The sequence below is a fragment of the Agromyces sp. CCNWLW203 genome, from assembly GCF_036576125.1.
In the GTDB taxonomy this organism is placed as follows: Bacteria; Actinomycetota; Actinomycetes; order Actinomycetales; family Microbacteriaceae; genus Agromyces.
Genome location: NZ_JAZHYX010000001.1, coordinates 1 through 225709 on the forward strand (window position 1 = coordinate 1; position 225709 = coordinate 225709).

Below are 225709 nucleotides of genomic sequence, written 5' to 3' on the forward strand. Positions count from 1 at the left end.
AGATGTGAGCTGGGGTTCAATAAAATTGGCATTGAACATAGTGCACGCTGTTGAGTTCTCAAGGAACGGACGCACCCGAGTTTCAGTCTCATGACCTGCCCTCAGGGCAACCTACCTACCGTACCACTTCTTCTGCTGGACTCGATCACTCGATGTCATTCAGCTGCTGGGATCTTTCGATCTCTCAGGCTGTTTCAGCAGTTGTTCTCACAACAAGAACACGACCCGAAGATCATGTTCGTTCTGAAGTGGGGGTTTCATCTTAGGCTTGAAATCACCGAGTCGCAATGCGACTACGAGGCTATTTGGCTAAGAATCTCGCCGACTCGGGCGGGAAGCCTGACCTCTCAGCCGCTTTCCGCACCGCCGTGGCGATGAGTAAGAATTTACGCGGCTCCCGACATCCGGGCAAATCCGACGCGTAGTCCGGGCGTGTCGCTCGGGAACACGGGGATCCGCGGCATCCGTCAGTCGACGTCGTCGGGGTGGGAACTCACGCGGCCTTCGCGCTCGAGCGCCGTGATCGCCTGAACCTCGGCGTCGCTGAGCTCGAAGCCGAAGACGTCGAAGTTCTCGGCCATGCGCTCGCGACGGTTCGACTTCGGGAAGACGATGTGGCCGCGCTGCAGGTGCCAGCGGATCACGACCTGCGCCGGGCTCTTGCCGTGGGCCGCCGCGGCATCCGCGATCTCGGGCACTTCGAAGAGCGGGTACTTGCCCTGGCCGAGCGGCCCCCATGCCTCGATCGCGATGCCGAACTCCTCAGCGAACGCGGTCGTGGCCGGCTGCTGGTGCGCGGGATGGAGCTCGATCTGGTCGACCGCCGGCACGACGTCGGTCTCGGCGAGGAGCCGTTCGAGGTGCGGCACCAGGAAGTTCGAGACGCCGATCGATCGCGCCCGCCCGCTCTCGCGGATCTGCTCGAGCGCTTTCCAGGTCTCGACGTACCGGTCGCGCTTCGGCGAGGGCCAGTGGATCAGGTAGAGGTCGACGTAGTCGAGGCCGAGCCGCTCGAGGCTCGCGTCGAACGCATCGAATGCCGACTGCGTGCCCTGATCGTCGTTCCAGAGTTTCGTCGTGATGAAGAGCTCTTCGCGCGGCACGCCGGACTCGGCGAGCGCGGTGCCGACACCCGCCTCGTTGCCGTAGATGCGCGCGGTGTCGATGTGGCGGTAGCCCACCTCGAGCGCATCGCTGACGATGCGTACCGTCTCGGTGGGGTCGACCTTGAAGACGCCGAAGCCGAGCTGCGGGATCGAGTGGCCGTCGTTGAGCTGGATGCGTGGAACGGAAGTCATGCTTCATCCCACCATGGGCCGCGGCGTGCCGACAGGGCGGTTCGCTGCCCGCGAATCAGGCGGCGTCGATCTCGGCGTCGCGGGCAGCGCCGGCCTCGGCCATCGGATGCCGCGTGGCGAGCCGCTCCCCCGCGCGCAGCGCGACCGGCCAGCGGTTGCCGAGCGGCGGCAGCGGGCAGACGTACTCGTCGGAGAACGCGCACGGCGGCAGGTAGGCGCGATTGAAGTCGACGGCGACGGTGCCGTCGACGCCGGGTTCGGGCACGCGGATGAACCGGAAGCGGTAGCTCTCGCCGCCGCTCGTCGCATCGGCGAACACGGCCGAGAGGCCGTGATCGTCGCGAGTGACGGTGAGCACGAGGGGCACTCCGTCGATCTCGAGCTCGATCGTGCCGCCGAGCCGGTCGGTCGATTCATGTCCGTCGACGGAGGTCACGTCGAGCGTCGCCCCGTCGCCTGCGGGAGCGAATCGGCCGGTCACGACACGGTCACGCGATGGCGGGTACAGCTCGATGCCGACGAGCGACGTGCGGCTCGGGGCATCCGGGTCGATGACCCGCAGCGCGAGCGCGCCGTCACGCTCGAACGCGCGCAGGCGCACACCGTCGATGTCGTGCTCCTCGCCCGGCACGAGCCTCGTCACGACGCCGATCGGCAACGCATCACCGACGATCGCGGCCGGCTCGGCATGCCACCGACCGGGTGCGCCGGCGAACTCGGCGGGCTCGGTCGTGAGCCAATGGGTGTACCGAAGGGCCGCCGTGCCGTACGGCGCCGAGACCGCCCGCCAGCGCGACTCGCGCCACTCGCGGAAGGCTTTCTCGAACTCGTGCTCATCCATGCCGACACCGTAACCGCCGAGCGGCACCGACTCGAATCGCCGGCTTCAGGAAGCGAGCGCCGAGTCGGGCAGGAACAGCAGCACGAGCGCCGGCGCACTCGTCATGAGGTTGACGAGCAGGTGGGCGATGATGATCGGCATCAGCCGCCGCTGGCGATGCACGATGATGCCGGAACCGAGCCCCCAGACGAAGAAGGCGGCGAGGTAGACGAGCACGGCATCGGCGGTCGCCGCGTAGAACACGTGCTGCAAGGCGAAGATCGCGGCAGGCACGAGGATCGCCCAGACGGCGGGCCATCGGCGTTCGAGTCCCCACTGCGAGTAGCCGCGATAGATGAGCTCTTCTGCAGGTGCGTTCAGCGGGGCGAACGTCACGACCGAGACGATCGCGAGCACCGTCAGCCAGGCGCGGTTCAGGGGCGGAGCGGCATCCGCGTCGTAGAAGACCGTCTCGAAGTGCTCGAACATGGCACCGCCGTGGAGGGCGAACATCACGCCGAAGACCGCGAGGATGAACGGGAGCCAGAGCACCGAGAGCCAGAGCAGCCCCCAGAGCACGTCTCGACCGAAACGGCGCCACGAGAAGTCGATGAGGTCGCGGGCGCGCTGCCCCGATCGGTGCAGGGCCCGGCGCACGAGCACGATCGACAGCACGTTCACCGGCAGCATCGTCGCCGCGGCGAAGAGCATGCCCGGCGGGAAGGGTCCGGGCTCGGCCGTCGACGCGAGCGCGATCCAGGTCGCAACGGCCGCGAGGCCGACGAGCGCGACCCTGAGGAGCGGCAGTCCGAGGAGTGCCGCGATAGTGGGCTCGCGCGACGCGACGGGCGTGCTCGGTGCCTCGACCTCGGTCGACATGAAGGAGTTCTACCACGAGGTCGCCGCGGCCGCATTCGGATACGGAATGGGCGTAAGAGGGAGTTCTCGCACGAGGTCGCCGCGGCCGCATACGATGGAGGGCTGTGCTTGCCGCGATCACCTACCCCGCCGAGCTGCCCGTCTCCCGGCAGCGTGAGGAGATCGCGCGCGCCATCCGCGAGAACCAGGTCGTCATCGTCGCCGGCGCGACCGGCTCGGGCAAGACCACCCAGCTGCCGAAGATCTGCCTCGAGCTCGGCCGCGAATCGATCGGCCACACCCAGCCGAGGCGGCTCGCCGCCCGCACGATCGCCGAGCGCATCGCCGACGAGCTCGGCGAGGAGGTCGGCGGGGTCGTGGGCTACCAGGTGCGGTTCACCGACAAGGCGAGCGCATCGACGCGCATCAAGCTGATGACCGACGGCATCCTGCTGAACGAGATGCACCACGACCGGATGCTGCGCCGGTACGACACGATCATCATCGACGAGGCGCACGAGCGCAGCCTCAACATCGACTTCCTGCTCGGTTACCTGAAGCAACTGCTGCCGAAGCGCCCCGACCTGAAGGTCATCGTCACGAGTGCGACGATCGACCCCGAGAGCTTCGCCCGGCATTTCGCGGATGCTTCCGGCGAGCCGGCCCCGGTCATCGAGGTGTCGGGCCGCTCCTTCCCCGTCGAGATCAGGTACCGGCCGCTCGTGGCGGAGGATGCGGCGAGCGACGACCCCGACGAGTCGCCGTCGTCGAGCGGGCGTGCCCCGGCCGACGACAAGGACTACCTGCAGGGCATCATCGAGGCGCTCGACGAACTCGATCGGGAACCCCGCGGCGACGTGCTGGTCTTCCTCTCGGGCGAGAACGAGATCCGCGACGCCGAGGAGGCCGTGCGCGGGCACTACTCGGGCCGCGGCCCTTCGACACGCTCAGGGAACGGAACGACCGAGGTGCTGCCGCTCTACGGACGCCTGTCGGCGGCCGACCAGCATCGCGTGTTCCAGCCCTCGACGGTCGCCGGCGTGCGCCGCCGGATCGTGCTGGCGACGAACGTCGCCGAGACGAGCCTCACGGTGCCGGGCATCAAGTACGTGATCGATGCCGGCACCGCACGCATCAGCCGATACTCGGTGCGCTCGAAGGTGCAGCGACTGCCGATCGAGGCGATCTCGCAAGCCTCGGCCAACCAGCGCTCCGGGCGATCGGGCAGAACGAGCGACGGCATCGCCATCCGCCTGTACTCCGAGGATGACTTCGGACGGCGTCCGGAGTTCACCGAGCCCGAGGTGCTGCGCACGAACCTCGCCGCGGTCATCCTGCAGATGATCTCGCTCGGACTCGGCGACATCGAGGCGTTCCCGTTCCTCACCCCGCCCGACGCGCGCGGCGTGAAGGACGGCGTCGACCTGTTGCGCGAGCTCGGGGCGATCGACGCGTCGACCGGGGGCGGGCCTCGACTGACGAAGGTCGGCCGCGCGCTCGCGAAGCTCCCGATCGAACCCCGTTTCGGTCGCATGGTCGTCGAGTCGAAACAGCACGGCGTGAGCCGCGAGGTGCTCGCGATCGTCGCCGGCCTCACGATCCAGGATCCGCGCGAGCGCCCGCTCGAGCGACGACAGCAGGCCGACGAGCAGCACGCCCGCTTCGCCGACCCGACGAGCGACTTCATCACCCTGCTGAACCTGTGGAACCACCTCGAGACGCAGCAGCGCGAACTCGGCTCCAGCGCGTTCCGGCGCATGTGCAAGAACGAGTTCCTGAACTACCTGCGCGTGCGCGAATGGAACGACGTCTACCGTCAGCTCCGCCAGACGGCGCGCCCGCTCGGACTCGAGATCGACGACAAGAAGGCAGGCGCCGCCCCCGACGCGGACCTCATCCACAAGTCGCTGCTCGCCGGCCTCCTCAGCCACATCGGCCTGAAGGACTCCCCTGCGAGCACGACCCAGTCGGGCACCCGCGGCGCCGCGGCATCCGGTGGGCGAAAGCCCAAGGGCGAGTACCTCGGCGCCCGGCAGTCGCGCTTCCTGATCTTCCCGGGCTCCGCGCTCGCGAAGAAGCAGCCCGACGCGATCATGAGCGCCGAACTCGTCGAGACGAGCCGGCTGTTCGCACGCATGAACGCGGCGATCGACCCGGCATGGGCCGAACCGCTCGCCGGGTCGCTCCTGAAGCGCAGCTACAGCGAGCCGCACTGGGAGAAGCGGCAGGGCGCGGCCGTCGCGTACGAGAAGGTGACCCTCTACGGGGTGCCGATCATCGCCCGTCGTCGCATCCAGCTCTCCCGCGTCGACCAGGCGTACGCGCGCGAGCTCTTCCTCCGCCACGCGCTCGTCGAGGGCGACTGGCCGAACGACATCCGCCGCGACCGGCTCTTCGACTTCGACCGGAAGAACCGCAAGCTCCGCGCCGAGCTCGAGGCCGTCGAGGAGCGCAGCCGCCGGCGCGACATCCTCTTCGACGACGAGGCCGTCTTCGAGTTCTACGACGCGCGGATCCCCGCCGACGTCACCTCGACCCGGCTCTTCGAGACCTGGTGGCGCGGCGCGAAACAGGAGTCGCCCGAGCTGCTGACGATGACGGCGGAGGCACTCGCCCCCGAAGACGCGCCCGTGATCGACGAGGGCGCGTTCCCGCCCAGCTGGCAGCAGGACGATCAGACGCTGTCGCTCCGCTATCGCTTCGAGCCCGGGGCATCCGACGACGGCGTCACCGTGCAGGTGCCGCTCGTGCTGCTCGCACGGCTCCGCCCCGAAGGATTCGACCGGCAGGTCCCCGGCCTCCGCACCGAGCTCGTCACCGCGATGATCAAGGCGCTGCCGAAGGTGATCCGGCGCAACGTCGTTCCGGCGAACGACTGGGCCGCGAAGATCGTCGCAGAGCTCGGCGAATCGGATACTCCGACGGACCTGTCGTTCGCCGACGAGGTCGCCGCCGTGATCAAGCGACTGACGCACACCCCCGTGACGGGCGCCGACTTCGCCATGGACCGGATTCCCCCGCACCTGCTGATGTCGTTCCGCGTCGTCGACGGGCGCGGCAAGCAACTCGCCGTCGGCAAGGACCTGCGGGCGCTGCAGGCGCAACTCGCCGACCGGGCCCGCGACGCCGTCGCCGACACCTTCGCGGCGCCCTCTCGCGGCGAGCGCGGGCCTCGCGGGCCTCGTCAGGTCGACGGCCCAGTCACGCCCGGCTCGATCGCCGCGGCCGCCGAACCGCCGGGCGCCGGCATCGAGCGCAGCGGCCTCACGAGCTGGGACTTCCCCGAGCTGCCGAAGTTCGTCGACACGACGGTCGGCGGCAACCGGGTGCGCGCCTACCCCGCGCTCATCGACGACGGCACCGCCGTGAACATCCGGCTGCTCGCGACGCCCGAGGAACAGGCGCGGGCCATGCCCGGCGGCATCCGTCGCCTGCTCATGCTCGCGACGCCGTCGCCGGTCAACTACGTGCAGCAGCACCTCACCGGCAACGAGAAGCTCGTGCTCGCGACGAGCCCGTACCCGAGCACGAGCGCGCTCTTCGCCGACTGCCTCGTGGCCTGCGTCAACGATGTGCTCTACCGCGTGAAGGACGACGGCATGCTCTTCACGAAGCTCGAGTTCGACACCGTGCGCGACCGCGTCTCGGGCGTCGTCATGGACACGATGTTCGAGACCGTCGGCCTCGTCGCCCGCACGCTCACCGCGCTCCGCAGCGCGGAGAAGGCCGTGAAGTCGGCGACCAGCATGGCGCTGCTGCCGGCTCTCGGCGACGCCAAGGAGCAGCTCGCCGGACTCGTGTTCCCGGGCTTCGTCTCACGGACCGGTCTCGAGCGGCTCCGCCACGTGCCCCGCTACCTCGAGGGCGTCGCGATGCGCGTCGGCAAGCTCGCCGACAACCCGGGGCGCGACCGGGTGTGGATGAACGAGGTGCAGACCGCCCTCGCCCGCTTCGCCGATGCGGGCGGCACGATCCCGCTGGCACCGGATGCCCCGGCGAACGTCGTGCGAGCCCGCTGGCTCATCGAGGAGCTGCGCATCAGCCTGTTCGCGCAAGAGCTGCGCGCGGCCGAGAGCGTCTCGCTCCAGCGCATCACGAAGCTGCTGCAGGGCTGAGCCTGGCTTCGACAGGCTCAACCCGCAGCGACTGCTAGAGCACCTTCGAGAGGAACGCCTGCGTGCGCGCGTGCTGCGGGTTCGCGAGCACCTCGCGCGGATCGCCCCTCTCAACGACGACCCCGCCGTCCATGAACACGAGCGTGTCGGCGACCTCGCGGGCGAAGCCCATCTCGTGCGTGACGACGATCATCGTCATGCCGGTCTTCGCGAGCTCCTTCATGACGTCGAGCACCTCGCCGACGAGCTCGGGGTCGAGCGCCGACGTCGGCTCGTCGAAGAGCATGAGCTTCGGATCCATCGCGAGCGCGCGTGCGATCGCCACCCGCTGCTGCTGCCCGCCCGAGAGGTGGGCGGGGTAGTAGTCGGCGCGCTCCGCAAGGCCGACGCGCGCGAGCAGCTCGTGGGCACGTGCCTTGGCCTGCGACTTCGAGACTCCCTTCACCTGCGTGGGCGCCTCCATGACGTTCTCGAGGGCCGTCATGTGCGGGAACAGGTTGAACCGCTGGAACACCATGCCGATGTCGCGGCGCTGCTTCGCGGCATCCTTCGGATGCATCTCGTACAGCTTGTCGCCGACCTCGCGGTAGCCGACGGGCGAGCCGTCGACCGAGAGGCGGCCCGACGAGACCTGCTCGAGGTGGTTGATGCAGCGGAGGAACGTCGACTTGCCGGAACCCGAGGGGCCGACGAGGCAGAGCACCTCGCCGCGCCGGACCTCGAGCGAGATGTCTTTCAGCACCTCGTTGGAGCCGAAACTCTTCGAGACGTGCTCGGCGAGCACCATCGGCGCAATGCCCTGCGCAGCCGCACCGCCCGCGCCGGCGGGGGTCGTCGTCTGTTCGCTCATCGAGCGTCTCCTCCGTGCTTGGCGGCGATCGAGGTCTCGGCGATCTCGGCGTCGACCGCACTCATCGCGCCGGTGACCGGGCCGGGGCCTGTGTCGGGCCGTACGCCGACGCCGCGGGCGAAGCGCTTCTCGAGGAAGTACTGGCCGACCATCAGCACCGAGGTGATCGCGAGGTACCAGATCGACGCGACGATCAGGAGCGGAACCGGTGCGAAGATGGCGGCCGCGATGTCGCGCTGGCGCATGTACAACTCGAGCGTGAACGGGATCGCCGAGACGAGCGAGGTCGTCTTCAGCATCGAGATGACCTCGTTGCCGGTGGGCGGGATGATCACGCGCATCGCCTGCGGCAGCACGATGCGCCGCATCGTGGTGCCCCACCCCATGCCGAGTGCTGTGGCCGCCTCGTGCTGCCCGGAGTCGACCGACAGGAGACCGGCGCGCACGATCTCGGCCATGTACGCCGATTCGTTGAGCGCGAGGCCGATGACGGCGAGCCAGAAGGCGTTGAGCAGCAGGTCTGTGGGGAAGGAGACCCACGGTTCCATGAACGGCACGCCGAGGTCGATCGAGGTGTAGATGGTCGACAGCAGCCCCCAGAAGACGAGCTGCACGTACACCGGGGTGCCGCGGAAGACCCAGAGCCAGACCCACGCGATCGACTTCAGCACGGGGTTCGGCGACTGCCGCATGACCGCGAGGAGGACGCCGAGCACGACGCCGATGATCATCGAGAGCACCGTGAGCAGCAGGGTGAATCCCGCCGCCTGCGAGATGCGCTGATCGAAGAGGTACTGGCCGACGGTCGGCCAGTCGAAGGCCTCGCGCTGTGCGGCGTCGATGACGAAGACGGCGACGACGGCGAGCAGCAGCACGGCGACGACGATGCGCCACGGATGCCGCAGCCGCACGACCTTCGTCGGAAGCGGGGCGGCCGCGGGGCCGCCCGCCGGCGCGGGCGTCGTCGCCCGGCCGGAGGACGTGTCGTTCATCAGGTGCCCGCGTTGATCTCGATCGTGTCGACGGCGCCGGACTCGACGCCCCACTCGGCGAGGATGTCGCCGTAGGTGCCGTCGTCGATGAGCGACTGCATCGCGGCCTGGACGGCCGCAGCGAGCTCGGAGCCCTTCTCCACCGGGAAGCCGTACGGTGCGGAGTCGAACACGTCGCCGGCCGCCTCGAGCTTGCCGTCGGTCTGCGCGATCGCGTAGCCGGTGACCGGGGAGTCGGCGCTCATGGCGTCGGCCTGGCCGAGCACCACGGCGTTCGCCGCGGCGTCCTGCGTGTCGAACGGCGTGATCTCGATCGCGGGCTTGCCGGCGTCGGTGCACGCCTGGCTCTTCGCGGGCAGCTCGTCGGTGTGCTCGTAGGTCGTGGCCTGCACGGCGACCTTCAGGCCGCACGCGTCGTCGGGGTCGACCGTTGCGCCGGCAGGTGCCGCCCAGAGGATGCCGGCTTCGTAGTAGTCGACGAAGTCGACCTGCTTCTGGCGCTCGGCGTTGTCGGTGAAGCTCGACATGCCCATGTCCATGGTGCCGCCGGTGATCGACGGGATGATCTTGTCGAAGCTCGCGATCTCGTACTGGATCTCGAGGCCGAGCTTCGCGCCGAGCGCGTCGACGAGCTCGACGTCCCACCCGATCGGGTTGCCGTCGGCGTCTTTGTACTCGTTGGGCGGGTAGGCGGCGTCGGTGCCGACGACGAGCGTGCCGGAGTCGGCGATCTCGGCGGGCAGCAGGGCCGCGGCGGCCTCGTCGACCGCGATCGCGGGGGCCGAGGAGTCGGTGGTCGATTCGCCGCCACCGGTCGTGTTGTCGACACAACCGGTGAGGAGGAGTGCCGCGGCCGCAGCCACGGTCGGGATGAGCAGGCGTCGGGAGTGCATGTTGGAGAACCTCTGTCGTTGCAATGGAGATCGACGACGAAGCCAATGGCTCCGTCGCCGTTACGGAATGAGCCTACGTCACGAGCGGCACGCGGGATTCGGCGCCGAGATCACGATCCGGCCGTCGATAGAGTTGGTGGCACCGTGGGAAGCTACTCCGAACTGCTCAGAACCTCGGGCGTCGCTCGCATCATCGCCGCCCAACTGACCGCGCGCTTCCCGTCGGGCATGCTCTCGCTCGCGTTCCTGCTGCACGTCGAGCAGCAGACGGGCTCCTACGGCTCCGCCGGGCTCGTGCTCGCCGCGACCTCGATCGGCCAGGCGGTCGCCGGCCCGCTCACGAGCCGCCTGATGGGCCGGCTCGGAATGCGGCCGGTGCTCATCGCCACCCTCGTGGTCTGCGTCACGGCCATCGTCGCGATCGGCGTGCTGCCACTCACAGTGCCGCTCTACATGGCGATCGGCCTCATCGCCGGTCTCGCGAACCCGCCCGTGCAGCCCGCGGTGCGCACGATCTACCCGAAGATGGTGAACTCGCGCCAGCTCACCCCGCTGTTCTCTCTCGACGCCTCGGCGCAGGAGATCATCTGGGTCGTCGGACCCGTCGTCACGACGTTCGTCGCGATCCAGGTCGGCACCGTCTGGGCGATCCTCCTCGCCGCCGTGCTCATGGTCATCGGCGGCATCTGGTTCATCTCGTCGCCCGAGCTCGGCCGTGTGCGCATCCCGCGGTCGAAGCGGCGCTTCGGCGTCGTGCTCGGGCGACCGCCCGTGCTGCTCGCGACGGTCGTCGGGTTCCTCCTCATCGGCGCCTGCGCGGCCATCGAGGCCGGCGTCGTCGCGGTGTTCGGCCACGACGGAGCCGAGGCGGGCATCGTGCTCGCGATCTTCTCGGTGGGATCCCTCGCCGGCGGCCTCTTCCTCGGGCACGTGCCGATCGGCCCGTGGTCGACGGCCCGCCGAATGTTCATCGTGTTCGCGGGCACGGCGCTCGCGGCCGGCCTCATGGACTTCTGGTGGCTCTCGATCACCCTCTTCATCGCGGGCATCGGCATCGCCCCCGCCCTTGCCGTGCTCTTCGCGATCGTCTCGGCGAGCGTGAAGTTCTCGGACACGGCGGAGGCCTACGGGTGGGTCGGCACCGGCCAGCTCATCGGCGCCGCCCTCGGCTCGGCGCTCGCGGGCTTCCTCATCGACAGCAACGGCCCGCAGGGCGCGTTCTGGGCTGCCGCGGCCCTCGCCTTCCTGGGGTTCCTCGTGCCGATGCTCGGGCGCCGCTGGCATCCCGACCTGCGCGGCCGTGACGCGAGCCCGATCCCCGACACCGAGGCGGTGCCGGTGCAGCCGAGCTGACCGGTCCGCCCCGACCACACCGCCGAAAGAGAAGCACCGGATGTCACGACCACTCGCCCCCGCACCCCGACTGCCGCTCGCTGACGGCTCGAGCATCCCGCAGCTCGGCTACGGCCTCTACAAGGTGCCCCCAGCGGATGCCGCGCGCCTCTGCCTCGACGCGATCGACGCGGGCTACCGGCACCTCGACACCGCGGCCTTCTACGGCAACGAGCGCGAGGTCGGCGAGGCGGTGCGCGCATCGGGTCTCGCGCGGGGCGAGCTGTTCGTGACGAGCAAGGTGTGGAAGGACGACAACGGCTACGACAGCGCGCTGCGCGCCTTCGACGAGTCGATGCGGCGGTTCGCGCTCGATCGGCTCGACCTCTTCCTCATCCACTGGCCCGTGCCATCGACCGATCGCTACGTCGACACGTGGCGAGCGCTCATCCGCCTTCGCGACGAGGGCCGGGTGAGTTCGATCGGGGTCTCCAACTTCCACGCGCACCACATCGAACGGCTCGTCGCCGAGACCGGCGAGTCACCCGTCGTGAACCAGGTGGAGCTGCACCCGTGGCTGCCGCAGGCCGCGCTCCGCGAATTCGGCACCGCCCGAGGCATCCGCACCGAAGCATGGTCGCCGCTCGCTCGCGGCCGCGTGCTCGGCACGCCGCTCCTCGACGAGCTGGCCGCGAAGCACCGGCGGAGTCCGGCGCAGGTCGTGCTGCGCTGGCACGTGCAGCTCGGCAACATCGTGATTCCGAAGGCAAGTCGCCCGGAACGCATCCGCGAGAACCTCGACGTCTTCGACTTCGAGCTCGACGCCGACGACCTCGCGGCGATCGCCTCGCTCGACAGCGGCGAGCGCACCGGTCGAGACCCCGACGACGACTGAGACCGGGCGGCGGAGCGACATCCGATCGTGACCCGACTCCCAGCGGAGTTCCAGACATCTGCTCCCGCACCGGGAATACGGTGAGCGCATGAGACGACGACTCGCACCGACGGCCGCCGTTGCGGCCGCGCTCACCGCGCTCCTCCTCGCCGGTTGCACGGCCGGCCAGAGCTCGTCGACGGTCGAACCCGGCGGCATGGTCGAGGAGATCACTCCCGACGCGCCGCAGTCGTTCGAGGGCAGCGGCGACGCCGGCACCGACGCCGGCACCGACGCCGACGTCGACTTCATCACCACCGGCCGCATCGCGATCACCGTCGACGACCCGATCGACGCGGCGGAGCAGGCCGCTGGGATCGCGGATGCCGCAGGCGGACACGTCGACAGCCGCAACGAGACGCCCGGCACCGACACCCAGACGCCGAGCGCCCGGCTGACGCTCCGCATTCCGGCGGGCGAGCTCGATGCCGCGGTCGCGGAGCTCCGCGAACTCGGCACCGTCACCTCGGTGTCGATGGACTCGACCAACGTCAGCGCGCAGCGCCGTGACCTCGACGCGCGCATCGCTGCGCTGTCCGCCTCGATCGAGCGCCTGCGCGAGCTGCTCGGCACCGCGACGTCGATCGCCGACCTCATCACGATCGAGTCGGAGCTCACGACCCGCCAGGCCGAGCTCGACAGCCTGACGCTGCAACGCGACTCGCTCGTCGACCAGGTCGACTACTCGACGCTCAGCGTCGAACTCGTCACCGAGGAACAGGCTCCCGCCGCCGTGCCCGGCGACTTCTGGAGCGGCCTCGCCGCCGGCTGGGGTGCGCTCCTCGTCTTCGGTGCCGGGCTCAGCGTCGTGATCGGCGTGATGCTGCCCTGGCTCCTGGCGGCCGCCCTCATCGCCGCGATCATCGTCGTCATCGTGCTGGCGTCGACACGACGGCGACGGGCACGCCGAGCGGATGCCGCGGCATCCGTCACCCCGCAGACGACGGAGCAGACATCGCCGACGACCGAGCCGGCACCGCCTGTCGCTCCCCCGCACGACCGGGCGCCCGAGGCGTAGTCTGGCGGCGTGACCACGCCCGAGACCCTGCTGCACGACGAGCTGCTCGAACGATTCCGCGAACGCGCCGCCCGATACGACCGCGACAACGTCTTCTTCGACGAAGACCTCGCCGAACTCCGCGAGAGCGGCTATCTGACGGCCCTCGTGCCCGCCGAGCTCGGCGGTCTCGGGTGGACGTTCGGCGACGCCGTGCGCGGCCAGATGCGCCTCGCCGGCGCAGCGCCGGCGACCGCGCTCGCGGTCAACATGCACCTCGTCTGGACCGGCGTCGCCAAGGTGCTGCGCGACCGCGGCGACGACTCGCTCGACTTCGTGCTGCGCGAGGCGGGGGCCGGCGAGATCTTCGGCTTCGGCATCAGCGAGGCCGGCAACGACCTCATGCTCTTCGGCTCGCGCACGGTCGCCGAGCCCCAGACCGGCGGCGGCTACCGCTACACGGGACGCAAGATCTTCACCTCGCTCTCGCCCGCGTGGACGAGGCTCGGCACGATGGGCCTCGACACGGCCTCCCCCGACGCACCGAAGCTCGTCTACGGGTTCATCGACCGCGAGGACCCCGACGTACGCATCCTCGACGACTGGGACACGATGGGCATGCGGGCGAGCCAGAGCCGCACGACCGTGCTCGACGGGGCGTTCGCGGCATCCGACCGCATCGTGCGCCGGCTCGACCCCGGGCCGAACGCCGACCCGCTCATCTTCGGCATCTTCGCGAACTTCGAACTGCTGCTCGCCTCGGTGTACGCCGGCATCGGCGATCGCGCCCTCGACCTCGCCGTCACGGCGGCGCGGCGGCGCACTTCGATGAAGAACGGCGGCGCACCGCTCTCGCAGGACCCCGACATCCGCTGGCGCATCGCCGACGCCGCACTCGCGCAGGAGGCCATCGCCCCGCAGCTCCTCGCGATCGCGCGCGACCTCGACGAGCTCGTTGACCACGGCGCGTTCTGGTTCGCGAAGCTCGTCGGCGTCAAGGTGCGGGCGACCGAGACGGCGAAGCTCGTCGTCGACCAGGCCGTGCGCGTCTCGGGCGGCTCGACCTACTTCGCCGGCTCCGAACTCGGTCGCCTCTACCGCGACGTGCTCGCCGGCATCTTCCACCCGTCCGACGACGAGTCGGCGCACTCGACGGTCGCGAACGCCTGGCTCGGCCCGATCGAGGCGTGAGCCCGCGTTCGGGTGCGCCCGACCGGTAGACTCGACCGGGCGGCGCGGACCGCCACCGCAACTCTGGAGGTCGTTGTGAACGTCGTCACTTTCCTCATCTCGCTGGGGCTCTTCGTCTTCGGCATGTGGCTCATGGGCACGGCACCCGTGATGACCGAGTTCCAGGCGCCGGTCTTCTTCGGCGGCATCATCGCCGTGGCGCTCTCGCTCGCGATCCCGTTCCACCTCCTCGGTCGCAGCGACGGCGTCTGAGCGAAGTGCTGCCCGCTCGCGACACGCTCGTCACCTACCCCGACGGCGCCCTCGAGGCCGACACGGTGGTGCTTCACGTCGCACCGACCGCTGACGGACTCATCGCCGTCGTCACCGAGGCGACGAGCTTCCACCCGGTCGACGCGGCCTGGCCCGACCAGCCGGCCGACTCCGGCTCGCTGACCGTCGGCACGGCCGAGCTGCCCATCGTCGACGCCGTCGTCGCGGCGACCGACGGCACCGGGTTCTTCCTCGGCGGCGACATCCCGGTACGCAAGGGCACCGAGGGCTGGTCGTTCCTCGTCGCACACCTCGTCGCGGGCGACGCCGAGATCGCCGAGGGCGACTCCGTGAGCGTGCGAGCGGATGCCTCGGCGCGCCGCGCCCTCTCGATCGGCCACACGGCCTGCCACGCGGCATCCCTCGCCCTGAATGCGGCGCTCGCCGGCAACTGGTCGAAGGCCGCACGCGAAGACGCGCTCGGCGCCCCCGACTTCGACGGCATCGCGATCGCGTCGAGCCGCATCGTGCCGAACGGCTCGGTCGACGTGTACCGCCTGAACAAGTCGCTGCGCCGTGCCGGGTTCGACACGGCCTCGCTCGCGGCCGACGGGCTCGGCGAGCTCGCGGCATCCGTCACCGCGACGATCGCCGAATGGGCCGCCGCAGGCGTGCCCGTGCGCATCGATCGCGACGGCAACGGCCTCACCGACCGCCGGTACTGGGTCGCCGAACTGCCCGCCGGTACCGCGAGCATCGCGTGCGGCGGAACGCACGTCGGCTCGCTCGCCGAACTCGGCGAGGTGCGGGTCGAGCTCGAGGCGGGCGACGACGCCGGCACCCCCGTGCTGACGATGCGCACGCACGCCGCACCGCCGCGCTGAGCACGAGGGCCGGCACACCCCCGCGCGGGGTTACGATGGCGGACGTGGGTATACGCATCGAGAAGGTCGACCTGCCCGGCATCGGCATTCGACACGACCTCGTCACCGAGAGCGGCCGGCGCATCAGCGTCGTCTCGCACCGTGACGGCGAACGCGACCTCGGGGTCTTCGACCAAGACGACCCCGACGCCTGCCGCGACTCCATCCCGCTGAACGACGACGAGGCCGCCGCCCTCGCCGACGTGCTCGGCGCCTCGGTCATGCTGAGCCGTCTCACGAGCCTCTCCGACGAGACGGCGGGCCTCTTCACCGAGCAGATCGCGCTGCCGACGGATTCGCCCTACCTGAACCGCACGCTCGGGGCCACGAAGGCCCGCACCCGCACGCACGCCTCGATCGTGGCCATCGTCCGCGACGGCGCGATCATCCCCTCGCCCACGCCTGCGGAGACGCTGCGCGCTGGAGACGTCATCGTCGTCGTCGGAACACGTGAAGGACTCGACGGAGTAGCCCGGCTGCTCGCCAACGGCCCCGACTGAGGCCGGGCGAATGCACGAGACCACGCTGCTCCTCATCGAAGTCGGCGCGCTGCTTCTCGGAATGAGTCTGCTCGGGCGCCTCGCGCTGGCCTTCGGCATCTCGCCGATCCCGTTCTACCTCGTGCTCGGCCTCGCCTTCGGCGAGGGCGGGCTCATCGCCCTGGACGCGAGCGAGGAGTTCTTCCAGACCGGCGCCGAGATCGGCGTGATCCTGCTGCTCGCGCTCCTCGGCCTCGAGTACACCGCGTCCGAGCTCTTCGGCAGCCTCAAATCGGCGCGCACGGCCGGGCTCGTCGACGCGGCCCTCAACGCTTTGCCGGGTGCTGCCCTGGCGCTGCTGCTCGGGTGGGGTCCTGTCGCCGCCGTCGCCATGGCGGGCGTGACCTGGGTGTCGTCGTCGGGCGTCATCGCGAAGCTCCTGCGCGACCTCGGCCGGCTCTCCAACCGCGAGACGCCGTCGATCCTCGCGCTGCTCGTCATCGAGGACCTCGCGATGGCGTTCTACCTGCCCGTGCTCTCGGCGCTCGTGGTCGGAATGAGCCTCATGCAGGGCGCCGTCTCGGTCGCGATCGCGGTGAGCGTCGTCGCGGTCATCCTCTACGTGGCCCTCCGGCACGGGCACATCGTCTCGCGCCTCTTCCCGGCCGATCACTACGAGCCGCTGCTCCTCGGCGTACTCGGTCTCACGATGCTCGTCGCGGGTCTCGCGGCCGAGGTGAGCGTGTCCGCGGCCGTCGGCGCGTTCCTCGTCGGCATCGCCCTCTCGGGACGGGTCGCCGCCAACGCGAGCCAGGTGCTCACGCCGCTCCGCGATCTCTTCGCCGCGATCTTCTTCGTCTTCTTCGGGCTCACGACCGACTCCTCGGCGCTGCTGTCGATGCTGCCCGCGGCGCTCGCCCTCGCCCTCGTGACGATCATCACGAAGCTCATCACGGGCTCCTACGCCGCGCGCCGCGCCGGGGTCGGCACGCTCGGCCAATGGCGCGCCGGACTCTCGCTCGCCCCCCGAGGCGAGTTCTCGATCGTCATCGCGGGCCTCGCGGTGGGGTCGGGCGTCGTCGCCCCCGAACTCGCACCGCTCGCAACGGCCTACGTGCTCATCACGATCGTCGCCGGCACCTTCCTCGCGCGCGTGCCCGACGCCCTCTGGTTCCGCGCGGCGGTGCGCCGGCGACGCACGGCGGCGGGGGCGAGCCCCGTGCCGCCCGCGGTCTGAGGGCCCGCCGGTTCAGTCGATCGGGTGATCTGCGGATGCCGCGGCATCCGCTCGATCGGCCGCGGCAAGGTCGGAGGCGCTGCGCTCGGAACCGCTGCGCTCGGAGTCGCCGAGGTCGGCGACGGCCGCGAGTTCGGCGTCAGCAGCGTCTGCGGCGGCGAGCAGCTGCTTGACGCGCGGCACGACCTCGGTGGCGTAGAGCTCGATGCTGCGCATCATCGCCGCGTGCGGCAGCGCCCCGTTGGAGTACTTCATGTCGAAGCGGGTGGCCCCGATCGCACGCATGGCGTCGGCGATCTTCACCGCGACCCGTTCGGGCGAGCCCGCGTAGAGGGCGCCGTTCGGCCCGGCCTCGCCCTCGAAGTGGTCGCGGTCGACCGCTCCCCAGCCGCGCTCGCGCCCGATGCGGTCGATGCTGACCTTGTAGTGCGGCCAGAGCGTGTCGAGCGCCTCGGCGTCGGTCTCGGCGATGAACCCGGGCGAATGGATCGCGATGGGCTGGAGCGGGTGGCCGAACTGGTCGAGCGCGCGCCGATAGAGGTCGGCGAGCGGGGCGAAGCGAGCGGGGCTGCCGCCGATGATCGCGAGCACGAGCGGGAGCCCGTAGTGGGCCGCGCGCACAACGGACTCGGGGCTGCCGCCGACGCCGACCCACGTCTTCAGGCGACCGTGCTCGACAGGCGGGAAGACGAGCTGGTCGGTGAGCGGCGAGCGGAGCTGACCGCTCCACGTGACGGGCTCCTGCGGCAGGAGGGCGGAGAACAGGTTGAGCTTCTCCTCGAAAAGCTCCTGGTACTGGTTCAGCTCGAAGCCGAACAGCGGGAAGGACTCGATGAAGGAGCCGCGACCGAGGATGACCTCCGCCCGGCCGTTCGAGAGCCCGTCGAGCGTCGCGAAACGCTCGAAGACGCGCACGGGGTCGTCGGAGCTCAGCACCGTGACCGCGGAGCCGAGGTGGATGCGCTCGGTGCGACCGGCGATCGCGCCGAGCACGACCTCGGGTGCGGAGACCGCGAAGTCGACGCGGTGGTGCTCGCCGAGGCCGAAGAAGTCGAGGCCGAGCCGGTCGGCGGCAACGGCCTCCTCGACGACGTCGCGCAGCACCTGGGCGTGCGGCAGCAGCCTGCCGTCGGCTCCGGCCGTCACGTCGCCGAAGGTGTCGACCCCGAATTCGTACCGCTCAGACATCCCGATCCTTTTCCGTACTTCCATGCATCTGCATGCATCACTCGGAACCACCGTCGGGACGAGACTATTCCCCGCTTGCCGACGAGCGCACGACCGGGAATGCCGACCGGAGCATCCGCGTTCATTTGCATGAGGACGCATCGATCTGATGGGTCGCAGGGATGGGAGAATCGGAACGTGACGGATCGGCCGGTCATCGGAATCTACGGCGCGGGCAAGGTGGGCACAGCCCTCGCCCGCCTCCTCGTGGCCGCCGGGCATCGCGTGCTCATCGCCGGCTCACCGCGCCAGACGAGCCTCGACCTGCTCGTCGGCGTCGTCGCGCCTGGCGCAGAGGTGACCTCCCCCGACGACCTCGCCGCCACCGCCGACGTCATCATCGTCGCCGTGCCGTTCGGCAAGGCCGGCACCGTGCCGTGGCACGCCTTCGACGACCGCATCGTCGTCGACGCGATGAACTACTGGCCGCCCGTCGACGGCAACATCGCCGAGATCGACGCCGACCCGCGCACCACGAGCGAGATCAACGCGGCACGCAACTCGCGCGCCCGCGTCGTGAAGTCGCTGAACCACCTCGGCTACCACGAGATGGAGGACGACAGCATGGCGGCCGGCTCCCCCCTGCGCCGTGCGCTCGCCGTCGTCGGCGACGATGCAGAGGCCCGCGCCGTCGTCGCCGAGATCATCGACGAACTCGGATTCGACCCTGTCGACGGCGGCGACCTCCGCCACGGCGTCGCGCTCGAACCCGGGCACCCGGCCTTCGGCCGCGAGCTCTCGGCCGCCGAGCTCGCCGCGCTGCTCACGCCCGCCGTGCACCTCGCCGCCTGAGTCGGGGCGCGAGCCGCGGCATCAGCTCGCTACCTTCAACCTGTCTGACCGGCGCGAGCCGCGGCATCCGCTCGCTACGCTGAACCCGACGGATCGGCGCGAGCCGCGAAATCCGCTCGCAATTGTGAACCCGTCGACGGGAGGCGCGATGACCAGAGCCGGAGACCTCATCGCCGCCCTCGAGGCGCTCGCGAGCGACGAGGAGCGAGAGAAGTACACCCGGTACTTCCCGCCAGACCCCGAGGCCCCGTTCATCGGGGTGCGCATGGGCGCCGTGTTCGAACTCGCGAAGACCGCACTCGAGCTGCCGGCCGACGAGCTCGAGGCGCTGCTCGAACAGCCCACGCACGAGGTGCGCGCCCTCGCGTGCAGCATCATGGGCAAGAGCGCGGCACGGCCGAAGACGAGCCCGTCACGGCGCGACGAGCTGTACGAGCTCTACCTGCGCCGCCACGACCGCATCGACCAGTGGGATCTCGTCGACCTCGCCGCGCGCGACGTCGTCGGCGGGTACCTGCTCGACCGCGACCGATCGGTGCTCGCCGGCCTCGCGGCATCCGAGTTCTGGCCCGAACGCCGCACCGCGCTGGTCGCGACCTTCGCCTTCCTCCGTCGCGGCGAACTCGACGACGCCTACGAGCTCGCCGAGACGCTCGCCGACGATCGGGAACCGCTCGTGCAGAAGGCGCTCGGCTGGGTGCTGAGAGCCGCCGGCGATCACGACCGACCCCGGCTCACCGAATTCGTCGAGCGGCACGCCGCGACGATGCCGCGGGTCGCGCTGCGCGCCGCGATCGAGCACTACGACAAGCCCGAGCGGGCGCGCATCCTCGCGATCCGCTGAGTCGCGCACCCGTAACTCAGGCCGCGCCCTCAGCCGGGGCCTCGCCGAGCGCGCTCCGCCGACGCCCGCGCGCCCCGAGGTCGAGCACGCCGATCGCGAAGGCCACGGCGATGAGCACGGCGACCGCGATCATGCCCATGGCGTAGGCGTCGCGATAGACCGACAGGTCGGGCTCACCGCTCGACTCGCGGTAGATGGTCGAATAGAACAGCGACAGGGTGATCGCCGTGCCGATCGCCGTGCCGATGCGCTGGCCGAGCTGGCCGACCGAGCCGGCGAGACCGCCCTGCTTGACCGGCACGTCGGCGAGCGCGAGCGTCTGGTTCGGCGAGATGACGAACCCGCCGCCCGCGCCGCTGAAGATCATGGCGACCGCGATCGCCCACGGCGTCAGCTCGGGCGCGGTCGCGAATACGGCGAGCACGGACAGCCCGGTGCCGACGAGCAGCAACACGAGGCCCCAGACGACGAGCGGACGACCCACCCGGTTCACGAGGTTGCCGCCGATGTACGAGGTCACCGCGCTCACGAGCGCGAACCCGATCGTCACCATGCCCGCGTAGACCGCCGCGAGGCCGAGGCCGTGCTGCAGATAGAGCGTCGTCAGCAGGAACATGGGCGGAAGCGCGGCGAAGTACACGCTCGAGAGCGCGGTGCCGTTGCGATACGAGCTGATGCCGAAGAGCGCGAGCGGCACGAGCGGATGCCTCCCGCTCGCCGCATATCGCCGCTCCCACACGAGGAACGCGGTGAACGCGAACACGAAGATCACGAGCACCCACCACCGGGCGGGGTCGTCGTCGGGCGAACCGGTCGTGAAGAGGAACGGCCACATGAGCGACACCACGCTGATGCCGAAGAGCCCGATGCCGATGGGGTCGAGCGACAGGGGCTTGCCCGACGGATGCCGCGTGAGCGGGAGCAGCCAGATCGCCAGCACGATCGCGGCGAGCGCGAGCGGCACGTTGATCCAGAAGATCCCGCGCCATCCGTCTTCTGGGCCGCCGATCGCGATCATGAGCCCTCCGAGGGTCGGACCGAACGCGGTCGCGAGGCCGATGGTCGCTCCGAAGAGGCCGAACGCCTTGCCGCGCTCCTTGCCGTGGAAGAGCTCCTGGATGAGGCCGAGCACCTGCGGCATCTGGATGCCGGCGGCGACGCCCTGCAGCAACCGCGCGATGAGCAGTACCGTCGCGTTCGGCGCGAGCGCCGCGATGCAGCTCGTAAGCGTGAACAGGCTGAGGCCGACGATGAAGAGCGTCTTGCGGGAGCGCTGGTCGCCGATGCGGCCGGCCGGCACGAGCGTCAGGCCGAAGGTGAGCACGTAGCCCGCGACGATGAGCTGGAGCTCGGTCGAGCCCGCGTCGAACGCCTCCTCGATGGCGGGCAACCCGACGTTGACCTTCGAGAGATCCATGATCGTGAGCGCCGCCACGGCCACGCACACCCAGTACGCGCGCCAACGGTGGGCTTCGGAGACGGGAATCGATCGGGTGGCCGGCGCGTCTGACATCCGTTCCACCATACGCCTCGGCGCGGCATGATAATCGCTCGCCGCTGGGAGGTGAAGCCCATGGCGGCGCCACTCGGTCGGCCGTATCCTCGGAGCCCGAGGAGGTGGTCGCATGCCGCGGGTGCTGATCTTCGCTCCGTCGCCGCTGCTGACCGTGACCGTCGAGGGCGACGCGAGCGGCACCGACCTGCACGTGCACGCCGGGGGGCAGGGCGTCTGGCAGTCGCGGATGCTGCAGACCCTCGGCGCCGAGGTGGCGATCTGCGGGGTGCTGACCGGAGAGTCCGGTCGGGTCGTGCGGCACCTGCTCGAGGACGACGACCTGACCGTGCACGCCGTGCACCGGGAGGGCCGTGGCGGCGCCTACGTGCACGACCGTCGAAGCGGCGAACGGGTCGAGATCGTCGAGATCGCGGGCGACCCGCTCTCCCGGCACGAACTCGACGAGTTGTACACGCTGACGATCCGCGAGGCGATGACCGCCGACCTTGTACTGCTCAGCGGCCCAGTCGGCGATGAGGTGCTGCCCGACGACGTCTACCGCCGCCTCGCCTCCGACCTCACTGCGGCCGGGCGAACGGTCGTGGTCGACCTGGCCGGCGGGCGACTCGCGGCGGCGCTCGATGGCGGGGTGCGGCTCGCGAAGGTCAGCGACGCCGAGCTCGAAGAGGCGGATGCCTCGGCCGGCACGTCGGTCGACGGGCTGATCGCCGCGGCGAGCCGACTGAGGGACGCCGGCGCCCGGAGCGTCGTCGTGACCCGAGCAGGCCACCCCGCGATCCTCGTCGACGGAGACGAGGTGTCCACCGTGCAGGCGCCCGTGATGGAGGCGGTCGACCCGACCGGCGCCGGCGACTCGTTCACGGCGGCACTCGCCGCCTCGCTCGCGGCCGGCGACTCGCTGCACGAGGCGGTCGCCCTGGCGGCAGCGGCGGGAGCGCTCAACGTCACAAGGCACGGTCTCGGCACGGGCGACGGCGAGGCGATCCGCCGTCTGAGCACGCAGGTCGAGATCGTCCGGGCCGGTCGCGAAGACGGCGAACAACTCTCCCCCGACGATCTCGCGGGGCGCCTCGAGGTCGACGAGCGATGACCGCCGTGCTCGTCACGAACGACGACGGCATCGACTCGCCGGGGCTGCACGTGCTCGCCGCCGCGGCGATCGAGGAGGGTCTCGACGTCGTCGTCGCGGCCCCGTGGTCGCAGTCGAGCGGCAGCAGCGCCTCGATCACGGGCGCCGAGGCGGACGGCCGAATCCACATGGAGCGTCGCACCATCGCGGGCCTCGACGTCACCTGCTTCGCCGTGCGAGCAGCGCCCGCGCTCATCGCCCTGATCGCCTCGCACGGGGCGTTCGGCCCGGCTCCCGAACTCGTGCTCTCGGGCGTGAATCGCGGCGCGAACATCGGCCGGGCGATCCTGCACTCCGGCACGGTCGGCGCCGCGCTCACCGCCGGGGCCAACGGCTCTCGCGGGCTGGCCGTCTCGCTCGACGTCGGCATCGATCCCGACGTCTGCCACTGGGCGGCGGCGGCCGACGCCGCGCGCACGCTGCTTCGGGGACTGCTCGGTGCACCGCCGGGCACGGTGCTGAACCTCAACGTGCCGAACGCCGCCGACGCCGGTGACCGGCCGCACCGAACCGCGACCCTGGCCCCCTTCGGTATCGTGCAGACCACCGCCGCCGAGCACGGGGAAGGCGAGGTGCGACTGACCGTCGCCGACCTGACCGGCGAGCAGGATCCGCAGAGCGATGCGGCGCTGCTCCTCGCAGGCCACCCGACGCTCACCTCGATCACGGGCATCGGCGAGACGGCGCCGCCCGACGGCGTTTCGAGTGCCTGAGCGTCGCTGCTTCCGAGCTGGAGACGCGGGCCCGCAACACCGCGAAACGAGAAATGCCCCGCCTGACGGCGGGGCATTCTCTGCGGTGGACCCTAGGAGATTCGAACTCCTGACCTCCTCGATGCGAACGAGGCGCGCTACCAACTGCGCCAAGGGCCCGAGCGAGAAAAAGCTTATCATCCCGGAGTCGGTGGTTCGGACCACCGGCATCACTCGGCCCGGTCAACCGGCCTGGCGTCGCCGGCGCAGGACCGCGTCGAGATCGCCGAATCCCGGCTGCGCCTCCTCGATGATGCCCATGCGCGCATACGGGCTGGCCGCGGCGTCGGCGCGCGCTTGCGTGCCGGCCCGCCCGTGAGCAGCAGCAGGCGCGGACGCTGCCGCGGGAGCGATGACGGGCAGCTCGGGCTCGAGCTCAGCCGCGCGACGGGCGATGTCGTCGCCGACCTCTGCGCGCTTCAGCTCGGCGGCCGCGTCGATGGACGCCATCGCCATCGCGGCGATCGTGCCCCGCGAGAGGTGCAGCGGCTTCGGGAGCGGCTGCGGCACCCAGCCGTCGGCCTGCGACTCGGGCTCGACGAGGTCGATGGGCTCGAACGGAGCCGCTTCGACGACGGGCACGGGCCGCGCCGCGACCGGCACCGCCGGTCGCACCCGCGCGAGCCTGACCAGGCCCGCGAACGCGAGCGCCATGCCGAGCGCACCGATCGCCGGGGCGATGAGCGACGCACCGAACGACGCAGCGACCACCCCGCCGATGACGGTCAGCAGGGAGATGAGCAGCACGAGCGAGCAGAGGGCCCGCCCGCGGCGCAGACGCTTGCGGGCGACGGCGTTCGTTGCGGTGCGAACGACCGGGATGGTCGTGGTCGACGACTCGACCGGCGGGATGATCGCGATCGGCTCGGTCGCGGCGGCGGCCGCGGCGAGCACGACGCCCACACGGAGTCGCGCGGCATCCACCGCCCCTTCGGCGGCCCAGCGCTCGGCGAGCGCCTCGCGCTCCTCCGCCTCGGCCGTGAGCCGGGCCGTCGCCTCGCGCTGCTGCAGGATGCGCTGCTGGGCGGCGACCTCGCGGGCCGTCGCCTCGACCCTCACGGCCTCGGGCGTCTCAGCCGTCTCGGCGAGGATGCGAAGGGTCTGCTGGAGCCGCACGGCGTTGCGTTCGGTGGCCAGGTACTGGCGACGACGCAGCCAGTTCGGCAGGAGGTACGCGATCCACAGCGCGGCCGCCACAGCCACGAGCAGTCCCCCACCGATCACGTCCATGGGACAACGCTAGGTCACTGCATGCCTTCGGGCGTACTCGTGGCCCGCGTGTTCACCGATCGGGCAGTCGCAGCGGGTGAGCGGATGCCTCGAGGTCGTCGTCGCTCACCCGCGCGACGCCCTCGGGCACGAGTCCGTCCCGCCATCGCCGGAGCACCCCGCGCGGCACCTCCTCCGTCACGAGCGCGAACGAGAAGTGGTCGCTCCAGACGCCGTTGATGTGGATGAAGCGCCGGCGGAGGCCCTCGTAGCGGAAGCCGAGCTTGTCGACCACCCGCAGCGACGGCGCGTTCTCGGGGCGGATGCAGATCTCCATGCGATGCAGCCGCAGCGTGCCGAAGCAGTAGTCGGTGGCGAGGGCCACGGCCGTCGGGGTGATGCCGCGCCCCGCGACATCCTGCGCGACCCAGTAGCCGATCGTCGCCGACGACAGCGAGCCGTACGCGATCGACGAGACGTTCAGCTGGCCGACCAGCCGGCCCTGGACCTCGATGACGAACGGGAGCGCGTGCCCGCTGCGCGCGTGCGCCAGCAGGTTGCGGATGCTCCCCCGCGTGTCGATGACCCCGCCGCCGCCCGGGTAGGTCGCCTCCCACTGCCGGAGCCACCCGCGGTTCTCGAGCAGCACACGCTCGAGGGGCTTCGCATCGCGGACGCGGATGGGTCGCAGCGTGACGTCACCGTCTCGCAGGGTGGGCACGGCGACTGCGGGCATTCTCAGACTGTATCGAGTCCTGCCGCGTACTCGATGAGCCACGGGCGGAGATCGGGCCCGAGGTCGTCGCGATCGGCGGCGAGCTGGATGACCGCCTTGATGTAGTCGAGCTTGTCGCCCGTGTCGTAGCGGCGCCCGCGGAACACCACACCGTACACGCCGCCGGTGCCCTCGACGTCGCCGGCCATCGTCATGAGCGCGTCGGTCAGCTGGATCTCGCCGCCCTTGCCGGGGGGCGTGTGCTCGAGGACGGCGAACACCTCGGGCTTCAGCACGTAGCGGCCGATGACCGCGTAGTTCGACGGCGCGACCTCCTTCGCGGGCTTCTCGACGAGACCCGTGATGCGCACGACGTCGGGGTCGTCGGTCGCCTCGACCGCCGCGGCGCCGTAGAGGTGGATGGAGTCGGGATCGACCTCGAGGAGCGCCACGATCGAGGCGTCTCGTGCGCCCTGCTCCTCGAGCATGCGCGTCAGCAGCGGGTCGCGGGCGTCGATGATGTCGTCGCCGAGCAGCACGGCGAACGGCTCGTTGCCGACGTGCATGCGCGCGCGCAGCACCGCGTGGCCGAGGCCGAGCGGGTCGCCCTGGCGCACGTAGTGCATGTCGGCGAGGTCGGTCGACTCGTTGACCTTCGCGAGCTTCGCGGTGTCGCCCTTCGCCTCGAGGGTGGCCTCGAGCTCGGCGACGCGGTCGAAGTGGTTCTCGAGGGCGTTCTTGTTGCGCCCCGTCACCATGAGCACGTCGGTCAGGCCGGCCTCGACCGCCTCCTCGACGACGTACTGGATGGCCGGCCGGTCGACCACCGGGAGCATCTCCTTCGGCATCGCCTTCGTCGCAGGGAGGAAGCGGGTGCCGAGCCCGGCTGCCGGGATGACGGCCTTGGTGATCCGTTGAGTCATGCGACCCAGCGTACCGGCCGCCCCTCCGAGGCGTCCCGGCCGCATCCGCCTAGGATGTGTGCCATGCCCGACGAGCCGGATGTGGACAAGCGGATCCTCCGCGCCGAACTGCGCGAGCGCCGCCGCAACATGCCGGCGCACGAACGCGAGCTCGCGACCGAGGGGTTCACGGCCCGCCTCGAGGAGCTGATCGGTTCGACCGGGGCCCAGTCGATCTCGTGCTACCTGTCGATGCCGACGGAGCCGGACACCCGCCCGTTCGTGAACTGGGCCGAGGCCCGCGGCATCCGCGTGCTGTTCCCGGTGACGCGCGAAGACGGCCTGCTCGACTGGACGGTCGGCGAGGAGGACACCGAGACGCTCGGCCTCCACGGCACGCCCGAGGCCGTCGGCGAACTGCTCGGGCCGATGGCGATCAACGACGTCGACCTCATCATCGTGCCGGCCGCCGCGATCGACGCGACGGGCATGCGCCTCGGCTGGGGCAGGGGCTATTTCGACAAGACCCTCGGATCGATGGGAAAATGTCCTCCGGTGTACGCCGTGGTCTTCGACAGTGAGTTCGTCGAGGCCGTGCCGCGCGAGGTGCACGACCAGCCCGTGAACGGCATCGTGACGCCCACGCGCATCATCGCGTTCTGACCGGCCGAACGCCGGCGCCACCCGAGATCGGAAGAAGCTCCATGCCCACGTACTCCTACCGTTGCACCGAGTGCGACAACGCCTTCGACATCCATCAGGCCTTCACCGACGACACGCTGAGCGTCTGCGAGGTCTGCGGCGGCAAGCTCCGCAAGCTCTTCAACACGATCGGCGTGACCTTCAACGGCTCGGGCTTCTACCGCACCGACTCCCGCAGCGGCGGCGGGGGCGGCTCCTCCTCGTCGGGCTCGGGTTCGTCGGGTTCCGGCTCCTCGGGTTCCGGCTCGTCGAGTTCCGGCTCGAGCGGTTCGTCGGGCTCCTCCTCCTCGTCCGGATCCGGGGGCGGAACGAGCGGCGGTTCCTCTTCGTCGAGCTGAGTGTCGGCTAGCGTGGTGCGCATGATCAAGGGATTCAAAGAGTTCATCATGCGCGGCAACGTCATCGACCTCGCGGTCGCGGTCGTCATCGGCGCTGCGTTCACCTCGGTCGTCAACGCGATCGTCGAGGGGCTCATCAATCCGCTGATCAGCCTGCTGTTCAGGGCGGAGAGCCTGAACGACCTGACCTTCCAGGTGGGCCCCGCGACGTTCGCCTACGGGTCGATCATCGGAGCGATCATCTCGTTCCTGGCCGTCGCCGCCGTCGTCTACTTCGTGTTCGTCATGCCGATGAACCACTTCAAGGAGCGGGCGGAGGCCAAGCGCAAGGCGGGTCAGCCCGACCCCGAAGAGCCCGAGACCGAGCTCACCGTGCTCGCCCAGATCCGCGACCTGCTCGCCACCGAACGCGGCGGCTCCGGCGCGCATCGCGAGTGATCAGGTCTGCTTCCAGTGCGGGGGCCGGTCACGGGTCAGGCGATCGTCGTCGGATGACCCGGGGCTGGCCTCTCCCGTTCGCGGGGTCGCCGGCTCATCGGGTCGGCCGACCGGTGCCTCGGGCGACGGATCGGAGCCCGGCGCGGGCGTGAGCCGTGCACGGCGAGCCCGTCCGGCGGCGCGTTCGACGCGCTGACGCGGTTCCTCGGTCATCGGCGTTCGGCCGCGGCATCCGCTGCTGCCTCGGCGTCGGGTCGTCCGAGGAGCGACGCGACCCGTGAGGCGACCGCCTCGGGGTTGCCGAAGAGTTCGAAGCTGTGCACCCGCAGATAATGCCAGCCGAGGCGGCGCAGCACGTCGGGGCGCAGGCGGAGCGATTCGCGGAGGCTGAGCCCCGCGAGCGCGTCGTCGGTCTCGACGACGACGGCCTTGCCGGCGTTCGCCGCAGCCAGTGCGAGCCGGCCGCGGTGGCCGACGCTGACCCGGACGCCGCGGCGTTCGAGGCGCGCGGCGAGGTCGTGCAGCATCGACGGTGCCTCCCCAGTCGCGCTCGGGCCGGCTGCGCGCTCTTCGGTCTGGGTGAGCACGTTCGCGAGGGCGAGCACGCCGTGGCTCTGGCGATCCTCATCGATGTCTTCGGGGCGGAACGCCGAGACGACGTCCATCGAGCGCCGCGCGCGGGTCATGCCGACGGCGAGCAGCCGGTCGCCGCCGGGCTCGCCGAGCGAGCCGAAGTTCGAGAGCAGTCGGCCGTGCGGGGTGCGCCCGTAGCCGACCGAGAAGATCACCCGGTCGCGGCTCTGCGCGACGGCCTGCTCGAGCGTCAGCACCGTGAACGGCTCTGCACGGTCCTTCAGGATGAAGTCGGAGAGGTCGGTGCGCTTGGCGAAGGCCGCGAGCACCGCCTGGTGTACGCGACCGGCGTGCCTCGTGCTGGCGGTGATGACCATGAGCGACTCGCGCGGGCGCTTGACCGCGTGCTCCATGACGAGCTCGACGACCTTCGCGACCTCCGAGTCGATCGACTCGACGGTGCCGGTCACGGTGTCGGGCAGCCCGTTGCCCGCGACGTAGTGCAGGCCGAGGCTGCCGTGGCCGAGGAAGCTGCCGGCCCAGGGCAGTGAGACGATGCGGCCGGCGTAGAAGCGGTTGTTCACGAGCTCGGCGAGGTCTTCGCCGCCGGCGCGGTAGCTGCGGGTGAGTGTGAGCGTCGGCAGCAGTTCGCCGAGACGCGCGAGCGCGGAATCGGCGTGCAGGGCGTCGACACCGTGCTCGGTCGACGAGGCCTGCGGCTGCTCGGCGTCGTCGAGACCGGTCTCGAAGAGCGTGGGCGTCTGGGTGACCGGGTCGCCGAAGGCGACGACCTGCTTCGCCCGGCGGATGGCGCCGAGGTTCTCGGCGATGCTCGTGGCACCGGCGTCGACGAGGATCACGGTGTCGAAGCCGATCGAGTCGTCGATCGCCGCGACGTCGTAGGGCGAGGCGAGCCAGATGGGCGCGAGGGCGCGGAAGAGGTGCGGCGTCTCCGCCTGCAGCGTCTCGGGTCGCACGCGGTCGCCCCGCAGCATCCGCTTCAGCCGGCCGGCCTCGTCGGCGTGGTCGACGAGCGCGACCTTCCAGTTCTCGGCGAGCCGCCAGGCGAGGAGTGGGCCGGCCGCCGAGGCGTGCGCCTCGTCGACGAGCCGGAAGTCGCCCTCGAGGCGGTCGAGCACCGAGGTGTTGGCGCCGAGCAGCGCCTTCTCGTTCGCGAGCACCGATTCGAGCACCGACTGCCACCAGGCGAGCTCGAGCTCGGCGGCGACCGCGCGCTCGGGCACATGGCGCTTGGCGAGGTCGAGCAGCAGCGGGTCGAGGCCGAGGTCGCGGAGGCGCGCGAGCACGGCCGTGCGCTCCTGGAGGTTCGTCAGCACCTCGGAATCGGCGGCGAGGCCCTCGAGGGCCGCCGTGAGCTCCCGAACCGGTCGTGCCGCGAGCTGGCGCTGGGTGCCGACGATGCCGAGCGGCGCGTCGAGCGCTGCGAGGTCGCCCATGACGTGCTGGTAGGCGACGTGCACGTCGTCGATGCCGACGGGCACTCCGGGGATCGCGCCGGCGTCGGAGTAGCGCTGCCAGAGGGTGCGCTGCTGCTGGATGCCACGGAGCGCCGAGTTCAGGTCGGAGACGTGCACCCCGGGGCGGACGAACTCGAGCGCGTGCCGGCGCAGGCGGCGACGGTTCGCCCCCGACATGCCGGGCGAGTCGCGACGCGACGAGGTCGCGGCGATGAGCTCGCCGAGCGGCCGGTCGAAGACCGAGGGCTGGAAGCGGTCGAGCGTCTCGCGCACGTCGAGCAGGAGTCGGAGGAACACGCCGAGCTCGGCGACCGACTCGAACTCGCGGAGCCGGGTCTGGGCGATGAGCGCACGGCCCCGGTCGAGGAGTCGCGGGAGGTCGGTGCGCGAGAGGCGCTTCGCGAGGTCGTGCGCGCCCGTCGCCTCTTCTGAAGAAGTGAAGGATGCCCCGTACCAGGGCGAGTCGCCCGGGCCGTAGCGGAACTCGCCGAGCGCTGCCGCCCGCGCGAGGTCGGCGGCGACCTCGTCGCGCCGGTCAGCGACGGCGACGAGGGCGTCATGGCCGAGGCGGGCCGTCGTCGACGGAGGGTTCGGAACGAGGGCGAGGCTCGCGAGCTCGCCGAGGGCGTCGAGCACCGAGACGTGCAGTTCGGGGTCGTGACGGGTGAGGGCGGAGCGGTAGTCGAGCAGCACCTTCCGGAGGCGCACGAGCGCGTCGTCGACGTCGGCGACCCGCGGTCGTTCGGCCTTCTCGTTGCGCGAGATCGACTGGATCAGTTCTCGGCGGAGGCCGGCGGTCGTCACGGCTGCGCCGCCGAGGCCGACCTGCCCGAGTCGGTGCGCGATGCCGTCGAGGCTCGCCCGACGGGCACCCACGACGAGCACCCGCTTGTCCTTCGCGACGAGTGCGCCGATCGCGTTCACGATCGTCTGCGTGCCACCCGTGCCGGGCAGCGTCTTCACGACGACCGAGGCGCCCGCCTCGATCTCGGCGACCGCCTGCTCCTGCTCGGGGTCGGCGTCGAGCAGCAGCGTGTCGGTCGACGGCGGCCGCGCGTCCTGCGACACCGCACGCACGCGTTCGCCGGTCGCGGCGACGACGGTCGCGCGGGCGGCGGGGTTGCCGGCGATCGCGTCGATGACGGGGTGGTCGAGCTTCGCGGCATCCGCTGCCATCTCGGGGCCGACCTCGGCGAACGAGGAGACGACGAGGCGGGGCGCCACGTGGAACCAGGGCAGGTGGCTCGTGAGGCCGCGGAGCCGGTCGATGACGGGCTGCGGCTTGAAGACGCCGTTCGTGATCGCGAGCGCGACGAACGCGTCGGCGTCGAGCGTGATCTGGAACTGCTCGCGGAGCTCGCGGGCGAGCGCCGGGTTCAGGAACGGCTGCCCCTTGAGCTTCAGCTCGAAGTCGCGCCCGTACCGGCGGATGGCGAGGGGCCGCAGCAGGACGGGGGCGAGGAACTCCTCGCCCGAGTTGCGCCAGGAGGCGAGGCCGATCGCCAGGTGCACCGACTCGATGCCGCGCACGGAGCGCAGCTCGATGCCCTTCTGGGTGATCTCGGCGGCGGCGAGCCTCGCGTTCCGGAGCGCGAGCTCGTCGCGGATGAGGCTCGAGAGCAGGGTCGACTTGCCGGTGATGAACTGGGGCAGGCCGCCGGGATGCGTCGTGGAGAGCTCGATGCGCGTGCGCGGGGTGTCGACGAAGCGGGCGAGCGGCGAGCGTCCGCCGACGGCGGCGAGCTCGGCGTTCCAGCGCCGCCAGGCGGGTTCGGCGACGTTGCCGGCGACGAGGTCTGGGTCGCCGAGGCTCAATCCGTCGGGGCTCGTGATGTCGGTGCGCATGTGTTCCGGGGTGAGGTTCTCGGCGGCAGCATCGATCTCTGGGTCGAGGATGTCCTCCTCGTCGTGATTCCGATCGAGCCGCCGCACACCGACACCCTACGTCGAATCACGCGGATTCCACGGAGCATCGCCGCGTCCCGGCCGCTTTCGATACCCCCAGGGTATTGTGCTAGCGTCGCCCGGGTGATTCCAGCACCGCCCCAGCACCCTGCCGCAGCGTCCGAGCCTCGGTCGACCGCACCGCGCACGACGGTCATCGTCGGCGGCGTCGCGGGCGGCATGTCCGCCGCGACACGCCTGCGCAGACTCGACGAGGAGCGCGAGATCATCGTGCTCGAGCGCAGCAGCGAGGTCTCGTTCGCCAACTGCGGCCTGCCGTACCACGTGTCGGGCGTGATCGCCGATCGCGAGGCGCTGTCGCTGCAGACGCCCGAACGGCTCGCGGCGCGATTCCGCATCGACGCGCGGGTGCGGCACGAGGCCGTGGCGATCGACCCGGCGGCGAAGACCGTCACGGTGCGCCGCCTCGACGACGGCGCGACCTCAGAGATCCGCTACGACGAGCTCGTGCTCTCCCCCGGCGCGGCACCGCGGCGACTCGCGAACACGGCGACGGATGCCCCGGTGCGCTCGCTCCGCACCCTCGATGACCTCGACCGCATCATGGCCGACCTCGACGCGGTGCCCGCCTCCGGCCCCGTCGTGGTCGTCGGCGGCGGGTTCATCGGCATCGAGATGGCCGACAACCTGCTGCGCCGGGGCCACGACGTCGCGCTCGTGCAGCGCGGCCCCCACCTGCTCGCCGAACTCGACGAGGAGATGGCCTCCCCCATCGCCGACCACCTCATCGGGCTCGGCATCGACGTGCGCCTGGGGCAGCCCGTCGTGGCGATCGACGTCGACCACGTGCTGCTCGCCGACGGCAGCCGGCTGCCGGCCTCGCTCGTGATCGCCGCGATCGGCGTGAGCCCCGAGGCATCCCTCGCCGCCGATGCGGGTCTCACCATCGGCGAGAGCGGAGGCATCGCCGTCGACGCCTTCCACCGCACGAGCGACCCGGCGATCTTCGCCATCGGCGACGCGGCCGAGAAGCGCGACGCGAACGACGCCAGCGCCGCCCTGACCACCCTCGCCGGCCTCGCGAACCGCCACGGGCGCGCCGTCGCCGACACGATCGCCGGTGCGGCGACGCCCTCGCGCCCCGCCCTCGGCACGGCGATCGTCGATGCGGCGGGCCTCACCGCGGCGAGCGTCGGCTGGTCGGAGCGCGTCGCCCGCGAGCGCGGCCGCGAGGTGCGCGTCGTGCACACCCATCCGTTCTCGCACGCCACCTACTACCCCGGTGCCGTACCGCTCTCCATGAAGCTCGTGATCGATGCCGACGACGACCGCATCCTCGGAGCGCAGGTGGTCGGCGTCGACGGCGTCGACAAGCGCATCGACGTCATCGCCACCGCGATGAGCGTCGGACTCGCGGCATCCGCTCTCGCCGACCTCGAACTCGCCTACGCCCCGCAGTTCGGTTCGGCGAAGGACCCGATCAACATGCTCGGCTACGTCGCGCGCAACCTCGCGAGCGGCGAGGACCGCGTCATCCAGTGGCACGAGCTCGAGCACGAGCTCGCGACCGGCGCGGTGCTGCTCGACGTGCGGGCTGAGGCGCAGCTCGCCGAGGGGCGGATCCCCGGGGCCCTCTGGATCCCCGTCGAGTCGCTCCGCGAGCGCCACGCCGAGTTCGTGGGGCGGCGCATCGTCGTGCAGTGCCGCGTCGGGCAGGGCGCGCACACCGCGGCCCGCCTGCTCGCCGAGCTCGGCCACGACGTCGTGAACCTCGACGGCGGCTACCTCACCTGGCGCGACGGCCGGCGCGCCCGAGAGCTCGCCGAGCTGCCGCTCGCGGCCTGAGCCCGGCCGGCCGGCTCGAACTGCCACCACTCACCATCCGCCACCCGCCACCCCGAAACCGAACCAGGAGCCCCGATGCGATCCACCACCCCGAACGACGTCCACGCGATCGAGGGCGCCGTCATCCTCGACGTGCGCGAGCCGGGCGAGCTCGAGCAGGCCCGCATCGAGGGCACGCTCGACATCCCGCTCGGCGAGCTCGTCGAACGGGCGGGCGAACTACCGAGCGACACGACCGTCTACGTGCTCTGCCATGTCGGCGGCCGGAGCGCTCAGGCCGTGCAGTTTCTCGAGAGCCGCGGGGTCGATGCGGTGAACATCGACGGCGGCATCGTGGCCTGGCACCGCGCAGGGCTGCCCGTCACGCTCGGCGGGGCGTCATGACGACCGCCGTCGAATCGAAGGCCGACGCGCAGCGACGCATCGCGAATCGCCTGAAGCGCGCTCGCGGTCAGCTGAACGCCGTCATCGACGCCGTCGAGTCGGGCGCCGACTGCCGCACGGTCGTCACGCAGCTCTCCGCCGTCTCGAGCGCGCTCGACAAGGCCGGCTTCGCGGTCATCTCGACCGCGATGCGCGAGTGCCTCGCCGAGTCCGACGACGAGCCGCAGGCGACGGATGCCCCGGGCCGGCTCAGCGTCGACGAACTCGAGAAGCTCTTCCTCACGCTCTCCTGAGCGGGCCGCCGACCGCGGGCGCCGATCAGATCGAGGCGAGCTCGAGGCTGTGCGCAGCCGCGACACCCTCGTTCGTGAGCTTGCCCGCGGTCGCGTTCAGGCCCTTGGCGAGCGCGGGGTCCGCGGCGAGCGCGGCCTCCCAGCCGAGGTCGGCGATCTTCAGCGTGTACGGCAGCGTCGCGTTCGTGAGCGCCGGCGTCGACGTCGCGGGCACGGCGCCCGGCATGTTGGCGACGCAGTAGTAGATCGCGTCGTGCACGCGGAAGGTCGGCTCGGCGTGCGTCGTCGGGCGCGAGCCCTCGAAGCATCCGCCCTGGTCGATCGCGATGTCGACGAGCACGGAGCCCGGCTTCATCGCCGCCACCATCGCGTCGCTGACGACCTTCGGCGCCGCGGCGCCCGGCACGAGCACGGCGCCCACGACGAGGTCGGCGTCTTTCAGCTGGCGCGCGATCTCGTACGGCGAGGAGGCGAGGGTGTGGATGCGGTGGTCGTAGCGCGCGTCGATCTCGCGGAGCTTCGGCAGCGAGATGTCGAACACCGTGACGTCGGCGCCGAGGCCCAGCGCGGTCGCCGCAGCCTGCTCGCCCGCGACGCCGCCGCCGATGACGACGACCTTGGCGGGCGAGGTGCCCGGCACGCCTGCGAGCAGCACGCCGCGGCCGCCCTTCGAGGCGAGCAGTTCGGCCGCACCGACCTGCGGGGCGAGCCGGCCGGCGACCTCGCTCATGGGGGTGAGCAGCGGCAACGAACGGTCGGCGAGCTGCACCGTCTCGTAGGCGATCGCGGTGACGCCCGAGTCGAGGATCGCCCTGGTCAGCGGCAGGTCGGCCGCGAGGTGGAGGTAGGTGAAGAGCGTGAGGTCGTCACGGAGGAATCCGTACTCGGCCGCGATCGGCTCCTTGACCTTCAGCACGAGCTCGGCCGACCATGCCTCGGCGGCGGTCGCGACGATCGTGGCACCGGCCTCGGCGTACTCGGCGTCGGTGTACCCGGCGCCCGTGCCGGCACCTGCCTGGATGGCGACCTGGTGGCCGCGGGTCGCGAGCGCGTGCACGCCCGCGGGCGTCATCGCGACGCGGAACTCGTTGTTCTTGATCTCTGCAGGCACGCCGATGCGCATGGGGTTGCTCCGTTGCTGTGGTTCGAATGTCATGGTGACAAGTGGCATTATTCTCGCCGCTTATTCGCTCTGCCGACAGGTCGACCGCACAGAATTCGATAGAATCGCGACATCCGCTGCACTCATTCGAATCAAGGATGTCTCGATGCCCGATGCACCGCAGATCAGCGCACCCGGCGCCGAACCCACGCCCGTCGTGCTCGACGCGATCGACCGCCAGATCATCGCCCGACTGCACGAGAACGCGCGCATCCCGAACGTCGACCTCGCCCGCGCCGTCGGCGTCTCCCCGTCGACCTGCCTCGCTCGGGTGCGCTCCCTCCGCGAACGCGGCGTCATCGTGCGCTACACCGCCGAGATCGACCCCGTGGCGCTCGGCTACCACCTCCAGGCGCTCGTGAGCGTGCGCATCAGGCCGGGCGCCCGCCACCTGATGGAGCAGATCTCCGACGAGCTCCGCACGCAGCCCGAGGTCTCGCAACTCTTCTTCCTCGGCGGGTCCGAGGACTTCCTCATCCACGTGCGCGTGCGCGACAGCGAGCACGTGCGCCAGTTCGTGCTGAAGAACCTCTCGGCGAACCCCGCGGTCGCCCTCACCGAGACGAACCTCGTCTTCGAGCACCACACGGCGCTGTCGGCTGGGCTCCGCGCGGTGATCTGAGGCACACGCTTCTGCGCTCTCGCGGGCGGGGCCGCCCGGTTCTAGGGTGGACGGCATGGCGCCCAATGAGATCGTCGCCCCCATGCTCGCCAAGGCCGTGCCCGGCGTGCCCGATCCCGACTCGGTCGCAGGCGGTCTCGCCTACGAGCCGAAGTGGGACGGCTTCCGCGGCATCGTGTCGTTCGACGGCGAAGACGTCGAGATCGGCAGCCGCGGTGCGAAGCCGCTGACCCGTTACTTCCCCGAACTCGTCGAGGCGTTCACCCGCCTGCTGCCCGTGCCCTGCGTGCTCGACGGCGAGATCGTCATCTCGACGGCTCGCACCGGCAAGGCCCGCCTCGACTGGGAGGCGCTCTCACAGCGCATCCACCCGGCCGCGAGCCGGGTCGAGCTGCTCGCCCGCGAGACGCCGGCCATGTTCGTGGCGTTCGACCTGATCGAGGTCGATGGCGAGTCCCTGCTCGAGCGGCCGTTCTCCGAGCGCCGGGCCGCCCTCGAGCGCCTCGTCGGCGACCTCGGCGACCCGATCCGGCTGACCCGCATCACGACGGACGTCGCGCTCGCCCGGCAATGGCTCGAGGAGTTCGAGGGCGCCGGCCTCGACGGCGTCGTCGCCAAGCCGCTCGCCGCGCCGTACTCCCCCGGCAAGCGCGTGATGCTGAAGGCGAAGCACCACCGCACCGCCGACGTGGTCGCGCTCGGCTACCGCATCCACGCCTCGGGCAACGGCGTCGGCTCGATCCTGCTCGGCCTCTACGACGACGAGGGCCGGCTCCGGAACGTCGGCGGCATGTCGGCCTTCAGCAACGCCAGGCGACTCGAGCTCCTCGACGAGCTCGAGCCCTACGTCGTGCGGGGCGACGACGGTGCCATGATCACCGGCGAGACCGACCGAAGCCGCTTCTCGTCGGGTCGCGACGTGTCATTCGTGCAGCTGCGCCCCGAACTCGTCGCCGAGGTGCGCTACGACCAGCTCGAGGGCGAGCGGTTCCGCCACACGGCGCAGTTCGAGCGGTGGCGACCCGACCGCGAGCCGCGCTCGTGCACCTTCGAGCAGATCGAGCGCCCAGTCGCCTACGACCTCGACGACGTGCTCGGCTGAGACCGGTGGCGCGAGACGTGGGCACGGGGCCCGGCACCGAAACCGGCACGGCGACCGGCGCGGCGCACCGCTACGAGCGCGAGAGCGTCGAGTTCTCGCGCACCTTCGCGTTCCTCGACGCGGTCTACGCGATCGCCCTCACCCTCCTCGTCGTGAACATCGATCCGCCCGAGGCATCCGCGTGGCAGAGCCCCTCGACGCTGCTCGCGAGCGGGCTCGGCTGGCAGCTGCTCGGGTTCGGCATCAGCTTCACCGTGATCGCCGTGTTCTGGCGCACCAACCACCGCATCGTCGCCGGCTTCAGCGCGATCACGCCGGCGGTCATCACGACGAACCTCGTGGCGATCGCCTTCGTCGTGCTCATCCCGTTCTCGACGCAGGGCGCCAGCGACGCCGAGCTGGCCGACGAGCCGCTCACCGTGGCGGTCTACGCGCTGAACATCAGCGCCGCGGTGCTCGCCCAGTCGGCGGTGTTCTTCGTCGCACGTCGAGACGGCGTGCTCCGCGATCCGCTTCCCCGGCGTGCCGACACGGTGAAGTTCATCGACACGCTCACGACACCCGTCGTCTTCCTCGCCTCGATCCCGGTCGCCTACCTCGTGGGCACCGATTGGGCGCGGTACACCTGGGCGCTCCTGATCGTGGTCGGTCCGCTCAGCGGGCGCTGGGCGGCCCGGCGCATCGCGGCGATCCGTGCATCGGCTGCCTCGCATCCGGCTGGCCGCAACGCCGACTGAGCGGTCGGATGCCGCGCGCCGGCCCCGCACGCGAGGCGCCGTGTGCATTCGCACGCCCGCGGGGTGCGACGATTGAAGGATGCCCGTCGACACGTACCCGTTCGTGGAGGAGCTCGCGATCGCGAGGTTCGTCGGTCCGCTGAACCTGAGTCGCGGCCGAACGGCCGAACGCGCCGGGGCCGTCGTCGCGCTGCAATGGGATCCCGCCCACTTCCGGCTGAGCGCCGACGTGCGCGGCACGGCACCCGAGCCGTACCGCTCGACCGTGAAGCTCGACCTCGGCATGCCGGGGCGGGCGACGATCCTCGCGGGCTCGTGCACGTGCCCGGTCGGGCGCAACTGCAAGCACGTCGCGGCAACCCTGATCGCCTCGGCCGAGCGCCACAGGCTCGAGCAGGCGGAGTCCGCCGGCGACGAGGCCCGCGATGCTGCGAGCGCGGCGGCGAGCGGATGGCGCGGCGAGCTCGCGGCGCTCGCGGGCACCGCACACGGTTCCGACGGGCCGGCGGATGACTCGGCGATCCGTCAGCCGCTGGCACTCCAGTTCGAGCTGCGCGAGCGGGTGTCGCGCAAGGCGAGCGCCCGCCAGACGGCTCGCGACGAGCCCGCGTCGTCCGCGGCATCCGTCGACCGTCTCGCCGTTCGCCCGGTGACCCGCGGCACCCGCGGCGGCTGGATCAAGGGCAGCCTCACGTGGCAGAACGTCGGATTCCAGGGCCGGGCGGGCGGGTTCGACCCCGCGCAGGCGCGATGGTTCGCCGAGTTCTCGCTCCTGAAGGGCACGCGTCACTCCGCGTTCGCTGAGTACGGCTCGGCGTGGATCTCGCTCGACGAGTACGAGAGCCGCACGCTGTGGGCGCTGCTCGAGGCGGCACCGCGACTCGGCATCGCGCTCGTCGGCGGCACGGCCCGCACGGTCGTCGACGTCGCGAAGCCCGCAGTGATCGGACTCGACGCGCGGCAGGCGACTGCATCGCCCGTCGTGGGCGCTGAGGCTGCGGCTGTCGCAGCAGCGACGGAGGTCTCATCGGACGCCTCGCCGGATGCCGAAACTGACGAGCCCGGTTCCGGCGCCGCCGGCACCGACCTCGTGCTCAGCCCGTCGGTCACCGTCGGCGGCCGCAGCTACCCGACCGAGCTCGTGCGCCTCATCGGCGATCACGGCGTCTACGCCTTCGACTTCGCCGAGGGCACGATCACCCTCGCTCCGCTCGCCGCGCCGCTCACCACGGCCGGCCGGGCCGCGGTGCGACGACGCTCGCCCGTCGTCGTGCCCGCCGCAGACGTGCCGGCCTTCATCGAGGAGCAGTATGCGCCGCTCGCGCGATCGCTGCGACTCGCGAGCGGCGACGGCAGCTTCACGCTGCCCGAGTTGCCGCCCGCGACGCTCGTGGTCACGGTGCACCACGAGCCGAACCACGTCGTGCGCCTCGAGTGGCGATGGGAGGCCGACGGCGGCCGCAGGTTCGCCCTCGACGCCCCCGACGCCGAGTTCCACGATCCCGAGCGGGAGCGGCTGGTCGCGACATCCGCTGCCCTGCTGCTCGCCGACGACCCCGCCGGGCTGCCGGCGGTCGCTCTGGGATCCGAGCCGAGGCTTCGGCCCGAGGCCGAGCTGCGCGGGCTCGCGAGCGCCGAGTTCACGGCGAGGCTGCTGCCGCGACTGCAGGAGCTCGAGCGCCTGAGGGTCGACGTCATCGGCGATCCGCCCGCGTACCGCGAGCTCGTCGAGGCTCCGACGCTCACCGTCACGACGGTCGAGAGCGATCGCACCGACTGGTTCGACCTCGGCGTGGTCGTCACGGTCGAGGGCAGGAAGGTGCCGTTCGGGCCGCTGTTCAGCGCGCTCGCGAAGGGGCGCGCGAAGCTCCTGATGGTCGACGGCAGCTACCTCTCGCTGAAGCAGCCCGTGTTCGACCCGCTGCGGGAGCTCATCGAGGAGGCCGGGTCGCTCCGAGAGTGGGAGGCCGGCCTCACGATCAGCCGCTACCAGACGAGCCTCTGGGCGGAGTTCGAGGACCTCGCCGATCAGTCGGAGACGGCCCAGGCCTGGCGCGAGACGGTCGCCGGACTGCGCGCGGCCGACGGGGTCGACGAGATCGCCCCGCCCGCCGGGCTCGCGATGGAGCTGCGGCCGTACCAGCTCGCCGGGTTCCGCTGGCTCGCGTTCCTGCACCGGCACGGGCTCGGCGGCATCCTCGCCGACGACATGGGCCTCGGCAAGACCGCGCAGACCCTCGCGCTCATCGCGCATGCCCATGAGACCACGGCCGAGGGCGAGCGGCGCCCGTTCCTCGTCGTCGCGCCGACCTCGGTCGTCTCGAACTGGGCGGCCGAGGCCGCTCGATTCGTGCCCGGCCTCCGCGTCGAGACGGTGACCGCCACGAGGGCGGCCAGCGGCACACGACTCGCGGATGTCGCGGCGCGCGCCGACATCGTCGTGACGAGCTACGCGATCCTGCGCCTCGACGCCCCCGAGTTCGCCGGCCTGGACTGGGCCGGGCTCGTGCTCGACGAGGCGCAGTTCGTGAAGAACCACTCGTCGAAGGCGAATGCGGCGGCCCGCGACATCCGTGCGCCGTTCCGCCTCGCCGTCACCGGCACGCCCGTCGAGAACAATCTGATGGAGCTGTGGGCGCTGTTGAAGGTCGTCGCGCCCGGGCTCTTCCCCTCGGCCCGCGGCTTCGCCGAGCGCTTCGCCCGGCCGATCGAGAACGACCACAACGCCGAGCGCCTCGCGACCCTGCGCCGCCGCATCCGGCCGTTCATGCTGCGCCGTACGAAGGACGTCGTCGCGCCCGAACTGCCGCCGAAGCAGGAGCAGGTGCTGACCGTGCAGCTCGACCCCGAGCACCAGCGGGTCTACGACGCGTTCCTGCAGCTCGAGCGGCAGAAGCTGCTCGGCCTCATCGACGACCTCGACCGCAACCGGTTCACGGTGTTCCGTTCGCTGACGCTCCTTCGCATGCTGAGCCTGCACGCGGCGCTCATCGACTCCGAGCAGTACGCCGAGGTGCCGTCGGCGAAGCTCGACGCCCTCTTCGACCAGCTCGACGAAGTGGTCGCCGAGGGGCACCGGGCCCTCGTGTTCAGCCAGTTCACGTCGTTCCTGCAGATCGCGGCCGCGCGACTCGAGGCCGCCGGCGTGCCGTACGCGTACCTCGACGGGTCGACCACCCGCCGCGGCGACGTCATCGCGAAGTTCCGCGAGGGCGACGCACCCGTCTTCCTGATCAGCCTGAAGGCCGGCGGCTTCGGCCTGAACCTCACCGAGGCCGACTACGTGTTCCTCCTCGACCCGTGGTGGAACCCCGCGAGCGAGGCGCAGGCCGTCGACCGCGCCCACCGCATCGGTCAGTCCAAGCCCGTGAACGTCTACCGCATGGTCGCCGAGGGCACGATCGAGGAGAAGGTCATGGCGCTGAAGGCCCGCAAGGCGAAGCTCGTCTCCTCGCTCATGGACGACGGCGAGCTCTTCAGCGAGACCCTCACCGCCGACGACATCCGGGGCCTCATCGGCGGCTGATCCCAGCCCTCGCTCAGGACGCGGCGAGCCCGCTCACCAGGGGCACGTCGAGCGCCCCGGAGGCCTTCAGGATCTCGTACTCGAGCCTGATCCGCTCGCCGGCCTCCGCCGCGTCGACGTCGGGGTTCCAGATGCGTTCGGCGACCGCCAGCAGCCGCGGCGCCAGCATCGACAGCAGGTCCGCGCCGTCGAGCACGAACTCCGACCAGACGCACGCCTGGATTCCGATGCAGCGATCGTCGCCCGTCAGCTCCCATGGGGCGGTCAGGATGTCGGCGACGGAGATGCCGGGGAGCATCCCCTTCTGGTCGTCTGCGCCGTTCGGGTCGACGCGGTTCAGGTACAGGGTGCGCGCGTCGGCGAACACGAACTGCTGCGTGGCCCGCGAGATGCGGTCCATGCCGCGCTCCTCGTCCCACGCGACGACGAGGACGTCGTCCGCATCCCAGATCTCGCACGCCTCGTCCCAGACCGCGACGGACTTGCCGCTGCCACGCAATGCGGCGGCGGCCTCATCCATGAACCAGGCCTGCAGGCCCTCGACCCGGGTCAGGCCGCGCTCCGCGAGCCGATCCCCGATGCCCGGGTCGGATGACCACTGCAGGTAGACGCACTCATCGCCGCCGATGTGCACATAGGGCCCGGGAAACAGTTGCGCGATGCGCCGCATGACCGCCGCGACGAACTCGCGGGACGCGTCGTTCGGCCAGAGCAGATCGTTGCGTGCGGGCCACCACATGTGTTCGCGCATGGACCCGGCGGGAAGCGGGAGGCCGGCGGGTCGGCCGAGTTCGGGGTAGGCCGTGATCGCGGCCATCATGTGGCCCGGCACGTCCACTTCCGGCACGATGACGATGCCGTGAGCGGCCGCGTGCGCCACGACGTCGCCGATCTCGTCGTCGGTGTAGTACCCGTTCGTCCAGTTCTCGGCGGCCTCGACGATCGCGCGTGCCCTCGTGTCGCCGAGGAGCGAGTCGTAGTCGCCGAACTCGCCGCGCGGCAGGTGGGCGCCGACCTCGGTCAGGCGCGGGTAGCCGGGAACCTCGAACCGCCAGCCCTGGTCGTCGGTCAGGTGCCAGTGCAGGCGGTTGAAGCCGTAGCGCGCCGCGAGCGCGATGACCTGCTTGATGACGGGCACCGGGAACCGGGTTCTCGCGGAGTCGATCAGCAGGCCGCGCCACGCGAACCGCGGCTCGCGTCCCTCGACGGGCCCGACGCCGACGCCGGGCAGTGCATCCGCGGTCATCCCTTCACCGCGCCCGCGGCACCCGCCAGGATGTTGCGTAGTTTCATGATCACTCCGATGGAATCGTGCCCCGTTGCGCTCACGGCCGCTGGGAGCGTGGGTATGGTCTCGGCATTGAGGGTGTGAGCTGTGCTTCAGAATGCAACGTCGATTTGATAGTGTCAAGTTACTGAACAGTTTCCATCCAAACCGTTACATGGCGCCGCCCGCTCAGCTCGGAGACGATCCCCCGGTCGGCGCGAAGGAGTGGCCCATGACGATGCTCACCCCGAACGCGCAACGACTCCTGCGTGCGTTGATGGTCGACGGGCCCGCCTACCGCGCGGACCTCGCGCGCACCCTTGACGTTTCCCGTGCCACGATCACCAACCTGACGAACCAACTGGGCGACGACGGATGGATCGAGGAGCCCGACCACGAACCGCGCGCGCTCAAGAACCTCATCGGGACGGCGCCCCGGCTGGGCGTGCTGGCCTCCGTGATGTTCCTCGTCGACGCCTGCACGGTCACGCTTGCCCGACTTGATGGCCGACTGTTAAGCAGCTTCACACTTTCCGGTGTTCCCGGAATTTCGGCGTCGGAACGGATCGCCGCCGGTGCCGACCTCGTCGATCGGCTGCTGGCCGAGAGCGACCTGCCGCGCACGGCGCTTCGCGCCCTGCATCTCGCGGTCGACACCCAGATGGATGCGAGGACCGGAGACGTGTACGCCCAGCGCGCGTCGAGCCGTTGGTACGGGGTGAACCCGAAGGAGTACTTCGAGACCCGCTTCAGCGTGCCGCTCTACCTCCAGAACACCGCACGGCTGGAAGGGCTCGCCGAGTCCCTGTGGGGCGCTGGTCGAGCGCACGCCGACATGCTGTACGCCGAGCTCAGCTACGGCGTCACCTCGGCCCACGTCACCGGCGGCGTCATCCAGTCCGGGGCGAGGGGCGGCTCGGGCGAGCTCGGTCACACCGTGTACGACTGGAACGGCCCGCTCTGCACCTGCGGCAACGCGGGCTGCCTCATGCAGTACGCCTCGATCCCCGCGATGCTCCGCGACTACGAGACCGCCACGGGACAGGCAACGGACTGGGCCGGGCTCTGCGCACTCGCCCAACAGGGCGACCCCGAGACGACGGCCATCACGACCCGCGCCGCCACGATCCTCGGCCGGGTCCTCGTCAACACCTGCCACCTCATCGACCCCGAGGTCATCGTCCTCAGCGGCGAAGTCGCCCGCTGCCTGCCGGGATTCATCGACGAGGTCGCCGCGACGATCCGTCACGCCGCATTGCCGCTCGTCGCACGCAACGTTCAGATCGTCGCCGCAGAGCTCACGAACGTTCACGCGGCGACGGCTCGCGCCGGAATCGAGTCACTGCGCCGGGAGGAAGACGTCATCGCCGCTGCGACGAACCTCCCGTAGGGAGCTTCGGTCATACGGTGCCCCCGGCAGGATTCGAACCTGCGCTTCCGACTTAGGAGGTCGGCACTCTATCCCCTGAGTTACGGGGGCGGCCGTAGAAGTCTACTTCCTGCGATTGCTGGTCTCGGTCTGCGCATGGCAGTTGGGACAGAGCAGGCGCAGGTTCGTGAGTTCGTTGTTGAGACGATCGCCGTCGACGTGGTCGAGCTCGAGCGTCAAGGGTCGCCCGTTCCACTCAGGACCGAGGGTGCAGGACGTGCAGATGTTCGCGATTCCGAGCCGAGTCGTCATCCACCGCTTCAGCAGCTTGTTGTCATGCGGTATGTCCGTGCGGCGGAAACGGGCACGCACCTGATCGTCGTCCAGTCGTGGTGCGACGACCCGCGCTCGCCAATCGCCCTTCTTCGCAACGGGGAGGACTACCCCGAGCCGTTCGGCCATGACAGCTGCCCTCCGATAGTTGCCGCTGTACTTCGAAGCGCCGATGCGGTCGAGTACCTCAGCGACCGTCGACGAAGCGCCGCACGCGATGACGAAAAGTCGCGGGTCCCACGGCTTCGCCGGTGTTCGGCCATTCGTGCGCAGTCCATGGCGGGAGAGCCAATATCTCACGGTCGCATGGGAGACCCCGAGACGTTCGGCGATCGCTCGTTGTGTGAGCCCCTCATCGCAGAGCGCCGCGAGCGAGTCATGGTCCATGCGGAGAAGCTAGCTCCCGCCACCGACAAGCCGAACACACTCCGGGCCTGCAGCTCGCACGCAGCGCGGTAGCGTGTTCTGCGGCGCGCGAGCGTCGACGAACAGCGGCAGAGCCGCAGAACGGGGCGGCATGGGCGAGGCGACGGGCACGAGGTTCTGGGTGGGCGCGTCGACGAAGGGCGTGATCGGCACGGCGGCGCGCGGCATCCGCTCGCTCGACATCTCGGCCGACGGCGGTGCGACGCTCGGCGAGCCCATCGACGTCGGCCCGAACCCCATGTTCCTCGCGGTCTCCCCCGCCACCGGCGTGCTCGGCGTCGTGCACGAGCTCACCGAGGGCGAGGTCTCGACGTGGACCGTCGAGGGCGAGACGCTCGCACCGTTCGGCCTCCGCGGTGCCACCGGGGCAGCCGACCCGTGCCACCTCGCCTTCGACGAGGCCGGCGGCCTGATCTTCACGGCGAACTACTCGGGCGCGCGGGTCTCGGTGCATCATGCGGCCCCGGACGCCCCGGCCGACGTCGCCCTCAGCGCCGACTTCACCGGCACCGGCGCGAACCCGGAGCGCCAGGAGTCGTCGCATCCGCATCAGGCCGTCGTCGACTCCGCTCGCGACCAACTGCTCGTGCCCGACCTCGGCTCCGACCGGGTGCGGGTGCTCGCGCTCGACGCGCTTCCTGCAGCGTTCGACCACGATGACCGCCGTGACATCGTGATGCATGCCGGCGCGGGCCCCCGCCACCTCGTGATCGCCGGCGACCTGGCGATCACCGCGAACGAGCTCGACCGCACGGCGAGCATCATCGACCTCGTCGAGGGGCGCGAGATCGCGTGGTTCCCGATCGGCGACGACGTCGAACCGCGCGGCGTCGGCTGCTCGGCGATCCGGCTGACGCGGGGCGGCATCGTGCTCATCGGCGATCGCGACGCTGATGCCCTGCGCGGCCTGCGCTTCGACCCGGAGGCCCGCACGCTCGAGCTCGTCGCGACGATCCCGACGGGCGGCCGTCACCCGCGCGACCTCGAGCTGACGCACGACGAGCGGTTCGCACTCGTCGCCGATCAGGGCTCCGACTCGATCGCCGTCATCGCACTCGACGCCGCCGGCATCCCGACGAACGTCGTCGGCGTCGTCGAGACGCCTGCCCCCGCCTGCCTGGCGCGGGTGTAACGGCTCAGCCCGGCGGGTAGAGGTACAGCGCCGACCCCGCCGGGATCGTGCGGCGGTGGTACGAGTGATCGGAGTTCTGGTTGTACTCCTCGATGTTCACGCTGCCGTCGGCGTTGATCGACTGCACGTAGGCGACGTGGTTGTACGGGAACCACGCGACCGCGCCGATGACCGGCTCGCTCGAGGTGGGCCATCCGTTGCTCGCCCACTCGTCGGCCCACGCGTATGCGCTGCCCGAGGCGAGGTTCGACCAGTCCCACTTCCACGGAGCGCTCGTGACGCCGGCGTCGCGGTTCATGCGCCACGCCACGAAGTCGACGCATTCGCGGTAGTAGTACCGAAGCGGCGACAGGCCTCCGCCGTAGTCGTCGGGCGTCTGGTCCCACCAGGGGTAGTCGTCGCCCTCGGCCTTGACCGTGTAGACGGCGTAGCTGCCCGAACCGCGTGAAGCGAGGTTCGCGGCCCATGCAGCCTTGTCTCTCGCCTCCTGGTCGAGGGCAGCGGCTTCGATATCGGCCTTGGTCACGACCTCGTACGCCTCGGTCGACAGCGGGGCACCGCTCACGAGCGAGGAGACATCGACGTCTTGCGCCTCGGCCTTCGAGAGGCTGAAGGCTCCGGATGCCCCGAACGTCTCGCCGCCCGGCATGAACGCGTAGGCAGGCAGCGCCACCGTGCCGACGATCGCCGGTACGACGAGCATCGTCGAGAAGACGCGGAGGGGTCCGTTGCGACGAGTCGGCGTGCGCGGCGCGCGGGGCGCGCGAGCAACGGCCGCGGCGACGTCCGCCCCGCTCGCGTCGCGTGCGGAGATAGCCGGTTCTGCGATGACGGATGCCGCGGCATCCGCTCGACCCTTCGATCGCCTGGAGCGTCGTCGCTCTGTTGGGGCGCTTCGTCGCGCTCGACCTCGGTCGGCCGATCGACGCGAGGCGCGGGGGCGCTCCGATGCGTCGTTCGTCTCGTCACCGTTCAACAGTTGGACCTCCGGGCACCGCTCAGGGGCCGCAGTGCAGCCCGGGAACGGAGTGGCTTCTCGGGTGCCGGCAACCTCGGGGTCGCCGAACTCGTTTCACCTTAGGGCACAGCCTCCGTCTTTGTCACGACCGGGCCGCCCTCGGCGGAAGGCCGCCGGTCGTCGGCACTCTGCTCGACCGCACCGGTGTTGCGCAGGAACAGGATGACCCAGCTGAACACCAGCACGGCGACGATCAGTTCGACGGCGGTGAGGTTGTAGTACCCGCTGACGAAGAAGGCGGCGAGCACCACGATGACGCCGACGTAGACGAACCCGAGCACGACGAACACCTTCGGCATCGTCGGAAGCAGTGCAGGCAGGCTCAGCACCATCGCCACGTACACGATCGCCATCCCCGTGGCCGAGAGGTTGTGGACGCCGAGGTACTCGTCGACCGGGAAGATGCCGACGCAGGCGAGCAGGATCCCGATGACGACCAGACCGAGTCGCACGAGGTTCCGGCCCCGCCGTTCAGCGGCGCTGTCGGCCGGCAGGAAGGCCGTCGCGTAGTGCGCGATGGTCGTGACCATCACGCCGGCGATGATGAGCGTGAGGTTGAACGCCAGCGCCGAGATGTCGTCGCTGATGCCCAGCGTGCTGAGGTTCTTCTGCCACCAGAGCGGGTCGGTCGCGCTCAGCATGCTTGCGAGCGCCCCGACGGCGAGGAACATGGCGAGCACGAGCGACAGCAGCATGGGCGTCAGGTTCACGGCCGACAGATACGCCATGTAGGCGGAGAGCGCCAAGGCGACGCCGCCGAGGACGGCCGCCGGGAACCCGTACACCAGGGCGCCGACGAAACTCTGGCTGAGCAGCGACGCCAGTCCGGTCCACGCGAGGAGCGCGATCACGCCGAGCGCCAGCGCCAGCGCCGCGACGTCGAACCAGTGCAGGCGCTGACGATACCCCGGCGCCGTACGTGCGCGCGATCGCCGCACCGCGCAGCCGAACACGAACGCGGCGATGGCGGCGACGGCACCGCCGACCGCGGCGAAGATGCCGATCGATCCCCGGCCCGCGATCGGCACGTCCTGATCCCAGAAGACGAACAGGCCCACGAGCGCCCCGATCACGAAGGCGGCCGCGCCCACGAGCAGAGCCGACGACTCCTTGGCCTCAGCCGAGCGTGACGGATGCCGGAACACCTCGGCGAGAGATGGCGAATCGGACATTCGGATCCTCCTGCACTTCCGCACCAGCGGAGCCGAAATGTGCTCCCGTTCGGCAGCGTAGACCCGCGGCCCCCCTGACGGAAGGATTCGCTGCCCGCGGGGCGACCCGGTCAGGCCGCCGTCACGAGGTACTCGTCCCACTGCGGCAACGGCCGCTCGAACCCGCGCGCCACCCAGTTGCGCCCATTCGGCCGCCCCGGCGTGAACCGGAGCTCCCAGCCCATCTCGGCCGGCGTGCGGTCGCTCTTGGTGTTGTTGCAGCGCAGGCAGCAGGCGACGAGGTTCTCCCACGTGTCACGACCGCCTCGCGAACGGGGCAGCACGTGATCGATCGTCGCCGCAGGGCGAGCGCAGTAGGCGCATGCGTGGTCGTCGCGTCGGAGCACCCCTCGCCGGCTCACCGGCGCCTGATTGACGCGCGGCGCGCGCACGTACCGGGTGAGCAGGATGACGCTCGGCCGCTGCCACGACCCGTTCGCGGCGCAGACGGGATTGCCCGCGTCGTGCTCGATCACGGTGGCCTTGTGGTTCATGACGAGGAGCAGCGCCCGCTTGAAGGAGACGACGGCGAGCGGTTCATAGCCCGCGTTGAGCACGAGGGTGCGCATGGAGTGCCTTTCGATCGGTGCTGGATGGCTTCCAGCCGCGTGAACGGATCGGCGGTCCGAGAGGACGTCGGGTGGTGGCGGGCAACGCCGGCGTGCCGTGGCGCGAAGACCCCTGAAAACAGAGAACGGGCACCGTCGTGATGACAGTGCCCGTCGGGGCCTCGGCCCGGTTCGTGCTCGTTCGACTGCTGCGCCGTTGGTCGAAGAGCGCGCGCGCATCCGTGGAATGGATGCTGCACGACTTCACCATCGGCTTCCCCTGCCCGGTTTCTCGGATCGTCAGGATCTCAGGTTAGAACACGAATGGCGCGCCGGGAACTTCCGGCGCGCCATTCACGCGTGCTGACACGCGTTGTTCATCGGTCAGATGCCGATGCGCACGATGTAGTAGTCGCTCGTCCAGATGGGCTGCACCCGAACGGATGCGCCTTCGTAGGGCGCGTGCAGGATCATGCCGTTGCCGGCGTAGAACCCGTCGTGGCCCGGCATGATGACGAGGTCGCCGGGCTGGGCGTCGGCTTCGGAGATGCGGGTGCCCATGGCGCCCTGACCTGCGGACGAGTGGGGCATGCCGACACCGAACTGCGCGTAGACGTACATCACGAAGCCCGAGCAGTCGAACCCGGCGGGCGTGGCGCCGCCGTAGACGTAGGGCACGCCGATGTACTGCGTGGCGACATTGTAGACGCTCGCGAGGTCGAAGTTCGGGTACGGCGGATTGGCGAGGAAGTCGCCGACCGACGGGCCCGAGTACGACGCAGCGTACGACGTCATCGCCTGCTCCGCGGCGACTCGCGCCGCTTCGGCCTGCGCGGCGGCTTCGGCGGCGGCCTGGATCTCGGCGCCCGAGACGGCGGCGTAGCCGTCGGTCGTGACCGGGGCGGCGATGACGTCGTCGGTCACCTCGACCGATTGCGCCTGCGCCTTCGTGAGCTTCGTCGCGTCGGTCTGCCCGAACTGCGGACCGGTCGAGCCCGGCGCGAACGCGTACGCGGGGATCGCGAGCGTGCCGACGATGCCGGCCGAGATCGCCATCACGACCACGTTCGCGAGCGGGCCGCGGCGGAGTCGACGCGTCGACGGCAGCGTCGACGCGACGCGGGCCGCGGCATCAGGCTGGGGGGAAGTGGGGGAAACGGGTGCTTTCGCGGCGATGATCGCCTTCGTCGCAGCTCCGCGGGCGGGGTTTCTGGTGAGACGCCGCCGTGAGAATCGAGCCAAAATGTGTACCTCCGTCGCCCCACGACATCGGATGTCACCCCACCGGATGCGCACGAGGGCGCTTACGGGTACTTGATCGAGCGGTGGGCTTGGGAGGCGTCTCGACCCTGGTCCTCCGACTGGCTTCTTGCCGGCGGACTCGAAAGAGACTACGCGAGGAGGGCCCGAATGTCACATTCTGATCACGGCGTGCCGCTGATCAGGGCTTTCGGCAATCGGATCAGCCGTCTTCACTCAGCGAGGGATGAAGCTCAGCGGGCGATGAAGAGGTGACCGGCGACCTCGGTCGGCAGTTCGAGGCCGCCCTCGGCGCCGTCGACCACGACGAGCACGTAGCCGCCTGCACGACTGAAGGTGGCCATGGCGCCGGGCATGACGCCGGCCTGCTTCATCTGGCTGAGGAGTTCGGGATCGAACTGCACGGGCTCGCCGAGCCGCCGCAGCACACCGCGAACGGGCTCGTCGCTCGCCTCGACGGCTTCGACGAGATTGACGACGCCCTCCATGAAGGCATCGGCCGGCGGGAGGCCCAGCTCTTCGAGCCCGGGGATCGGGTTGCCGTAGGGCGATTCGCGGGGGCCGCCGAGGATCTCGATGAGACGGCGCTCGACCTGCTCGCTCATCACGTGCTCCCAGCGGCATGCCTCGTCGTGCACGAACTCCCACTCGAGTCCGATGACGTCGGAGAGGAGCCGCTCGGCGAGACGGTGCTTGCGCATGACGTGCACGGCCTTGGAACGGCCGTCGGGGGTGAGCTCGAGGTGCCGATCGCCGGAGACCACGACGAGCCCGTCGCGCTCCATGCGGGCGACCGTCTGCGAGACGGTCGGCCCGGAGTGACCGAGTCGTTCGGAGATGCGTGCGCGAAGCGGCACGATGTTCTCCTCCTCGAGATCGAGGATCGTTCGGAGATACATCTCCGTGGTGTCGATCAAGTCGGTCACGCGCCATCCTCCCGTTGTCACAGCCCGTCGTCCAGCCTACCGGGCGGCACCCCGTCGCTAGACTCGACCCATGCCGAGCATCGTGATTCCCAGTGACCTGCTGCCCGCCGACGGACGCTTCGGATGCGGCCCCTCGAAGGTGCGCCCCGAGCAGCTCGCCCACCTCGCCGCGGTCGGCCCGTCGGTGCTCGGCACCTCGCACCGGCAGGCGCCGGTCAAGCAACTCGTCGGCCGCGTACGCTCCGGTCTCTCCGATCTCTTCTCCCTTCCCGACGGCTACGAGGTCGTGCTCGGCAACGGCGGTTCGACCGCGTTCTGGGATGCCGCGGCGTTCGGCCTGATCGAGCAGCGCGCGCAGCTCGCCTCGTTCGGCGAGTTCGGCGCGAAGTTCGCGGCGGCTGCGGCGGCGCCGTGGCTGCAGGCTCCCGACGTGCGGAAGGCCGAGCCCGGCTCCCGAGCCGAGCCGTCGGCGCTCGCGGGCGTCGACGTGTACGCCTGGCCGCAGAACGAGACCTCGACGGGCGTGATGGCGCCGGTGACCCGGGTCGCCGGCGACGAGGGCGCGCTGACCGTCATCGATGCCACGAGCGCTGCGGGCGGCATCCAGGTCGATGCCTCGCAGTTCGACGTCTACTACTTCGCGCCGCAGAAGAACTTCGCCTCCGACGGCGGCATCTGGTTCGCGCTCCTCTCCCCCGCGGCGATCGATCGCGTCGAGCGCGTCGCCGCGAGCGGCCGGTACATCCCCGAGTTCCTGTCGCTGAAGAACGCGGTCGACAATTCGCGACTGAACCAGACGCTGAACACCCCGGCCCTCGCGACCCTGCTGCTGCTCGAGAACCAGCTCGAGTGGATGAACGCCTCGGGCGGCCTCGCCTGGGCAGACGCCCGCACACGCGAGTCCTCGTCGGCGCTCTACGACTGGGCCGAGCGCACCTCGATCGCGACCCCGTTCGTCGCCGACCCCGCGCACCGCTCGCAGGTGGTCGTCACGATCGACTTCGACGAGTCGACGGATGCCGCGGCGCTCGCCTCGGTGCTCCGCGAGAACGGCATCGTCGACACGGAGCCCTACCGCAAGCTCGGCCGCAACCAGCTGCGCGTCGCGACCTTCACCGCGATCGAGCCCGACGACGTGCGAGCGCTCACGGCCTCGATCGACTACGTGCTCTCGCAGATCGGCTGAGCCCCGATGCGGCTCTGGCTCAGCGACGATGAACGGCGCCCCGACCCTGCACCCGCGCGGGCCGACGGCCGGAAGGCCGTGCTCGCGGGCACGGTCGGCTGGGGCATCGCCCTCGTCGCGTGCCTCGTGTTCCGGGCACCCCTCGAGTCGGCGGGGCTCGGCTGGTTCACGGGCGCCGCGATCACCGGCGTCGTGCTCGGCCTCATCGGCCTCGCCGTCGTGCAGGTGATCCGGCGGCGCGCCGATCAGTCGCCGGAGCGCTCGGCCGACTGACCGTCGGTCTCGTCGTCGTCGGACTCGTCATCTTCGTCGTCGTCGTCGTCAGACTCGTCCTCGTCTGACTCGTCCTCGTCTGACTCGTCATCGTCGCCCGAATCATCGTCGTCGTCGTCCGAATGGTCGTCGGCGTCGTGTTCCGCTCCGAGCGCGTCGATGTCGATGCCGTCGAACTCCTCGTCGACATCGTCGTCGCCGTGATCGTCGTCGTCATCATCGTCGAGTTCGTCGCCATCGAGCTCGTCGTCAAGAGTGTCGGCGTCGTCGCTCTCGTCCGTGTCGTCGTCATCGTGGCCACCGGCGGCGGCGATGGCCTCTTGCGCGGCCCGGTAGTCGGCCAGCCGCTCCGACCACGGCACCCAGTCGGGCGCGAGCAGCGCGGTCTCGCCGGGCATGAGCTCGGTCTCGAGCACCGTCGGCTCCGCGGTGTCGTCGAACCGCGACAGGGTCACGCTCCAGTGCCAGCCCGGGTACCCGCTGAGGTCGGACGCGAACAGCAGCGTCAGCACGTGCTCGCCCTCGACGAGGTGACCGACGACGGATCCGACCGTCTCGGGGGCCGTGACCTCGAGCAGCGCGCGGCGCGCGAGGTCGACCGATGCCAGGAGCACCTCGTCGGCGACGACGACGACCGGCTCGGTCTCGGCGACCTCGGGCACGGTCTCGGCGGACGCGGTCTCGGCGGGCGCGTCGGCCTCCGCGGCCTCGGGCTCGACCGACTCGGCCTCAGCCTGCTCGGCCCCAGCCTGCTCGGGTTCGATCGACTCAGGCATCGAGATCGTCTGCCACCTTGCGCAGCACCGCGGCGACCGTGCGCGCCTTGGACTTCTCGGGGTAGCGGCCCCGGCGAAGGTCGGCGCCGATGCCGTCGAGCACCTTGACGACGTCTTCGACGATGATCGCCATGTCGTCGGCGGGCTTGCGGTTGATCTTGGTGAGGCTCACCGGGGTGTCGAGCACCCGCACCGACAGCGCCTGCGCGCCGCGCTTGCCCTCGGCGACACCGAACTCGAGTCGGCTGCCCGCCTTGACGGTCGCGCCGGCGGGAAGTGCGGATGCGTGGAGGAAGACCTCCTGGCCGTCATCGGAGCTGATGAAGCCGAATCCCTTTTCCTCGTCGTAGAACTTGACCTTGCCGGTGGGCATCGTGTGAACCTCGCTCATGTCTGCAGGCGCGCTGAAACCACAGCGCCGTCCTCTGCCCAGTCTATTGCCGGGACACCCGTGAGCGGGTCGTCTGGCCTATTCTGAAGGGGTGAGCGATTCCGGCCCCATCACCGACAATCGCGCCGAACGCGTCCTCGCGTACATGTTCGCCGCCATCGTCGGTCTCTCCATCGTCTGCTTCTTCGCCGTGATGATCGGCACCATGTCGGGCGTCGCCGTCGGCGAGATGGGCTCGGGCATCTGGGCGGTCGTCACGATGCTGCCCTGGTTCGGGCTTCCGATCGCCTTCGTGCTGCTCATCGCACTCCTCATCGTCAACGGCATCCGGCGGGGCCGAGCCGCACGATCCGGATCGAGCTGAGCGGAGACGATGCTCGAGCTCGCCGCACGACTCCGCGGGCTGTCGCGAGAGGCCCTCGCCGCAGCGCTGCATTCGCGCGAGTTCGATCCGTCGGGGGTCCGTGACCTCTTCGACCTCGCCGAGGCGGTGCTCACGCCCGACTCGATCGACCACGCCGTCGGCCGGCTCGATCGGCGCCACCTCGCCGTGCTCGCCGCGGCCGTCGAACTCGTCGCCGACGGCGACACGACGGTCGACGGCGTTCGCGACGCGCTCGTGGGGTACGCGGCATCCGCTGAATTGTCGGATGCCGCGAGCTCGCTGCTCGACGAACTGAGCGGGCTCATGCTCGTGGTGCGCATCGGCGACCGTGTGCACGTGCCCGCCGCCGTCGTCTCGAGGGTCGCTCCGCGCCTCGGCGCCGAGCTGCCGCCCGCGTCCGAGCTCGCGACGCCCGCGCCGCCGGTGCTCGTGTCGGGCGACGACGTCGACCGCACGCTGATCGACCGCCGCGCCGCCGAGACCGCCTATGCCACCGTCGCCGCGACGGCCGAGGTGCTCGCAGCCCTCGGCACGCAGCCCGCCCGCGAGCTCGCGAAGGGCGGCCTCGCGCTGCCCGACTCCAAGCGACTCGCCGAGGCGAGCGGCATCGCGCTCGACGCGCTGCCCCGGCTCTTCCACCGGGCCGATGAGGCCGGGCTCGTGGTGCGCGAAGGCGCGTATTGGCTCGAATCGGAACGCGGTGCCGCGTGGTCGCTCGAGTCGACCAGCGGCCGGTGGCTGCGCCTCGCCCAGTGCTGGCGCGACCGCATCCCCGAGGCGCTGCGCGAACTCGTCGCCCGTCGCAGCGAGTCGCTCACCGCGAGCACGCTCGGCGACGACGTGCGCTGGTTCTATCCGGCCGGGGGGCGCTGGATCGACGAGGGACTCGAACGCCTCATCGGAGAGGCCGAGGCGCTCGGTCTCGCGGTGGCGGGCGAGCCCGCGCCGACCGCCCTCCTCGTGCTCGCGGGCGACCTCGACCAGGCCGCGGCGCGGCTGGCAGCGTACTTCCCGGCCCAGGTCGAACAGGTCTACCTGCAGCACGACCTCTCGATCGTCTCGCCGGGCCCGCTCGAGCCGTCGCTCGACGCGCGCCTCCGCGGATTCGCCGACGTGGAGGGCCGCGACCTCGCCTCGACCTACCGCGTCAGCGCGGCATCCGTCAATCGCGGACTCGCCGCCGGCGAGACGGCCGAGTCGATCCTCGAATTCCTCCGCGGTCTCTCGCTCACCGGCATTCCGCAGCCGCTCTCCTACCTCGTCGCCGAAGCCGCGGCGAGATTCGGCTCGCTCCGGGTCTCGCTCGCCGACCCCGCGGATGCCCCGGCGCGGGCGAGCGTGCGCTCCGACGACGAGCAGCTCGTGCGCACCCTCGCGGTCGACCAGTCGCTCGTCTCGATCGGCCTGCGGCAGGCGGGCCCCCACCGGCTGCTCTCGCGCTTCGGGCCCGAGGTCGTGTTCTGGGCGCTCTCCGACGCGCGCTACCCGGTCGCCGCCGAAGACGCCTCGGGCAACATCATCCGGCTGAGCCGGCATCACCTCGCCGCATCCCCCGAACCGGCACCGAAAGCCGACCCGATCGAGACGCTCCTCGACGTCGTGCTCGCCGAGGGCGAAGAAGGGGCGACCGAACAGGCCTGGCTCGCCAGGCAGCTCGAGGCCGCTGCGCGCTCGAAGGAGACCCTCACGGTCACGGTGCGCATGCCCGGCGGCGACACCGCCGACTACCTGCTGGCGCCCGCGAGCGTCGCCAACGGGCGTCTTCGCGCACGCGACCGCAAGGCCGACATCGAGCGCACGCTGCCGCTGTCGGCGATCGCGGCGGTCTCACCGGCTCCCGCCGGGGCCTGACTCCCGCGGGTTCCAGCCGACACGGACGACCTCTCATGAACCGGGCGTAGACTCGACCGCTATGTCAGACGGCCCACTCATCGTGCAGAGCGACCGAACCGTCCTCCTCGAGGTCGCGCACCCGCTCGCCGAAGACGCGCGCCACGACCTCGCCGTGTTCGCCGAGCTCGAGCGGGCGCCCGAGCACATGCACACGTACCGCATCACGCGGCTCGGACTCTGGAACGCGCGCGCCGCCGGCCACGACGCCGACGACATGCTCTCGACGCTCGAGCGCTACGCGAAGTTCCCGGTGCCGCAGACCGTCGCCGTCGACATGCGCGAGACCGTCGGCCGCTACGGCCGCCTCGTCGTCGACCGCACCGATGACGGGGCACTGCGCCTGCACAGCGACGACATCGCCGTGCTCACCGAGGTGGCATCGGCCAAGCGCATCGCGCCGCTGCTCACCGAGCGCCTCGACGACCGGAGCTTCCTCGTCGAGGCCTGGGCGCGGGGCGCCCTCAAGCAGGAGCTCGTCAAGCTCGGCTGGCCCGCCGAGGACCTCGCCGGGTACACGCCCGGCACGCCGCATCCGATCGATCTCGAAGAGGCGGGCTGGCACCTGCGCGGCTACCAGCAGCAGGCGATCGACAACTTCTTCGACGGCGGCTCGGGCGTCGTCGTGCTGCCCTGCGGCGCGGGCAAGACGCTCGTCGGCGCCGGCGCGATGGCGACGGCGAAGACCACGACGCTGATCCTCGTGACGAACACGGTCTCCGCACGCCAATGGCGCGACGAGCTGCTGCGCCGCACGACCCTCACCGCCGACGAGATCGGCGAGTACTCGGGGCAGGTGAAGGAGGTCAAGCCCGTCACGATCGCGACCTACCAGATCCTCACCGCGAAGCGGAAGGGCGAGTACGCCCACCTCGCGCTCCTCGACGCGCTCGACTGGGGCCTCGTGGTCTACGACGAGGTGCACCTGCTGCCGGCGCCCGTGTTCAAGCTCACCGCCGAACTGCAGGCCCGTCGCCGCCTCGGCCTCACGGCCACGCTCGTCCGGGAGGACGGCCGCGAGGGCGACGTCTTCAGCCTCATCGGGCCGAAGCGCTTCGACGCGCCGTGGAAGGAGATCGAGGCGCAGGGCTTCATCTCCCCGGCCGCGTGCTACGAGGTGCGCATCGACCTGCCGCAGTCCGAGCGACTGACGTACGCGGCATCCGCCGACGACGAACGCTACCGTCTCGCGGCGACCGCGCCGGCGAAGCTCGGCGTGGTCAAGGAGCTCGTGGCCAAGCACGCCGGCGAGCGCATCCTCGTGATCGGGCAGTACCTCGACCAGATCGACGAGCTCGCCGAGGCGCTCGGCGCCCCCCAGCTGACCGGCGCGACGCCCGTCGACGAGCGCGAACGGCTGTTCCAGGAGTTCCGCGACGGCCGCACGCCCGTGCTCGTCGTCTCGAAGGTCGCGAACTTCTCCGTCGACCTGCCCGAGGCGACGGTCGCGATCCAGGTCTCGGGTTCATTCGGCTCCCGTCAGGAGGAGGCGCAGCGACTCGGACGTCTTCTGCGGCCGAAGGAGTCGGGCCTCAGCGCGAACTTCTACACGCTCGTCTCGCGTGACACGGTCGACCAGGACTTCGCGCAGAACCGCCAGCGCTTCCTCGCCGAGCAGGGCTACAGCTACACGATCCTCGACGCCCACTCGCTCGAGGCTGCGTAGACCTCGCGTTCAGCCGCGCGCATACCGCAGCAGCACGAGATCTCCCGCAGGCATCGCATGCACGAGGTGCATGCCGCGCTCGAGCTCGGCCGCGCCGCGCACGATGCGCCCTGCGTCGCCGCCGACGAGCATGGGGCTCAGCGAGAGGCAGAGCTCGTCGACGAGGTCGGCCTCGAGCAGCGTGCCGAAGAGGTGCGGCCCGCCCTCGCAGAGCACCTGTCGGAGCCCGCGCACGGCGAGCACGTCGAGCATCGCGCGCACGTCGACCGCGTGCTCACCCACGACGATGACGTCGGCGACTGGCTCGAGCGCCTCCCGACGCGCCTCGGGCGCACCGGCGTGCGTCACGACGATCGGCCGCGTCACGGCGGCGGTGAAGAACGCCGCCGAGGGGTCGAGCGCGAGCGCCGAGGAGACCACCGCCAGCCGAGGCTGCTCGGGCAGGCCGTGGGCGACGCGCCACGCGGCATCCGCTTCACTGACTGCGACACCCCCGTAGCCCTCGACGCGCACCGTGCCCGCGCCGACGAGCACGACGTCGGCGAGCGTGCGCAGCACCTGCATGGCGAGCCGGTCGCTCGCGTCGCCGAGGCCGCCGCTACGGCCGTCGAGCGTGGCCGCGCCGTCGAGGCTCGCGACGAAGTTCATACGCACCCGGTGCGTCTCGCGGTCGGGAAGGCCATAGGCCGCCAGCAGCGCGTCGCGGTCGGGGGCGGCGATCGGAGTCGCGGCGCTCACTGGTTGTGCTCCAGGAAGACGGGCTCGCGCCATCCCTCGATCGCCTCGACCATGCGCATCGCATCGACGGTCTCGCGCACGTTGTGCACGCGCACGATGCGCGCGCCCTGCATGACGCAGTAGACGGCGGCGGCGATCGAGCCCTCGATGCGCTGCTCCCGCGGTCGGCCGAGGCTCTCGCCCACGAAGTCCTTGTTCGAGAGGGCGACCAGGGTCGGGTAGCCGAGCGCCGCGATCTCGCCGAGCCGGCGGGTCAGCTCGAGCGAGTGCAGGGTGTGCTTGTTGAGGTCGTGGCCCGGGTCGACGACGATGCGATCGGATGCCACGCCTCGCGACTCCGCAAGGGCGACGCGCTCCGCGAGGAATGCCGAGACCTCGGCGACGACGTCGCCGTAGCGCGGAGAGGGATACGGCGTACGGGGTTTCGCGAGGCTGTGCGTGACGACGATCGTCGCCCCGGTCTCTGCGACGACGTCGGCCATGCCCGGGTCGTGGATGCCGGTCGTGTCGTTGATCACGTGCGCTCCCGCGGCGATCGCCGCGCGAGCGACCTCGGGGAGGAAGGTGTCGACCGAGATGACGGCGCCCGACCCGGCGAGCGCGGTGATCACGGGCACCACGCGCTCGATCTCCTCGTCGGCGGGGATCGCGGGGCCCGGTGCGAACTTCGCACCGCCGATGTCGATCCAGTCGGCGCCCTGCTCGATCGCCGCGGTCGCGGCGGCGACCGCGGCGTCGAGCGCCTCGGTGCGGCCGCGGTCGTAGAAGGAATCGGGCGTGCGATTGACGATCGCCATCACGGCGACCTCGCGCGAGAAGTCGAACTCGCGGGGGCCGATGCGCCGGATCATCGAGGTACGAATCGCCATGCTGCGAGTCTTCCACGCCCGCTCGGGAGCGGCGGACGGCCGCGACATCCGACACACCGGATCGGCGACCCTCGAAGAATGTTCAGGAAAGTTCCAGCCGATGCGCAGAGAATCATCACATGAGCGACGGACCACGCATTCTCATCGTCGACGACGAGCCCAACATCCGTGACCTTCTCACCACGAGCCTGCGGTTCGCGGGCTTCGCGGTGCGCGCGGTCGGCAACGGCGCGCAGACCATCTCCGCGGTGCTCGAGGAGGAGCCCGACCTCATCATCCTCGACGTCATGCTGCCCGACATGAACGGGTTCGGCGTCACGAAGCGACTGCGCTCAGCCGGCTACACCGCGCCGATCCTCTTCCTCACCGCGAAGGACGACACGGAGGACAAGATCACGGGCCTCACCGTCGGCGGCGACGACTACGTCACGAAGCCGTTCAGCCTCGACGAGATCGTGGCACGCATCAAGGCGATTCTGCGCCGCACGATGCACGCCGAAGAAGACGCCGTGATCCGCACCGGCGAGCTCACGATGGACCAGGACACGCACGAGGTGCTCGTGGGCGACGTGCCCGTCGAGCTCTCCCCCACCGAGTTCAAGCTCCTGCGCTACCTCATGCTGAACCCCAACCGGGTGCTGTCGAAGGCGCAGATCCTCGACCACGTGTGGGAGTACGACTTCAACGGCGACGCCGGCATCGTGGAGAGTTACATCTCCTACCTCCGCCGCAAGCTCGACCAGCACTCCGCGGAGCCGCTGATCCAGACCAAGCGCGGATTCGGCTACATGCTGAAGTCCTCCAAGCCCTGACTCAGGAAGGCCCACCTAGACTCGGCCCGCCATGAATCAGATCTCCGAGCGGTGGAACCGCATCTCGCTGCGTACCAAGATCACGGGTGTCACCGTGCTCATGCTCACGCTCGGACTTCTGGTGTCTGGAATCGGCACGGCGGCGATGCTGCGGTCGTACGTCGAAGACCAGGTGAAGGGCAAGCTCGAGGCGATCGCGTCGGGCGACCTGCGCAAGTACTTCACCGACCAGGGCGAGGAGCCGAGCGCCAAGGCCGACCTCAACGACCTCGCATTCCGGCCCGACCTCGACGTGTTCGTCGCCGTCTACGACGGCGAGACGGGTGAGCGCGAGAAGAACAACTGGCGCGACCGCGATCCCTCGGAGTTGCCGCAGATCCCCAAGACGCTGACCACCGCCGAGGTCAACGCTACGAACCAGGGCCACTACGAGGTCTTCGCGCTCCGCGACTCCGCTGGGAATCCGACGTTCCGCGCGGTGTACGCCATCACCTGGGCCGACAACCACGGCAACTACTCGCCGATCATCCTCGCGATCTCGTCGAAGGAGACCGAGCAGCTGCTCGCGGTGTACCTCACGATCTTCTTCGGATTCGGATTCGGCGTCGTGCTCGTCGGCGCCCTCCTCACCCGCATGCTCGTGACGACGACCTTCATGCCGCTGCGCGAGGTCGAGCGCACCGCGGCAGCGATCGCCGACGGCGACTTCAGCCAGCGACTCGGTGGCGCGACGCCGAACACCGAGGTCGGGCGGCTGAACCGCTCGCTGAACACGATGCTGAACCGCATCGACCGCGCCTTCCGCGACCGCGCGCGCACGATCGACCAGATGCGCCGCTTCGTCGGCGACGCCTCGCACGAACTGCGCACCCCGCTCGTGTCGGTGCGCGGGTACGCCGAGCTCTACCGCATGGGGGCGCTGCAGTCGCCCGAAGAGGTCGGGCAGGCGATGGAGCGCATCGAGAAAGAGGCCATCCGCATGGGCCTCCTCGTCGAAGACCTGCTCGCACTCGCTCGGCTCGACGAGGCGAAGCCGCTCGACCTCGCCGAGGTCGACCTCGTGCCGCTCGCGCGAGACTCGGCCCTCGACACCATGGCCGCCCACCCGGCCCGCACGATCACGGTCATCGCCCCTGAAGACCCGAGCACCGCGGATGCCTCGGGCGAGTCCGCTCCCGAACTCGAGGTCGAGCTCGACCCCGCCGGTGATCGCAACCCGAACCTGACCGGCCCGATCTCCTTCGCCGGCGCCACCCTCGCGCGACTCCGAGGTCGTCGTCCGAAGACCGAGCCCGCGGTGACGACCGGCAGCCGCCGTGCAGCCGCGAAGGCGAGCGGATCCACGGCCGCGTCCAAGCGCGCCGCCCGTGCATCCGCTGCCGCCGCAGCAGCCGCGGCTGCGGCATCCGACGCGATCGCCGCTCCGCCGGCTGCGCGCCCGGCAGACGGCGCCGGCGCCTCCGGCCGGCCGATGCCGGTTCGCCGCACGGTGGTGCTCGCGGAGGAGAACAAGATCCGTCAGGTGATCACCAACCTCATGGGCAACGCGATCCGCTTCACCTCGCCCGAGAGTCCCATCGAGATCCGCATCTCGGTCGACGACGCGACCGAGCGGGCCATGATCGAGGTCGTCGACCACGGCGAGGGCATCCCCCCGCAGATCCGCGAGAAGATCTTCCAGCGTTTCTGGCGCGCCGACACCTCGCGCACCCGCGAGACCGGAGGATCGGGCCTCGGCCTCGCGATCGTGTCCTCGATCGTTGCCGCGCACAACGGCACGGTCGACGTCGTCGAGACGCCCGGCGGCGGCGCCACCTTCCGGGTGTCGCTGCCCCTCGCGGGCTCGGCCTCCGCGCCGCAGCGGGTCACGGCCGACTGAGCCCTCGCAGTCTCGGGTTCGGCGTCGGCTGTCCCAGCGCGCTGCCGGCACTCGGCCTCGACAGGCGACGATCAGCGGATGTCGCACACATCCGCCCGTCTCTGGCTATCCGTTCATCGGGCGCGCCGTAGCGTGGCGCGCACACCGAACGAAAGGGGCCGAGATGGCCGTCTATCAGGTCGATGCCGAACAGGTGTCCGCCGCCACCCAGACCGTGCAGGGCACCATCGGGCGCATCCAGTCCGAGGTGGCCTCGCTCCTCGGCCAGCTCACGGGGCTGCAATCGTCGTGGTCGGGTCAGGCCTCGAGCGCCTTCCAGGGTGCGGTCGCCGACTGGCGTGCCACCCAGTTGCAGGTGGAGGAGAGCCTGGCAGGCCTGAACCGCGCGCTCGGCATCGCCGCGACGCAGTACTCCGATGCCGAACAGGCGAATGCAAGGCTGTTCCTGCGCTGACGTTGCGCCGTGAGGTGCCGCAGCATCCCTTCCCTTCACGGCGTGGAGACAGAGCACTCGCGGACGATTCGTGCGAGGCGCCCCTTCCCTTCCCGGCGTGGAGACATAGCATGGGGGCGAGACGTCGCCCCGATGACGGCGCCCCGACCAACGATGAGGGAGCGATGATGTCCGAATCGAGCCGACCCGCTGATCCGCAGTCCGCCGACGAGCCGGAGACACCCGCCGGCCCGGTCGATGCCACCGACGATCTCGAGGGCAGCTACACCGAGGTCGACGGCGAGGGGCCCCACGTGCGCACGGTCGCAGGCGAGTACACCCGCAGCGACGATGAAGAGGTCGACGTCGACGACTCGATCGTCGGCGACTACACGTCGACCGAAGAGAATCCCGAAGCGCACGATGCCGCAGAACGGCACGGCAAGTTCGTCGGGTCCGAGCCACCGAAGCCGCACCCCGGCCTGCACCACACCTGACGGCCGCGGCGAGTCGTTCAGCTCCGGCCGGTGGCGTCGGCCCCGGCCGCGAGTTGAGCGCCTGCCGCCTCGAGCCAGCGCAGCGGGTCCGCCATCGCGGGTTCCGTGCCGCCGGCGAGCCCGGTCAGTGCGACGGACGCCGCGAACCCGCGGGGCTCCGCAGTGATCGCGCCGGCCACGAGCGCGACCGGCACGCCGTTGGATGCAGCGAGCCGGGCGACTTCGCTCGGCGCCTTGCCGCCCTCCGACTGGCCGTCGAATCGCCCCTCGCCGGTGATCACGAGGTCGGCGAGGGCGATGTCGCCACCCAGGCCGAGGGCCTCGGCGACGAGCACAGCGCCCCCGCCCATCACTGCACCCCAGGCCAGGAGGCCGAACCCGGCGCCGCCGGCCGCCCCCGCGCCAGGCGCCGACGGCGAGACGTCGGGCATGAGGCCCGCCAGCCGTGTCAGGCCGGCCTCGAGCACCGTGACGGTTTCGGCATCCGCGCCCTTCTGCGGGCCGAAGACGGCTGCGGCACCGTCGTCGCCGAGCAGCTGGTTCGTGACGTCGCCGAGGATCAGCGCACCGCCGGGCGGCAGCGGGCGCAGTCCGGTGAAGTCGACTCCGGCGAGCACGCCGAGCCCGCGGTTGCCGAGCGCGACCGCCTGCTCGTCGGCATCGAAGAACCGGGCGCCCAGCGCCGACAGGGCTCCAGCGCCCCCGTCGGTCGACGCGCTGCCGCCGAGCGCGAGCAGGAGCCGTTCGACCCCGGCGTCGAGCGCGTCGGCGATCGCCTCGCCGAAGCCGGCCGAATGCGCGTCGAAGGGCTCGAGCGGGTCGAGCAGGGTGATGCCCGACGTCGCGGCGAGTTCGACGACGCCGGTGCCGTCGGGCAGGAGCAGCCAGTGCGTCGCCACGGGTGACGAGACCGGCCCGCGCACCGTGACGGGCATGCGACGCGCGCCGGGCACCGCGGCCTCGAAGGCGTCGAGCGTGCCCTCGCCGCCGTCGGCCATCGGGCGGGTCACGATCTCGTCGTCTGCTCGCACCGAGCGCCATCCGCGCCCGAGGGCTGCCGCGACATCCGCTGCACTCGCCGTGCCCTTGAACGAATCCGGCGCGATGACGACCCGGCTCACCGCGCGGTCGCCGTCGGTGCCGGCACGTGCGAGAGCCACTCGAGCGCCGCGGCGAGCAGCGCGCGGTGGCCCGCGGAGTTGTAGGAGCGGACATCGTGCCCGAGCGCGTCGTAGACGAGCCGCGATCGGCCGATCTCCCGTGCCCACACGAGGGGGTGGCGGATGCCGTCGTGCTCGTGCTCCGCGATCGGCTCGATCACGTCGTCGAGCCGGAAGTCGGTGTACCGCTCATCGAACACGGTGAAGTCGTGGAGGCCCTCGGCGATCTGGTGATTGCCGACGAGGTGCACGGCGGCCTCGTCGATGGGCGGATGCCATGAGCGGTCACGGACCCAGCGCGCACCGAGCGCGCGTTCGTACGCCGGGTAGTCGCGCAGGCTCGCCGCCGCCGTGTGGAGGGCGAGGATGCCGATGCCGCGATCGATCGCCGCCTCGATGGCAGCGTTCGCCGATTCGAGCACGGATGCCTCGGGCTCGGCCGAGGGCTCACCGTCGGGGGTCGGTGCGTGCGAGTCGCCGGCATTCACGACGATGAGCGTGACATCGTCGGGCAGGGACGCGAGCGACCGATCGACGTCATCGACGATCTCCACGGTGAACCCGGCCTCTGCGACGAGTTCGGCGAGCGCCTCGCTCGTCTCGGAATGACGGTGCCACGGGTCGGCGTACCGACCGGAACTGTTCAGAATCACGGCACGCATGGCGCCTCCTCGCATCTCGGCCATGGTACCGCTCGCGCCCCGGCCGTCGCCGGGTGGACGGCCTGGGGACGGCCCTCGAGGGCGGTTCTCGCTGGGGCGGGCTCACATGGGTAAGCGCTATCCTAATATCGGACGTTCCTCTCGCACGAGCGCGGGCCTCGTCGGGTCACGTCGGGCGACCTGCGGCGACCGGGCCCCCGCAACGCGCGCGATAGGGTCGAGCCGGCAGCGCACCGATGGGAGATCCGATGGGCACGGGAGACACGAACGGCGAACGACGCACGCCGGCCACGCTCCACGACGTCGCGCGCGAAGCGGGCGTCTCCCTGGCCACCGCGTCGCGGTCGATCAACGGGAGCACCCGGAAGGTCAACGACGAGTACCGGCAGCGCGTGCTGGCCGCCGCGGCGAAACTCGACTACTCGCCGAACCTCTCGGCCCAGGCCGTCGCCCGCGGCACCTCGATGACCGTCGCCCTGCTCGTCGCCGACGTCGCCGACCCCTACTTCGCGCAGATCGCGGCCGGTGTGGTTCGCGAGGCCGACCACGAGGGCCTCATCGTCACCATGGCGGCGACCGAGCGGGACTCGGAGCGCGAGCTCGAGCTCGTGCGGAGCCTGCGCGGCCAGCGGCCGCGGGTCATGATCCTCGCCGCCTCGCGCCGCGCCGACGACCCGGCCTCGACGGCGCTCGCCGAGGAACTGCGCGCCTTCGAGGCGAGCGGCGGACGAGTCGCGTTCATCGGCACGGCCGAGGAGCCGTTCCGCAGCGTGCCGCTCGACAACGCGACCGGCGCGGAGTCGCTCGCACGAGCGCTCGTCGATGCCGGATACCGGAGCTTCGCCGCGCTCACCGGAATCGAAGGGCTGCGAACCGCCGAAGACCGCCTCAGCGGTTTCCTCGCCGGCCTCGGCGCATCCGGCATCTCCATCGCCCCCGACCGGATCGTGCGCCCGGCGTTCACTCGTGACGGCGGCTACGACGGCATGCGCACGCTCATCGAGCGGGGGGCGCGCGACATCGAGATCGTCTTCGCCGCGAACGACGTCATGGCGGTGGGCGCGATGTCCGCGATCCGCGACGCCGGGCTCGTGCCCGGGCGAGACGTCGCCGTCGCCGGGTTCGACGACATCCCGACCGCCCGAGACGTCACGCCGCCGCTCAGTACCGTGCGCCTCCCCCTCGAGGAGATCGGCCGCCGCGCACTGCGACTCGCGCTCGGCACCCTCGACGAGGTCGATGAGCTGCCCGTGCGGGCCGAGGTCGTGCTGCGGGCGTCGACGCCGGCTCGCGGCGTTTGAATCCGAGCCCCGGCGAGGCCGACTCTCGTCGCTGACGACCACGTCCAGGCGCGACGCCTGCGGTCGAGCGAGCAGCACCGTCGCCACGACGTTGCAGATCCGCGCGACCTGTTCTATTCTCGGGTAAACGCTTTCCGGCCTGCCGGGCGACCTTTCGCCCCAGCCGACGACTCGAGAAGGACGAAGCACATGGTCGATCACTCCAGCCCGCAGCCCATCGGCATCATCATGAACGGCGTCTCGGGGCGCATGGGCTACCGCCAGCACCTGGTGCGTTCGATCCTCGCGATCCGCGAGCAGGGCGGCGTGCTCCTCGCCGACGGTGAGACCCGCGTGCAGGTCGAGCCGATCCTCGTCGGCCGCAGCGAGAAGAAGCTCGCCGATCTCGCCGCCAAGCACGGCATCGAGCACTACACGACCAACCTCGACGAGGCCCTCGCCGACCCGCGCTGGCAGATCTACGCCGACTTCCTCGTGACGAAGGCCCGAGCGGTCGCGATCAAGAAGGCCATCGCGGCCGGCAAGGCGATCTACACCGAGAAGCCCACTGCCGAGAGCTTCGAAGAGGCCCTCGAGCTCGCCCGCCTGGCCGACGCGGCCGGCATCAAGAACGGCGTCGTGCACGACAAGCTCTACCTGCCCGGACTGCAGAAGCTCAAGCGCCTCATCGACTCGGGCTTCTTCGGCCGCATCCTGAGCGTGCGCGGCGAGTTCGGCTACTGGGTCTTCGAGGGCGACTGGCAGCCCGCCCAGCGCCCGAGCTGGAATTACCGCGCCCAAGACGGCGGCGGCATCATCGTCGACATGTTCCCCCACTGGAACTACGTGCTCGAGAACCTCTTCGGCCGCGTCGAGTCGGTCTACGCGAAGGCGGTGACCGAGATCCCGACCCGCGTCGACGAGCACGGCGCGCCCTACGTCGCGACCGCCGACGACGCCGCCTACGCGATCTTCGAGCTCGAGGGCGGAGTGGTCGCGCAGCTGAACTCGAGCTGGACGACCCGCGTCAACCGCGACGAGCTCGTCGAGTTCCAGGTCGACGGCACCCACGGCTCCGCGGTGGTCGGCCTCTTCGGCTGCAAGATCCAGCCCCGCAATGCGACGCCGAAGCCGGTCTGGAACCCCGACCTCGCCGACGCCCACGACTACGACGCCGACTGGATCGAGAGCCCCGGCAACCAGGAGTTCGAGAACGGCTTCAAGACGCAGTGGGAGGAATTCCTCCGTCACGTCGTCGAAGACGGCCCGAATCCCTTCGACTTCCTCGCCGGCGCCCGCGGCGTGCTGCTCGCCGAAGCGGGCCTCGAGAGCTCGCGGGCCGGCCGGCGCGTCGAGATCCCCGTCGTCGGGCTCGACGGGGCAGCGGATGCCGCGGCATCCGGTTCTGCCGTATCCGAGACGGCCGCGCCCGAACTCGCCGAGGTGCGCTGAGCATGTCGACGCTCACCCTGCTCGACGCGAACGGCGCGCTCACGGCGGCGCCGCTCACCGAGGCGCCGGAGTTCGCCAAGCCCGACGCCCCGCTGCGCTCGCGAGTCGCCTACGCCGCCGCGCACGTCGTGCCGAAGCCGTACGCCGACAACACGCCGGGCCGGCCGGCCGAGATCGACTGGGACGCGACCCTCGCCTTCCGCCACCACGTGTGGTCGTGGGGGCTCGGCGTCGCCGACGCGATGGACACCGCGCAGCGCAACATGGGCCTCGACGCCGCCGCCACACGCGAGCTCATCTCACGGAGCGCCGCGGAGGCGGCATCCGTCGGCGGCAAGCTCGTGGTGGGCGTGAACACCGATCACGTCGACGACGAGCACATCTCGCTCGACCAGGTCATCGACGCCTACAAGCAGCAACTGCACCAGACCGAGGATGCCGGCTCCGGCGCCGTGCTCATGGCGAGCCGGCACCTCGCGCGGGCGGCGCAATCGGCCGACGACTACCGCCGCGCCTACCGCGAGGTGCTCGCTGCTGCGAGTGCCCCCGTCGTGCTGCACTGGCTCGGCACCGCGTTCGACCCGCAGCTGGCGGGCTACTTCGGCTCGGCCGACACGAATGCTGCAGCCGAGGTGCTCGTCGAGCTCATCGCCGAGCACCCCGACACGGTCGCGGGCGTGAAGATGAGCATGCTCGACGCCGACGCCGAGATCGCGGTGCGCCGCCGACTGCCAGGCACCGCGCGGATGTACACGGGCGACGACTTCCACTACGTGGGACTCATCGCGGGCGATGACGCGGGACACTCCGATGCGCTGCTCGGCGCGTTCGCGGCCCTCGCGCCGAACGCATCGGCCGCCATCCAGGCGCTCGACGCCGGCGACGAGGCGGCGTACCACCGCATCCTCGGTCCGACCGAGGCGCTCTCGCGGCAGGTGTTCGCCGCCCCGACGTACTTCTACAAGACGGGCGTCGCGTTCCTGGCCTGGCTGAACGGCCACCAGCACGCGTTCCAGATGGTCGCGGGGCTGCACGCCGCGCGGAGCCTCCCGCACCTGTCGGACATCGTCGAGCTCGCGAACGCGTCAGGGTCGCTCGAGCAGCCCGAGCTCGCCGCCGAGCGGTGGCACGGGATGCTCCGCCTCAACGGGATCGACCCGAAGGCGGCGACGGCGGTCGCCGCGAGTTCCGACGCCGACGCTGCGGCGCACCCGGTGGAGGTGCTCGCGTGAGCCCGCACCCGCGCCTGTCGATGAACCAGGCGACGATCAAGCACGCACCGCTCGACGAGGCACTGCGCCTGACCCGTGCCGGCGGCTACGAGTCGATCGGGCTCTGGCGGGAGCCGGTGCAAGCGGTCGGCCTCGACGAGGCCGCACGCCGACTGGCCGACTCGGGGCTTCGCGTCTCGAGCCTCTGCCGCGGCGGCTTCTTCACAATCCCCGAGGGCGCCGAACGTCGGGCCGCGATCGACGACAACCGACGTGCGATCGACGAGACTGCCGCGCTCGCGGCCGCGGGCGCGCCCGGATCGGCGGCCGTGCTCGTGCTCGTCGCCGGCGGCATCCCTGCCGGCGGGACGGACCTGGCCGGCTCACGCGAGCGGGTCGCGGACGCCCTCGCCGAGCTGGCCCCCGACGCGGCATCCGCCGGCGTCACCCTCGCGATCGAGCCGCTGCACCCGATGTACGCGTCCGACCGCGCGGTCGTCTCGACGCTGAAGCAGGCCCTCGACCTCGCCGAGCCGTTCGACGCCCCGACGGTCGGCGTCGTCGTCGACACGTTCCACCTGTGGTGGGACCCGGAGGTGTTCGAGCAGATCGCGCGCGCCGGGGCATCCGGTCGCATCGCGAGCTACCAGGTGTGCGACTGGGCGACGCCGCTGCCGGCCGATGTGCTGCTCGCGCGGCACTACCCGGGCGACGGCGTGATCGACTTCGCGGCCTTCACCGCCGCCGTCGAGGCCGCCGGCTACACCGGCGACATCGAGGTCGAGATCTTCAACGAGGCGATCTGGGCTACCCCGTGGGCCGAGGTCGTCGAACGGACCGCGTCGGCGTTCGAGGCCGTCGTCGCACCCGCCCTGGCCGGCGCCACGGTCTGACCTCGGCCGGGGTGCAGCGAGCGGAAGGCGCGCTGCACCCCGGCCGGGCGACGGCCGCATCGACGACGGATGCCGCATCCGCCTCCGCGGCTACGATGGGACGATGTCGTTCGACCTGCAGGGAATCCCCGCCGATTCCGCGGCGCTCGCCTCGCTCGCCTCGAGGGGATTCGAGTACCGCCTCGTCGACACGCACGACACCGTGGCGGCGTCGGCATGGGTCGAGGCCGACGCCCGCGGATTCCATCACTCGCGCCCCAAGCAGGTCGAACTCGACTACGACCTCGCCGTGATCGCCGACCGGCGGGTGCACGGCGTCTACGACCCGACCATCGTCGCCCCAGAGGTTCCGGTCGCGACGGTCTCCAGTTGGCCGACCGGGCTCAGCGTGCCCGGCGGACGCAGCGTCGATGCTTGGGCGGTGAGTTCCGTCACGGTCTCGCCGACGCATCGCCGACGCGGCATCGCAAGGGCGCTCATGCTCGCCGAACTGCAGAACGCGCGCGCGGCCGGCGCGGCGCTCGCGATGCTCACCGCCACCGAGGCCACGATCTACGGCCGGTACGGGTACGCGCCGGCGGCACGCGCCGCGACCGTGACCGTCGATCGGCGACGCGTGCACTGGACCGGACCGGATGCCCCTGGCCGCGTGCAGTTCGTGGACGCCGCGGCCATCCGCGAGATCGCCCCGGCGCTCGCCCGCCGCGCCGTCGCGCGCACGCCCGGCGAGATCGACCGCTGGCCCGGCCTGCTCGACCGGGTGCTCGGTCTCCACGACCCCGACAGCGACCGGTCGCGGGCACGACGCGTCGTGCGCTACGACGACGAGCGCGGCCAGCCCCAGGGATTCGCCGTGTTCCACGTGTCGCGCCAGCCGAACGAGCCCGGCATCGCCGAGTTCGACTTCCTCGCCGCGGCGACCGACGACGCCGAGCGTGCACTCTGGCGCTTCCTCGTCGAGCAGGACTTCGTCTCGGGCACGCGCGGACTCCTCCGATCCGTCGACGAGCCGCTCCCCTGGCTCCTCGAGGACCCGCGGGCGGTCTCGTTCTCCGACGTCGTCGACCACCTGTGGCTCCGCGTGATCGACCCGGTGACCGCGCTCACGGCCCGGCGCTACAGCGCGCCCGGCCGACTCGTCATCGACGTCGACGACTCGATCGGCCTCGCGCGCGGTCGGTTCGAGCTCGTCGTCGACGAGGCCGGTCGCGCAGAGGTCGCGGCCCTCGAGCAGACGGATGCCGCGGCATCCGCGAAGGGCGTTCGCAGCATCGGGCTCGGGGTGCGCGAACTCGGCGCGATCTACCTCGGCGGGGTGCACCCCTCGGTGCTGGCACGTGCGGGGCGTATCTCCGAGCTCTCGCCCGGCTCCATCGCGACGGCCGACGCCATGTTCGCGGCGCAGCGCGCGCCGCACCTCAGCATCTGGTTCTGATCCGCTAGATCGTGTCCTGACGGGGGAAGATGACCTTCTCCACGATGATGATGAGCGATGCCGCGACCGGGATCGCGACGAGCGCGCCGAGCACGCCGCCGAGGGTGCCGCCCGCCACCGCCGCGATCACGACGAGGGCGCCCGGCACGGCGACCGCGCGGCTCATGATGCGCGGGCTCAGCACGTAGGCCTCGACCTGCATGTAGATCAGATAGTAGATCGCTGCGGCGAGCGCGGTCTCGGGCGATGCCGCGAACGAGACGAGGGTGATGATGATCGCGCCCGTCAGCGTACCGACGAGCGGCACGAGCGAGAAGAGGAAGGCGATGAACGCCAGGAGGATCGGCACCGGCGCCCCGATGATCGACAGGTAGATGAGGCTCAGCACGCCGTTGATCGCACCGAGGCCGACCTGGCCCATGACGTAGCGGCCGACGGAGCCGGTGATCTCCTCGGACACGTCGCGGTAGCCCGGGCGCGAGCTCGCGGGCACGAATCGGGCGGCGTAGCGCTTCATCGAGTCGAGCGAGGCGAGGAAGTAGAGGGTGAGGATGAGCACGATGGTCGCGCCGGTGAAGCCGCCGGCGATGCCGGCCCCCACCGCGAGGATGCCGCCGCCGAGCGAACCGAGGTTCGCCGGATCGGCGAGCCACTCGCCGGCGGACTCGATCGCGTCCTTGATCGCGTCGCCGCTGCCGGTGAGGCCGTTCACCCACGTCACGACCGGGCTGTGCTGCACGTTCGCGACGATGTCGTCCCAGTTCTCGACGATGTTCGTCGTCTGCTCGATCACGATCGGCACGATCGTGGCGATGAGGCCGACGAAGACACCGATCACGCCGGCGAAGACGATGAGGATCGCCACCCAGCGCGGCATGCCGCGACGCTGGAGCCAGCTCACGATCGGGTCGAGGCCGAGCGCGAGGAACAGGGCGAGCGCGACGTAGAGGATGACGGTGCCGAGCTCGCCGACGATGCCGCCGAGCAGCACCGCGAGCAGCACGCCGAGGGCCCCGACGAAGCCGATGCGGAACGCGTTGATCCGCACCTCGGGCGCGCGGGAGTCGCCGTCGCTCGTGATCGCCGCCGCGGGGGGAGGCGGTGCCTGCACCGGGCGCTTCGTACGGATCCTCATGAGTCCGAAGGTAGTGGGCAGTCGCCGCCGGAGCACGCGCTTGACCCGGCGAGTTCGTTCCGGTATCCGGGCTTGCCCCCGCCGATGGCCGTGAGCCGCGGCATCCGCGGAATGAATCGAGGCGATCGGCGTTGCTGTACATGGGCCGGCTTCAGCGCGCCCGCACCACCGAGGAGGAACGTGACCGAGACGACTGCTGTGGGATTCCGTTCGGCACGCGGGCCCGTGCTCATCTCGGTGATGCTCGCCACGGGCCTCATCGCGATCGACTCGACGATCCTCGCGACCGCGGTGCCGTCGATCGTCGCCGATCTCGGCGGGTTCACGCAGTTCCCGTGGCTGTTCTCCATCTACCTGCTCGCCCAGGCCGTCTCGGTGCCGATCTACTCGAAGCTCTCCGACACCGTCGGTCGGAAGCCCATCATGCTGATCGGCATCGGCATCTTCCTCGTCGGGTCGGTGCTCTGCGGCTTCGCATGGGACATGACGTCGCTCATCGTCTTCCGCGCGATCCAGGGTCTCGGCGCCGGCGCGGTGCTGCCCGTCTCGATCACGATCACCGGCGACATCTACACGGTGCGCGAGCGCGCCCGCGTGCAGGGGTACATCGCGAGCGTGTGGGCGATCTCCTCGGTCGTCGGCCCCACCCTCGGCGGGCTGTTCGCCGAGTTCGCCTCGTGGCGGTGGATCTTCTTCGTGAACATCCCGCTCTGCCTGATCGCCGGGTGGATGCTCCTCCGCTCCTACCACGAGTCCGTCACCCGTGAGAAGCACCGCATCGACTTCGCCGGGGCCAGCGTGCTGACGATCGCGTCGACCCTGCTGATCCTCGCGGTGCTCGAGGGCGGCCAGGCGTGGGAGTGGCTCTCCTGGCAGTCGATCGGCGCGTTCGCGGTCGGCGCCCTGCTGCTCGTCGCCTTCGTGTTCATCGAGCGTCGAGCGGCCGAACCCGTGCTGCCGCTCTGGGTGTTCTCCCGGCGCCTCATCGTCACGACCTCGCTCATCTCGCTTGGGGTCGGCGCCGTGCTCATCGGGCTGACCTCGTACGTACCGACGTTCCTCGAGTCGACCGCCGGGGCCACCCCGCTCGTGTCGGGGCTCGCGGTCGCCGCGCTGACGCTCGGCTGGCCGATCTCGGCGAGCCAGGCGGGGCGGCTCTTCCTCCGCATCGGATTCCGCCGGACCGCGCTCATCGGACTCGCGGTCTCCGTGCTCGGCTCGGCGGCGCTCGTCGCGGCCTCGCTCACGCCGAACGTCTGGACCACCGCCATCGCGTGCTTCATCGTGGGTCTCGGCCTCGGACTCGTGGCCTCACCGACACTCATCGCCGCACAGTCGTCGGTGCCGTGGTCGGAGCGCGGCGTCGTCACGGGCGCCAACATGTTCCTGCGCTCGATGGGCAGCGCGGTCGGCGTCGCGATCTTCGGAGCGGTCGCGAACGGCGTGATCGCCCGCTCGGGCCTCGGCGAGCACTCCCCCGTCGCGATCCACGGGGCGTCGACGGCCGTGTTCGTGGCGGTGCTCGCTGCCGCGATCCTCACGATCGCCGGCGGCATCGCGATGCCGAACGCGCACGTCGACGACGTCGAGCACCGGCCGGTCAGCGAGCCCGCGAACGCGTGAGCGGCGATGAGCGGATGCCACGGGGCATCCGCTCATCTCAGACCTCAGAACTGCGCGATGATGCGTTCGGCGAACCACAACAGGCCGACCGCCGCGACGAGCGCTCCGACGATCTTCGTCGCCGGATCGGCCGCCGCCGTGCGACGCAGCAGCACGAGGAGCGGGAAGGCGACCGCGATGATCGCCAGCTGCACCGCCTCGATGCCGACGTTGAAGGCGAGGAGCGAGCCGAGCAGCGACCACGACCACTGCTCGTCGATGCCGAGGGCGCTCGCGAATCCGAGCCCGTGCAGGAGGCCGAAGGCGAAGATCACGGGCATCCGATAGCGCGAGGGCACCTCTCGCGCGAAGAAGACGGCCACCGCCGCCGCCACGATCGAGAGCGCGATGACCGGCTCCACGATCGCGGCGGGCACGCTGACGAACCCCAGGCCCGCGATGAGGAAGGTGACGCTGTGCGCGACGGTGAACGTCGTCGCCGCCACGACGATGCCGCGAAGGCTTCGGGCTCCGAGCAGCAACGCGAGCAGGAAGAGCAGGTGGTCGAGCCCGAGGAGCAGGTGCTCGGCGCCGAGCAGGAAGTACTCGCCGAAGTGCGGCGTGGTCTCGACGAGTTCGATCGTCGGTGTCGCCGCCGTGAGGAGCCCGCTGCCTGCCGCGTCGTCGACGCTCCAGGTGATGCGAGTCTCGGTGTCGTGGACGAATCCCTCGAGGTCGGGGAAGAGCGCGCTCGAGGCGGCGAGCGTCGCCTCGTCGTCAGCGCAGCGCGCCGAATAGCGGAGCACCGCGAACGCGCGGCCCGCATCGTCACGGATGTCGCTCGCCCCGGCCCGCTCGAGCGTGCAGCGTTCGGCGCCTGCGTCGATCGCGAAGCGTTCGGTGACGTAGTCGTCGACCGCGTCGGCGTGCTCGGTGAGCTGCTCCCGCTGAACATCGGGGTCGGTGGCCTCGTAGGCCTCGGCGTAGAGCCAGGCCGACTTCATCAGCAGGTCGTACTCGAGCTCCAGCTCGACGGAGACCTCCCCGCCGGCGCGTTCGACCTCGGCGGACGCCGCGGTGGTGGCGTCGTGCGCGACCGCGGACGTCGCCGGCAGCACGACGGCGAGCACGCTCGTGGCCAGGGACACCATGATCGCCGCCGCGACCCGAGTGGACGGGCCGCGGCGGCGGGGTTGGTCGACCGTCATCCGGCAGCTGAACCGTCAGGCTGGAAGTACGGGAAGAGGGGCGAGCTCTGATCCCAGACGCCGGGCTTGCCGCTTCCGTCCTTCGTGACGAACACGGCGGGCTCGGACGTGGTCTCGCCGCCGCCTGCCGACCGAGCGGTGACGATCCAGGCATAGGGGGTGCCTGCCTTCAGCTTCGACCACTCGACGGTCGCGACCGCTCCGGAGGCGACGGTCGCCTCGCCGATCACCGCGATCGGCGAGTAGACCGCGACCGAGTCGGTGCGCAGGCTCGTCGTGCGGCTCGTGAGGTCGATCGGCAGCACCATGTCGTCTTCGGTGCCGTCGTAGCGATGCCGGTCGTCGTACTCGGTCGCGCCGAACTCGTCGAGCAGCGGCGAATAGGTGTCGACGTTCATGATGCCCCGGTCGACGTCGATCTGCAGCAGCCGGAAGAAGCTCGCCCCGAAGCGCAACTGGTCGGTCGGCTGGTACCCGCCGATCTCGGTGAGCCCGAGTCGATCGGCGGAGACCGTGTAGAACTGATAGTCCGCCAGCAGCTCGACGACGCCGTGCTCGATCTCGCCGACGTTCGGCTTGACGTTCGTGCCGACGCCGTGTTCGTGACCCGCGAGAATCAGGAACACGTTGGGGTTCTGCGCGACGACCGTGTTGTAGAGCATCGAGCCGTCGGGTGCCGAGAACGGTGCGTTGCGCCCGTCGGGCTGGGTGCTCGGCGCCAGGTAGTCGTGCGAGAGCAGTACGCCGTTGCGGCCCGGGAAGCGGGCGAACACGCTGCCAGCCCATTCCGCCTCTTCGCGCGTCACGCCGTACGAGAGCCCGACGACCACGAAGTCGAGGCCACCCGCCGAGAACAGGTCGTAGTGGTTCTGGTTGTCGCCCTCGCGCCACGGTCCGCCGTATTCGGCGTGGGCCCACCCTGCGGATGCCGCCGCATAGCGGTCGGGTCCGTAGTACCGGTTGAAGATCGCCTCGGCGCCGTTCTCGGTGCCCGACTGGTTGTCGTGGTTGCCCGCGATCACGCCGTTCGGCACGCCGGCCGCATCGAGCACCGCCTGCTGCCGCGACGAGACCTCGAACTCGCCGATCACCTGCTGCTCGAGCTCGGGCGTCGCTGGCTTGCGGATGTTGTTCTCGATCACGTCACCGGTGTGGGCGACGTACGAGATCTTGCGCGAGTCGGCGTTGTCGGCGATCCAGTCGACGATGCCCGAGTAGGCCGATTCCCAGACCGCACGTTCCTCGGGCGTCTCCTGTTCGACGGCGCCCTCCGAGATGTACTGGGTGTCGGTGAAGTGGGCGATCGAGAAGTCGTAGCTCGCCGGGTCGGCGAAGCCGTTGGGGTCTCCCGCTTCGAGGTCGTCGGCGAAGGGATCTTCACCGGTGACCATCACGTGCACCTGCTGTCCGTCGAGGTAACGGTCGTCGACGTGGGCTGCGAGCACCGTGTCGGCATCTGCTGCGCCGCGCGCACTCGCCAGCACGTCCCACGTGCCCGACTCGAGGTTCCACGCGCGGAGCGATGCGAGCCGGTCGGGGTCGATGCCGCCCGCCCAGCGCAGCACGGGCGACTGCACCTGCCCCTTCACCATCACGTCGAACCGCTGGTAGGCGACGTCGCGGGATCCGTCGGTATCGAGCGTACGGCCGTCACCGGGCGCGAGCGCCGAGGGACCGGTGACCTTCTGCTCGCCCTCGACCGAGAGTGTCGTCGGCACGCTCGGGGAGCTGCCGTGCCACACCTGGTTCGGGGTGAGGATCTCGGCCTGCGAGAAGGTCGCGGTGACGTCGCCGCCGTCGGGCTCCGCGACCCGCGCCGAGAGGCTGACGGTGCCGCCCGCGTCGATCGTGCCCGGCGCCGGGGCGAGTTCCGACGGGGCGTCGGGGATGCCGGCGGAGGTGAAGACGATCTCGTGCGACACCGCGTTGCCGAGGCCGTCGACGGCGCTGACCACGAGGGTGTGCTCGCCGGCGCCGAGGCCCGGCCCGATCGGCGACGCGAGGGCGATGGCGGTGCCGTCGAGCGTGACGTCGGGGCCCGAGAGGATGCCCGAGGGGTCGTCGAGCTGCACGTCGAGGGCGACCGCCGAGGTGATCGTCTGGCCGGCCGCGGGCAGGCTCGAAGACAGGGCCGGGCCCGAGTTGTCGGTCACGATCGATCGCGTCGCCACCTCGCCGCTCGTGGAGGCCGCCGCGATCGTGTGGGCGCCGTCGTCGAGGGTCGTGGTGTCGAGCTCGGCCCGCAGGCCCTGCGCGGCACCCTCGACGGTGAACTCGAGCGTGACCTCGCGGAGCGCGCTCGAGCTGCTGCCGCAGTTGCCGTCACCCATGCTGTAGCTCGGGCGCACTGCGACGCCGGTGGCGGTGCCGCTCGCGGAGGAGAGCGCGATGGTCGACACGGCGAAGTCGTCGCGGTTCACGCCGCAGGCCGCGTCAACGCCGCCGGTCACGAGCTGCACGGTGTTCGCGCCGGGCTTCAGCCACTCGTTCGGGAAGGCGACGTCGACCCGCCGGTTCACGTAGTCGCCGCCGAGGTCCTGCCGCATGCCGTTCACGAGCAGGTGACTGCGGTAGCGCGCCTCGATCGAGTTGGACCCCACGTTGAAGCTGAACGCGGCATCGCCGGCGCCGAGCGTGGCGAAGGCACCGACGTCGGCGCCGTCGACGGTGAGCGAGGCGACCCCGGACGCTGCGGCGACGGGCTGGGTCGCGAAGACCTGCTGCACGGCCTTGGCGATCGTGCCGTCGGCGGGGGTCACGTACGGCGCGCCGGTCGGGGCGTTGTTCACGTTGACCACGCTCGAGGTGCTGGCACCCGAGGTGGTGGTCGCGACGATCATGTGCTCGCCGTTCGCGATGGTCGTCGTGTCGAGCTCGGCCGTGAGCCCGGTGGCGCCCTGGGGGTCGCCGAGCACGAAGAACGAGAGTTCGGCGCTGAGGCGAAGCGACGTGTTCGAGCCGCAGCTGCCGTCGCCGAACGAGTAGCTGTACTCGTTCTCTTCACCGTCGGCGATCTCGCCGAGTAGCTCGAGGCCGATGTTGGAGAGCACGAAGTCGTCGTGGTTCACGCCGCACGACGAGTCGATCGTTCCGGTGACGATCTCGACCGTGTTCTCGCCCTGCACGAGGTACTCGTTCGGCACCTCGAGGTCGACCCGCTCGTTCACGGAGTCGTCGAGCTCGATGCGGTGCTCGCCGTTCACGAGCACGTGGTTGCCGTAGCGCGCCTCGATCGAGTTCGTGCCCACGTCGAAGCGCAGGTACGAGACGCCGACCGTCGCAGTGGTGTCGAGCGCGGCACCATCGAGCGTGAGGCTCGTGACGTCGTCGTCGACGGTCACCGGGGTCGACGCGATCGTCTCGAGGCCTTCGAGGAACGCCCCGGTCGCGGGCACGAGTTGCGGCGGCGCCGGCTCGGCCGGTGCCGGCTTCGGCTTCGCAGCGGTGCTCACCGTCGAGTTGGCGGCCACCGCCGTCTCATCGGTGATCGGCGCGGCGATCGCCGCCTGCGTCGGCACGAGCGTCGCGGCCCCGAGCACGGCGACGATCCCCATTGCGATGGCTGCCCCCGCCGAACCCCTGCCCCTGCCCTGCACGTTCCTCCAGCGCATTCCGCACCCTCTCCAGCGTCGCCGTCCCGGCCCCCGCGGCGAGCGCGAGGAGTTCCGGGTGACACGTTGGCGGCGCAGGGTGAACGGACGGGGTGGCGCGGTCGACGCGCCGGCGACGGAACGGGGAACGCTGCCCGCGCGGGGCACTCGCCGCCGCGGGGTACGCCATCGCTACACGGTCTCAGCCCATGGACGGCGCTCGGTCTCAGCGCAGCCCCGATGCTGGCACGACCTCGCCCTCGAGCGTGCGCACCCACCGGTCGCCGGTCGCCCGGAACTCCGCCCGCGTCGTGAACCGGTAGTGGTAGGCCCGCGCACGGATCCAGCGCGGGGCGGCGCCGTCGAACGGATCGGTGTCGAGCAGCGCGAGCGTCGCGGCATCCGCTTCGAGCAGTCGCAGCAGGAACACCTCGAACCAGGGCTCCCACAGGCGGCCGAGCGGCAGGAACCACATCAGCCAGTCGAGGCGCAGGTGGTACGGCGCCCACTGCCGCGGGATGCGGCGGAGGTCGCCCGGCTTGCCCTTGAACGCGTACTCGCGCCACTCGGTGTCGGGCGAGTCATCGGGCGCAGCGTCGGGATCCTCGGCGAGCGTGCCCTCGACGACGATCTCGATGCGCCGCTTCGTGACGGTGCCGAAGGCACCGTAGGCGTTCACGAGCATCCACCGGTTGAACGACGCGTTCATGAGCTGATGCCGGGAGAATAGGTTCCTGATCGGCTGCACGCTGAGCACGACGAGCAGAGCGGATGCCGCGAGCACCACGACCGCCCACCAGATCGGCGTCGCCGCGGCATCCGTGCCCAGATCGCTCGGAATCGCGGGGATGAGCCAGTGCCAGGCCGAGTCGGTGACGGCGGATGCCGCGAGCACGACCGTGATCCAGTTGAGCCACGCGAAGTTGCCGGTCACGATGAGCCAGAGCTGGGTGAGGATCACGATCGCCGCGGCCGACGAGCCGACGGGGCCCGGCACGAAGAGGAGGAACGGCACGACGAGCTGCGCGAAGTGGTTGCCGAGCACCTCGCCCTTGTGGAACCACTTCGGCAGCAGGTGCGCCTGCCGGCTGAGCGGGCCCGGCATCGGCTGCGTCTCGTGGTGGTAGGTGAGCGCCGTGAGGTCGCGCCACTCGCGCCCGCCGCGGATTTTGATCATGCCGGCCCCGAACTCGAGCCGGAACACGAGCCACCACACGGCGACGACGATCGTGAGTGGCGGCGGCTGATCGTTCGAGCCGAGGAACGCGACCGTGAAGAGCGCCTCGCAGAGGAGCATCTCCCAGCCGAAGCCGTAGAAGGTCTGGCCGACGTTCACGATCGAGAGGTACAGGATCCAGAGGGCGAGGAAGACGAGGAGCGCCACCCACGGCGGGCCGAGCTGCGGCAGGCCCAGAACGACGGATGCCGCGAGCACGAGCCCTGCGACGGCGACTGCGACGAGGCGCCGGTCGGTGTAGCCCCAGCGGAAGACGGTCGGGCCGCGCAGGCGCGACGCGCGCTCGAGCAGCTCGGGCACCGGCAGCAGTCCGTGCTCGCCGAGGAGCGGCCGGAACTGGTTCAGCGTCGAGAGGAAGGCGACGAAGGCGAGCACGCCGACGCCGCGCTGCAGGATCTGCCGTGCGATCTCGTAGTCGTGCGCGTCGAACCAGGCGGTCCACTCCACGCTCCCACGCTACGCCTCATCCGCGGGTTGAGGAGGCGCGCCAGCGCCGTCTCGAAACCGCGAGACGAACGTCGAGCGGGTTGAGGAGGCGCGCCAGCGCCGTCTCGAAACCCACTCCGAGCGAGCGGGTTTCGAGACGCTCGCTTCGCTCGCTCCTCAACCCACGGGTGGAGACCCGGTCAGCGCAGTCCGAAGCGCTCACGCAGGGCGAGCTTCGCCGCGAACCAGCCGTTCATGCCGTGCACCGCGGGGCCGGGCGGCGTCGCGCTCGAGCAGAGGTAGACGCCCTCGACCGGCGTGCGCCACGGTTTCGGCGACACGACCGGCCGCTTCAGCAGTTGCGCCAACGTGAGCTCCCCCGAGTAGATGTCACCGTCGACGTAGTTCGCGTTGTACCGGCCGAGCTCGGCCGCCGAGCTCGACGCCGAGGCGAGCACGACATCGCGGAAGCCCGGCGCGAAGCGCTCGACCTCGGCCGTGACGAGCTCGGTCGCGTCGAGCGTCGACCCCGCCGGCACGTGCGTGTAGGCCCAGAGCACGTGCTTTCCCTCGGGCGCGCGGCTCGGGTCGGCGACCGTCGGCTGCGTCACGAGCACGTACGGATGCTCCGCTCCCCCGCCGCCGGCGACGCCGGGCTGGTAGCCGCGGGCCACGGCGTTCTCGGCCGCCGCGATCTCGGCGCGGCTGCCGCCGAGATGCACGGTGGGCGCGAGGCCCACCTGCGCGTTGCGCCACGGCACCGGACCGCTCAGGGCGAAGTCGACCTTCGCCACGCCCGAGCCGTAGCGGTAGCGGCGGAGGGCGCGAGCGTAGCGGCCGGGAAGTTCGGCGGTGAAGAGCAGCTCGGGCGAGGTGTCGAGCAGCACCACGCGTGAACCCGTCACCTCGGCGAGCGCAGCCACCGGGGCATCCGTCACGATCTCGCCGCCGCGCGCGCGGAGCTCGTCGGCGAGCGCGTCGGCGATCGTCTGCGACCCGCCGACCGGCAGCCCCCACCCGACCCCGTGACCGTGCATCGCGAGCAGCATCCCGGCGCCCGCTCCGGAGAGCGACGGCATCGGCCCGGCCGCGTGCGCGACGACGCCTGTGAGCAGTGCAGGCGCGACGTCGCCGACGAAGCGGGCGTTCCACGCCGCGGTGCCCTGCTCGAGCGCGCGCAGGCCGAACTTCACCGCGGCGATCGGGTCGCGCGGCACGCGCAGCAGCTGAGAACCCGTGAAGTCGACGACCCCTCGGCTTCGGGCGAGGACTGGGGCGAGCAGGCTCCGCCAGGCGGCGCCGTCGGCCTCGAGGCCGTCGGCGGTGCGATCGAGGTCGCGCCAGGCGACACCGGCTCGCCCGCCGTCGAGCGGATGCGCGTAGGAGACCTCGGGCACCACCCAGTCGATGCCGTCGAGGAGCCCCAGCTTTCGAAACACGGGCGAGGCGAGACCCGCGGGATGCACCGTCGAACAGACGTCGTGCCGGAAGCCGGGCAGCGTGAGCTCGGCGGTGCGGAGGCCCCCGCCGATCGTCGGCGCCGCCTCGAGCACCCGAACCGAGAGCCCGGCACGCGCGGCGACCACCGCGGCGACGAGCCCGTTGGGCCCGCTCCCCACGACCGTGACGTCGGTCACGAGATCAGAATCCGGCGCCGAGGGTGTTGACGTAGATCCACGGCAACCGGTCCATCATCAGCCGATGGCGATTGCCGTCGGCGTCGGGCGCGTCATCGGGCACCGAGGGGTCGCGGGCCTCCCGCTCGTGCTCGGCCACGAACTCGGCGTCCTCCTGCCAGAGGATCATGCGCCCGTCGTCGACCGCCTTCGCGACGAAGGGCTGCACCGAGCCGCTCCGGAGTTCGGCGAGTGCCGCGTCGACGGATGCCGCGTGCGACAGCCCGTGCAGGGTCACCCAGGTCGGCGGCCACAGCGTCATGCCGCCGGCCGCATGCCGGTCGAGCGCGTCTTCGGGGCGGAGCCAGGCCGCTGCCTCGACCTCGTCGGGTGCGAGGCGCAGCTCGCCGTCGGGAACGCGCACGGCGAAGAACGTCGTCGTGAGCCGCTTCGGGGCGCGGGCCGGCGGCGTCCAGTGCGAGAAGGGCACGAGTTCGTCGCCGTCGAGCACGAGTCCGACCTCTTCGAACGTCTCGCGCACCGCGGCCCGGCGGGCGGCGTCGATGCCGTCAAGCGGGTCGCCCGCGGCATCCGCTTCATCGACTGCGCCGCCCGGGAAGACCCAGGCACCTGGGAACGAACCTCGATCGCGCGGTCGCTCGGCGAGTAGCACCTCGACGCCGCGTTCACCGTCGCGCAACAGCACGACGGTCGCGGCGGCGCCGGTGGCCGCCGGGTTCGTCAGTGACTCGAGCTCGCTGTTCATCACCTCAGACTATGACCCGGCACGCCGGCGCGCACGGGCGCCGATACACTTTCGGGCATGGTTCAGGCTTCCGCCGCCGGCGATCGCGTGTCGACGTTCGCCCGTCTCGTGCTGGCACCGAACGCCGGGCCGATGACGCTCGACGGCACGAACTCCTACGTGCTGCGGGCACCGGGTTCAGACGGGGTCGTCGTGGTCGACCCCGGGCCGTCCGACACCGCGCACCTCGCGGCACTGGCCGAGGCCGGCCACGTCGAGCTCGTGCTCGTGACCCACCACCATCCCGATCACACCGAGTCGCTCGCCGTCTTCCACGAGATGACGGATGCCCCGGTGCGCGCGATCGACGCGGCGTTCTGCTTGGCCGGGGCACCGCTGGCCGACGGCGAGCGCATCAGTGCGGCGGGCCTCGAGATCGACGTGGTCGCGACCCCCGGGCACACGGCGGACTCGGTGTGCTTCTCGCTGCCCGGCGACCGCCTCGTCGGCGGCGACGACACGCTCGGCACGGTGCTCACGGGCGACACGATCCTCGGGCGCGGCACGACGATCATCGCCGACCCCGACGGCGCCCTCGGCCCGTATCTCGACTCGCTCGAGGTGCTGCGCACCCTCGGCACGCCTGGCCCGGTCGGCGTGCTGCCGGGCCACGGCCCGGTGCTGCCCGACCTCGCGGCGATCTGCCGCGCCTACCTCGCGCATCGCGCCGAACGACTCGACCAGGTGCGAGCGGCGCTGCGCGAACTGGGTGCCGGCGCCGGGCCGGCTGCGGTCACCGACCTCGTCTACGCCGACACGGATGCCTCGGTGCGAAGTGCAGCCGAGGCATCCGTTCGAGCGCAATTGGCCTACCTGCGGAGCGAGGGCTGAGGCAGCGACGCGCGAGGCGTGCGGGCTACGCGACGAGCGCGATGCCGGCGTTCCAGCCGACCTTCTCCTGCACGGCGAGGGTGAGCTGCAGGAAGCCGACGGCCTCGAGCTCACGAGCCCGCGCGAGGCGGCCGGCGTCGACGGCGTTCACGCCGCCCGCGCGCACGACCTCCGCGAGGGCGAGCTTCGCGTCGTCGTCGTCACCGGCGATGAGCACGGTGGTGGGGTTCGCGCCGACGGTCTTCGCGGCGAGCGTGGCGGCGAAGTTCGTGTTGAAGGCCTTCAGCACCTTCGCGTCGGGCAGCGCCGCGGCGAGCTCGCTCGCACGCGAGCCGTCGGCCGGCACGACGAGCGAGTCGAAGGTCGAGAAGTCGAGCGGGTTCGTGATGTCGACGACGACCTTGCCGGCGAGCTCGGCACCGCGCGCGGCGACGATCTCGTCGATCGCGGTGTGCGGCACGGCGAGCACGACGATGTCGCCGGTGATCTGCTGGGAGGCGCCCCGCCCGATGAACTCGACGGTGTTGCCGCCTGCGGCGACGATGCCGCCGATGGCGGTGCCCATGTTGCCGTTTCCGATGATGCTGACGGTCGTCATGTCTTTCCTCTCCGCGCCGTTCGACGCGATTACTTGTTGCGACAACCAACACTGTACGCGCATTCAGTTGTTGCGTCAACCAATGCGGTAGACTCCCAGACATGACGGAAGAGACGAGGTGGCTGGCCCCCGAGGAGTCGGCCGCATGGGTGCGCCTCGTGGCGCTCGCCGAGCTACTGCCCGGCGCCCTCGACGCGCAGCTGCTGCGCGACGCCGGACTCACGCACTTCGAGTACGGCGCCCTCATGGCACTCGGTGCCGCGCCGTCGCGCACCATGCGCATGACCGAGCTCGCCTCACGCACGAACGCAACGCTCCCCCGCCTCTCGCACGTCGCCAAGCGCCTCGAGGAGCGCGGGCTCATCGAGCGCTTCCCGTGCCCTGAAGACCGGCGCGCCACGAACGCCACGATCACCGCGGCAGGCCTCGACCTCATCTCCGAAGCGGCCCCCGGCCACGTCGAGACCGTGCGCGCGAACGTGCTCGACGCACTCGAGCCCGAACAGCTCGAACAGCTCTACGTGATCGCCGGCGCGGTGCTCGCCCGGCTCGACCCCGAGGCGCGTCTGTCGGCGACCTCCTGCCAGTTCAGCGAAGGCCCCGTCGACCACCTCGTGGCCTGAGCCGGGCGTCGATCAGACGCCGGCAGTCCGAGCGCACGGCAGCGGAAATCGGACCTCGTCCACGCAGGGTCCGAATCCCGCCAGAACGTCGTCGCCACGGCGAGCAGGATCGGAAGCACGACTCGACCCGGCCCCTGCGCCGGACCGGAAGGACGTGCCATCCATGAGCACCATCGAATTGAGCACCATCGCCTTGATCACCGGCGCCAATCGCGGACTCGGTCTCGCGACGGCGACCGCGCTCGCCCGCACCGGCGCCACGGTCATCATCGCCGGACGCGACTTCGAGGCCGCCAGCGCCGCGGCCGAGGGACTCGTCGCGCAGGGCCTGCGCGCCGAGCCGCTCGAGCTCGACGTCGCCTCGCCGACGAGCGTCGCCGCCGGCGCCGCCGCGGTCGAGTCCCGGCACGGGCGTCTCGACATCCTGGTGAACAACGCCGGCATCCTGCCGGAGGCGACCTCGGAGACCGAGCACGAGTTCGTCGACCTCGGGGCGTTCGCGCGCACCTTCGAGACGAATGTGCTCGGCGTGGCGACGGTGACCGAGAAGTTCCTGCCGCTGCTTCGCCGCAGCGACGCCGGCCGCATCGTCAACGTCTCGTCGACCATGGGGTCGCTTCGCGATCAGACCGACGAGAATTCGCCGTACTACTCGAGCGTCGTGCCCGCCTACCAGGCGTCGAAGGCCGCCGTGAACAGCATGACGATCGGCCTCAGCAAGCAGCTCGCCGGCACTCGACTCAAGGTGACGTCGGTCTGCCCCGGTTGGGTGCAGACCGACCTCGCGCCCGGAAATCGGGAGCACGCGCCGACGACCGCCGAGGAAGCGGCTCGGGTCGTCGTGACCGCCGCGACCCTGCCCGCCCATGCCGCATCGGGCACGTTCATCGACAGCGCAGGGCCCGTCGCGTGGTGAGGGTCGGAGGCGAGGGTCAGCGCGGGTCGTAGGTGAGGCAGTCCGCGTCGACCGCGCCGGGGCCGACGCGCACCGATGGCGCGGTGCACTCGAGCGAGCTGTTGTGCACGCACTCCGCACGCTGGCAGGCGCCGACGTGCGTCACGACCTTGTCGAGACCGCCCTTGCTGCCGAGCGGGATGAAGGTCGCGCACTCCGCGTCGCCGACCGAGCCGCCGATCGTGACCGCGGCGGCATGGCAATGGGAGTGGTCGTTGTAGGAGCATCCGGCCACCGAGCATTCGGCGACGGCGGGCAGTTCGTCGAGCGTCATGCTCATGGTGGCCTCCCGGCTGGTGTGCGACTCGTTGACCGCGATCGTACGCCCGCCGGCGCGCCGCCCGCAGCATCCGAGGCCAGAAATTCCGCAGATCAAGGGGACTTTTTTCTGAGGCCAGCCTTACCTATCCGGCGCCCCGGACCGCCGGCACGGTCGCCCGACCGTTCAGCGCGAGACGGTGCCCATGCGGCTCGCGATCGGCTTCAGCACGGCGGGTCGCACGGCAAACCAGCCCCCGATCATGATCGCGAGCGACACCGCGAAGATCGCGAAGCCGAGCCACGATGCACCGTCTCGCGCGGCGAACATCGCGTCGAGGTTGCGCAGCGCACCGGTCGCGAAGACGAGGGTCACGTGCACGATGACGAAGGCGACGAAGACGAGCATCACCGGGTAGTGCACCGACTTCGCGAGCTTCGCCGGGTAGAGACGGTTGAGCCGCTCGGCACGCTGCGGCCACACCGACGAGAGCCGCAGGCCCGTGAGCACCGCGAGCGGGGCGACCACGAAGACGATCGCGAAGTAGCTGAGCACCTGCAGGCTGTTGTAGTTCACCCAGGCGTGCTCGACGGGCCAGTCGAGCGAGGCGTACTGCAGCCCGGCCGAGACGGCGTTCGGCCAGATGTCGGCACTCGTCGGCACGATCCGCATCCACTGCCCGGTGACGAAGAGCAGCACGATGAAGACGATGCCGTTCGCGACCCAGAGCGCGTCGACGGTGTAGTGCAGCCAGAGGTGGATGCTGACCTTCCACGGCGGGTTCTTCGTGCGGACGAGCCCGTCGTTGCGACGCACCCAGCGGGCCGGCGGGCGGCCGCCCTTGCGCAGCAGCAGACCCGAGCGCACGAGCAGCACGAGGAAGAACGCGTTCAGGAAGTGCTGCCAGCCGAGCCACGCCGGGAAGCCGACGGGCGCCCCCTCGGGCAGCGGCGTCGTGCCGGGGTAGCGCGTGAGGAACTCCTGCACCGCGGGCTGGGCGCGCAACCAGATCGCGGCGAGCACGACCCCGCCGAGCAGCACGACGCCGGCGAACACGGCCAGCGCGACGGGCAGCCACCTGATGCGTCGACGAGTCGCGTGATGCGCGGTCGGGTCGGTGAGGCGGGTCACCGGAGTATTTTGGCATGACCGCCCGAGCACTCGCCGAGGTCGACGACCCGGAAGGTCACGGATGCCGCGGCTCCCGCCGAACCAGGGCACAACTCGGCCGATCTGCCCACGGCAGCACTGCTCACGGCAGCACTGCTCACGGCAGCACTGCTGTCAGCGGCATCCGCCCCACGCCGCATCGGCCCGGCGCACGCTGGGGGCATGAGCGAACACGACTCCCCACCGATCCACCCCATCGACGCCGAGCTCACGAGGCGGCTCTTCCACGAGCGCATCATCGTGCTCGGCGACGAACTCGACCAGGCGGGCGGCAACCGCCTCATCGCGCAACTCGTCACGCTCGCGGCCGACGACCCGCGGCGCGACATCCGCTTCTGGATCAATTCACCCGGCGGCTCGGTGTCGGCGATGCTCGCGATCGCCGACGTCATGCGCTCGATCCCGAACGACGTCTCGACGATCGCCATGGGCATCGCGGCGAGCGCGGGGCAGTTCCTGCTCACGGCGGGCACGAGGGGCAAGCGGTTCGCGCTGCCGCACGCGCGCGTGCTCATGCACCAGGGCTCGGCCGGCATCGGCGGCACGGCGGTCGACATCGAGCTGCAGGCCGACGACCTGCGCTACACACGGGACACGGTGCTCGCCATCACGGCCGAGAACACCGGGCAGCCCATCGAGCGAATCGCAGAGGATTCGCTCCGCGACCGCTGGTACTCCGCGACCGACGCCGTCGACTACGGCTTCATCGACGCCGTCGCCGACGGCTTCGGCGAGATGTTCCCGGGCAGTGACCGGCCGCAGGTGGGGCTTTCGGCAGCCACGGGAACGGCACGAGCAACAGCAACCGGAACAGGAGCAGCGTCATGACGAGCTACACGATCCCCTACGTCGTCGAGAAGCGAGGCAACAGCGAACGCTCGCTCGACGTCTACAGCCGGTTGCTCTCGGACCGCATCGTCTACCTCGGCACCGAGATCGACGACGGCGTCGCGAACGTGCTCATCGCGCAGTTCCTCCACCTCGCCTCGGAGTCGAGCGAGACGCCGATCAGCCTCTACCTGAACTCCCCGGGCGGTTCGCCGGGCGCGGCGCTCGCGGTCTACGACACGATGCAGCACATCAGGCCGGATGTCGCGACCACGTGCGTCGGCCAGGCGGGCGGGCCCGCCGCGGTGCTGCTCGCCGGCGGCGCGAAGGGCATGCGGGCGATCCTGCCGCACGGCCGCGTCGTGCTGCACCAGCCGTCGACGCAGGGGCGCGGCACGATCCCCGACCTGATCCTGCATGCCGACGAGGTCGTGCGCGTGCGCGCCGAGCTCGAGGCGGCACTCGCGGCCGACACGGGCCGCGACGCATCCGCGCTGCGCCACGACACCGATCGCGACCTGATCCTGCCGGCCGCTGCGGCCGTCGAGTACGGACTCGCCGACCACGTGCTGACGGCGCCGGGCCAGCTGGCCGGTTCGGCCGCTCCCGCCTACGCGGCGAGCAGGTAGGCCGAGGGCCCGGCGGGCGCGTGAAGGCCGCCGGGCTCGACCGCGTCGGCGCGGAACGCGAGCGAGGTCTCGATGCGAACCACCTCACGGCGCTCGGCTTCGCGGCGCTCGGCCTCCCGCCGCTCGCCGAGCAGCAGGCCGACGCGTTCGACGACGTCGACGAGGTCGAGCCCGAGCGCCTCGGCGACCGAGCCGAGCACCTCCGACGAGGGCTCCTTGCGGCCGCGCTCGACCTCGGAAAGGTACTGCGGCGAGACGCCTGCGGTCGCCGCGACCTCGGTGAGGATCCGCTCCTGCTCGAGCCGCTCACCGCGGAGCACCTCGCCGAGCGCGTGCCGCCAGAGCGGTTTCGCGCCGGCTCGACCGGACGCACTCGACGTCGGGCCCTGCGGCCCGTTGACCCGTGTGAACTCGACGACCTTGCCCATGTCGAGAGGCTAGCCGCGGCATCCGCTCGCCGTCAGGCCGATCCGCTCAGAGCAGAACGCCGAGTGCGGTTACGCGGGAGCGTTGTCGGGGTCGAGGGTCTCGAGCGAGTCGTCCTCGACCGCGTTGTCGGCCTCGAGGTCGTTGGCGTCCTCGCCGTCGGCGCCCCGGTTCGCCGCCTCCTCGGCGGCATCGTCCTCGGCGGTCTTCAGGTCGGCGACGTCCAGGTCGGCGAGGTCCATCTCGGCGGTGTCCTGCTCGGCGATCTCCATCTCGTCGGCGGCGGTGCGCTCGGCAGAGTCACTGACGCCGGAGTCGGCGTTCCGAGGATCGTGTCGCTGCGTCGTCTCTCGTGGGTCGGTCATGATGCCTCCTCGATCGGGATGGTTCCAGCGTGGGCGGCGCACCGAGCGTCGTCAACGGGTTGACGGCGTGGTGCGCCCGGTGCTGGCGCTCGCCCGCGCACCCGTGCAGAATGAACCCACTGACGTGGAGGTGCGCGATGTCGACGGAGACCGTGATCTGGTCGATTCTCGGAGCGTTCATCGCGGTGGGGGGCCTGCTGGGCCTCGCCGCGATCTGGGCGCTGATCCGACGGCCGCGCGAGCGCTGACCGCTCAGGCCCGCATGCCAGCGCTCGAGCGCCGTCGGTCAGCCGAGCGCTTCGGCGATCGGCGTGCTTCCGGCGTTGAAGCGGATGGTTCGGCGCACCGTCGAATCCCGGTGCACCGCCTCGGCGGCGACGGCCGCGACATCCGCTCGATCGACCGTGCCGCCGCTCGACGCTTCGACGTCGATGAGCCCGGTGCCCTCGCCGTCGGTCAGGGTGCTCGGGCCGAGGATGGTCCAGTCGAGCGCCGTGCCCGCGAGATACTCGTCGGCCGCGGCCTTCGCCTCGGCGTAGGCGCGGAACGAGTTGCCCTCGGGCACCCTGTGGTCGGGCGAGCCGAAGTACGACACCATGACGTACCGAACGACGCCCGCGCTCTCGGCGGCGGCCATCGAGCGGATCGCCGCGTCGCGGTCGACGGCATACGTGCGGGCCGGGTCGCCGCCGCCGGCTCCCGCCGACCAGATCACCGCGTCGTGACCGTGCAGGATCTCGGCGAGGTCGTCGACGTCGAGCCGTTCGATGTCGGCCACGACCGGGCGCGCACCCGCGGCGGCGACGTCTTCGGCGTGGTCGGGATTGCGGATGATCGCGTCGACCTCGTCGCCCCGATCTGCGAGCAGGCGCTCGAGCTGCAGGGCGATGTTGCCGTGGCCCCCGATGATCACGATGCGTGCCATGTGCTCCTCCTCCGGCTGGTTCGATCCACGCTACTCCCGGTCGCTTCGGTCGGCCTCGGGCGAGGCGGTGCGCCGTGCCGGTGACGAGTGCAGGGCTGCTGCTCTACCGCGACCTCCGCGAGATGCGCGGGCTCGAGGTCTTCATCGGGCACATGGGCGGGCCGTTCTGGGCGCGCAAGCAGGCCGGCGCGTGGTCGATCCCGAAGGGCGAGTTCACCGCTGAGGACCCGCTTGCCGCTGCCCGTCGCGAGTTCGCCGAGGAGATCGGTGCACCGCCGCCCGAGGTCGACGCCATCGACCTCGGCGCGTTCCGGTACTCGTCGGGCAAGACCGTGCGGGTGTTCGCCTGCCGCGCACCCGACTTCGAGATCGACGAGGTGCGCTCGAACACCTTCGAGGTCGAGTGGCCGCCGCGTTCGGGGCGGCGCCAGGTGTTCCCCGAGATCGACGAGGCCAGATGGACGCCCGTCTTCGAGGCTCGCGAGCTGCTGGTCGCGGGCCAGAGGCCCGCGATCGACGCGCTGCTGGCCGCGCTCGACGGGTCGGCCGATGGATCGCCGGACGGATCGCCAGGCTCAGCGCCCGGCGGGGCGTCCGACGGATCACCCGAGTGAGTTCGAGCGAAAGGACGTGACATGCCCGGCGACGCGCTCGACGAGGCCGCGACGGAGCTCTACTCGCTGCGCCCCGACGAGTTCACCGCCGCGCGCAACGAGCGAGCGAAGGCCGTGGCCGCCGACGACCGCGAGTTCGCGGCGGGCATCCGCGAGTTCCGGCGGCCCGCTCCCGCGGCGTGGCTCGTGAACCAGCTCGTGCGGCACCGGCCCGACGAGTTGGAGGCGATCCTCGAGCTCGGCGCGGAGGCTCGGGAGGCGCAGGGCCGCTTCGACGCGGCCGAACTCGCCGAGCTCGGCCGGCAGCGCCGGCGCCTCGTCTCGGCGCTCGCCCGCGAGGCCGGCGCACTCGCCGAGGAGCTCGGCTCCCCCGTGCGCACGCCCGTGCTCGACGAGGTCGCCCAGACGCTCCAGGCGGCGATGTCGGATGCCGTTGCGGCCGACGCTGTGAGAACCGGCCGGCTCGTGCGCGCGCTCGAGGCCGTCGGCGTCGAGGTCGACCTGACCGACGCGGTCGCGGGCGGGCCGGCGCCGCGCACAGAGCCTGCCCGAGCTCGGGCCGACCGCGATGCCGGCGGCAAGCCGAGTGCCGCTGCGATGAAACGGGCCGAGGCGAACCGGCGTCGCGCCGAACACGCGGTCGCCGATGCCGAGAAGCGCGCGGCCGCGGCATCCGCTGCGCTCGAAGCGCTCGATGCCCGGCTCGACGAGGCGGGCCGGGAACACCGCGAGCTCACGACGCGCCGCGACGAACTCGAAGCGGAACTGCGCGAGGTCGAGACGGCGATCTCCGACGCCGATCGCGCGACCCGTGCGCTCACTCGCGAGCGGGATCGCGCGGCCCGCGACGCGGAGGCAGCAGAGGTCGACGCCGACGAGGCACGAGAGACGCTGGCTGGACTCGAGACCGCCGAATAGCACGGCGTCAGGTGCGCTCGAGCAGCCAGTCCATGGCGTCGGGCACGACGTCGAGCACCGAGACGTGCCCGTCGTCGAGGCGCATCCAGAGCGAGGCGCGCGGAATGTACGCGACGAGCCACGAGGCGTGCTTGGCGGGCACCACGCGATCGCCCTCGCCCTGCACGAGCAGCACCGGGGCGACGATGCCCGCAAGATCGAAGCCCCACGGGGCGGCGAAGGCGACGTCGTCGTCGACGAGGCCGTCGGGCCAGGCTTCGCCCGCGCGTCCGGCGTCGCCGCCGAGCGATCCCCAGCGCTCCTCGAGAGCCGCCCAATCGACGGGCAGGAACTGCGACGGGTCGAACTCCTGGTCGGTCTCGGCGAACGTCGCGCGAGCGGCGCGCCCATCGACGGCTGCTCGGAGCCCGCCCGGTGCGGCCATGCCCGCGAACCAGTCGTAGTCGTCGGTGCGCGGCGCGATGCCGGCGAGCGTGACCGCACCCGTGACGCGCTCGGGCAGCAGCGCCGCGCAGGCGAGCGCATGGGGGCCGCCGCCGGAGGCGCCCATGACGGCGAACCGGTCGACACCCAGCGCGTCGGCGATGACCGAGACATCCGCTGCCGCCGAGGCGACGTCGCGGCCCGGTCGCGGGGTCGACCCGCCGTACGACGGGCGCCCGTACGAGACGAGACGAATGCCGCGAGCGGATGCCGCAGCGAGCACGGGCTCGAGCGGGGCACCGGTCTGCGGGGAGCCGTGGTGCCAGACGAGCGTGAGCGGCGACGCGGCATCCGGCCCCGTGTCGTAGGCGTGCAGGCTGCCGCCGTCGCGGACGGGGATGTCGTGTTCGGTGATCAAATGACGCCCCTCAGCCTTGCACGCCGGCGGCGCGAGCCGCAGCAGCGCTGAACGCCGGTCGCACGCGCTCCCACCCATCGAGGTAGCCGCCGACCATCGCGGCATCGCGCAGCAGCACGAGCTGGCCCGCGGCGCCTGCGGCGTCGGCCACCTCGGCCGCCGTCAGCACCGACTCGAGCTCGGAGCGGAACCATGCTCGGTGCTCGGCGACGGCCGTGCGCACGCCGCTCTCGGCGTCGGGGTACTCGGCGGCGGCGTTGATGAACGGGCAGCCTCGCGTGTGGTGACGTGCGACGTCGTCGGCGAGCCCCTCGATCACGAGGCCGACGAGCTGCTTCGGCTCGGCACCGGATGCCTCGGCGGCGGCGAATGCGCCGCGGATGTTCGCGTCCTCGACGCCGAGGTAGGCCTCGACGAGGTCCTCCTTGCCCGGGAAGTGCCGGTAGAAGGTCGCCCGCGTGACGCCGGCCTCGCCGATGATGCGGTCGACGCCGACCGAGTGGATGCCCTCGCGGTAGAAGAGCTCGGAGGCTGTGCGCAGCAATCGTTCGCGCGCTTCGGAGGTGCCCGTGGAGGTGCTTCGAGTTGCCATACCCAAAATGATAGAACGATCTTTCTCTTTTTGCTTGACATGGAGTTCGACCCGGAGTAACTTCACAGACATAGACAGAACGATCGTTCTACCGAACGGTAGGACGCAGATGAAGGAGAGAGAACATGACCGCCACCAAGACCCCCATCGTCCTCATCCACGGCCTCTGGATGACCCCGAAGAGCTGGAACACCTGGGCCGAGTACTTCCGGGCCCGCGGCCACGAGGTCATCGTTCCGGGCTGGCCCGGCATCGACGACCGCGAGGTCGCCGACATCCGCTCGAACCCCGAGCCGCTCGAAGGCATCGGCCTCGCGCAGATCGCCGACCACTACGAGCGCATCATCCGCGCACTCCCCCAGAAGCCGATCATCATGGGCCACTCCTTCGGCGGCCTCCTCACCCAGATGCTCGCCGACCGCGGGCTCGGCGTCGCCTACGTCGGCGTCACGCCCGGCCAGCCCGCCGGCATCACGACCCTGCCGGCGTCGACCCTGTGGACCGGCACGCCGATCCTCTCGAACCCGTTCGCGAAGAACGGCGCCAAGCCCCTCTCGAAGGGGCACTTCCACTTCACCTTCGGCAACGACCTCGACCGCGCGGCATCCGATCGCCTCTGGGAGGAGTTCGCCGTGAACTCCTACAACCGGGTGTTCTTCGAGGGCGTCGCCGGCGCGTTCAACGAGAAGGGAGGCGTGAGCCACGTCGACTACGGCCGCACCGACCGCGCGCCGCTGCTCGTCATCACGGGCGAGATCGACCACGTCGTGCCGCCCGCCATCGGCAAGGCGATCGTGAAGAAGTACCGCGCGACGGGCAGCCCCGCCGTCGTCGAGTACCGCGAGTTCGCCGGTCGCACGCACCGCATCGTCAGCCAGGACGGCTGGGAGGAGGTCGCCGAGTACGCACTCACCTGGGCGACCGAGCACGCCGAGGCGGCAGCGGCCGCACCGGCGGCCTGAGCACGGTGGCCCCATGACGGGACCACTCGTGTCGCACCGGACCGGTGATATCCCGGGTCCGGTGCGACACGAGTGGTCCCGACTTGGTTGAGGGCGCGGGCGGGGTCAGCGCTCGATCGAGTCGGGCCCGTCGCGGCGGCCGAAGACGCCCCGCAGCACGAAGAACACGACGACCGCGACCACGGCGACGATCACGAGCTTGCCGATGAACCAGAGCAGGCTGAACAGCACGTCGACGAGGAACCAGGCGATCACGACGGCGACGATCACGCCGATGACGGTCCAGACGGTGCGGCTCATGCTTCGAGGCTAGTCGACGGGCAGCGGATGCCTCGGGCCCCGGGTGCTTCCGGCTTGGCCGAGCTCACGGCGCGTGGCCGTCGAAGAGCAGGGTGGGCACGGGGCCGAACGGCATCGACCGCACGCGGAACGGCCGTACGTCGTCGCCGACGAACCCCGCCTCCGCGAGCGCCAGGGCGGTGTCGCGGTCCCAGTGGCATCCGTGGCAGAACCGCGCCGTGAACGGCGTCGCGATGCGCTGCACGACTCGCTTCGCGGTGCGCGGCGGTGCCGCGACGTGGTCGACGAAGACGACCCGACCGCCGGGCACGAGCACTCGGCGCACCTCCGCCAGTGCGATCGACGGATCGGCCACCGAGCACAGCACGTAGGTCGCGACGACGGCGTCGACGGAATGGTCGGGCAGCGGAATCGCCTCGGCCTTCGCGTCGAGCGGCTCGGCGCGATGCCCCCACTCCCGCGCCCGCTGCGCGAGCTCCGTGCGGCGTTCGGCGTCGGGTTCGAGGCCGACCCATTCGACGTCGAGGTGCAGGGCGCCGAAGTTCTCGCCCTCGCCTGCCCCGATCTCGAGCACGCGCCCCCGTACGCGGCCGACGAACTCCCGCTCGAGGTCGTCGAGGCGGTCGTCGTCGATGAGCTCGGATGTCGCGACCTTCGCTTGCTCCATGCCGCCATGCGAGCACGTCGGCGGGCGCGCGTCAAGCGGGAGCACGTCGAGCGGGAGCCGAACCCGGCCCGCCGCTCGGCCGCGCCGTAGGCTGAGGTGATGCTCAGGCGATTCCTCTCCGGCGCCGCCCTGCTGCTGCGGGGCTTCGGGTTCTGGGGGCGCCGCCCGGGCCTCATGCTGCTCGGCCTGATTCCCGCGGCAATCGTCTTCGCGATCGTGCTCGGCGCGCTCGTGGCACTCGGCATCCAGTTGCCGACGATCGTCGAGTGGGCGACGCCCTTCGCCGAGCGGTGGGACGAGTTCTGGACCACGTCGCTGCGCATCGCCATCGCCGCGGTGACCTTCGCGGGCGCCGTGCTGCTCGCCGCCGTCACGTTCACCGCACTCACGCTCGCGGTGGGCGATCCGTTCTACGAGCGCATCTGGCGAGCGGTCGAGCTCGAGCTCGGCGGCGAGGTGCCCGATCGGGGCGCCGGCTTCTGGCGAGCCGCTGCCGATGCCGTCGCGCTCATCGCACTCGGCGTCGCCTCGGCGCTCGGTGTCGGCCTGATCGGCCTCGTGCCGGTCGTCGGGTCGATCGCCGCGCCGGTGCTGGGCGTCACGCTCTCGGGCTGGCTGCTCGCCCGTGAGCTCACCGGGCGAGCCTTCGAGGCCCGCGGCATGTCGGCGGCCGATCGCAAGGCTGCGCTCCGCGGCCACCGCGCCCGGATGCTCGGCTTCGGCGTCGCGACCCAGCTGTGCTTCATGGTGCCGCTCGGCGCGATCATCGCGATGCCGGCCGCGGTGGCCGGGTCGACGATGCTCGCGCGGGCCGCCCTCGATGACGATCGTGACGCGCGCCGATAGTGTTCGTGTAGCTGGACGGCTTGCGCTCCGAACTCCGCGCTCAGCCGGGCATTCCGCGACCCGACCAGAAGGAGCCGCCATCATGACCCAGTACCGCACCATCAAGCCCTCGCCCGCGTTCATCGGGGCGTCCTGGGCGGCGCTCGCCAGCGGCATGGGCACCTATCTCATCTCGCTCCTGAACGCCGACATGGAGCTGAACGAGAAGGGCTACTACCTCTCGCTGCTCCTGCTGGGCCTGTTCGCTGCGATCTCCGTGCAGAAGTCGGTGCGCGACCGCTCCGAGCACATCCCGGTCACGAACATCTACTACGGCATCGCCTGGCTGATGCTCGCCGCCGCGCTCACCCTCCTCATCGTCGGGCTCATCAACGCCCGCAGCATCTCCATCAGCGAGAAGCTCGTCTACGGCGTCTCCTTCGCGATGTCGCTCTACGCCGTGGTCGCGATCCAGAAGAACGTGCGCGACCTCGCGACCTCGGAGGATCCCGACGAAGCGCCGGCGTCGCCTCAGCCCTCTCTCCTGCCCGGTTCGCAGCCCAAGGCCGGCGTGCGCGACTGACGGCAGGCTCTCGAGACGGAGCAGCAGAGCGGATGCCGCGGCGCGCGCCGCGGCATCCGCTCTCTGGATTCGCTCGTCAGCGGAGCCCGGCGAAGAACGCCCGGATGTCGCCGGCGACGAGCTCGGGCACTTCGAGCGCCGCGTAGTGGCCGCCCTGCTCGAAGCGGCTCCAGTGCACGATGTTCGAGTTGTCGCGCTCGGCGAAGACCTTGATGGTCTGGAAGTCGTCCTTGAAGACGGCCACGCCGGTGGGTGCGTCGTTCACCTTCGGCGCGGCGTCCTCCGGCTCTGACGCGGCGGCGCGTGCGTTGTCGAGGTAGCTGCGGCTCATGCCGGCGGCGGCATTCGCGAACCAGTTGACGCTCACCTCGGTGATGATCTGCTCGAGGGTGACGAGCGAGGTGCCGTTGCCGAAGGAGTTGAAGAGCTCGCTGTAGGCCAGCAGCGCGATCGGCGAGTCGCTGAGCCCGACGGCCACGGTCTGGGGCCGGCTCGCGTTCATGGTGTTGTAGCCGCCGACCGACTGGAACCACTGCATGTGCTCGAGCCCTGCATAGTCCTGCGGTTCGAGCCGCTCGAACTCGGCGGGGTCGCCGCTCGGGAACGAGAAGAGCTGCAGCACGTGCAGGCCGAGGAAGCCCTCGGGCTTCGCGAGCCCGAGGTCGCGGGCGACGAGCGCGCCGTTGTCGGAGCCGTGGATGCCGTACTCGGCATATCCGAGCCGGCGCATGAGCTCGTCGTAGGCGCGGGCCACGCGGGCGGTGGTCCAGCCGGGCTCGGCGACCGGGTTCGAGAAGCCGTAGCCGGGGGCATCCGGGATCACGACGTCGAAGGCGTCTTCGGCGCGGCCGCCGTGCGCGACGGGGTCGACCAGCAGGTCGATGAGGTCGAGGTAGTCGACGGATGACCCGGGGTAGGTGTGCGCCAGGAGCAACGGCGTCGCACCGGGGTGCTCCGAACGCACGTGGATGAAGTGGATGGGCTGGCCGTCGACCTCGGTGATGAAGTGCGGCACGGCGTTGATGCGCGCCTCGGCGGCGCGCCAGTCGAACACACGCCACGCCTCGACGGCCTCACGGAGGTAGGCGTTCGGCGTTCCCATGTCCCAATCGTCGGCGGGTGCCGGCTGGGGCAGGCGAGTGCGCGCAAGTCGCTCCATGAGGTCGTCGAGGTCGGCCTGGGCGACGTCGATCGTGAACGGGCGGATGTCGGTGTGAGAGGTGGTGTTCGTCATAACTCGACGGTACGGTGCATATAGGAACATTCAGTTCCTAATGATGGATCGAGTTTTCACCCATGTCAGACACCGCCGCCCGACTGCTCTCACTGCTCGCCCTGCTGCAGACCCGGCCCGACTGGACGAGCACCGAACTCGGCGCTCGGCTCGGCGTGACGCCCCGCACCATCCGCAACGACATCGACCGCCTGCGCGAGCTCGACTACCCCGTCGACGCCACCCGCGGTGCTGCAGGCGGCTACCGCCTCGGCGCGGGCGCCAAGCTGCCGCCGCTGCTGCTCGACGACGAGGAGGCCGTCGCCGTCGCGATCGGCCTGCGGGCCGCGACAGGCATCGCCGGAGTCGAGGAGTCGAGCACGCGAGCGCTCACGAAGCTCGAGCAGGTGCTGCCGTCGCGACTGCGACCCACGGTCGAGGCGCTCGCGACCGTGATCGAGCACGCGCCCGAGAACAACGACACGGACGCCCCCGATCCCGAGGTCGACGCCGCAGTGCTCACCGCGGTGGCGAGCGCCATCCGGGGGGCCGAGTGGATGCGGTTCGACTACCAGGGCGACGCCCGCCTCGTCGAGCCGTACCGACTGCTGAGCTGGGCCCGCCGCTGGTACCTCGTGGCACGCGACCCGTCGAGCGGTGAATGGGGCACGTTCCGCGCCGACTGGATCGAGCCGCGCATGCCGACCCGGCGCCGGTTCGAACCCGTCGCGCTGCCCGGCGGCGACTACACGGCCTTCGCGATGCGCTCGATCGCCGAGAGCGGCTGGAAGGTGCACGCACGGCTGCGGATCGCGGCGCCCGCGGATGCCGTGCTCGCCCGCATCCACCATGCGGTCGGCGTGGTCGAAGCCGTCTCCGACGCCGAGTCGGTGCTCGTCACCGGCGCGGATTCCCTCGACACGATCGCCGCCTACATCGGCATGCTCGGCATGGACTTCACCGTCGAGTCCCCCGACGAGCTGCGAGCGCTCCTCCTGACGTACAGCGAGCGCTACGCGCGAGCCGCTCGCAACGCCCACTGAAAACAGGCCTATACATCTGACCTCTCCTTGGACAGAATGGGCTCTGACCGCCGCTCGTTCGAGCATGGCTCGCTTCTCTGTCCTGAAACACCTGATCAATGATGCGCAGGAGTATCGATGAACTTCACCTTCGACCCCCAACGCCGCCGTGTTCTCCAGATCGGCGGTGTCGTCGTGATGGCACCGCTCCTCGGCGACCTGGTCGGCGCGCGGCCCGCCGCAGCCGCACCGCTCACCACCGCCTTCGGCACGACGGTCGCGGCGAGACGAGCCGCGATCACCGCCCCCGAACTCTCGGCCAAGTCGCTCTGGTACGGCACGCCGGCGACGAACTGGGAGTCGCAGGCACTGCCGATCGGCAACGGCCGTCTCGGCGGCATGATCTTCGCGAATCCCGACGAAGAGGTGGTGCAGTTCAACGAGCAGAGCCTCTGGGGCGGCGTCAACAACTACGACAACGCCCTCATGGGCCAGCCCAACAGCGCGTACGACACGAGCGTGACCGGCTTCGGCTCGTACCGCGACTTCGGCACGCTGCGCTTCGCGTTCGCCGCCGGCCCGCGAGTGACCTCGCCGGGCGGCCCGTACAACGTCTCGACGGCCTCCGAAGACGTCGATCGCACGATCGATGCGAAGGCGAGCACCAAGTGGTGCATCATCTCGCCGCCCGCGCAGGTGCTCTGGCAGGCCGAGCTGCCGACGGCCGCGACCGTCTCGAGCTACAGCTTCACGAGCGCGAACGACGTTCCGCTGCGCGACCCGCAGGAGTGGACGCTGTCGGGCTCCTCCGACGGTGCGAACTGGACCGCCCTCGACGCCCGCACCGGCGCACCGTTCGAGAGCCGCGGCCAGACCAAGCAGTACACCTTCACGAACACCACGGCGTATAAGTTCTACCGGTTCACCTTCGTGCCGAAGGCCGGCGTCAGCCACTTCCAGATCGCCGAGATCTCCCTCGGCGGCGTCAGCCTCTCGGGCGGCGCACTCGCCTACGTCTCGTCGCCGAGCGGCGCAGCAGCCGGCACGGATGTCTCGACCGACCTCACCCGCAGCGTCGACGGCGACCCCACCACCGCGTGGCGCGTCGCCGAACCCGGTGACGGCGTGCAGTGGCAGCTCGACCTGCCGAACGGCGTCGCCGCGACGTCGTACGTGCTCACCGCGGCATCCGACGCACCCGAGCAGGACCCCGCCCGCTGGCAGCTCGAAGGCTCGACCGACGGCGTCGCCTGGGTCGCGCTCGACTCGCGCGAGCCCGGAGCGCCATTCGCCGCCCGAGGCGAGGCGAAGACCTACACCTTCGCGAACGGGACGGCGTATCGCTCATACCGCTTCACGTTCGCGACGGCGTCGGGCGCGACCCAGTTCGCGATCGGCGAGGTCGCCCTCGTCGGAGCGTCGTTCGACTCCCGCGCCCTGCGCACGGTCGCCGAATACCGCCGCGGACTCGACACGGCCGTCGGCATGCACGTCACCCGGTTCGACACGGTCGCCGGCCGGGTCGTCCGCGAGGCGTTCGCGAGCCGCGCGGCCGACGTCATGGTGCTGCGCTACACGACCGATGCCGAGTCGGGCATGTCGGGCATCCTGTCCCTGACCTCCGGTCAGTCCGCGCCCTCGACCGCCGCCGGCACCGGTGTCGGCGCCGCACTCTCGTTCAGCGGAGTCATGGCCAACGCGCTGAAGCACGCCTGCACGGTGCGGGTCGTGGAGGCCGACGGCACCGTGACGGTCGAGGGCAACACGCTCCGCGTCGACGGCTGCGGCACCCTGACCCTCGTGCTCGACGCCCGCACCGACTACAAGCTGAGCGCCGCTGAGGGATGGCGCGGCGCGGCGCCCGAGCCCGGCATCGTCGCCGCGATCGACGCGGCCGCGGCGCGCTCCTACGCCGACCTCCGCGCCGAGCACACCGCCCAGGTGTCGCAGCTCATGAACCGGGCGACCGTGAAGTGGGGCGAGACGGATGCCGCGGTGCTGGCGCTGCCCACGAGTGCGCGTCTCGAGCGCTACAAGAAGGGCGAGGCCGACCCCACGCTCGAGCAGGCGCTCTTCGACTACGGGCGCTACCTGCTCCTCAGCTCCTCTCGCCCGGGCGGCCTGCCCGCGAACCTGCAGGGGCTCTGGAACAACAGCAACCAGCCGCCGTGGGCCTCCGATTACCACACGAACATCAACGTGCAGATGAACTACTGGGGCGCCGAGACGACCAACCTCTCGGAGTCGCACTCGGCGCTCGTCGCCTTCATCGAGCAGGTCGCGGTGCCGAGCCGGGTCGCGACGAGGAACGCGTTCGGCCAGCACGTCAGGGGCTGGACGGCCCGCACCTCGCAGTCGATCTTCGGCGGCAACGCGTGGGAGTGGAACACCATCGCAAGCGCCTGGTACGCCCAGCACGTGTACGAGCACTGGGCCTTCACGCAGGACCGCGCCTACCTCGAAGACGTCGCCCTCCCGCTCATCACGGAGATCTGCCACTTCTGGGAGGACGAGCTGAAGGAACTGCCCGACGGCACGCTCGTGGCGCCCAACGGCTGGTCGCCCGAGCACGGGCCGCGCGAAGACGGCGTCATGCACGATCAGCAGATCATCTGGGACCTGTTCCAGAACTACCTCGACGCCACCGCGACGCTCTCCCCGCAGCCCGAGTACCGGGCGACGATCGCCGACCTGCAGTCGCGGCTCGCGCCGAACAAGATCGGCAGCTGGGGCCAGCTGCAGGAGTGGCAGACCGACCGGGACGACCCGAACGACCTGCACCGCCATACCTCGCACCTCTTCGCGGTCTACCCCGGCCGACAGATCACGAGCGAGACGCCCGAACTGGCCGCGGCCGCCCTCGTGTCGCTGAAGGCCCGCAACGGCGAGCGTGACGGCGTGCCATTCACCGAGGCAACGGTCTCGGGCGACAGCCGTCGCTCGTGGACCTGGCCGTGGCGAGCCGCGCTGTTCGCACGTCTCGGCGACGGCGAGCGCGCGCGCTTCATGTTGCGTGGCCTGCTTCGGTACAGCACGCTGACGAACCTGTTCGCGAACCACCCGCCGTTCCAGTTGGACGGCAATTTCGGCATCTCGGGGGCCCTGACCGAGATGCTGCTGCAGAGCCACGCCGGCGTCATCCACCTGCTCCCGGCCCTGCCAGAGGAGTGGAAGGCCAGCGGTTCGTTCACCGGCCTCCGTGCCCGCGGCGGCTACGAGGTGAGTGCCGAATGGCAGAACGGGCAGGTCACAGCCTTCACCGTGACGGCCGACCGGGCGCCGGATGCCCGGCCCGTCACCGTGCGGGTCAACGGTGCAGACCAGCAGGTCACGCCCATCGATCCGAACCCGGATCCGACCCTGAACGTGCCGGTGGTCGCCGGCACGCGGATCATGGGCGGCAAGGTGCTCGTGAGCGTGAAGGCGACGAACAACGAGGCCGTGCCGATCACCGTCGCGTTCGCGTCGGCCTACGGCACGAAGTCGTTCGCGTCCGTCGCGCCCGGCTCGAACGCCGTGCACGCGTTCACCACGCGGAAGACCTCGATCCCCGCCGGCGTGGTCACCGTGACCGTCTCGACGCTCAGCGGCACCCCGGTGACCGCGACGATCGAGGCGGGCTACGACGCGGCATCCCGCTGAGAGCTCGCCGGAGGGGTGTCGCGGCTCAGCGGCACCCCTTCGATCGCTCGATGAGCTCGTCGGAGGGGCGGCGCCTCAGCGGCTCAGCGGCACCCCTTCGATCGCTCGATGAGCTCGTCGGAGGGCCGGCCGTAGAGCCATTCGCCGTTGCCGTTGGGGTCGGTGTGGCCCATGCCGATCGCCCACGCGACGGCCCAGGGCTCGTTGTCGTCGGCGTACTCGCCGACGAGGTCGTAGCACTTCGAGGTGATCGCGTGGCCGACCTCGTGCGTGACGAGCGCGACCATGACCGGGTCGTTCCACTGCTCGGCGATGCTGTTCGAGAGCGTGATCGTCGACAGGCCCCCCTCCCAGGTGTCCCACGTCGCGGTGCCGCCGGCCGAGCCGTTGTCGCCGTAGCCGATGACGATCGGGGCCCAGTCGAACTCGAGCAGCACGCCGCCCGCGATCGAGCGGGCGTACGTCTCGACGGCGACGCGGCGATCGTAGAGCGGGCCCGCCTTCTCCGCCTCTTCGGCGGCGTGCGTCGACTGCAGGGCGCCGGCCGCGACGACGTACGCGTCCATGCGCGCGGCGGCGTCGTATCCCCAGGTGCTGCTCGCGAGCTGCTCGACGCTGTTGCGGTACTCGATGCGCTCGACGTTGCGCGCCGATCCGTTCGCGGCCTCGACCGCGGCGGCGACGGGGGCGATCGCCTCCATGTACGCGTCGCCTGAGACGCTGACCTCGTGGTCGGCCGTCGCGAGGTCGGCGGCGTACTGGTCGGCGTCGGCGGCCATGCCGGCGAGTCGCTCGGTCTCCCCGTTCAGCAGTTCGGAAGCCGCGTCGAGGTCGGAGAACCACACGGGGCGGGGCATCGGCCGGGCGGGTTCGGCGATCTCCGTCTCGGGCGGGGCGGCCATGAGCGCGTCGAGCTCGCCGGCCGCTGCCGACAGCGTTGCCTTCGCCGCGGTGTCGACGAGCGGGTCGGGCGCGGCGAGCACCGATGCCGCGATCTCGGCGGTCGCACCGGCATCCGCTTCGACCGCGGCCGCCGACTCACCGGCCGCCGCGGCCTCGGCGACGGCGAGGCGATGGGCCGCCACCGCCGCGTCGAACCGGAGGTTCGCGATCGCGGTCGCCGCCAGCACTGCCGCCGACAGCAGCAGGAAGAGGGCGACGCCGACCACGGTCCAGGCGACCGCGGCATGTGAACGGCGCACGGGCGGCGCAGCGGGCCCGGTCGGTGTCTGGCCGAGGGGGTCGAGCATCGCGCTCGGTGCGGATTCGAGGGTCACTCGTGAAGTATCCCCGGTCGGGCACGGCCGGGCAATCCGAGCGGATGCCGCGACGCGAGCCGCGGCATCCGCTCGTCTCAGATCGTGGCGCCGACGAGCGCCTCGCCGAGTGGGGTGCGCACGTGCAGTACGCGGGCGCCCTCGCGCCGGCTCGCGATCAGGCCGCTCTCGCGGAGCACCGTGAGGTGGTGCGACGCGGTCGAGAGGGCGAGGCCGCTGTCGGCCGCGACCTGGGTCGTGGTGCGCGGGTCGTGCGCGGCGAGCAGGATCTCGGCCCGGGCCGCGCTGATGAGCGCGCCGAGCGAGCGGGAGGCGGCCGCGGGGTCCTTCGCCCACGTCGCCGTGACTCCCTGCGCCGGGTAGAAGATCGTCGGCTGCGCGGGCGGTTCGGTGAGCACCGCGCAGCCGAGGCCGCCCATCACCGACGGCACGAGCACGAGTCCGCTCCCCCTGCAGTCCACGAGTTCCTCGTGTGCCCGCATGCGCACTCGCACGACATCGCTCTGCCAGGCGACCGACTCGTGCAGTCCGCCAGCCATCGCGGCGATGCCACCGGTCGCCATCCGGCGTGAGCGCACGGCGATGTCGGCCCGCAGCAGCCGTTCGAGCTGCGGCCAGACGGGCTCGAGCACGGCCTGCCACACCTCGTTCCACGCCTCGGCGATCATGGCTCGTGCGTGCAGCGGCCGCTCGATCATGCGGGCGATCGCGTCGTGCCGGGCGCCGGTCGATCGGGCCAGCATCTTCGTGAGGTCGGCACGCAGCAGCTCGGGGCGCACCGCGCCGAGCCGCTCGGCCTCGTCGGCCGGCGTCAGGTCCCAGGTGGGGGTCGCGGTGAGGAAGTCGGGGAAGTACCCGGCCTCGCCGATGATGACGGCCATGAGTTCGAACGCGTCTCGCGGCACGCGGTCGCGCACGCTCCGCAGCCAGCCCCACTGCAGGGGCTGCTCCTCGGGCCGCTGCAGCACCCGCATCGCATGACTCATCTCATGCCCCGGCGAGACGCCGAACCGGATCGCCGAGATGTCGTCGGGTGCCAGCTGGAAGTCCACGAACTTTCGATTCACATCGAAATGCTACCGAGGCGGATGCCGCTGGCGGAGCCTGTTCCCATCGGAACCGCCGAACGATTCCATGAAAGGACGACTCATGACCATCACGACCGCCACCGCCGCCGAGACCACGACGACGACCACCACGTCGATCCCGCCGATCGTCTCCGCCGACGCGATCCGCCTCGGCTCCGGCCGGACGCTCCGCTTCGAGGGGCGCGATCACGGCGCCGCCGTCTCGTACTTCTCCGTCGACAACGAGCCGGGGCAGGGGCCGGGCCTGCACCGCCACCCCTACCCCGAGACCTGGATCGTGCTCGAGGGCGAAGTGCGCATCACGATCGACGAGCAGGAGTTCGTCGCGACCGCGGGCGACACGGCGACCGCGCCCGCGAACACCTGGCACCGCTTCGTCGCGATCGGCACGAGCCGGCTGCGGATGGTCTGCATCCACGCATCCGACGTCATCGTGCAGGAATTCGCCGAGTAGACGCGCCCGTCAGTTCGCTCGCCAGTACCCGCAGAACGTGACGTTGGCCTTCGGCACCCCGCGTTCGCCGACGAGATGGCGGCGGGTGCCCGTCGCGAGCTTCGACTCGCCGGCCGCGAAGGCGTACACGGAGCCCGCGAACTCGGGAAGCTGCCTGAGGTGGTCGAGGCCGGCTGCGCCGGGCGCCTCGCCCGGCCGGCGCACGATCCAGTGCACGTCGACGCCGTCGGGCGCCTCGACGTGCTGCCGGTCGTCGAGGTCGGCCAACTCGATGAGCGCGTCGCCCCGCGCATCGCGCGGGAGGTCGCGCAGGATGCCGACGATCGCCGGCAGCGCGCTCTCGTCGCCGACGAGCAGCGTGCGGTCGGCGTCGACCGGGCGGTAGCCGCAGCCCTGGTCGATGAGGGCGACGGTTGCCCCGAGGGGCAGGCTGTCGGCCCAGGGTCCGGCGATGCCGGAGTCGCCGTGCACCACGAAGTCGATGTCGAGCTCGAGCTCCTCGGGGCGGAACTCGCGCACCGTGTAGTTGCGGATGACCGGCCGGGTCGATCGCGGCAGGGTGAGGTAGCGCAGGTACCCCGCCATGTCGTATGTGCCGGAGAGGTTGTCGAACCGCGTGCCATCGGCGACCGGCACCGCGAGCCGGAACCACTGGTCGAACCCGAGGTGGCGCCACCCTGCGAGGTCGTCGCCCGCCACGGTCAGCCGCACGAAGTGCGGGGAGATGCGGGCCGCACGTGTCACCTCGACCTCGACGACACCGGTCGTCGCGTGCGTGATCTCGATATTGCTGATCGCCACCGGGCCTCCAGAGTTAGGTAACCCTAACCTTAGCGGCGCACCGTCGCGCGCACCACCCGCACGGAGATCCGACCGCCGGCGCACCTGACAGAATTACGGGATGGGCATTCGCATCGCCGTCATGGGCGTCTCAGCGGCCGGAAAGTCGACCGTGGGCCGCGTGCTCGCCGAGCGGCTCGGGCTGCCGTTCCGCGACGCCGACGACCTGCACCCGGCGGCGAACGTGGCGAAGATGGCCTCCGGAGCCGCACTCGACGACGCCGACCGCGAGCCGTGGCTCGATGTCGTCGGCGCCGAGCTCGAAGCCGCGAACACGGGCCTCGTGATGGCGTGTTCGGCCCTGAAGCGCGCCTACCGCGACCGGTTGCGCGCCGCTGCGCCGTCGACCGTGTTCGTGCACCTGCACGGTTCGCACGAGCTGCTCGCGGCTCGCTCGGGCGCGCGCAGCGGGCACTTCATGCCGCCGAGCCTGCTCGACTCGCAGCTCGCGACGCTCGAACCGCTCGCGCCCGACGAGGCCGGCATCACGGTCGACGTCGCCGGTGCGCCCGCCGAGATCGTCGATCGCGCCGTCGCCGCACTCCGACCGTTCATGGAGTCGGTCGCCCCCCGCCCGTGAGCGCCGCGGTCACTCCGCGGTGCGCACGTGCACGCGCTCGCCCTGCACGCTCAGGAGGTTCAGGATCTCGGCGGGCTCGGTCGACGCACTCGCGCTGCCGTGCGGCATCCGGGTGTCGAACTCAGCTGCCTCGCCGGCTTCGAGGATGATCTCGTCGCCGCCGAGCGCGAGCCGCACCCGGCCGCTGAGCACGTAGATCCAGTCGTATCCGTCGTGCGCGCGCTGTTCGACGGGCTGGTCGGGCGGATGCCCCGGCAGCACCATCTTGAAGGCGTGCAGGTCGGGGTTCTGCCGGGTCAGCGGGATGATGGCCTTGCCGTTGCGGTAGAACGGCTTCGGATGCACCCGTGGGTCGGCGATCTGCGGCGCACCGACCAGGTCGTCGAGGTTGGCCCGGTACGCCGCCGCGATGCGGATGAGCAGTTCGAGCGTCGGTCGCCGCAGCCCCGACTCGAGCCGTGAGAGGGTGCTCGTCGAGATACCGGTCTCGGCGGCGAGGTCGGCGAGCGTGTACCCGCGGCGGAGCCGCAGTTCGCGGAGTCGCGGTGCAACGCCGCCGAGCATCGTGTCGAGGTCGTCGTTCATCGAGCCATCCTTTGCCATTTCGGCAACAGTCGTTGCGCTTCGTTCAGGCTATCGCGAGGCTGGAGTCATGCAACAGGAACCCTGGGATGTCATCATCGTCGGCGGCGGCAGCGCCGGACTCAGCGCGGCGCTCATGCTCGTGCGCGCCCGCCGTCGGGTGCTCGTGCTCGACGGCGGCGCCCCGCGCAACCGCTTCGCGGCGCACATGCACGGCGTGCTCGGCCGTGACGGCTGGTCGCCGATGGAGCTGCTCGCCACGGGCCGTGCGGAGGTCGAGCGCTACGGGGGCGTCGTGCGCAGCGACGAGGTCGCCGCGGTCGCGCCCGCCGTCGGGGCCTCCGGCGAGCGCGGCTTCGGCGTGACCCTCGGCACGGGCGAGGTGCACGTCGCGCGCCGCCTGCTCGTCGCCACCGGGCTTCGAGACGAGCTGCCCGCGATTCCCGGACTCGCCGGGCAGTGGGGCCGGGGCGCCGTGGTCTGCCCCTACTGCGACGGCTGGGAGGTGCGCGACCGTCGCATCGGCGTGCTCGCCACCGGCCCGCGCAGCGTGCACCAGGTGCAGCTGCTGCGCCAGTGGTCGCCGACGGTCACCTTCTTCCTGAACGACACGGATGTCGCGGCCGACGATCTCGCCGGCATTCTCGCCCGCGGCATCGAGGTCGAGCGACGCCCCGTCGATCGCGTGCTCTCCGATGACGACGGCACGCTGCGAGGCATCCGTCTCGTCGACGGAGCCGAGGTGGCCCTCGACTCGATCTTCCTCGGACCGACGTTCGTACCGAACGACGGACTGCTCGTCGGGCTCGGCGCCGCGACCGGCGAGGGCTTCGGGCCTGGCGGCGGCGAATGGGTGGAGGTCGACCCGATGGGTCGCACGAGCGTCGCCGGTCTCTGGGCGGCGGGCAACGTCGTGAACCCCGCAGCGTCCGTGCCGGGCGCTGCAGGGGGCGGCAACCTCGCGGGCGCGGCCATCAACGCCGATCTCATCGAGGAGGAGATCCGCACCGCGCTCGCCTCGTGACCGAGCACGGTTCCGGGCCGAAGCGCCACCCCCTCGCGGAGGCGAGCATCAGTGCGCATCATGGCCCTGATGGTCAGGTCGGAGCACGTCGCAGGCACCGACTCCGTGACGAGGAGCCGATCGACCGCCCGCTGGCCGGATGGGCGCGTGGCGGTTGTCATCGGTGCCGCGACGACCGTCGTCGTGGTCGCCGGGTCGTGGATCCCGTCGATCTGGGGCGACGAGGCCGCGAGCATCATGTCGGCGCGCCGCGACTGGGCCTCCCTCTGGGCGATGCTCGGCACGGTCGACGCCGTGCACGGGCTCTACTACGTGCTGCTGCACCTGTGGATCGACGTCGCCGGCGACTCGCCGTTCGCGATCCGCCTGCCCTCGGGCCTGGCCGTGGGCGCGGCATCCGCCGGTCTCTACCTGCTGGTCCGCCGCCGTGCACCGCGCGAGACGGCGGTGATCGCCGCGGTGATCTTCGCCGTGCTGCCGCGCGTGACGTTCCTCGCGACGGAGGCCCGCTCGCTCGCGTTCTCGACCGCGGCCGCCGTCTGGCTCACGCTGCTCGCGCTGCGGCTGCTCGACGCGCCCATGCGCCGGGCGTGGTGGTGGGTCTACGCCGTCGGGCTCGCGCTCGCGAGCTACCTCTTCCTCTACACGGCACTGCTCATTCCGGTGCACGCCGTCGTCGTGGCCCTCGAGCTGCGCCGGGCGGGGCGGGCGCGCGGCCCCCGTCTGCTGCCCTTCCTGCTCGCCTGGGCGGGCGCGGCCCTGCTCGCCGTTCCGATCGGCGTCGCGGCCGTCATGCAGCGCGACCAGATCGCGTTCTCGAGGGCGTCGCGCGAGGTGACGCCCGAGGCGGTGCTCATCCGGCAGTGGTTCATGTTCGAGCCGGTCGCACTCGTGGCGTTGGCCTGCATCACGGTGGCCGTCGCCGTCGTCATCACCCGCGCGGTACCGCAGCGCCGCGTCGCGGCATCCGCTGATCGGCAGCTGCTCGTGCTCGGCGCGGCGTGGGCGCTCGTGCCGACCGCGGCCCTGCTGCTCGTCGCGGCCGTCGCCTCGCTCGGCTACACGCCCCGCTATCTCGCGTTCTGCGCGCCCGGAGCGGCGATCCTGATCGCGATCGCCGTCGCAGCTCTCCCCCGCCGCTGGCTGCGGGTCGTCGCCATCGCCGTCATCGCGGTGCTCGCACTGCCCGCCTACCTCGATCAGCGGTCGCCGTACTGGAAGAACGGCGGCACCGACTGGCAGGCGGTCTCCGAGGTCGTCGACGAGGTCTCCGAACCCGGCGACGGCATCGTGTTCGACGAGACCGTTCGCCCATCGCGACGACCACGTCTCGCGATGCACGCCTATCCGCACGGCTTCGAGGGCCTCGTCGACCTCGCACTCGTGCGCCCGTACGACGCGACCGACCACCTGTGGGACGTCACGGCGCCGCTCGGCGAACTCGACGAACGCCTCGAGGCGGTCGACCGAGTCGTCGTGGTGTCGCGCGGGGCCGCCGGCGTCGAGGACGACGTCGCGACCCTTCGGCGCGCCGGCTTCGAGCCGAGTGAGCGCGTGGAGCTCGTGTCGACCGTGATCACGGTGCACGAGCGCAGGCCGTGATGCGCACTCCCGATCGCGACCGGATCGGGGGTTCCATCGACCCGGCCGATGCGGGAGATTAGAACCGATGCCGAAGCACGGCATCCCATTCGATGTTCGAGTACGGGGCGGCATCCGTCGCCGTTCACTGCGAAGGAGCACATCATGGGAATCATCGTCGTCGACCTCTTCATCACCCTCGACGGGGTGTACCAGGGGCCGGGAGGCGCCGAGGAGGACACCTCGGGCGGATTCGAGCTGGGCGGCTGGCAGGGCGCGTACTTCGACGACGAGACCGGCGAGTCGATCGACGCCGGCATCGACCGCCTGCAGGCGCTGCTGCTCGGGCGCACGACCTACGACATCTTCGCCGGCTACTGGCCGAACGTGAGCGACGAGGAGCCGATCGCGGCGAAGTTCAACGCCGTGCCGAAGTTCGTCGCCTCGCGCACCCTGAGCGATCCGAGCTGGGCCGGCACAACCGTGGTGCGGGATGTCGCGACCGAGGTGGCGGCGATTCGCGACCGGTTCGACGAGATCCACGTGATCGGCAGCGGCGACCTCACGCGATCCCTCATCGCCGAGGGGCTCGTCGATCGGCTCAACCTGTGGGTGTACCCGATCGTGCTAGGTTCCGGAAAACGGCTCTGGGCCGAGGGGTTCGTGCCGACGGCGTTCGCGCTCGCCGAACCGCCGAAAGCGTTCCCGAAGGGCGCCGTGCAGCTCGTCTTCGAACGAGCGGGCGACCCCGTCACGGGCTTCGACATGGCCGCCGAGGCCCCCCTCGCATGAACGACGCGCCCAAGGCCGAACGCGAGGCGGGCCGCCGGCGACTCGACGAGCTCGCACCCGAGCTGCTCGCTCGACCCGACGTCGCGATCGGCCGGATGTTCGGCTCCGACGGCGTCTCGGTGCGCGGCAAGCTCTTCGCGTTCGTGGCGAACAGCGGCAGCCTCGTGGTGAAGCTGCCCGAGGCCCGCATCGACGAGCTCGGGCTCGACAACATGGTGATGCGCGGGCGGCCGATGCGGGAGTGGGCGGTCGTGCCGTTCGGCGACGGCGTCGACCGGTGGCGCGAGATCGCGAGCGAGGCGCATGCCTTCGTCGACTCGATCACGCCGTGAATCGCCGCGGGCTCGGCCGCGTCACACGCGCAGTAGGCCCCGGAGCGTCTGGATCGTGTCGGCATCGGCCGCCGTCTTGTCGTCGCGGTAGCGCTTCACCCTCGCGAAGCGCAGCGCGATGCCGCCCGGGTAGCGGCTCGAGCGCTGCACGCCGTCGATCGCGATCTCGACGACGATGACCGGCTCGACCCACACCGTGTTGTCGGTGCGCCGGGTCTCGATCTGCGGAAAGCGCTCGGTCTGCCAACGCAGCAGCTCGTCGGTGAGCCCCTTGAAGGTCTTGCCGACCATCACGAATCCGCCGGGCTCGCCGAACTCGCCGGTCGGGTCGAGCGCGCCGAGGTGCAGGTTCGAGAGCCACCCCGTGCGCCGGCCCGAACCCCATTCGCAGGCGAGCACGACGAGGTCGTAGGTGAGCACGGGCTTGACCTTGATCCAGCTCGAGCCGCGCCGGCCCGCCGCGTAAGGCGAGCCGATGGCCTTGACGACCACGCCCTCCTGGCCGGCGGCGAGCGCGTCGCGCGAGACCCGCTCGGCGACCTCGGGGTCGGCGGTGACCTCGCCGGGGATGCGGTGCGCGGGTGCGATGCGTTCGAGCTCGGCGAGTCTCGTCGCGAGCGGTTCGTCGAGCAGGTCGCGCCCGTCGACGTGCAGCACGTCGAAGAACCACGGATGCAGCACCGTCTCGCGCGCGGACTCGGCGCCGAAGCTCGACATCGTGTCTTGGAACGGCCGAGGCGCTCCGTCTTCGTCGAGCGAGAGCGTCTCGCCGTCGAGGATCACGTCGTGCACCGGCAGTCGTCGCACGACGTCGACGACCTCGGGCAGTCGCCGGGTCACGTCGGCGAGGTTGCGGGTGAAGACCCGCACTTCGTCGCCCGCGCGGTGCACCTGGATGCGCGCGCCGTCGAGCTTGAACTCGACCGAGGCTTCGCCAGTGGTCTCGAGCGCGGCGGCCGCGCTCGACGCCGTGGCCGCGAGCATCGGCAGCACGGGCCGCCCGACGACGAGGCCGACGGCCTCGAGTTCGGCCTCGGAGCCGGTCAGCGCGAGCCGAGCGGTCTCACCGAGGTCGCCCGAGAGCATCGCCGCGCGGCGCACGACGGCGACCGGTCGTTCGGCCGCCCGGGCGATCGCGTCGGTGACGACGCCCTCGAGCGCCCCGGTGCGCACCTCGCCGAGCAGCACCCGGCCGATGAAGCCCTGCTCGCGATCGGTCGCACGACCGATCAGGTCGGCGAGCTCGCGGGCTCGCTCGCCCGACGACCCGGCACCGGATGCCGCGGCGAGCCGATCGAGCACGGCGTCGAGTTCGCCCACGGTGATCGTCGGCTGCTCGGCGGGCTGCCCGGTCGCGGCGGCGACCCCGCGCCATCCGACGCCCACGCGGCCCTGCCGCGGCTTGCCGACGAGGAACCCGATGGCCGGCGCGATCTCGTCGGGCTCGAGTCGGCGCAGCTGCTCGGCCAGCGCCTCGATCTTCGCGAGGCGCGAGCGGGTCGACGTGACGGTGTCGGCGGTCAGCACGAGTTCATCGAGCAGCACGGGCCCAGTCTGCCACCGGCGACCGACATGCGGGCCGCGGTCGCGGCGGCCGGCGGGTGCTCAGTGCCGGTCGGCGCCGTACGTCGCGACGAACACCCGCGCCGCGTGCGCGGCATGCCGCCGCAGTGCGTCGGCATCGGGGATCGCGTCGTCGCCGAGCAGCATCGCCTCGTTCATGGGGGCGCCCATGACGAGCCAGTTGAAGGTCGTCGCCGCTTCGACCGCGTCATCGACCGAGAGCAGGCCGCGCTCGGCGAGCGCGGCGATCGTGACCGCGAGCGAGCGGATGGCGCGTGCCGGCCCGTTCTCGTAGAGCGCCCTGGCGAGGTCGGGAAAGCGCTCGACCTCGCCGATGACGAGTCGGCGCAGCCGCAACAGCCTCGGGGTCATCACGACGGTGAGCTCGTCGGCGGCATAGCGCTCGAGGAACCCGGCGACGTCACCGTCGGGCGCGGGCACCTCGTCGAGGTCGTGCAGGCCGTCACCCGCCCGGGCGGTCATCGACGAGACGAGTTCGACGAAGAGCGCCTCCTTGCTGCCGAAGTGGGCGTAGACCGTCTGCTTCGACACCTGCGAGAGCTCGGCGAGCTCGTCCATGCTCGTGCCGAGGTAGCCGTGGCGCAGAAACAACTGCTCGGCCGCGGCGAGCATGGCGAGGTGCTTGCGCTCCGATTGCGTGGGTGCCTTCGCGACGGCCATGCACACTCTCCCTTGACGTTTCGTGCTAGACAGTCTAGTTTGAGAAAATCAAACTGGTCAGTCCATTTCGAGAAGGGGATCTCATGTCCGAGTTCGTGACCACCTCAGCCGGCGACCGCGTCGCCTACGACCGCCGCGGCGACGGCCCGGCGCTCATCTTCGTCGTCGGCGCCGGCCCGTGGCGCGAGGTCGACCCCGACACCACCCGCACGGCCGAGCTCCTGGCCGACCGCGGCGTCACCGCGATCGTGTACGACCGCGTCGGGCGCGGTGAGAGCGCCGTCGAGGGGGTCATCACGCTCGAACGCGAACTCGCGGCGATCGAGGCGCTCATCGACGTCGTCGGCGGTCGAGCCGCGCTCTGCGGTCACTCGTCGGGCTGCTCGATCTCGCTGCGTGCTGCGGTCGACGGGCTCCCCGTCGCCGCGCTGGCGCTCTGGGAGGCGCCGCTCGCACCGCCGAACAGCGGCGCCCGCGAGTGGGCCGACGAGGTGAACCGGCGCATCGACGCCGGCGAGAACGCCGCCGCCCTCGACGAGTACATGAAAGACATGCCGCCCGAGATCCTCGAGATCGTGCGCAGCATCCCCGCCATGATCGAGCAGGCGCCGAGCCTGCGCCCCGACGGCGAATCGCTCGCGTGGGCCGAGTCGGCACCGCACGCGCAGCTCTTCGGCGGCCTCCGCATTCCAGTGCTCGCGATGGTCGGCGAGGCGACCTACGACATCATGACGCCGGCCGCCGAATCCATCGCCGCCGCCGTCCCCGGAGCGAGCTGGAAGCCGATGCCCGGCAGCGAGCACGGCTGGGAGCCCGAAGCCATGGCCGCCGAACTCGCGGCCTTCGTGCACGCGACGCACGCCGCCGACCCTGTGGCCAGGGCGACGGCGCGCTAGGCGAACGCGAGAACGCCCGACCGGTCTCCCGGTCGGGCGTTCGCACGTGCACGAGCGGATGCCGCGAGCCGCGGCATCCGCTCGGTTGCTAACCCAGCGAGACCGGACCGCTCGACTGCTTACGACGGCGGATCGCGATCGCGGTCACGAGACCGCCGAGCGCGAGCAGCACGCCGGCCGCCCACAGCGCAGCGGATGCCTCGGCGCCCGTGCTGGCGAGGTCGCCGCTCACGCTGCCGGTGCCGGCCGAACCGGTGCCTTCCGTGCCGCCGCTGCCGCCACCGGCTGCCGCGCCGACCTGCACCGGCGCCCAGCCGATGAGCGTGCCGTCGGCCGCCTGCACCACGAGCCGGTGCTCACCGGGCGTGGTCGCGGCGGGCACGACGGTCGTGAACTCGCCGCCGGCGTCTGCCGTGGCGGCGCCGAGCAGCGTCGGCTCCGAGTACAGCCACGCCCAGACCTCGGCGCCCGCCTGCTCGTCGCCGAGGCCGACGGTGAAGGGCACGCCGACGGTCACCTTCGCCGGCACGGTGATGTCGCCGCGGGTCGCGTCGGTCAGCTCAGCGGGGTCGACGGGCTCGGGAGCGGTACCGGGCTCGGGCTCGACGGGCGGCGTGACGCCGGCCTCGGTGACCCACTTGCGTCCGTCGTCCTTCTTCGTCACCGTGAACTCGTCGTAGACGGCGCCGATCGGCAGGTCCGTCGTCGCGGCCGCGGTCTTCTCCGCGAGGTAGGAGCGGTAGACGAGGGCGTCGCCCGAGACGTCGATGACCTGGTAGGTCGTGACGCCCGCACCGCGCAGCACCTGCGTGGCGTTGTTGTTCGTCCACACGTTCTTCTCGTCGGTCTCGAGCTCGTAGTGCTTGGCACCCGAGTTCGAGACGATGTAGACCGGGCCGTCGGTGATGCCGGGGGTCTCGGTGACGTCGTCGTTGTTGTAGCCGCGGGCGTAGGTGTGGTCGTGGCCCATCATGACGAGATCGATGTCGTGCTTCTGGAAGATCGGCACCCAGAACTCGCGAAGCACGGGCTCGTTGCGTCCGGCCGAGGTCGAGTAGACGGGCTGGTGGAAGGTCACGACGTTCCATTTCGAGGGGCTCGACTCGAGCACGTAGTCGAGCCATGCCGCCTGGAACTCGGTCCAGAGCCGCGCGACCTTCGTCGACGGGCAGTCGGCCGCAGCACAGGCGGGCAGCACGTCGGGGGTGAGGAAGGTCGTGTCGCGCGTCGCGTTCAGCGTGATGAAGCGCATGTCCTGGTAGTCGGTGAAGTACACCGTCTCGGCGGCGAACTGCGTCCAGTGCTCGAAGTAGGCCGCGTACTGCTTCGCGACATCCGTGTCACCGACCGCGAGCTGGGCGAGGTCGCCCGTGGTCGCGGTGGTGGGGTTGTTGTGCGGGTACTCGAAGTTCGCCTTCCACGACTTCAGCAACTTGTCGCCCGAGTACTCGTGGTTGCCGGGAGCGGCCATGACGTTGGTCGTCGCGGCCGAGGTCTCCATGCCCTTGAACCAGTTGAGCCACTCGGTCTCGTTGCTGCCGGTGTTGATCAGGTCGCCGGCGTGCACCGAGCCGATCGAGTCGGGCGCGGTGGCCTCGGCCTGCTTCACGACCGACGGCCACGTGGTGTCGAGGCCGATCTGCGCGTCGCCGTAGTAGACGAACTGGAAGTCGCTGTCGTTCGGGTCGGCGGTCGTGAACTCGTGCCAGTCGCTCCAGGCTCCTTCGAGCCCGACGCGGTACGAGTACGCGGTCGCCGGGGCGAGCGCGTCGACCGTCGCCGAGAAGTGCTGCTTGGGGTTGCCGTTGACGGTTCCGGCCGCGTACGCATCGACCGAGCGGATGTCGCCGCCCGCCGCCGCGCGGATCTGCACCTGGCCGCTCGTGTGCGAGACGTCGCCCGCGAGCCACGAGAACGACTGCGAGGTCTCGGGCGTCTCGGTCGGCGTCATGATGACGCGCGTCGGGGGCACCGCGACGGGCACGCCGGGCTCGCCGGCCGGCAGCAGCCGGAGCGAGGTCATGTCGAGGTAGATGTCGGAGCTCGTCTCGCGGTCCTGGTAGAGCGCGATCGCGACCGTGTTCGTGCCGTCGACGAGCACGTCGCCGTCGACCTCGAAGTGGCCGGTCGCGGGGTCGGAGGAGCCGGATCCCGCGTACTGGACGTTGGTCGTCTCGGTCACGCGGTCGGCGTCGAAGCCGGCGACGCGTTCGCCGTTGATCCAGACCACTGCGCCGTCGTCGTAGACGAGGTCGCCGACGATCGAGCCGACCTCGGCGGAGACGCCCGCGGCGAGGTCGAAGGTCGTGCGGAAGAAGAAGGTCGGCACGTCGGGCGCGGACGTGCCATTGATGTACTGGTTCAGCAGCGTCTTCGGCGTGAGCGGGCCGACGGGCGCGAGCTTGCCGCCCTTGGCCCCGAAGCTGCCCTGCGCCGACTTCCAGTCGCTGTCGTTGAAACCGGTCGTCGTCCAGACGCGCAGCGGCGAGGCACCGCGCGCGGGGTCGCTGCCGTCGTCGAGGTACTTCCAGGTGGTCGCGCCGGTCGAGATCACCGGTTCGGCGGGCACATCGGCGGCGGCGAGCGCCGGGGCGGGTGCTGCGAGCACCCCGGCGAGCATGGCGAGCAGGGCGGCCGACACCGCACCCCGTCTCCCCCAGCGCGTCGCGTTCTTCGTCGTGGTCATGAGCGTCCTTCGTTGCAGGGGGCGGAGCGGCCACGCAAGCGCGCAGGCTCTCATCCGCCGGGCTGGCGGTCGGAGGTCGCGCGTCGGGGTCGCACCGTCATGCAATCGGGCGCGGATGTCTCGGAGCTGGCCTCGAGGCGACCGCGAGGTGAACCCCGCGCCCGCTGCCGGGCGTGTCGCCGACTGAATCTCAGCGCCCGGCAGCGACCTGCACTGATGAGTCGGATGCACCTTGCACTGCGGTGCTCAGGAACCGGTCGACCGTGGCGGTGAACGCCGCCGCGTCGTCGAGCCAGGGGAAGTGGGCTGCGCCGGCTTGCACCACGACGTCGGCAACAGGCAACGCCGAGGCCATCTCTTCGACCATCGCGGGCGGCGAGTTGAGGTCGACCTCTCCGGCGACGAGCAGCGCCGGGGCCCGGAGCCCGGCGAGCGCGGCACGCGTCGACTCGGGATCGAACGCGCCGTCGGCGGCGAACACGGCCGCTGCCTCGTCGTTGCGATGACGCTCGTCGGCGGCTCGATGCGCTTGCGCCGCGGCATCCCACCGCCCGTAGGCGAAGGGGGCGATCGCCTCCCAGTCGTCACCCCCGCCGGCCACGATCGCCTGCAACGCGGCGAATGCCGCGGCGAACCACGGCTCGCCCGATCGGAGCTCCGCGATCGAGAGCCGCGTCGCCGCCGTCACCATCAGGCCGAGCGCCGCAGCGCTCGGTGTGACGAGCACGAGTCGGTCGATGCGCTGCGGGTACCTGGCCGCGTACAGGAGCGCGAGGTTCGTGCCCGCCGAATGGGCCAGCAGATCGAACCGGTCGAGCCCGAGATGCTCCCGCAGCGCCTCGAGGTCGTCGACGAGTCGGTCGCATCGATACGACGAGAGGTCTGAGGGAACACCGGACGCGCCGGTGCCCCGCGGGTCGAACATGATCAGTGGGCGGAGCACCGCGAGGCCGCCGAGGTCTCCCAGATAGCGGGAGTCGTGCATCGGGCCCCCGGGAACGCAGACGAGCGGCTGCGATGCCGCTCCATCTCCGTGCTCGTGATAGGCGAGTTCGGTTCCGTCGTACGCAGCGAAGGTGGGCATCCGTTCGATGTTCGCAGCTCCCACTGACAACCGCAGGAGTTGTCCACAGGCGGCCGAGTCGCCCAGCCTGGCGCAGTGCCTACCGGGCGGCTCCGGCGTCGCCGTCGGCTTCGCGCTTGAGGCGGTCGAGCTCGGCACGGCGCTGGTAATACTCGATCTCGCGGTCGAGGTCGGCGAGTTGCTGCTCGGTCGTGCTGGGCTGCGGCGCGGGTGGCACCGGCGAGCGCGAACCCTGCGCGCTGCGCTGAGCCATGAGCGAGCCGATGCCCTCGCCGGCCGATGCGCCGCCGTACTCGCGGCCGAGCAGGAACCACAGCAGCGTGCCGACGAGCGGCAGGAGGATGACCAGGAGGATCCACCCGAACTTCGGCAGGTGCCGCACCTGCCAGTCGTCGCGCATGATGATGTCGATCAGCGCGATCACCATGGCGGCCAGCAGGATCACGGGGAAGACGGCGAGCATGGCCGACAGCCTAGAGGCGGCAGGGCCTCGAGCGCGAGACCCGCGCGCGGGTGCCGCCGCTGCGGGCTGATCGAGCCCTCCGTCGTCGAACCTGAGAGAAAGCCAAGAGTCCTTACTCTCCGCGTCACGATCGCGTCGCTCCGGCATCTCTTCAAGTGAGACGGAACCCGTCGTCTCGACCTTCGACCTCCGGAGAACCGTGAACCCCCGAACCTCCGCGCGCCAACGCGCTCGCCTGCCGCTTCGCTCGACCTTCGCCGCGCTCGCCGCGACCGGCCTCGCCGTGGCCGGCGCCGTCGCGGTCGGCGCCGCCCCGGCCGCCGCCGCCCCTGCCGCCCCTGCCGCCCCCGCGGCCGCCGCGGCTTCGCCCGTGCCGTTCTGCCCGCCGCCCGGCGAGATGCCGGGCATCGGCAACCTGCCGCCGGCCTATACCGACTCGAACGTCGCGGTCTTCGCGGGCGGCGACTACCGTGCGATCGGCAGCTCCGCCGAGTCCGAGGGCCTGCTGCTCGTGCAGGGCAACGCCGTGTTCGACAAGGTGAACGGCGGGGTGTTCAACGTCGGCACCGTCGGCGTCGGCTCGGGCATCGTGCCCCCGGGCGGTTCGACCATGCTCGCGGTCGGCGGCGACCTCACCGTTGGCTCGACCACGAGCGTGCACGTCGGAGCGAACCTCGACGGCGGCGGCGCGGTCGCCGTCGGCGGCTCGGCGACCGGCAGCGTCGACACCAACGGGGCTGCGCTCACGAGCGACCTCGGCCGGGCCGCCGCCATGGCGCCCAATGAGGACTTCCAGTCCGTCGTCGACGCCACCTCGGCCACGCTCGGTGCGAGCGCCGCCACCGGCACGACCGAGATCGCGTTCGGACGGGTGACCTTCACAGGTACCCCCGGCGACGCGATGCAGGTCTTCGAGGTCGACGGTGCGGCGCTCGCCACGACCTTCGAGGTCTTCTTCGAGGCCATCCCCGCCGACGTTCCGATCCTCATCAACGTCACGGGCGCAGACGTGTCGTTCGCGCCGAACTACTTCTCGCTGAACGGCGAGCGCGTCGACGCCTTCTCGAGCCCGAACTTCGGCAACGCGGCATCCCGCATCCTCTGGAACGTCGCCGATGCCACGTCGCTGCTGATCGGCGGCTCGAGCCAGTTCATGGGCTCGGTGCTCGCTCCCACCGCGACGACCGACGTGACGGCGAGCACGAACGGGCGCGTCCACGTCGGCGGCGACCTGAGCTACTCGGGCGCCGGCAACGAACACCACAACTACCCGTGGACGGGCGGCGGTTCGCTCGGCTGCGGCGGCGGCTTCAGTGCCGCGAAGCTCGTGACCGGCGACGGTGCGGCGCTCGTGCCGGGCGACACCATCTTCACCCTCGCCTACGACTACGCGGTCGACGGCGGGCAGGTCACCGGCACGCTGTCGCTGCGCGCCGACGGCACCATCGCCAACGGCCCCCAGGGCCTGCCCGACGGCACCGTCGTGCATCTGAGCGAGATCGACCTGCCGATGATCCCGGGCGTGCAGTGGGGGCCGGCGACGATCAGCCCCGACATCGTCACGATCGCGTCGGGCGAGGTCGTGCACGTGACGGTCACCAACACGGCGAACGTGAACACGCCGAGCGCCGTCGGCGGCTTCTCGGTCGCGAAGGCGCTCGGCGGCGAGGCGTCTGCGCTCGTGCCCACCGACTCCGAGTACACCGTGCAGTACCGGTACGAGCTCGACGAAGAGACGGTGACCGGCACCCTGGTCGTGCGCGCCGACGGCGTCGTGGTCGCCGGCCCGCAGACTCTGCCCATCGGCACGGTCGTCGAGTTCACCGAGATCGACCTGCCCGCGGTCGACGGCGTCGAGTGGGGCACGCCCGTGTTCAGCCCCGAGACGATCACGATCGCCGGCGGCGAGTCGGCCCTCGTGACAGTGACGAACACGGCGACGGATGCCCCGGTCGTGCCCACCCCGATCGACCCCGCCCCCGCGACGCCGGGCGAGGAGACGGGTCTCGCGAGCACCGGTGTGCAGGCCGTCGTGCCCGCGCTCCTCGCCGCGCTGCTCCTCGCAGCGGGCATCACGGCACTGGTCGTACGCCGCCGACGCAGCGCCTGACGCGCAGAGCCTGACAGAGAGCGGATGCCTCGAAGCCTCAGCGGCTCCGCGGCATCCGCTCTCGTCGTCGTGTCGACCGGGTGGTCTCAGTGCGCGACGATGCGGGCGACCTCGCCGACCCCGCGCATGAACCCCTCGAGGTCGGGCTCGTCGGAGGTCGGCTGCAGCACGACCACGTCGACGCCCGCCGCGAAGTAGCGCTCGGCGACCTCGGCCACGGCCGAGGCGTCGCCGACGGCGGCGGTGCGCTGGTCTTCGGGCATGTTCCACTGGGTCAGCTCACGGGCGATGCGCGCCTCGGCATCGTCGCCACCGAACGCCGCCATGAGGTAGACGACGATCTCGCTGCGCCCCTCGCGGCCCGCGGCGCTGCGGCCCGCGGCGATCGCGGCGACGGCCTCGGCGGCGCGCTCGACGCTCGTGCCGCCGGTGAGCACGGTGCCGTCGGCGACCTCACCGGTGAGGTGCAGGGTCTTCGGTCCCTCTCCGGCGGCGTGCACGAGCGGCACGACGGCGGGAGGCCAGTCGAGCTTCACCCGGTCGAGCTTCACGTAGCGGCCGTCGGCCGTGACCTCGTTGCCCGCGAGCAACTGCCGAAGCGCCGGCACGTACTCGCGCATGAGGGTGAGCGGCGACGCGACCCGGCTGCCGGTCTGCGCCATCCAGCGCTGCACGCCGTGGCCGACGCCCGGCACGACACGGCCCGGGAACATGCGGGCGATCGTCGCGATCTCCATGGCCGTGACGGCGACGTTGCGAAGCGGCATGGGTGCGACGCCGATGCCGACCCGCAGGCGTTCGGTCCACGCCAGCGCAGCGGCCGCGGTCGCGAACGCCGACTCCTGGAAGCAGTCCTCCCACAGCCAGAGCTCGGGTACGCCCGCAGCCTCGGCCGCTTCGACGGCGGGCCGCAGCCGCTCGGGCGGGAAGGCAGGCTGGAAGATCGCTCCGATTCGACGCATTCCCCCACTCTTGCACCAGCCGACGACACCCGTTGCCGCCGCCCCCCGTCGGGCATGATGGGCGCATGAGCGAATCCGCACCGTCCGCCGCCCCGAGCTCGCCGACGAACTTCCGCCTCCTCGGCGTGATCTCCTTCGCCGTCGGCGTCGCCGCCGTGCTGATGTCGCGGCTGCTCGGCCTCGTCGCCCCGCTGCTGATCAACGCCGGGCTGCCGTCGGCCTACGGGCTCATCAGCGGCATCAGCCTCATCGCCACCGCACTCTCGCTCGTGCTCGGCATCGGCGCACTCGTGCTCGGGCTCATCGTGCTCCTGCGCCGCGACGCCCCGAAGGGGTTCGCCGCCGCGGGCGCGGCGCTCGGCGGCGCCGAGGTGCTGGGCGCGTTCATCGGATTCGGCCAGTCCGCGTTCTACGCGATCCTCTGACACGCCTTCGTCGCCGGCATTTCGACCCAGCTCGAAACACTGGCGAGCGGATGCCGCTGCACACGAGCCTGTTCGAGAGGGATGCCGCCGCGGCATCCGATCCGCGAAGGGAACCGAGATGTCATTCCAGGCCTACCTCGACAACATCGAGAAGAAGACCGGCCTCACGCCGCGGCAGTTCGTCGAACTCGCGACCGAGCAGGGCTTCGGTCCGGGCACGAAGGCGACGCCGATCGTGACCTGGCTGAAGGAGGACTACGGCCTCGGCCAGGGCCACGCGATGGCGCTCGTGCACGTCATCACGAAGGGCCCGCAGATCAGCACCAAGCACGTCGGCACCGACGGCGCCCACAGCGACGCGACCGACACCCTCTGGCTCGACGGGGCCGCGACCAACCCGAACGGGTAACCGCCGCGGCCGGCACAATCGGTACGACCGGCGCGGCCGGTGCGACGGGCGCGACCGGTGCGACGGGCGCGACCGGTGCGGCCGACCGCCTACAGGTCGTCGGGCTCGACGATGCGGTCGTGGTTCCACGACTCGGCCCAGCCGAGCTCGTCGAACATGCGCGAGAGCACGAGCGCGGTGAAGCCCCACACGATGCGGCCGCCCACGGTGAAGGCGGGCGAGCGATACGCCCGACCGCCGAACACGTGCTCGGTGTTCGCCCGGTTCGCGGGGTCGAGCATCTCGCCGACCGGCACCCGGAACACGTCGACGGATTCGTCGTGATCGACCGCGGCGACCTCCGACGGCCGCGTCCACCACGCCGGCACCGGCGTGACGAGGTGGTTGCTCACGGGCACGGGCATGGGCGGCAGCGTGCCGAGCGGTTCGATGCCGTCGGGGTCGACGTCGGTCTCCTCGCGGGCCTCGCGCACCGCGGCGGCGATGGGCCCGGTGTCGGATGCCTCGAGCCGCCCACCCGGGAAGGCGATCTGCCCCGCGTGGCTGCCGAGGGTCGCTGCACGGCGCAGCAGCAGCACGTCGAGGTCGCGCGGCACAGCTCCGGCTGCTGCGCCGCTGCCGCTCGGCACCGAGTCGAGCACTCCGAAGAGCACGAGCACCGCGGCCGGGCGGAGGCCCGAGGCATCCGCTCGGTTCTTCGGCTCGTCGGGGTGCCATTCGAGGCCGCGCTCGCACAGGGCGATGAGCTCGGCTCGTGCGTCGGCGATTACGGGCATGCCCTCAGCCTCCGGGCCCTCGTCAGCGCCGCGGCTCGGCGGTCGACCAGATCGCCAACGCCACGAGCAGCGGCTGGAAGAGCAGGCGAATGCCGCGTGCGCGATCGGAATCGAGGCCGAATGCGGCTCGCTTCTCGGTGAACTGCGCGATGTTGCCCGGGAACACGGCGACGAAGAACGCCGCGACGATCCAGCCGATGCGCCGGCGCTCGCGGGGCAGCGCGACGAGTGCCGCTCCCAGCCCGATCTCGACGGCGCCCGATGCGACCACGACGCCGTCGGCATCCATCGGCACCCATGACGGCACCTGCGAGCGGAACTCCTTGCGCGCCCAGAAGAGATGACTCACCCCGGCGAAGACCAGTCCTGCAGCGAGCGCGAGTCTCGCGATCGTGCGGGGTGCGGTGCTCGTGGGAACGTCGCTGCGTGCCATGTCGACCTCCGATTCGATGGGACGGCGCGAGCCTCAGCTGCCCGCGACCGCCGCGGCCGTGAGCACCGCCGCGGTGATGAACACCCAGTCGTTGATGATGTGCGCGCCCGCCGACACCCAGAGGTTCTTCGTGCGGATGAAGGCGAGGGTGAGCGCGATGCGCGCCGAGCCGATGACGACGATGGCCTGGACCCAGTTCCAGTCGTACGTCGGCAGGTGCGCCGCGCCGAACCAGATCGCTGAGATGATCCAGGCGAGGAGGACCGCGGTCCTGCGCGAGACACCCGCCTTCGCGAACAGGAAGTACATGAGCGCGAGGAACGGCAGCACGACGAAGATCTCTTCACCGATGAGCTGGATGCCGCTGCCCACGTAGAGCGCGATCGTGTCGACGGCCCCTCCCGACCCGGCGCTCGTGATGGCCGCGTTCGGCGACACCGGGAAGATCAGCGACACGATGCCGCCGATCACGAAGGTGAGCACGATGTTGAGCGCGGCGAAGAAGAACATGTTGCCGACGTCGACGAGGCGAACCTTGCGGAAGATCGCCGTCCAGGCGCGACCGGCGACGAGGGCGAGCACCCCGAGGGGGATCGCGACGAAGAGGGTTCGCGGCAGGAGCGCCCCGAGGTTGTTCGGCGTCGGAATGAACATGAGGGCCGCCATGCCGGCGGCGACCGAGAGCCACACGATGATCCACCTGACCACCGAGAGCTCGACGGGCACTCCGTTGTAGTACGGGAAGTCCGCGCCATCGCGGCGTTCGATCAGGCGGCCGAACCGGTCGTCCTCGGACACGGGGCGGAGTCGGCCGGGGGTGGTGGCTTCGGCGGCGGTCATTCGTGCTCCTCTTGGGCGGCGTGCTCGCCCCGAACGGAGCGCCGTCTCGATTCTCTCAGTGCCGACCCGATTCGGCCCCCTCCCCGCCCGTGGACTACTCCCCCGCGCCCGCCCACTCGAACCCGTCGGGGTCGGCGAACGCGCCGGCGTCGCCGTTGATGCGGATACGGTGCGAGCCCGATCCCTCGGCGGCCACGCCGACGGTCTTGGCGAGGGCGCGCCGCTTGTAGAGGCCGAGCCCGATCGGGCTGCCCGGGGTCGCGAAGTCGACGTAGCTGCCGAAGCTCTTCGCGACCGACAGCCCGCGGTCGACGTAGAAGCGCTTGCTCGCGCCCACGTCTTCGGCGCCGATCAGCAGCACGAGGTTCTCGATCGCGCGAGTCGCGGGGCCCGTGTCCTTCTTCGACGAGGTCGCGACCTGCCAGATCGCGCCGTCGGGCGCCTGGACGACGCCGCCGAAGCCCCACAACGACTTCTCGGCGGGCTTCAGCACCGATGCCCCGGCGGCGACGGCGGAGTCGAAGAGCGAGGTCACGTCGGCCGGCTGCGCCACGATGACCGACATCGTGAATCCGCGGAACCCGGCCGACGGGGCATCCGCTGCCCTCAGTCGAACCTGCGGGCCGAGCCCGAAGGCGTCGGCGTAGAAGCGCGCGGCCGTATCGGGGTCGGCCGCGTCGAGGGTGATCGAGTCGATGGTGGTGAGTTTGGTCGTTTCCGTGTTCATACGACCGACGATATTCACGGTCCGCGGCCCGTGCTTCTCCGATTCTGCTCGCTTCGAGGCCGGGCGGCTGCGGTCAGCCGAGCGCGGCGATCGCGTCGGCGACCAGCTGCCGCTGCGAGGGCTCGCCGTCGGCGGCGGGCGTGAAGCCCATGCGCACCACGACGAGCTGCTCCGACGGCACCATGACGACCTTCTGTCCGTCGTGGCCGCTCATGTAGTAGGTGTCGGCGGGCAGCTCGGGCCAGCGCAGGCTGCCGTCGGGCAGCTCGTTCGTGCGGAATCCCATCGCGTAGCCCGGGTCGTCGGTCTCGTCGTGGTCGACGTTCGTGAGGGTCGCATCCATCCAGCCCTCCGGCAGGAGCTCCTCGCCGTTCCATCGGCCGTCCTGCAGGGCGAACTGGCCGAGCGCGGCCCAGTCGCGCGGCGTCGCCCAGAGGTACGACGAGCACACGGGCGTGCCCGCGGCATCCGGTTCGAAGACGGCCGACGACAGGCCGAGTGCGCCGAGGATCGTCTGGCGCGGCAGGTCGGCGCCGTGGCCCGTGCGCTCGGCGAGCACGGAGCAGAGCAGGGTCGTGCTGCCGCTCGAGTACTCCTGCACGGTGCCGGGCTCGTGCTCGAGGGGCAGGGTCGCGACGTAGGCGCCCATGTCGGGCTCGAGGTAGAGCATGCGGGTGATCGGCGTGCCGAGGTCGTAGGTCTCGTCCCACTCGAGGCCGCTCTGCATGCGCAGCAGGTCTTCGACGGTGATGTCGGCGCGCTCGTCGGTCCATTCGGGTCGCAGGTGATCGTCGTCGAGGCCGACGACGCCCTGCTTCACGAGCATGCCCGTCATCAGCTCGGTGACGCTCTTCGACATCGACCAGCCGAGCTGCGGCGTCTCGGCGTCGAAGCCGTCGGCGTAGCGTTCGGCGACGAGCTCGCCGTCCTTCACGATGACGACGCCGCGGGTGCCGAGCGCTTCCTGGTCGGATGCCGCGAGCTCGTCGCCGAACGCAGCGGCGAGCGCCTGCTCGAGTGCCGCATCGGCCTCGGGCGTCGCGGCGGCGGGCGCCGCGACCTCGGCGAAGGGGTTGCCCTCCGCGTCGATCGCGGTGGCCTCCTCGAGCTCGGGCCGCTGATCGGCGAGCGTGCAGCCGAAGCCGTCGGTGTACCAGGCCGTCTGGTGCGCGATCGCGCCGAGGATCGAGCCCGTGGTGCGGTCGGCATCGGCGTCGACGTCGAACTGCAGGTACGGCACGAGCGGGTTCGGCGGGAGGTCGGTGGCGGGGTCGTCGCGGCCGGCGACCTCGGTCACGGCGCACGCGTTGTGGGCGGCGTAGCCGGTGCCGGTCAGGAGGATCGGCTGCTGCCAGAGGTAGACCCCGGTGAACGCGGCGATGAGAACGAGGGCGGTGACGGCGACGATGACGATCACCCGACGGAGGATGTGCACCAGCGGATGCTAGCAAGCACGACGCGCGCAGCCGAATCCTGTTCGGTTTCCACCGTTGAACGGCCGATTCTCCCGTCGGAGGCGAGCCTTCCCCACGAATCCGCCCCGACTGGCATCATCGTCCGGGAGCATCAAGCACCACGGCGCCACAGCACCACGGCCGCGCAGCACACGACAGAGGAGCATCATGACCGATCCGAACCAGCCGCAGGACCCGAACGTTCCGACCCCGCCCACAGCCCCCGACTACGTCGGCGCGCCGCCCGCTGCTCCGGCTGAGCCGGCCGCCGCACCGGCGGCCCCCGCCGCGCCGGCCGCTCCCGCCGCCCCGGCAGCTCCGGAGGCCGCCCCGGCCCCGTCCGCTCCCGCCTACGCCGCCGCACCCGCGGCCCCGGCAGCCGCGTACGCCACCGCGCCCGACGCCCCCGTTCCCGGCAAGGGCCTCGGCATCGCCGGTCTCGTGCTCGCGATCGTGCTGCCTCTCGTCGGCCTCGTCATCAGCATCATCGCCAAGTCGCAGTCGAAGAAGGCGGGCGTCAAGAACACCCCCGCGACCGCGGGCATCATCGTCGGCGCGATCCTGACCGTGGTCGGCATCATCGTCACCATCATCGTGGTCGTGGCCAGCGCCAGCCTCGTCGGCGGCCTGGCCGACATCTGCAGCCAGGTCGGCCCGGGCGTCTGGGAAGTCGACGGCGTCACCTACACCTGCGAGTGATCTCGGCTCGCACGTCAGCATGAAGCGCCGCCGGGCTCGGCCCGGCGGCGCTTCGTCGTTCCCACGGGCGAACGAGGCTCACGAGGCGAACGAACCGTACGCGCCGCCCGAGAGGTGCGCCGGCACCTGGGGCGCCTCGGGCTTCGGCGCCGCGGCCGCCGCGGGCGGGGGCGCGGGCTGCTCGACGAAGGCGGCGACGTTCAGGTGCGTGAGGAGGCCGACCATGAAGCGGGCGATGTCCTCGAACTCCTCAGCGGTCGGCACCCAGTGCACCGCGCGCGCGACCGACCTGATCAGCTCGTCGAAGCCCTGCGAGAAGTGGCCGGCGAGCGCACGGATCGAGAAGTCCGCGCCGTCGACGAGGAAGCGCACGGCGCGCAGCCGTTCGGTGTCGGTGAGACAGCCCTCATCGGTCGCCATGCCGGTCTTGAGGATCTCGGACGCGTCGACGAGCATCGCGAAGTCCTCAGCGCCGAGGCCGAGTGCGTCGTCGAGGCCGAGCAGACCCGGTGCGTCGGCGATGCGCGCCGGGTCGAAGATGCCGCGCTGCTCCAGCCGCTCGCGCACCGCCGCGAACCGGGCGATCTGCCAGGGCGAACTGATCGGCGCGATCACGAGCTCGCGCATACGGGGCTCACCGCCGAGCAGCATGAGCTCGGGGTCGCGCGCGGCCTCGCGCTGGTAGAAGTCGACCTGCCGGGCATAGCGGATGCCGCGGATCGCCTCCGCGACGAGCGCGTCGTGCTCCTCGGGGGCGGCCGCCGCGAGGGCGCGCCTCGCGGTGAAGCACGCACAGGAGTACCGGATCTCGACCTCGAGCGACCCGTTCGCGTCCTCCATCCAGCGGCGGGCGGCTGCGGCAGCCCGCGCCTCGACCTCCTGCTTCGCCGGCAATCGTGACGAGCCGCGTGAAGCGGCGGAGCCGGCGGCATCCGCTGCGGCCCATTCGTCGGCGACACCGGGGGTGAAGATCACGTAACTGAGTGCCGCCCTGGCGCGCATGCGCGCGAGCACCCGGTTCGGATCGCGTCGCGGCCCACCGGTCTGCCGCTCGAGCAGCGCCAAGTACCGCACGACGGCATCGCGGATGCGCTCGCGTCGCTTCGCGGCATCGGCGATCTCGTCGGCGGCGGCTCCCTCGCCAGTCGTGCCCGACCCCGCTCTGCCCTCGGCGAGGTCGACGAAGGCAGACCAGTTGCGGGCCGCCGTGAGGTAGGCCATCAGGCTGCGCAGCAGCATCGCCTGCGGCTCCGGCGCGGTCGGGCGGGCACGCCGGCGGGCGTCGAGCCGGGTGCGCACCGGCCGGAATGCCCTGCGCACGTCCGAAGGGTCGAGGCGCTCACCGCCGACCTCCGCTGCCGTACGCACGTAGGCGTGCCAGACCTTCGGCGGCACGTCGTCGAACACCTGCGGCTCGCCGCAGAGCCACGCCGCCTGGTTCACGATGGGCTCGATGCGGTCGAGGAACGCCTCGTGCGCGGCACGGTCGTCGAGGCCGTCCACCCGATCGAAGACGCGGTCGTACTCGGCGAGGATGCTCGTCGGATCCTCCTCGATCGCCCGGTTGAGGTAGTGACGGTGCTCGTCGTCAGTCGTCATGCGGGCGAGGCCGAGGAAGCCCACGGACCTCCAGCCCTTCGCCCGGTAGAACCCGCGCACATCGGGGTAGCGCTCGGCCATGGTCATCGCGGTGAAGCCCGCGGCGAGCGCGAGCAGCTTGCGGTGCTGGTCGGGCTGCGCCGACTCCCACTCGAGCCCGAGTTCGACCTCGTCGACAGGGTGGCCGTTGCGTCGCAGGGTCGCGATGCCCGAGCGTTCGTCGAGCACGGTGACCTGCAGCATCCACGGCGCCGAGTTGAACAGCACCTGGAACAGCCAGGCGATCGCCGAGGCGATGCCGCTGCCGCTCCGGTCGGCGATCGCGATGAACTCGCCGAGGTCGGGGGTGCTCGGCCGCTCGACGCGCTCGGCCGGATCGTCGAGGTTCGCGTTGCGCACCTGGTTGAGCGCGTCGATCGACCACGCGGTGTTGACCGAGCCGTCGGAGTCCATCACCTTCGCGTCGAGACGCGAACGGCTCGCGAGCCCCGGCCCGAGCACCGCGACCGCGACGAGCGCGAGCGGCAGCGCGACCACGAGCCACGCGGCGAACCCGTCGCTCGCGTACGCCGTGGCGATCACGATGACGATGGGGGTGACACCCACGAGCACCCAGCCGATTCGGCGCAGCACGGCTCCCGTGCGACGCCGGATCGCGAGATTCCGCACACCAGGCAGCAGGGCCACGAGCCGCGCACCGACCGCGAGCACGAGCCACGCGACGAGCATGGCGAGCAGCGCATCGCCGACGGGCACGAGCACGACGTCGACGAACGCCTGCCACCGAGTGCTGATCGAGGCCGACCACGAACTGAGCGATGAACCGTCGCCGATGCTCGCACTGCAGCCCCCGAGCGCGATCACGGCACCGACCGCGAACACCGCACCCGGTGCCCGCCGTCGTCGCGTTCCGATCGCCTGCTCAGTCATGATCCGCAGCCTGCCTGGCGCGAGTCTAGTGACGCGGCGTCGTGCCGCGACAGGGGTGACCCTGAGGGATGCTCACCCGCTTTCGGGGGGCGAGCAGGCGGCATTCGACATGCCGGCCGCGACTCGGGCGCACCCGGCGATTGTGGATGACCGCCGACCGGAGCATCCTGAGACCATGAGCGATCGTGAGGATTTCCTGATCTGGCTCCAGAGCGAGTTCGTGCGAGCCGAGCGCGCGATGTTCGACGGCGACGACGGCCCCCGCCGCGCGATCTGGTCGGCAGACGAGCCGGTCAGCGTGCTCGGCGCCTGGCGCAACGCCTCGAATCGCGCCGAACTGATCGATGCGTTCGAGGAGCTCTCGACGAGCTTCTCGAACTGCACCGACTACGCGTTCGATCTCATCGCCTTCGACGTGCTGGGCGAGGCGGCCTACACCGTGGGCTACGAGCGGGCCTCGGCGTCGGTCGACGGCGAACCCCGCACGTTCACGCTGCGGGCCACCCAGGTGTACCGCCGCGAGCCGAGCGGATGGCGCGTGGTGCACCGCCACGCCGACAGGCTCGGGTGACCCGGGCCCGAGGCCGAACCGGCGGGCGCGGAGGACGCGCCCGCCGGTTCGCAACCGTCACTCGAAGAGCGACAGGGTGAGGGTCGACCGGTAGTTGCCGGGCGCGACGTCGCTCGAGGTGCGGAGGAACAGATCGGCGTTCGCGGTCCACGCGCCGTCGGCCGCGACATCCTCGGAGTCCCAGGCGGAGGCGAACAACTCCTGGTCGACGAGGCCGACGTTGTTGTTGCCGCCCTGCGTGGGCGCGTCGATCACGGTCACGACCTCGTCGCCCACGGCGACGAGGTCGGACTCGCCGCCGTCGATGAGGTTCGGGCGCCAGCCGAGGTGACCGGCGCCGATGGGCGCCTGGCCGGCATCGCCGACGAACTCGCTGGTCGTGCCGAGCACGTACCAGGCCGCGGCGTCGGGGATCTCCTCGGCCGTACGGGTGTCGGTGATCGTGACGGTGGGGAGCTCCCCCGTGAACTCGCGCACCGACGGCTCGCCGGAGTCGCCCTCGGTGAGGGCGACCTCGCTGGCGGCCACGGTCATCGCGAGCACACCGGGCTCCGTCAGCGGGGCCACCTCGACGGTGACGTCGACGGTGCTGTCGTCGCCGACCAGCTCGTCGGCGTGCGCCGCGGCTGCGGCCGCCGTCAGCAGCATCGCGCCCATGGTCACCGCGGTGACGCGGGCCGCGGCGGACTTCGTGATTCTCTTCATCTCGGGTTCTCTTCTCTCTCGTGCGGGTTCGGTTCGGGAGTTCGGGTGTTCGGAACTCGATTGCGCGATTGCTCAGGCGCTCTGGCGCTCGGTCAGTCGCAGGTCGCAGCGTCGTACGCCGCGGTCGTGGTCACGGTCACGGGTGCGCCGCCGATGACTCGGGTCGCCTGCACGGCGACCTCGCCGGCCGGCACGCTCGCGGCGCGCACCGAGAAGGAGTGCACCGCGTTCTTGCCGGGCACGACGTTCGTGAACGACTTCTCGCCGTAGGCGGTCTGCATCGCGAGGGCGACCGGGTCGGCCTCGTCGTTCAGGGCCTTCACCGTGACGTAGGCCTTCGACCCGAGGCAGCGCGTCTCGGCTTCGACGGGCACGCCGTCGAAGCCGGCGACGAATCCGACCGAGGTCGTCGCCGAGCGGTTGCCCCAGGTGTCGACCGCGGTCACCGTCGCGACGTACGAGCGGCCGTCGGTGAGCGAGACGATCGGCGAGGCGGGCTGCAGGCCCTGCTTGATCGTGAGCGGGATCTCGAGCACGGCCGGCATCGGCGCGAAGAAGAAGTCGCTCGACACCTTCGCCCCGGCACGGAACGGCAGGGCGACGGCGCCGGTCGCGGCATCCGTGACCTTCACCTCGTAGCCGGAGACCTGCTCGTCGTCGCTCGCCTGCGGAACGCTCAGCACCGGGCCCGTGGCGGTCGATCGAACGCTCGGCTCGGCCCCGAGCACGGGGGCCGTGCGGTCGGCGCGGGCGGCATCGGTGTAGTCGAAGTTCGCCTTCACCTCGGCGGCCGTCGAGCCGTCGAGCCGCACCGTCCAGGTGGGCCCCGCCAGCGCGCCGGCGCTCGGCGTCGGCACCGTCGGCGGGTAGGGCGACCAGGCGCCGTTCTCGTCGTAGGTGCGCCGGGGCTCGGCGCTGAACGCGATGCGGTCGATCTCGGTGCGGTCGGCGTAGACCTCGACGAAGATCGCCTGCGGAATCGGCAGGGTGAAGTTGTCGATCAGGTGCGGGCCGTAGTTCTGGTACGCGTCGCGCGGAATCTGCGAGTACGACATCGAGCCGTCGTTGACCGCGGTGAAGTCCTTCTGGTGGATCGACTTCTCGCTGTTGACGTTCAGGTGCGAGTGGCCCGAGATGAACACGGCCTGCGGGTAGGCGGCGAGGTCGGCGGCGATGGTCGGGTTCGACGCCTGGGCGCCGTCGTTGACGGTGCCGGGCAGCGGCCGGTGCGCGACGACGAAGACGGGCGTGTTCAGCGAGCCCGGCTGCGCGTTGATCTCGGCGAGCTTGCCCTGCAACCAGGCGCGCTGCGTCGCGTCGTAGGCCTCGGTGTTCAGGATCAGGAAGTGGTGGCCCTCGATGACCTGCTCGTAGTACCCGCCGCCCGCGTGCGGGAACCACTCGGTCGGGTAGTACTGCGTCATGACGTTCAGGCGGTCGTCGTGGTTGCCGAAGGTGACGAGCATCTTGGTGTCGTCGAGGCCGTGGCTCGTGAGGCCGTCGGTCAGGAGCGAACGGATGACCTCGTGGTGCGGGCCGGTGTTGTAGTTGTTGTCGGCGATCTGGTCGCCGTTCGAGAGGATCAGGTCGGGCTCCGCCTGGATCGACGTGATCGTGTCGAAGTAGTGGTTCCAGCGGGCTCGAGTGGCCTCGTCGTAACTCGTGGTCTCGATGTCGCTCATCACGACGAACGAGAGCAGCGGCTCCTCCTCGGTCTTGATGAGGTAGCCCTCGATCTCGGCGGCGGAGACCGCGTCGCCGAGCACCGACACGGCCGACAGGTTCGCGGACTCCTCGATCGTGATCGGGCCCTCGTAGCGCGGGCTCGTCAGGGTCGGCATCGAGCCGTCGAGCGTGTAGCGGATGTCGGCGCCCGCCGGTGCCGACAGCTCGACGGTCGTCGGGCCGACGTGACGGCCGCCGTCGACGCTGAAGGTCGGTGCGGCGAGGGCGTCGTCGGCGTAGGCGACCGGTGCGGCTGCACCGGCGGCGGCGATGACGGCCGCCACCACGACTGCGACCGCGCCGGGCAGGGCCGGCTTTCGCGAGATGGGCATGCGGATGAATCCTCCGGAATGTGTTGCGGACGGCGCACCGATCGGTGCGCGACGCTCGAGACGCTACGCACGGGCCGACTCGCAGCGGCGGACGGTTCGTCGCCGACCGGCGAACGTCACGTGAACTCCGGCGGGAGTCGTTCGGACAAGGGCACGTCGAACATCCGACTGCGCCCGCATCGGTCGCCGACGCGCCCATAGAATCGCAGGGTGAAGATCGGTCGCGGCGCGCAGGTGGCACGGGCGCTCGCCGTCGTCGGCACCGCGATCGTCTCCGCGTCGCTCGCGCACACGATCGGGGGCGGCGCACCTCCTGGCTTCGTGACGATCGCGCTGGCGCTCGCCCTCGCCGCGCCGTTCGCGATGCTGGTCGTCGGCGACCGGCGGAGCACACCGCGTGCGGCGTTCGCCGCAGTCGGCGCCCAGCTCGCGCTGCACGCGCTCTACTCGCTCACCCCTCAGGCCGGGTCGATCACCGTCGGTCCGGCGTCGGCACTGGGCGCCGGTCAGCCGCACCTCCACGGCGGCGACGCCGCGATGCTGTTCTCGGCGGGCACGCCCGTGCACGACGAGCATTTCGGCCCCGCGATGCTCGTGGCCCACGCGGTCGCAGCCCTGCTCACGGTCATCGCGGTGGCCCTCGCCGACCGCATGCTCGACGCCGTGCGCTTCGCGGGTCGCGGCATCCGCATCGCCCTCGTGGTGCTCACCGCGCCGCTCGTGCCGCCGCTGACCGCCCACGTCGAGCCGGCCGCCCCGCGACGGGTCGGCCCCGATGCCACCTCACTGCTCTGCACCGCCCTGCGGTATCGCGGACCACCGCGTCGGCCCCTCGCCGCCCTCGCGGCGACACGCTGACACATCCGCATTCGCGAACGCTCCGAACCACACCTCGAGGTGTCGTCCGTTCGCACACCCTGAAAGCAGAGACATGAACACCCGAATCCGCACGACCCTCGCCGCCGCCGTCGCCCTCGGCGCGGGCACCGCACTCGCGCTCGCCGCGCCCCTCGCGGCGAGCGCCCACGTCGTCGTCGAACCCAGCGCGACCGCCGCCGGCGCGTACACCGTGCTGAGCTTCGGCACCCCGCACGGATGCGGCGAGAGCCCCACGACGAAGCTCACCTTCACGATGCCCGAGGGCATCGACCGGGTCACGCCCACGGTCAACCCGGGCTGGACGATCGAGAAGGTCGTCGAGCAGCTCGACGAGCCGACCAAGGACTCGCACGGGGCCAACATCACCGAGCGGGTGAGCTCGGTCGTCTACACGGCGGTGACCCCGCTGCCGACCGACCTGCGCGATGTCATCGAGCTGTCGCTGCAGCTGCCGGCGGATGCCGCGGGCGAGACGCTGGCCTTCCCGGTGCTGCAGGAGTGCGCCGAGGGCCAGACCGACTGGAGCGCCATCGCCGAGGAGGGCGAGGAGGAGCCCGAGCACCCCGCCCCCACGGTCACGGTCACCGAGGCGAGCGCCGACGGCCACGGCCACGCGGCCGAAGCGGATGCCTCGTCGGATCACGAGTCCGAGACGGCGAGCGCCGACGCGGCCGAGACGACCGGCTCCGACGACGACGTGGTCGCCCGCGTACTCGGCATCGCCGGCCTCGTGGTCGGCGCCGTCGGCATCGTGCTCGCGATCACCGCGCGCCGGGGCCGGAAGCAGGCGTAACCCGCGGCACGCACACGCGCGAACGCCCGGTCTCCCGTCGCGGGGGCCGGGCGTTCCGCGTCGCGGCGGCCGGGTGGTTGCTGTTGAAACTGTCGGCACTTCGGCACTTCGGCACTTCGGCACTTCGGCACTTCGGCACTTCGACAGTTCACCGGAATGACAAGACGGGGGTTTTCCGGATTCCGAGCGGCATCCGCGTTTTCTAGATTCGAGACATGTCGGTCGTCACCTTTCACAGAACCTGGCTCCTCGCCATCGTCACCTGCCTTCCGCTCCTCGCGCTGCTCCTGACTCCCGAGCTCATGCGCAGCCGAGCAGGCAGCGGGCAACTGCTCATGATCGGCACGCTCGCACTGCTCGCACTGCTCGTCGCGGCCTTCATCGCCGCTCCATGGATGAGCGCCGTCGCGGCGCCGGTCGCCGAGCGTTGGACGCCTCGATCAGCGATCGGGCAGAGCCGCGCGGTGTGGCGCACGCGCAGGGGCAGCGCCTGGCTGGCACTCGGCGTCGCCGTGCTCATCTACGCGGCGGCGCAGGCCGTCGGCTACTGGGTCGGCACCGTCGTGCCATCCGTGAGCGACAACCCCGCCTACGGCACCGACGCCTCGGAGCCCCGCTGGCTCATCGACTACCCGGCCTACGTGCTGCAGGCCCTCACGATCTACGCGATCACGACCATCGCGATCGCCTGGTACGGATGGCGCATGCGCACCCTCTCGCTCGCCTCGACCGGTGCGCGCACGAGGGCTTCAGCGACACGGTCGCGCGAGACGCTCACAGGCCGCTCGTACACGAGCTGAACCCGCTCGTCGCCAACGAGAGCACGGTGCCACCGACACCGACGCTGCCGGGCGCGCTCACGTTGAGCCCGTTGATGTAGTTCTCGACGCCGGGAGAGCTTGTCTGCCCCAGCGGGAGCCCCTCGATGCCGAAGTCGTTGATCGTCGGGTCGAGCGAGAGCTTGGAGAGCTGGATGCCCGTCGCCTGGAACACACCGCTGCCGCCGGCGGTCGTGTTGCCCGTGATCGCCACGCAGACGGGGGAATCCGGCCCGGCGAGCGAGCCCGATGCGACGTAGATGCCCGCAAACGCGGCGGTCGGCGCGAGCACGTTGTTGCCCGTCACCTTCGCCGTGGCCATGCCCGCGCCCGACGCACCGACGAAGATGCCGGGGCCGCCGGTCGCGCTGACCTTGTTGTTCGTCACGCGTACCGCGACGGTCGCACCGACCGTGTTGAGCGAGGTCGCGTTCGCGGTGATTCCGGCACATCCTGGCCGGCTGCCCGCTGCGATGACGTTGGCATCGAACCTCGCCGTGACGTTCGCCGCGCCGCCCGTGAACAGCGAGATCGCCTGGCAGTCGAGGTGGCGGATCGGCTCGGCATCCGTGCCGTTCGTCGACACGTCGACGTTGGCGTCGGCAGCGCCGAGCACCTGCACGTCGACGAACGCGTCGGGCTGCTGCTCGATGCCGCCGCTGCCGCCGTCCATGCGGTTGCCGGTCACCGCGACGACGTTCGTGACGTTACCGGGAATCCCGAGCGTCGACTTCGCGGCTCCCGCCTGGTTGCCGCCGATGAGTCTGATTCCGTGCCCGGCGCGGAAGTCGGTGATCACGTTCGACGAGATCGTCGCCTTCGTGATCGTCGCGGCGCCGCCGGTGGTGCCGGTGGCCTGCAGCAGCACTGCCGATCCCGGAGTGAGCAGGTCGCCGGCATCCGAGATGCGGTTGCCGCTGATGGTCGCCGACGAGATGGTGCCGCCCGCGTTCGTGATCGAGATGCCGGATGCCTCGTTCGAGGTGAGCACGCTGTTCGAGATGTCGACCGCGCCCGAGAGGTTGGCGTTCGACCCGTCGAAGGCGATGCCGTCTTCGCCGGCGGCGTCGCCCGCCCCCGTGACCGTGCCGCTGAGGAACGAGAACCCGGAGACGCTGACGCCCCCGATGCCGTTGCCGGCGCTGTTCTCAATGCGCATGTTGCGGAACGAGACATCCGCCGTGCTCAGCAGCGAGATGCCGTCACCTGAGGTGGCGGCGATCGTGCCGCCCGAGGCATCCCCGCCCTGGATGGTGCTGCCGCCGCCCGTGACGTGCAGGCCGCCCGCGATGCCCGTGCCGAGCAGCACGATGCCCGAGGGCGCCCCGTTCGAGGAGATTCGCTGGAATGTGACGTCGTCGGCCCCGATTCCGGTCAGCACGATCGAGAGCCCGGTGCCGGTCGTGCTCGAGAGCGTGTTGCCCTCGCCGGTGACGACGATGGTGCCCGAGAGGGAGGCGGCGAGCGGCACCCCGCTCGTCGTCGTGACGTCGAGGCCGCCACCGGTGATCGAGAGGGCGTGCCCGTTGGACGACCCGAACGAGACGCCCGGACTCGCGCCCGTCTCGAGGTGCTTCGTCGCGCCCGAGATCACCGTCGACCCGCCGGTGCTGCCCGCGATGACGATGCCGCCGCCCGCATCCGGCCCGTCGGTGATGGCCCCCGAGAGTGCGATGGTGCCGCCCGTGCGACCCGAGATGTCGACGTTGGTGACGGCCGCGCCGTCGCCGATCGCTCCCCCGTACGAGACGTCGGCGTCGCCGCCGATCAGCCGCAGGGCGGAGAGCGTCGAATCCGACAGTTCTCCGGCAGCCGCAGCGAAGGTGCCGGTGCCGAACTCCTGGATGTAGACGCCGTAGGTCGGGCTGCCCGTCGAGGTGACGCTGTCGAACGAGAGCGACGAACCCGACGATCCGGCGAGGCTGACGGCGGGCCCGCCGGTGGCGTGGAGCGTCGCGGTGCCGCTCGCCGGCACGGTGACGGGTTCGGTGTTGATGAGGCGGAACGCCGGCTGAGTGCCGTCGACGAGGTTCAGGTCGAGGTCGTCAAATTCCACCGCGCCGGTCGTCTCCTGCAGGTAGACCCCGCCCTTCCCGTCGTCGACGACGACGGTGTCGAACTGGCTGCCGTCGAGGCCGCTGCGCTGCGCAAGCAGGGCCGAGGCGCCGCCCGTCGCACGGATGACCACGGTCGCCGACGGGTCGAAGACGACCGACGGGGTGTCGGCGACGAGCACGCCGGGGTTCGCACCGTCGTTCTCGACCACGAGGTCGCCAACCTCGTTCGTACCGGTCATGTGCCGCAGGGTGAGCGGCGACCCGAAGCCGTCGGAGACGGTGTCGATGAGGTGCACGTCGTCGATGCGCACGTCGCCGGCCGGGTCGTTCACGGTGTCGAACGTGCCGATGCCGCCGCCGAAGGCTCCCGGGCGGATCTCGAGCCCCGCGACCACGTTGCCGACGCCGAGGCCGACCACGAAGAGCGCGTTCGCCGTGAGCGTCGGCCGCGCCGTCGGGTCGCCGATGTGCAGAGTGCGCCCGTCGACGACCAGGTCGGATGCCTCGCCGATGAGCTGCTGGTCGTCGTCGAGCCTGACCGCGGTCGCGTGTCCGGTCGTGGTGCCGTCGCCCTCGAAGACGAAGATGTCGTCGCCCGTGTTACTCGCCTCCACGGCCTGCGCGATCGTGTCGAACGGCTTGCTCACGTTGCCGTCGTTGCCCTCGGCGGCGTTGTCGACGTACCAGACGCAGTCGCTGATGGCGATGGTCACGTGCCCGGTGTCCTTCAGCGCGTTCGCGGCGCCCTGGTCGGTGACCGTGTAGTCGAAGCCGTCGGTGGTGGCGGTGCAGTCGTTCGGTGGCAGATAGGCGAAGTCCCCGTCGGCCTCGAGGTAGACGAAGCCGCCCTGCTCGGTCAGCGTGACACCGGACTCGATCGCGAGCTCGGTGCCCGGGTCGGCGTCGGTGTCGCCGTCGAGCAGGTTGCCCGCGACGAGGAGGTGCGGGCGTAGGGGGTCGATTGCGCCGTCGGTCGGGTCGTCGATGACGAGGAACGTGTTGCCGACCGCGGCCGAGGCGCCGTCGAACGTCTCGTCGTCGGCGACCGGCGCATCGGCGATGCAGATCACCTTCACCGAGACCTGCGCGTTCGCGTCGCCGGGGGCCAGCGTGTAGCTGAACACGTCGTTCGCGCCACCGGGCGGCGCGTTGCAGTACGCGGCATCGGGTTGGTACGTGAGACCGGTGCCGCCGCCCGTGATGACGACCGTGCCGTGCTCGGGCTGCACGACGCTCGTGATGGAGCGCGGGCCGCCGTCAAGATCGGCGTCGTTCGCGAGCACGTCGATCGCTGTGGCGGCGGCATCCTCATCGACCGTGGCGGCGTCGTCGGCGGCGACCGGCAGGTCGTCGACGCACGTGACCTTCACGCCGACCGTCGTCGTCGAGCCCCCGGGCGCGAGCGTGTACGTGAATTCGTCGTCGGTCGTGCCGGGTGGGGCGTTGCAGAATCCGGCGTCGGGTTCGTAGGTGACGGATGCCGCGTCATCCGCGATCACGACCTTGCCGCTCGCGGGCTGATCGACCTGGCTGACCGAGATCGGCCCGCCGTCGGTGTCCTGGTCGTTGGCGAGCACGTCGATGGTCGTCGGCGCAGCATCCTCCTCGACGGTCGCCGTGTCGGCGACCGCGGTCGGCGACACGTCTTCGACGACGTCGAGCACCATGATCGTGAACACCTGCTCGAGGCTGCCGCCGTATCCGTCGGTGCCGCGCACGCGGATCGAATAGCTCGCTTGGGTCTCGTAGTCGAAGCTCGACGCGGTTTTCAGCGTCGATGCGGTGATCGTGAAGGCCGCGTTGTCGTCATCACCGGTGCCGCTGACGAGCGTGAAGCCAGGCGTCGCGGCGGGGTCCTCGTCGACGAGGCCGAGGGTGCCGACGACCGAGACCGCGGGTTCGTTCTCGAGCAGCGAGTCGTTCGAGAGGGTGAGCCCGCTCAGTGCATGGTTGCCGATGACGTAGCGCTGCTCGGTGGTGAGGCAGGCGGTCGCGGCGCTCACCCGGCGCAGCACGCCCGAGCTCGGAGCGCAGAAGTAGGCGGGCTGGCCGTTCGTGGTCGGTACGTCGAGGAGCGTGCCGGCAGGCTTCGCGCCCATGCACGACTTCGCCGACGCGAAGCGGCGCACCGAGCCGTCGGGCTGGATGCAGAGCGAAGTCGGGCCCGGCCAGATCGTGACGGGCGTCTCCTGCTTCGGGCGGCAGTCGCCCGCGCTCGAGGCCACTCGCAGCAACCCGTTCGACTTCTGGGCGCAGGCGTAGCGCAGCTGCGTCTCGTCGGCCGCGAATGCGACCGACGGGGTCGCGAGCACGGCGATCATCGCCACGACGGTGAACAGCACGAGCGCGAGCCGGGTCGGCCGGTGCGACTCGGGGGCGTCTGCGACATTCGGACGGAACTCGTAGGACACGGGGGCCTCCTCGAGGCGGCACCAAGCCGTCGATCCGCGTTCGTCGGGTTCGATGCGGAGCTGTCGCCAACACTCGACCCGTCTCCCCCGTTCCGCTAGACCCGAGAACGGGGGGCGCGCTTCCGTTTTGACAACATTGCTGAGTTCACTCATAATTGAGGCAACTCACGAAAAGGAGAACCCTCATGAGCACCACCCCCGACACCGCGCGCGAACCCGTCACGTCGTACGCGACGGCACCGACCCGCACGATCGCCGCCGATGGCGTCACGTACGCATATCGCGAGCTGGGACCGAAGGGCGGCGTGCCGGTCGTCTTCTTCGTGCACCTCGCCGCGACGCTCGACAACTGGGACCCGCGCGTCGTCGACGCCATCGCCAAGGAGCGCCACGTCATCACGTTCGACAACCGCGGCGTCGGCGCTTCCACCGGCGAGGTGCCCGACTCGGTCGAGGCGATGGCCGACGACGCGTACAGCTTCATCCGCGCACTCGGGCTCGACCAGATCGACGTGTTCTCGTTCTCGCTCGGCGGCATGGTCGCCCAGGCGCTCGTCGCGAAGCACCCCGAGCTCGTGCGCAAGCTCGTGCTGACCGGCACCGGCCCCGCCGGTGGCGAGGGCATCGACAAGGTCGCCGGCGTCACCTTCTTCGACATCCTGCGCGCGACCCTGACCCGGTCGGACCCGAAGGAGTTCCTGTTCTTCAACCGGAACCCGGCCGGCAAGCGCGCCGGCAAGGCGTTCGTCGCGCGGCTCGCGGAGCGAACTGTCGACCGCGACGCGCCGATCAGCGTGAAGGCGTTCCAGACGCAGCTGAAGGCGATCAAGAAGTGGGGCCGCTCAGCGCCCGCCGACCTCTCGAAGCTCACCCAGCCCACCCTGATCGCCAACGGCGACCACGACCGCATGGTGCCCTCGGTGCTCTCCGACGACCTCCACCGCCGCATCGCGGGGTCGGAGCTCATCATCTACCCCGACTCGGGTCACGGCGGCATCTTCCAGTTCCACGACCGTTTCGCGCCCGTCGCCGCCCGGTTCCTCGCGCGCTGAGCGGCATCCGAATCGACCAGGAGAACTCGCCATGACGAACACGATTCCATTCACCAGGAAGGCGTTCGCGTCCTCGATCCTGTTGTGGATGCGCACCGACCAGCCGCGCCAGCAGGGCATTGAGCACTGGAAGGGCCCGCACTCGAAGATCATCTCGGCGACGCCGGGAATGGACGAGTACCGGCAGATCCATCTCGCCGCGGAGAACCCCGGCCTGTGGCCCGCCGCTCCGGGCATCGAGACGGCGATCCCCGCCGACCGCCGGATCGACGGGGTCGCCGACGTCACGTTCCAGTCGGTCTTCTCGCCGCTGATCGGCCGCAAGCAGACCCGGCTCGCCTACGCCGACGAGATCAACGTGTTCCGGCGCACCCTGCTCTACGCCGGTCCGCCGAACTCGACCCGCTGGTACGACGTCGCCCGCGGCAATCAGACCGGGGCGCGGGCCCTCGTCTTCCTCCGGAGGCGCGAGGGCGTCGGCACCCGCCGGTTCCGCAGGTACTTCACCGACGAGTTCGTGCCCGCGCTCGCGACGGCGGCTGCCCTGACGGAGTTGCGCACCGAGGTATTCATGCCCTGGAACGAGAAGCTCTGGGACTCCCCCGACGTGGCTCACGACAACCCCGCCGACCAGCGGCTCCATGCCTCGGTGATGCTCGGGTTCGCCGATGCATCCGCTCGCTCGTCGTTCTTCGACAGTGTCGCGATCGCGAAGCTGTCCGACGAGCTGTCGGCGTTCGCGTCGGCGGCGCACGCGTACGAGGTATCCGAGGCGCTGACCTACGTCACGGATGGCGCAGTGCTGCCGCATTATGCTCGGAACTGAGCACAGTCAGATCCGATTCCTGGAGGGCGACAGCATGGCATCGGCCACGGCACCGGTCGGTCGGCGCGAGCGGAACAAGCAGGTCAAGCTCGAGCGCATCACCGCAGCCGCACGCGAACTCTTCGCCGAGCACGGCGTCGACGACGTCACGACCCAGCAGATCGCCGAGAAGGCCGACATCGGCGCGGGCACCCTGTTCCTGTACGCCAAGACCAAGGGCGAGCTGCTCCTGCTCGTGCAGAATTCCGCCTACGCCGACGCCCTCGAAGAGGGGCGCGCAGCCGCCGAGGGCCTGCCCGATGCGCTCGACGCGGTGATGGCGATCGTGCGCCCGGTCGTGCACTGCAACCGCATCCAGATCGACAACGGGCGCACGTACCTGCGCGAACTCGTCTTCGGCGACCCCGAAGAGCCGCACCACCGCGAGGCGCTCACGCTGACCCTGCAGACCGAAGCGGCCGTCGCCGCCGTGCTGCGCCGGGGCGACCGCCTCGGCGAGCGCGACGCCGCCACCCTCGCGCGCGTCGTCTCGGCGGTCATGTTCGTCACCATGGCGGCCACGGCGAACATCTCGAGCACCGTCGACGAGCTCGTGCAGGAGATCAGGGACCAGGTCGGCGTGCTGCTGCCGAGCTGATCGCACCACTCGCACCGACGCAGACCGCCCGACCCTCGTGATGAGGGCCGGGCGTTCTCTGCTCGATCGGCCGGTACTTCGGTACCGGGGTCTCGATACGCTTCGCTCCTCGACCGGCGTCAGGCGCTGCGACGTCGTCGCACGAGCAGCAGGCCCGCGCCGAGGGCGACTGCGAGCGCCGCGAACAGGCCGAGGGTCATGAGGCTCGAATCGACACCCGTTGACGCGAGTGCGCCGGCGGCTCCCGAGCCCGACCCGGACTGACCGTCGCCGGTTCCGCCACCGCCGCTGCCACCGCCGGGGGTCCCCGGCTGCTCGCCGGGCTCCTCTCCCGGCACCGCGCCGGGCACCGTGCCGGCCCGCAGCGCTGCGGGCTGCTCGCCGTCGGCGAACCACCAGGCGGGGCGCGCCGTCGCCGCGGCATCCGCGACCTCGCTCGCCTGCACGAACGGGCTCACTCGAGCGAGCGGGGCAGCATCTGCCGGGGCCGCTTCCGGCGCGGCCGTCTCCGCAGCCTCTGCCGCAGGAGCCACCGTCGACAGCGACTCGGGCGCCGTGGCGAAGCCCTCGTTGTTGAGGTTGGGCATGCCGGCGGGGCGGGCGAAGAGCTCGATCGTCGGGGCCGCGCCCGTGAAGGTGATGCCGGCGCCGCGGCCCTCGCAGCCGTTGTCGCAGAGCGCCCACAGCCGGTCGAGCACGGTGTCGTAGTCGAGCGCCATCACGCCGCCGAGACCGGGGTCGATCGCCGAGATCTGCGTGCTCGTTCCGTCGGCGTTCAGTGCGTAGGCGTAGACGACGCCGTTGTCTTCGACGGCGACGAAGAACAGGCCGTCCCCGTGACCCGGGTGGTCGGCCGCCTCGTACGGGGCGCCGGTCGTGGCGTCGACGAGCAGGCCTTCGAGCGCGGCATCCGGCACCCATTCGACCGCTTCGAGACCCGTGTTCGCCGCGACCTGCGGCAGCGAGGCCGTGAGGTCCCACTCCTGCTCGGCGACGACGTCGGGGCCGTCGGCCTCGGGGTCGACCGCGAGAATCACGTTCTGGTTGACGCCCTTGTTCGAGTTGTCGCGCTCGGAGGCGATGTAGAGCCGCCCGGCGTCGTCGACCGTGATGCCCTCGGCGTCGGGGCCTGCCGCACCCGCGTTCTCGGCGTCGCGCTGGAAGCGCACTCGCTTGCCCGCGTCCCATCCGTCGGCGAAGGCGACCTGGCCGTCGGCGCTCGCGTCGAGCTTCCAGAAGAGGCCCGTGCCGTTGTCGACCGCCCAGAGCACGACGCCGTCGGCCGTCTGCTGCGCGTCGAGACCCGAGGAGTCGCCCTCGAACATCTGGGTCTCGTCGATCACGGTGACGTCTGCGGCACCCGGCCAGACCGCGACATCCGGGTCAACGGGGTCGACCGGGCCACCGCCGCAGGCGTTCGGCTGGCCCTTGGTGGCGACGGATGCATCGCCGAAGGCACCGGTGCCGTCGGGGCAGCGCGCCCACGTCAGCGCGGCGTGGTCGGTCCACGCGTACTCGACGACCGTGAGGCCTGCGGCATTGCGGATGCTTGCGACATCCGCTCCCCCGAGCCCGAAGCCGAAGTGCGTGCCTCCGTCGAAGACGAAGAACGCGCCGGGCGCGAGGGTCGTGCCGGCCGCGACCGGTGTGACGTCGGCGGCGTGCCCGATCGGGTCGCTGTCCATGAGGGTCCAGCCCGTGAGGTCGAGGGGCTGCGAGCCGGTGTTGACGACCTCGACCCAGTCGGCGGCGTCGCCGTTGGACTCGACTTCGTTCACGGCCACCGACGGCAGCACGCAGCTGTTGGGCTCACCGGGCGTGACGTTGGCGAGCGCGAAGCCGCCGGTCGCGTCGGGGCAGCGCGCCCAGCTCGCGGCCGCTTCGTCGCCGTCGATCGCGGGGTGTCCCGCCCACGCGTAGGTGTCGAGCAGCGTTGCCGCATCGTCGTAGAGCCGGATGGAGTCCGACCCGCCGATGCCGATGGCCGCCGTGAAGGTCTGCGGGGCGCCGTTCAGATCGACTCCCGGAGTGGATGCCTCGACGACGAGCCGTGCCCCCGCTGCGATGCTCGTGCCGGCCGCGAAGAACCAGCGGTGGTCGTCGGAGTTGTCGCGGAGCTCGTAACCCGACAGGTCGAGGTCGCTCGCGCCGGGGTTGATCAGTTCGATCCAGTCGGCCGGGCCGGAGTCGATCTCGTTGAGCAGCACGCTGCCGGGCTCTGGCTCGGGCTGGGTGCAGACGTTCGCCGCCCCGAGGGTCACCTCGGTGGCGTGGGCCCACTCGCCGCCGTCGGCGCAGCGCGACCAGACGGCGAGTGGAGCCGTCGCCTCGTAGGCGTGATCGTCGACGACGGTGCCGGCGGCGTCGAACAGGGTCACCGCATCGCCCTTGCCGAGTCCGAACGGGAAGCCGAGCGGCGTCGCGTCCTTGACGAGCACGAGGTACCCGCCGGGTGCGATGGTCGTGTCGGCCGGGATCTCGCCGGTCTTCAGCGGGTCCTTGTCCTGGTCCTGCAGCTTCCAGCCCGAGACATCCACCGCCGCTGCCGACGAGTTGTACAGCTCGATGGCGTCGGCGGGCGATCCGTCGTACCAGATCTCGTTGATCACGACGCCGGGCTCAGCGCCGAGGGCGATCGACGGCGTCGCGGCGAGCGCGATTCCTGAGGCTGAGACCGCGAGCGCGGCGAGCATCGCGGCGCTTCTGCGGAGGGGACGGGGCAACGACATTCGGGCGCTCCTGTCGGGCTGAACGGGGGTCGCTCGTACTCGACCGTTCGCCGGTGACGGGAATGCGTCTGCACGGTGAACGCACGGTGTCGTTCACACGGCCGGATGCCGCATCCCTCGGCGGACGAATGCCCGTCCCTCAGGATTCGGGCCGGGCATTCTGTCTGCGATCGGCCGGTACCTCGGCACTTCGGCACCGGGTCTCGACACTCGAGCCGTTCTCCTCGCCCGCGACTCGGCGGCACGTGAGATCGTGGCCGTTCTGCTTCGCCTGCAACCCCGTTGTGGACGACCGCGGACCGGAGCATCCTGAACCCATCAGCGGCCGCGAATGGTCCCTGACCCGGCTGTCGAACGAGTTCGCGTGGGCCGAGCGCACCAGAGGAGGGAGCTGAATATGGCTGACGGAGATGTGGAGACCCGCTCGAACCGCGGGCAATGGGAGAACGCCGTCGAGGGCTCGCCCGAGTTGTCGCAGAGCTTCGCGAGTCGCGACGAGGCGATCGACGCCGGCCGGGAACTCGCCGCGACCCTCGGCTCGCACCACACGGTTCGCGAGAGGGACGCCACGGGAGTCATCACCTACGAAGACCCCGCGTCGGGCGAGGGCGGTTGAGGGGTTCAGCAGACGCCCGACCATCACGAAGGCCGGGCATCCGCGGTCGACCGCCGATGCAGTCAGTACCCGCGAACCGGGTCGACGACGCCGATCAGCGGTTCACCGAGGCGCCAGCGTTGCACGTTCTGGGCCACCCGCTCGGCGAGCATGACGCGGATCATCGTGGGAGTGTCCGCGGTGTGCGGCGTGATGAGCACGCGGTCGTCGCTCCAGAGCGGATGCCCCGTCGGCAGCGGTTCGGGATCGGTGACGTCGAGCCCGACCGCGCCGAGCAGGCCTGCATCGAGCACGGCGACGAGTGCGTCGGTGTCGATGAGCGCCCCCCGGGCGACGTTCACGAGCACGGCCGACGACTTCAGCAGCCGCAGCCGGCGCCCGTCGAACATGCCGAGGGTCTCGGGCGTCAGCGCCGCTGCGACGATGACGACGTCGGCGTCAGGCAGCACGTCGTCGAGCCTGTCGAATCCGACCACCCGGTCGGCACCCGGCACCTCGTGCACTGCGCGGCGAACGACCGTGACCCGCACGTCGAACACCGAGAGCAGCCTGACGACCTCGGCGCCGATGCCGCCGCCACCGATGACCGCGACGTGCAGGCCGTGCAACGAGCGCCCTGATTGTTCTGCCCAGGCCGTCGCCCGCGCTCGCGCCGGGAAGTGGCGAAGCGCTGAGAGGGTGAGCGCCAGCGCGTGCTCGGCGACCGGCCGGGCATAGGCGCCCTTCGCCGAGGTCCAGGTGAGGCCGGGGTCGATGACGCCCGCCGCGGTGTACCCGTCGATGCCTGCCGCGCCGAGCTGCACCCACCGGATCGATGGGGCAGCGGCGAGCGCCTCGGCGACCGCGTTCGGTGCGATCGCCGCGACCAGCGCGGTCGGTTCGGCATCGAGCAGCACGGGCAGCCCACCGCCCGACTCCACGGCGGCGGTCAGCGCGCGCTCGAGCTGCTGGTCGTCGGCAGCGATCGCGACGCGGGTCACTTCACGGCTCCCGCCGTGAGGCCGCGTTCGAAGAGCTTCTGCAGCGAGAGGTAGGCGATCGTCACCGGAAGCGAGATCAGCACGAGCGACGCGAAGATCTTCGGGGTGTCGCTGCCGTATTCGCTCGTGAAGTAGAGCGGCACCTGGGTGACGGCCTGCATGTCGCTGCTCTGCAACAGGAGGAGCGGGAGGAAGAACTCGTTCCACGACTGCAGGAACGTCCAGACGAGCACCACCGCGATGATCGGGCGAGCGAGCGGTAGCACGATCCAGAAGAGCGTGCCGAGGGTGTTCGCGCCGTCGATCTTCGCGGCTTCGAGGATCTCGTCGGGCACGCCGTCGAGGAAGTTCTTCGCGAGCAGCACGGTGAACGGGATCGTGATCGCGGCGAGCGGCAGGATCACGGCGATGTGCGTGTTCATGAGCCCGAGTCCGAGCATGATGGTGAAGATCGGCACGATGAGCGCGATGGCGGGAAGCACCAGCCCGCCGAGCACGACGACGAAGAGCATCTGCCGGCCCGGGAACCGGAGCTTGCTGAACGCGTACGCCGCGAGCATCGTGCAGACGAAGGTGATGACGATCGTGCCACCGGCGATGATCGCGCTGTTCGCCAGGAAGCGCAGGAAGGGCGTGCGAGTGAGCACGGCCGTGTAGTTCTCGATCGCCCCCTGCCCCTCGAAGCTCGTCGCGACGATCACGATGATCGGGTAGGCGAACGGGATGGCGATCAGCGTGGCGAGCACCTGGAGCACCACACGGTCGCGTGTGCGGAGTCGTCCGAACACGTCAGCTCCTTCCGAAGCGGTTCGCGCGCATCTGGATGAGGGTGAGCAGCAGCGAGAGCAGCAGGAGCACCATCGAGAGCGCTGCGGCGTAGCCGGCCTGGAATCCGTCGATCGCCGTCTTGTAGATGTAGGTCGTGAGGAACTCGGTGCTCCGGCCTGGCCCGCCGCCGGTCGTGAGATAGACGATGTCGAACGTCTTGAGTGCGCCGATCACGCCGATGAGCACGAGCGTCGCATGCGTGCCCGAGAGTTGGGGCACGACGACGCTCCACAGGGTTCGCAACTTGCCGGCGCCGTCGAGTTGGGCGGCCTCGATGAGGTCGGTGTCGACTTGAGCGAGAGCCGCCTGGTAGAGGATGAAGCTGAAGCCCGTCCACGCCCAGATGTTGATGACGGCGATCGCCATGAGCGCGGTCTCGGGCTCGGCGATCCATGCTCGGGTGAGCCCGTCGAGACCGATGGCGCGGAGCGCCTCGTTCAGCCCGCCGCCGGGGCTCAGGATGTCGCGGAACGCGACGGCGATCGCGGCCGGCGAGAGCACCACCGGCAGGAACATCACGACCTTGTACACACCGCCGAGGAAGATGCGCCCGCTGAGCAGGATCGCCATCGTCAGGCCGATCGCCATCTGCGCGGCGATCGTGACGACCGCGAAGATCGCGACGTGCGAGAGCGACGTCCAGAACACGGGGTCGGTGAAGACCCCGATGTAGTTGTCGATGCCGACGGGGCGGCGATCGTCGCCGATGCCGCTCCACTCGAGCGTGCTGACGTAGGCGTTGTAGCCGATGCCGAGGTAGACGATGCCGACCACGACGATGAGCGCGGGCAGCACGTAGAGCAGCGCACGAAGGCGCCCGCCCCTCACTGCGGGGGAATGCAGGGTTGCCATAGGTTCTTCCGACCGGGATGGAGCCCGCCGCCCCGGACGGGGCGGCGGGCTGACGGTGTCAGGAGGCGGCGTCGATCGCGGCTTGCACCTGCGCCGCGCCGTCGGCCGGAGTCGTGCTGCCGGCCGCCACCGAGGAGAGCACCTCGATGAGCGTCGACTTCACGTCGGGGTCGGCCACTTCACGCGGGCCGACGAGGTCTTCGCTTCGCTCGACGAGCGACTCGATCGCTGCGGCCTGCTCGGGCGTCTTGACGTCGCTGAGGTCGATCGTCGATCCCTTGAGTGCCGGCGGTCGCAGGGCTTCGCCGAGCAGCTCGACCGCAGTGTCGGAGGTCGTGAGCCAGGCGACGAGCCGGCCTGCGGCGTCCTTCGCGTCACTCTGCGCCGACACCGACCAACCGACATCCGGCCCGCCGAAGAGCGAGCCGACGGTCGCGTCTTCGGTGACCGCCGGGAAGTCGACGGGCATGAACACCGTGTCGGCGATCGCCGGGTCGCCGTAGGTCTCGGCGTACTCGGCGGTGCGCGTGTTGGTCGCATCGCGGAACTGCCAGCTGCCGAACGGGATCATCGCGGCCTCGCCCGTGATGCGCGCATCGTTCGCGTCGGGGTAGGCGGTGAATCCGAGCGCGCCCTCCTGCACCGCTCCGTCGGTGAAGAGCTGCTGCCAGATCTCGAGCGACGCGGTCATCGCATCGCCGTCGAACGGCTCGTCACCGTCGAGGGCGTCGTAGAACACGCCGGGCTCGACCTGGTTGGCGACGATCTGGAAGAGGTCGAGGTTCGCGAACCCGTCTTTCGCGCCCTGCACGAGTCCCTGCTTGCCTGCCGCATTCGCGGCGGCGTTGAACGCAATGAGCTCGTCGAGCGTCGTCGGCACGGCGAGCCCCAGCTCGTCGGCGACGCCCTGGTTGACCCACATGAATCCCGCGGCCGAGGTGTACCACGGGGCGGCGACCTGCTTGCCGTCGACGTCGTACTGGTCGGCGCCCGTCAGCTGCTCGTTCCACTCGGCGCCGAGGGCGTCTTCGAGGTACGGCGCGACATCCACGGTGAGCGGCGCGAACTGCTCGGGGAAGACGCCGACCTGCAGGCCGAACACGTCGGGCCCGTCCTTCGTGGTGGCGGCGAGGCGCACGGTGTTCACGAAGTCGCTCGCCTGGATGAAGCGGTAGTTGATCGTGATGTCGGGGTTCTCGGCCTCGAACGCATCGAAGTACGACGGCGCGCTCTTCTCGTCGGGATTCCACCCCCAGACGTCGAGCGTGACGGGGCCGCCGTCATCTTCGGCCGGCGCGCTGCATGCCGAGAGCATGAGGCCGGTGATGGCGAGGGCGCCGATCGAGATCGCCAGGCGACGACGTTTGCGGTCGAACTTCATTATTCGATTCTCCTTCTGCGGTGAGGGTGATGCGGTGTAGCTGGGGTTCGGCGAGACGAGGCGCGCCGGGTCAGGCCCGGCCGGGCCGGAACGCGTGCTCGATCCACATGGCGCTCGGCTGTTCGACGAGTGCGATGATCCACTCGGCGTAGTCGCGATCGGCGGGCGGTCGCTTCACGGCGACGAGCAGCTCGTGCACGCCGGGCGTCGGCGAGAGGTCGATGTACTGGCCCGCCGGCGCCTTGTCGGGTGCGGGGAACATGTACTGGCTGCCCTGCGAGCCGTGCAAGAACTCGCCGTCGAGCCAGATGCGGAAGTGCTCGCTCGAGTTGAACATGAGCCGCGCGCGGTCGCGCCCACGAGCGTCGAACCGCAAGCGCATGACGAGGATCGAGTCCTCGAACTGCTCGCGCGGGAAGTGCACCCACGTACCGGGCAGCGTGGTCTCGCGGAACTCGACGCGGTCGGCGGGCGACGCGCCGCCGAGCTGCGGCAGTTCGGTGTAGTCGCGGACCTGCCATTTGCCGTGCTCGCCGTTCGTGAAGCCGAGTTCGACCGGGATCGCATAGTCGGCTGGAGCGAAGTCGGCCTCCTGCACGTCGGGGTAGCGACCCTCGAGGCGCTCGGCGAGATCGAGCACGAGATCGGTGAAGCCGTCGATGGTCGGCGGCGGCGTGATGCCGGTGATCTCGTCGTTCAGCACGAGGTCGGTGCCGATCGGGGTCAGCCAGCGCTCGTCGATGGCAGTCGGGTCGAGAATGCCGAGCAGTGCGCCGAGCGATGCGGTCGAGCTGTCGGTGTCCTGCCCGCAGTTGTTGCAGATCGTGATGCGCTCGGAGAAGTTCGAGCCGGCGAGCCAGCCGAGCACGACGAACCCGGTGTTCGGGCGCACGTCGGTGAAGTCGGACCGCCCGTACTTCGCCATGATGCGCTCGCGCACCTCGCGCCAGTGCAGGCCCTCGGCCACCCAGCCGCGCGTGTCCTGAACGACGGCGCGGATCTCGCTGTCGGCCGAGAGGCCTGCCAGTGCGCCGTCGAGCAGCGTGTCGGTGTCGTCTTCGACGAACGCGAGCGACTGCAGTCGGGCGAGGAAGACCTCGGCGTCGATGCCGACTCCGGCGTGGTCGAAGCACGCGTCTTCGTAGGCGTAGGCGGCCGCACGATCGGGATCGCCGGGTGCCAGGCACGCCCACAGTTCACTGCGGATCGCGGCTCCCTCGCCCGCGGCGAACCAGTTGTCGAACGAACCGGTGTGCGGGGGCAGGATGCCCTCGGCGAGGTTGCGCATGCCGACGCCGTACTCGTTCCACGGGAATGCCACGTGATCGGCCCACGCCTGAGCCAGCAGGTGCCGGCTGACGGACGGCTCGACGAGTTCGGCGAGCTTGCAGGCGAACAGCACCTGCAGGTCGAGGTCGTCGTTCGGCACCATCTCGGTCGGCACCGGGAAGTAGTAGTCGACGTCGATCGGCCCCTGCAGCCCCTCGAAGGTCTGGCCGAGCGTTCCCCCGACCGCCTTGCCCATCCAGCACCCGTTCACCTGATCGCGCAGCTTCGTCGCGCGCTCGCCCTCTGACACGTTGACTCCCTCTCGTTTCCAAAAGTATTACATATACTTTTTGAACTGAGCAAATTCGAGTCGCTGGCGCCATTCATGCCCGGATTCGTGTAGAAGTAGACGTACGCAATTCACCTGATCTTTGAAGAAACCGGGGAGCATGGCACGGAATACGATCCAATCAGGCGTGCTCGACAGCATCGGCCTGAGCATCGTCGAGCAGCGCTATCCCCCGGGCCACGTCTTCCGCAGTGAAGACTGGGAGACCGAGTTCGACGTCTCTCGCACCGTGCTGCGCGAGGCCCTCAAGGTGCTCGAATCCATGCGGCTGATCAGCATGCGCCGCAAGGTCGGCATCACGGTGCTGCCCGAAACGCAGTGGAACGTGTTCGACCCGCGAGTCATCCGGTGGCGACTCCTCAGTGCTGACCGTCAACGGCAGATCCACTCATTGACCGAACTGCGACTTGCGGTTGAACCCGTGGCTGCGCGCAATGCCGCCTCGCGCGCGGCATCCGTCGATCGTGTCGCTCTGCTCTACCACGCCACCCAGCTCGAGAACGCGGGCGTGGAGGCCGATCTCGAACGCCTGCATCACAACGATGTCGCCTTCCACCGGCTGCTGCTCGCCGCGTCGGGCAACGAGCTGTTCCTCGCACTCTCGGAGCTCGTCGCCGAGGTGCTGCCCGTCACGGGGCACCTCGTGCACGACACCATTCCCGAGCAGCAGACGGCGCCGCCGCGACACTTGCACACGATCGCGGCCCAGGCGATCGTCGACGGCGATGCCACCGCAGCCGAACAGGCGATGCGGGAGCTGCTCGTCGAGGTGCAGGAACAGATGGACCTCGCCTATCAGCGCCGCTCGGACTCATGAGCTCGTCGCCCGGCCCGCGAAGGCCGGGCATTCGTGGTCATCCCCCGATGCAGTTCGGATCGCCCTCGCCCATGCAGGTCGGGCCGCGGGGCGCGTCGGCCGGGGGCGCCTGCTCGGGGAAGAACCGGTCGGCCGGAACCGGCGCCGCGACCGCGATGATCAGGCCGAGGCAGCCGACGATGCACGACGTGATGATGAGGCCGCGCCGCCGGCTGATCGCGGCGAAGACGATGGCACCCACGTAGGCGACGAGCGTGAGCGTAGCCGTGATGAGGTACCGGTCCTCTTGCGCCTGCGTCACCACCACCGGCGAACCCCACAGCGTGAAGTACGTTTCGAAGGTCTGCCAGGCGAGCACGAGGGTGAGCAGGCCGCCCAGGGCGAGCAGCCCGCCCGCGATCCTCGCGGACCATCGCCGTTCCCGACTGAGGAACGCCGCGGTGAACGCGATGCCGAGCGCGACGACGACGGTGAGGATTCCGGCGTCGATCCACGCGATGCCGTTGCCCAGTACCGCGCCGAAGCCGAAGCCCGTGAGATTGGGGATGCTCCGCACGGTGGTGGCGACCAAGATGGCGACGGGCGCGGCGAGCACGATCAGCGCCCATCGCCCGGGCCGGCGCATCGACCTCAGCCCGAACTGCACGGCCACGATGAGCCCGACCCACACCAGCAGGTTCAGGTCGAAGACCATCGCGACGAGAGGAAGAACCAGCGCGCCGGTCGCGCCCGTCCCTTCTGAGGAGACCACCAGCAGCAGCACGCCCAGTAGGCGAAGCACGATGACGGATGCCACGAGCACGACGGTCTCGATGATGCGCGCCCTCAGCTCGAACGCCGGCCGGTCGGGGGCGACCGCACCGGTGGCGCCGGTGTCGTCGTCGGCTTCGGGTAGGGCGCCGCTCATTCGTCAAGCATGCATCGGTCGGCGCGTTCCCGCATCAGGGTCGCCCCCGAATGCCGTCGCAGCAGCCGAAGACGACGACGGCCCGGTCCTCGTGATGAGGACCGGGCCATTCCAGCTCGTGGGGTTTCGAGACGGCGCTGGCGCGCCTCCTCAACCCGCTGTGTGGGTTACGCCGCTTGCGGCACCGTCACGGTCGCACGGGGCACGGATGCCACGACGAACTCGCCGCCCGAGGCATCCACCGTCACGCCCTCGCCGTCGCCGAGCGCACCGCTCACGAACAGGTCGCTGATGCGGTCGTCGATCTCGCGCTGGATGACGCGGCGCAGGGGCCGGGCACCGTACTCGGGCTCGTAGCCGCGTTCGGCCAGCAGCGACACCGCGGCATCCGTCACCTCGAAGGCGACCTCGCGCGCGGCGAGCCGCTTCTCGGTCGCGCCGAGCATGAGGCGCACGATCTGGGCGAGCTGCGGCTCGTCGAGCTTCTGGAACAGCACGATCTCGTCGATGCGGTTCAGGAACTCGGGGCGCATGGCCTCGCGCACCTTGCCCATGACGCGCTGGCGCACGTCGTCTTGCGACGCGAAACCAGAGCCATCAGCGGATGCCACGAAGCCGAGCGCACCCGAACGCGACGCGAGGAACTCCGAACCGAGGTTCGAGGTCATCACGATCACAGTGTTGCGGAAGTCGACCGTGCGCCCCTGGCCGTCGGTCAGGCGTCCGTCGTCGAGCACCTGTAGCAGCAGGTTGAACACGTCGGGGTGCGCCTTCTCGATCTCGTCGAACAGCACGATCGAGTAGGGGTTGCGCCGCACGCGCTCGGTGAGCTGCCCGGCCTCGTCGTAACCGACATAGCCGGGAGGGGCACCGACGAGTCGCGACACGGTGTGCCGCTCGCCGAACTCGCTCATGTCGAAGCGCACGATCGCCTGCTCGTCGTCGAAGAGCGACGACGCCAGCGCACGCGCCAGCTCGGTCTTGCCGACACCCGTCGGTCCGAGGAACAGGAACGACCCGACCGGGCGCTTGGCGTCGCCCATGCCGGTGCGGCTGCGGCGCACGGCCTTGGCGACGGCGGTGACCGCGTCGTCTTGACCGATGACGCGCGCGTGCAGCTCGCCCTCGAGGTCGCCGAGGCGCTCGCGCTCGCTCTCGGTGAGGCGGTTCACCGGAATGGCGGTGGCCCGCGAGATCACCGCGGCGATCTCGGCCTCGTCGATCACGGTGCTCTGCTGGTTGAGGAGGCCGTCCGCGGCCGTCTCGAAACCCCCCTGCGAACGAGCAGTCGCCTCGTCGAGCTTCGCCTGCACCTTCGAGATCTCGTCGCGGATGCGCGAGGCCTCTTCGTAGTGCTCGGCGCCCACGGCGGCGTTCTTGTCGGCCTCGAGGTCGGCGAGTCGCGCGATGAGCGCGGAGACATCCGTCTTCATACCGAGCTTCAGGCGCAGACGCGCGCCGGCCTGGTCGATGAGGTCGATGGCCTTGTCGGGCAGCACGCGGTCGGTGAGGTAGCGGGCGCTCAGCTCGACGGAGGCGCGCAGCGCGGCATCCGTGTACTGCACGCCGTGGTGCTCCTCGTAGGCGGGCTTCAGCCCGTGCAGAATCAGCACGGCGTCTTCGATGGAGGGCTCCCCCACGCGCACCGGCTGGAACCGGCGCTCGAGAGCGGGGTCCTTCTCGATCGCGCGGTATTCCTTGAGCGTGGTCGCACCCACGAGGTGCAGCTCGCCGCGCGCGAGGCGCGGCTTCAGGATGTTGCCCGCGTCGGTGCCGCCGTCGCCAGAACCGCCCGCGCCGACCACCGTGTGGATCTCATCGATGAAGATGATGAGCTCGCCCTTGTGCGCGGCGATCTCCTCCATGGTCTTGGTGAGGCGCTCCTCGAAGTCACCGCGGTAGCGGGTGCCCGCCAGCATGCCGGGCAGGTCGAGCGAGATGACGCGCTTGTCGAGCAGGGCCTCGGGCACCGACTCCTCGACGATCGCGCGGGCGAGGCCCTCGACGATCGCGGTCTTGCCGACGCCGGCCTCGCCGATCAGCACCGGGTTGTTCTTGGTGCGACGGCTGAGGATCTCGATGGTCTGCTCGATCTCGTCGGCACGGCCGATCACGGGGTCGAGCTCGCCGTTCGCGGCCAGCTCGGTGAGGTCGGTGCCGAACTTGTCGAGCATGGGGGTCTCGGAGTCCGCGGATTGAGGAGGCGCGCCAGCGCCGTCTCGAAATTCGCCCGCTTCGACCGTCTCGCGCATGCCCTGCGTGAGGGCCTCGGCGGTGACGCCGGCGCGTGCGAGCACCTGGCCGGCGGGGGCATCCTGCCCCAGCACGAGCGCGAAGAAGAGGTGCTCGGGGTCGATGTAGGTCGAGCCGGCCGAGCGCGCCACCTGGTAGCTGTGGAACAGCGCGCGGGAGGCGCTCGGCGTGATCGTGGCCGCGTTGATGTCGGCGGTGTCACCGGCAGCGGGCAGTCGCGCCTCGGTCGCGGTGATGAGCCGCTCGGGGGCGACGCCGATGCGGGCGATCGCCTGCGTGACGCTCTCGTCTTCGACGATCACGCGCAGGATGTGCAGGGCGTCGAGCTCGGTCTGGCCGCGCTCGAGCGCGAAGCGTCCTGCTTGACGCAGGATGCCTTGAGTACGGGCGGTCAGGAACCGGCTGAGGTCGATCGACCGAGCCTGACGCGCCTGCTCACCCGCGAGATAGCGGGCGAGAAACTCGTCGAACGAGCTCGCGCCGGCTTCGGGGCTGAAGTCTTCGGGCACCAATCCTCCTGGAGAGTTGAGCGGGGTACGCTCAAGTTCAACGCGGAGGGGGCGCGGGTATTCCCGAGGTCGCAAGCCTCGTCGAACAGAACCGGCCCGCCAGCTCGAAATTCCCTCGAGATCGCAGGGGAAACGGTCACAGGGGGCAAATTTCGTCGAAACAGAACGAAAATCGTTCCTTGCGTGCGGATGCAAGACTACGCTGGGCTCGTGCTAGTTCGTTTTGAGGTCAGCAACTATCGGTCGATCGCCTCACCGGTCGAATTGTCATTTGTGGCCATCGACCGCGACCGTCCCGAGGTTCACTTCCAAGAAAGTATCGGCGAAGGATTGCTCGCCGTCGCGGCCGTTTTCGGGCCCAACGCCTCGGGAAAGTCGAACGTCGTCTCTGCAATGGGCTGGCTTCGAGACGCCGTCCGGAACTCGGTTCGGTTCTGGGAAGACGACATCCCCACCGAGCCGTTCGCATTCGGGCCTGACAAGTTACAAACCAGCGAATTCGTCCTCGAGGCGATGGTTGACGGTGTGCGCTTCGAGTACAGGCTTGAACTAGACGCCGCGAAGGTCTCCTACGAAGCACTGTTCCACTACCCAGAGAAGAAACGTCGCCGAGTGTTCGAGCGTGACGACGCGGGCCTAAAACTACAGCGGGGCTTGGGTAGCCTATCCGGCACGCGCGAACTGCTGACTGATAGGACGCTGGCGCTTTCCGTTGCACGCCGTTTTGATGAACCTCTTGTGCGCAAATTTGCGCATGAGATCTTGCAGATTCAGACGCTGGGGCAGCTTCCCCGACGTCGTCGAACTGGTGGCGGCGCCTGGCGCAACCCAGTTGGATATATGTCGACAATGCGATGGTTCGACAACTTTGATCAACCAACGCTCTTTGACGATCTTGAGGTTGATCTAACGAACGGCCAGCGCGATGCCGCGCTCTCACTGTTGCGTCTCGCTGATCTGGGAATTGACGACGTAGTGATTGATGAAAGGAAGGTCGACTACCCGGATGGATCGAGTCCTCGACGCGAACGGAGAGTCCGGCTAGTGCACAAGACCGCGTCCATGTCGGCCCCACTCGATTTCGCCGATGAATCTGAAGGAACGCGAACCTGGTTCCACCTCATCGGGCCAGTACTCAGCGCGCTGCAAGAGGGGTCCGCTGTTGTCTTTGACGAGTTGGACGCGAGCCTTCACCCAACTCTTTCTGCTGAGCTGGTGAACATCTTCAAGAGCTCAGTCATGAATCCGTTTGGCGCGCAGCTCATCTTCACGTCCCACGACACAAGTCTTCTGAATCACTTGAATCGCGATGAAGTGTGGCTGACCGAAAAGCTGCCGGATGGTTCGACTCGGTTGGGGGCATTGGCCGAGTTTGCAGGAGAGAGAGTCCGCCGATCTCAGAACCTGGAGAGCGCATATCTACACGGCCGCTTCGGCGCATTGCCACAAGTCGATCAGGCCGCATTCCTGCGGTCCCTTGGCCTGATCGGCTGAACGGTGGGTAGACCGAAGAAGAGCCCATCACTAAAGCGGCGGGCCGGCACCCGCCCCGTGCGGAGAACGGTAGTTGTATTCACCGAGGGCAAGAACTCAGAGCCAGATTATGTGAAGGGGCTCATGGCGTTGCCTGAGGTCTCCTCGAACACCGCGCTTTCGCTGCAGATTCACCCCGACCACGGCGTACCTCTCACGCTCGTACGAATGGCATCGGATCGACTGGCGGAGGCAGAGGTTGACGAGTGTTGGTGTCTCTTCGACGTCGAATGGCCTAAGAACCATCCAAATTTGATTGAAGCAAGGGACCTTGCCCGACGGAACGGAGTGAAACTGGCGATCTCAAACCCTTGCTTTGAGATTTGGCTCATCCTTCACCACCGACCGCACACGAAGTTCGGGAATACGGGCGAAATAGAGAGCCTCAGTCGAAGGTTCGATGGCCGAGAAGGAAAGACCATTTCTGCGGAAGAGTACATGCCAGCCCGGAAGGAAGCGGCAGCCCGAGCAGTGGCACTCGACCGCCGTCACGAAGGCGATGGCACGCCGTTCCCTCACAACAACCCGTCGTCGGGGATGCATCTATTCCTGAGGTCGATCGAGCCGACTGACCAGCGCTCTAAGGCATCGATCTGACCTTCTCGTGTTGTGAAGGAACGTCTGGCCTGCCATCGCCCAGCGCTACGGGGCGCGTTGTGACCCCGCCGGCCTATCGTTGTCAACGGCGGTACAGATGCGCCTCTAACCCCCGCACCTCAACCCCAGCGAGGTTGTGGGGCCATTGCCCGCACTTAATCGCACGACCGTCGTCCGAGGGCCCAGACTTCCGCAGTTACTATCGAAGCCCTTGCTTGCGTCGTTCGGCTGAAAGATCCTCCCTCCGAGCATCTGCCTCGTATCTCTCCGCAATTCCCTCAAGCAACCGACGCGTAAGCGGCCATGACCTTGCTTCCTCGGCGTAGGCGCGATACATCTCAACCAACTGCCATTCCTGGCCGCCACCCTCATTGAGATCCCTTGACGTGATCCCGCGGGAGTTGAACATTCCTGTCGCGATTCCGCGCATGATCTCATCGCTCGCAAGATGTTCAAGCAGATCACGAAGCGCCGGGGAGAAGGGTGAGCCGTCCTCGTTTCGGGGTGCATGACTCAGGAGCTCGCCGATCTGCAGGTCGCCGATGACCACACGGTCCGCCACAGCAAGACCGGTGCGAGCCGTGGAAATCCAGCGCTCTAGCGCTGGCACATCGTGGCTGCGGTCAATCTGGACTCCGGGGACTTGGTCGCAGCTCCGCAACACCTCCCATGCGCGTCCAGCGACAGCCCTTTGCTGCTCAGTTGATTCATCGATCTCGTCAGGTTCCGCACCGTCCGCACTCTCGCCCAGCCCGGACTCAGCGGAAGGGACACCGTGCGCTGGGCGGAAGCAGGCCACGACCAACTCAACAAAGAACTCGGGATTGCTCCTGATCTCAGCGTGCAGGGCTGGCGCGCGGCCATCCAAGCTGGAGAGTGGCAGCAACTGCCACTCAAGAGCCACGACCCGCTGCGGCGTCAGATGATCGCGATGCTCGGACAGCGCGGAAAACACTCGTTCCAACTCGTACTGCTGCAGGTTTTGGATCTCCGGGTCCGGCTCTGGTTTAGCCAGTAGAGCCTCGAGCGCCGTCGCGAACAGTTCGGCGGTCTCTTCATCCGCCGGCCCTTCACGCAAGTACAGCAGATTGAGCATCAGTGCCGCGACCGGGCGGCCAGCATCGACAAGGTTCCAGCCCGCTGCCTTCGCTTGCGAATACTCCTGGCCCAAGCCGAAGTAGTTGAAGTTCTGCCAGTAGATCTCTGAAACCTCCGGAGCAAGGCTGTCCAACCGCCGCTGCGCGTCATCCTGATCGGGCAAATAGCGCAGTAGGAATGCCTGGATAGCCGCGGCCGGGAAGTCTTCCAATAGCTGGTCGACGAGCGAGGGTTCTTGGCGCAAGCGCACAGAAAACAAGCCAGCCGCGAGCGACGACACAGACGTAGATTCTCCGGGCAGCATGACAAGTACGACCCGTTCAACGGGAGCCTCGGTGTTGCCCAAGGAAAGGCCGACCAGCCAGGGATCGACTTGGGCTGCAAAATCGATTACTCCTTCAAGTCCACCGGCCGAGAAGATCTCCTCGACTGCTGACCTGCGGCGTGCTGCCACCTCCGCCTCGAACGCTCTCAAGTCATCGCGTCGGCCTAGATCGCCGAGCGTGATCCACGCTTGCTTGAAGAGCCACCGGTACTTGAGCGATGGCTCTGACGGCTCGACACGATCGCGAAGAGCTCCTATTTCCGCAAGCTCTGCGGCTGACAGCGCCCAGGCCGCGTCGGCGTACTCTTTGTGTTTTGCGACGAACTCTCGCAGCGACTCGTACACCAGCGCCCTGTCCGACGCGCCCCAGGCAGGAGCGACAGCGGCGAGCTTGTTGGCGAACTCAACTCGAAAATCTGATCCGAAGTCGTTGAGCCGCGGGACGACGGCGAGGGCGAGACTAGACGAGAGATCGAATCTTTCGATAAGGGCATCCGAAATGTGATCGAGCGCCTCACGAATGGCTCCGTTGGTCATCGAGACTTCTGCTCGCCAGTCTCGAAACGTTGGGCCCGAATGACTCATTTGCCACCCGTGGCCATTGGGAACCAGTTCCAGCAAGACCGCCGCAGCATCCTCACCTCGATCAACGACTAGGTCGATACAGCGAAGCCGTTGCTCGAGTCGCGCGCTTGTTTGCGGACTCCACACACTCAAAATGCCCAGAAGACTTGCACGCGGTCGATTCGACAGTTCGCCTCCGGGGTCGAGAGCATCGAGAGCGACAAGGATGCGAACAACATCGTCAACGAAGTCCGGCGACCACGCGAGCGCCTCCAATGCCCAAAGAAACGAGCTGTGGGGCGAGCTCCGGCCGAAGATACCCTGATTCGCCTCCGAATCTTGAAACATCTGAGCGTGAATTGGGGAAGCACCCGTAAGACCGGCGCGCATCGCTACGAGGAACTCCTCCGGCGCTCCTTCCGCGAGAAGGCCAACGACGTCCGTTAGCGATGACCACAGCTGGTATGTGTAGTCGCCGTTTGCCGATTCAAAGATCCGTCTAGCCAGCATCCGCGCAAAGTCGGAGTGCCTGTTCGAGGTCCCATTTATCACTGAATCGCTCGCTCCGGCCAATGCAACGTACTCCGCGAGCCCCCTGCGCAGCGAGGGGGAGTGTGGACGAAACACACCATTGAGCGAAGCTTTCCATCGCTCGTCTGGGTCAAGTTCGAGGACCGGGTCGGTGGCCTCGAACACTTGAAGGGCGCCCCCTTCCACGGCACGCAGGTCCTCCATCGTGAGTGATCCAGCGAGAAGAGACCACGCGTCCTCCCGGGCGACCACGTACCATTCATCTTGTACGACGTCCAAGAACGGCATGTCGTCGCCAGTTCGAAGCGTTTGAGCTTGAAACAACACCTGGGAGTAGGGCTCGCTAGCGATCGCCTCCAGAATTGCGCGGTCGCCGACCTGCTCTGATCTCCAGGAACCCGTCAAGGACAATCTGCGGACCAATGGCCCCGGCGAGATCGCCCACGCGGGTGTGTATAACCCCGGCACCACGGCAAGTCGCCGGCGAAGCGCAAGCAAGCTGCGCCTGGCGAGGTAGCCGAGTTCCGTAGCGCTGGGCTCGCCCGCGAACGCTCTGGCCACAGCGTCTGAGCTAAGTCGCTCAACCTCGATAGCGGTTGAGTCACCGGGAGGCGCGAGTACCAAGAGTTGATGGGGGTGATTCACCGGTAGGTCTCGCGCAAGGCTCGGGTCGGCCAACAAGATGATCAACGGTGAGGGCTGGGCGACAAGTCTTTCAAGACTGTTGTAGTCGTGCACCACGAGCGTTCTTGCCAGCAAGGTTTCGGAGACCGCTTGATCGGAGACAGTCAAGGAGGCGGCTACAAGGGCCATTGCTTCCTCTAAACGCAACCCGCCGCCGATGGACGTGACTCGCGAACCGGCAGCGATCCGGTCGACCAGTGCCTTCATAGAGTCAGCGCGGCCGGCAAGAACGATCTCGATGCCGAGCGAAGGCTCAGTGGAAGGAATCCACGTGTCCGTCCACCACTCCCGCAACGCCCGCACGCCGGGCATTGCCTTGCCGAGCTTTGCCGCGAGCCATGCAGTGGTCGCGGGTGCCGACTCGAGCCAGAGATGCACTCGATCTAGGTTGTAGGCGCGGACCTCCCGCCAGCGGCGCAGTTTGTTCTTGTCGCCAGCCCATGTTCGAGACTTAGTCCAAGGTGCAAGGATCACCTCGACGTAGGTGCAATCTCGCGCCCTAGTTCCAGGCGGCCCCTTCGTTCGCTTGCTGTAGTCATCGTTGGCCTTCGTGTCATTGCCACCAACGGATAGTTCCCATACGGATGTCCCACCTGGAACATGCGTAGTGACGCCGCTCGTGGTCGCCACACCGTCGAACCCGGCAGCCGCAACCCCGGATTCGCCGGGCATGTCCAGGTCCAACAATCCAGTGGCGGTCTCGGCTATCAAACGACGAATGAGGATGGGCAAAGTGAGATCGAAACCAGCACTGGCCGAAGCGGCACGTAGGTCGTCGCGATCGATCGGAGGCCAGGTCATATTTGAGAACTTAGATCCGACGTCGGAGTTGCCGCTAGTCCTCGTTTGCGTCCTACCGAACTGGAGCCGGGGGGTCTACAGGTAATGCTCGCTCCCACCACCGACATGGAAAGCGATGCGAACGGCAAGACGCCTTCAGGCTTTGGTTGCGGACGCTCAACACCCAAGGGCCAGTGCGCACTGGGCGGCTTGCAAGGCGCATGTTGGGGCCCCTGTCGCTTCCGCAGAACAGCCGGCGGCCGTGCGGCCCCTCGTCGGGCGCAGTGATCCCCGCTCGTTGACGCGTCGTCTGCGCGACCGTATGGATGGGGCGAAACAGCGGAGCCTAGCCAACTGTCGAAGAGTGCGTTGCTGAGGCGGGGGGCTCGTGCACAACGATCGAATCAACAACGCCCTTGAAGAAATCGCGCGCAGCGTCGCCGTCGCTTCGTTCGTGGAGCCGCCGCTCTAGTACCTCGGCGAGCCAGGCTGGCCCATGGCCGCCCGCCGCCGGGACAAAGTCCTCCATCTCGCCAACAGCGACAAGGTGTATTTGGATATTGCGAAGTCGCTTTAGCAATCTGATAGCGGCGTTGTACGCGTCGCCCTTTGGTAGCCCGGCTAGCCCGGAGTTCTTTACTCGATCCCAGCCATTCTCGATCTTGAGCGCTTCACGCACGGGCGAAAGCCCCTTCGTTGTGACCTCGGCGACAGTTTCAAACGCGGTGATGACAGCTTCTTTCATCCCGGCGACCGACGGGGTTCGGGAGTTGGATGAAAGTGCGCTGTTTAGGACCCTCCAATCGGCTTCAAACTCCGAGAGAGTACCCCCAGCCTTAGAGATCAGTCTCGAGAGCATCGTCCAATCGTTAAGTACGTCGAAATCGCCGATCACCGCGACCGGCACGCTAGCCGCCCTCAGCGCCTCGACCCCCACATGGAGCCGGTGCTTTCCTCCACAACTCGTGAAGAGAATGTCCGGGCGGCGCGTTTCAGTCTCTGCGAGGGCAAGTGTGTCGCGGATTGATGCAAAGAACTTGCAGTCCGCGTCGGATTCGCAAATGACGACCGCGTCAGTAAACAATCCGTCAAGCAGGTTGGAGTATCGAAGCAGCGGATCACTCCACAACCTCCGAACCGCATCGTTGTCGAGGACAGCTGCCTCATTGTGGGCGCCATTGCGACGTAGGCGGACAACAGTTGTCGGTGCAGGTCCTTCAAGAACACCGTGTACGACTTCGGAGCTGTGAGTGCTAAGAAAAACAGCACGCCCCAAAGCAGCAGCGTCTTCCGAAAGCAGCTTTGCCAAGAAACGAGCCTGCGGCGGATGAAGGAACGCTTCAGGCTCGTCAACAAGTGAAATCGTCTGGTGACCAGTCATGATGCCAAGCAGGAGTCCAATCATCGACCGGACACCGTCGCCCTGATCGTGCAGCAGCGGGAGCTTCTGCACTGCGTCAAGATAGGCCTGGTCGGGCCGCGGGCTGTCGGGCGGGTCAATCTCGCCGACACGCAGCGCCCACTGCGCACCTCCCGCCCAAACATCAAGGATCAGCCCTTGGTCGAAGGCTTCCCTGCTGATTGCGTCGAGACGCACTTCTAGGTCGCGGCGCAAGTACAACCTGTGCAAGGCGTGAGTCGGGTCCTGTTCATACAAATTCAGTGCGTTCGTTGGTCGGCTGGCTTGCAGACGGCTCTCGGTGTCCGCATGCAAGACGAAGTAGCCAGCAACGATCTCCTTCGATCGCCCACCCCACCAGCTCAATACGTTCGAGAGGTCCTGTGTGGTGCCAGCACCACCGAGCTTCACCTTGCCTGCCCCACCGGACGCGCTCATAATCGATCGATCTTCAGTCAGCCTGGCTAACAATTCGTCGACCGACCCGACGTAGTCCACTCGCGCATCACTAACGACGACACCTCGGTCGTTTCGGGAGGTGACAAGCGAAGAGATGTCCCGCAGGACTTGACTCTTCCCCGCATTGTTTGGGCCAACAAAGAGGACGACGCCGTTCTCCGGTACTGCGACCGTCGTGCCGTCATTTACCGTGAGCGTGCGGACTATGGTGCCTGCGGTCATACCCGCGACCATATCGGAGCACGAAGTCCCTAGCCTTGCAGGCATGCTCCTTTCGTCCCGCACCGCGATCACCGGCGGCACCGGGTTCGTCGGGCGCCACCTGGCCGAACGGCTCGGGCCCGAGGCATCCGTCATCATCTCTCGCCGCACCGGCGTCGACACCAGTGACGTCGACGCGCTGACGCGAGCGTTCGAGGGGTGCGAGGTCGTCGCGCACTGCGCGGGCATCAACCGCGAGATCGGCGACCAGACTTACCAGCGGGTGCACATCGAGGGCACCGCGAACGTGATCGAGGCGGCCAAGCGCGCCGGGGTGCGCAAGGTCATCATGCTGAGCTTCCTGCGGGCGCGGCCCGACTGCGGATCGCCGTACCACGAGTCGAAATGGGCGGCCGAAGAGCTGATCCGCGACTCGAGCCTCGACTACACGATCCTCAAGGCCGGCATGATCTACGGACGCGGCGACCACCTCATCGACCACCTCAGCCACACCGTGCAGACCCTGCCGGTATTCGCGACGGTCGGCTTCCGCGAGAAGCCCATCCGGCCCATCCCGATCGACGACGACGGTGCCAAATCATACGCAACGAGCGCCCACCCCAGTCCGAGGCACACGGCAAGGAAATTGGACCCGTCGTCGCGTCATCGGGTCCACAGTGGAGACTGGTGGGGAGGAACCCGCTGCAACGAATCCGTGAGATCGGCCAGCGATGAACAAGCAACGAGTCACTTCAATTGCCCTAACGGCCACATTCCTGCTTACGCTGTCCGCATGCTCCGGCCCCACACAGGGCGATGCGCCGGCCGACCGCAACGAGGCCTCGCCGTCGGCGGAACCCACAGCAACAGTCGACCCCGGGCCAGTACAGCTCACAGAAGAAGAGGCCGCAGAGCGATACCTGAATATTGTCTGCCCCGGTAACGCGGCATCCGCGGCACTCACTGCCGCATTCAAAGCCAGCGAGGACGAGTTTCTCAACGGGGGCTCGCCAGACCCGGCTGGCGTCAAGGCCGCCGCGCAAGCAAACATGACATTGTTCCAGACCCAGGCGGAGCTACTCGAGGACGATTACTTCCTGTGGCCTGAGGCGATTGCCGCGCACATCTCCACATTGCGAGACTCGGACGTTGCATCACTCGGCACTCTAAGCATCATGGTGAACGCGCCGGACTACCAGACGGCCTACTACGCGACCTGGCCCGATATGACGATGCCTCAAGCCGCTGCCCAGGAGATTCGCTTTCAACTCGGTATCGGTGCGGACACGCAAGCGACGTGTGTCGGCTACGAAGGTGGCCATGAAGTGTTAATGGCTGAACGGAGCGAGCGTCAAGACGCGTTGTCGGGTGATTAGATGCCCGCGCACATGCCGTCGCCAGACTGCCGAGCCATTGAGAGCATCTGTAGATGCAATCATGCTGAGCTTCCTATGGGCGCGAACCGACTGCGGGTCCGCGTACCAAGAGTCGAAATGGGCAGATCAGGAGCTGATCCGCGACTCGGGTCTCACTAGACGATCCGCCAGGCCAGCATGATCGACGGCCGCCGCGGCCACCCATACATCAATGTTCAGTTGCGACTGAACTCGACGACAAGCGACTGAACTCAGGCTGCGCCGCCGACGACCAAGCCCATCACCCGGTCAACACCCCCGCTCATCGGGGTGGCGTTCAGAACGGCGGAGGCCATCGGCAACCCATTCACCCACCGATCGGGTCGTCACGAGAGTGCCTCGCCAATCGAATAGCACCGCTCGGAAGCTCATGATGGCCAGCCTATGAGCAGAGGCTTGTCACTCCGTCTCACTTCCTCGCCGCGCGAAGCCGCACCCACCACCGCGACGGCGGGATCGGGGTTTCAAGTTCGACAGCCCTGAGTTCGTATCGCTCCGCGAGCACGCTGTATCGCTTCGCTGACTCCTGAAGTGCCCATCCAGCGAGCGCGGCGAGAATGACGGCGGCCGGCAAGAGGCCTGTCCACCGCTCCGAGGGCAGTTCCCACATCAGTTGCACGGAGTTGGCGATGAAGGCGCTTGCAACGATGAAGATCCCCAGGCCGAACATCTGCAGACTCTTCGCCTTCTGCCGTGCAACATGGGCATAGTTCCGTGCCTCGTCTGCTTCGAGGATTTGGATCACGAGGGGCTCGTTCCACATGGGCGATGCTCGAGGCTTGACGACCACGAGGTCCTGCTGCTCGGGCGTCAGGCCAGCAAGAAGCGGCTGCTTGCTCGAACTGCGGATTCGTCGCAGTCCAACGCAAGCCATGACTCCAGCGGCGACCAGAGCACCCTGGATGAGAAGCCAGACAACATACCCGCCTGAAAACTCGACAGATGCCGTCGAGATGACCGCGACAACCGCGACAGACCACAGCAGCGCCCATCGGCCCGTGTGCGATCGCAGCAGCGCCCGAACCTGTCTCTTTTCGAAGCGCTCGGTATCGAACACGCTGATCGAATTCACCACCAGTACGGCCCCGAACAAGACGATCAGGAATGAGATCTCCAGCGCAACATATGCGAGCGTCACGACCATAGTGGCGATGTCAACCCAGAGCTTCGAGGCTCCACTTGTTGCAACGCCAATGCCCGCCACAATTGACGCGCCAAGCATCACAGCCGTGATGCACACGATCACGATGGAGAGAATGAAGGCAGATGTCAGAGCGCCGGTTGGCACCGCTGCCAGCCGCTTACCTCGAATAGCAAACGCCATTGACATATCCCCCTTGGTTTGCCGATGAATCCTTGCGACGTGATTGTCTCCTGCCCCACCGTCGCTGTCGCCCAAGGCTTCATCTTCAGAGACACGCCCGAACGCAACCTAGACTCGCCATATGCCCCACCCGCGCACCGCGATCACCGGCGGCACCGGGTTCGTCGGGCGCCACCTGGCCGAACGGCTCGGGCCCGAGGCATCCGTCGTCATCTCTCGCCGCACCGGCGTCGACACCAGTGACGTCGACGCGCTGACGCGAGCGTTCGAGGGGTGCGAGGTCGTCGCGCACTGCGCGGGCATCAACCGCGAGATCGGCGACCAGACGTACCAGCGGGTGCACATCGAGGGCACCGCGACCGTGATCGAGGCGGCCAAGCGCGCCGGGGTGCGCAAGGTCATCATGCTGAGCTTCCTGCGGGCGCGGCCCGACTGCGGATCGCCGTACCACGAGTCGAAATGGGCGGCCGAAGAGCTGATCCGCGACTCGAGCCTCGACTACACGATCCTCAAGGCCGGCATGATCTACGGACGCGGCGATCACCTCATCGACCACCTCAGCCACACCGTGCAGACCCTGCCGGTATTCGCGACGGTCGGCTTCCGCGAGAAGCCCATCCGGCCCATCCAGATCGACGACCTCACCGACATCCTCGCTGCCGCGATCGACGGGCGGATGCCGCGTGAGACCGTCGCGGTCGTCGGCGCCGAGCAGCTCCTGCTGTCGAAGGTCGCGCGGCGCGTGGCATCCGTTCTCGGACGCCGCGTGGTCGTGGTGCCGTGGCCGGTGTGGGCGCAGTACGCGCTCGCGCAGGTGACCGAGTGGACCATGAAGGTGCCGCTCGTCGCGAAGGCCCAGGTGCGCATGCTCGCCGAGGGTGTGACGGATGCCTCGCCGCCCGCGGCATCCGTGCCCGACGACCTGCGGCCGCGGCGCATGTTCACGGCGGAGCAGATTCGGGCGAGTTCGCCTGAGGCCGGCGGGTTCGGGTGGAGGGATCTGCGGGTCAGTCGCTGAAGCCCGGCCTCTTCTGTCGCGCTGATCAGCTCTCCGAGAAGAGCCCTGCGAAGCGTTCGACCGCGGCAAGGTCACCCTCGACGGTGAGCTCGCCGGAATGCACCAGTTCAGTCACCGAAACTTCGCCCGAGACCAGCGAGTCCAGTTGGCGGGGCGTGGCCTCGAGGACGGCGTCGGCATGTTCGGCAGCGCCGCGGGCCAGGTCGATCCGGCCGTCGTCGACCACCGCCCTGAACCGATACCCGTCGAGCCGCAGCTCGTACTCGGCGCGGAGGTCGCCTGCTGCCTTCGGATCGAAGAGCGCTCGCAGGGAGAGGATCACCGAGTCGACCCCGATGGACGCGTCGGGCTGCGATGGGGTGTTCTGCACGCCCCAGCGCCCGAGGTCGACGATGACGTGCTCGAGGCCACGGCCACGATCCGTCAGCTCATAGACCGAGGAGCCGGCGGGCGGCTCCAGTTGACGGCGCAGGATCACCCCGGATGCTTCGAGTTCGCGCAGGCGCTGCGACAGGATGTTCGCGCTGACCCCCGGCAGGCCGGTCCGCAGGTCGGTGAAGCGCTTCGGGCCGAGCAGGAGCTCTCGAATCACGAGGAGCGCCCACCGCTCTCCGACGATGTCGAGCGCGCGGGCGATACCGCAGCCGTCGTCGTATGTGCGTTGTCCAACCATTCACCCAGCCTACGCGTTAGGAGCACAAAGCAACCTTTAAGTTGTTATTACTAACTCATGAGTTGTAAAGTCGCACCAACGAGCAACATCGAGGTGACACATCATGGGCAACCCGATCAGTGCACTCACACCTGCGGCCGACCCGGCGGCGCCGGATCCACGAAGATGGCTCCTCCTGGCCGTGCTCGGCAGTGCGTTCTTCGTCGTGATCCTCGACGGCACGATCGTGTATGTCGCCGTGCCGCAGATCCAAGCGCAATTGGGGTTCACGGAGGCCAGCGTCCAGTGGGTGCTGAGCACCTATCTCCTGACGTTCGGCGGCCTCCTCCTCTTCGGCGGCCGCCTGGCCGACCTGCTCGGCCGACGACGCATCTTCATGATCGGCATCGCCCTGTTCGCTGCCGCTTCACTGCTCTGCGGGCTGGCGTGGTCAGCTGAGGCACTGCTCGCGTTCCGTGTAGCGCAAGGTGCCGGCGCGGCCATCATGGCCCCGACCGCGCTGTCGCTCGTGCTGGTCACGTTCGCCGAAGGCCCCGACCGGAACCGGGCGTTGGGAATCTGGGGCGGCATCGGCGGGGTCGGCGGAACAGCGGGCCTCCTGCTCGGCGGCCCGATCACCGCCCATTGGGGATGGGAGTGGATCTTCTTCATCAACGTGCCGATCGGCATCACGCTGCTGGTGCTGTGCCGGGTCTTGATCCGTGAGAGTCGCAACCCGGCCCTCCCCCGCACCTTCGACGTGGCCGGCGCGGTGACCGTCACCCTGGCACTCGTCTTGATCGTCTATGGAATCACCGAGGCGCCGGCCACCGGCTGGGCGAGCCCACGCACGTGGGTCGTCTTCGCCGCCTCGGCTGCGCTGATGGCGGTCTTTCTCGTCATCGAGAAGCGTTCGAGAGCACCTCTGGTGCCGTTGCGCATCTTCCGCTCCCGTCGCCTCGTCGGCGGCAACATCGTGCTGCTGGTGGCGGGCATGACGGTTGACGGCGTGCTGTTCATCCTGACGCTCTACGCACAGCGGGTGCTCGGCGCCTCGGCCGTGCAGTTCGGCCTGATGACGGCGGTCATGACGGTGATGTCGGTCGTCGGCTCATTCGCGGGACAGTTCGTCGTTACGAAGCGCGGGTTCCGGCCGGTCGCTGCGACGGGGATGGCGCTCATCGCGGCAGGGAGCCTTCTGCTGACCCAGCTGGCCGTCGACGGCGGGCTCTTCCGCAACGTGTTCCTCGGGCTGCTGGTCTTCGGCACCGGCCTTGGAGCCGCCTTCGTCGGCGCACAGGTCGCAGCCCTCTCGGGCGTACGCGACGGAGAGTCCGGCCTTGCCGCCGGCATCGCCGACACCTTCTTCACGATCGGCGGAGCATTGGGCTTGGCCGTGCTGTCGACGGTCGCTGCCTCACGCACCGCGACGGTGCTCGAAACGGGCGGGGTCGGTCCAGCCACGGCGATGACCCAGGGGTTCCAGAGCGCATTGCTCGTCGCCGTCGGTTGCGCGCTTCTCGGCCTGCTGGCCGCGCTCATCCTTCTCGGGACTCGTCGGGTGGCGGGTACCGATCGCGCACGACAATTGTCGGCGAAGTGATCGACGCATCGTGGGGCTCAGGTGCGCATGAACTGCGGGTCAGCCGGTGAGCGCAGGGCTCAGTCTCCGAGCGAAACGTGCACCGGCTCGTATCGGAAGGGCCCGGTGCACTGGCCGAATATCCCAGTGCGTTCCACAGTCACGGGAATCTCGAACTCGTCGTCGACCAGGGTGCGAGTGCCATCGGTCACGACGAGTCGCAACGTCTGTGCGGAACCGTCGCCGTATACGTCCGGCCCCAGATACGGCGCTTCCTGCGGCACGGCCCACTCACCACGGACCTGATCGACTTCGGCAGGCTCGCACTCCGCACCGAAGCATGCCGTCACCACCGCTGACCCCGGTGATGCGGGTTCGAACTCAACCACGGCCGGACCGTTGTACCCATAGCCGATCGCCGGACAGGCGTCGAGCACTACGCCGCCAACGCAGCCGGTCAGGGAGAAACCTGCACTCACCGCGAGCGCCGCACACAAGATCGCCCGGGAGCGGGCTGCTCGAACACCCATGATCGGATACTGCCAGTGTCCGGCACTCGGGTCATCACCTCGCGCAAGACGTTATCGAGGAGTAGCCGGAATGTGACCGAAACGCGACGCGACTCCCCAACTTTCCGTCCGCCTCGCTCGTTCACCGAATGGGGTGCTCGACTTCTGGGCCGAGCCTGATTCAAATACGAAAACGTAGTCACCCTCGTTGACTACGAAAACGTAGTTCGGTAGCCTCATTACATATTTGTAATGAGGAGGCAACGCATGAAGTACCGCGGACGCGTGCCCAACGCCGAGTCGCTCGGCCTCATGCTGCAACAGGGCCGGCGCGCGCGCGGCCTGAGCCAGCGTGAGTTGGCTGCCGAACTGGGACTCACGCAGCGTTGGGTCTCCGAGATGGAGGCGGGCAAGCCGGGCAAGCTCACCGAGCGACTGTTCGCGATGCTCGATGCCACCGGCGTGCGCCTCTACGCAGAACTCGACGTGCCGAAGCCAGGCGGCGACGATGCCTGAACTCGTGGTGGAACTCTACGGTGAGCCGATCGGACGACTCACCGGCGCCGGCTGGCGGCGATACGACTTCGAGGCCGACAGCACGGCCGTCCGCCGACTCGGTCTCGGCAGCACCCTGATATCGACATCCATTCCGCTGGTGCCGTTCGGCAATCGGTCGCACATCGCCCGGCGGCGAAACTTCTTCGCGGAGCTGCTCCCCGAGGGCGACCTGCTCGCCGACCTCGCCACGCAGGCCCGATTACCCGAGTTCGACGTGCTCGGCCTGCTCGCCCGCTACGGTCGCGATGTCGCGGGTGCACTCCAGATCTACGATGCCGATGCACCCGGCGAGCCGCGCACTCCGTACACCACGCGTGTCGATCGAGCCGAGATCGGGCGGCTCCTGCGAAGCCCGGTGGCGCTCCCGCTCGGCAACGACCTCGCGACCGGCAAGACCTCGCTGAACGGCGTGCAGCCGAAGATCGTGCTCGCCCTCATCGACAACCACTGGCTTCGCGTGCACGACGGGTTTCCGTCGACCCACATTCTGAAGCCCGAGGTCGCCAGGCATCCGACGATGATCTTCGACGAAGAGTACGGCGCGCGCATCGCCCGAGCGCTCGGTCTCGCGAGCTACGACACGTGGCTCGACGACTTCGACGATGTTCCGACCCTCGTCATCGAACGCTACGACCGAGCGGTCGACGCCCCGACCGGCCGCGTCCACCAGGAGGACATGTGCCAGGCGCTCGGGGTTCCGCGATCGCAGAAGTACCAGGAGCAGGGCGGCGGCGTGACGCTCGACCGCATCCACGCGCTGGTGCGGATGCACGCCGAGGCAGATTCCATCGAGCGCCTTGCCAAGACGGTCGTGCTCGCCGTCGCCATCGGCAACGTCGACCTGCACGCGAAGAACCTCGCGCTGCTGCATCCGTTCGACGCTGCTGCCACGTTGGCGCCCGCGTACGACACGGTGCCGTTGCGCCACCAGCCGAACGACGGCCGCATGGCGTTCGCCGTGAACGGCGTCTACCGGCACGCCGACCTCACCCTCGCCGATCTCGAAACGCACCTCGCCGCTTGGTCGCCCACTGCGGCAGAACTCGTGCGCCCGACGCTCGAGCAGATCGCGCTGGTCGTCGACGTCGAACAGCCCGATCCGAGAGCACACCCGCAGGTGCGCGAAGACATCGCCGCATTCACATCGCGATTGCTTGACGGAGGCCGCGTCGGCGACACCACTGCATGACACCCCTCCTATGCACTCGGATCACTGGGAATCGACGTCACCATCATCGACGAATAGGCCGTGACGGATGCCGCGCAGTCCGCTGCATCCGTGCCGGAGGAGCTGCCCTGCTACTTCAGCGGCGGAGCCGGCAGCTTCACGACCAACCGGTAGACCTGCCGCGTCAGCCACGACGGCAGATGGCGTCGGCGCTCCTCATGTGCGACCCTCGCGCGCCGGTGAGGTCGAACCGCACTCAATGCTCGTTGCACCGGCTTCCACGGGTGGTAATAGCCGACAGGCTCGGATCGGTACAGCTCGATTCGGCAGAGGTGCTTGGTGCTGATGTAGCCGTACTGACGGGGGCTCACGAGCCGCACTGGCGCGCCGTGCTCCGGAGGAAGGGGCTTGCCGTCGAGCCGGTCGGCGATCAGCACGTCGTCGGCGAGCGCGTCCTCGAGCGTCACGATCGAACGGTAGTCGTCGAGTCCGACGAAGACGAGGTATTCCACCCTCGCGCCCTCGGCGAGCGCGGGCTCGATGACCAGCTGGTAGAAGTCGCGGAACAACACGCCCTCCCATCGCAGCGCGATCGCCGACCAGCCGGCAACGCAGTGGAAGTCGGCGTCGACCTCGCGGTGAGGCAGTCGGGCCAACTCGTCCAGGTCGAGGGAGACACGGCGAGCGAGCTGCCCGCTCACCTCGACGTTCATGCCCTCGGGCGCTCTCGGTGGCGGACTCACCCGGTCGATGCCGAATCTGGGGAATCCGCGAACGGCACGCTGCCCGGGCGGAAGATCCATGGATCGCCTCTCATCCGTAGGGTGACGTATCGATACGATCCTCGACGTCGAGATGGCCGTACGCGGCCGGGCTCGCCGCAATGCGGCGATTCGTTGACGGCCGCTGGGCCCACTGTCATAGTGAGGTTAACTCAATAATGGTGCGAAGGAGCCCCCATGTCCGCCATGATCCGCAAGAGCCTGAACCAACCCGAAGAGACACGCCCGTTCGAGGACGGCAAGGGCAAACTCGAGCTCGTCGATGTCGAGGCCGGCGCCGTCGGCAGGGCCACCTTCGAACCCGGCTGGCAGTGGTCGAAGCACGTCAAGCCGATCGCGAAGACCGACAGCTGCCAGTTCGCTCACACGGGCTACGTCCTCTCCGGCCGAATGAAGGTCGTCATGGACGACGGCGAAGAGAACGAGTTCGGCGCCGACGACATCATGGTCATCCCGCCGGGCCACGACGCGTGGACGGTGGGAGACGAGGCATGCGTCGTCATCGACTGGCAGGGGATGAACGACTACGCCAAGCGCTCGTAACCGGCGATCACCTCCGGGCTACGTGAGGAACTCGACCAGCGCCCGGGCGACGTCGCCCGGAGCGTTCTCCATCGGGATGTGCCCCGCGTCGGGAATGGTCACGAGCGTGGTGTGCGGAATCTCCGACGCGAACCGCTCGGCGTACTCGAGCTTCTGGAAGCCGTCGTCTTCGCCCCAGATCAGCAGCTTCGGCGTCGTCGATTGCGCCAGCGCGGGAACGAGTTCACGGGTGTAGCGGTTGTCGGCCGCGCCGGCCAGGGCCATCCAGGAGCGGCGCACCCGCGCATCGGTCCACGGGTCGAGGTACTCCGTGATCAGCGCCTCCGTCGCAGCCCCGGCGAGCGCCGCCGTCACAGCCTCGCGGCGGGCAGCAAGCAGCTCCTCGGCGCCGACGGTCGCGATGACCTGCGGGTCGCGGAAGCGGGCCACCCCGGCCACAGGCCAGGAGTCGAAGGTGACCGAGTTCGCCAGAACCAGCCGGTTCACCTCCAACCGGTCGTGCGCGACGAGGTGCTGGGCGACGGCACCGCCGATGTCGTGGCCGACCAGGGCGATCGGGCCCGAGAGGTTCATGGCCGACGCGAAGCGCACCACCCAGTCGGCCAGGGCGGGAACCGTGGCGGTCTGCAGGTCGAGCTCGCCGCCCGAGCGCCCCAGACCAGGAAGATCGACGGCGATCGGCCGCAGCCCCGCCTCGGCGAGGCGGCCGAGCACGGGAAGCCAGACCCGGCTCCAATACGTTCCGTGCAGCAGCAGCACGACCCGGCCGTCGTGCCCTGCGGTCAGGTAGCTGGCGCGCTCGCCGTCGACCTCGACGGCGGCCCGCAGCACGCTCGTCTGTGTGGTGTCGTTCATCGAACCCGTCATCGTGATTTCGCTCATCCGACCACTGTGGCGGGAGCGGACGCCACGCCACAGAGGCCGCAGCGACACTCAGCCGCGAATTCCTGACACGGTCGCGTCGGGCTGCCTTGCTAGCGTGGCGGCATGGAGGAGCAGCTCGCACCCGTGCTCGGCCACCTCGACGAGGCCGACCCCGGCGAGATCATCGGCGTCTACCTCTACGGCTCGGCCGTCGCTGGCGGTCTCCGCCCTGACAGTGACCTCGACGTCCTCGTCGTGGCGCGCCGCTCACTCACCCCCGACGAACGCGAGGCGCTGACGGGCGTGCTGCTCGACGCCTCGGGCGGGTCGAGGCACGTACTCACGCTGTCCGACGGCAGCCGTGGCCGACCGCTCGAGGTGACGTTCGTCGTCATCGGCGATGATCGCCGCTGGCCGGAGCCCGCCGCCCACGATCTGCAGTTCGGCGAATGGTTGCGCCGAGACATCCGAGACGGCCTGTCGCTCGAGCCGACGATCGACCCCGACGTGCCGATCCTGCTCGCGACGGCGCACACCGCGCACCGGGTGCTGCGCGGCCGACCGCTCGCCGAGGTCGTCGACCCGGTGCCGCCCGCCGAACTGCGCCAAGCGATGCTCGCGAGCATTCCCGACATCCTCGAGGAGATCGAGGGCGACGAACGCAACACGCTGCTCGCCTTCGCCCGTATCGTCACGACGCTGCGCACCGGTGAGATCGTGCCGAAGGATGTCGCCGCGGCATCCGTGGCGGCCGAATTGGAGCCCGGCGAACGGGCCCTGCTCGAGCGCGCACGGGCCGGCTACCTCGGCGAGGCGGCCGACGACTGGACGGGCCTCGGCGACGAGGTCACCGCACTCTCCCGTGCGCTGGCGACGCAGGCGCAGCGACTCGCTGCGGCCGACGAGGTCGGGTAGCGACGCGGCCGCTACACCTCGACTGGCACGCCCGCCGTCAACCACACGGCGCGGTCGTGAACGGATGCTCCGGCCGCATCGAGCGCGCGTCGCGGAGGCCCTCTTCGCCGTCGACCGCCGGTCGGCCGCCGGACGACCACGGCGTCACCGCACCAGCTGCGCCGCCTCGTCCATCCGCCCGAGCTTGTTCGGGTTGGCGATCGAGAAGATCCGCGTGATGCGCCCGCCCTCGACCTCGAAGCAGATCGCACCCGCGAGTTCGCCGTCGACCTCGCCGCGGATCGCGGGATGCCCGTTCACCCACGTCGGCCGCGCCTCGAACGGCAGCCCGAGCTTCGCGAGACCGCCGAGCAGGTAGCGCGCGATCTTGTCGGCACCCTGGATCGGCCGGCGCGCGGCACCCTTCACGAGTCCGCCGCCGTCGGCGACGGAGACCACGTCGGGCGCGAGCACGTCCATCAGACCCTGCAGGTCGCCCGAGTTGACCGCCGTGAGAAACCTCGCGACGACCGCCTCCTGCTCGGCGCGGTCGACGGCCACACGGGGGCGACGGGCGGCGACGTGCTCCTTCGCCCGGTGGGCGATCTGCCGCACCGCCGCCGGCGACTTGTCGACCGCCGCCGCGATCTCGTCGTACGGCACGTCGAACACCTCGCGCAGCACGAACACCGCGCGCTCGGTCGGGCCGAGCGTCTCGAGCACGGTCAGCATCGCGATCGACACGCTCTCGGCGAGCTCGACGTCGTCCGCGACATCCGGAGTCGTGAGCAGCGGCTCGGGCAGCCACTCCCCCACGTACGTCTCGCGCCGCCGCGACATCGTGCGCAACTGGTTCAGCGCCTGCCGGGTGACGATGCGCACGAGGTACGCGCGCGCATCGAGCACCTCGCTGCGGTCGACCTGGCTCCACCGAAGCCAGGACTCCTGCAGCACGTCCTCCGCATCGGCCGCCGAGCCGAGCATCTCGTACGCGACGGTGAAGAGCAGGCCGCGGTGGGTGACGAACGGATCGTCGGTCATGCTGTCGAACCTACAACGGATGCCGCGACATCCGCCCGTGTGGCGAGCGGCGGCATCTCGCAGGCATCCGCATAGCCCTCGGAATGGATGCCGAGCGCGACGTTCATGCGCGAGCTCATGTTCATGAACGCGACCTTGGCGGTCAGCTCGATGAGCGCGGCCGGGCCGAGCGCCTCGAGGAGCGACGCCGACAGCTCGTCGGTCACGGCGGGCGGGGTCTGGCTCATCGCCTCCGCGTACTCCATGACCTGCCGTTCGAGCGGCGTGAAGACGGATGCCTCGCGCCAGACCGGCACCTGCCGCGCCTTCTCATCGTCGAGGCCCTCGTTGCGCGTCTTGTAGTAGTTGAAATCGAGGCACCAGCTGCACCCGATGTACGCCGCCGTCGCCATCACCGCGAAGCTCGCGAGGTTCTCGTCGAGCTCGTCGAGCGCCTCGATCTTGCGGCCCATGCCCATCGATGCCCGCATGAGCGCGGGGTGGTGCGCGAGCACGCCCATCGAGTCGGGAACCCGGCCGATCATGCGCTTCGCGGCGACCTTCACGACCCGTCCGAAGACTCCGGTGAGCTCGGTCGGCTGAATGCGGGTCTGGGTGGTGGTCATCATGTCCTCCTGTGCGTCGACGGCCCGGGATTCGGTTCCCGGATGATCCGTCGACATGAAGACACCGGATGTCGCGTGGGTGTGACACCCGGGCGCGAAGAAGTTCTCAGGAGCAGAGTTTGACCCCTGGACGCTCCGATAGAGTCAGGCGTATTATGAGATGGATCGAATACTGGGAGGTGAAATCGATGAGCGCAGGTAGCTTGATCCGAACGGCACGCAAGAGCCGTCGTCTGACGCAGGGCGCACTCGGGCGCCGTGCCGAGCTGTCGCAATCGCACCTCTCGCTGATCGAACGAGGCCATCAGAACCCGTCGTACGACGCGGTCGAGCGAGCGCTCCGAGCGACCGGGCATCGCCTCATCGCCGTGCCGAGCGTTCGCGACGACGCCGCGGCCGTCGCCGCCGACATCCGCTTCGCAGTGCTCCATGGTCGTGAAGACCGTGCGCTGCGGCGATTCATCCAGCTCAGTGACAATCTGCTCGCGGAGCACGGAGCTGTGCGTTTCGCGCTCACGATCTCGGAGCCCGAAACCACGGGAAGCAAGCAGTGGGATGCCGCGATCGCCGCGCTCGTGGCGCACCACCTGGTTGCCGAGGGCCTTCCTATTCCCGACTGGGCGAACAGCCCGGCACGTTCACTGCGCCGACGGTGGGCGGTCGGTGAAGGCCCGTACACGCTCACGCCCGAGCTGCACCGGGTTCCGCCCGAGTTCCTGCGACGCGGCGTGCTCATCGATGCGGACACGCTGGTGAGCGTGTGACCACCCGATTCGACCGCGACGGCCTGATCGACGGCCTCCGGCAACTGATCGCGAAGCTCCGCGAGTCCGACGGTCCGACCGGCGTGCGCATCATCGGCGGCGCCGCACTCGCGCTGCGCTACTTCGATCGCGAGTCGACGGTCGACATCGACGCCAGGCCGATCGGCGACGCCGAACGGGTGATCGCCGCGGGCAAGGCGATCGCCGCCGTGAACGGTTGGCCCGAAGACTGGCTCAACGCGCAGGCGTCGGGCTTCATCCCCGACTACGGAACGTCCGCGACCGAATGGCACACGCTGCACGACGATGGCACGGTCGTCATCCAGGTGGCGTCAGCCGAGGCGATGCTCGTGATGAAACTCCGAGCGAACCGCCCCGGGCGCGACGATCGCGACATCGCGAACCTCCTGGCAATCTGCGATGTCACAACGCTCGACGACGCCGAGACGCTCTACGAGTCCTACTACCCGTCCGACCTCCTGCCTGATCGCGCGGTGCGCATGGTCGAGCGGATTCTGCAGGTCGGTCTTCCCAAGACGCCGAAGGCACCGCCGCGACCGGACTTCGGAGTCTGACGAACGCTGGCGACATCGCTGTGCCCGGCGGCTCAGCGGCGAGCGTGTCACCCCTCGACGAGCGGATGCCCCACGACGTCGGCGAGCGCGTTGCCGATGAAGACGGCCGGATCGCTGCACGCACCGGCGGTGCGACCCCCGGCGATGGTGCCAACGCTCTCGGGGCACTCTCCCGACTTGATGTCGCTGTTGGCCATCACGATGAGCGTGGTGCCCGACTCGAGGTGATGCTGCAGCACCGTGTTGAAGCCGGGCAGCGTGCCGTCATGGCCGTACCAGCCGAGTGCCAGGCCCATGCCGAGGCCGTAGGCGCGAGCCGGGCTCTGCGGCGCATCCGTGTCGGCGTCGACGTACACGCGCAGCGAGAAGTCGAACGAGTCGATGCGCTGCTGCTGCCACTCGGGTGCGAGGATCCCGTCGCCGGTGGCCAGCACCTCGCTCCAGGTGAGCAGGTCGTCGAGGTCGGAGATCATGGCGCCCGCCGTCCAGCCCCACGACGGGTTCCAGTCGGTGGTCTCGACGGGTACCCCGTCGTCGACGCCCTGCAGCGTGTACCCCTGCGCGTGCGGCTCGGGGAACGAGGCATCCGTCGGGAAGATCGTGCCGTCGAGGCCGAGCGGTTCGAAGATCTGCTCCTGCAGCACGTCTTCGATGGGCTCGCCCGTGACCTGCTCGATGACCATGCCGAGCAGCACGGTATTGGTGTTCGAGTAGAAGGTCTTCGTGCCCGGCGCGAACATCGGCTCTTCGCCCCGAACGATGTCGACGAGGGCCTCGGGCGTCCAGACGAAGTCCGGGTCGCTGAACAGCTTCTGCTCGAACTCGGTGTTGAACGTGTACGAGGGGATGCCGCTGCGCATGGCGCCGAGTTCGTAGAGCGTCGCGTCGCCGTTCGGCATGCCCGGCACGTACTTCTCGATCGGGTCGTCGAGCGAGAGATCGCCCTGCTCGGCGAGCTGCATGAGCGCAGTGACGGTGAACGTCTTGGTGACGCTGCCGACGCGGTGGTTGACGTCGGCCGCCATCGGCACGGTCTCGTCCCAATCCTCGAAGCCGATCGTCGCAGACCACGTGCCCTCCGGCGTTCGCACCCCGATCACGGCACCGGGCGCACTGATGCCGGCGAAGGCTTCGGTCGCAGCGGCCGCAAGTTGCTCGCCGAGCTCATCGCCGAGCCCGTCTTCGACGACGACGAGACGGCCATCGGATGCCTCGGCGGCGGGTGTCTCCGACGACGACGCGTCACTCGACGGACTCGCGCAGCCGGCGGAGCCGGCAACGAGCGCACCGACGGCGAGGGTCAAGAAGGCAGTGCGGATGTTGCTCGGCATGTCGTCCCCATTCGATCAAGCGAGTGCTGGGCTCACTCTATGGCGGGACCGCTCTCTGCACGGGTGCTCTCTGCGACGGACCGTCGGATCGCGTCGAGCACCGTCTGCAACGCGGGCGAGTCGGCCTGGCTGAGGCGGTGCACCGCCGAGACGCCGCGGGTCGACGCGGGCCGCACGGTCGGGATGGCGACGAGGTCGGGATGCAGCGGCGGCCGGCCCATGCGCGGCACGAGTGCGACGCCGAGGCCCGCGCGCACGAGCTCGAGGTGGTTCTCGAACTCCATCGACTCGTGCACGATGCGCGGCGCGTTCGAGACGCCGTCGAACAGCCGGCGCAGCCACTGCCGGCAGATCGTCGAGTCGAAGGTCGCGATCCACGCCTGATCGGCGAGATCGGTCGGGCTCAGCTCGGCGCGGCCCGCGAGCGGGTGCTCACGGCGCAGGATCACGTCCGCGACATCCGTGAACAGGGGCGTTTCGACGAGGTGATCGGGCATCGCGAGCGCGACCCCGCCCCAGCGGTGCACGATGCCGAGGTCGCGCTGACCCGACGCGACGAGCGCGATGGTCTCCCACGGCTCGCTCTCGCGGAGCGGCACCCGCAGTTCGGGATGCTCGTCGCGCAGGTGCGGCAGCACGTCGACGAGGATGCCGCGCACCGCGGTCGAGAACGCACCGATGCGCACCTCGCCGGTGACGCGGCGCGTGGCACCCCCGTCACCGGCACCGCCGGGCCCGCCGCCGGCGAGGTGCAGGTCGGCCTCGATGCGCTCGAGGTCGGCGAGCACGGTCGTCGAGGAAGTCACGAGGTGGCGCCCGGCATCCGTCAGCACGACGCCGCGGCCCACCCGCTCGAGCAGGGCGATGCGGGTGCCGCGTTCGAGGCGCTTGATCTGCTGCGATACGGCCGACGGCGTGAAGCCGAGCGAGTCCGCCGCCGCTGCGACGCTTCCGTTCGTGGCCACCGCTCGCAGCGCGACCACGGCTTCGAGATCGATCATGCAGCGATGCTACCGAATCAGGCAGAGAAATGATCGCTGGTGTTTCCGGATGCCTCGGGCGATTGTTGAACCATGACGAGACGCGACATGCTGCTGGCCGCCGCCGTGGCCACCCTGTGGGGCTTCAACTTCGTCGTGATCGACTGGGGCATGGAGGGCATCCCGCCGCTGTTCTTCGTGGCCGTGCGCTTCGGCGTGGTCGCGCTCGCGGCGCTCATCGTGCCGCGTCCGCTCGCGAGCTGGAAGACCGTCGTCGGGGTCGGGCTCTTCATGTGCCTGGGCCAATTCGGCCTGCTCTACACCTCGATGGCCCTCGGGCTGCAGCCCGGCATCGCGGCTCTGCTGCTCCAGGCCCAGGTCGTGCTGACGATCGTGGTCGCGGCGCTCGCCCTGCGCGAGCGCCCCACCCGCCTGCAGACGATCGGCGTGCTCGTGGGCACCGTCGGACTCGGCGTCGTGGCCTTCGGCCGCGGCGGCGACGCGCCGGCCCTCGCCGTCGTGCTGTGCCTGCTCGCCGCGTTCTCGTGGGCGATCGGCAACGTCATCTCGCGCAAGGCGGGCCCGGTGGCGCCCGCGAGGCGACTCGGCGCCCTGTCGCTGACGGTGTGGTCGTCGCTCGTCGTGCCGCTGCCGGCCTTCGGCCTGTCGATGATGATCGAGGGGCCCGATGCGATCTCCGCAGGGATCGCGGCCTTCGGCTGGCGCCCGATCGTCTCGACGCTGTACACGGCAGGCCTCTGCACCCTCGTGGGCTACGCGATCTTCAACGCCCTGCTCGCACGCAACCGCTCGGCGTCGGTGGTGCCGTGGGTGCTCCTCGCACCCGTCGTGGCGATGGCCTCGGCGGCCCTGCTGCTCGGGCAGGTCCCGAACCTGTGGGAGACCGTCGGAGGGCTCGTGCTCGTCGGCGGGGTCTTCATCGCGAACGCCCCTTCGCGGCGACGCACGAGCCGACCACCCCTGAACCCGCCACCACCCGTGAATCCTCCACCCCTGAAATGGGGCACCGCCGACCCGCATCGGCGCCTCCCCGCGGCGTAATGTCGCGGGTGGGGGCACTCGCTCTCGAACCGCGTCATGCGCGACGGCAGGGGGCCGGCCATGCGGAACTCCAAGTGGGCGGCAGCCACAGCCGCAGCCGTCACCGCGCTCGTGCTGAGCGGCTGCGCCCCGGAGATCGATGACCCTCCGCTCCCCGCTCGGCTGGACTCAGGGCTGCGCGAACAACTCGAGACGGCACTCGACGAGGGTTTCGCGGCATCCGGAATGCCGGGGGTGATCGTCGGGGTGTGGATCCCCGGCGAGGAGGAATGGGTGTCGATGCGCGGCGTCGCCGACGTCGAGACCGACGAGCCGATGGCGCGCGGCAACCAGCAGAAGATCGGCAGCATCACCAAGACGATCGTCTCGACCGTCATGCTGCAGGTGATCGGCGAGCCCGAGTTCGGCGTGAGCCTCGACGACACGCTCGACCGGTGGTACCCCGAGTTCCCCGAGGCGACGAACATCACGGTGCGCATGCTGCTGAACCACTCGAGCGGCACCGGCGAGGCCGGGCGGGCGCAGGTCGACCGCATCTGCAGCGCCCCGCACGCCGTGCCGACACCCGACGAGCTCATCGCGGTCGGTGCGGCGACGCCCCGCGCCGACTTCGCTCCCGGCGCGGGATTCGAATACGCCAACACGAACTACTTCCTGCTCGGCGGCATCCTCGAACAGGTCACCGGTGACGCGCTCGGCACGCTCGTCCACGACCGCATCACGGAGCCGTTCGGCATGGAACGGAGCCGGTTCGCCCCCGACGGTCAGGTCACCGCACCGCTGACCCACGGTTACTCCGACTTCTGCCCCGAGCTCGGGGAGCCGGCCGACACCGTCGACTGGTCGAACGGCGAGAGCTGGGCGGGCGGCGGCATGGTGTCGACGCTCGACGACCTGCGCACCTGGGGCGAAGCACTCGGCGATGGCGCCGGCGTCACCAGCGAACTGCAGGCCGCAAGATATACGGATGTCGCGGTGATCCCCGGACCGGGGAGGAACGCGTACGGCCTCGGCGCGGGCCTCGAGCTCGACGTCGCCACCGGCTGCGTCTTGAGCGTCTCCCACGCCGGCGCCGAGCCCGGCTACGGATCGAACGTCGCCTTCTACCCATCGACCCAAGCTGTCTTCGCCGTGCTCGGCAACGGCGACGGCGGCACCGGCGATGCGACCGCGGAGGTCTCGAAAGCGGTCGGCGCGCTGCTGCGCCCGCTGCTCGTCGTCTCGCCCCACCGGTGCGAGGCCCCATGGGGATGAGGACGGATCCGATCATGCGGACATCGAAATGGCTGGCCGTCGCGATCGCGACGCTCACCGTCACCTCACTGAGCGGATGCCTCGGTGCCGCGCCGAACGACGCCCCGCCGCCGACCGCCGCCACGACCACCCTCGATCCTGAACTGCGCGGGCAACTCGAGGCGGCCCTCGACGAGGGCTTCGCGGCATCCGGAATGCCCGGTGTCATCGTCGGCCTGTGGGTGCCGGGGCAGGAGGAGTGGGTCTCGGCCCGCGGCGTCTCGGATCTCGACGGGGACGTTGCGATGGACCGCGCGAACCAGTCGAAGATCGGGAGCATCACCAAGACCGTCGTCGGCACGGTCGCCCTGCAGGTCATCGGCGGCGGCGAGACCGGCCTCACGCTCGACGACACGGTCGACGAGTGGTACCCAGACTTTCCGCTCGCGAACGAGATCACCGTGCGCATGCTCATGAACATGTCGAGCGGCATCGGCCCTCCTGGCGAAGCGCAGATGGACCGGATCTGCGCGGATCCGCACTCGCCGATCACGCCCGACGAGGTGATCGCGATCGGTGCGGCGACACCGCGCGAGGCCTACGGGCCCGGCGAGGGCTTCACCTACTCGGGGTACAACACCTTCCTGCTCGGGCGCATCCTCGAGCACGCCACCGGCACCGACCTCGGCACGCTGATCGACGAGCACCTCATGGAGCCGCTCGGCATGACCCGAAGCCGCTTCGCGCCCGATGCCGTGCTGGCCGAGCCGTTCAACCGCGGCTACTCCGAGTTCTGCCCGCTGCTGCCCCAACCAACCGACACCACCGACTGGACCAACCACGAGGGCTGGGCGGCCGGTGCCATGCTCTCCACGATCGACGACCTCCACACGTGGGGGCTCGCGCTCGGCGAGGGATTCGGGCTCACACCCGAGATGCTGGCCGCGCGCATCGACGATCGCGCCCCGGGCACGAGCGACGCGGGATACGGCTACGGGCTCGGCGTGAGCGTGCACGTCGACCCGGCGACCGGATGCCTCCTCGATCTCAACCACAGCGGCGCCGAGCCGGGCTACGGTGCGCACGTGCAGTACTTCGAGGGCTCCGGCGCCGTGTTCGCCCTCATCGGCAACGGCGACGGCGGCACCGGCGTGGAGTTCTTCAAAGTCGTCAAGGCACTGCTCACCGTGCTGCCGCCGTCGGTGGCCGCGACGTCGAGCGAGGACTGCGACTCGTAGGCCCGCGACTCGTAGGCCTGCGCCTCGTAGGCTTGGGGCGTGCCCCGACTTCATGCCGAGCCCGACCTCTCCAAGTGGATGCCCATTACGGACTCCCTCGGATTCCGCGGGCGTCGGCACCGCAAGGCGGCGATCCGGATGCTGCTGTCGCAGGCCAAGGGGCCGGGGGCCGCGCCGGGCGGCGCCGGCAGCGGCTTCAGCGCGTGGGCGATGAGCCAGGCCGTTCCGTTCCTGATGCGCAAGGCCGCGGGCCGCGTGCTCGTGTGGGTCTGGAAGGCCGACCCCGAACTGCTCGTCGTCATGGCGCAGGTGCAGGAGGCGACACCCCAGATGCGGATGGCGCGGGCATCGATGCCGATCGAGTACGACGACACCGAGGAGTTCCGCGGCGACTACCTCGGCGTCGGCGAGAAGCTCGCGATGCCGCTGCCAGAGGGCGGTCGCCCGCCGTTCGCGACCTACACCTGGGATCTCGGCACGCACTTCGTGAGCGTCACCGCCGTGTGCAGCGACCGTGAGCGGTTCGGCACCGTGATCGGCGCCGTCGACGAGCTCGCCCGCGGCATCCGTGTCGTCGACGACCTCACCGTCGGCGAATCGCAGACCGTGCTGCGGATCGACCCCGCCTGACTCAGGTCGATCCCGTCACGGGTCAGAGATCGACGACGCTGAACAGTCGGTCGGAAGGGTCGACCAGCACGTCGACGGTCTCTCCGACTTTGATGGGCCCGTTCCATCCTCCGGAGCGAGCGCGTGCCTCGAATGGCTCGAGGCCGTCGACATCGATGCGCAGAATCGCCGCGTACCCGTCCTCCAGCGGCTCCACCGAGAGCACCCTGGCAGTTCCGGGTACGCCCTTGGCGCGAAGCTGTCGCGTGTCGCGGGCAGATGAGTGCATCCCAGCCAGGAGAAGCAGGGCGACCAGAATGCAGACGATCGAACCGAGCACCCACTCACCCGCCTGCTGCGGATTGCCGGTCGCAAGGTGGAACACGAGGATCGCCGGTACGACGAGTTCGGCCGCGATGAACACCCACAGGAAGATGAGCACGCCGCGACCGAGCTCGTCGGAGGCCTGGTTGCCGCGCAGGACCGCATTCGTCCGTGTCATGTTCGCATGGTACCCAGAGGCGAGCGTCCGTGCGCGAGGGCGTCGATCCCGTCCCCTACGAGGGGCGGGCTGCAGTCGATGATCGAGTGCCGGCGCGCTACTCGCGCGCGTCGATGATCTGCTCGAGCACCCGCTCGTACGCGCCCGGCCCGATCGAGATCGCGCCGGCGAACGGGTGGTCGGTGTCGGCCGTGACGAAGATCACGAGGCCGATGAAGACCGCGAGCAGGCCCGCCATGAGCAGGTGCAGGCCCCGGTTCGTCACGTGGATGAACGCGATCAGCACTGCGTTGACGGCAGCGCCCACCCAGATCACCACCCAGAACAGCGGCGGCAGCGAGAGGGCGGTGGCGTCGATGCGCGCTCGGCGCGACTCGATGAAGGCGTCGTAGGTCGCGAGCGCCTGCTCGAACTCCGCCTGATCACCGCGGGTCTCCGCCTCGACGGCATGCAGCAGCCGCTCGAACTCCTCGACCTGCACGTCGCTGGCAGTCGGGAGATCCCCCTCTGCCTGGTCAGGGAAGTCGACCTCGATGACCGCGTGCATGTAGGCGTCGAGCGCCCGTCGCATCTCGTCGCCCTGTTCGTCGGGCAGACCGGTCGTCGCCCGGTAGAGCGCGCCGACCCGGCCTGCCTCCTCGATCGCGGCCTGACGCGTCGAGGCGAAGTTCTCGTAGACCGACACCGCGACGAGCGCGAGCAGGATGCCGAAGAAGACACCGAACGTGCCGATCACGTGCGCGAGCGCGCGATCCCACTCCTTCGAGTCGGTCACGAGCCGGTTCACGACGGGGCGGAGCGCGACGACGACCAGGCAGGAGACCACCACGAACCCGCCCACGAACAGCGGCAGCGTGATCAGGATGCTCGTCTCGTAGAACCAGTCGACCATGCTCGCTCCCCACCCCAGAGGAGGACGGGCGACAGGTGCCCGTCGATGCGGCACAGCCTACGGAAGACGCGCGGTCGCCCGCCATCCCCCATCCGCGCCTGGGCGCTCGCTCAGCCGGCGGTCCCGACTCCCACGAGTTACCCGAGCGCCAGAGCGGCGCCGCCCGAGTCACTCCGACGAACGCGCCCCGGCCTCGATCAGTCGCCACTGCTCGTACCGGTCGACCGATTCGTGCACCTCGATGTACTCGCCCCCCGGCAGGCGAACGATGCGACCGGTCTCGAACCCGTGCAGCACGAGGTCGCGGTCCTTCTGCTGCAGGCCGAGGCACACCCGCTGGGCGATGGTGAAACCGATCGCCGGCCCGACGATCAGCGTGACCTGCAGGGCCAGCACCACGCCCTCGATCGAGAGGCTGAAGGCGTCCGCGATGAGATCCGCACTACCGGCCGCCCAGAGCGTGCCGTAGAACGCGAGGCCCGCGACGCCGATGCCGGTTCTCGTCGCCATGTTGCGCGGGCGATCGAGCAGGTGGTGCTCACCGCGGTCGCCCGTGAAGCGCTCCTCGAGGAACGGGTACACGGCCACGAGCAGGAGGAAGGCGCCGATCACCGCGAGCGGCACGATCACGGCCAGCGTCCACGTGCGATCGAACGCGACGACCTCCCAGCCCGGCGGCACGAGCCGGAGCGCGCCGTCGAGGAAGCCCGTGTACCAGTCGGGCTGACTGCCGGCACCCGCGTCGCCGGGTGAGGCCGGCCCGTACAGCCAGATCGGGTTGATCGTCACGGTCGCCGCGATCAGCATCACCAGGCCCGAGACGATCAGGAAGAGCCCGCCCGCCCGGGCGGCGGCGTTCGGGAAGAGCGGGACACCTACGACGTTGGCGCGGGTTCGCCCGGGCCCGGCGAACTGCGGCGGCCGGTGCCGCGCCAGCAGCGCGACGCGCACGATGAGGAGCGCGATCATCGCCGGCACGACCACGAGATGCAGCGGGTAGAGGCGCTCGATGATCTCACCCGGGAACGGGCCGCCGAACAGCAGGTCCTTCAGCGGCGTGCCGACCACCGGAATGCCGAGCGTGATGCCCTCGACGATGCGCAGGCCCGTGCCCGAGAGCATGTCGTCGGGCAGCGCGTAGCCGCTCCATCCGCCCGCGAGCGCCGCGATGAGCAGCAGGAACAACGCCACCCAGCCCGCGCGGCGCGGACGGCGGAACGCGCCGGTGAAGAAGGTCACCAGAAGCTGCGCCAGCAGCGCCGCCGGCAGCAGCAGCGCGGCCCAGTGATGTGCTTGCCGAAGGGCCAGCCCGCCCGGCACCTCGAACGAGATGTGCATGGTCGAGGCGAACGCTTTCGAGACCTCGGCGCCGTGCAGCGTCGGATACGCCCCCTCGTAGACGACCGTCGCGCCCGACGGCGTGTAGTGGAACATCAGCATCACGCCCGTCACGGTGATGACCGCGAGGCAGGCCAGCGCGACCACGCCGAACAGGTTCGACCAGTGCAGCGGCACCGCGCGATGACGCAGTTCCTGCATCACGGCCCCGCTGCGCCGACCGACGGTCGTCTGCGCCAGCCGATCAGCCATCCGCCCCGTGAGATCCGTGCGGTGGCTGCGTACCTCCGACATGTTCGTCTCCTCTCATGCCCTTCACACATACGACACGGCGGCGCCCCGATCTGTGACAGCTCGAGGGAATTTCGCCAGAGGTGTCCGATTCGGGCCACGCTGTTCGTAGCAAGGGTGAGAGGCCGCCCGCGAGGGGCGGCCCGAGAAGGGAAACGATCATGAAACTGATCACCAACACCCAGGTCACCGTCGACGGCGTGATGCAGGCCAACGGCGGCAACAACCCCGAGCTCGACCCCGGATTCGACCGGGGCGGCTGGGCGATGGCGTTCGACGACGATGAGGCCGAGCGCTACATCGGCGACTGCTACCTGCGCGCCGACGCGTTCCTCTTCGGCCGCCGCACCTTCGACCTCTTCGCCGCGTACTGGGGCGGTGTTCGAAAGGACGACATCGACGACCCGTTCGTCAGTTCCCTGAACTCGCGCCCGAAGTTCGTGGCGTCGAACACGATCACCGACCCGCAGTGGGCCGACACGACGGTGCTCGCGGGCGACCTCGAGAAGTCCATCCGCGAGCTGAAGGCGCGGCCCGGCGGTGAGCTGCAGGTGCACGGCAGCGGGCAGCTGATCCGCTGGCTGCTCGAACGCGAGCTCGTCGACGAGATGACGCTCATCGTCTTCCCCGTGATCGTCGGCGCCGGCACGCGACTCTTTCCCGACAAGGGCACGGATTTCGCCCTCGAGCTGCTCGAGTCGCGCACGTTCCAGACCGGCATCATGGCGCAGACCTTCCGGCCCGCAGGCCGGCCGCAGTACGCGTAGCCCGGCGCGGCGACGCAGACCAGAATGTCCCTGAACGGCACGTGGAGGTATGAGATGCAGTACTTGGTTTCCGTGATCGACGACAAGACCGGCTCCGGCACGGAGGAGGAGATGGCGGCCATCCGGGCGTTCAACGAGCGACTCCGAGCGGGTGGCCACTGGGTGTTCGCCGCAGGACTCGCCGCGCCCGAGACGTCGACGGTCATCGACGCACGCGGCGAGGAGCCGGTCTTCACCGACGGACCCTTCATCGAGTCGAAGGAGCACATGGCGGGCCTCTGGATCATCGAGGCGCCCGACCTCGACGTCGCGCTCGAACTCATGACCGCCGGGTCGAAGGCCTGCAACCGCCGACTCGAAGTACGACCGCTCCTGTTCGTGTGAACATCGTTCAGTGACCGCCATCGACGCACGCGAGGCCATCACCCGGGCGCACCACGCCGAGTGGGCTCGGGTGGTCGCGTCGCTCGCCAAGCGCTTCGGCGACCTCGACATCGCCGAGGAGGCCGCGGCCGAGGCGTTCGCGACGGCGGTCGAGCGCTGGCCGGCCGACGGCGTGCCGCCGAACCCCGGCGCCTGGCTCACCACGACCGCCAACCGCACGGCGATCGACCGCATCAGGCGCGAGCAGAAGCGCCACGACAAGCACCGGGAGGCGATGATGCTGACCGACGACACCCCGCCCGAGCCGCTCGGCGCGATCGACGACGACCGGCTGCGACTGATCTTCACGTGCTGCCACCCCGCCCTCGCGATGGAGGCGCGCATCGCGCTCACGCTGCGCCTCGTCGGAGGTCTCACGGTGCCCGAGATCGCACGCGCGTTCCTCGTGCAGGAGTCGGCCATGGCGCGCCGCATCACCCGCGCGAAGGGCAAGATCGCGGCAGCCGGCATCCCGTACCGCGTGCCTTCAGCGCAGGATCTGCCGGCACGTATCACCGGTGTGCTCGCCGTGCTCTACCTCGTCTTCAACGAGGGGTACCTCGCAACCGGCCCCGACTCCGATCCGGTGCGCGCCGACCTGACGGCCGAGGCGATCCGGCTCACCCGGCTGATTCGAATGCTCCTGCCCGACGATGGCGAGGTGACGGGACTCCTGGCACTCATGCTGCTCACCGAGGCCCGCCGCCCCGCCCGCGTCTCGACGACGGGCGAACTCGTGCCCCTCGGCGAACAGGACCGCGGACTCTGGTCGGAAGCTCTGATCGACGAGGGCCATCGGCTGGTGCGCGAGCGACTGGCATCCGGAATCGCACCGGGTCGCTACCAATTGCTCGCGGCCGTCAACGCCGTGCACACCGATGCGCGAGAGGCCCGCGACACCGACTGGTCGCAGGTCGTCGCCCTCTACGACCAGTTGGTGCGGCTCGACCCCTCGCCGATCGTCGCCCTGAACCGCGCCATCGCGGTCGCCGAGCTCGAGGGGCCGGATGCCGCGTTGCCGGTCATCGACCGACTGGGCGACGCCTTGAGCGGCTACCACGCCTTCCACGCCACCCGGGCCGAGCTGCTGCGGCGACTCGGGCGTCGCGACGACTCGCGTGATGCCTACGACCGGGCCATCGCCCTCGCCGGCAACAGCGCGGAGATCGCCGCGCTGACGCGCCGTCGCGACGAGCTCGGCTGAGCCTCGATCGCTCGAGCCGGGCTCGCTCGAGCCGGGAAACTGTCTACGCCCAGCCCAGCTCGCCGAGCTTCGCGTCGTCGAGACCGAAGTAGTGACCAATCTCGTGCACGAGCGTGATGCGGACTCGCGCGCGCAGGGACTCGAGATCGGCGCTGTGCTCCTGCATGTTGTTCTGGAAGAGCGTGATGCGGTCGGGCAGCTCACCGAAGCCGTAGACCCCACGTGTCTTCAACGGGCGCCCGCTGTACAGCCCGAACAGACGTGGCCGCTCGCCGACCGGCTGGTTCTCGATCAGGATCGCGACGTTCTCGACGCCGCGCACCATGTCGTCGGGCAGTGCGTCGAAGACGTCACCGACCATGCGTTCGAAGTCCGCGTCCGAGATCTCGACCATGTTGCCATTCTGCTCGCTCCCCGCGCCGGTGCGGCCGCACATCGTTCCGAGCGACCCGCGGCGCCGGCTCAGCTCGCCTGCGTGAGCGGCAGCGCGTCGCCGAGCACCGAGGCGAGCGCGAAGCGCGCCGGTCCGAGGTACTCGCTGAGTTCAGGGCGGCCGTAGCGGATCGGCACCTGCGTCGTTCCCTTGGCCGGGTACATCTCGTACTCGTCGCGCAGCGTGCCGAGGAAGTGCGGGCCGAGCGCCGGCGCGGCGCCCGCGATGACGATCTCCTGGGGGTCGATCAGCGCCGAGCTGATGCGCAGTGCCCGAGCGAGCGCGCGGGCCCCGAAGCCCATGCGCTCCCGGGCCTCCGCGGTCGAGGCGAGCAGGGTCGTGTCGTGCTCGTCGAGCTCGTCGGTGTAGGTGTCGCCGAGCATCGCGCTCATCGAGGTCGCCGACTCGAGGCATCCCGACAGCCCGCATCGGCACTTGGTGCGCGCGCCCTCGTAGATCACGCGAACGTGCCCGATCTCGCCGGCTCGGCCGGTGGCGCCCGACATGAGCGAGCCGCCCGTCGTGACGGCGGCGCCGACGCCCTCGCCGAGGTGCACCACCAGGCGGATCGCGCCGTCGTCGGCATCGACCGCCTCGGTGAGCGCTTCGGCATCGACGTCGTTCACCACGGATGCCGGTGCGCCGATCGCCTCCGTCACGATGCCGGCGAGCGGCACATCGCGCCAGCCGAGCTGCACGCTGTCGACGACGACTCCCCCGGCGGTGACGCCGGGCACCTGCACGCAGGCAGCGAGCACCCGTGACTCGAACCCCGCGGTGAGCTCGCGGATCGCATCGACGACGGTCGAGACCTCCATGCCGCCGGTCACGTCGACACGACGGCTGGCGACGGCGCGCCCCGCGAGGTCGACGAGCGCGGTGTCGATCGCGCGCGTGCGTACGACGGCGACCACCACGAGGTAGGCGTCGTGTTCGATCTCGAGGCGCGTGGCGCGCTTGCCCCCGGTGCTCTCGGCGCGACCGGTCTCGGCGACGAGGCCGAGCGCGATGAGCTCGGCCACGAGCGATGACGCCGTCGCCGAGGTGAGGCCGGTGCGCCGCGCGATGACCGCTCGGGTGACGGGGGCGGGCTCGCGTGCGATCAGGCCGAGCGCTCGCAGCAGGTGCTCGCGCCGAACGCCCGGCTGCATCTCGAACTGGCCGTTGCGCGCGAAGCGACGCAAGAGATCGGACTTGCGCTGCAGGTCGGCGGTGCTCACGTGATCGTCTCCTCGGTCGTGCCGGCGGGGTCGGGTGCCGATGCCTGCACGAAGACATCTTGCCCCTTGACGCTCGGAGTTGGGATCACCTAGCGTCGAGAATGCTTAGTTTACTTAGTCAACAAAGTTGTGCCGACCACTGGCACACGTTGACTCCGAGCCGTCGAAACAGTTGGAGGCAATGATGCAGACAATTCGAAAGACGTTCGCCATGGCGGGGATCTCCGCCGTGGCCATCGCGGGAATGCTGACGCCGCTCTCGGCGTCGGCAGCCCCGCCGACGGGCCCGCTGCCTGCAGTGAGCCCCACGCCCCAGTCGATCACCCGCGCCGGTTCCGACCTCGTCGTGCCCGGGCGCGTCGAGGTCGTCGTCGACGACGACACGGATGCCGCGGCGCTCGCCGAACTGCGCGAGACGCTCGGCGAGCACGGCGTCGACCGCATCGACGAGCGCGCGACGGCGACCGAGCGGGCGCCGCTCACGATCAGGCTCGGCGCCGCCACACGTGCCGACATCGACACCGCGCTCGGCGACACCGAGACGCCGACGCAGGCCGAGGGGTACGCGATCCTCGTCGATGCATCCGCCGGGCCCCTCGGCACCGTCGCACTCGGCGGCGCCGACGCGGCCGGCCAGTACTACGCCGTCAAGACCCTCGACCAGCTGTTCGTGCCGACCGACGACGGCGGCTACCGCATCGCGGGCGCCTCGATCAGCGACTTCCCCTCCATGCCGCTGCGCGGCACGATCGAGGGCTTCTACGGCGCTCCCTGGACCCACGAGGAGCGACTCGACCAGCTCGCGTTCTACGGCGACGTCAAGGCGAACACCTACATCTACGCCCCGAAGGACGACCCCTACCACCGCGACCGCTGGCGCGAGCCCTACCCCGCCGACAAGCTCGCCGAGCTCGGCGAACTCGTGACGGCGGCGACCGCCGACCACGTGCGCTTCACCTTCGCCCTCTCGCCCGGAAACAGCGTCTGCTATTCGAGCGACGGCGACTACGAGGCGCTCGTCGCCAAGCTGCAGCAGATGTACGACCTCGGCGTTCGGGCGTTCAACATTCCGCTCGACGACATCGACTACGGGCGCTGGCACTGCGACGGCGACCGCACGACGTTCGGCGCCCCGAGCGCGCGCACCGCCGGTGTCGCGCAGGCCGCATTCCTCGACCGCGTGCAGCGCGAGTTCGTCGAGACGCACGACGGCGTGCACCCCCTGCAGATGGTGCCGACCGAGTACTCGAACACGGCAGACTCCGGCTACAAGACGGCGCTCCGCACCATGGACGAGGACATCGTCGTCATGTGGACCGGCGAGGGCGTCGTTCCCCAGTCGGTCACGGTCGCGCAGGCGCAGAAGGCCGCCACGGTCTTCGGCGGCCCGACCTTCCTCTGGGACAACTACCCGGTCAACGACTACGGCAACACCGCCGGCCGCCTGCTGCTCGCGCCGTACGACAAGCGCGAGGCCGGCCTCGGCGAGTACCTCGCGGGCATCGTCTCGAACCCGATGAACCAGGCCGCCGCCAGCAAGATCGCGATCTTCGGCGTCGCCGACTTCACCTGGAACGACGCCGCCTACGACGCCGGGCACAACTGGTCGCGGGCGCTCGACTACCTTGCGAACGCGGATGCCGCGACGGCCGCTGCGCTCCGCGTCTTCGCCGACCTCAACCACCTCGCACCGAGCTTCGGGGCGCCGTGGCAGCCGCAGGCGCCTGAGCTCACGGCCCGCATCGCAGCGTTCTGGGACACCTGGAGCGCCGGCGACAAGGCGACGGCCGTGGCCGAGCTGCGCAGCTACGCACAGCTCATCGCCGACGCCCCCGAGGCGATCCGCACGGGCACCACCGACCCGGCGTTCGTCGCCGACTCGAGCCCCTGGCTCGACGCGGCGGCCCTGTGGGGCGAGTCGACGGTCGAGCTGCTCGACGCCGTGCAGGCGCGTATCGACGGGGACACCGCGGCATCCGACGCCCTCGCCGCCTCGGCGAAGGCCACGGCGGCGCAGGCCGCAGCGGTCGTCGTCGACCCGCCCGACAACTCGTGGGGCAAGGCCAAGGTGCGCATCGCCGACGGCGTGCTCGACGCCTTCCACGGTCGCATCGGGTTCACGCTCGCGATGTGGGAGGCCGGCGATGTGGCCAACGTCGCACCCAGCGGCACGGCGACCGCCTCGAGCACCGAGGTGCCGCAGTTCGGCGCCCAGAACGTCAACGACGACAAGCCGTCGACGCGGTGGGCATCGGGCTACAGCGACGACTCGTGGGTGCAGGTGAAGCTCGCCGAGCCGACGGTCGTGCGCGGCATCACGCTCAACTGGGAGTCGGCGTGCGCCAACGCCTACGAGCTGCAGACCTCGACCGACGGCACGACGTGGACGACGATCCGCACGGTCGACGACTCGACCTGCGCCCTCGACGTCTTCACCTTCGCCGAGAGCGAGCCCGTGCAGTACGTGCGCATGCAGGGCATCGACCGCAAGACGACCTGGGGCTACTCGATCTGGGAGCTCGGCATCTACGCGACGAACTGAGTTGCTCGTCGCTTGACGGACCGGGTGCCCTCCCGCTCGCCAGAGCGGGAGGGCATTCGCGTCCACGCGGTCGACAATGTCGTACCGGGCGAGTAACTTCGCGTTCGGAATCGCCAGACCGCTCTCGAAACGGGGAAACGATGTCAGAGATACTGCTCTTCCACCACGCGCTCGGCCCCACCGCGGGACTGCACGCCTTCGCCGACGAGCTGCGCGACGCCGGTCACACGGTGCACACGCCCGATCTCTTCGACGGGCGCACGTTCGCGACGATCGAGGAGGGCGTCGGCTACGCCCGCGAGGTCGGATGGGACGAGATCATGGCGCGCGGCGAGCGCGCCACAGAGGGCCTGACGAACGAACTCGTCTACGGCGGATTCTCGCTCGGGGTCGTGCCCGCACAGAAGCTCGCCCAGACCCGGTCCGGCGCGCGAGGCGCGCTGTTCTTCTACTCGTGCATGCCCGTCACGGAGTTCGGCTCGTGGCCGGCCGGCGTGCCGGTGCAGATCCACGGCGCCGACGCCGACCCGATCTTCATGGACGAAGGCGACGTCGACGCGGCCCGAGAGCTCGTCGAGCTCGCCGACGACGCCGAGCTCTTCCTCTACCCCGGCGACGAGCACTACTTCGCCGACTCGAGCCTGCCGAGTTACGACCCTGCGGCGGCGGAGTTGCTCACGCGGCGCGTGCTCGACTTCCTCGCCCGGGTCGGCTAACGGTCAGCCGAGCCCGGCGCGCTCCTCCGCGGCATCCGACTCGCCCTCGACCGGCCGGCTCGACAGGCCGACCGAACCGCGGCGCTCACCCGTCGAGAGCGCGGCCGACACCGCGACCGACTCGTCGACGTCGGGGTACTGCGGGCGCAGTTGCACGGCCTCCTGGCGGCGCTTCTCACGCTTGGCCTTGCGCGACGAAGCGACGAGGTTCAGCGCCTCGACGAGGATCGCGAACGCCATCGGTGCGTAGATGAGCGCCTTGTCGATGTGCACGCCGAAGCCCTCGGCGATGAGGAACACGCCGATGAGCAGCAGGAACGACAGCGCGAGCATCTTCACCGTCGGGTGCTGGTTGACGAACGAGAAGATGAAGCGCGACGCGAAGAGCATGATGCCGAACGAGAGCACGACGACCGTGACGATGACGACGAGGTTCTCGGTCATGCCGACGGCCGTGATGACGGAGTCGAGCGAGAACACGATGTCGAGCGCGAGGATCTGCAGCAGCACCGAGCTGAACGTGATGCGCTTCGGCGCCGCACCGCCGTGCTCCTCTTCGGCGCCCTCGAGCTTGTGGTGGATCTCGGTGACCGCCTTGTAGACGAGGAACAGGCCACCGGCGATGAGAATGAAGTCCTTCACCGAGAAGCCCATGCCGAACCAGACGACGACGTCCTCCTTCAGCGTGATGATCCACCCGGCGAAGAAGACGAGCACGACGCGGATGACCATGGCGAGGGTCAGGCCGAGGTTGCGGGCGCGCGCCTGCTGCTCCTTCGGCAGCTTCGACGCGAGGATCGAGATGAAGATGACGTTGTCGACGCCGAGCACCACCTCGAGCACGAACAGCGTCACGAAGACGGCGATGAGATCGGGCGTGAAGGCGAAGGAGAAGTCCACCCGCTCATGTTAGAGGCGACGGGCGAGCGGATGCCGCTTCGCCGCCGCCTTCCGCTCGGTCGGGTTCGCTACGCCGGCGCGTATCTCGCGAAGATGGTGCCCGACTCGGAGCCCTGCACCTCGAGCAGCTTCAGGCCGACCGGGTGCGGCGTGCGAAGCCGGTCCTCGGCGTTGCCGACGATGAACGGGTGGATGCCCGCGTGCACCTCGTCGACGAGCCCGGCGCCCATGAGGGTGGCCGCGAGCTGCCCGTAGCCGTGCGAGATGATCGAGCCGTACCGCTCGCGGAGGCCTCGCACCGCCTCGGCCACGTCGCCCTCGATGAGCGTCGCGTTCCAGTCGAGCGGGCCGGTCAGCGTCGACGAGGCGACGAACTTCGGCAGCGCGTTGTAGTGCGCGGCGAAGCCCCGCTCGTCGGTCTGCTTCGGCCAGTACTCGCGGAAGAACTCGTAGCTCTCGCGGCCGAGCAGCACGGCGTCGGCGCCGAAGACGAGTTCGTCGGAGTGGCGCACGAGGTCGGGGTCGTTGTCGTCGAACCACTGCTCCATCTGGTCGAACGCGCCGTCGAGGGTCATTTCGAAGGAGATCGTCACGGTTCCCATGCCTTCCAGACTGCGCCTTCGAGCGCCGGATGTCACGGGGTCGCCGCCGTTCGCCACGGTTCGCCGCCGTTCGCCGCCGTCGCCGTCGTCAGGCGGCGTCGAAGAGCACGCGCGCCTCGACGCCGAGGAACTCGGCGTATCTCGCCGCGGCATCCTGGATCGCCCTGACCTCGCGCTTCGACAGGGTGCGGTGCGGGTGCACCGCGAAGGTGACCGCCTTCGCCGTCACCGTGCGCTTCATGGCGGCGACGAGCTGCGCGTCGACGAGTGCCATTCCGATCGCGGTCTCGCGCACCCGCGGCACCACGCCGTCGGCGTCGATGACCCAACGGGAGTCCTGGTAGCCGCGGTACATCTCGTCGAGCACCTGCAGCAGATGGCCGGTGGGCGCAGCGGATGCCGGGGCATCGCCTGGCGCGTGCCAGAAGGTGCGGCCGTCGTGCTCGAAGGAGTCGAGCCGGTCGCGCACGGCGGCGATGCCGCGGCGCACGTCGGTCACGGTGAGGGTCGCCCAGTACGCGAGGTCGCGATCGGTGGCCGGGCCGTGCGCGGTGAAGTACCGCAGGGCGAGTTCGGCAAGAGCCTCGTCTCGTTCGAGACGGCGAGGGTTCGGCACGCGATCGGCGAAGCGCGCATAGGTGTGCTCGCCGTTGCGCGGAACGCCGCTGCACACCCGACTCTGCACCTCGAGCTGCCCGAGCAGCAGCATGAGCAACTGACCGGTGAGCTGCTCGCCGCGCTCGGCGAGCGCGTCGGAGATCTCGACGCGGGTGCGATCGGGCGATGCGGCGAGCAGCACCTCGACGGCGTCGCCGAGGGCGTCGAGCCGGCCTGCGATCGGCTGGAGCTGCTGCGCGAAGATCGGCATGACGCGTGGGGCGGTGAGTTCCTGGAGCCAGAGCGCGTCATCGGCGTGCACGTAGTGCCAGGTCGAGCGCAGCACGTGGATGCGGAGCACCCTCCCCTCGGCGAGCTCGTCGGCCAGATCGCCCGGCATGGGCGAGCGCGTGCGCGTGGCCACCGCCCATGCCGACTGCGACGCGTTCTCCGCCTGCACGGCGGTCAGGGTGCGCACTACGTCGGCGGCGGTCGCAACCGGGGCGGCGAGCAGCTGCGAGTGCAGTCGCCAGCGGGCGATGTCTCGGTCGGTGATCACCACTGCAGCGTATTTGCCGAGCACACCGAGCACCAGAGCGAGACCGGCGCCTTCAGTGCCCACCCGGACCCGCGAGCACGGCTGGCGCCATAGAGTGTTGCGACCCTGTCACTCGCTACTCGAAGCGGAGTCCCATTGAACGACATCGCCCGCCGTTCCATCGTCATCGTGACGATACTCACAGCCTTCACCTTGTCGGGTTGCACATTCGGCGCACCCGCTGAGGTCACACCGTCACCCGAGGCCGTCGCCACGCCGAGTTCGATGCCATCGGTCGACCCCCTCACCACGGTCACCGAGATCGTGGTGAGGCCCGAGCACCTCGACCTCCTCGACGCGGCCGGTGTCATCGTCATGACGCTCTCATATGATGCCGACGCACCGACCTTGGTCAGCCAATTGTCGACTGTGCTCGACGCCGAGCCTGCGCAGTCGGAGAGTGCCGGCGGCCTCGAGAGCCGACCCTCCACCCAGTACGTCTGGGACGGGCTGCGCGTCACGGACGACGATGACAGCACCGAGCTCGGCGGCCCCATCGAGATGAACGTGAGGGTGAGCTTCACCTCGCCGGTCGTGGCTGACGGCGTGAACGTGCGCACCGTGAACGGCTTCCGACCAGGCGACGATGTCGAGGCGCTCGCAGCGGCGTCGGGCGAGCCGTGGTACGGCAACGGGCATGACCAGGTGCGCGTCGAGACCGGCGAGCCGATCGGCGAGCAACAGCAGGGGATCGACTACGAGAACGCATACTCGGTCACCGTGAACACATGGGAGGTCGACGGCACGACGAGCTGGGTTTCTGCACCGTGGAACTTCGGCGTCGGGCACGTGTAGCGCGCGGACCCGGCAACGCTCGCTGTGATGGACGAAGGAGCCGCCGACACCCGGTGAGGGCGTCGGCGGCTCGTCGTATGCGGCGTAGGCGGGTCAAAGGCTCCGCGCCTCGATGTCGCCGTACGCGGTGGTCGCCCGGATGGCGAGTTCGGCGTCAGCGCCCTTGGTATTGTTGAGCGCGTTCTGCACACGGCCGTAGGTGGCGCCGGCGTCGAGCGTGGCGGATGCCCCGCGCACGACACCGACCGACAGGTTGCCGGCCTGCGCGCTCAGCACGACGGAGCCGCGCACGGCCTCGGCGATGCGGATGTCGCCCTTCATGGTGCTGATCTCGGCCGGGCCGTTGAGGCGGCCGATCACGACGTCACCGGCGAGGGCCGACAGGCGCACGCTCTCGGCCTCGTCGATCTTGACGGTGCCATTGGCTCCCTCGAACGCGACGTCGCCGAGGCGTCCGACGCCGCGGAACTCGGCCGCGGCCGACTTCGCCTCGACGCGGGATCCGGCGGGCACCTGCACCGTGACCTCAACCGATCCCGACGGGCCGAGGAGCTGGTTGCCGGCGGGCGTCGCGACGCGCAGCACGCCGTCTCGGTAGTCGACCGTGGTGTCGTCTGCCATCTTCACGTCGCGGCTCTTCGACGCGTTGGCGGGGCGGACCTCGATCGTCGTGTCGGCCCGGTCGGCGGCGATGACCTGCACGCGGCCCGCCGAGATGTCGAGCACGGCGGCGATGGGGGCGGGGGTGTCGAACTTCTGCAGCATGATGAATCCTTCGAGTCGGTGTTGCTTCCTGTTGTTTCGGATGTTGGTAACGCTACGTTGCGTTCATCAATCATGCAATACACGAATTGCATTCGCTTCGTGAAAATGCTGGTCATGGCAGGTTAATCGTTGCAACGGCTGCGCTGCTAACGCAATGTTGCGTCCGCGGCTCGTTGCAATGGTGTTGGAACGAACGTCATACTGGACATCCGTCGATGAAGGAGGCCGCATGCCCGGAGGCAGGCTCACCCAGCACGAACGCCAGCAGATCTCGCTGGGACTCGCCGACGACCTCGCGTATGCGGAGATCGCCAGGCGCCTCGATCGCCCGACCTCGACGATCACCCGCGAGGTGATGCGCAACGGCGGCCCCGCGGCGTACCGCGCCGATCTCGCGCAGCGGGCCACCGAGCGCCGCACCCACCAGCGCAAACCGGTTGCGCCACGGGGCCAGGGCGCCCCTGCGCCGGCCCACGGTCGCGACCCCGACGCCGTGCACGACTACGAAGAGGCGTTCATCACGATCCTCATGCAGTCGGGGCTGCCCCGCATGGCGGCCTCAGTGCTCACCTGCCTGTACACCTCCGACGCCGGCAGCCTGACCGCGGCGGAGCTCGTGCAGCGCCTCCAGGTCAGTGCGGCGTCGGTCTCCAAGGCGATCGCCCTGCTCGAGACCATCGGGCTCGTGCGCCGGGAGGTCGAAACGGGCCGCCGCGAGCGCTACTCGGCCGACAACGACGCCTGGTACCAGTCGATGATCGCCGCGGCGCGCTCCAACGCCGAGCTCGCCGAGGCCGCCCGTCGCGGCGTCAACGTCTTCGGACGCGACACCCCGGCCGGCAACCGCCTCCAGAACATGGCGCGCTTCGTGGACTTCGTGGGCGAGAGCATCGCCCGGGCCGCTGAGCAGGCCAGGGAGATACTCTCGACGATGCCCGCCACGAACGCGCCCGCGACGAATGCGGCCGGCACGAACGCCGACGAAGACTGACGGATGTCGCGCCGCGCGTCATGCGCACCACGGCAGCGTGCGACGATCGAGGGATGACCGCCCCAGACCTGATCGACCTCGCCGCGTGGTCGCGGCGCGAGGCGTTCGAGCACTACCGCCACCGCGTGCCGTGCACCTACGCCATCACCGTCGAGATCGACGTGACGGCGTTCGCAGCCGCACTTCGCTCCTCCTCGCGCAAGACCTACGTCGCGCAGATCTGGGCGATCGCCACGGTCGTGAATCGGCACCAGGAGTTCCGCATGGCGCTGACCGACGCCGGCGAGGCCGCGAGCTGGCCCGTGGTGCACCCGGCGTTCACGGTGTTCAACGCCGAACGCGAGACGTTCGCGGCGGTGTGGGCGCCGTACGACCCCGACTTCGGCCGCTTCCATGAGCAGGCCGCCGAGTTGCTCGCCACTGCGGCGAGCGCGACGACGATGTTCCCGCAAGGCCCGCTGCCGCCGAACGTGTTCGACGTGTCGAGCCTTCCCTGGACGAGCTTCACCGGATTCACGCTGCAGATCGACGGCGGCACGAGCCACCTGCTGCCGATCTTCACGCTCGGCCGGTACGTCGAGCGCGAGGGCCGCACACTGCTGCCGATCGCCGTGCAGATCCATCACGCCGCCGCCGACGGATTCCATACGGCACGGCTGCTCGGCGACCTCGAAGCCCTCATGGCCGATGCGAGCTGGGTGGGCGCGTGACCTCCGCAGAGCCGTCGGCGCCGACCCGCCGCATCGAACTGACCCTCCGGAAGCCGTGGTTCGCGCTCTACGGCCGCATTCGGCCGACGCTCGTGATCGGTGGCCTCGGCCAACCCGCGCAGTGGGGCGACGGCACCTGGCAACTGCCGGCCGACGAGACCGCGGTGATCGGCGTCTACCTGTTCAACCGCATGTGGCGCTTCGGGCGTGCGGAGTTCGCCCTCGAACCGCACCATGCTCCGGCGCTCGAGTACCGGGCACCGGCGCTCCCGTTCCTCCGGGGTCGCATCCGCGCGCGGGTGTAGCCTGCGAAGGCTGTCGGGGACGATGCCCGTCATGCCCTGCCGACCGAGGGAGCCAGCGTGCGAATCCGCGCCGTCGACTCGTCGATGTGTTCGTGCTCATGCTCGCGCGCGCGGGCATCCGCCTGCTCGTCGGCGGCTCCCGGCCGCGTGACGGCTCGGCGTGAGCGATCCGGGCGGTCAGCGCCCGGAGCGAGCGACCCAGGTGGCAACCGCCGTCCGGTTCGGCAGGGCGAGCTTGTGCATGATGTTCCGCACGTGCTGCTCGACGGTGCGCTCGGAGAGGAACAGCGAATCGGCGATCGCACGGTTCGAGTCGCCGGCCGCGACCCGGCGGGCGACCTCCGTCTCCCGTGGCGAGAGCGGCGCGAGGGTCGTTCCGCCCCGGAGCACGGCGCGCGACGAGGCGACGAACCACGGGGCACCCATCGCCTCGGCGCGTTCGCGCGCGTCATCAGCCCAGTCCCGGGCAGCGACGCGGTCGCCGAGGTAGTTCGCGAGCGCCGCGAGCGTGAGCGACACGGGCCCGCCATAGGGAGTCGTCGCCGGGCCCGCGACATGGAGGTGTGCGTAGGGACGGAGGAGCTCGAGCACCACTGCTGCACGCTCCCGATCATCAGCAAGGATGGCGAGCCGGGCGTGGCCGACCGTCGCGACCAGCACCTCGTTGGACTCGGGCGGCAGCTCGGCGATGTGCGGCGCGAGCGTATGCCAGACGGCGACCGCCTCGTCGGCGCGGCCGAGGTCGGCCAGCAGTACCGCCCGCCAACCCTGGGCCAACAGCGGGCCGTCCACGATGACCGCTCGCACCTCCGCCTCGACCCTCGCGACTCCCACTCCGGTGCGCTGGGCGACGTGGGATCGCAGGATGAGGTCGAAGAACGCGGCATCCGACACCCCGGCCTCGACGCCGGCGCGTTCGGCGGCGGCGACCGCGGCGGGCACGTCATCCAGGCGGTCTTCCAGCAGCGCGAGGCACGCGTGCACGTTCGCCAGGCGCCACGTCCAGGTCGGCGATGCCAGCCGCTCCACCAGGCCGCTGAACTCGCCGAGGGTCGTGTTGAACTCGAGGCGCCGCCCGAGCTGCACGAGCGAGTCGAGCCGCCAGAGGCGCCCGTACGCGAGCACCTCGTCGTCATCGCCGGCGCGACCGATCGCCATCGCCTCATCGGCCATCACGAGCCGGGCAGCCGCTGCACCAGGACCGACCGCGCGCCCATGCGCGACCCGGAGCGAGGCGAAGCGCTCATCCACGTCTGCGGGCGACAACCGCTCCCGCGACACTGCGACGTGCTCCGCCCAGCCGGTGGACAGCGCCTCGAGCTGCGCCTCGACGCGCTCCCGCAACGCTCGCGTGATCGGGTCGTCGTCGCCGGGGGCGCCGAGCATCCGCAGCGCCTCGACGCACATCGCCTGCCGGTCGGGCGCCGTGCGCCACTCGACGAGCTCACGGTCGGTGAGCAGGGTCGCCGCAGTTGCGACGACCACGGCATCGCCCGTACGGCGCCCGATCGCCGCCGCAGCTCGGCAGGCCGCCCAGGCCGAGGCGCGTGATCCGGCCCGTGCTTCACGCCGCGCGGTCTCGAGCAGCCGGTGCGCCTCGGCGGCGGCATCCGGTGCAGATCGCTCCGAATCGGTACGCATGCCCGTCCCTGGATCGCGTAGTCCTGGATTGCGTGGTCCCACGGATGTCTCGCGGTTGTCGCCAGCCTACTGTCAGGACAGTTCGATGGAGGAGGGATCATGGACGAGCGAATCGTCGCTCGGGCGGCGACGGGCGGTCCTGCACGTCGCATCGGGACAGCGCCGGCATGAACAGGTGGGCGCTGATCTCGGTCGGGGCCATCGCGGGCCTCGCGTGGGCAGGCGCGTTGCGGGCCTGGATGGCCGAACTCAGCGGCACGATCTCCGCCTTCAGTTGGGGCACCTTCGTCGGTGTGCTGCTGCCCGGACTCATCGTCGGGGCGGCGATCGGCTGGGCTTCGACGGTCGGCCCCGCGGCATCCGCTCGCGAACGCCGGATGCTGCGCTGGTGCGTCGCCTCCCCGCTCGCCTTCGCGATCGCGCCGATGCTCATTCCCGAGGGCCTCGTGGGTCTGCTCACGCAGGGACTCGGCGGCGGCGCCGTGCTCATCGCACTCATCGCGATCGGCGGCGGATACGCCTTCGGCGGCGGCCGCCCGATGTGGGCGCGAGCGATCTGCGGCGCCCTCGCCATCGGCGTCTCGATCCTCGTCGCCGTGATGCTCGGATCGATGATGCGCAGCACCGCGCTCGCCCTCACGTCGCCACGCGGCGCGTGGCTCGCGGTGTTCGACCTCGCGCTGATGCTCACGCTCATCGCGGCGGCGAGCGTGCCGTTCCGGAAGCTCTCAGCGATCAGGAGGCTCGACCTGGCCGGGCGGGAACGGAAGGCTGGCGCGAACACGAACACGAGCACGAGCACGCCGAAGAGCAGCGCGAACCCGGTGGCAGAGATCCCTCGGTGAGGATGCGGCGGCCCGCCTGGACCGACGGCTCAGGCGTGCTCGTCGGGCAGCCCCTGCTCGGGCTCGACGGCCCATGCGGGCGGCTCGTCGACGCCCGACTCCTCATCCCTCTCGGCGTCCGCCTTGGTGGGCTGCACGATGCCGGCCGAGTGATGCACGGGCGCGTACACGACATAGAGCCGCATGGGCTCGTCGCCGATGTTCTCGACGTCGTGCCACGTGCCGGCCGGCACCTGGATGCTCCAGCCGTCGGAGACCTCCTGCTGGATCGGAAGGTCGTGCTCCGACGGCCCCATCTTCACGCGACCGCGGCCGGCGTCGAGGCGGAGGAACTGGTCGGTCTCGGGGTGCACCTCGAGCCCGATCGACTCGCCCACGGGAATCGACATGAGCGTCACCTGCAGGTACTTGCCGCTCCATACGACGGTGCGGTACGTGTCGTTCTGTTTGGTGGCCGACTCGAGGTCGAACACGTTCGGCTGAGGCCCGTTGTCGATGCTCATGTCTCGACACTATTCCGGGCTGCCGGGCGACGGCCAGCCCTTGCGCACGCGGACGCGGCTCAGGCGCGCGCGTCCTCGAGGTGCGGCGCGCCGTGGCTCAGCACCTTGACCACGAGGTTGTGCCGGGCGAGGGTGCGGATCGTGCGGGTGACCTCGTCGCGATTCCGGCCGAGGGCGCGCTCGTTCGCCACGACGAGCACGTCTCCGGCGCGCAGCGTGTCGAACAGGCGGGCGAGGCGCTGCTCCCAGGTCTCGGGAGCCTCGGCGGCCGGGTGCTTGAAGTCGAGGATCGCGACACCGAAGTCGGCGAGGTCGTTCCGCTGCTCCACGACCGAGGGCATGTCGTCGCGCGCGACGACGAGGCCGACGAGTCGCGCGCCCTCGGGCCGCGCCTTCCACCAGTCGTGGTTGCGCTGCAGCTCCTCGAAGCACTCGGGGCAGCCGAGCGCGTGATGCCCGGGGCCGTGAGGTGCGGAGGCCTGGGGTGCGGGGGCGGCAGCGGGCGTCGGCGCCGCCGATGCATCCGTCGTCGATTCCGTATTCAGCTCTGCCATGCCGTGCCCCTTCGATCCACCCCATTGTCGCGCCGATCGCCGCCGAGTGCGAGTCGAGCCGTGGACCGAGCGATTCGAGCCTCAGCGCCAGCACGGATGCCGCGAGCCCCCGTCGGGCGTAGCCTGCCGGGCATGAGCGACTCCGTTCGCAGCTACCTGTTCGTGCTCACCGACGCCGGCGGCACCGTGCCTCCCGAGATCGGCGTCGCGCGGCGGCTCGTCGCCCGCGGTCATCGTGTCGTCGTGCTCGCCGACGACCCGCTCGAGCACGCGGTGGTCGCGGTCGGCGCGACGTTCCGGCCGACGACCGGGCGCGTGACGGAGCCGTTCGACGACTGGGCGATCCGCACCCCGCCCGGCATCGCGAAGGGCATGGCCGAGCAGATGATCGTCGGCCCGGCGCCGATGCAGGCCGCCGACACGATCGCTGCGATCGACGAGCTCGGCCCCGACCTCGTGGTGGTCTCCTCGTTCGCCGTCGGGGCCATGATCGCGGCCGAGTCGCGCGGCGTGCCGTTCGACCTGCTGATCCCGAACACGTACGCGCTGCCCGCGAAGGGCATGCCGCCGTTCGGCGTCGGGCTCAAACCGGGGCACGGAGCGACGGGCGCGCTCCGCGACCGGGCGTTCGGGGCGGCGGGCAGGCGCCTCTTCGACCACTTCGCACTTGCGCCGCTGAATGCCGTTCGCACCGACCACGGCCTCGACCCGGTCGCGACGATGTGGAACCAGATGCAGCACGCGCGCCGGCAGCTCGTGCTGACGTCGGCCGCGTTCGACTTCCCGGCCGAGCTGCCTGCCAACGCCCGGTACGTCGGACCGATCCTCGACGACCCCGACTGGGCGTCGGAGACGCCGTGGACGCCGCCCGCCGGCGACGACCCGCTCGTGCTCGTCGCGATGTCGTCGACGTTCCAGAACCACGTGGAATGCCTGCAGCGCATCGCGGACGCGCTCGGCGGCCTCCCGGTTCGCGGGGTCGTGACGACCGGGCCGGCCGTCGAGCCGAGGGCGATCCGCGCTCCCGAGAACGTCAGCGTCGTGGCATCCGCCCCGCATCGTCTCGTGATGCGGGGCGCGAGCCTCGTCGTGACCCACGGCGGCCACGGCACGGTCATCAAGACCCTCGCCGCGGGGCTTCCGCTCGTCGTGCTGCATCACGGCCGCGACCAGGCCGACAACGCCGTACGGGTCACGGAGCGCGGCGCGGGCGTCGCGATCTCTCGCCGCTCATCGTCGCAGCGGATCGCGCAGGCGGTCACCCGGGTGCTCGGCGATGCGCGCTACCGGCAAGCGGCGGCGCGGCTCGGCGAGCAGGTGACGACGGATGCCGCAGGCAACGCGTTGCTCGATGAACTCGAGCGCGCTCCGCTCGTGCCGAACGACACGCTCGGATGAGGCGAGGTGCAAGGTCCTGAGCGCGTCGCTCAGATACCACCGCGCAGCGCGCGAATCCAGCGGCGAACACGCCGACTCGGGGGCTGGCGTGTGCACCCTCGACATCCGCGCCCTCGAACCCCTCCGGAAGGAACATCAGCGAGCGGATGCCGCCGTCGCCCACCGCCCACTCGGAGAGGATCGTGCGCCCGGGCCATCCGCGAACCGCATAGACCGGCCGCTCCACGAACGTGCGCCGGATCTGCTCGTCGACGTCGTCGACGACTGCCCAGAACTGCTCAGGAGTGAGTTCGCCCGCGAAGTGCATGCCGACACCCTGACGCACCACAGGCATGCATCACAAGGGCGGGGTCTCGGGTCATCGTCACCGCCAGTCGGTCAGCGCCCCGCGACGAGGTCGGCGATTCGGGCGAGCGGCGAGGTGGTCGCGCGGCCGCGCAGCTCGGCGCGGTCGGCCGCGTGATATGCGCCGTAGATGGCCTGCACGGCCAGCCAGCGGAGCGGCTCGACCTCCCACTTGCGGGCGCGGTGCCCGACCCACGGCAGACGGGTGAGCTCGGTGTCACGTCCGAGCACGAGGTCGCGGAGGGTTCGCCCGGCGAGGTTCGTCGCGGTCACGCCGGTGCCGACGTAGCCGCCGGCCCAGCCGAGCCCGGTGGTGCGGTCGTGGCCGACGGTGGCCGCCCAGTCGCGGGGAACGCCGAGCACTCCCGACCAGGCGTGCTCGATCGCGGCATCCGCTGCCATCGGGAAGAAGCGCGCGAGCAGCGCGCCGAGGCTCTCGATCGTGGCCCGCTGGGTGCGGCCGTCGTGGTCGACGCGCGAGCCGTAGCGGTACGGCACGCCGCGGCCGCCGAACGCGATGCGGTCGTCGGCGGTGCGCTGCGCGTACATGTAGACGTGCGCCATGTCGCCGAGGGTCTCGCGGCCGTTCCAGCCGATCTCGCTCCAGACGGATGCCGCGAGCGGCTCGGTCACGATGAGCGACGAGTTCATCGGCAGCCACGTGCGGTGCTCGCCGCGCAGGTCGGGCGTGAAGCCCTCGGTGGCGCGCAGCACGTGGGCGGCGCGCACGGTGCCGTGGTCGGTGCGGGCCTCGCCCGGTCGGATCTCGGTGACCGTCGTGTCTTCGTAGATCGTGACCCCGAGGCGCTCGACCGCCGCGGCGAGGCCGAGGGCGAGCTTCGCGGGGTGGATGCGTGCGCAGTGCGGGTGCCAGGCGGCACCGAGGATGCCTGCGACGTTCACGCGGGCTGCCGCCGCCTTCGCGTCGAGGAGCTGGACATCGGTCGCGGGCCACGACTGCTCGGCGGCGGCGTACGCCTTCAGCCGGGCGAGCTGGGCGGGCGTGTAGGCGACTTCGAGCTCGCCGCCCTTGTGCACGTCGGCGTCGATGCCCTCGGCCGCGGCGACCGCGACGACCTCGTCGACGGTCTCGTTGAGCGCCACCTGCTGGGCGATCGCGGCGTCGCGGCCGCGGGACGTCACGTACTGCTCGCGGCCGCCGGTGACGGAGTTGGTCAGCCAGCCGCCGTTGCGGCCCGAAGCGCCGTACCCGGCGAAGCGCCGCTCGAGCACGGCCACGCGCAGGTCGGGCTGGTCGCGCTTCAGGTAGTACGCCGCCCAGAGACCGGTGTAGCCGGCGCCGACGATCGCGACGTCGACGTCGAGGTCGCCGGGCAGTGCCGGGCGCGGGGTCGGCAGGCCGACCTGCTGCAGCCAGAACGAGACTCCGCCGTTCGCGGTCATGCGGGGTCCTCTCGGATGGGGTTCGACGACGACATATCGACGTGTTTTACAACAGTGTTTTGAAACGTAGCGGCGAGCTGGCAGGCTGTCAACCGAAGGAAGGGACGCCCCGTGCCGATCGACGTCGATACCGACGAACGCCTCGCCGACATCGCCCGAGCGACCGTCGAGGTCGCCCGCGAGCGCGGCACGCGCGCCGTCACCCTGCGCGCCGTCGCCGAGCGCCTCGGCCGCTCGACCGCGTACATCACGAACTTCGTACCCTCGCGCGCCCACCTCATGGCCAACGCCCTCGACCACGCCCGCACGCAGTGGGACGTCGAGCGGCGCGAGCACCTCGGCGACCTCGTCGGCATCGAACGCCTCGCCGCCCTCACCCGGTGGATGTGCACCTCCGACCCCGAGGAGAACGTGCTGCGCAGCCTCTGGATCGAGGTCATCGCCGACGTGCACGGTGCGAACGAGCGCGCCTACCGCGTCGTGCGAGGGGTGACGGATGCCACGTACGAGAAGTTCCTCGACGGTGCCGAGCACGTCGAGCACGACGGGACATCCGTCGATCTCGACACGGCCGCCCACATCGCCGACATCCTGTACCTGTACTGCCGGGGTTATGAGGTCAAGGCCGTCGAGGACCCGGTGTCGTGGACGGATGCCCGGGTGCAGGCCTCGCTCGAGGTGCTGCTGCGAACGCTCGTGTTCGGGCGTGCGCCGGTCGGGTAGCCGGCGCGTCGAGCACCCGCCGATCGAGGAGCGAGCGCCGGCGAGCGTATCGAGATCCTCGCCGGCGCCCGATGGCTCACGACGCCAAGGTTGCCCCGGGGATCGCCGCGAGGAGTTCGCGGGTGTACGGGTCCTGCGGGTCGTCGAAGATCTGCTCGGGCGTGCCGCTCTCGACGATGCGGCCGCGCTGCATCACGTGCACCTCGTCGGAGATCATGCGCACGACCGCGAGGTCGTGGCTGATGAAGAGGTAGCTGAGGCCGAGGCGGGCCTGCAGACCGGCGAGCAGCTCGAGGATCTGCGCCTGCACGAGCACGTCGAGCGCCGAGACGGCCTCGTCGAGCACGACGAGCTCGGGCTCGAGGGCGAGGGCACGGGCGATCGCGACGCGCTGGCGCTGGCCGCCCGAGAGCTCGTGCGGGAGGCGCGAGGACATCGCCGTCGGGAGGGCGACCTGCTCGAGCAGCTGCGCGACCCGCGTGCGGCGGCTCGCGGCGTTGCCGATGCGGTGCACCTTGAGCGGCTCGGCGATCGACTCCTCGACCGTGTACCGCGGATCGAGCGAGGCGTACGGGTTCTGGAAGACGGGCTGCACGCGGCGCCGGAAGGCGAAGAGCTCGCGGCGCTTCAGGGCGGTCAGGTCGGTGCCGTCGAAGGCGATGCGGCCCGAGGTGATCTGCTCGAGCCCGAGCACGAGGTTGGCCGTCGTGGACTTGCCCGACCCCGACTCCCCCACGATCGAGACCGTCTTGCCGCGCGGGATCGTGAAGCTCACGCCGTCGACCGCCGTGAACGTGGTCGGCTCCCCCGCCTTCGGTGACCGGAGGTGGAACTCCTTGCGGAGGTCGCTGACCTCCACGAGGGGCACGGCGTCGGCCTCGCCGCCGCGGATCGGCAGGGGCTCCCGTCGAGAGGCGAGGCTCGGCGCGGCAGCGAGGAGCTGCTTCGTGTAGTCGTGCTGCGGATTCTCGAGCACCTCCTGCGAGGTGCCGGTCTCGACGATGCGGCCGCGGAACATGACGACGATGCGATCGGCTCGCTCGGCGGCGAGGGCGAGGTCGTGCGTGATGAGGAAGACCGCGGTGTCCATCTCGCCGGTCAGCTGGTCGAGCTGGTCGAGGATGCGGCGCTGCACCGTCACGTCGAGGGCCGACGTCGGCTCGTCGGCGATGAGCAGCCGCGGCTGGCAGGCGAGACCCATGGCGATGAGGGCGCGCTGGCGCATGCCGCCCGAGAACTCGTGCGGATACTGCCGCGAGCGCTGCTCGGGGTCGGGGATGCCGACGAGCTCGAGCAGCTCGACCACGCGGGCTCGCACGGCGTCGCCGGTGCCGTACCCGTGCACCTCGAGCGCCTCGCCGATCTGCTCGCCGACCCGCATGAGCGGATTGAGGTTCGACATCGGGTCCTGCGGCACGAGGCCGATGCCCGCGCCGCGGAGCTTCACGAGCTCGTTCTCGCCGAGCTCGGTGATCTCCCGGCCCTCGAAGCGGATGCTGCCCGCGGTGATGACGCCGTTCTCCGGCAGCAGCCGGTTGATCGCGGCGGCGGTGGTCGACTTGCCCGAGCCCGACTCGCCCACGATCGCGACGGTCTCGCCGGCCGCGACGTCGATCGAGACGTCGTCGACGGCGGTGACGAGCTCGCCACCCGAGCGGAAGGCGATCGAGAGGCCGCTGATACGGAGCACCGGTTCGTTCGTGGTCATGTTCGCGTTCACTCCTGTGTGCTGAGGGTCGAGGCGAGCGCGTCGAGCACGCGCTGCCAGAGGATGTCGGTGGGTTCCGGCTCGGCCGCGAGCAGGCGATTGCTCGCGAAGGCCACGGCGATGCCGCGCCCGGGCACGAAGCCCACGGCGCAGCCGGTGAATCCGGGGTGCCAGAGCAGCGGCATCCGCTCGCCCTGCACGGTGAGTTCGCGCCGCCGCCAGCCGAGCGCCTGTTCGGCGTCGGGTCCGGCCCCGACGAGGTCGGCCGTGACGTCGGGGTTCCAGAGCTCGGGCCGTTCATCGGCTCGGCTGAGCGCGGCCGCGACGTCGAGCACGTCGTCGACGGACCCGAAGAGCCCCGCGTGCCCGGCGACGCCGCCGAAGGCGTGGAAGCAGTTGCCGTCGTTGGCCTCGCCGTTGACGGGCCCGGTGCGCCAGGCGAAGCCCGGATCGCTCCATGCCACGGGGTACGGATGCCCCGTGGCGACCATGCGGCGTTCGGCCTCGTCTCCGCGGGAACTCGTCGCGGCCTCGACCCCGACGGGACCGTAGCCGAGCGAGCGGATGCCGAGCGGGCGCGCGACGAGCTCGCGCACGGCCAGGTCGAGCGGCTGCCCGGCCACGGCCTCGACGACCCGGCCGAGGTGCATGAACCCGAGGTCGGAGTAGTGCCGCTCGCTGCGCGCGGCGTACCGGAGCGGCAGCGCGTCGATCGTGGCGAGCGGATCGTCGCCCGGGGCGAGGTAGAGCGGCTGCCACTCCCAGAGCCCGGCGCGGTGCTGCAAGAGGTCGCGGATGCTCGTTTCGGCGTCTCCGCCGTAGCTCGGCACGAACCTCGTGACGAGGTCGTCGAACGCGAGCTCGCCCATCGAGGCGAGACGGTGCAGCGCCGTGGTCGTGCCGACGACCTTGCTCACCGAGGCGAGATCGTGCAGCGTGCCGCGACGCATCGCTGCGGCGACGGGCCGCTCGGGCGCGGCGCGGCCCGCCGCGGCGACGTGTCGTGCTCCGTCGAGGTCGATGCCGATCACGCAGCCGGCAGGCGCCCCGGTGCCCGGCGCGATGATCGCCTCGGCGGCGGCGAGGAGGATCTCGTGGGCGCTCATGCGGCCACCTGCCCGGCGAGCCCGAGGATGCCGAGACCCGGAGCATCCGCGAGCACGGCTCGATCGCCCGCATACTCGAGCCCGCCGTCGACGGGCGAAGTATGCAGCCACAGTCCGGCGTCGAGGTCGTGCACCGCTCCCGGGCGGATCGCAGCGGCGAGCGATGCGGCGGAGGCGACGCCCACGGCGCTCTCCATCATGCAGCCGACGAGCACCTCGACGCCCGCGGCCCGAGCCTCGGCCGCGAGGCGCAGCGCCTCGGCGGGGCCGCCGGTCTTGGCGAGCTTGATGTTGACGAGGTCGGCGGCTCGGCGGCGCACGATGCGGCGCAGGTCGAGGCTCGTCCAGACCGACTCGTCAGCGAGGATCGGGGTGTCGACGGCGGCCGTCACCTCGGCGAGGCCGTCGAGATCTGCGGCGGCCACGGGCTGCTCGACGAGTTCGAGGCCGACGCCCGCATCCTCGGCCTCGCGGATGACCCGGATCGCGGCGCCGCGCCTCCATGCCTGGTTCGCGTCCACGCGCAGCACGACCTCCGGTCCGAGCTCGTCGCGCAGTGCCACGAGGGCCGGCACGACCGCATCCTCGGCCGCCGCCTTGACCTTGATGCAGCCGAACCCATCGTCGACGTGTGCACGGGCACGTGCCACGAGTCCGTCGACGGAGCCCGCCGAGAGCGTCATGTCGGTGCGCACGTGTGCGATGCCGTGCTCGGCGCCGAAGAGGTCGGCGACGCGGCATCCGGCGGTCTGCGCGGCCAGGTCGGTCAGGGCGCACTCCACGGCGCTCCTCGCCGAGCTGTTGCCGACGACCGCTGCGGCGATGGCGGCGGCCCACCGCTCGTGCTCGACGATCGGGACCCCGAGCACGGCCTCGGCGATCGGACCCGCGACGGCCGCCCGAACACTCTCGGGGCTCTCCCCGGTCACGCGCCAGCTCGTGGGCGCCTCGCCCCATCCGCTGCGCCCGTCGCCGTCGACCGCCTCGACGAGCATCACGTCGATCTCGTCTACGCGGCGGATCGCCGTGACGAAGGGTCGCACGAGCGCGCTCGGCACCCGGTGCACCCGGAGTTCGACGAGCCGGGTCATGCCGGCCCCCGTCCACCACGGCGGAGTCGAAGCTCCGGCTCGCCGAACTCCGCCTGCGTGCGCGCTCCCCCGTCGGGCAGCCATCCACGGCCCCGGTAGAACGCGATCGACGGCGCGTTCGCCGCGAAGACCCAGAGCGCCACGGATTCCGCGCCGCCGTCGCTGAGGGAGTCGAACGCGGCATCGAGCAGGCGCGTGCCGAGGCCGAGCCCCCTGGCGTCGGGCGAGACGTAGAGCGAATGCACCGCACCGCCATCGCCCTCCTGCCCGGGCGCGAACCGCGCGACGCCCTGCACGAGGCCGTCGTGCTCGGCGACGAGCACCGTGCCCTCGGTCGAGGCGAGCACCCGGCGCCAGAGCGCCTGCGCACGGTCATCCGTCATCGCCTCGATCGCCGCAGCCGGCAGCACGCCGACGTAGCTCTCACGCCAGCAGGCGAGGAAGACGGCGACGATCGCGTCGCGGTCGTCGCTCGTCGCGGGGCGAAGCGTCACGGGCATGGTTCAGCGACCCGCCTCGAGCACGAGCGACCGGAGACCGTCGACCGGCTTCGGCAGCACGAGCGCGCCGTCGCCCGGGGTGATGGTGCCGAGGATGCGGGGGGCGCGGGCACCGGTGCCGCCGGGAACGGTCGCCGGGATGCCGTGCAGGGTGCACCAGCCGATGAGGGCGAAGGCGATGGCCTCCTTGCTGTCGGCCGGGGCTCCGAGCTCGTCGGCGAGCACCACCTCGACGTCGGGAAGCGCAGCGCGGAGCCCGTCGAGGATCAGCGGATTGCGGCATCCGCCGCCCGAGACGGCGAGGAAGCCGATGCCGGCCGAACGCACGTCGCGGGCGACCGACTGCACCGTGAGCTCGGTGAGGGTGCGCACGAGGTCGGCGACCGCGAGCGAGCGGCCGAGCCGCGTCTCGGCGTCGCGCACGTAGGCGAGGTGGAAGTGCTCCTTGCCCGTGCTCTTCGGCGCCGTCAGCGCGTAGTAGGGGTCGGAGAGGAGCAGTGCGAGCAGTTCGTCGTCGACCGTGCCGCCCGATGCGATTCGGGCGTCGTCGTCATAGCCGAGGTCGTTCAGCGCCTCGTCGACGACGACCGCGTCGACGAGGGCGTTCGCCGGGCCGATGTCGTAGGCGACGAGCGAGCCCTCGCCGACGACGGTCATGTTGGAGATGCCGCCGAGGTTCAGTGCGGCCGAGACACCCGAACGCCCGCGGAGCAGCAGCTCGTCGAGGAAGGAGACGAGCGGTGCGCCGTGGCCGCCGGCGACGATGTCGCGGATGCGCACATCGGAGACGACGGGCACGCCCAGCCGTTCGGCGATCCACGCGGGCTGGCCGATCTGCAGCGTGCCGAGCGCGTGCGCGCCGTCGACCCAGTGGTAGACGGTCTGCCCGTGCGAGGTGACCGCGTCGACCCCGCCGACCGCATCGCGAGCGGCGAGGGCCGCTTCGGCGAACGCCTGGCCGATGAGCGTGTCGAGCTCGCAGATCTCGGCGAGCGTCGTCTGCGCCGGCGGCAGGGCGGCGATCAGCCGCTCGCGCAGGGCCGGCGCGTACGACGTCGTGGCGTCGTGGAGCACACGCCCCGAGAGCACGCCGTCGCGCTCGGAGAACTCGACGACGGCGACGTCGATGCCGTCGTGCGAGGTGCCGGAGATCATGCCGAGAACACGCATCATGCACCTTCCATCGCGGGCCGGAGCCGGCCGCCTGCTGCAGCCAGGCGCGCCTCGGCCTCTGACTGCGAGAGGCCGCGAGCGAGCACGAGCACCGAGGTCTTCACGTCGTAGTCGTTGCCGTCGAGGGTGGCAGCCGCCCGCTCGCGCGGCACCCCGGCGATCTCGGCCACCATCCGCACCGCGCGGTCGCGGAGCTTGTGGTTCGTGGGCTTCAGGTCGACCATGAAGCTGCCGTAGGTCTTGCCCTGGCGCACCATCACGATCGTCGAGAACATGTTGAGCACGAGCTTCTGCGCCGTGCCCGCCTTCAGCCGCGTCGAGCCCGTGAGCACCTCGGGGCCGACGGCCACCTCGATCGGGAACTCGGCGGCGGAGCTCAGCGCCGTGTCGACGTTGCACGAGAGGCCCACCGTGAGGGCGCCGAGCTCGCGAGCCCGTTCGACGGCCGCGATCACGTACGGCGTGCGACCGCTCGACGCGATGCCGATGACCGTGTCGAGCGGGCCGATCCTCGCCTCGTCGATCGCGGCGGCACCGGCGTCGGCGTCGTCTTCAGCACCCTCCGTCGGAGTGACGATCGCCGACGAGCCGCCCGCCATGATCGCGAAGACCAGCTCGGGCGGCGTGCTGAACGTCGGCGGGCACTCCGAGGCGTCGACCACGGCGATGCGACCGGGGGTGCCGGCGCCCACGTAGACCAGTCGCCCGCCACGCGACATCCGCTCGCTCGCCGCTTCGATCGCCGGAACGATCTGCGGGAGGGCGCGTTCGACCGCGCCGGGGACCGTGGCGTCGGCCTCGTTCATGGCCGCGGCGATCTCCGCCACGCTCATGCGGTCGAGCTCGGCGTAGCGCGGGTTGCTCGCCTCGGTGGCGAGGTCCGCCAGGTCGTCGTCGAGCGTCATTTCTTTCCTCTGTTTCTGGGGTCGAGTGCGTCGCGGAGACCGTCACCGAGCAGGTTCAGTCCGACGACGAGGAGGACGACGACCGCGCCGGGCGCGATCATGGTCCACGGCGCGATGCCGATGAGCGTGCGCGCCTCGAAGATCATGGAGCCGAGCGACGGGGCCGGCGGCGGGGTGCCGAGTCCAAGGAAGCTGAGCGACGCCTCGGTCAGCACGGCCCACGAGAGCGAGAGCGTGACCTGCACGATGATGATCGACGTGATGTTGGGCAGCACGTGCCGGAACATCACCATCGAGCGGCTCTGCCCCGTGCTCGTCGCGGCCTTCACGTACTCGATCTCGCGGAGGGAGAGCACGGGCCCGCGGGTCACGCGGATGAAGATCGGCACGTAGACGATCGCGATGGCCACGGCGATCGTGAACCAGTTGCGATCGAAGACCGAGGCGAGCGACAGCGCGAGGAGCAGCGGTGGGAACGCGAACAGCACGTTCGTGACGCCCGAGATCACGCCGTCGGAGACGCCGCGGTAGAACCCGGCGACGAGCCCGCAGAACGTTCCCACGAGGGTGGCGAACGCCACCGCGACGAGCGAGATGAGCGCCGAGTTGGCGACACCCGCCGCCACGCGCGAGAAGACGTCGCGGCCGAACTGGTCGGTGCCGAACCAGTGCTCGGCCGACGGCGGCTGCAGTCGCGCCGGCGGATCCTGCGCGATCGGGTCGTAGGGCAGCAGGCCGAACGCCGAGAGCAGGCTGAGCACGCCCAGCACGATGATGATGACGAGGCCGACGAGGCCGCTCCGGCTGCGGAGGAGCAGGCGCACCCGCTCCATGGTCCGCCCGCCGCCGGGAGCGAGGGTCGCGGTCTGAGTGATGTCGGTCATGCGGCACGCACCCTCGGGTCGATCATGCGGTAGAGCACATCGGTCAGCAGGTTCACGATCACGAACGAGAGCGCGATGATCAGCACGGTGCTCTGCACGAGTGCGTACTCCTTCTGCTGGATGCCGAGCAGCACCTGACGGCCGATGCCCGGCAGCGAGAAGATCTGCTCGACCACGACGGCGCCGCCGAGCAGGTAGCCGAACTGCAGGCCGGTCATCGTGACGATCGGCACGAGCGCGTTGCCGAGCACATGCTTGGCCTGGAGCCGGCGGGGCGGAACGCCCTTCGCCTTCGCCGTGCGGATGAAGTCGTTCGAGCGGATCTCGAGCACGGCCGTGCGCGTCGTGCGCATGATGGGGGCCGCGATGCCGAAGCCGAGCACGATCGACGGCAGGAGCATCTGCTGCAGGTTCAACCACGGGTCGTCGACGAGGTAGGCGTAGCCCTCGCCGTTGGGGTTGAACCCGAAGCTCGAGGCGAGCACGGCGAGGAGCGTCGTCGCGAGCAGGAACGCGGGGATCGAGAGCCCGGCGAGGCCGACGACCTGCCCGAAGGCGTCACGGGGAGAGTCGGGCCTCGACGCCGACAGCATCCCGAGCGGGATGCCGATGAGGAGCGCGAGCACGATCGAGAAGATGGCGAGCTCGATGGTCACCGGAAGCGACTGCGCCGTCAGCTCGAGCACGCTCTGCTGCGCGCGGGCCGAGAAGCCGAGGTTGCCGGTGAAGATGTTGCCGAGCCAGCTGAAGAACTGCACGATGAGCGGCTGGTCGAGACCGTAGTACGCCTCGAGCTGCTGCTGTTGCGCGGGTGTGAGGGCCGCGGCCTCGGTGCCGAGGCCGGCCGTGATCTGGTTGCCGGGGATCGCCCGCAACATGATGAAGACGAACACCGCAACGCCGAGCAGCGTCGCCAGTGCGGCGAGGATGCGCCGGAGCACCGGGTTCCTGAAGAGTCGTCGAAGCATGGTCTTCCGTGGGTTGGGCCGAACGGCGCGACGTGAGTGTGGGGACGCCGCGCCGTTCGGGGTCTTAGTTGACCGTCGTGGTGCGGAGGTACTGCAGCGAGCCGTTGGCCATGGGCGTGAAGCCCTGCACCTCGGACGACGCAGCGGTGTAGGAGTAGCTCGTGAAGAGCCAGACCCACGCGGCGTTGTCTTCGAGGTGCTCCGAGATCTGCGCGTAGATGTCCTTGCGCTCATCGGGGTCGGAGCTCTGCTTGCCCTCGGCGAACAGCGCATCGAGTTCGGGAGAGCTGTAGCCGGCGACCTGGTTCAGGTTGCCCGTGCTCGTGAAGTAGCGGCCGTACATGCCGTCGGGGTCGGGGCGTCCGCCGTTCAGGGCGACGGCCGCGTCGAAGTCGGCGGCGATCCAGCGGTCGACGAAGGCGCCCGACTCGAGCACCTCGAGCTCGAGGGTGATGTTCGCCTCGGCCAGCTGAGCCTTCAGGTTCTGCGCCTCGTTGACGCTCGTCGCATACTCGCCCTGCGAGACGATCGTCTTGATCGTCACGCCGTCGGACTTGCCGGCCTTGTCGAGGTACTCCGCGGCCTGGTCGAGGTCGCGCTCGGGGCAGGGCCGGGCGTCGGGGTCGGAGCGGTACGCCGGCGACGTGATCGGACCGGTCACCTCGCCCTCGCCGAGGGCGGCGGTGTCGAGCACCTCCTGGCGGTCGACGGCGCACTGGATCGCGAGGCGCACGTTGACGTCGGCGAGGTCGCCGCGACGCGCGTTCAGCTGCAGTGCGTGGTAGCTGAGCTGGGGGGTCTTCTCGACGGTGACGGTGCCGCTCTCGGCGGTCTGCGCGACGAGCGGGTCGTCGAAGACTGCGAGCTGCACGTTGCCCGACTGCATGGCCGAGACGATCGAGGACTCGTCGGGGATCACGCGGAACTCGACGGTGTCGAGCTTCGCGGCGTCGCCCCAGTAGGCGTCGTTCTTGGCGAGCGTCAGCGACTGGCTGGCCTTGCGGTCCTCGAGCACGAACGGCCCGGTGCCGTTCGGCGTCGTGTTGAGGTCGGCCTCGGTGTCGTCCGACGAGAGCATCGCCATGTTGATGACGGCGAGGTTCGCCGGCAGGGCTGCGTCGGGCGCGGTCAGCGTGAGCACGACGGTCTGCTCGTCGGGCGCCTCGATGGCGGCGACCGACGCGAGCGAGGTGCGCGAGACGGCGGCGGTCGCCTCGGCCTGGATGGCCTCGAGCGAGAACTTCACGTCTTCGGAGCCGAAGGTCGAACCGTCGGCGAAGGTGACGCCTTCGCGCAGCTTGAAGGTCACGGTGAGGCCGTCCTCCGACGCCTCCCACGACTCGGCGAGGCCGGGCACGACATTGAGGTCGGCGTCGAACTCGGTCAGGGTGCCATAGAGGTTCTGCAGCACGTTGACGGCCTGGAACTGGGTGGCCTTCCAGGGGAAGAGCGTGTCGGGGTCGCTCGTGACGCCGATGACGAGCGCGCCTCCGGCCGTGCCCTCGTCGGTCGGCGCGGGCTTCGCCGGGCTGCAGCCGGTGATCGTCAATGCGACGGCCGCTGCCAGGCCGACCGCTGCGAGGGCGCCGCGTACACCGCGGTTGCCTCCGTTCATGGGGGAACTCCTCAGGGCTATGTGCGCCTCGTCCGGTGGTACTGCGCTGTGTGCGCCGGGTCGAAGAGCATCGGTGATCTCAGTAGGTCATAAAAGTACATCACATTGGCTAGGCGTGTAACAAAATTTCTCCTAGGGTGGTGTCAGCCCCCGACGGGGCATCGACAATCGACGAGGAGACTGATGCCCACTCACGAGCTCAGGGCCGACGAGCCCGGCCGTCGCCCGGTGCTCGTGCGCATCCGGGCGATCCTGCCCGAATTGCGCCCGAGCGAGCAGCGCATCGCCTCGCTGTTCGTCGCGGAGCCCGCGACGATCGCCGAACTCTCGATCGCCGAACTCGCCGCCCGCTGCAACACCTCGACCACCTCGGTCGTGCGCTTCTGCAAGCGGATGGGCTACGAGCACTTCAAGGACCTCCGCATGGACGTGCTCCGCGACGTCGCCCGCGAGACGTTCCAGGCCGCCGGGCTGCCGGAGATCTCGGGCGACATCGACCGCGACGACACGCTCGACGACATCGTGGCGAAGGTCTCGATGGCCGAGACGCTCTCGATCGCCGACACCGCGAAGGGGCTCGACATCGTCGCGCTGAAGGCCGCCGTCGACGCGGTCGGCACCTCCGCTCGCGTCGACATCTTCGGCGTCGGGGCGAGCTCGTTCGTCGGCCTCGACCTGCAGCAGAAGCTCACCCGCATCGGTCGCACGGCGCTGAACTGGTCGGACCCGCACGCCGCATGGACCTCGGCGGCGACGCTGCGGCCCGGCACCGTGGCGATCGCCGTCTCGCACAGCGGCGGCACCGTCGACACGATCGAGTTCCTCGCCATCGCGCGCGCCTCGGGCGCCACGACGATCGCGATCACCAATCACGACCACTCCACGATCGCCGAGCACGCCGACATCGTGCTGACCACCGCGGCCCGCGAGACCGGGTTCCGCTCGGGCGCGCTCGGCAGCCGCATCGCCCAGCTCATGGTCGTCGACTGCGTCTTCATCGGCGTCGCGCAGGCCAGCTACGACCAGTCGATGGAGGCGATCCGCAACACCTACGCGGCGGTCCACCACCTCCGCGCGCGCCGCCCGTGACCCCGGCGGTTCGGGGACTCCACGCCGCGTTCGCCGGCATGGGTGCCACCGCGGCGGCCATCCCCGCCGTGCTGCCGTCGGTCGAGCAGGCGGTCGGCGCATCCGTCGCGTCAGCGGTGCCCGCTCTCTTCGGCGGCCTGCTCGTCGGCGTGCTCGCGTCGGGCCTCCAGCTGCGTCGGGTGCGAGCCATGCACCTTGCGGCGATCGGATGCCTCGTGCAGGCGATCGCCCTCGGCGGCGCCGCCCTCGCCCCCACCGCGACGGCCTTCATCGTCTTCGCGGCCGTCGCCGGCCTCGGGTTCGGGCTCACCGAGGCATCCGCGAGCCTCGCCTCGAAGGCGGTCTCGACGACCTCGACGGCCGCCGTCCTCACCGCGCTCACGGCGACGGTCGCCGTGACCGCGGCGCTCACGCCCTTCCTCGTCGCTGCCGCGGCGGGCACCGGGCGGCCGCCGCTCGTGCTCCTCGTGGTCGCCGCCGCGCAGGTCGCCGCCGCCATCGCGCTTGTCGCCGGCGCGCGCGGCATCGCGGCGCCCGCCCCCGTCCGCGGCGAGCGACCACGCGGCCTTCGACGTGCGAGCCTGCTCGCCCTGCTGCCGCTCGCGATCGCGCTTCCCCTCTACGTCGGGGTCGAGACCGTCTTCGCCGGATGGTCGGCCGTGATCCCCGCCGAACTCCTGCAGGTCGATCCCGCCGCTGCCGCGATCGGCACCTCGGTGTTCTGGGCGCTCATGGCGGTCGGCCGATTCGTCTCGTCGGCGATGCTGCGGAGCGGTGCCACGGCGCGAACCGCCCTGCTGATGGGCCTCGTCACCGCCGCCGCGATGCTCGCCCTCGCCGCAGTCGTCACCCCGGCGGCCCCGACGTTCGGCCTCGTCGCCATCGCCCTCGCCGTGGTCGGCCTCGCCCCGACGTATGCCCTCACGGTCGGCCTCGCGCTCGATCGCCTCGATGAGACCGAAGCGGCGAAGGCGACGGGCGTGCTCGTCGCCTGCGGTGCGGCCGGCGGCAGCGCCGTCCCCGCCGCGATCCTCCTCCTCACCGACGACCCGACCGCACCGGCGACCTTCGTCGCGACCGCCGTCATCTGCGTGATCGTCGCCGCACTGTCGGCGATCCGCGTCAGCGCCACCAGCAGCCCCGCCGCCACAGGAAGCCGAACCGCATGACCGTGCCAGCCACCGCACACCGCTCCGCCGTCGAACCCGGCGACGCCCGTCTCGCCGCCGGCCTCCGCTTCGCGCTCGACAACGCAGCCTCGGCCTCGCCTCCGTCAACGGTCCCGACGGCGCTGGCGGCCGCGGATGTCTCGGTCACCGAGTTCGATCGCATCGTCGCGGGAGTCGACGCCTCGCACGTGCTGCTGACGCCCTCCGCCGTGGTCACGCCTCGCAGCGTCGAGCAGGTCGCGGCGGCGCTCCGCTTCGCGGCAGAGACGGGGCTCGGGGTCACCGTGCGCTCGGGCGGCACGAGCCTCTCGGGCCAGGCATCGACCGAAGGCATCCTGCTCGACACGCGCACCGCGTTCCGCCGCATCCAGGTCGAGGCCGGCGGCGACCGTGTGCGCGTGCAACCCGGAGCGACGGTCCGGCAGGTCAACGCCCGGCTGCTCCGCCACGGCCGGAAGCTCGGGCCCGACCCGGCCAGCGAGATCGCCGCGACCGTCGGCGGAGTGATCGCCAACAACTCGAGCGGCATGGCGTGCGGCACCCATCACAACAGCTACCGCACGCTCGCGGGGCTGACCATCGTGCTGCCGAGCGGCACCGTCGTCGACACCTCGGCGCCCGATGCCGATCGGCGGCTCGCCGCCGCCGAGCCCGTGCTGCACGCCGGCCTCGGGCGCCTCCGCGACCTCGTTCGCAGCCGTCCCGACCTGCGAGCCGAGGTCGAGCGCCAGTATCGCGGAAAGAACACGATGGGCTACGGCCTGAACTCGCTGCTCGACTTCACCGAACCCGTCGAGATCCTCGCGCACCTCATGGTCGGCAGCGAGGGCACCCTCGGGTTCGTCGCCGAAGCGGTCTTCGACACCGTGCCGATCGCCTCCAGCATCGCCACGGCGCTCGTCGTGTTCCCCTCGCTCGACGCGGCCACCGGCATCCTGCCGGTCCTCGTCGACACTGGCGCCGCCACGCTCGAACTGATGGACGCGGCGTCGCTCCGCGTGATCCAGGCCGACCCCGCGGCATCCGGCATCATCGACGACGTCGTGATCGAGGGGCACGCGGCACTGCTCGTGGAGTACCACGGCCGCGACGACGACGACCTCGCCAGGCAGCTCGCCCTGGCCGCCGCAGCCCTCGCGGCGGCCGGCGCACCCGCGCTCGAGGCCACTCGCGACCCCAAGGAGCGAGCCCGGCTCTGGCATTTCCGCAAGGGCCTGTATGCGGCGATCGCCGGCGCCCGGCGACCGGGCACCACCGCGCTGCTCGAGGACATCGCAGTGCCCGTCGAACAGCTGGCGGCGACCTGCGCGGCCCTGCAGACCCTCTTCGACCGCCACGGCTACGCCGACGCAGTCATCTTCGGGCATGCGAAGGACGGCAACATCCACTTCCTCCTCACCGAGGACTTCACCACCCCCGACGCGATCCCGCGGCAGGAGCGATTCACCGAGGAACTCGTCGAGCTCGTGCTCGGCGCCGGCGGCACGCTCAAGGCCGAGCACGGCACGGGCCGCATCATGGCGCCGTTCGTCGAACGCCAGTTCGGCGCCGAGCTCTACGGCGTCATGCGCAAGGTCAAGGCGCTCTGCGACCCCGCCGGCGTGCTGAATCCCGGCGTGCTGCTCACCGATTCACCGACCGCGCACCTCGAGCACCTGAAGCTCACGCCCGAGGTCGAGTCCGAGGTCGACCGCTGCGTCGAGTGCGGATACTGCGAGCCCGTCTGCCCGAGCAAGGACGTCACGATCACCCCGCGTCAGCGCATCGCCGTGCGCCGAGCGCGAGCCGCGGCGAGGGCGGCGGGCGACCCCGAGCTCGATGCCCGCCTCGCGGATGCCGAGGAGTACGCCTCGGTCGAGACCTGCGCCGCCGACGGCATGTGCCAGACGGCGTGCCCGGTGATGATCAACACGGGCGACCTCGTGCGGCGCCTGCGGGAACAGGAGGCGAACGGGCCGACCCGCACGATCGCCGCAGGTCTCGCGAAGACCTGGGCGCCGGTGTCGAGGGGCGCCGCGCTCGCCCTCACCGCCGCGAAGGCCGTGCCGCCGATCGCGGCGGCGGCGAGCGCCGCCGGGCGGGCAGTGCTCGGCACCGACGTCGTGCCGCAGTGGACGGGCGACCTGCCGCGCGGCGGGGCGAAGCGCGCGCACGCCTCGGCGCCGAACGGCGACGTCGTCTTCTTCTCGGCCTGCGTCGGCTCGATGTTCGGCCCGGCCGACGACGGCATCGGCGCGGCATCCGCGTTCCGCCTGCTCTGCGAGCGGGCGGGCGTCGAGCTCGTCACGCCCGCCGGCATCGACGGGCTGTGCTGCGGCACGCCGTGGAAGTCGAAGGGCCTCGCGGCCGGCTACGCGACCGCGATCGAGAAGACGGTGCGCGCCCTGCTCGCCGCATCCGACGGCGGGCGCCTGCCGATCGTCTGCGACAACTCCTCGTGCACCGAGGGCCTCGTGCACGCGCTCGAGAACGTCGGGGAGCTCGACGGCGCACCGGTCTCGCTCCGCATCGTCGACGCCGTCGACTTCGCGGCCGAGCGGCTGTTGCCCGCCCTCGACGTCGGCGAACGGCTCGACTCGCTCGCGCTGCATCCGACGTGCTCGAGCACGCGGCTCGGCTCGAACGACCACCTGCGGCAGCTCGCGACGGCGGTCGCGGTCGACGCGGTGGTGCCCGACGCCTGGGGCTGCTGCGCCTTCGCCGGCGACCGCGGCATGCTCCACCCCGAACTGACGGCGTCGGCGACGGCGGCCGAGGCCGCGGAGCTCGCCGAACGCGACTTCGACGCGCACGCCTCGTGCAACCGCACGTGCGAGATCGGCATGACGCGCGCGACCGGCGAGTCGTACGTGCACATCCTCGAACTCCTCGAGCGCGCGACCCGCTGAGCGAGGTGGTGCTGCGCACGCTCGTGTTCGGGCGCTGATCGGGTGATGGACTGTCGAGGCGTGCAGCAGCGATATCGGACACTGTTGTCCGGTTGCCGGTACTGTGGAGCAGCCTGCTCGGGTCGACGAAGGGATTTGTCCGATGGATCTTCAGCTCGTACTCCCGGAGCTGCGAGAGCCGATGAGGCGTGCAGAGGTGTCAGCGCCGCGCTGGCTCGTGCGAATCGCGGTGCGCCTGCTGCGTGTGCCGACGTCGAGTGCCGTGCACGTGACGAACGAGCGGACCGGATCGACCCGGATCCGCCTCTACACGCCGACGGGTGCGCGCAGCGGCGCCGCCTTGTTGTGGATTCATGGCGGCGGCCTGCTCTTCGGTGACGCGAAGCAGGACGAGGCGCTGTGCCTGTCCACGGCAGAGCGGTTGGGAATCGTGATCGTGTCGGCGAACTATCGATTCGCCCCGGAGCATCCCTTCCCCGCAGCCCACGACGATGTGCTGTCGGCGTGGCGCTGGCTCCTCGAGCACGCAACCGAGCTGGGCATCGACTCGAAGCGCATCGTCATCGGCGGCGAGAGCGCCGGGGCGGGGCTCGCGGCAGGACTGGTCCAACGAATCCACGACGAGGGCGGGGCGGCGCCGTGCGGGCAGTGGCTCTTCGCGCCGATGCTCGATGACCGCACGGCCGCGCGACGGGAGCTGGACGCTCTGAGGCACTTCGTGTGGGACAACGAGTCGAATCGGGAAGGCTGGTCCGGCCACCTCGGCACGGCGACCGGCGCCGCAACCGCTCCGGAGTATGCCGTTCCCGGCCGCCGCACCGACGTCTCCGGCCTCCCGCCGGCCTTCATCACGTGGGGCGACATCGAACTGTTCGCGGAAGAGGACCGCGCGTACGCCGACGCGCTCCGGGACGCAGGTGTGCCCGTGACGACGGATGTCGTCGAGGGTGCGCCGCATGGATTCTCGAATTGGGCGAAGGAGACACCATCCGCGAAAGCCCTCGTGGAGCGCGCGCAGGAATGGTTGCGCACCGTCACCGCTCAGGCGTGATCGCGGAAGAGCGCTCGGCCCTCCGGTCGCTCACCCGACCCGCAGCACCACGCTCCCCCGCTTGCGACCGGTGTCGACGTAGCGGTGCGCCTCGACGATCTCGTCGAGGTCGAAGACGCGGTCGATGACCGGACGAAGCGCCCCTGACTCGGCGAGCGCCGCGAGACGCTCCATTCCTGCTCGCCGCATGGAGCCGCCGCGGTGGTCGACCACGAGACCGCTCCGGCGCGACTGCATGCCCGCCGCGAGTATGCTCGGCAGATCGGCGATGACGAGCAGCAGCGCGCCGCCCGGCCGCAGCAGATGTGCGACGCGGCCGAACGGCGCGTTGCCGACGCACTCCACGATCACGTCGTAGCGCGAGGCGTCGGCGGAAGCGCCTGACCCGGAGCCCGCCGCGAAGTCCTCGCGGGTATAGTCGACGACCTCGCTCGCGCCGAGCGAACGCACGAGTTCGGTATTGCGCCCGCTCGTCACCGCGGTCACGTGCGCGCCCCGTGCCGCCGCGAGTTGCACGGCCGCCGAACCGACCGCGCCCGAGGCGCCGTTGACGAGCACCCGGCTGCCCGGCCCGACCGTCACTGAGTCGAGGAACCGCAGGGCGGTGTGCCCGCCGAAGACGATCGCGGCGGCCTCCTCGAACGAGAGGTTCGCCGGCTTCGGCGCGACGTCGCCGTCAGCCTCGACGACGACGAACTCGGCATGGCAGCCCATGCGCGCACCGTGCATCACGATGACCTCGTCTCCGGGCATGAACCGTGCGACGCCCTCACCGATGCGCTCGACGACGCCGGCGGCTTCCATGCCCAGCACCGGCTTCCTGGGGCGGAGGAAGCCGATGACCGGCCCGACCGCGAGGCCGAGGCCGCGCGGCACGCTGCGGCTCCGCAGCCGGTGGTCGGCGATGCTC

At 70.2% G+C, this 225709-nt stretch carries 208 protein-coding genes and 2 tRNA genes (1 of these 210 cut by a window edge); 104 read left to right on the forward strand and 106 right to left on the reverse strand.

What is annotated here, in order from left to right; translation table 11 throughout:
* Positions 1 to 467: 467 nt before the first annotated feature.
* From VPH61_RS00005 to VPH61_RS00015, 3 genes are read right to left on the reverse strand one after another with little or no spacing between them, the layout of a single operon-like run.
* Positions 468 to 1298: an aldo/keto reductase gene (locus tag VPH61_RS00005; protein ID WP_332061468.1), complete on the reverse strand. Its 831-nt coding sequence runs from the start codon at positions 1296 to 1298 to the stop codon at positions 468 to 470.
* A gap of 55 nt (positions 1299 to 1353) precedes the next feature.
* Positions 1354 to 2139 (reverse strand): DUF1684 domain-containing protein, encoded by a 786-nt coding sequence (locus VPH61_RS00010; protein WP_332061469.1) that lies wholly within the window; start codon positions 2137 to 2139, stop codon positions 1354 to 1356.
* 45 nt (positions 2140 to 2184) lie between these two features.
* A complete protein-coding gene (locus VPH61_RS00015; RefSeq protein WP_332061470.1) occupies positions 2185 to 2997 on the reverse strand; it encodes a CPBP family intramembrane glutamic endopeptidase in 813 nt (270 codons plus the stop codon).
* Between the two features lie 104 nt (positions 2998 to 3101).
* On the opposite strand from VPH61_RS00015, the gene hrpA reads away from it, so the two are divergent.
* The gene (gene hrpA, locus VPH61_RS00020) at positions 3102 to 7091 is read left to right on the forward strand and encodes an ATP-dependent RNA helicase HrpA (protein WP_332061471.1); all 3990 of its coding nucleotides are present in this window, start codon (positions 3102 to 3104) and stop codon (positions 7089 to 7091) included.
* Between the two features lie 34 nt (positions 7092 to 7125).
* Here the strand turns inward: hrpA and VPH61_RS00025 are convergent, their stop codons facing one another.
* From VPH61_RS00025 to VPH61_RS00035, 3 genes are read right to left on the reverse strand one after another with little or no spacing between them, the layout of a single operon-like run.
* Positions 7126 to 7941, reverse strand: a complete 816-nt coding sequence (locus VPH61_RS00025) for an amino acid ABC transporter ATP-binding protein (RefSeq protein WP_442879030.1) — start codon at positions 7939 to 7941, stop codon at positions 7126 to 7128.
* Positions 7938 to 8933, reverse strand: a complete 996-nt coding sequence (locus VPH61_RS00030) for an amino acid ABC transporter permease (protein WP_332061472.1) — start codon at positions 8931 to 8933, stop codon at positions 7938 to 7940. Before VPH61_RS00030 ends, VPH61_RS00025 begins: the two co-directional genes overlap by 4 nt.
* Complete coding sequence (locus VPH61_RS00035) at positions 8933 to 9826, reverse strand: ABC transporter substrate-binding protein (protein ID WP_332061473.1); 894 nt, start codon at positions 9824 to 9826, stop codon at positions 8933 to 8935. Before VPH61_RS00035 ends, VPH61_RS00030 begins: the two co-directional genes overlap by 1 nt.
* A gap of 144 nt (positions 9827 to 9970) precedes the next feature.
* Here VPH61_RS00035 and VPH61_RS00040 point away from each other — a divergent pair, with 144 nt between their 5' ends.
* The 8 genes from VPH61_RS00040 to VPH61_RS00075 all read left to right on the forward strand — a co-directional run bounded on the left by VPH61_RS00040 (position 9971) and on the right by VPH61_RS00075 (position 17171).
* Positions 9971 to 11179, forward strand: coding sequence for an MFS transporter (locus VPH61_RS00040; protein WP_332061474.1), 1209 nt, complete (start codon positions 9971 to 9973; stop codon positions 11177 to 11179).
* Between the two features lie 40 nt (positions 11180 to 11219).
* Positions 11220 to 12053 carry an aldo/keto reductase gene (locus tag VPH61_RS00045; RefSeq protein ID WP_332061475.1) on the forward strand — a complete coding sequence of 278 codons (834 nt, stop codon included), beginning with the start codon at positions 11220 to 11222 and terminating at the stop codon, positions 12051 to 12053.
* 88 nt (positions 12054 to 12141) lie between these two features.
* Positions 12142 to 13110 (forward strand): DUF4349 domain-containing protein, encoded by a 969-nt coding sequence (locus VPH61_RS00050; RefSeq protein WP_332061476.1) that lies wholly within the window; start codon positions 12142 to 12144, stop codon positions 13108 to 13110.
* A gap of 9 nt (positions 13111 to 13119) precedes the next feature.
* Positions 13120 to 14280 carry an acyl-CoA dehydrogenase family protein gene (locus VPH61_RS00055; protein ID WP_332061477.1) on the forward strand — a complete coding sequence of 387 codons (1161 nt, stop codon included), beginning with the start codon at positions 13120 to 13122 and terminating at the stop codon, positions 14278 to 14280.
* Positions 14281 to 14355: 75 nt separating this feature from the next.
* Positions 14356 to 14532, forward strand: a complete 177-nt coding sequence (locus VPH61_RS00060; RefSeq protein WP_157376953.1) for a hypothetical protein — start codon at positions 14356 to 14358, stop codon at positions 14530 to 14532.
* Between the two features lie 5 nt (positions 14533 to 14537).
* Positions 14538 to 15416 carry a metal-dependent hydrolase gene (locus VPH61_RS00065; protein ID WP_332061478.1) on the forward strand — a complete coding sequence of 293 codons (879 nt, stop codon included), beginning with the start codon at positions 14538 to 14540 and terminating at the stop codon, positions 15414 to 15416.
* 44 nt (positions 15417 to 15460) lie between these two features.
* Complete coding sequence (locus tag VPH61_RS00070) at positions 15461 to 15955, forward strand: cation:proton antiporter regulatory subunit (RefSeq protein WP_332061479.1); 495 nt, start codon at positions 15461 to 15463, stop codon at positions 15953 to 15955.
* A gap of 10 nt (positions 15956 to 15965) precedes the next feature.
* Positions 15966 to 17171 carry a cation:proton antiporter gene (locus VPH61_RS00075; RefSeq protein ID WP_332061480.1) on the forward strand — a complete coding sequence of 402 codons (1206 nt, stop codon included), beginning with the start codon at positions 15966 to 15968 and terminating at the stop codon, positions 17169 to 17171.
* Between the two features lie 12 nt (positions 17172 to 17183).
* On the opposite strand, the gene VPH61_RS00080 is transcribed toward VPH61_RS00075, so the two are convergent.
* Positions 17184 to 18359 (reverse strand): LLM class flavin-dependent oxidoreductase, encoded by a 1176-nt coding sequence (locus tag VPH61_RS00080; RefSeq protein ID WP_332061481.1) that lies wholly within the window; start codon positions 18357 to 18359, stop codon positions 17184 to 17186.
* Positions 18360 to 18536: 177 nt separating this feature from the next.
* Between VPH61_RS00080 and VPH61_RS00085 the strand changes: the two genes are divergently transcribed.
* Positions 18537 to 19190, forward strand: a complete 654-nt coding sequence (locus tag VPH61_RS00085) for an NADPH-dependent F420 reductase (protein WP_332061482.1) — start codon at positions 18537 to 18539, stop codon at positions 19188 to 19190.
* Between the two features lie 148 nt (positions 19191 to 19338).
* Entirely contained in the window at positions 19339 to 20034 is a 696-nt protein-coding gene (locus VPH61_RS00090; RefSeq protein WP_332061483.1) for a DNA alkylation repair protein, read from the forward strand.
* A gap of 16 nt (positions 20035 to 20050) precedes the next feature.
* Here the strand turns inward: VPH61_RS00090 and VPH61_RS00095 are convergent, their stop codons facing one another.
* The gene (locus VPH61_RS00095) at positions 20051 to 21547 is read right to left on the reverse strand and encodes an MFS transporter (protein ID WP_332061484.1); all 1497 of its coding nucleotides are present in this window, start codon (positions 21545 to 21547) and stop codon (positions 20051 to 20053) included.
* A gap of 112 nt (positions 21548 to 21659) precedes the next feature.
* Here VPH61_RS00095 and VPH61_RS00100 point away from each other — a divergent pair, with 112 nt between their 5' ends.
* Entirely contained in the window at positions 21660 to 22640 is a 981-nt protein-coding gene (locus VPH61_RS00100) for a PfkB family carbohydrate kinase (RefSeq protein WP_332061485.1), read from the forward strand.
* Positions 22637 to 23392 (forward strand): 5'/3'-nucleotidase SurE, encoded by a 756-nt coding sequence (surE, locus tag VPH61_RS00105; RefSeq protein WP_332061486.1) that lies wholly within the window; start codon positions 22637 to 22639, stop codon positions 23390 to 23392. Before VPH61_RS00100 ends, surE begins: the two co-directional genes overlap by 4 nt.
* An 86-nt stretch (positions 23393 to 23478) precedes the next feature.
* On the opposite strand, the gene VPH61_RS00110 is transcribed toward surE, so the two are convergent.
* From VPH61_RS00110 to galU, 4 genes are all read right to left on the reverse strand, one after another.
* Positions 23479 to 23551: transfer RNA gene (locus tag VPH61_RS00110), tRNA-Ala, on the reverse strand.
* Positions 23552 to 23614: 63 nt separating this feature from the next.
* Entirely contained in the window at positions 23615 to 24661 is a 1047-nt protein-coding gene (locus tag VPH61_RS00115) for a hypothetical protein (protein WP_332061487.1), read from the reverse strand.
* 52 nt (positions 24662 to 24713) lie between these two features.
* The gene (locus tag VPH61_RS00120) at positions 24714 to 25376 is read right to left on the reverse strand and encodes a GNAT family N-acetyltransferase (RefSeq protein WP_332061488.1); all 663 of its coding nucleotides are present in this window, start codon (positions 25374 to 25376) and stop codon (positions 24714 to 24716) included.
* Between the two features lie 2 nt (positions 25377 to 25378).
* Entirely contained in the window at positions 25379 to 26278 is a 900-nt protein-coding gene (gene galU, locus VPH61_RS00125; protein ID WP_332061489.1) for a UTP--glucose-1-phosphate uridylyltransferase GalU, read from the reverse strand.
* A 63-nt stretch (positions 26279 to 26341) separates the two neighbouring features.
* On the opposite strand from galU, the gene VPH61_RS00130 reads away from it, so the two are divergent.
* Genes VPH61_RS00130 through mscL form a run of 3 tightly spaced genes read left to right on the forward strand, consistent with a single transcriptional unit; the run spans position 26342 to position 27735 of the window.
* On the forward strand, positions 26342 to 26920 hold the full coding sequence (locus tag VPH61_RS00130) for a 5-formyltetrahydrofolate cyclo-ligase (RefSeq protein ID WP_332061490.1): 579 nt from the start codon (positions 26342 to 26344) through the stop codon (positions 26918 to 26920).
* A 41-nt stretch (positions 26921 to 26961) separates the two neighbouring features.
* Positions 26962 to 27297, forward strand: coding sequence for an FmdB family zinc ribbon protein (locus VPH61_RS00135; protein WP_332061491.1), 336 nt, complete (start codon positions 26962 to 26964; stop codon positions 27295 to 27297).
* Between the two features lie 21 nt (positions 27298 to 27318).
* The gene (mscL, locus tag VPH61_RS00140) at positions 27319 to 27735 is read left to right on the forward strand and encodes a large conductance mechanosensitive channel protein MscL (protein WP_332061492.1); all 417 of its coding nucleotides are present in this window, start codon (positions 27319 to 27321) and stop codon (positions 27733 to 27735) included.
* 209 nt (positions 27736 to 27944) lie between these two features.
* On the opposite strand, the gene VPH61_RS00145 is transcribed toward mscL, so the two are convergent.
* The gene (locus VPH61_RS00145) at positions 27945 to 31718 is read right to left on the reverse strand and encodes an AAA family ATPase (RefSeq protein ID WP_442879031.1); all 3774 of its coding nucleotides are present in this window, start codon (positions 31716 to 31718) and stop codon (positions 27945 to 27947) included.
* Between the two features lie 96 nt (positions 31719 to 31814).
* Between VPH61_RS00145 and VPH61_RS00150 the strand changes: the two genes are divergently transcribed.
* From VPH61_RS00150 to VPH61_RS00160, 3 genes are all read left to right on the forward strand, one after another.
* Complete coding sequence (locus tag VPH61_RS00150; protein ID WP_332061493.1) at positions 31815 to 33536, forward strand: FAD-dependent oxidoreductase; 1722 nt, start codon at positions 31815 to 31817, stop codon at positions 33534 to 33536.
* Positions 33537 to 33611: 75 nt separating this feature from the next.
* Entirely contained in the window at positions 33612 to 33920 is a 309-nt protein-coding gene (locus VPH61_RS00155; RefSeq protein WP_332061494.1) for a rhodanese-like domain-containing protein, read from the forward strand.
* A complete protein-coding gene (locus VPH61_RS00160) occupies positions 33917 to 34213 on the forward strand; it encodes a metal-sensitive transcriptional regulator (RefSeq protein ID WP_332061495.1) in 297 nt (98 codons plus the stop codon). The genes VPH61_RS00155 and VPH61_RS00160 overlap by 4 nt, the downstream gene beginning before the upstream one ends.
* 25 nt (positions 34214 to 34238) lie before the next feature.
* Here VPH61_RS00160 and ald read toward each other — a convergent pair whose 3' ends face one another.
* The gene (gene ald, locus VPH61_RS00165; RefSeq protein ID WP_332062508.1) at positions 34239 to 35336 is read right to left on the reverse strand and encodes an alanine dehydrogenase; all 1098 of its coding nucleotides are present in this window, start codon (positions 35334 to 35336) and stop codon (positions 34239 to 34241) included.
* 145 nt (positions 35337 to 35481) lie between these two features.
* On the opposite strand from ald, the gene VPH61_RS00170 reads away from it, so the two are divergent.
* The 4 genes from VPH61_RS00170 to VPH61_RS00185 all read left to right on the forward strand — a co-directional run bounded on the left by VPH61_RS00170 (position 35482) and on the right by VPH61_RS00185 (position 41362).
* Positions 35482 to 35997 (forward strand): Lrp/AsnC family transcriptional regulator, encoded by a 516-nt coding sequence (locus VPH61_RS00170; protein WP_332061496.1) that lies wholly within the window; start codon positions 35482 to 35484, stop codon positions 35995 to 35997.
* 55 nt (positions 35998 to 36052) lie between these two features.
* Positions 36053 to 37099, forward strand: a complete 1047-nt coding sequence (locus VPH61_RS00175; RefSeq protein WP_332061497.1) for an ATP-dependent DNA ligase — start codon at positions 36053 to 36055, stop codon at positions 37097 to 37099.
* Between the two features lie 5 nt (positions 37100 to 37104).
* Positions 37105 to 37836: a TMEM175 family protein gene (locus VPH61_RS00180; protein WP_332061498.1), complete on the forward strand. Its 732-nt coding sequence runs from the start codon at positions 37105 to 37107 to the stop codon at positions 37834 to 37836.
* Positions 37837 to 37915: 79 nt separating this feature from the next.
* Positions 37916 to 41362 carry a DEAD/DEAH box helicase gene (locus VPH61_RS00185; protein WP_332061499.1) on the forward strand — a complete coding sequence of 1149 codons (3447 nt, stop codon included), beginning with the start codon at positions 37916 to 37918 and terminating at the stop codon, positions 41360 to 41362.
* Between the two features lie 13 nt (positions 41363 to 41375).
* Here the strand turns inward: VPH61_RS00185 and VPH61_RS00190 are convergent, their stop codons facing one another.
* Positions 41376 to 42608 carry a family 20 glycosylhydrolase gene (locus VPH61_RS00190; protein ID WP_332061500.1) on the reverse strand — a complete coding sequence of 411 codons (1233 nt, stop codon included), beginning with the start codon at positions 42606 to 42608 and terminating at the stop codon, positions 41376 to 41378.
* Between the two features lie 253 nt (positions 42609 to 42861).
* Here VPH61_RS00190 and VPH61_RS00195 point away from each other — a divergent pair, with 253 nt between their 5' ends.
* A complete protein-coding gene (locus VPH61_RS00195; protein ID WP_332061501.1) occupies positions 42862 to 44019 on the forward strand; it encodes an ROK family protein in 1158 nt (385 codons plus the stop codon).
* An 18-nt stretch (positions 44020 to 44037) separates the two neighbouring features.
* Here the strand turns inward: VPH61_RS00195 and VPH61_RS00200 are convergent.
* A tRNA-Arg gene (locus VPH61_RS00200) sits at positions 44038 to 44109 on the reverse strand.
* Between the two features lie 12 nt (positions 44110 to 44121).
* Complete coding sequence (locus VPH61_RS00205) at positions 44122 to 44718, reverse strand: helix-turn-helix domain-containing protein (RefSeq protein WP_332061502.1); 597 nt, start codon at positions 44716 to 44718, stop codon at positions 44122 to 44124.
* Between the two features lie 130 nt (positions 44719 to 44848).
* Here VPH61_RS00205 and VPH61_RS00210 point away from each other — a divergent pair, with 130 nt between their 5' ends.
* Complete coding sequence (locus VPH61_RS00210) at positions 44849 to 45889, forward strand: lactonase family protein (RefSeq protein WP_332061503.1); 1041 nt, start codon at positions 44849 to 44851, stop codon at positions 45887 to 45889.
* 4 nt (positions 45890 to 45893) lie between these two features.
* On the opposite strand, the gene VPH61_RS00215 is transcribed toward VPH61_RS00210, so the two are convergent.
* The 5 genes from VPH61_RS00215 to VPH61_RS00235 form a co-directional block, all read right to left on the reverse strand.
* Positions 45894 to 46592 (reverse strand): CHAP domain-containing protein, encoded by a 699-nt coding sequence (locus VPH61_RS00215; RefSeq protein ID WP_332061504.1) that lies wholly within the window; start codon positions 46590 to 46592, stop codon positions 45894 to 45896.
* A 374-nt stretch (positions 46593 to 46966) separates the two neighbouring features.
* Positions 46967 to 48079: a DUF998 domain-containing protein gene (locus tag VPH61_RS00220; protein ID WP_332061505.1), complete on the reverse strand. Its 1113-nt coding sequence runs from the start codon at positions 48077 to 48079 to the stop codon at positions 46967 to 46969.
* Positions 48080 to 48189: 110 nt separating this feature from the next.
* Positions 48190 to 48687, reverse strand: a complete 498-nt coding sequence (locus VPH61_RS00225; protein ID WP_332061506.1) for an HNH endonuclease — start codon at positions 48685 to 48687, stop codon at positions 48190 to 48192.
* A gap of 363 nt (positions 48688 to 49050) precedes the next feature.
* Positions 49051 to 49722 carry a C40 family peptidase gene (locus VPH61_RS00230; protein WP_332061507.1) on the reverse strand — a complete coding sequence of 224 codons (672 nt, stop codon included), beginning with the start codon at positions 49720 to 49722 and terminating at the stop codon, positions 49051 to 49053.
* Positions 49723 to 50159: 437 nt separating this feature from the next.
* Complete coding sequence (locus VPH61_RS00235) at positions 50160 to 50852, reverse strand: metal-dependent transcriptional regulator (RefSeq protein WP_332061508.1); 693 nt, start codon at positions 50850 to 50852, stop codon at positions 50160 to 50162.
* A gap of 70 nt (positions 50853 to 50922) precedes the next feature.
* Here VPH61_RS00235 and serC point away from each other — a divergent pair, with 70 nt between their 5' ends.
* Together serC and VPH61_RS00245 are read left to right on the forward strand one after the other, a co-directional pair.
* A complete protein-coding gene (gene serC / locus VPH61_RS00240) occupies positions 50923 to 52038 on the forward strand; it encodes a phosphoserine transaminase (RefSeq protein WP_332061509.1) in 1116 nt (371 codons plus the stop codon).
* 6 nt (positions 52039 to 52044) lie between these two features.
* On the forward strand, positions 52045 to 52311 hold the full coding sequence (locus VPH61_RS00245) for a DUF2530 domain-containing protein (RefSeq protein WP_332061510.1): 267 nt from the start codon (positions 52045 to 52047) through the stop codon (positions 52309 to 52311).
* Here the strand turns inward: VPH61_RS00245 and VPH61_RS00250 are convergent.
* Together VPH61_RS00250 and VPH61_RS00255 are read right to left on the reverse strand one after the other, a co-directional pair.
* Positions 52284 to 53087, reverse strand: a complete 804-nt coding sequence (locus tag VPH61_RS00250; RefSeq protein ID WP_332061511.1) for a DUF3027 domain-containing protein — start codon at positions 53085 to 53087, stop codon at positions 52284 to 52286. The two genes, VPH61_RS00245 and VPH61_RS00250, sit on opposite strands and share 28 nt — an antisense overlap.
* Complete coding sequence (locus VPH61_RS00255) at positions 53080 to 53460, reverse strand: cold-shock protein (protein ID WP_056656630.1); 381 nt, start codon at positions 53458 to 53460, stop codon at positions 53080 to 53082. Before VPH61_RS00255 ends, VPH61_RS00250 begins: the two co-directional genes overlap by 8 nt.
* Before the next feature lie 109 nt (positions 53461 to 53569).
* Between VPH61_RS00255 and VPH61_RS00260 the strand changes: the two genes are divergently transcribed.
* The 3 genes from VPH61_RS00260 to VPH61_RS00270 all read left to right on the forward strand — a co-directional run bounded on the left by VPH61_RS00260 (position 53570) and on the right by VPH61_RS00270 (position 57419).
* Complete coding sequence (locus tag VPH61_RS00260; RefSeq protein WP_332061512.1) at positions 53570 to 53842, forward strand: multidrug ABC transporter ATPase; 273 nt, start codon at positions 53570 to 53572, stop codon at positions 53840 to 53842.
* Positions 53843 to 53851: 9 nt separating this feature from the next.
* Positions 53852 to 55714: a helicase-associated domain-containing protein gene (locus VPH61_RS00265; RefSeq protein ID WP_332061513.1), complete on the forward strand. Its 1863-nt coding sequence runs from the start codon at positions 53852 to 53854 to the stop codon at positions 55712 to 55714.
* Positions 55715 to 55775: 61 nt separating this feature from the next.
* Complete coding sequence (locus tag VPH61_RS00270) at positions 55776 to 57419, forward strand: DNA repair helicase XPB (RefSeq protein WP_332061514.1); 1644 nt, start codon at positions 55776 to 55778, stop codon at positions 57417 to 57419.
* Positions 57420 to 57428: 9 nt separating this feature from the next.
* Here VPH61_RS00270 and VPH61_RS00275 read toward each other — a convergent pair whose 3' ends face one another.
* Both VPH61_RS00275 and folP read right to left on the reverse strand, forming a co-directional pair.
* The gene (locus tag VPH61_RS00275; protein ID WP_332061515.1) at positions 57429 to 58157 is read right to left on the reverse strand and encodes a pyrimidine reductase family protein; all 729 of its coding nucleotides are present in this window, start codon (positions 58155 to 58157) and stop codon (positions 57429 to 57431) included.
* On the reverse strand, positions 58154 to 59026 hold the full coding sequence (folP, locus tag VPH61_RS00280; RefSeq protein ID WP_332061516.1) for a dihydropteroate synthase: 873 nt from the start codon (positions 59024 to 59026) through the stop codon (positions 58154 to 58156). The genes VPH61_RS00275 and folP overlap by 4 nt, the downstream gene beginning before the upstream one ends.
* Positions 59027 to 59145: 119 nt before the next feature.
* Between folP and VPH61_RS00285 the strand changes: the two genes are divergently transcribed.
* The 4 genes from VPH61_RS00285 to VPH61_RS00300 all read left to right on the forward strand — a co-directional run bounded on the left by VPH61_RS00285 (position 59146) and on the right by VPH61_RS00300 (position 62647).
* The gene (locus VPH61_RS00285; RefSeq protein ID WP_022894322.1) at positions 59146 to 59838 is read left to right on the forward strand and encodes a response regulator transcription factor; all 693 of its coding nucleotides are present in this window, start codon (positions 59146 to 59148) and stop codon (positions 59836 to 59838) included.
* A 31-nt stretch (positions 59839 to 59869) separates the two neighbouring features.
* Positions 59870 to 61717: a sensor histidine kinase gene (locus VPH61_RS00290; RefSeq protein ID WP_332061517.1), complete on the forward strand. Its 1848-nt coding sequence runs from the start codon at positions 59870 to 59872 to the stop codon at positions 61715 to 61717.
* A 163-nt stretch (positions 61718 to 61880) separates the two neighbouring features.
* Positions 61881 to 62171 (forward strand): WXG100 family type VII secretion target, encoded by a 291-nt coding sequence (locus VPH61_RS00295; RefSeq protein WP_332061518.1) that lies wholly within the window; start codon positions 61881 to 61883, stop codon positions 62169 to 62171.
* A 167-nt stretch (positions 62172 to 62338) separates the two neighbouring features.
* The gene (locus VPH61_RS00300; RefSeq protein ID WP_332061519.1) at positions 62339 to 62647 is read left to right on the forward strand and encodes a hypothetical protein; all 309 of its coding nucleotides are present in this window, start codon (positions 62339 to 62341) and stop codon (positions 62645 to 62647) included.
* Between the two features lie 17 nt (positions 62648 to 62664).
* On the opposite strand, the gene VPH61_RS00305 is transcribed toward VPH61_RS00300, so the two are convergent.
* Both VPH61_RS00305 and VPH61_RS00310 read right to left on the reverse strand, forming a co-directional pair.
* A complete protein-coding gene (locus tag VPH61_RS00305; RefSeq protein WP_332062509.1) occupies positions 62665 to 63768 on the reverse strand; it encodes a glycerate kinase in 1104 nt (367 codons plus the stop codon).
* A complete protein-coding gene (locus tag VPH61_RS00310; protein ID WP_332061520.1) occupies positions 63765 to 64469 on the reverse strand; it encodes a ThuA domain-containing protein in 705 nt (234 codons plus the stop codon). The genes VPH61_RS00305 and VPH61_RS00310 overlap by 4 nt, the downstream gene beginning before the upstream one ends.
* A 248-nt stretch (positions 64470 to 64717) precedes the next feature.
* Between VPH61_RS00310 and VPH61_RS00315 the strand changes: the two genes are divergently transcribed.
* From VPH61_RS00315 to VPH61_RS00335, 5 genes are all read left to right on the forward strand, one after another.
* The gene (locus tag VPH61_RS00315) at positions 64718 to 65770 is read left to right on the forward strand and encodes a LacI family DNA-binding transcriptional regulator (protein ID WP_332061521.1); all 1053 of its coding nucleotides are present in this window, start codon (positions 64718 to 64720) and stop codon (positions 65768 to 65770) included.
* A gap of 189 nt (positions 65771 to 65959) precedes the next feature.
* Positions 65960 to 67201, forward strand: coding sequence for a Gfo/Idh/MocA family protein (locus VPH61_RS00320; protein ID WP_332061522.1), 1242 nt, complete (start codon positions 65960 to 65962; stop codon positions 67199 to 67201).
* Positions 67202 to 67203: 2 nt separating this feature from the next.
* Positions 67204 to 68433 (forward strand): dihydrodipicolinate synthase family protein, encoded by a 1230-nt coding sequence (locus VPH61_RS00325; RefSeq protein ID WP_332061523.1) that lies wholly within the window; start codon positions 67204 to 67206, stop codon positions 68431 to 68433.
* The gene (locus tag VPH61_RS00330; RefSeq protein WP_332061524.1) at positions 68430 to 69305 is read left to right on the forward strand and encodes a sugar phosphate isomerase/epimerase family protein; all 876 of its coding nucleotides are present in this window, start codon (positions 68430 to 68432) and stop codon (positions 69303 to 69305) included. The genes VPH61_RS00325 and VPH61_RS00330 overlap by 4 nt, the downstream gene beginning before the upstream one ends.
* 103 nt (positions 69306 to 69408) lie before the next feature.
* Positions 69409 to 70740: a GNAT family N-acetyltransferase gene (locus VPH61_RS00335; protein ID WP_332061525.1), complete on the forward strand. Its 1332-nt coding sequence runs from the start codon at positions 69409 to 69411 to the stop codon at positions 70738 to 70740.
* A gap of 4 nt (positions 70741 to 70744) precedes the next feature.
* Here VPH61_RS00335 and VPH61_RS00340 read toward each other — a convergent pair whose 3' ends face one another.
* Positions 70745 to 71875: an AI-2E family transporter gene (locus VPH61_RS00340; RefSeq protein WP_332061526.1), complete on the reverse strand. Its 1131-nt coding sequence runs from the start codon at positions 71873 to 71875 to the stop codon at positions 70745 to 70747.
* Between the two features lie 180 nt (positions 71876 to 72055).
* Here VPH61_RS00340 and VPH61_RS00345 point away from each other — a divergent pair, with 180 nt between their 5' ends.
* The gene (locus VPH61_RS00345) at positions 72056 to 73498 is read left to right on the forward strand and encodes an MDR family MFS transporter (protein WP_442879032.1); all 1443 of its coding nucleotides are present in this window, start codon (positions 72056 to 72058) and stop codon (positions 73496 to 73498) included.
* Positions 73499 to 73542: 44 nt separating this feature from the next.
* Here the strand turns inward: VPH61_RS00345 and VPH61_RS00350 are convergent, their stop codons facing one another.
* The 5 genes from VPH61_RS00350 to VPH61_RS00370 form a co-directional block, all read right to left on the reverse strand.
* A complete protein-coding gene (locus tag VPH61_RS00350) occupies positions 73543 to 74685 on the reverse strand; it encodes a HupE/UreJ family protein (RefSeq protein WP_332061527.1) in 1143 nt (380 codons plus the stop codon).
* Positions 74682 to 78239 (reverse strand): metallophosphoesterase, encoded by a 3558-nt coding sequence (locus VPH61_RS00355; protein ID WP_332061528.1) that lies wholly within the window; start codon positions 78237 to 78239, stop codon positions 74682 to 74684. Before VPH61_RS00355 ends, VPH61_RS00350 begins: the two co-directional genes overlap by 4 nt.
* Positions 78240 to 78501: 262 nt before the next feature.
* Entirely contained in the window at positions 78502 to 79959 is a 1458-nt protein-coding gene (locus VPH61_RS00360; RefSeq protein ID WP_332061529.1) for a lipase maturation factor family protein, read from the reverse strand.
* Between the two features lie 179 nt (positions 79960 to 80138).
* On the reverse strand, positions 80139 to 81575 hold the full coding sequence (locus VPH61_RS00365) for a phytoene desaturase family protein (RefSeq protein WP_332061530.1): 1437 nt from the start codon (positions 81573 to 81575) through the stop codon (positions 80139 to 80141).
* A gap of 4 nt (positions 81576 to 81579) precedes the next feature.
* A complete protein-coding gene (locus tag VPH61_RS00370) occupies positions 81580 to 82320 on the reverse strand; it encodes an NUDIX hydrolase (RefSeq protein WP_332061531.1) in 741 nt (246 codons plus the stop codon).
* Positions 82321 to 82377: 57 nt separating this feature from the next.
* Here VPH61_RS00370 and VPH61_RS00375 point away from each other — a divergent pair, with 57 nt between their 5' ends.
* On the forward strand, positions 82378 to 83190 hold the full coding sequence (locus VPH61_RS00375) for an MBL fold metallo-hydrolase (RefSeq protein WP_332061532.1): 813 nt from the start codon (positions 82378 to 82380) through the stop codon (positions 83188 to 83190).
* Positions 83191 to 83215: 25 nt separating this feature from the next.
* On the opposite strand, the gene VPH61_RS00380 is transcribed toward VPH61_RS00375, so the two are convergent.
* Positions 83216 to 83788, reverse strand: a complete 573-nt coding sequence (locus VPH61_RS00380; RefSeq protein ID WP_332061533.1) for an NADPH-dependent F420 reductase — start codon at positions 83786 to 83788, stop codon at positions 83216 to 83218.
* Positions 83789 to 83889: 101 nt separating this feature from the next.
* Here VPH61_RS00380 and VPH61_RS00385 point away from each other — a divergent pair, with 101 nt between their 5' ends.
* Positions 83890 to 84411: a MarR family winged helix-turn-helix transcriptional regulator gene (locus VPH61_RS00385; protein WP_332061534.1), complete on the forward strand. Its 522-nt coding sequence runs from the start codon at positions 83890 to 83892 to the stop codon at positions 84409 to 84411.
* 163 nt (positions 84412 to 84574) lie between these two features.
* Positions 84575 to 85327 carry an SDR family NAD(P)-dependent oxidoreductase gene (locus VPH61_RS00390; RefSeq protein WP_332061535.1) on the forward strand — a complete coding sequence of 251 codons (753 nt, stop codon included), beginning with the start codon at positions 84575 to 84577 and terminating at the stop codon, positions 85325 to 85327.
* A gap of 16 nt (positions 85328 to 85343) precedes the next feature.
* Here the strand turns inward: VPH61_RS00390 and VPH61_RS00395 are convergent, their stop codons facing one another.
* Both VPH61_RS00395 and VPH61_RS00400 read right to left on the reverse strand, forming a co-directional pair.
* Complete coding sequence (locus VPH61_RS00395; RefSeq protein ID WP_332061536.1) at positions 85344 to 85646, reverse strand: DUF1540 domain-containing protein; 303 nt, start codon at positions 85644 to 85646, stop codon at positions 85344 to 85346.
* A 165-nt stretch (positions 85647 to 85811) separates the two neighbouring features.
* Positions 85812 to 86756: a cytochrome b/b6 domain-containing protein gene (locus VPH61_RS00400; protein WP_442879033.1), complete on the reverse strand. Its 945-nt coding sequence runs from the start codon at positions 86754 to 86756 to the stop codon at positions 85812 to 85814.
* A 201-nt stretch (positions 86757 to 86957) separates the two neighbouring features.
* Between VPH61_RS00400 and VPH61_RS00405 the strand changes: the two genes are divergently transcribed.
* Both VPH61_RS00405 and VPH61_RS00410 read left to right on the forward strand, forming a co-directional pair.
* Entirely contained in the window at positions 86958 to 87623 is a 666-nt protein-coding gene (locus VPH61_RS00405; RefSeq protein ID WP_332061537.1) for a ClpP family protease, read from the forward strand.
* Positions 87620 to 88252: a ClpP family protease gene (locus VPH61_RS00410; RefSeq protein WP_332061538.1), complete on the forward strand. Its 633-nt coding sequence runs from the start codon at positions 87620 to 87622 to the stop codon at positions 88250 to 88252. Before VPH61_RS00405 ends, VPH61_RS00410 begins: the two co-directional genes overlap by 4 nt.
* Here the strand turns inward: VPH61_RS00410 and VPH61_RS00415 are convergent.
* The 3 genes from VPH61_RS00415 to VPH61_RS00425 form a co-directional block, all read right to left on the reverse strand.
* Positions 88234 to 88680 (reverse strand): helix-turn-helix domain-containing protein, encoded by a 447-nt coding sequence (locus VPH61_RS00415; RefSeq protein WP_332061539.1) that lies wholly within the window; start codon positions 88678 to 88680, stop codon positions 88234 to 88236. The two genes, VPH61_RS00410 and VPH61_RS00415, sit on opposite strands and share 19 nt — an antisense overlap.
* Positions 88681 to 88749: 69 nt before the next feature.
* Positions 88750 to 89043 (reverse strand): hypothetical protein, encoded by a 294-nt coding sequence (locus VPH61_RS00420; protein ID WP_332061540.1) that lies wholly within the window; start codon positions 89041 to 89043, stop codon positions 88750 to 88752.
* 286 nt (positions 89044 to 89329) lie between these two features.
* On the reverse strand, positions 89330 to 89968 hold the full coding sequence (locus tag VPH61_RS00425) for an NAD(P)H-binding protein (RefSeq protein WP_332061541.1): 639 nt from the start codon (positions 89966 to 89968) through the stop codon (positions 89330 to 89332).
* 74 nt (positions 89969 to 90042) lie between these two features.
* On the opposite strand from VPH61_RS00425, the gene VPH61_RS00430 reads away from it, so the two are divergent.
* Positions 90043 to 90582, forward strand: coding sequence for an NUDIX domain-containing protein (locus VPH61_RS00430; protein WP_332061542.1), 540 nt, complete (start codon positions 90043 to 90045; stop codon positions 90580 to 90582).
* Between the two features lie 21 nt (positions 90583 to 90603).
* Positions 90604 to 91500 (forward strand): transposase, encoded by an 897-nt coding sequence (locus VPH61_RS00435; RefSeq protein ID WP_332061543.1) that lies wholly within the window; start codon positions 90604 to 90606, stop codon positions 91498 to 91500.
* A 7-nt stretch (positions 91501 to 91507) separates the two neighbouring features.
* Here VPH61_RS00435 and VPH61_RS00440 read toward each other — a convergent pair whose 3' ends face one another.
* Together VPH61_RS00440 and VPH61_RS00445 are read right to left on the reverse strand one after the other, a co-directional pair.
* Positions 91508 to 92341 (reverse strand): alpha/beta fold hydrolase, encoded by an 834-nt coding sequence (locus tag VPH61_RS00440; protein ID WP_332061544.1) that lies wholly within the window; start codon positions 92339 to 92341, stop codon positions 91508 to 91510.
* 10 nt (positions 92342 to 92351) lie between these two features.
* Complete coding sequence (locus VPH61_RS00445) at positions 92352 to 92933, reverse strand: TetR/AcrR family transcriptional regulator (protein ID WP_332061545.1); 582 nt, start codon at positions 92931 to 92933, stop codon at positions 92352 to 92354.
* Between the two features lie 125 nt (positions 92934 to 93058).
* On the opposite strand from VPH61_RS00445, the gene VPH61_RS00450 reads away from it, so the two are divergent.
* The gene (locus VPH61_RS00450) at positions 93059 to 93895 is read left to right on the forward strand and encodes an alpha/beta hydrolase (protein WP_332061546.1); all 837 of its coding nucleotides are present in this window, start codon (positions 93059 to 93061) and stop codon (positions 93893 to 93895) included.
* 105 nt (positions 93896 to 94000) lie between these two features.
* Here VPH61_RS00450 and VPH61_RS00455 read toward each other — a convergent pair whose 3' ends face one another.
* A complete protein-coding gene (locus VPH61_RS00455) occupies positions 94001 to 94195 on the reverse strand; it encodes a hypothetical protein (protein WP_332061547.1) in 195 nt (64 codons plus the stop codon).
* A 64-nt stretch (positions 94196 to 94259) separates the two neighbouring features.
* Positions 94260 to 94862, reverse strand: a complete 603-nt coding sequence (locus tag VPH61_RS00460) for a class I SAM-dependent methyltransferase (RefSeq protein WP_332061548.1) — start codon at positions 94860 to 94862, stop codon at positions 94260 to 94262.
* A 99-nt stretch (positions 94863 to 94961) separates the two neighbouring features.
* On the opposite strand from VPH61_RS00460, the gene VPH61_RS00465 reads away from it, so the two are divergent.
* Positions 94962 to 95708, forward strand: a complete 747-nt coding sequence (locus VPH61_RS00465; protein WP_332061549.1) for an EI24 domain-containing protein — start codon at positions 94962 to 94964, stop codon at positions 95706 to 95708.
* 82 nt (positions 95709 to 95790) lie between these two features.
* Positions 95791 to 96270 (forward strand): inner membrane protein YiaA, encoded by a 480-nt coding sequence (yiaA, locus tag VPH61_RS00470; RefSeq protein ID WP_332061550.1) that lies wholly within the window; start codon positions 95791 to 95793, stop codon positions 96268 to 96270.
* A 76-nt stretch (positions 96271 to 96346) separates the two neighbouring features.
* Here the strand turns inward: yiaA and VPH61_RS00475 are convergent, their stop codons facing one another.
* A complete protein-coding gene (locus VPH61_RS00475; protein WP_332061551.1) occupies positions 96347 to 97504 on the reverse strand; it encodes an epoxide hydrolase family protein in 1158 nt (385 codons plus the stop codon).
* A 62-nt stretch (positions 97505 to 97566) separates the two neighbouring features.
* Here VPH61_RS00475 and VPH61_RS00480 point away from each other — a divergent pair, with 62 nt between their 5' ends.
* A complete protein-coding gene (locus tag VPH61_RS00480; protein WP_332061552.1) occupies positions 97567 to 98526 on the forward strand; it encodes a helix-turn-helix transcriptional regulator in 960 nt (319 codons plus the stop codon).
* A gap of 117 nt (positions 98527 to 98643) precedes the next feature.
* Positions 98644 to 102147: a glycosyl hydrolase family 95 catalytic domain-containing protein gene (locus VPH61_RS00485; RefSeq protein WP_332061553.1), complete on the forward strand. Its 3504-nt coding sequence runs from the start codon at positions 98644 to 98646 to the stop codon at positions 102145 to 102147.
* Between the two features lie 83 nt (positions 102148 to 102230).
* On the opposite strand, the gene VPH61_RS00490 is transcribed toward VPH61_RS00485, so the two are convergent.
* Positions 102231 to 103424: a hypothetical protein gene (locus tag VPH61_RS00490; RefSeq protein WP_332061554.1), complete on the reverse strand. Its 1194-nt coding sequence runs from the start codon at positions 103422 to 103424 to the stop codon at positions 102231 to 102233.
* Between the two features lie 77 nt (positions 103425 to 103501).
* Positions 103502 to 104491, reverse strand: a complete 990-nt coding sequence (locus tag VPH61_RS00495; protein WP_332061555.1) for an ArsR/SmtB family transcription factor — start codon at positions 104489 to 104491, stop codon at positions 103502 to 103504.
* Between the two features lie 82 nt (positions 104492 to 104573).
* Here VPH61_RS00495 and VPH61_RS00500 point away from each other — a divergent pair, with 82 nt between their 5' ends.
* Positions 104574 to 104966, forward strand: coding sequence for a cupin domain-containing protein (locus tag VPH61_RS00500; RefSeq protein WP_332061556.1), 393 nt, complete (start codon positions 104574 to 104576; stop codon positions 104964 to 104966).
* A 9-nt stretch (positions 104967 to 104975) separates the two neighbouring features.
* Here VPH61_RS00500 and VPH61_RS00505 read toward each other — a convergent pair whose 3' ends face one another.
* Positions 104976 to 105767: a siderophore-interacting protein gene (locus VPH61_RS00505; protein WP_332061557.1), complete on the reverse strand. Its 792-nt coding sequence runs from the start codon at positions 105765 to 105767 to the stop codon at positions 104976 to 104978.
* A gap of 100 nt (positions 105768 to 105867) precedes the next feature.
* On the opposite strand from VPH61_RS00505, the gene VPH61_RS00510 reads away from it, so the two are divergent.
* Positions 105868 to 106386: a gluconokinase gene (locus tag VPH61_RS00510; RefSeq protein ID WP_332061558.1), complete on the forward strand. Its 519-nt coding sequence runs from the start codon at positions 105868 to 105870 to the stop codon at positions 106384 to 106386.
* Between the two features lie 9 nt (positions 106387 to 106395).
* Here VPH61_RS00510 and VPH61_RS00515 read toward each other — a convergent pair whose 3' ends face one another.
* Positions 106396 to 106971, reverse strand: a complete 576-nt coding sequence (locus VPH61_RS00515) for a helix-turn-helix domain-containing protein (RefSeq protein WP_332061559.1) — start codon at positions 106969 to 106971, stop codon at positions 106396 to 106398.
* 67 nt (positions 106972 to 107038) lie between these two features.
* On the opposite strand from VPH61_RS00515, the gene VPH61_RS00520 reads away from it, so the two are divergent.
* The 4 genes from VPH61_RS00520 (at position 107039) to VPH61_RS00535 (ending at position 110697) form a co-directional block, all read left to right on the forward strand.
* Entirely contained in the window at positions 107039 to 107992 is a 954-nt protein-coding gene (locus tag VPH61_RS00520) for an NAD(P)/FAD-dependent oxidoreductase (RefSeq protein WP_332061560.1), read from the forward strand.
* A gap of 147 nt (positions 107993 to 108139) precedes the next feature.
* Positions 108140 to 109594: a glycosyltransferase family 39 protein gene (locus tag VPH61_RS00525; RefSeq protein WP_332061561.1), complete on the forward strand. Its 1455-nt coding sequence runs from the start codon at positions 108140 to 108142 to the stop codon at positions 109592 to 109594.
* 144 nt (positions 109595 to 109738) lie between these two features.
* A complete protein-coding gene (locus tag VPH61_RS00530) occupies positions 109739 to 110365 on the forward strand; it encodes a dihydrofolate reductase family protein (protein WP_332061562.1) in 627 nt (208 codons plus the stop codon).
* On the forward strand, positions 110362 to 110697 hold the full coding sequence (locus VPH61_RS00535; protein ID WP_332061563.1) for a hypothetical protein: 336 nt from the start codon (positions 110362 to 110364) through the stop codon (positions 110695 to 110697). Before VPH61_RS00530 ends, VPH61_RS00535 begins: the two co-directional genes overlap by 4 nt.
* A gap of 21 nt (positions 110698 to 110718) precedes the next feature.
* Here VPH61_RS00535 and VPH61_RS00540 read toward each other — a convergent pair whose 3' ends face one another.
* On the reverse strand, positions 110719 to 112242 hold the full coding sequence (locus tag VPH61_RS00540) for an ATP-dependent DNA ligase (RefSeq protein WP_332061564.1): 1524 nt from the start codon (positions 112240 to 112242) through the stop codon (positions 110719 to 110721).
* Positions 112243 to 112302: 60 nt separating this feature from the next.
* Positions 112303 to 112941 (reverse strand): TetR/AcrR family transcriptional regulator, encoded by a 639-nt coding sequence (locus VPH61_RS00545; RefSeq protein WP_332061565.1) that lies wholly within the window; start codon positions 112939 to 112941, stop codon positions 112303 to 112305.
* Between the two features lie 83 nt (positions 112942 to 113024).
* Here VPH61_RS00545 and VPH61_RS00550 point away from each other — a divergent pair, with 83 nt between their 5' ends.
* Complete coding sequence (locus VPH61_RS00550; protein ID WP_332061566.1) at positions 113025 to 113837, forward strand: alpha/beta fold hydrolase; 813 nt, start codon at positions 113025 to 113027, stop codon at positions 113835 to 113837.
* Positions 113838 to 113925: 88 nt separating this feature from the next.
* On the opposite strand, the gene VPH61_RS00555 is transcribed toward VPH61_RS00550, so the two are convergent.
* The 3 genes from VPH61_RS00555 to VPH61_RS00565 form a co-directional block, all read right to left on the reverse strand.
* Positions 113926 to 116523, reverse strand: a complete 2598-nt coding sequence (locus tag VPH61_RS00555) for a metallophosphoesterase family protein (RefSeq protein WP_332061567.1) — start codon at positions 116521 to 116523, stop codon at positions 113926 to 113928.
* Positions 116524 to 116713: 190 nt separating this feature from the next.
* Positions 116714 to 117607 (reverse strand): alpha/beta fold hydrolase, encoded by an 894-nt coding sequence (locus VPH61_RS00560; protein WP_332061568.1) that lies wholly within the window; start codon positions 117605 to 117607, stop codon positions 116714 to 116716.
* Between the two features lie 79 nt (positions 117608 to 117686).
* Positions 117687 to 118070, reverse strand: a complete 384-nt coding sequence (locus tag VPH61_RS00565) for a PLDc N-terminal domain-containing protein (protein WP_332061569.1) — start codon at positions 118068 to 118070, stop codon at positions 117687 to 117689.
* A 199-nt stretch (positions 118071 to 118269) separates the two neighbouring features.
* Here VPH61_RS00565 and VPH61_RS00570 point away from each other — a divergent pair, with 199 nt between their 5' ends.
* Positions 118270 to 120180, forward strand: a complete 1911-nt coding sequence (locus tag VPH61_RS00570; RefSeq protein WP_332061570.1) for a choice-of-anchor A family protein — start codon at positions 118270 to 118272, stop codon at positions 120178 to 120180.
* A gap of 86 nt (positions 120181 to 120266) precedes the next feature.
* Here the strand turns inward: VPH61_RS00570 and VPH61_RS00575 are convergent, their stop codons facing one another.
* Positions 120267 to 121142 (reverse strand): LLM class flavin-dependent oxidoreductase, encoded by an 876-nt coding sequence (locus tag VPH61_RS00575; protein ID WP_332061571.1) that lies wholly within the window; start codon positions 121140 to 121142, stop codon positions 120267 to 120269.
* Between the two features lie 65 nt (positions 121143 to 121207).
* Here VPH61_RS00575 and VPH61_RS00580 point away from each other — a divergent pair, with 65 nt between their 5' ends.
* Positions 121208 to 121567 carry a hypothetical protein gene (locus VPH61_RS00580; protein ID WP_332061572.1) on the forward strand — a complete coding sequence of 120 codons (360 nt, stop codon included), beginning with the start codon at positions 121208 to 121210 and terminating at the stop codon, positions 121565 to 121567.
* Positions 121568 to 121685: 118 nt separating this feature from the next.
* A complete protein-coding gene (locus tag VPH61_RS00585; RefSeq protein WP_332061573.1) occupies positions 121686 to 121976 on the forward strand; it encodes a DUF4287 domain-containing protein in 291 nt (96 codons plus the stop codon).
* Between the two features lie 89 nt (positions 121977 to 122065).
* Here the strand turns inward: VPH61_RS00585 and VPH61_RS00590 are convergent, their stop codons facing one another.
* The 5 genes from VPH61_RS00590 to VPH61_RS00610 form a co-directional block, all read right to left on the reverse strand.
* A complete protein-coding gene (locus tag VPH61_RS00590) occupies positions 122066 to 122752 on the reverse strand; it encodes an NUDIX hydrolase (protein WP_332061574.1) in 687 nt (228 codons plus the stop codon).
* Positions 122753 to 122774: 22 nt separating this feature from the next.
* Entirely contained in the window at positions 122775 to 123185 is a 411-nt protein-coding gene (locus VPH61_RS00595) for a DoxX family protein (RefSeq protein WP_332061575.1), read from the reverse strand.
* A gap of 33 nt (positions 123186 to 123218) precedes the next feature.
* The gene (locus VPH61_RS00600; RefSeq protein ID WP_332061576.1) at positions 123219 to 124025 is read right to left on the reverse strand and encodes a CPBP family intramembrane glutamic endopeptidase; all 807 of its coding nucleotides are present in this window, start codon (positions 124023 to 124025) and stop codon (positions 123219 to 123221) included.
* Between the two features lie 94 nt (positions 124026 to 124119).
* Positions 124120 to 124752, reverse strand: a complete 633-nt coding sequence (locus VPH61_RS00605) for a glyoxalase (RefSeq protein WP_332061577.1) — start codon at positions 124750 to 124752, stop codon at positions 124120 to 124122.
* A gap of 73 nt (positions 124753 to 124825) precedes the next feature.
* On the reverse strand, positions 124826 to 126187 hold the full coding sequence (locus VPH61_RS00610; RefSeq protein WP_332061578.1) for a serine hydrolase domain-containing protein: 1362 nt from the start codon (positions 126185 to 126187) through the stop codon (positions 124826 to 124828).
* A gap of 187 nt (positions 126188 to 126374) precedes the next feature.
* On the opposite strand from VPH61_RS00610, the gene VPH61_RS00615 reads away from it, so the two are divergent.
* Positions 126375 to 126905, forward strand: a complete 531-nt coding sequence (locus tag VPH61_RS00615) for a DUF4190 domain-containing protein (RefSeq protein ID WP_332061579.1) — start codon at positions 126375 to 126377, stop codon at positions 126903 to 126905.
* A 78-nt stretch (positions 126906 to 126983) separates the two neighbouring features.
* On the opposite strand, the gene VPH61_RS00620 is transcribed toward VPH61_RS00615, so the two are convergent.
* The gene (locus VPH61_RS00620; RefSeq protein ID WP_332061580.1) at positions 126984 to 129434 is read right to left on the reverse strand and encodes a hypothetical protein; all 2451 of its coding nucleotides are present in this window, start codon (positions 129432 to 129434) and stop codon (positions 126984 to 126986) included.
* 175 nt (positions 129435 to 129609) lie between these two features.
* Here VPH61_RS00620 and VPH61_RS00625 point away from each other — a divergent pair, with 175 nt between their 5' ends.
* On the forward strand, positions 129610 to 130005 hold the full coding sequence (locus VPH61_RS00625) for a nuclear transport factor 2 family protein (protein WP_332061581.1): 396 nt from the start codon (positions 129610 to 129612) through the stop codon (positions 130003 to 130005).
* A gap of 57 nt (positions 130006 to 130062) precedes the next feature.
* Here VPH61_RS00625 and VPH61_RS00630 read toward each other — a convergent pair whose 3' ends face one another.
* Positions 130063 to 130710, reverse strand: coding sequence for a hypothetical protein (locus VPH61_RS00630; protein ID WP_332061582.1), 648 nt, complete (start codon positions 130708 to 130710; stop codon positions 130063 to 130065).
* Between the two features lie 92 nt (positions 130711 to 130802).
* Complete coding sequence (locus VPH61_RS00635) at positions 130803 to 132767, reverse strand: chitobiase/beta-hexosaminidase C-terminal domain-containing protein (protein ID WP_332061583.1); 1965 nt, start codon at positions 132765 to 132767, stop codon at positions 130803 to 130805.
* A gap of 210 nt (positions 132768 to 132977) precedes the next feature.
* Between VPH61_RS00635 and VPH61_RS00640 the strand changes: the two genes are divergently transcribed.
* The 3 genes from VPH61_RS00640 (at position 132978) to VPH61_RS00650 (ending at position 135239) form a co-directional block, all read left to right on the forward strand.
* A complete protein-coding gene (locus VPH61_RS00640; protein ID WP_332061584.1) occupies positions 132978 to 133625 on the forward strand; it encodes a hypothetical protein in 648 nt (215 codons plus the stop codon).
* Between the two features lie 73 nt (positions 133626 to 133698).
* Positions 133699 to 134439 (forward strand): YcnI family protein, encoded by a 741-nt coding sequence (locus VPH61_RS00645; RefSeq protein WP_332061585.1) that lies wholly within the window; start codon positions 133699 to 133701, stop codon positions 134437 to 134439.
* A 215-nt stretch (positions 134440 to 134654) separates the two neighbouring features.
* Complete coding sequence (locus tag VPH61_RS00650) at positions 134655 to 135239, forward strand: hypothetical protein (RefSeq protein ID WP_332061586.1); 585 nt, start codon at positions 134655 to 134657, stop codon at positions 135237 to 135239.
* Here the strand turns inward: VPH61_RS00650 and VPH61_RS00655 are convergent.
* On the reverse strand, positions 135214 to 139725 hold the full coding sequence (locus VPH61_RS00655; protein WP_332061587.1) for an Ig-like domain-containing protein: 4512 nt from the start codon (positions 139723 to 139725) through the stop codon (positions 135214 to 135216). The genes VPH61_RS00650 and VPH61_RS00655 overlap by 26 nt on opposite strands.
* 185 nt (positions 139726 to 139910) lie before the next feature.
* Here VPH61_RS00655 and VPH61_RS00660 point away from each other — a divergent pair, with 185 nt between their 5' ends.
* From VPH61_RS00660 to VPH61_RS00670, 3 genes are read left to right on the forward strand one after another with little or no spacing between them, the layout of a single operon-like run.
* Positions 139911 to 140777 carry an alpha/beta fold hydrolase gene (locus VPH61_RS00660; RefSeq protein ID WP_332061588.1) on the forward strand — a complete coding sequence of 289 codons (867 nt, stop codon included), beginning with the start codon at positions 139911 to 139913 and terminating at the stop codon, positions 140775 to 140777.
* 31 nt (positions 140778 to 140808) lie between these two features.
* Positions 140809 to 141603 carry a strictosidine synthase gene (locus tag VPH61_RS00665; RefSeq protein ID WP_332061589.1) on the forward strand — a complete coding sequence of 265 codons (795 nt, stop codon included), beginning with the start codon at positions 140809 to 140811 and terminating at the stop codon, positions 141601 to 141603.
* A 34-nt stretch (positions 141604 to 141637) separates the two neighbouring features.
* The gene (locus tag VPH61_RS00670; RefSeq protein WP_332061590.1) at positions 141638 to 142240 is read left to right on the forward strand and encodes a TetR/AcrR family transcriptional regulator; all 603 of its coding nucleotides are present in this window, start codon (positions 141638 to 141640) and stop codon (positions 142238 to 142240) included.
* 119 nt (positions 142241 to 142359) lie between these two features.
* Here VPH61_RS00670 and VPH61_RS00675 read toward each other — a convergent pair whose 3' ends face one another.
* Positions 142360 to 144969 carry a lamin tail domain-containing protein gene (locus tag VPH61_RS00675; protein ID WP_332061591.1) on the reverse strand — a complete coding sequence of 870 codons (2610 nt, stop codon included), beginning with the start codon at positions 144967 to 144969 and terminating at the stop codon, positions 142360 to 142362.
* A gap of 397 nt (positions 144970 to 145366) precedes the next feature.
* Between VPH61_RS00675 and VPH61_RS00680 the strand changes: the two genes are divergently transcribed.
* On the forward strand, positions 145367 to 145585 hold the full coding sequence (locus VPH61_RS00680) for a DUF2188 domain-containing protein (protein WP_332061592.1): 219 nt from the start codon (positions 145367 to 145369) through the stop codon (positions 145583 to 145585).
* Positions 145586 to 145647: 62 nt separating this feature from the next.
* Here the strand turns inward: VPH61_RS00680 and VPH61_RS00685 are convergent, their stop codons facing one another.
* The 5 genes from VPH61_RS00685 to VPH61_RS00705 all read right to left on the reverse strand — a co-directional run bounded on the left by VPH61_RS00685 (position 145648) and on the right by VPH61_RS00705 (position 151205).
* Complete coding sequence (locus tag VPH61_RS00685) at positions 145648 to 146565, reverse strand: NAD(P)-dependent oxidoreductase (protein WP_332061593.1); 918 nt, start codon at positions 146563 to 146565, stop codon at positions 145648 to 145650.
* Complete coding sequence (locus tag VPH61_RS00690; protein ID WP_332061594.1) at positions 146562 to 147353, reverse strand: carbohydrate ABC transporter permease; 792 nt, start codon at positions 147351 to 147353, stop codon at positions 146562 to 146564. Before VPH61_RS00690 ends, VPH61_RS00685 begins: the two co-directional genes overlap by 4 nt.
* A 1-nt stretch (position 147354) precedes the next feature.
* Positions 147355 to 148245, reverse strand: coding sequence for a carbohydrate ABC transporter permease (locus VPH61_RS00695; protein ID WP_332061595.1), 891 nt, complete (start codon positions 148243 to 148245; stop codon positions 147355 to 147357).
* 58 nt (positions 148246 to 148303) lie between these two features.
* Complete coding sequence (locus VPH61_RS00700; protein WP_332061596.1) at positions 148304 to 149626, reverse strand: ABC transporter substrate-binding protein; 1323 nt, start codon at positions 149624 to 149626, stop codon at positions 148304 to 148306.
* Positions 149627 to 149696: 70 nt separating this feature from the next.
* Entirely contained in the window at positions 149697 to 151205 is a 1509-nt protein-coding gene (locus tag VPH61_RS00705) for an ADP-ribosylglycohydrolase family protein (protein WP_332061597.1), read from the reverse strand.
* Positions 151206 to 151344: 139 nt separating this feature from the next.
* Here VPH61_RS00705 and VPH61_RS00710 point away from each other — a divergent pair, with 139 nt between their 5' ends.
* Complete coding sequence (locus VPH61_RS00710) at positions 151345 to 152061, forward strand: FadR/GntR family transcriptional regulator (RefSeq protein ID WP_332061598.1); 717 nt, start codon at positions 151345 to 151347, stop codon at positions 152059 to 152061.
* A gap of 37 nt (positions 152062 to 152098) precedes the next feature.
* Here the strand turns inward: VPH61_RS00710 and VPH61_RS00715 are convergent, their stop codons facing one another.
* Entirely contained in the window at positions 152099 to 152968 is an 870-nt protein-coding gene (locus VPH61_RS00715) for a hypothetical protein (protein WP_332061599.1), read from the reverse strand.
* Positions 152969 to 153135: 167 nt separating this feature from the next.
* Positions 153136 to 155730, reverse strand: a complete 2595-nt coding sequence (locus VPH61_RS00720) for an ATP-dependent Clp protease ATP-binding subunit (protein ID WP_332061600.1) — start codon at positions 155728 to 155730, stop codon at positions 153136 to 153138.
* A gap of 189 nt (positions 155731 to 155919) precedes the next feature.
* Here VPH61_RS00720 and VPH61_RS00725 point away from each other — a divergent pair, with 189 nt between their 5' ends.
* Together VPH61_RS00725 and VPH61_RS18840 are read left to right on the forward strand one after the other, a co-directional pair.
* A complete protein-coding gene (locus tag VPH61_RS00725) occupies positions 155920 to 157224 on the forward strand; it encodes an AAA family ATPase (protein WP_332061601.1) in 1305 nt (434 codons plus the stop codon).
* 57 nt (positions 157225 to 157281) lie between these two features.
* Entirely contained in the window at positions 157282 to 157860 is a 579-nt protein-coding gene (locus VPH61_RS18840; RefSeq protein WP_442879056.1) for an RloB family protein, read from the forward strand.
* Positions 157861 to 158059: 199 nt separating this feature from the next.
* Here the strand turns inward: VPH61_RS18840 and VPH61_RS00730 are convergent, their stop codons facing one another.
* Together VPH61_RS00730 and VPH61_RS00735 are read right to left on the reverse strand one after the other, a co-directional pair.
* Positions 158060 to 161863 carry a hypothetical protein gene (locus VPH61_RS00730; protein ID WP_332061602.1) on the reverse strand — a complete coding sequence of 1268 codons (3804 nt, stop codon included), beginning with the start codon at positions 161861 to 161863 and terminating at the stop codon, positions 158060 to 158062.
* 325 nt (positions 161864 to 162188) lie between these two features.
* A complete protein-coding gene (locus VPH61_RS00735; protein ID WP_332061603.1) occupies positions 162189 to 163922 on the reverse strand; it encodes an ATP-dependent nuclease in 1734 nt (577 codons plus the stop codon).
* 43 nt (positions 163923 to 163965) lie between these two features.
* On the opposite strand from VPH61_RS00735, the gene VPH61_RS00740 reads away from it, so the two are divergent.
* Entirely contained in the window at positions 163966 to 164844 is an 879-nt protein-coding gene (locus VPH61_RS00740; RefSeq protein WP_332061604.1) for an SDR family oxidoreductase, read from the forward strand.
* A 106-nt stretch (positions 164845 to 164950) separates the two neighbouring features.
* Positions 164951 to 165277, forward strand: coding sequence for a hypothetical protein (locus VPH61_RS00745; protein ID WP_332061605.1), 327 nt, complete (start codon positions 164951 to 164953; stop codon positions 165275 to 165277).
* A gap of 448 nt (positions 165278 to 165725) precedes the next feature.
* On the opposite strand, the gene VPH61_RS00750 is transcribed toward VPH61_RS00745, so the two are convergent.
* Positions 165726 to 166715: a hypothetical protein gene (locus VPH61_RS00750; protein WP_332061606.1), complete on the reverse strand. Its 990-nt coding sequence runs from the start codon at positions 166713 to 166715 to the stop codon at positions 165726 to 165728.
* 46 nt (positions 166716 to 166761) lie between these two features.
* Between VPH61_RS00750 and VPH61_RS00755 the strand changes: the two genes are divergently transcribed.
* On the forward strand, positions 166762 to 167658 hold the full coding sequence (locus tag VPH61_RS00755; RefSeq protein ID WP_332061607.1) for an SDR family oxidoreductase: 897 nt from the start codon (positions 166762 to 166764) through the stop codon (positions 167656 to 167658).
* Positions 167659 to 167683: 25 nt separating this feature from the next.
* On the opposite strand, the gene VPH61_RS00760 is transcribed toward VPH61_RS00755, so the two are convergent.
* The gene (locus VPH61_RS00760) at positions 167684 to 168331 is read right to left on the reverse strand and encodes a winged helix-turn-helix transcriptional regulator (protein ID WP_332061608.1); all 648 of its coding nucleotides are present in this window, start codon (positions 168329 to 168331) and stop codon (positions 167684 to 167686) included.
* 103 nt (positions 168332 to 168434) lie between these two features.
* Between VPH61_RS00760 and VPH61_RS00765 the strand changes: the two genes are divergently transcribed.
* Positions 168435 to 169913 (forward strand): DHA2 family efflux MFS transporter permease subunit, encoded by a 1479-nt coding sequence (locus tag VPH61_RS00765; protein ID WP_332061609.1) that lies wholly within the window; start codon positions 168435 to 168437, stop codon positions 169911 to 169913.
* 59 nt (positions 169914 to 169972) lie between these two features.
* Here the strand turns inward: VPH61_RS00765 and VPH61_RS00770 are convergent, their stop codons facing one another.
* Complete coding sequence (locus VPH61_RS00770) at positions 169973 to 170422, reverse strand: hypothetical protein (protein ID WP_332061610.1); 450 nt, start codon at positions 170420 to 170422, stop codon at positions 169973 to 169975.
* Between the two features lie 246 nt (positions 170423 to 170668).
* Between VPH61_RS00770 and VPH61_RS00775 the strand changes: the two genes are divergently transcribed.
* Positions 170669 to 170917, forward strand: a complete 249-nt coding sequence (locus tag VPH61_RS00775; protein WP_332061611.1) for a helix-turn-helix domain-containing protein — start codon at positions 170669 to 170671, stop codon at positions 170915 to 170917.
* On the forward strand, positions 170910 to 172148 hold the full coding sequence (locus VPH61_RS00780; RefSeq protein WP_332061612.1) for a HipA domain-containing protein: 1239 nt from the start codon (positions 170910 to 170912) through the stop codon (positions 172146 to 172148). The genes VPH61_RS00775 and VPH61_RS00780 overlap by 8 nt, the downstream gene beginning before the upstream one ends.
* A 110-nt stretch (positions 172149 to 172258) precedes the next feature.
* Here VPH61_RS00780 and VPH61_RS00785 read toward each other — a convergent pair whose 3' ends face one another.
* Positions 172259 to 172930 (reverse strand): molybdopterin-dependent oxidoreductase, encoded by a 672-nt coding sequence (locus tag VPH61_RS00785; RefSeq protein WP_332061613.1) that lies wholly within the window; start codon positions 172928 to 172930, stop codon positions 172259 to 172261.
* A 156-nt stretch (positions 172931 to 173086) separates the two neighbouring features.
* Here VPH61_RS00785 and VPH61_RS00790 point away from each other — a divergent pair, with 156 nt between their 5' ends.
* Positions 173087 to 173452, forward strand: coding sequence for a cupin domain-containing protein (locus tag VPH61_RS00790; protein ID WP_332061614.1), 366 nt, complete (start codon positions 173087 to 173089; stop codon positions 173450 to 173452).
* 18 nt (positions 173453 to 173470) lie between these two features.
* Here the strand turns inward: VPH61_RS00790 and VPH61_RS00795 are convergent, their stop codons facing one another.
* On the reverse strand, positions 173471 to 174334 hold the full coding sequence (locus VPH61_RS00795; RefSeq protein ID WP_332061615.1) for an alpha/beta fold hydrolase: 864 nt from the start codon (positions 174332 to 174334) through the stop codon (positions 173471 to 173473).
* Positions 174335 to 174439: 105 nt separating this feature from the next.
* Here VPH61_RS00795 and VPH61_RS00800 point away from each other — a divergent pair, with 105 nt between their 5' ends.
* On the forward strand, positions 174440 to 175231 hold the full coding sequence (locus VPH61_RS00800; protein ID WP_332061616.1) for an aminoglycoside adenylyltransferase domain-containing protein: 792 nt from the start codon (positions 174440 to 174442) through the stop codon (positions 175229 to 175231).
* Positions 175232 to 175375: 144 nt separating this feature from the next.
* On the opposite strand, the gene VPH61_RS00805 is transcribed toward VPH61_RS00800, so the two are convergent.
* Positions 175376 to 176251, reverse strand: coding sequence for an RNA polymerase sigma-70 factor (locus tag VPH61_RS00805; protein ID WP_332061617.1), 876 nt, complete (start codon positions 176249 to 176251; stop codon positions 175376 to 175378).
* Complete coding sequence (locus VPH61_RS00810; protein WP_332061618.1) at positions 176248 to 176856, reverse strand: carboxymuconolactone decarboxylase family protein; 609 nt, start codon at positions 176854 to 176856, stop codon at positions 176248 to 176250. The genes VPH61_RS00805 and VPH61_RS00810 overlap by 4 nt, the downstream gene beginning before the upstream one ends.
* Positions 176857 to 177044: 188 nt before the next feature.
* Between VPH61_RS00810 and VPH61_RS00815 the strand changes: the two genes are divergently transcribed.
* Both VPH61_RS00815 and VPH61_RS00820 read left to right on the forward strand, forming a co-directional pair.
* Positions 177045 to 177620 carry a helix-turn-helix domain-containing protein gene (locus tag VPH61_RS00815; RefSeq protein ID WP_332061619.1) on the forward strand — a complete coding sequence of 192 codons (576 nt, stop codon included), beginning with the start codon at positions 177045 to 177047 and terminating at the stop codon, positions 177618 to 177620.
* Complete coding sequence (locus tag VPH61_RS00820; protein ID WP_332061620.1) at positions 177617 to 178195, forward strand: DUF6036 family nucleotidyltransferase; 579 nt, start codon at positions 177617 to 177619, stop codon at positions 178193 to 178195. The genes VPH61_RS00815 and VPH61_RS00820 overlap by 4 nt, the downstream gene beginning before the upstream one ends.
* Before the next feature lie 47 nt (positions 178196 to 178242).
* On the opposite strand, the gene VPH61_RS00825 is transcribed toward VPH61_RS00820, so the two are convergent.
* Together VPH61_RS00825 and VPH61_RS00830 are read right to left on the reverse strand one after the other, a co-directional pair.
* On the reverse strand, positions 178243 to 179526 hold the full coding sequence (locus VPH61_RS00825; RefSeq protein ID WP_332061621.1) for a serine hydrolase domain-containing protein: 1284 nt from the start codon (positions 179524 to 179526) through the stop codon (positions 178243 to 178245).
* A gap of 32 nt (positions 179527 to 179558) precedes the next feature.
* Positions 179559 to 180527 carry a LysR family transcriptional regulator gene (locus VPH61_RS00830; protein ID WP_332061622.1) on the reverse strand — a complete coding sequence of 323 codons (969 nt, stop codon included), beginning with the start codon at positions 180525 to 180527 and terminating at the stop codon, positions 179559 to 179561.
* Positions 180528 to 180599: 72 nt separating this feature from the next.
* Here VPH61_RS00830 and VPH61_RS00835 point away from each other — a divergent pair, with 72 nt between their 5' ends.
* From VPH61_RS00835 to VPH61_RS00850, 4 genes are read left to right on the forward strand one after another with little or no spacing between them, the layout of a single operon-like run.
* Positions 180600 to 181568 (forward strand): EamA family transporter, encoded by a 969-nt coding sequence (locus tag VPH61_RS00835; protein WP_332061623.1) that lies wholly within the window; start codon positions 180600 to 180602, stop codon positions 181566 to 181568.
* A gap of 60 nt (positions 181569 to 181628) precedes the next feature.
* Positions 181629 to 182822 (forward strand): serine hydrolase domain-containing protein, encoded by a 1194-nt coding sequence (locus VPH61_RS00840; protein WP_332061624.1) that lies wholly within the window; start codon positions 181629 to 181631, stop codon positions 182820 to 182822.
* 14 nt (positions 182823 to 182836) lie between these two features.
* Complete coding sequence (locus VPH61_RS00845; protein ID WP_332061625.1) at positions 182837 to 184039, forward strand: serine hydrolase domain-containing protein; 1203 nt, start codon at positions 182837 to 182839, stop codon at positions 184037 to 184039.
* 39 nt (positions 184040 to 184078) lie between these two features.
* On the forward strand, positions 184079 to 184669 hold the full coding sequence (locus VPH61_RS00850) for a hypothetical protein (RefSeq protein WP_332061626.1): 591 nt from the start codon (positions 184079 to 184081) through the stop codon (positions 184667 to 184669).
* A 22-nt stretch (positions 184670 to 184691) separates the two neighbouring features.
* Here VPH61_RS00850 and VPH61_RS00855 read toward each other — a convergent pair whose 3' ends face one another.
* The 3 genes from VPH61_RS00855 to qcrB all read right to left on the reverse strand — a co-directional run bounded on the left by VPH61_RS00855 (position 184692) and on the right by qcrB (position 187674).
* Entirely contained in the window at positions 184692 to 185150 is a 459-nt protein-coding gene (locus tag VPH61_RS00855) for a hypothetical protein (protein WP_332061627.1), read from the reverse strand.
* Positions 185151 to 185247: 97 nt separating this feature from the next.
* Positions 185248 to 186042 (reverse strand): bestrophin-like domain, encoded by a 795-nt coding sequence (locus VPH61_RS00860; protein ID WP_332061628.1) that lies wholly within the window; start codon positions 186040 to 186042, stop codon positions 185248 to 185250.
* A gap of 168 nt (positions 186043 to 186210) precedes the next feature.
* Positions 186211 to 187674, reverse strand: coding sequence for a cytochrome bc1 complex cytochrome b subunit (qcrB, locus tag VPH61_RS00865; protein ID WP_332061629.1), 1464 nt, complete (start codon positions 187672 to 187674; stop codon positions 186211 to 186213).
* Between the two features lie 158 nt (positions 187675 to 187832).
* Here qcrB and VPH61_RS00870 point away from each other — a divergent pair, with 158 nt between their 5' ends.
* The 3 genes from VPH61_RS00870 to VPH61_RS00880 are packed head-to-tail and all read left to right on the forward strand — an operon-like array spanning position 187833 to position 190065.
* Positions 187833 to 188438 (forward strand): dihydrofolate reductase family protein, encoded by a 606-nt coding sequence (locus VPH61_RS00870; protein WP_332061630.1) that lies wholly within the window; start codon positions 187833 to 187835, stop codon positions 188436 to 188438.
* Positions 188439 to 188492: 54 nt separating this feature from the next.
* Positions 188493 to 188822, forward strand: a complete 330-nt coding sequence (locus tag VPH61_RS00875) for a YciI family protein (RefSeq protein ID WP_332061631.1) — start codon at positions 188493 to 188495, stop codon at positions 188820 to 188822.
* Between the two features lie 10 nt (positions 188823 to 188832).
* A complete protein-coding gene (locus VPH61_RS00880; RefSeq protein ID WP_332061632.1) occupies positions 188833 to 190065 on the forward strand; it encodes an RNA polymerase sigma factor in 1233 nt (410 codons plus the stop codon).
* Between the two features lie 43 nt (positions 190066 to 190108).
* Here VPH61_RS00880 and VPH61_RS00885 read toward each other — a convergent pair whose 3' ends face one another.
* Both VPH61_RS00885 and VPH61_RS00890 read right to left on the reverse strand, forming a co-directional pair.
* The gene (locus tag VPH61_RS00885) at positions 190109 to 190459 is read right to left on the reverse strand and encodes a metallopeptidase family protein (RefSeq protein WP_332061633.1); all 351 of its coding nucleotides are present in this window, start codon (positions 190457 to 190459) and stop codon (positions 190109 to 190111) included.
* Positions 190460 to 190527: 68 nt separating this feature from the next.
* Complete coding sequence (locus VPH61_RS00890) at positions 190528 to 191718, reverse strand: ROK family transcriptional regulator (RefSeq protein WP_332061634.1); 1191 nt, start codon at positions 191716 to 191718, stop codon at positions 190528 to 190530.
* A 211-nt stretch (positions 191719 to 191929) separates the two neighbouring features.
* Between VPH61_RS00890 and VPH61_RS00895 the strand changes: the two genes are divergently transcribed.
* Together VPH61_RS00895 and VPH61_RS00900 are read left to right on the forward strand one after the other, a co-directional pair.
* Positions 191930 to 194260, forward strand: coding sequence for a beta-N-acetylglucosaminidase domain-containing protein (locus VPH61_RS00895; protein ID WP_332061635.1), 2331 nt, complete (start codon positions 191930 to 191932; stop codon positions 194258 to 194260).
* A gap of 140 nt (positions 194261 to 194400) precedes the next feature.
* Positions 194401 to 194976: a dienelactone hydrolase family protein gene (locus VPH61_RS00900; RefSeq protein WP_332061636.1), complete on the forward strand. Its 576-nt coding sequence runs from the start codon at positions 194401 to 194403 to the stop codon at positions 194974 to 194976.
* Positions 194977 to 194979: 3 nt separating this feature from the next.
* On the opposite strand, the gene VPH61_RS00905 is transcribed toward VPH61_RS00900, so the two are convergent.
* The 3 genes from VPH61_RS00905 to VPH61_RS00915 form a co-directional block, all read right to left on the reverse strand.
* Entirely contained in the window at positions 194980 to 195876 is an 897-nt protein-coding gene (locus VPH61_RS00905; protein ID WP_332061637.1) for a TerC family protein, read from the reverse strand.
* Positions 195877 to 195944: 68 nt separating this feature from the next.
* On the reverse strand, positions 195945 to 196469 hold the full coding sequence (locus VPH61_RS00910) for a dihydrofolate reductase family protein (protein WP_332061638.1): 525 nt from the start codon (positions 196467 to 196469) through the stop codon (positions 195945 to 195947).
* 97 nt (positions 196470 to 196566) lie between these two features.
* Positions 196567 to 197634 (reverse strand): winged helix DNA-binding domain-containing protein, encoded by a 1068-nt coding sequence (locus VPH61_RS00915; RefSeq protein WP_332061639.1) that lies wholly within the window; start codon positions 197632 to 197634, stop codon positions 196567 to 196569.
* Between the two features lie 264 nt (positions 197635 to 197898).
* On the opposite strand from VPH61_RS00915, the gene VPH61_RS00920 reads away from it, so the two are divergent.
* Positions 197899 to 198468, forward strand: a complete 570-nt coding sequence (locus tag VPH61_RS00920; protein ID WP_332061640.1) for a hypothetical protein — start codon at positions 197899 to 197901, stop codon at positions 198466 to 198468.
* A 93-nt stretch (positions 198469 to 198561) separates the two neighbouring features.
* Here the strand turns inward: VPH61_RS00920 and VPH61_RS00925 are convergent, their stop codons facing one another.
* The gene (locus tag VPH61_RS00925; protein ID WP_332061641.1) at positions 198562 to 199233 is read right to left on the reverse strand and encodes a DUF4097 family beta strand repeat-containing protein; all 672 of its coding nucleotides are present in this window, start codon (positions 199231 to 199233) and stop codon (positions 198562 to 198564) included.
* 229 nt (positions 199234 to 199462) lie between these two features.
* On the opposite strand from VPH61_RS00925, the gene VPH61_RS00930 reads away from it, so the two are divergent.
* From VPH61_RS00930 to VPH61_RS00940, 3 genes are read left to right on the forward strand one after another with little or no spacing between them, the layout of a single operon-like run.
* Positions 199463 to 200224: a GbsR/MarR family transcriptional regulator gene (locus tag VPH61_RS00930; protein WP_332061642.1), complete on the forward strand. Its 762-nt coding sequence runs from the start codon at positions 199463 to 199465 to the stop codon at positions 200222 to 200224.
* 53 nt (positions 200225 to 200277) lie between these two features.
* Positions 200278 to 200934, forward strand: coding sequence for a CatA-like O-acetyltransferase (locus VPH61_RS00935; RefSeq protein ID WP_332061643.1), 657 nt, complete (start codon positions 200278 to 200280; stop codon positions 200932 to 200934).
* Positions 200931 to 201239, forward strand: a complete 309-nt coding sequence (locus VPH61_RS00940) for a hypothetical protein (RefSeq protein ID WP_332061644.1) — start codon at positions 200931 to 200933, stop codon at positions 201237 to 201239. The genes VPH61_RS00935 and VPH61_RS00940 overlap by 4 nt, the downstream gene beginning before the upstream one ends.
* A 177-nt stretch (positions 201240 to 201416) precedes the next feature.
* Here the strand turns inward: VPH61_RS00940 and VPH61_RS00945 are convergent, their stop codons facing one another.
* Positions 201417 to 202880 (reverse strand): helix-turn-helix transcriptional regulator, encoded by a 1464-nt coding sequence (locus VPH61_RS00945; RefSeq protein WP_332061645.1) that lies wholly within the window; start codon positions 202878 to 202880, stop codon positions 201417 to 201419.
* A gap of 167 nt (positions 202881 to 203047) precedes the next feature.
* Here VPH61_RS00945 and VPH61_RS00950 point away from each other — a divergent pair, with 167 nt between their 5' ends.
* On the forward strand, positions 203048 to 203725 hold the full coding sequence (locus tag VPH61_RS00950; RefSeq protein WP_332061646.1) for a hypothetical protein: 678 nt from the start codon (positions 203048 to 203050) through the stop codon (positions 203723 to 203725).
* Between the two features lie 29 nt (positions 203726 to 203754).
* Here the strand turns inward: VPH61_RS00950 and VPH61_RS00955 are convergent, their stop codons facing one another.
* Together VPH61_RS00955 and VPH61_RS00960 are read right to left on the reverse strand one after the other, a co-directional pair.
* Complete coding sequence (locus VPH61_RS00955) at positions 203755 to 204228, reverse strand: cupin domain-containing protein (RefSeq protein WP_332061647.1); 474 nt, start codon at positions 204226 to 204228, stop codon at positions 203755 to 203757.
* 59 nt (positions 204229 to 204287) lie between these two features.
* Positions 204288 to 204782 carry a dehydrogenase gene (locus VPH61_RS00960; RefSeq protein ID WP_332061648.1) on the reverse strand — a complete coding sequence of 165 codons (495 nt, stop codon included), beginning with the start codon at positions 204780 to 204782 and terminating at the stop codon, positions 204288 to 204290.
* 132 nt (positions 204783 to 204914) lie between these two features.
* Between VPH61_RS00960 and VPH61_RS00965 the strand changes: the two genes are divergently transcribed.
* Positions 204915 to 206180, forward strand: a complete 1266-nt coding sequence (locus tag VPH61_RS00965; protein ID WP_332061649.1) for a glycosyltransferase — start codon at positions 204915 to 204917, stop codon at positions 206178 to 206180.
* 378 nt (positions 206181 to 206558) lie between these two features.
* On the opposite strand, the gene VPH61_RS00970 is transcribed toward VPH61_RS00965, so the two are convergent.
* Entirely contained in the window at positions 206559 to 207929 is a 1371-nt protein-coding gene (locus VPH61_RS00970; protein ID WP_332061650.1) for an NAD(P)/FAD-dependent oxidoreductase, read from the reverse strand.
* 111 nt (positions 207930 to 208040) lie between these two features.
* Here VPH61_RS00970 and VPH61_RS00975 point away from each other — a divergent pair, with 111 nt between their 5' ends.
* Positions 208041 to 208652: a TetR/AcrR family transcriptional regulator gene (locus VPH61_RS00975; RefSeq protein ID WP_332061651.1), complete on the forward strand. Its 612-nt coding sequence runs from the start codon at positions 208041 to 208043 to the stop codon at positions 208650 to 208652.
* 76 nt (positions 208653 to 208728) lie between these two features.
* Here VPH61_RS00975 and VPH61_RS00980 read toward each other — a convergent pair whose 3' ends face one another.
* From VPH61_RS00980 to VPH61_RS01020, 9 genes are all read right to left on the reverse strand, one after another.
* Entirely contained in the window at positions 208729 to 210360 is a 1632-nt protein-coding gene (locus VPH61_RS00980; protein ID WP_332061652.1) for an ABC transporter ATP-binding protein, read from the reverse strand.
* A gap of 8 nt (positions 210361 to 210368) precedes the next feature.
* A complete protein-coding gene (locus VPH61_RS00985) occupies positions 210369 to 211466 on the reverse strand; it encodes a serine hydrolase domain-containing protein (RefSeq protein WP_332061653.1) in 1098 nt (365 codons plus the stop codon).
* A complete protein-coding gene (locus tag VPH61_RS00990) occupies positions 211463 to 212557 on the reverse strand; it encodes a mandelate racemase/muconate lactonizing enzyme family protein (protein ID WP_332061654.1) in 1095 nt (364 codons plus the stop codon). Before VPH61_RS00990 ends, VPH61_RS00985 begins: the two co-directional genes overlap by 4 nt.
* Positions 212554 to 213051 carry a GNAT family N-acetyltransferase gene (locus VPH61_RS00995; RefSeq protein ID WP_332061655.1) on the reverse strand — a complete coding sequence of 166 codons (498 nt, stop codon included), beginning with the start codon at positions 213049 to 213051 and terminating at the stop codon, positions 212554 to 212556. The genes VPH61_RS00990 and VPH61_RS00995 overlap by 4 nt, the downstream gene beginning before the upstream one ends.
* Positions 213052 to 213060: 9 nt before the next feature.
* Positions 213061 to 214230 (reverse strand): anhydro-N-acetylmuramic acid kinase, encoded by a 1170-nt coding sequence (locus VPH61_RS01000; RefSeq protein ID WP_332061656.1) that lies wholly within the window; start codon positions 214228 to 214230, stop codon positions 213061 to 213063.
* Positions 214227 to 215135: an N-acetylmuramic acid 6-phosphate etherase gene (gene murQ, locus VPH61_RS01005; RefSeq protein ID WP_332061657.1), complete on the reverse strand. Its 909-nt coding sequence runs from the start codon at positions 215133 to 215135 to the stop codon at positions 214227 to 214229. Before murQ ends, VPH61_RS01000 begins: the two co-directional genes overlap by 4 nt.
* Positions 215132 to 216019 carry an ABC transporter permease gene (locus VPH61_RS01010; protein WP_332061658.1) on the reverse strand — a complete coding sequence of 296 codons (888 nt, stop codon included), beginning with the start codon at positions 216017 to 216019 and terminating at the stop codon, positions 215132 to 215134. Before VPH61_RS01010 ends, murQ begins: the two co-directional genes overlap by 4 nt.
* Positions 216016 to 216987 (reverse strand): ABC transporter permease, encoded by a 972-nt coding sequence (locus VPH61_RS01015; RefSeq protein ID WP_056005155.1) that lies wholly within the window; start codon positions 216985 to 216987, stop codon positions 216016 to 216018. The genes VPH61_RS01010 and VPH61_RS01015 overlap by 4 nt, the downstream gene beginning before the upstream one ends.
* 64 nt (positions 216988 to 217051) lie before the next feature.
* Positions 217052 to 218602 carry an ABC transporter substrate-binding protein gene (locus VPH61_RS01020; RefSeq protein WP_332061659.1) on the reverse strand — a complete coding sequence of 517 codons (1551 nt, stop codon included), beginning with the start codon at positions 218600 to 218602 and terminating at the stop codon, positions 217052 to 217054.
* Between the two features lie 183 nt (positions 218603 to 218785).
* On the opposite strand from VPH61_RS01020, the gene VPH61_RS01025 reads away from it, so the two are divergent.
* The 4 genes from VPH61_RS01025 (at position 218786) to VPH61_RS01040 (ending at position 224799) form a co-directional block, all read left to right on the forward strand.
* Positions 218786 to 219691: a MurR/RpiR family transcriptional regulator gene (locus tag VPH61_RS01025; protein ID WP_332061660.1), complete on the forward strand. Its 906-nt coding sequence runs from the start codon at positions 218786 to 218788 to the stop codon at positions 219689 to 219691.
* 38 nt (positions 219692 to 219729) lie between these two features.
* Entirely contained in the window at positions 219730 to 220860 is a 1131-nt protein-coding gene (locus VPH61_RS01030) for an MFS transporter (protein ID WP_332061661.1), read from the forward strand.
* Positions 220857 to 223748, forward strand: a complete 2892-nt coding sequence (locus VPH61_RS01035; protein WP_332061662.1) for an FAD-binding and (Fe-S)-binding domain-containing protein — start codon at positions 220857 to 220859, stop codon at positions 223746 to 223748. The genes VPH61_RS01030 and VPH61_RS01035 overlap by 4 nt, the downstream gene beginning before the upstream one ends.
* A 268-nt stretch (positions 223749 to 224016) precedes the next feature.
* The gene (locus VPH61_RS01040; RefSeq protein WP_332061663.1) at positions 224017 to 224799 is read left to right on the forward strand and encodes an alpha/beta hydrolase; all 783 of its coding nucleotides are present in this window, start codon (positions 224017 to 224019) and stop codon (positions 224797 to 224799) included.
* Positions 224800 to 224829: 30 nt separating this feature from the next.
* Here VPH61_RS01040 and VPH61_RS01045 read toward each other — a convergent pair whose 3' ends face one another.
* A protein-coding gene (locus tag VPH61_RS01045) for an NAD(P)-dependent alcohol dehydrogenase (protein ID WP_332061664.1) crosses the window boundary here: on the reverse strand, positions 224830 to 225709 show its 3' portion. The gene runs 167 nt beyond the window's last position; only the last 880 of its 1047 coding nucleotides appear in the window; its start codon lies beyond the right edge, outside the window — the gene reads right to left on this strand; it ends in the stop codon at positions 224830 to 224832.

Excerpts from the sequence above, each read along its gene's own strand:
- VPH61_RS00005 (WP_332061468.1), bottom strand. The coding sequence starts at position 1,298 with ATGACTTCCGTTCCACGCATCCAGCTCAACGACGGCCACTCGATCCCG.
- VPH61_RS00010 (WP_332061469.1), bottom strand. The coding sequence starts at position 2,139 with ATGGATGAGCACGAGTTCGAGAAAGCCTTCCGCGAGTGGCGCGAGTCG.
- VPH61_RS00015 (WP_332061470.1), bottom strand. The coding sequence starts at position 2,997 with ATGTCGACCGAGGTCGAGGCACCGAGCACGCCCGTCGCGTCGCGCGAG.
- VPH61_RS00025 (WP_442879030.1), bottom strand. The coding sequence starts at position 7,941 with ATGAGCGAACAGACGACGACCCCCGCCGGCGCGGGCGGTGCGGCTGCG.
- VPH61_RS00030 (WP_332061472.1), bottom strand. The coding sequence starts at position 8,933 with ATGAACGACACGTCCTCCGGCCGGGCGACGACGCCCGCGCCGGCGGGC.
- VPH61_RS00035 (WP_332061473.1), bottom strand. The coding sequence starts at position 9,826 with ATGCACTCCCGACGCCTGCTCATCCCGACCGTGGCTGCGGCCGCGGCA.
- VPH61_RS00045 (WP_332061475.1), top strand. The coding sequence starts at position 11,220 with ATGTCACGACCACTCGCCCCCGCACCCCGACTGCCGCTCGCTGACGGC.
- VPH61_RS00050 (WP_332061476.1), top strand. The coding sequence starts at position 12,142 with ATGAGACGACGACTCGCACCGACGGCCGCCGTTGCGGCCGCGCTCACC.
- VPH61_RS00075 (WP_332061480.1), top strand. The coding sequence starts at position 15,966 with ATGCACGAGACCACGCTGCTCCTCATCGAAGTCGGCGCGCTGCTTCTC.
- VPH61_RS00080 (WP_332061481.1), bottom strand. The coding sequence starts at position 18,359 with ATGTCTGAGCGGTACGAATTCGGGGTCGACACCTTCGGCGACGTGACG.
- VPH61_RS00090 (WP_332061483.1), top strand. The coding sequence starts at position 19,339 with ATGACCAGAGCCGGAGACCTCATCGCCGCCCTCGAGGCGCTCGCGAGC.
- VPH61_RS00095 (WP_332061484.1), bottom strand. The coding sequence starts at position 21,547 with ATGTCAGACGCGCCGGCCACCCGATCGATTCCCGTCTCCGAAGCCCAC.
- VPH61_RS00100 (WP_332061485.1), top strand. The coding sequence starts at position 21,660 with ATGCCGCGGGTGCTGATCTTCGCTCCGTCGCCGCTGCTGACCGTGACC.
- surE (WP_332061486.1), top strand. The coding sequence starts at position 22,637 with ATGACCGCCGTGCTCGTCACGAACGACGACGGCATCGACTCGCCGGGG.
- VPH61_RS00115 (WP_332061487.1), bottom strand. The coding sequence starts at position 24,661 with ATGGACGTGATCGGTGGGGGACTGCTCGTGGCTGTGGCGGCCGCGCTG.
- VPH61_RS00120 (WP_332061488.1), bottom strand. The coding sequence starts at position 25,376 with ATGCCCGCAGTCGCCGTGCCCACCCTGCGAGACGGTGACGTCACGCTG.
- galU (WP_332061489.1), bottom strand. The coding sequence starts at position 26,278 with ATGACTCAACGGATCACCAAGGCCGTCATCCCGGCAGCCGGGCTCGGC.
- VPH61_RS00130 (WP_332061490.1), top strand. The coding sequence starts at position 26,342 with ATGCCCGACGAGCCGGATGTGGACAAGCGGATCCTCCGCGCCGAACTG.
- VPH61_RS00135 (WP_332061491.1), top strand. The coding sequence starts at position 26,962 with ATGCCCACGTACTCCTACCGTTGCACCGAGTGCGACAACGCCTTCGAC.
- mscL (WP_332061492.1), top strand. The coding sequence starts at position 27,319 with ATGATCAAGGGATTCAAAGAGTTCATCATGCGCGGCAACGTCATCGAC.
- VPH61_RS00155 (WP_332061494.1), top strand. The coding sequence starts at position 33,612 with ATGCGATCCACCACCCCGAACGACGTCCACGCGATCGAGGGCGCCGTC.
- VPH61_RS00160 (WP_332061495.1), top strand. The coding sequence starts at position 33,917 with ATGACGACCGCCGTCGAATCGAAGGCCGACGCGCAGCGACGCATCGCG.
- ald (WP_332062508.1), bottom strand. The coding sequence starts at position 35,336 with ATGCGCATCGGCGTGCCTGCAGAGATCAAGAACAACGAGTTCCGCGTC.
- VPH61_RS00170 (WP_332061496.1), top strand. The coding sequence starts at position 35,482 with ATGCCCGATGCACCGCAGATCAGCGCACCCGGCGCCGAACCCACGCCC.
- VPH61_RS00175 (WP_332061497.1), top strand. The coding sequence starts at position 36,053 with ATGGCGCCCAATGAGATCGTCGCCCCCATGCTCGCCAAGGCCGTGCCC.
- VPH61_RS00185 (WP_332061499.1), top strand. The coding sequence starts at position 37,916 with ATGCCCGTCGACACGTACCCGTTCGTGGAGGAGCTCGCGATCGCGAGG.
- VPH61_RS00190 (WP_332061500.1), bottom strand. The coding sequence starts at position 42,608 with ATGACCGCGGATGCACTGCCCGGCGTCGGCGTCGGGCCCGTCGAGGGA.
- VPH61_RS00195 (WP_332061501.1), top strand. The coding sequence starts at position 42,862 with ATGACGATGCTCACCCCGAACGCGCAACGACTCCTGCGTGCGTTGATG.
- VPH61_RS00205 (WP_332061502.1), bottom strand. The coding sequence starts at position 44,718 with ATGGACCATGACTCGCTCGCGGCGCTCTGCGATGAGGGGCTCACACAA.
- VPH61_RS00210 (WP_332061503.1), top strand. The coding sequence starts at position 44,849 with ATGGGCGAGGCGACGGGCACGAGGTTCTGGGTGGGCGCGTCGACGAAG.
- VPH61_RS00215 (WP_332061504.1), bottom strand. The coding sequence starts at position 46,592 with ATGCTCGTCGTACCGGCGATCGTCGGCACGGTGGCGCTGCCTGCCTAC.
- VPH61_RS00220 (WP_332061505.1), bottom strand. The coding sequence starts at position 48,079 with ATGTCCGATTCGCCATCTCTCGCCGAGGTGTTCCGGCATCCGTCACGC.
- VPH61_RS00225 (WP_332061506.1), bottom strand. The coding sequence starts at position 48,687 with ATGCGCACCCTCGTGCTCAACGCGGGCTATGAACCGCTCGCCGTCGTC.
- VPH61_RS00230 (WP_332061507.1), bottom strand. The coding sequence starts at position 49,722 with ATGGCGATCTCGGCCGGCATCGTCGGCACGCTCGCGATCCCCGCGTAC.
- serC (WP_332061509.1), top strand. The coding sequence starts at position 50,923 with ATGCCGAGCATCGTGATTCCCAGTGACCTGCTGCCCGCCGACGGACGC.
- VPH61_RS00245 (WP_332061510.1), top strand. The coding sequence starts at position 52,045 with ATGCGGCTCTGGCTCAGCGACGATGAACGGCGCCCCGACCCTGCACCC.
- VPH61_RS00250 (WP_332061511.1), bottom strand. The coding sequence starts at position 53,087 with ATGCCTGAGTCGATCGAACCCGAGCAGGCTGGGGCCGAGCAGGCTGAG.
- VPH61_RS00255 (WP_056656630.1), bottom strand. The coding sequence starts at position 53,460 with ATGCCCACCGGCAAGGTCAAGTTCTACGACGAGGAAAAGGGATTCGGC.
- VPH61_RS00265 (WP_332061513.1), top strand. The coding sequence starts at position 53,852 with ATGCTCGAGCTCGCCGCACGACTCCGCGGGCTGTCGCGAGAGGCCCTC.
- VPH61_RS00270 (WP_332061514.1), top strand. The coding sequence starts at position 55,776 with ATGTCAGACGGCCCACTCATCGTGCAGAGCGACCGAACCGTCCTCCTC.
- folP (WP_332061516.1), bottom strand. The coding sequence starts at position 59,026 with ATGGCGATTCGTACCTCGATGATCCGGCGCATCGGCCCCCGCGAGTTC.
- VPH61_RS00285 (WP_022894322.1), top strand. The coding sequence starts at position 59,146 with ATGAGCGACGGACCACGCATTCTCATCGTCGACGACGAGCCCAACATC.
- VPH61_RS00290 (WP_332061517.1), top strand. The coding sequence starts at position 59,870 with ATGAATCAGATCTCCGAGCGGTGGAACCGCATCTCGCTGCGTACCAAG.
- VPH61_RS00295 (WP_332061518.1), top strand. The coding sequence starts at position 61,881 with ATGGCCGTCTATCAGGTCGATGCCGAACAGGTGTCCGCCGCCACCCAG.
- VPH61_RS00300 (WP_332061519.1), top strand. The coding sequence starts at position 62,339 with ATGTCCGAATCGAGCCGACCCGCTGATCCGCAGTCCGCCGACGAGCCG.
- VPH61_RS00310 (WP_332061520.1), bottom strand. The coding sequence starts at position 64,469 with ATGCGTGCCGTGATTCTGAACAGTTCCGGTCGGTACGCCGACCCGTGG.
- VPH61_RS00315 (WP_332061521.1), top strand. The coding sequence starts at position 64,718 with ATGGGCACGGGAGACACGAACGGCGAACGACGCACGCCGGCCACGCTC.
- VPH61_RS00320 (WP_332061522.1), top strand. The coding sequence starts at position 65,960 with ATGGTCGATCACTCCAGCCCGCAGCCCATCGGCATCATCATGAACGGC.
- VPH61_RS00325 (WP_332061523.1), top strand. The coding sequence starts at position 67,204 with ATGTCGACGCTCACCCTGCTCGACGCGAACGGCGCGCTCACGGCGGCG.
- VPH61_RS00335 (WP_332061525.1), top strand. The coding sequence starts at position 69,409 with ATGTCGTTCGACCTGCAGGGAATCCCCGCCGATTCCGCGGCGCTCGCC.
- VPH61_RS00340 (WP_332061526.1), bottom strand. The coding sequence starts at position 71,875 with ATGAGGATCCGTACGAAGCGCCCGGTGCAGGCACCGCCTCCCCCCGCG.
- VPH61_RS00350 (WP_332061527.1), bottom strand. The coding sequence starts at position 74,685 with ATGACGGTCGACCAACCCCGCCGCCGCGGCCCGTCCACTCGGGTCGCG.
- VPH61_RS00355 (WP_332061528.1), bottom strand. The coding sequence starts at position 78,239 with ATGGGGATCGTCGCCGTGCTCGGGGCCGCGACGCTCGTGCCGACGCAG.
- VPH61_RS00370 (WP_332061531.1), bottom strand. The coding sequence starts at position 82,320 with ATGAACAGCGAGCTCGAGTCACTGACGAACCCGGCGGCCACCGGCGCC.
- VPH61_RS00375 (WP_332061532.1), top strand. The coding sequence starts at position 82,378 with ATGGTTCAGGCTTCCGCCGCCGGCGATCGCGTGTCGACGTTCGCCCGT.
- VPH61_RS00380 (WP_332061533.1), bottom strand. The coding sequence starts at position 83,788 with ATGACGACCGTCAGCATCATCGGAAACGGCAACATGGGCACCGCCATC.
- VPH61_RS00385 (WP_332061534.1), top strand. The coding sequence starts at position 83,890 with ATGACGGAAGAGACGAGGTGGCTGGCCCCCGAGGAGTCGGCCGCATGG.
- VPH61_RS00390 (WP_332061535.1), top strand. The coding sequence starts at position 84,575 with ATGAGCACCATCGAATTGAGCACCATCGCCTTGATCACCGGCGCCAAT.
- VPH61_RS00395 (WP_332061536.1), bottom strand. The coding sequence starts at position 85,646 with ATGAGCATGACGCTCGACGAACTGCCCGCCGTCGCCGAATGCTCGGTG.
- VPH61_RS00405 (WP_332061537.1), top strand. The coding sequence starts at position 86,958 with ATGAGCGAACACGACTCCCCACCGATCCACCCCATCGACGCCGAGCTC.
- VPH61_RS00410 (WP_332061538.1), top strand. The coding sequence starts at position 87,620 with ATGACGAGCTACACGATCCCCTACGTCGTCGAGAAGCGAGGCAACAGC.
- VPH61_RS00415 (WP_332061539.1), bottom strand. The coding sequence starts at position 88,680 with ATGGGCAAGGTCGTCGAGTTCACACGGGTCAACGGGCCGCAGGGCCCG.
- VPH61_RS00420 (WP_332061540.1), bottom strand. The coding sequence starts at position 89,043 with ATGACCGACCCACGAGAGACGACGCAGCGACACGATCCTCGGAACGCC.
- VPH61_RS00425 (WP_332061541.1), bottom strand. The coding sequence starts at position 89,968 with ATGGCACGCATCGTGATCATCGGGGGCCACGGCAACATCGCCCTGCAG.
- VPH61_RS00435 (WP_332061543.1), top strand. The coding sequence starts at position 90,604 with ATGCCCGGCGACGCGCTCGACGAGGCCGCGACGGAGCTCTACTCGCTG.
- VPH61_RS00445 (WP_332061545.1), bottom strand. The coding sequence starts at position 92,933 with ATGGCAACTCGAAGCACCTCCACGGGCACCTCCGAAGCGCGCGAACGA.
- VPH61_RS00450 (WP_332061546.1), top strand. The coding sequence starts at position 93,059 with ATGACCGCCACCAAGACCCCCATCGTCCTCATCCACGGCCTCTGGATG.
- VPH61_RS00455 (WP_332061547.1), bottom strand. The coding sequence starts at position 94,195 with ATGAGCCGCACCGTCTGGACCGTCATCGGCGTGATCGTCGCCGTCGTG.
- VPH61_RS00460 (WP_332061548.1), bottom strand. The coding sequence starts at position 94,862 with ATGGAGCAAGCGAAGGTCGCGACATCCGAGCTCATCGACGACGACCGC.
- VPH61_RS00465 (WP_332061549.1), top strand. The coding sequence starts at position 94,962 with ATGCTCAGGCGATTCCTCTCCGGCGCCGCCCTGCTGCTGCGGGGCTTC.
- yiaA (WP_332061550.1), top strand. The coding sequence starts at position 95,791 with ATGACCCAGTACCGCACCATCAAGCCCTCGCCCGCGTTCATCGGGGCG.
- VPH61_RS00475 (WP_332061551.1), bottom strand. The coding sequence starts at position 97,504 with ATGACGAACACCACCTCTCACACCGACATCCGCCCGTTCACGATCGAC.
- VPH61_RS00480 (WP_332061552.1), top strand. The coding sequence starts at position 97,567 with ATGTCAGACACCGCCGCCCGACTGCTCTCACTGCTCGCCCTGCTGCAG.
- VPH61_RS00485 (WP_332061553.1), top strand. The coding sequence starts at position 98,644 with ATGAACTTCACCTTCGACCCCCAACGCCGCCGTGTTCTCCAGATCGGC.
- VPH61_RS00500 (WP_332061556.1), top strand. The coding sequence starts at position 104,574 with ATGACCATCACGACCGCCACCGCCGCCGAGACCACGACGACGACCACC.
- VPH61_RS00510 (WP_332061558.1), top strand. The coding sequence starts at position 105,868 with ATGGGCATTCGCATCGCCGTCATGGGCGTCTCAGCGGCCGGAAAGTCG.
- VPH61_RS00515 (WP_332061559.1), bottom strand. The coding sequence starts at position 106,971 with ATGAACGACGACCTCGACACGATGCTCGGCGGCGTTGCACCGCGACTC.
- VPH61_RS00520 (WP_332061560.1), top strand. The coding sequence starts at position 107,039 with ATGCAACAGGAACCCTGGGATGTCATCATCGTCGGCGGCGGCAGCGCC.
- VPH61_RS00530 (WP_332061562.1), top strand. The coding sequence starts at position 109,739 with ATGGGAATCATCGTCGTCGACCTCTTCATCACCCTCGACGGGGTGTAC.
- VPH61_RS00535 (WP_332061563.1), top strand. The coding sequence starts at position 110,362 with ATGAACGACGCGCCCAAGGCCGAACGCGAGGCGGGCCGCCGGCGACTC.
- VPH61_RS00545 (WP_332061565.1), bottom strand. The coding sequence starts at position 112,941 with ATGGCCGTCGCGAAGGCACCCACGCAATCGGAGCGCAAGCACCTCGCC.
- VPH61_RS00550 (WP_332061566.1), top strand. The coding sequence starts at position 113,025 with ATGTCCGAGTTCGTGACCACCTCAGCCGGCGACCGCGTCGCCTACGAC.
- VPH61_RS00555 (WP_332061567.1), bottom strand. The coding sequence starts at position 116,523 with ATGACCACGACGAAGAACGCGACGCGCTGGGGGAGACGGGGTGCGGTG.
- VPH61_RS00560 (WP_332061568.1), bottom strand. The coding sequence starts at position 117,607 with ATGCCCACCTTCGCTGCGTACGACGGAACCGAACTCGCCTATCACGAG.
- VPH61_RS00565 (WP_332061569.1), bottom strand. The coding sequence starts at position 118,070 with ATGCTCGCCGTCTTCCCCGTGATCCTGCTGGCCGCCATGGTGATCGCG.
- VPH61_RS00575 (WP_332061571.1), bottom strand. The coding sequence starts at position 121,142 with ATGCGTCGAATCGGAGCGATCTTCCAGCCTGCCTTCCCGCCCGAGCGG.
- VPH61_RS00580 (WP_332061572.1), top strand. The coding sequence starts at position 121,208 with ATGAGCGAATCCGCACCGTCCGCCGCCCCGAGCTCGCCGACGAACTTC.
- VPH61_RS00585 (WP_332061573.1), top strand. The coding sequence starts at position 121,686 with ATGTCATTCCAGGCCTACCTCGACAACATCGAGAAGAAGACCGGCCTC.
- VPH61_RS00590 (WP_332061574.1), bottom strand. The coding sequence starts at position 122,752 with ATGCCCGTAATCGCCGACGCACGAGCCGAGCTCATCGCCCTGTGCGAG.
- VPH61_RS00595 (WP_332061575.1), bottom strand. The coding sequence starts at position 123,185 with ATGGCACGCAGCGACGTTCCCACGAGCACCGCACCCCGCACGATCGCG.
- VPH61_RS00600 (WP_332061576.1), bottom strand. The coding sequence starts at position 124,025 with ATGACCGCCGCCGAAGCCACCACCCCCGGCCGACTCCGCCCCGTGTCC.
- VPH61_RS00605 (WP_332061577.1), bottom strand. The coding sequence starts at position 124,752 with ATGAACACGGAAACGACCAAACTCACCACCATCGACTCGATCACCCTC.
- VPH61_RS00615 (WP_332061579.1), top strand. The coding sequence starts at position 126,375 with ATGACCGATCCGAACCAGCCGCAGGACCCGAACGTTCCGACCCCGCCC.
- VPH61_RS00620 (WP_332061580.1), bottom strand. The coding sequence starts at position 129,434 with ATGACTGAGCAGGCGATCGGAACGCGACGACGGCGGGCACCGGGTGCG.
- VPH61_RS00625 (WP_332061581.1), top strand. The coding sequence starts at position 129,610 with ATGAGCGATCGTGAGGATTTCCTGATCTGGCTCCAGAGCGAGTTCGTG.
- VPH61_RS00630 (WP_332061582.1), bottom strand. The coding sequence starts at position 130,710 with ATGAAGAGAATCACGAAGTCCGCCGCGGCCCGCGTCACCGCGGTGACC.
- VPH61_RS00635 (WP_332061583.1), bottom strand. The coding sequence starts at position 132,767 with ATGCCCATCTCGCGAAAGCCGGCCCTGCCCGGCGCGGTCGCAGTCGTG.
- VPH61_RS00645 (WP_332061585.1), top strand. The coding sequence starts at position 133,699 with ATGAACACCCGAATCCGCACGACCCTCGCCGCCGCCGTCGCCCTCGGC.
- VPH61_RS00650 (WP_332061586.1), top strand. The coding sequence starts at position 134,655 with ATGTCGGTCGTCACCTTTCACAGAACCTGGCTCCTCGCCATCGTCACC.
- VPH61_RS00660 (WP_332061588.1), top strand. The coding sequence starts at position 139,911 with ATGAGCACCACCCCCGACACCGCGCGCGAACCCGTCACGTCGTACGCG.
- VPH61_RS00665 (WP_332061589.1), top strand. The coding sequence starts at position 140,809 with ATGACGAACACGATTCCATTCACCAGGAAGGCGTTCGCGTCCTCGATC.
- VPH61_RS00670 (WP_332061590.1), top strand. The coding sequence starts at position 141,638 with ATGGCATCGGCCACGGCACCGGTCGGTCGGCGCGAGCGGAACAAGCAG.
- VPH61_RS00675 (WP_332061591.1), bottom strand. The coding sequence starts at position 144,969 with ATGTCGTTGCCCCGTCCCCTCCGCAGAAGCGCCGCGATGCTCGCCGCG.
- VPH61_RS00680 (WP_332061592.1), top strand. The coding sequence starts at position 145,367 with ATGGCTGACGGAGATGTGGAGACCCGCTCGAACCGCGGGCAATGGGAG.
- VPH61_RS00695 (WP_332061595.1), bottom strand. The coding sequence starts at position 148,245 with ATGGCAACCCTGCATTCCCCCGCAGTGAGGGGCGGGCGCCTTCGTGCG.
- VPH61_RS00700 (WP_332061596.1), bottom strand. The coding sequence starts at position 149,626 with ATGAAGTTCGACCGCAAACGTCGTCGCCTGGCGATCTCGATCGGCGCC.
- VPH61_RS00710 (WP_332061598.1), top strand. The coding sequence starts at position 151,345 with ATGGCACGGAATACGATCCAATCAGGCGTGCTCGACAGCATCGGCCTG.
- VPH61_RS00715 (WP_332061599.1), bottom strand. The coding sequence starts at position 152,968 with ATGAGCGGCGCCCTACCCGAAGCCGACGACGACACCGGCGCCACCGGT.
- VPH61_RS00725 (WP_332061601.1), top strand. The coding sequence starts at position 155,920 with ATGCAAGACTACGCTGGGCTCGTGCTAGTTCGTTTTGAGGTCAGCAAC.
- VPH61_RS00730 (WP_332061602.1), bottom strand. The coding sequence starts at position 161,863 with ATGACCTGGCCTCCGATCGATCGCGACGACCTACGTGCCGCTTCGGCC.
- VPH61_RS00735 (WP_332061603.1), bottom strand. The coding sequence starts at position 163,922 with ATGACCGCAGGCACCATAGTCCGCACGCTCACGGTAAATGACGGCACG.
- VPH61_RS00740 (WP_332061604.1), top strand. The coding sequence starts at position 163,966 with ATGCTCCTTTCGTCCCGCACCGCGATCACCGGCGGCACCGGGTTCGTC.
- VPH61_RS00745 (WP_332061605.1), top strand. The coding sequence starts at position 164,951 with ATGACATTGTTCCAGACCCAGGCGGAGCTACTCGAGGACGATTACTTC.
- VPH61_RS00755 (WP_332061607.1), top strand. The coding sequence starts at position 166,762 with ATGCCCCACCCGCGCACCGCGATCACCGGCGGCACCGGGTTCGTCGGG.
- VPH61_RS00760 (WP_332061608.1), bottom strand. The coding sequence starts at position 168,331 with ATGGTTGGACAACGCACATACGACGACGGCTGCGGTATCGCCCGCGCG.
- VPH61_RS00765 (WP_332061609.1), top strand. The coding sequence starts at position 168,435 with ATGGGCAACCCGATCAGTGCACTCACACCTGCGGCCGACCCGGCGGCG.
- VPH61_RS00770 (WP_332061610.1), bottom strand. The coding sequence starts at position 170,422 with ATGGGTGTTCGAGCAGCCCGCTCCCGGGCGATCTTGTGTGCGGCGCTC.
- VPH61_RS00775 (WP_332061611.1), top strand. The coding sequence starts at position 170,669 with ATGAAGTACCGCGGACGCGTGCCCAACGCCGAGTCGCTCGGCCTCATG.
- VPH61_RS00780 (WP_332061612.1), top strand. The coding sequence starts at position 170,910 with ATGCCTGAACTCGTGGTGGAACTCTACGGTGAGCCGATCGGACGACTC.
- VPH61_RS00785 (WP_332061613.1), bottom strand. The coding sequence starts at position 172,930 with ATGGATCTTCCGCCCGGGCAGCGTGCCGTTCGCGGATTCCCCAGATTC.
- VPH61_RS00790 (WP_332061614.1), top strand. The coding sequence starts at position 173,087 with ATGTCCGCCATGATCCGCAAGAGCCTGAACCAACCCGAAGAGACACGC.
- VPH61_RS00795 (WP_332061615.1), bottom strand. The coding sequence starts at position 174,334 with ATGAGCGAAATCACGATGACGGGTTCGATGAACGACACCACACAGACG.
- VPH61_RS00800 (WP_332061616.1), top strand. The coding sequence starts at position 174,440 with ATGGAGGAGCAGCTCGCACCCGTGCTCGGCCACCTCGACGAGGCCGAC.
- VPH61_RS00805 (WP_332061617.1), bottom strand. The coding sequence starts at position 176,251 with ATGACCGACGATCCGTTCGTCACCCACCGCGGCCTGCTCTTCACCGTC.
- VPH61_RS00810 (WP_332061618.1), bottom strand. The coding sequence starts at position 176,856 with ATGACCACCACCCAGACCCGCATTCAGCCGACCGAGCTCACCGGAGTC.
- VPH61_RS00815 (WP_332061619.1), top strand. The coding sequence starts at position 177,045 with ATGAGCGCAGGTAGCTTGATCCGAACGGCACGCAAGAGCCGTCGTCTG.
- VPH61_RS00825 (WP_332061621.1), bottom strand. The coding sequence starts at position 179,526 with ATGCCGAGCAACATCCGCACTGCCTTCTTGACCCTCGCCGTCGGTGCG.
- VPH61_RS00830 (WP_332061622.1), bottom strand. The coding sequence starts at position 180,527 with ATGATCGATCTCGAAGCCGTGGTCGCGCTGCGAGCGGTGGCCACGAAC.
- VPH61_RS00835 (WP_332061623.1), top strand. The coding sequence starts at position 180,600 with ATGACGAGACGCGACATGCTGCTGGCCGCCGCCGTGGCCACCCTGTGG.
- VPH61_RS00840 (WP_332061624.1), top strand. The coding sequence starts at position 181,629 with ATGCGGAACTCCAAGTGGGCGGCAGCCACAGCCGCAGCCGTCACCGCG.
- VPH61_RS00845 (WP_332061625.1), top strand. The coding sequence starts at position 182,837 with ATGCGGACATCGAAATGGCTGGCCGTCGCGATCGCGACGCTCACCGTC.
- VPH61_RS00855 (WP_332061627.1), bottom strand. The coding sequence starts at position 185,150 with ATGACACGGACGAATGCGGTCCTGCGCGGCAACCAGGCCTCCGACGAG.
- VPH61_RS00860 (WP_332061628.1), bottom strand. The coding sequence starts at position 186,042 with ATGGTCGACTGGTTCTACGAGACGAGCATCCTGATCACGCTGCCGCTG.
- qcrB (WP_332061629.1), bottom strand. The coding sequence starts at position 187,674 with ATGTCGGAGGTACGCAGCCACCGCACGGATCTCACGGGGCGGATGGCT.
- VPH61_RS00870 (WP_332061630.1), top strand. The coding sequence starts at position 187,833 with ATGAAACTGATCACCAACACCCAGGTCACCGTCGACGGCGTGATGCAG.
- VPH61_RS00875 (WP_332061631.1), top strand. The coding sequence starts at position 188,493 with ATGCAGTACTTGGTTTCCGTGATCGACGACAAGACCGGCTCCGGCACG.
- VPH61_RS00885 (WP_332061633.1), bottom strand. The coding sequence starts at position 190,459 with ATGGTCGAGATCTCGGACGCGGACTTCGAACGCATGGTCGGTGACGTC.
- VPH61_RS00895 (WP_332061635.1), top strand. The coding sequence starts at position 191,930 with ATGGCGGGGATCTCCGCCGTGGCCATCGCGGGAATGCTGACGCCGCTC.
- VPH61_RS00900 (WP_332061636.1), top strand. The coding sequence starts at position 194,401 with ATGTCAGAGATACTGCTCTTCCACCACGCGCTCGGCCCCACCGCGGGA.
- VPH61_RS00920 (WP_332061640.1), top strand. The coding sequence starts at position 197,899 with ATGCCATCGGTCGACCCCCTCACCACGGTCACCGAGATCGTGGTGAGG.
- VPH61_RS00925 (WP_332061641.1), bottom strand. The coding sequence starts at position 199,233 with ATGCTGCAGAAGTTCGACACCCCCGCCCCCATCGCCGCCGTGCTCGAC.
- VPH61_RS00930 (WP_332061642.1), top strand. The coding sequence starts at position 199,463 with ATGCCCGGAGGCAGGCTCACCCAGCACGAACGCCAGCAGATCTCGCTG.
- VPH61_RS00935 (WP_332061643.1), top strand. The coding sequence starts at position 200,278 with ATGACCGCCCCAGACCTGATCGACCTCGCCGCGTGGTCGCGGCGCGAG.
- VPH61_RS00945 (WP_332061645.1), bottom strand. The coding sequence starts at position 202,880 with ATGCGTACCGATTCGGAGCGATCTGCACCGGATGCCGCCGCCGAGGCG.
- VPH61_RS00950 (WP_332061646.1), top strand. The coding sequence starts at position 203,048 with ATGAACAGGTGGGCGCTGATCTCGGTCGGGGCCATCGCGGGCCTCGCG.
- VPH61_RS00955 (WP_332061647.1), bottom strand. The coding sequence starts at position 204,228 with ATGAGCATCGACAACGGGCCTCAGCCGAACGTGTTCGACCTCGAGTCG.
- VPH61_RS00960 (WP_332061648.1), bottom strand. The coding sequence starts at position 204,782 with ATGGCAGAGCTGAATACGGAATCGACGACGGATGCATCGGCGGCGCCG.
- VPH61_RS00965 (WP_332061649.1), top strand. The coding sequence starts at position 204,915 with ATGAGCGACTCCGTTCGCAGCTACCTGTTCGTGCTCACCGACGCCGGC.
- VPH61_RS00970 (WP_332061650.1), bottom strand. The coding sequence starts at position 207,929 with ATGACCGCGAACGGCGGAGTCTCGTTCTGGCTGCAGCAGGTCGGCCTG.
- VPH61_RS00980 (WP_332061652.1), bottom strand. The coding sequence starts at position 210,360 with ATGACCACGAACGAACCGGTGCTCCGTATCAGCGGCCTCTCGATCGCC.
- VPH61_RS00985 (WP_332061653.1), bottom strand. The coding sequence starts at position 211,466 with ATGAGCGCCCACGAGATCCTCCTCGCCGCCGCCGAGGCGATCATCGCG.
- VPH61_RS00990 (WP_332061654.1), bottom strand. The coding sequence starts at position 212,557 with ATGACCCGGCTCGTCGAACTCCGGGTGCACCGGGTGCCGAGCGCGCTC.
- VPH61_RS01000 (WP_332061656.1), bottom strand. The coding sequence starts at position 214,230 with ATGATGCGTGTTCTCGGCATGATCTCCGGCACCTCGCACGACGGCATC.
- murQ (WP_332061657.1), bottom strand. The coding sequence starts at position 215,135 with ATGACGCTCGACGACGACCTGGCGGACCTCGCCACCGAGGCGAGCAAC.
- VPH61_RS01010 (WP_332061658.1), bottom strand. The coding sequence starts at position 216,019 with ATGACCGACATCACTCAGACCGCGACCCTCGCTCCCGGCGGCGGGCGG.
- VPH61_RS01015 (WP_056005155.1), bottom strand. The coding sequence starts at position 216,987 with ATGCTTCGACGACTCTTCAGGAACCCGGTGCTCCGGCGCATCCTCGCC.
- VPH61_RS01020 (WP_332061659.1), bottom strand. The coding sequence starts at position 218,602 with ATGAACGGAGGCAACCGCGGTGTACGCGGCGCCCTCGCAGCGGTCGGC.
- VPH61_RS01025 (WP_332061660.1), top strand. The coding sequence starts at position 218,786 with ATGCCCACTCACGAGCTCAGGGCCGACGAGCCCGGCCGTCGCCCGGTG.
- VPH61_RS01030 (WP_332061661.1), top strand. The coding sequence starts at position 219,730 with ATGGGTGCCACCGCGGCGGCCATCCCCGCCGTGCTGCCGTCGGTCGAG.
- VPH61_RS01035 (WP_332061662.1), top strand. The coding sequence starts at position 220,857 with ATGACCGTGCCAGCCACCGCACACCGCTCCGCCGTCGAACCCGGCGAC.